This window comes from Flavobacterium sp. (genome assembly GCF_036741995.1).
Classification (GTDB): domain Bacteria; phylum Bacteroidota; class Bacteroidia; order Flavobacteriales; family Flavobacteriaceae; genus Flavobacterium.
In genome coordinates this window covers 115343-309437 of record NZ_DAINRG010000001.1, presented here as the reverse complement: position 1 = coordinate 309437, position 194095 = coordinate 115343, and the positions used below count along the sequence as shown (strand labels likewise).

Sequence of the window (194095 nt, the reverse complement as noted above, 5' to 3'; positions counted from 1 at the left end):
CTGCCTAATGGTTATTATATCGAATATGGTGGTGCCTATAAAGACCAACAACAATCCTTCCGGGAGTTATTAATGATTCTGATAAGTTCTTCATTGCTCGTTTTTGGAGTGATATTATTTTTGTATAGGGATTTTAGAGTGGCTTTAACTATTCTTTTAATTTCGGTCTTGGGAATCTCGGGCAGTTATTTGTTGCTCTTTATTACAGGAACCCCATTGAATGTGGGTAGTTATACCGGTATCATTATGATTGTGGGGATTATTGCTGAAAATGCTATTTTTACATTCCTGCAATTTAGGGAAACCTTCAAAGTGACCCGAAATGTCAATCAATCGATCATTTATTCTATTTCCACGCGCTTGCGGCCAAAATTAATGACTGCTTTGGGAGCTATAATTGCACTTTTACCATTAGCAATTGGAATAGGAACCGGTTCAGAATTGCATCAACCATTGGCTATAGCTGTAATAGGTGGATTTATTATAGCCATGCCGTTACTGCTTATTGTACTGCCTAGTTTATTATGTTTGGTGTATAAAAATGAAAAGCATTTTAAACATCTCGAATAGTCAGCATTCTTAAAAGGAGTGAGTTTTAATGTTCTTGATTATTCGTTTTAATCCCAAATAAAAAAACCTCCCATTACTGAGAGGTTTAGTACCCGGAGTGGGAATCGAACCCACACACCTAAGTACACGAGTTTGAGTCGTGCGCGTCTACCAATTCCGCCATCCGGGCTAAGGATTGAATGACTAAAATATAGTCATCCGGACATTGATGTTTATCAATTTGTGGGTGCAAATGTAAATAAATTTTCTTCATACTATCAAAAAAATAGTTAAAAATATCCTTTCAGAGTCGGATTTAATTTCTAAATTTGCACCGCGTTACAGCAACACACAACTAACTAACTACACCCGAGGCATTTATACACCTAAAGCTTTTGACAAATAAAAAGGCCAAATTGTATCGAAAGCAGCGGATAAAAACAACAAATTATAATGTCGCATTTAGAACCAGAAGCAAAGATATTTGCGTGTTCGCAAAGCGTCTATCTAGCCGAACAGATATCCAGTCATTATGGAGTTCCGCTGGGTAAAGTTACGTTCTCAAAATATAGTGATGGTGAATTTCAACCTTCGTTTGAAGAATCGATAAGAGGATTACGCGTTTTTATTGTCTGCTCTACATTTCCGAGCGCAGACAATTTAATGGAGCTTTTGTTAATGATTGATGCTGCCAAAAGAGCCTCAGCCCGACACATAACTCCCGTGATTCCTTACTTTGGTTGGGCAAGACAGGACAGAAAAGACAAACCCAGAGTTCCGATTGGAGCCAAGCTAGTAGCCAAATTATTGGAAACTGCCGGTGCCACCCGAATCATGACGATGGATTTACACGCCGATCAGATACAAGGGTTTTTCGAAAAACCGGTAGACCACTTGTTTGCATCGACTATCTTTTTGCCCTATGTTAAAAGTCTGCAATTAGATAATTTAACAATTGCTTCGCCCGATATGGGAGGTTCCAAAAGAGCTTATGCTTATTCTAAGTTTTTAGAATCAGACGTGGTGATTTGCTACAAACAACGAAAAGCAGCCAATGTGATTGGCACGATGGAGTTGATTGGAGAGGTAAAAGGAAGAAACGTGATTCTGGTTGACGATATGGTCGATACCGGAGGCACGCTAGCCAAAGCCGCTGATTTGATGATAGAGAAAGGAGCTTTGAGCGTGAGAGCTATTTGTACGCATGCTATCCTTTCGGGAGATGCTTATGAAAAGTTGGAGAATTCTAAATTGCTGGAACTGATCGTAACCGATTCTATTCCGTTAAAGAAAGAATCCAATAAAATAAAAGTGGTGAGTTGTGCGCCTCTTTTTGCTGAAGTAATGCACATGGTGCAACACAACAATTCCATCAGTGGTAAATTCCTGATGTAATTCAATTACGTATTTTTTATTAACTATATATTTTTACAATGAAATCGATTACGATTAAAGGATCAGAAAGAGAAAGCGTAGGCAAAAAGGCAACGAAAGCCGTACGTGATGCTGGAATGGTTCCTTGCGTTATTTACGGAGGAAGTCAACCAGTACATTTTGCAGCAGAAGAAAAAGCATTCAAAGGCTTGGTTTACACTCCAAACGCACACACCGTTGTAGTTGATTTGGCTGGAAAAACTACCAATGTTATTCTTCAGGACATTCAGTTTCACCCAGTGTCTGACAAAATTTTACACATTGATTTCTTTCAATTAAACGAAAGCAAAGAAATCACTATGGAAGTTCCCGTTAAAGTTGTTGGAACCTCTCCAGGTGTATTGTTAGGTGGTGATTTACGTTTAAATCAAAGAAGATTGAAAGTGAAAGCTTTACCAAAAAATCTTCCTGATTATGTTGAAGCAAACATCTCAGAATTGCAAATGGGTAACAAATTATACGTTACCAAATTAGAAGCGAAAAACTTCAAATTGATGCACCCGGACAACACTGTGGTAGCTCAAGTGAAGATTTCACGTGCTGCTATGAAAGCCGCTCAGGAAGCAGCAAAAGCAGCAAAAGCTCCGGCAAAAGGAAAGAAAAAATAATTTTCAAAACCTTATACCTAAAAGCATCAGTTCACACTGGTGCTTTTTTTATGAAATCAAATTAGCTACTTTTACCAAATGAATTGGTTTGCCAAATTATTTACCAAAAACAAAACTTCAGAAAACGCAGAAGGAATGAAAAAATACCTCATCGTCGGCCTTGGGAATATCGGTGCCGAATATGTCAATACGCGCCACAACATCGGCTTCAAAGTGTTGGATTATGTGGCTCGGGAAGAAAACTTGTCATTTGAAACAGCCAAACTGGGTGCTGTTACCGAATATACTGTAAAAGGAAGAAAACTAATCCTTCTGAAACCGAATACTTATATGAACCTCAGCGGTAAAGCGGTAAAATATTGGATGGAGAAAGAAAACATTGCCAAAGAAAATATACTAGTCATTACTGACGATTTGAATTTGCCTTTCGGAACCATCCGTATTAAAGCAAAAGGGAGTGACGGCGGCCATAATGGTTTGAAAAATATTCAGCTTATTTTAAATACTGCTGAATATCCGCGTTTTCGATTTGGTATCAGCGATGAATTTAAAAAAGGGCAACAGATAGATTATGTTCTTGGGGAATGGCATGAAGCTGAAAAGGTAAAACTTATGGAACGCTTTGTGATTGCTAAAGAAATCATAGAATCGTTTGCTTTAGCTGGTTTAGCCAATACCATGAACAGCTTTAACGGAAAATAAAAAAACCTCTCAAATACTGAGAGGTTTTTATTTTTGTTATACACTATAGTTTTTATTCTATAGTTATTCTTTTAACAACTTTTCTGTTACCATCAATAACTGTTACCAGATAAATTCCGGTTTCAACATTATTCAATTGAATATTTTGATTAAACGATGGCTCATTAGAGTAAGTATTATCAAATATTTTTCTTCCTCTCATGTCGTAAACATTCACTTTTATTTCATTTGAAATAGCCGAATCAAACTGGATGTTAAAACTTCCTTTGTTTGGATTTGGATACAATACAAAATGTTGCAATCCGAAATCTTCCGTTGCTAAGTTTTGAGTGATTGTAAAATTCTTAGAATTTACTGCAAAGAAAATATTCCCGTTTGCTCTTACCATAAATCTACAGTTAGCAGAAGTAGCAGCCAAATTAGGGATAACTACTGTAGCAGAACCATTATTAGTTACTCCGGTTGCTAAAACAGTATCAAATGTAGCGAGGTTACCCAAATTGGCATTGGTTGATAACAAGATATCAACTGTAGCGCCTCCGGCCAAAGCATCAGTACTTAAAACATTCCAAGTAACTGTTTGTGTTGTACTTCCTGCATAAGTTATTCCGGTTGTAGCTTGTGATGTTACAGCAAATGGCCCTTTTGTCACATCCACAGTTACTTTCATAGCATCCGTTTGAGTTTGACCACCACCAGCATGATTATCTCTAGCTGTAAATGTAAAATTAAAATCTCGGTTTGCAGTAGTAGCATTATAAACTGATTCCCAATTGGAAGCTGTTGTCAATTGAGCTAATAAAATTTTACTCATTTGAGGCAAATATCTTTTTGGTGTGCTAACTACTGAAAAAGTTCTAAAGTTAGGTCCTACTGCTTTTGTTGCAGATACTTTACTAGAGTTACCTGCCGTTGCAGAGGTTCCTAAATCATTTTCTTCCCAAACATAAGTCATAGCATCTCCATCAGCATCTGTAGCAGTACCTGTAAGTAAAAATGGGGTACCTCTAGGAATTATATAATCAGCACCTGCACTTACTACTGGCACTGCGTCTGTCATTGTTACTTTAACAGGACATGGTTTTGAATTTAAAATCGATTGGATTTGAGCAATGTTTTTATATGCAAATAAGGCATCCGAATGCGCTTGAACATCGTAAAGACTTGTTACACCAGCATATCCCATAATAGTAGACCCACTACCTGGTTCCACTTGAGAAGTTGTTCCTTCGTACGAGTGAGTAAAAGAGTGTGTCGCTCCAAGTTGGTGACCCATTTCGTGGGCAACATAATCGATATCATAATTATCACCTTGTGGGATACCATCATAAGGCGAAGTAAAACCACTTCCTTTATAGTTTGTTGGGCTGCCATCTGTATCTACTGACATATCGTTACTACAAATACAACCTATACAACCGGCATTACCCCCTCCGCCACTTTGTCCAAAAAGATGACCAATATCAAAAGGAGTGTCGGTTAATGTATTGTGCAATGCATTCATCAACTGAGCATTCCATGTAGAAATATAGTTGTTAGTAGCACTATTTCCTGTTCCTATATCAGCATCATCATAAGGATCTGTAGCTGCATTGTAATAAATTACACTAGTGGTTGAAGCAATAATATTTAAATGCGCTGCAACATCTCTTTCATAAACACCATTAACACGTGTCATGGTAGCATTAAAAGCCGCAATAACTAATGACTCTCCAGCAACACTGGTTGCTCCAAAATAATTAGAGTACTCAGCAGTACAAGAAATAGCTAACTTTAATGTGCTGTATTTTTTATTATTTGATTTGTTAGTCAAATTTAACTGATTCCCCAAATCAGAAATTATAGTTCTGTCAATAGTACTACACTTGAATGGTAATTTCCCTTTGTTTCTGTTGTTTGAATTAAAGACAACATAGGCATTGGCTCCTTTATCATAGGCTTCAATAAACTCCATACCGCTATCCGCTCTGAAAATCATAGTTTGAATTCCTTGAGGGGAAAGACTAAAGTTTATGGTCGCTTTTGCATCGGTAACTCCTTTTCCTGCATAAGCTCTAATGCTTGGATATTTGGCTTGTAATTCTGCATCAAAGTTAGAATTTTCCCAAACTTCAAAAGTTTCGATTTCTCCATTCATGTTAGGAATTTCCACTAAAACTCCCGGTTGATTAGAAAATTTGTCTTTAGCATTTACTAACGTTTGTTTAAAACTGTTAAGGTCTAAAGAAAAATATTGCTCATCCTCAGCAGTAATGTTTTCTCTAACTCTGGTGTATTTAGAAACATCTTGCAAACTGATTTTTCTCCAACTTGTTCCCGCCTGTGCTAGCATTTGTCCAAAAGAGAGAACAATGGCTAAAAAAAGTAATAATTTTTTCATTTTTATAATTTAAATTGTTTTTTGGCAGTCAAATATATTATTAATTTACGCAAATAAAAAAAAATTAACTCATTAGGGTAAAACCTCTAAGAATATTCTTTTTAATTGTGCTTTTTTGAGATGTTTTTTAACAATTTTCAATTACCAATTAACTTTTTATAATTTCAATTAAAAACCGTTATCTGACAAATCACAATATATTTGACCAATTTTTGTGATTATTTTGGTTTGATTATCTATAATTAACCTTTAACGCTCTTTTTACCCTACTTTTTCACCGAAACTTTTTTCCATTTATTTTATAACCTTGAAAATTGTTGTTTTTCAATTCAAAAATCTATTTTTGCGTTTTACTTAGTGTAGCCTTGAAAATAGTCAACTCCATAAAATCTTTCAACACCACAAAACCAACCATTGTAACTATTGGAACTTTTGATGGTGTTCACCTTGGGCACAGAAAAATAATAGACCAAATCACAACTAATGCCCATCGGTTAGATTGTGAAAGTTTGGTATTGACCTTTTTCCCTCATCCCCGAATGATTTTACAGGAGGATACCGAAATGAAACAACTCAACACTCTCGAGGAGAAAATAGCTTTACTCGAAAATTTAGGAGTTGACAATTTAGTTATTCATCCCTTTGACAAGGAGTTTTCCCGATTAACGGCTGAGGAATTTGTCAAAGAAGTATTGGTAGACACTTTTAAAGTAAAAAAGATAATCATAGGCCACGACCATCGTTTTGGACGAAACAGAACCGCCAATATTGACGATCTGATTGCTTTTGGGGAAACTTATAATTTTGACGTAGAACAAATCTCAGCCCAAGAAATCAATGAAGTTTCCATCAGTTCTACCAAAATCAGAAATGCACTAATAGAAGGAAGTATTGAATTAGCCAATAATTATTTAGGATATAACTACTCACTAACCGGAATAGTATCAAAAGGAAAGCAATTGGGTCGAACCATTGGCTATCCAACGGCTAACCTAAAAATTGAAGAAAGTTATAAACTCATCCCATCCAATGGAGTTTATATTGCGAAAAGCATCATTGACGAAACTACGGTTTATGGTATGATGAACATTGGCATTCGCCCAACGGTTGACGGTACATCGCAAACCATAGAAATTCATTTTTTTGATTTCAACAAAGACATTTACAATCAAAAAATTACTATTTCTCTTTTAAAAAGGATCCGTTCAGAGCAAAAATTCGAATCCATTGATGGGCTCAAAGCACAATTAGGGTTAGATAAAATGGCAGCTCAAGATTACATAAGTCAATTATAATAATTCTATTTTTATTGACTTTTAGATAAAACATTCCTTTCTTTTTTGTTAAATGATTAAATATTTCAAGATATTTTATTAAATTTGATAGACAACTTTTGATTACTCACTTAAAAACCTATCAAGATGAAACTGCCAAAAGAACTCGCCAACGGAATTGTAATCTTCGCCGGAATCGCTATTTATTTTTTGATTATGGAATTTTTTGGTTTGTCAAAAATTCTTTACCTGAGAGCCTTTAATGCCGCCTTTGTATTCTATGGGGTCAGCCGAACATTGAAATCCAACATAAAAGAAGGCAAATCAGGTTATGTCTCCAACCTGCTTTCAGCCGGAATAACCGCTATTATAGGAGTACTTCTCAGTGTTGTGGGCTTACTCACTTACATTTATTTAAGAGGCGGAAATCAATACATCGACAATCTTTCTGGTGAATTTTTATTTGGTGGCAAACCAACCGCCAATGAGTATTGTATCGGCGTTTTATTTGAAGGAGTGGCCTCAGCTGTAATTATGGTTTTTGTAGCGATGCAATTATGGAGAAATAAAACCTCAGCCGAAGATTAAAACTTTCCCCCTTTAATAGTCCACAAAATTGTAACTTAATAACAAATTAACTACTTTTGGTGCAATATAAAATGGCACCTATGAGTATTACCAAACACAATTGGACTAAAGAAGAAATCATCGCGATATACAACAAACCCTTGATGGATTTGCTTTACGAAGCTGCTACAATTCATAGGGAGCAACACGATCCAAACGTAGTTCAAGTATCCACTTTATTATCCATAAAAACAGGCGGTTGCCCAGAAGATTGTGGCTATTGCCCACAAGCTGCCCGTTATCACACTAACGTGGAAGGCAATGATTTAATGACCGTAAGTCAGGTGAAAGCGCAAGCACTTCGTGCTAAATCTAACGGCTCTTCCCGAGTTTGTATGGGTGCTGCCTGGCGAAATGTAAAAGACGGAGAAGAATTTGACCAAGTATTGGAAATGGTGAGAACCATCAACAAACTGGATATGGAAGTATGTTGTACTTTGGGAATGTTAACCGAGAATCAAGCTAAAAGATTAGCCGAAGCCGGATTGTACGCTTACAATCACAACTTAGACACTTCGGAAGATTATTACAAAGAGGTTATTTCTACCCGTGGTTTTGAAGACCGATTAAATACCATTGAGAACGTTCGTAAAACCAACGTAACAGTTTGTAGTGGTGGCATTATCGGAATGGGAGAAAGCATCGAAGACAGAGCTGGAATGCTGGTCGCTTTATCCACTTTAAACCCACAACCGGAATCAGTGCCAATCAATGCGCTAGTTGCCGTAGAAGGAACTCCAATGGCAGATGAAAAACCGGTGGAAATCTGGGAAATGATTAGAATGGTGGCCACTACACGTATTGTAATGCCCGAAACCCAAGTACGCCTTTCAGCCGGAAGAACCGAAATGTCTCGCGAAGGTCAAGCTATGTGTTTCTTTGCCGGCGCCAATTCAATTTTTGCAGGAGATAAATTGTTGACAACTCCTAATCCGGATGTAAATGAAGACATGAAAATGTTTGAAACACTGGGACTAGTGGCACAAAAACCTTTCATCAAAATAATGCAACCTAAAACGGTAGAAGCTGTAGATTCGGAATACCAATCTCTGGGCGAAAAACCAAAATGGACTCGACCGGGCCACACCATAGAAAGAAACTTAGAAGCATCCACTAAAGGCAAATAAGATTTTAACACAACTTGTTTACTTTTTGGGAAACCTTTTTTAAATTTGCTCTTAGCCACAAGCTGAGAGCATTTTTTTTGTAATTCCCTTTAACCACTATCTATGGCGTTAGCACTGTCAGAAATTGAACGCGTAAAAACGATTAGCAAAGAAGATTTTTATAACAACTATGTCAGGAAACAAAAACCGGTTGTTATTGAACAACTCACCGCTGATTGGCCAGCCTATGAAAAGTGGAATTTAAATTACATCAAAGCTGTAGCTGGTGATAAAACGGTACCGCTTTATGACGACAGACCGGTTTCGCACAAAGACGGTTTTAACGAAGCTCATGCCCAAATGAAAATGTCTGACTATATTGATTTGCTTCAATCAAAACCAACCAACTATCGCATTTTTCTGTACAATCTAATCAAAGAAGTTCCTTCTTTAAAGAAAGATTTTAAATGGCCAGACATTGGACTAAAACTAGTAAAACAACTCCCTATGCTGTTTTTTGGTGGAGAAAGTTCAAGAGTGTTTATGCATTACGATATTGATTATTCGAATATTTTGCATTTTCATTTCCATGGCAAAAAGAGATGCATGTTATTCGCTCCAGACCAAACCCCTTATCTATACAAAGTCCCGCACGCCTTGATATCCAGAGAAGATATAGATTTTGACAATCCCGACTTCAACAAATGGCCAGCGTTAAAAAAAGCAAAAGGGTTGGTAACTGAACTCAAACATGGCGAAATGCTCTACATGCCTGAAGGATATTGGCATTATATGAAATATGTTACTCCGGGATTTTCCATGAGTTTGAGAGCTTTCCCAACCAGCATCACCAATTTGTCAAAAGCTGCTTATAATGTTTTTATCATGCGGAATTTTGACACTATAATGCGCAAATGGAAAGGGCAAAAATGGATAGAATACAAAAACCATAAAGCCATAGAAAACACCAATAAGCACCAATAAAAAAGGACTGATACTATCAGCCCTTTTTTATTGGAGTCCCTACCGGTTAAAGGATTATCTTCTTTGTAACTACTGTACCGTTATCTAAAGTTATTTTCACAATCAAAGCCTGCTGAACAGCTGAGATGGTAGCACTGCTATAGTCATTACTATCTAAATTTTTAGCTTCAAAAAGTTGTCTGCCCAACAAATCAAAAACCGTTATGTCTTTCATTTTTTCGACATACGATTTCACTGTTAATTGACCATGATTGGCCGAAGCCACAACACTATTAGCAATACTGTCAAAACTAGGATTACTTAATGCTTCATTCGTGTATCGCAGCACAAACCTAGTATCAAATGTTCCGTAATTAGAAGTAAATGTATAAGGTGCTTGTTTCAAATCGTGTATAATATTCAACTCGTTATCTTGCAGATAAATGTTTTCATTTTGAAAAACACCATCAAAGTCAGCCAGGCTAATACTATAATTCCCGGTGGAAGCCGTAAAGAATCCCAGCGGAACCATATCATCCAGACTGAAACCCGATCGTGTTTGAATTCTATATTTATCCATATCAATAAAGGAATAGAAACTCACGTAATTTCTGGAAACATTAACCGCTCCATCATAGCCTTTATCAAACCCCAATGTAGCATTGTTATTATAGGCAATTAACTGTTGGCTAAACATCCCATCCGGGTTTTGCAAATTCAGCCAAATTCTGCTTCTGGCAATTTCATTTGTTTGTCCTTGGTTGGAGGTATGCTTATAAAAATTAGAATTATTATATGTTTTCCCTCTCATAGAATTATTGAACAAAGCACTGTTGGCATTTATTGCTTCTATAAAAAAGCCTTCTCCTGAAGCAATGTAACCCGTTGGTTGTGAACTACCAGTTGCACTAGCTACTCCTCCGGACAAATTATACATCGCATAATCACTGGTTATGAAGTTATAAACATCCGGGCCAGGATTTGAAGTAGATATGGCTACGTTATGCGTCCAAAAATACAATGTCCCTGAAATATCCGGATTCAAATTAATAAAAGTATCTCCAAAAATGGAAGACGGATATGGATTCCCTATCAAATTAAAATCGTCATTAGCATTCCCCGAATTGCCGCTCAAAGTCAATGGCAATGAGATAATTCCGTTATTTTGTTTTCCGGAAAAAGTAACAGATGTGGTGGCTGTTGGAGAAAACGTTAAGGTTGTTGGCCCCATAATGGCATATCCTTTTCCTACCGTCATAGCTCCGGTGTAATTTTGCCATGCCCAAGGCGAATAATCATCAAAACCATCAGGTGAACTTGCCGTTACAGCCCCTGCATTATTAATAGTAAGGGTATCCGAAAAATTAGCGGTTGTAAACTGGAATGAATAATCCGTTCTCCATCCTATAAATGTTGAGCTAATGGTAGCATTCTCAACAGGAGATGACCAATAAGTATAATCATATTTTTTAAATGGCGATGTTCTTCTGGCAATGCTGGTCACTCCGTTATTAGTATTCACAGCTTCATCATTTAACTGAACAAGACTTCCATTATTAGCCACATTTAGCGTACCGTTTGTTGTTAAATTGCTTTGTACCTCTAAATAATCCCCTGCGGAAACATTAAAGGTATTACCTCCATTAATTGTACATTCACACGCCTGTACGCTTCCTCCATTTGTGGTTGTATCATAATAACCATCAATGATTGCCTTAGTACTGCTTGTTGGCGCACTCGGATTCCAAGTCGTTCCATCCCAAGTTGTAGTTAACGGTAACTGTCCTTTGACAGCTATATTATCAATCGCCCATATCTCCAGAGCTTTATTAGATAAAATACTTACTTTAATTCTTAAATCAGCCACATTAGGGAGACCAGTTATTTTAAAAGTACTCGCCGTTGTGTTAGTTGAACTTGTTAACGTTCCAAAGCGTGTCGGATTAGTTGAATTAACTTTATAAACCGCTATATTAGTCGACAATGCATTATTAATATCAAAAATTGAATTAGCATTCCCGGTAATTTTAAGTTGCGGGTAATAGGTAACACCTCCATCTATACTAGTAGAAATCAAAACATAATCCGATGTTTCCATCCCATCGCTTGTAGTTGTTCCATATGCACCCATGTTGAAACTAAATTCAATATTTTGATAACTTTGAGTATTTAAGGTAGCAAATGTAAAAGTGTTTAAATTGTTAAAAGACTGGAGGCTATTAGACCCTAAGAACATACTAGTTTTTGAACTCCTATTATCGCCATAATTAGTACCTCCTGCAATACTAGTGTTCAAATTTGAAGTACCTGTTGTATAGGTATATGAAACATTACTATCAAAATCTTGTTGGGCAATGTAACTTGGAGGTAACAAAGTGCATTTTGTGTAATTGAAGACCAGCGTACTAATTAAAAAATTAAACGCTCCCTCATCCGCATCATCACTATTAATCGTTACGGTAGCATTTTTAAGACCCGTAAAATTTGAGGAGAACGTAATGGTAAAAGTAGCACTTTGCCCGGCTGTTAATGTTGAACTAGACAATCCACTAGTAATGGTGTAAAAAGTACTCGCTGATATTGACAAACTTGATAAATTCAAAGTCCCGGTTCCATTATTTGTCACCACAAAAGTTTTTACAATCGGAGTATCTCCCACAAAATAATTGGGGCTAAAATATGTATTGTTGGTTACTGAAACAGCTACAGAATTATTGGCAATAGTTGTTGCATTACCAAAAACTTCAATTTCTTTTGTATTTAAATAATCGCAAATACTCAAATTATCAACATTAAATCTAAATGAAAGTCCACTTTCTGTTCCAGAGGCAAAAACGATTCTAACTCTTATAGGGCCTGATTGATTTACCGTAGCACTAAATGTATTTATAGTTGACGATGATGGCACTACATTTCCTATATATATCCAAGTATTCCCGGAGTCTTTACTATATTCAACATTGAAAACTTGGTCAATATATGTATCCGTTCCGTATTTTTTGTAATCAAAAGATATTGTCCCAATTCCGTTAGGTTTATCTTGTATCATAGTTGCAGCGGCATCATAACTTGATTTCATTCTTAATGCGTAAGTCCCTGTACCAAAGTCATTGGATAAACCACCTACCAACGTTTCTGATAAATTCCACAGTTTACCGTTAAGTGAAACATCATCTGCAACATAAGAAGCTTTGGTCGATCCATCATCAAAATTTACCGTATAACATCCGGCAACGTAAGACACTATCGTGAAAGAAATAGTAGCCGAAGCACTCGTTCCTCCCGAATTGGTGGCTGTTACATCAATAGCATAAGAACCTGTTGATGTTGGCGCCCCTGAGATTTGCCCGGTGGCTGTATTAAAGGAAAGTCCAGCTGGTAATGTTCCACTGGTGATAGCATAACTGGTAGGGAAATTAGTAGCAACAACATAATAAGAATAGGCCGAACTTACTGTAGCAGTCTCTGTAGCCGCAGTAACTACGGGTGGATTTACAGTGGTGGTGGTACAGTTAACACCTATGTCATCAATAGCGATATTCCCTACGTCTTTTTTATAAGTAAGTCTGAAACGCACATACCCTGAATTCAAAACAGGTGTTGAACCTGAATTATAAGTTCTGGTAATGGCAGCACTACTACTTGAAATAAGGGTAGCACTACTAATTACTTCAATATTTGTCCATGATGTACCATCATAGCCATCTACCTGCAAGGTTGATGTAGAACCTGTATTTATCCCTTGTCCTTTAAACCAAAATGAAAGTTGTGATGCGGCATTACCCGTTGGTAAAACTTCCGTAGTAATAACATCATTGGTGGAATCCATACTTAGAGAAGGAGAAGCAAGTCCATAATTCCCCGCTGAAGAATAAGTTCCTGTAATTCCTGTAAAAATCCATCCTGACGGTGGTGTCGTTCCCGAAGCAAAACCTTGAGTCACACAGGCTGTCGAAATTATTGTAAAACTAATTGTAGCCGCCGGGCTTGTTCCGCCGGCATTGGTTGCCGTAACGGTTACAGAAAACGAACCCGAAGCGGTTGGTGTGCCCGAGATAACTCCTGTAGTCGTATTTAAGGATAATCCTGTTGGTAATGTCCCACTGGCCAAAGCATAGCTCGTTGGCGAATTGGTTGCCGAAATAGTGTAAGTAAAAGCACTTCCCACTGTCCCCGACAATGATGCCCCTGTAACCACAGGAGCTATAACTACAGCTATATTAAAAGTTATGGTTGCCGCAGCACTAGTACCACCGGCATTTGTGGCAGTGACATTTATAGTGGAAGAACCTCCCGCGGTAGGTGTTCCGGTAATGGCACCTGTAGTGGTGTTAAATGAAAGTCCTGCCGGTAATGTTCCGCTAGTGATAGCATAACTGGTTGGCGAATTCGTAGCGACAATGGTATTACTAAAAGCTGTTCCTACTGTACCCGAAAAAGTGGATGCCGTGACAACCGGTACTGGTGGTGACGCTATATTAAAAGTTAAAGTGACAATCGCACTGGTTCCGGCACCATTGGTAGCGGTAACATCAGTAGTAAAAGTACCCGCTGCTGTTGGAGTTCCGGTGATGGCTCCTGTGGTTGTATTTAAGGAAAGTCCGGCAGGCAAAGAAGTAGCATTGGCTATGGCATAACTCGTTGGCGAATTCGTAGCTACTATACTATTACTAAAAGCGGTTCCCACTGTTCCTGAAAATGTTGAGGCGGTTACTACGGGAATAGCTGGAGGCGTTCCTGTAGCATACATAGTAAAGTCATCAATTCCAACATGGGCATTACTACCAGAACTTGGTCCATTAGCAACTGAATATTTAAAATCTACCGTTGAACCTGCAGCTATAGTCAAACCAGTAACTGTGATTGAATAACCCGTTTGAACCACTGAAAAAGTTGTTGAAGAACCTGTTGTTGAAGTGTACAACGTTGTTCCTGAAACTCCTGTCGTACTGTATGCTCCCGCTCCAATTCTATAAGAAAAATCAACTGTAGTTGCTCTACCCTGAGAAGAAAATTGTTCAACATTCCAAGTAATTACAAATCCATCGATATTTGCTCCTGTGCTATTTGTTGCACTAAAAACAAAAGTTGTTGAGCCAGAAGTTGCCTGTTTTTGTAAAATAGAATAATCCGAACTTGCACTAGAGGCTCTTCCTGCATAACAATTATTCCCACTTGCATTTGCAACTGTTGGCGATGCTGCACCAGATGTTAATATTGGATATGTGGCATTATAACTGGCGGTTGTAACAGCCCAATTTGTTGGCAAAGTTACAGCAGTACCTCTAAATGCATCAAAATTTTGAGTATAAGTGTTGCCCGACCCAACTCCTGTTATGGCATATTGTCCCCAAGAAACAGCACTCACTAACAAGGCTAAAAAAAGTATCTTTATTTTCATTATAAAATGAATTATGTTTTCTCATTAATTTCCATGACAATACACCAATTTTTGGCGCACAAAAAAAGGTCAAGGCTTAACTCGTAGAAAATGGGACAACAAATCTATACTAAAATTACTGAATTACAGACACTTCTTCTTAAGAAATTATTAATAAAGTGTACTTTTTTTGTTAACTTTTGTAGGGATACTTTAAAAAACCTACTTTTTTAAGGGTTTTTTAATAGCTTTTTTAACAATTTTTCCGGTAGTTTTTTGTTTTTTAGGGGGGTTACAAATTTTATTGTAACTATTTTATTATAACAACTTTTGTTTTTTACATAATTTTCCTCACTAAAAAACACTTTTTTAATGAGGAAAATTAATGATACCGGTCTAAACCTAGAGTATCGTTTTTCGGATTACTACCATCCCATTTGCCAGTCTGATTTTTACAAGTAAGGCTTGTTGACTCATGGTAATGGTATTGGTTACAAATTCATTTTGCCCAATAGCATCGGCTTCAAACAACTGTCTTCCCAGCAGGTCGTAAACGGTTATATTTTTGATAGTTTCAAGAGATGATTTAACCGTCAATTCACCATGACTGACTGCAACAACAACACTGTTCTTTATGGTTTCAAAATCCGGTGTTGCCAAAGCCTCATTGGTATAACGCAATACAAATCTATTGTTAACGGTGCCTGATGTTGCGTAAAATTCATACGGCGCTTGTTTTAAATCATGAATTATATTTAATACTTTATCTTCCAGATAAACATTTTGCCCTTCTTCAAACAGTCCTTCCAAATGATCAATAGCAATTTTATAATCCCCCGAATTCGTAATCTTAACCCCTAGAGGAACTAGATCTGTGTTAACAAAAGGCAACTGTCTCCCTTGAATTACTAAAGGCTCATTATTTAAAATAGAATAAATATTAATCGGATTGTATGTTATGCTAGTCCCATCATAAAGATTATCATAATCATCGGTAGCTCCCGAAACATAGCCCACTAATGTTTGTCTGAAAGCATTAGCATTATACAAATTCAACCAAACTTTACCCGTTGGAGCCTCAATATCATTACTGTGATTATTTCTGAAAAACTGGGAATTATCAGTCGTGGTTCTAAGTCTCATGCTGTTGTTAAACGTAACATCGTAATCCGCTTTCAAAACAGCAAAGAAGCCTTGACCTGAAGCAATTTTACCTGTCGGTTTCAAAGTAGTAGTTCCCGAAACATCGCTGACAGCTGTGGAGCCGGTTCCGTTCCAGGTGGCATAATCATTTGTGGTATACACATAATTGGTTACAGGAGTGATGGAGGTCCAAAAGTATAGCGTTCCTCCAATTTTATTCAAATTAGCAGGATCGGTAACAAAGCTTGAAGCACTAATAGCACTCGGATAAGGATTGCCCAACAAAATGGTATTCCCGGTTACAGTCGTTGTAACCCCGTTATCGTAACTGTCTCCATACGTTTTAACTACACCATTATTTGGCGTTCCGGTGAAATTGAAATCGGTTGCCGCACTTGCGGAACTAAATCTCGTGATAAACCCTTTTCCAGGTGATGTAGTGGAAAGATAATTCCATGTTCCGTCAATAGCCCCACTCAAATTCCAATCAAAACTGGCACTAAAAATGGCCGGAATCTGTGAAAAGACACTTTCTTTAACCGGTGACCCCCAATAAATATAGTCAAAAATCTTCATGGCTCTCGACGTTCTGGTCATTCTTATGTTTCCAACATTGGTATTAGCGGTAGCATTATCCACATCGGTGACTTGAACCAAATTACCTCCGTTTAAGACTACTATACTATTCCCACTGGTATTGTTGATTGCATTTCTAACCGTCAACAATTTATTACTGTCAACCTGTAACGTTGCTGCGGTGACATTTAATTGGTTGTCAATAAAAATTTCTGAAGCAGTAGCTATCGATTTTGTCCCCGTTCCGGAAACAGTCATGTTATAATACGGATTTGGAGAAGAGATGGCTGTCAAAGTCTGATTGGCTCCGGCATATTCAACCGTTGATCCGGTATTCAAATTAATAGTGGGTGAATTAGCGGAACTAACAGCCGTGGCGGTACTTCCGTTAAATCCATTTGAATTGTATTGTTTAAAAACTCCGGTTGATTTTACAGCAAAAGTGGTTCCTGACTGTAATGTAATTACATCAGAAGCCCCATTGGTTCCTACATTTGAACCTACTATATCTATATTGGCATACACCGGTGTCAGGTATATTCTTTCCATCGTTGCTAACGAATTGGTAAAGGATATTTTAGTAGCAGTTCCTAAAGTATAGGTTCCTCTGGCATCAGGCTTAGTTGTAATCCCGGCAGTGCTATATTGTGCGGTATCGGTCATGGTTAAATTAGTCCCGGTTCCTCCCATCGCATTATCGGCAACATCAAGTATGGTGGCGTCTTTAACTAAAACCGTTCCGGTGATAGAAGTTGTATTAGTGGATACTGTTTTTGTTCCACTTGTGGAGAATGTTAGGTTTCTGTAGGTCCTGGATCCTCTTAAATATTGATCGTATGCCAATGTTATATCATCTGTGGCATTAAGTTCAATGGTTGAAGCCCCTGACAGTACATAATCGCTTGAAATACCAGTAAGTCTTGGAATCAAATCCGTTGCATCCGTTGACAATGAAGGAATTTGATACAACGTTCCATCGGCCATTGTCAAACCTCCACTACTGGCAGTAATATAATTGGTTGTTGATTCTATAACCTGACCTTTACGAATATCCAACAAGCCCGGTGAGGTAATTCCGGAAGTGCTGGTCAAACTTAATTTTGTGGTATTGGCATTAAGTTCGCAAACAATTGTTTTAGCATTTGATCCTGCAATTCCGTCACCGGTTTCCTGATCAACAATCCCAATGTAATGAAAAGTAGAAGCGTTGGTAAAAGTTCTTGTATCGGTTACTACATTCCCGTTGTTTGGAGCGGCATTAGTAGTTTTAATCAATCCTTTCGGAGACGTGATTTTTGCTGTCCCGGCAGTATTCAATGTAAACGCAGTACTTGTTGCGCCAGCAGGAACTTCTTTTACCAATAATGGTGTGGAACCGTTAAACCCAAAATCTAAAATACCGGCAACGGTTACGCTGCTGTTATTCCCTAATTCTAAATCCTGATTTATAAGTTGTGCATAAGCACCGCTATTTACTTTGAAAGCAATATTTTGATTTTCGGTGGCTCCGGTAGAGGCAACATCTATCGTTTGAGGAGTGGCTACGTAAGTTCCCGCAAAATTAAAGTTTGACGCTACTGCTGAAGTCAGTGTACCGGTGGAACCTACCGTCAAATTTCCTTTTAAATTAACTACTGACGTTCCGGTAGTTGCTAAATTAATGGTTCCAGCATTAGCATTGGTAGTATTGACTTTAACATTGCCATTAACAGCCAAGGTAATATTTCCGGAAGCATTATTCACTACGGTAAAAGTCTTTGCCGATTCATTTATAAAATCGCCATTAACGGTCAACGTACCTGTTATAGCAGAAGTTGTGCCTGTTATAGTGGTATTCGTATAAGTGTCTTCTATTTTTAGATTTCCGTTGATGGTTAAATTAGTCGCTCCATAAAATAAATTGACGTTCGTACTGCTATTGGATGTTCTGAAAATCAAATCATTATAGGTCAATATTTTACCATTGAAATTACTGTTATCTGTGGCCGTATTGCTACTGGTTAATCTAAAAGTATTATTATCGCCTGCTGAACCCAGATCAATAATCAAATTCCCGAAATAAGCGGCAACACCATTATAGTTTTGTGTACTGATATTGGTATCTGCTACAGGCAAAAAGTAATTTCCTGCACCTGTCTTATGATCTTTGATAATAAAATTGGATTTAGGGTGAAATTTCTCCGTACCATTCCACAGAGCTCCTCTTACACTAGCTGAATTACCCGCATTTGAGCTATAGTTATAAATAAAAGTTCCATTGTCTTCAATCTCAAAATCATTAGTTATTTTAAATGGATTAGCACTAAAAGAGGCTGTTCCTCCATCATAAATATATAAAGAAGCGGCCGTTGAATTAAAAGTACAATTAAACGTTCCTCCAGAAAGCACCTTTATATTAACGCCTCCAAACGAACTTCCGGTTGTAATTGTGGTACCATTTGAAACATAAACTGCATTGGCCGTATTGCTCGCAGGCTCCGTTGATGCTGTCCACAAACCGGTTACGGTACTATACTTTTCCCAGGAAGCCGTTGACGTTCCTAACCAGGTTCCGCTGCCGGTACTTCTGTAATCTCCGTGTGCATAAACAATAGAAGTGATATCAAAAGTATTAGCATTATTAACGTTAGTATTATTAGCCAATCCGGTTGTGGTTGCTGTTAAATAAAATCCTGTTCCGATAACAGTGTGGGTTAATGAACTAAAGGTGGCCAAACCTGAAACAGCGGTACTCGTTACAGGGCTTCCTGTCAAAGTTCCAGTGGAAACAATACTAACCGATCCCACAAAATCTGTATCTCTATTACCCAAAATATCATTGGCAGAAACAGTTACCGATGGTGCCATGCTAACATTAACACTGGTCGTGGTAGGTTGTGCTACAAAAGTCAATCGGTCCGCTGTTACCACTATCTTATTGCTGTTTCCTGAAGCAATACTGGCGGCACCTCCGGCATTAGCCGCTGCAAATGTAGTTCCGGCTACATTGGCGGTAGCACTGGTAATCGTTACGCCTATGTTTTGGTTGTCGGTAACAGCCGCATTGAAACTGGCATAAACGCTAAACGTTTTACTGCCATTATCCGAAGCGGTTAAAGTAAGACCGCTAAAGGTTACACTGGCAGCTCCTGCCTGTTCTGTACCAACAAACGAGGAGGTCGTGTTTTCGTATAAAGCCAATCTTCTAATATTTGCTGAATTTGTAACCGAAAATGTTATCGAATTTAAGATGGTAGCCGCACTATCATTATCACTGGTTCCGCCACCGTCTTGTATTGTAAACTCAGCAATTTTTATATTGCTAGTTCCCGCTCCGGAACCTGATATACTTGCGGTTTGATAATTACCATAAGCAATGTTTGAAGGTTCCGTAAAACCGGAACTGCGAATAATATCCGAAGCGCTATTTGTCGTTACTGTTCCTGTTAAATTGATAACATAAGCCGTTTGATTAGCTGAATTATTATTGATAACCAAATTACCCGTACAAGCACCAACTGTACTGGTTGAAAACTGTACCGTAACTGCAGCACTACTTCCTACGGCAACAGTAGTAGGCACAGCACCCGAAATAGAAAAACCGGTTCCGGTAGTATTGGTTATAACTATACTCGAAATAGTCATCGAAGCGGTTCCGGTATTAGTAATAGTAAATGTTTGTGTAGGTGGTGTAACTCCTGCTGCATAACTTCCAAAAGCATAAGTACTGTTATGGGCATAACCCGTAACTCCTATCGTGGCTGATGGCGCAATTACATTAAACGTACTGCTGTTGCCGGTAGCCGTCAACGAACCCGAAGTAGCTGCCATCGTAAATCCTGTACCTGATGCCGTATGGACTATTGAACCATAAGTAGCCAAACCTGACGAAGCGGCAACCACCAGTGGAGCACCCGTCATTGTTCCAGTTGAAGTAAGAGATACGTTTGTGCTATATCCTAAATCCCTGTTGCCGTTAGCATCTACAGCACTGATCGTTACGGCAGGTAACATGGTAGCATTTTGATTTACAGTGGTCGGCACTTGTACAAAAACTAATTTCGTAGCCGCAACATCTACCGCATTATTGGTTGATCCTGATTCTACAACCGTTCCGGCACCAGTTTCAAATTGCGTCGAAGTGGCTGAACTCGGAGTAGTAAAATTGGTTCTGTCTATTTTAAAGGCTAAATTCAATCCGTCAACAGTGGTTGGCAATGTACCTCCTAAAGCGGTTTTCAGCCACACTTTAAGGGTATAAGTTTTAGTACTTCCATCCGTAATATTTCCTAAGGCTCCCGCCCCGGTTCCAATACTCGAAAAAGTAATATTCGTTGCATTCACCGTTCCGGTTAAAGTATTGGTTCCATCATTAAGTTCCGCACCGGCTATGATTTGTGTCCAATCGGCGATATCATTTCCGGTTCCTTGCGGGATTACTATCTGACTGATTAATGTTGGCAAAACATCGTTCCCACCAGCAATATTGGCATCATCGGTAACTAAAAAATCAAAGTTTAAAGACGATGCTGCCTGGGTGTTAATTAGCGATGAAATAGTCCCTGGTTCTGAACCGGATCCTGTGGTAACGCCTGAGTAGGAAGTGGATGTTGAAGAGGTTGTAACTGAAACACTAGAGCCATTAGTAATACGGCATGTTGTAGTCGAAGCTGTCAGTGTATTTGGTATAACATAAATAGTCAAAGTAGTACTTGCAGGAACACTGATAGTTGAACCAGGAGTGATACCATATGTAGCAGAAGACGCAGTAGGTGTATAAGCTCCTATTACATTCTTAGTAGTACCTCCATCTGTACTGTACTGAACACTAACATTTGGAGTACCCGTTGCGGAGCTAACTTGAGAGATTAAACTCAAAGAATTCAAAGTGAAACTTGTTGTGGCATTACTAGTGATGGTAAAGGTATACCAACAGTTATTAGTAATATTATTGGCTAATGTACCATTAAATCCAGAACCTGTAATCCCCGTTGTTAATGTACTACACGTAACCCCTGAACCCCTTGTTATATTCGAAAAAGTCAAACCTGTTGGTGGTGTGGTCCATGTTGTGGTAGGTGTACCTGGACAACTAGCAAGAGTCATTCCGCTTGCTGTTACTGTAGTCTGCCCCCAAGAAAAAGAGCTTAGGAAAAGCACCATTAAAAGTATCTTTGTTTTCATTCTAAATGAAGTATTTATAGCATTAATTTCTAATACCATTTCCTCACTATTTGACACAATTAGACACACCAAAGGGTTCAAGACTTAGCTAGTAGAAAATGGGACGACAAAATTACAGTATAATTACCGAATTAGCTATGCTTGTCCTTAAGAAATTATTAATTAATTGTACTTTTTGCCAACTTTTGCAGAGCGCCTTATAAACCTTACTTTTTTAAGGATTTTTTAATAGTAGCTTTAGGTGGTTTTTTTGGCTTTCAGCAGTATTACAAAAAAAAGAGGTTATTCAATTAGGAGTGTTTTTGCCTTTTTACAACTCTATTCTGCACAAAAACTATTTTTTGAGGGTGCCAATTACTGTTATTAACTTAACCCTAAAGGATTATTTTTCGGGTTAGCTGAGTACCATCTTCTAATCTGATTTTTACAATTAAAGTTTGTTGGCTTAAGGTAATTGTATTGCTTACAAATTCATTTTGTCCAATAGCATTGGCTTCGAATAATTGTCTCCCGAGCAGATCGTAAACTGTTACTTCTTTAATGGCTTCGAGATACGATTTAACGGTCAGTTCCCCATGATTGGTAGCAACAACAACACTGTTATTTAAGGTTGCAAAATCGGGTGTTGCCAAAGCTTCGTTAGTATATCGCAATACAAATCTAGTGTCAAAACTACCCGAATTAGTAGTAAATGTATAGGGCGACTGTTTTAAATCATGAATGATATTCATATCCAAATCTTCTAAATAGATAGCCGTTGCTTCTGCATTGAATACGCCTTCCTTTTGATCGATACTGATAGTAAAATCACCGGAAATTGCACTGAAATAACCTATCGGCACTACATCCGAGGAATCAAACGCTGGTCGGGCCTGTATCTTATATTTATCTTCTGCCGAAAGAGAATAAAAACTCAAGTAATTATTAGACGGATTGACTCTTCCATCATAGGCCCAATCAAAGCCAAGCGTAGTCTCGTCAAAATAAGCTACTAACAATTGGCCAAACAATCCATCGGCATTTTGAAGATTTAACCAAATTCGGTCTTTTTCCGATCCTAAACCTGATGTTCTGAAAAAATCAGTATTCGAATACGTTTTACTTCTCATCGAATTGTTAAACACTAAACTGTTATTGCCTTGTGCTTCAATAAAGAATCCTTGACCGGAAGCGATATAACCGGTTGGGACAGTACTTCCTGTAAAACTGGCTCGAGTACCTCCCGACATATTATAAACAGCATAATCATCGGATATAAAATTGGATGCAGAAGGCCCGGGATTAGAAACCGAAACATTAGCGACATGCGTCCAAAAATAAAGGGTTCCTGAAGTTTTTGCTCCATTATCCGTAATGAATTTATTGGCCCAAACAGCTGACGGGTATGGATTTCCAATTAAGTTATAATCATCTGTCGTACTCGAAGCATTAGCACTTTCCACAACAGGGATGGACACAATTCCATTGTTAACTTTACCCGAAAAAGTTACCGTGCTAATTGCTGTTGGACTAAACACTACCGAAGTAGGTCCCATAATAGCGTAGCCTTTACCATTTGTCATGGTTCCGGTATAATTTTGCCATGCCCATGGAGCATAATCATCGAAACTGTCGGGCACTGCCGCAGTAACGGTTCCGGCACTGTTGATGGTAAGGGTGTCCGAAAAATTTGCCGTAGCAAACTGGAAGGAATAATCAGTTCGCCAACCCGTAAAAGTAGTAGCTATGCTGGCATTGTTAACTGGCGAAGACCAATACGTATAATCGTATTTTTCATATGGTGCTGTTGTTCTTATCACTTGAGTTGTTCCATTATTAGTAACAATTCCAACATCATTAATCATCACTAAAGAACCATTATTTTCAACCACTAAATTCCCGCTGGCATTTACCGTTAAATCATTTTGAATGGAAACATAATTCCCCGATTTTATATCTACCGTAAATCCATTATTAATCGTAACACTACAGGCATCAAAACTACCATTAACCGCCGTATCATAGTTGCCGTTTATTATCACAGCTGTGTTTGTGGTCGGAGCCCCGTTAGACCACAAGGTTCCATTCCAGGTGGTAGATTGTCCTGAGGTAATCATAATAGCGTTGGAAGCCGCATAACAAGTCGCACTATTTTCTCTAATTTGACAATAAAATTGATAGCCAATAAGTCCGGAAATATCTGTTATTGACAAAGTCGCGGCTGATGAACCGGAATAAACCCCAGTATCTGTTAAAGCTGTCCAGGCACTGGTACTTGGTGCTACAGCATACCATTGATAAGCCAGAGCATTTCCGCCAGCAAATCCTTCAGTTCCGGCCACCGTTAACGAAGTAGCTTTACAGGTAGGAGTATAGACCGGATGTTGCGTAACCGTTGGGGATGCCGCTGTTGTCATACTGTAAACTCCAATATTAGTGTAATCATTATTGGCACAGGAACCACTACCGGAACCGGTATAATCTGTAATGGTCCAGTCGGAATTACTGTAAGTGGTATTTGGACTGACGACATTGGTATTTCTTCTAAAATCGGCACCTTCCGTTCCTATAGTCAAGGCAGATGCCCAGGAATTATTGCCAAATACTCCCCAACTATCAATTTGTGCCAGCCCGTTAAACAAGGCAACATGGTCATTCCCACTGGCTGCAAAATTTACGGATCCGCCACCGGTGCTTTGTGCGGCATAAGTCCCGTCTCCTCCCGGACTTGCCGGACAAGGAGCATCATTTCCTAAAGCTACCACATAAGTACTTCCAGAGGTTAAACTGACATTGTTTAATTGAAGTGTAAAACCGTAAGCTCCACCATTACTGGCCACACTTAGCGAATAATTAGCTAAATTTTTGGTAACCCCGGTGCCATTGTATAACTCAACATAAGAAAGATTCCCGGCATTAGAATCGGTAAATTCACTGATGAACAAATCGGTAGGTTTATACCCTCCTTCACAAGGTTGAGCTAAAGTAGTCAGTACTGTAAAAGCATTAGCAGCTGTACATCCTTGCGAGTTAGTTGTCACCAAATTTCCAGAAGTGGCGCCACTCGGGACAATCGCTTTTATTTGGGTAGAAGACACCTGAGTAACCGATGAAGCACTGGTACCATTAAACGTTGCTCCTGCTGTTGTTAAATTATTTGTTGTTGCTGTAATGGTAACTTCCGTACCAACCGGTCCTGATGTTGGAGTTATGGTATTGGCTGTGGCCAAACAAACTCCGGTACCGTTAATCAAATAAGTATATGGGTTTTCGTCACTATCATTATTGGCAATAGAAACAATTGCCGATCTTGAACCTGCATAAGTAGGCGTAAAAGTGATGATAAAAGTGGTACTGGAACTTGCTGCTATAGAACTCGTGGCAGGAACAGTGGTTACCGAAAAATCCCCAGGATTAGCGCCTCCAATACTCACTAATGGCGCTCCTGTTAACAGTAATACGGAAGTTCCTGAGTTTTGTATTTCAAAATCTTTAGTATTACTGGATCCCAAATTAACACTGCCAAAAGCCGTATTTTGCAAACCATTAGTGGTCGTGACGTTGCCACTAGTGATATTGCCAAATCCACCTGAAGCTGCCCTCACATTGATTTCCGCTGAAGGTAACTGGCCAACACCTGTAAAATTAATCACGTATGGATTCTCGGAACCCGAAGTATCATTATTCGAAATACTAATGCTTCCTGTAAATGTCCCCGCTCCCGAAGGATTAAAAGTAACCACAAAAGTAACACTACTTAATCCCGTCACCGAAGTGCTATAAGCCGTAGTATAGGTATAATTTGGCGAGCCTGTAAAAGTTGCTGCTGCTAAGGTTAAAGTCTGTGCCCCTAAATTTTGTATCGTAAAAGTAATCGATGACGGAACGGTGGTAACAACAGTTCCAAAATTATAAGTACTTGCGTTTAAATAATTAGTGCTTGCCTGTTGAATGTTAATTTCCGGATCTCTGGATCCTGCTGAAAAATGATTGGTAGCAGGCAAAGTTGTATTTCCTGTTTTAGTCATGGTATTTGAACCTATCGCCGTTCCACCATTAGTCCAAGCCGTTCCATTCCATTGATTGGACTGACTTGACGATTCTGTGCCAAAAATATCTACCGGCAAATACGTTCCGGTAACACTATAACTAGTTGGTGTTATACCCGATGAAAACATAGACCAGTAACGGGTAATATAATCATTGGAAGCATCCATGTTAGGCTCTTTCGTATCTCCAACCGCAAATCCGGCATATCCGGCATAAGTCCCGCCTGAAAAGGTGACCGAAATGGGTGAGTATTGCATCCCATCAGCTGAACTGGCACTGTCCCCTATTGGGAAAACAAAAGTCCCTGCTGCTGAAAATGTTTTTAGCAATGCCGCAGTACTTCCGTTAGCCACATCTGCAATAATGTAGTTACTGGAGGAAGCTCCTGTAATAGCTACTGCTGCTCCAATTGTCATAGCAGTATTGGCTAAATCAACAATTCCCGCTGTTAAAGCTAAACTAGTATTAACCGTTAGTGAAGAGCCCATCACACAAGCTACGGAACCAGTAGTTCGATTTACTGTAAAAGTTCCCAAATTAAGATTGGAAGAAAAGGTTACTGTTCCTACACTACCTGTTCCCAACAAAGTCATATTGGAGCTTGTGCTTCCTTTAAAAGTTCCGGAACCGGATATGACATTGGCAATGGCCGTGGTACCAATAGTTAAGTTATTCCCGTTAATATCAAGAACATCGGCAGCATTCCCAAAACTGATAGCATTACCGGTTAGCGGTGCTGAAACAATTAAATTATTCAACAATTGAACCGTTGTACCACTCCCTGTAGTAACCACATAAGGGATTGTCAAAGCTGTGGTTGAAGAAACCGTTTGCGTTCCAGTTTTAGTAAAGAAAACGGCTCTGTTATTTCCATTAAAAGTTCCGGTATTGATAAAATTACTGGCTATTTTTAAATCGGCTCCCGAAACGGAACCCAATGTTACCGTTCCGTTATTAGTGAAATCTCCGGCCACTAAGACCGCACTGGCAACATTTGCAAAAGTAAAAGTTCCGTTATTGGTAACGGTTCCGGCTATCGTCAAATCTCCCGTAGAAGCCGGGGTTCCATTAGCCATATCAAAAGTAGACCCACTGGCAATGGTAAGATTTCCATTGATTGCTTTTGCCAAAGGGGTACCATTGTTGTAATTTAAATTGGTATTATTAATCAGCTGAACATGATTGGGATAACCGGCAGTTGTAGCAATTGTGCCTACTCCAAGCGCCAGCCATTCAAAGCCTCTTCCATAAGTTCCGCCTGAATTGTAAATTAAAGTAGAAGCACTGCCGTATTTAGGCGAATTCGTTGTGCAATAGCCGCCCGAATCTATTCGAAGCGTCCCATATATCGTAAACAAATTGCTTCCGCAATTTAATCCGTTTTGCAGTATTACTATTGTATTGCTATCGGTAGATAATGCTCCTGCAACTCCTCCGGCTGAGATTTGTAACAAATTGGAGGTAATAATAAAATTTCCCGAAGCAACCGAACTGGTTATCTTTCTTGGATTACCGGCTAAACTTGAAGTTCCTCCCCCAGTAACGGTTAAGGTTTGTCCATTTAAATCTACAGTACTGGTAGCATTGGTAGACGCTAATTTTAAACCGCTTGTTCCACTGTTATTCCCATTTACAATGACATTTGTTCCTGTGGTGAATTTTAAAGTTCCGCTTCCCTGGACTGTAAGAAAATCAAATGTTTCTGTCCCGCTGGGAGAAACGGTTAAGTTTTGGGTAATACTGCTACTAAAAAAAACAGTTCTGTTATTTGGAGTGAAGGATGCTGTTGAAACTCTCGTCCAATTGCCACCTAACAGTAAATCCCCACCGGCAGTAAGTGTTAAATTACCACTGTTGATTGTCATGTCACCAGCCATACCTCTGTTGCTCCCTGGCATTGAGACTGTCGTTGAGTTTTGTATTGTAACATTTTGTGGTGTACCACTGCCTACAGTGGTGCCGTTTCCTGTCCATTCATTACCAACACCATAGGTGCCTGTTGTATTGTAAATCAATGTGGATAAGTTTCCATAAATCGGCGCAGCATTGAAATAGCCTCCCGAATTGATTTGACATATATTATTTAGATTTAATGTATTTGCTCCTAGTGTAATTCCATTAGCTGTCTGAAAAACACCATCAACAGTCCGGCTATAGCCCAAAGTTAAAACTCCGGCTGAAGTTACTGTTACGTTTTTAGGGCCTGAGGTTGTAGGCCAATAGATACCGTTATTAGCTGTATAAGTGGCATTAAAAGTCAATGTTGCCGTAGAACCATAAGTAAATCCGGCACTATTACCTGTCGCCCAGCCACCTGAATCCAATTGAAAAGTTCCGTTTACAGTTGTAGTTCCATTGCTGGTATAGGTAGCACCAACGGCTAAAGAAGCGCCAACATTTATAGTCGTTGTAGTATACAAATCTCTGGTTATGGCAGCTGTAGAAGTAACGGCATGATTAATTACAACCACATCGGTTGATGCCGGCACTCCTGAGGGAGACCATATAGCCCCATTAGCCCAATCTCCATTGGCCACAGTTGTTTTGGTTGATGCTGTTGTGGCCATCTGTATACAAGAATTACCTGTTGTTGTAGAGGCAACACTAATTCCTCTAACTCTGTAATAATAGGTTGTTGATGGCGTTAAGCCGGTAATTGCATACGATGTTACATTGCCAACATTCAAATTAAAGTAGCCTGTAACAAAAGAGGAAAAATCAGAAGCTGTTGAAACATCAATATAATAAACATTTGCCCCGGTTAAGGCTGTCCAGTTAGCTGTAAACCCAATTCCGGTCACACTAGTGGCGGCTGTTGAAATAGGGCCTTTTAAATAATTGATGAAAGCCGTGTTATTCGCATTATTGCCACTACCAAAAGTATATCCGGTGCCGGTAGTAGCCGCTCCGGCTACATTATAATCTGCTAAGAGAGCATTGGCATTAGTAACCACAACAAAATCATTCCCTGCAGAAAGTGCTGCAGTTCCCGTTCTTGTTCCATCAATGATACCCTGCCATTGCGTAGCTGAACCATTTCCAGCACCCGCTCGTAAAGTATGAATATTATCAATAACACCTGAAGTACTTACCGTTTTAACCATTACCATGTCATTATTGGCAATATCAAAACCAGTCCCTAATGATCCTGTCGTAAAATAAGTGGTGTTAGCAGCGCCAATGTTTAAATTAAAATCGGTACAACTAGTCGTAATATCTGTAGCGGTATTAGATCCGTATGTAATGACAATCAAAGTCCCTGCCCTTATTCCGTTCCAAAAAGCAATGTTATTAAAGACTATGTAACCACCGGTATCCGTACTGTTGCTACTCGTAAAATCTTTTACAATAACACCTCTTAAATCTAAATTATCCTGAACGACCAATAACTCAACAATATCACCGGAGGCACCCACATTCTGATATTTATTCACCACCACACTTTGCGAAAAAGCGGGAGCAAAACCAAGTAGCAAAAGGAGTACAATCAGTAATTTTTTATATTTCATAATCAACATCATCATCTTTATAACCTATTCACTTTTAGCTGACTTTAGCGCACAAAAAAAGGCCAAGTAATTTTAGTAGAGAATAGGGAAGACTAAACTAGAACAAAATTAGTAATTTACAACAAATTAGTTCAAACAAACACCGCATAAAGCACTGTTTTTCAGTATTCTCAACCGATTCGTCTAAAAACCTTACTTTTTTATATATTCTTCAGTATTAAATTACTTTCACCCATTTAATGTTAAATAATAACCCATTAGGAACTATTCGCTTTATTCCTTATTTTTACTTACTAAGGATTTGCCACCAAAAATGAACGAAAAACAACTTTCTATTCCCGAAATACAAACTAAATTAGAATATTACTGTTCCTATCAGGAGCGCTGTCATTTGGACATTCTTGCCAAATTAAAACAGTTAAATGTTAAAAAACCCGATACCGACATTGTAATCGTTCATCTCATCGAAAATGATTTTCTCAACGAAGAACGCTTTGCCCGAGCGTTTGCCCGAGGGAAACACCGCATCAAATCATGGGGCAAAAACCGAATTATCAACGAATTAAAGCAACGGCAAATAGCTCCTCCTAATATCAAACTGGCGTTAACCGAAATAGCAGAAGAAGAATATTGGGAAACTTTTGAAAAACTAGCCCAGCGATTCTGGGAGAGTCTTTTGGAAAAAAATCAACTGAAAAAGCGCAAAAAATTCTGTGATTATTTACTTAGAAAAGGATGGGAAAGCGAACTGGTTTATGAAAAAGTAAAAGAACTGGAAAATGCTATTTAGTCACTAAAATACTCACTGCATTTCCGCCAAAACCAACCGCGTTGATCAGTACTTTTTTGATTTGTTTTCTCTTCGTTTGGCTTTCGCCAAAAGGGACTCCGATAAAGGTATTCTGTGCCATCATCAGCAACGCCATTTCCAAATTCAAGATTCCCGAAGCGCCGAAAGTGTGCCCGATTTTCCATTTATTTGTCGTGAGCATTGGCAAGGTTTCGCCAAATACTTTTTGGATTGCTCTATATTCAGAAATATCGCCTTTTACCGTTCCCGGAGCATGCATCACGATGGCATCTACTTCATCAAGGGCTGTGTTTTGCAGAGCCATTTGCATCGATTTTTGGAAACATTTTGCCTCTTCCGAAATAGAAATGTTGTGTTCCAAATCGTCTGTCGCAAAGCCAATTCCGGTAATGTAGCCCAAAGCGTTTTGCTTTTCGCCTAACTCTAAGCAAGCCATGGCGGCACCTTCACCCAACACCATCGAATTTTTGGTTTTACCCAAATCAAAAGCCCGACAAGGATATTCCTGATTTTCTCTGGCATAAATTTTTAAAGCCTGCATTTGTGCTAACGTAAAAGCAGTCAACGGCGCTTCACTGCCACCCACCAAAAACTTAGTCGCCAATCCCGATTGCAACCAGGCCGCCGCATTTAAAATAGCGTGCAATGCGGTAGAACAGGTAATCGAATGGGATATTTCGGGACCCTGACTTTTTAAATCATGCGCCACCCAGGAAGAAATATTTCCCAAAGTAGTAGTTGGCGAAGTCAGTGTAGCCGTCTTACCGGTTTCCAGAAACTCCTGATGGTATTTCTCGAATAATTGCGTCGCGCCACGGGAGGAACCGATGTTCACTCCAAAATCATCACCTTGTTGCCAACCGGCATCCTCTATAGCTTTTCGCGAAGTTAGTATAGCCAATAAAACCGTTTCGTCTAAGGCTTTGTATTTGACATCTTCCTTTCGTAACCTTTCTAATTCGGCTCTGATTGCTGCCGGAATTGTGGCGACAAACTGTTCTTTTCCATTGAAATCTTTGGTTGTAATCAATGATTTTGGCGAAAGGTATTCCTGCCAAATTGCCTCAGGAGTATTTCCTAATGGCGACATCGAAGCTAGGGAAGTTATGGAAATATTGGTTTTCAAAGTGTGTTTTCTAATCGTGCAAAATTAAACCATATCTATCGCTTTTTCGACAATTGTATAGACTTTTTCCAATTCGTTATCGGTCATGACATAAGGCGGCAAAATGTAAACGATATTTCCCACCGGACGCAGAATGACACCTTGCTCAATAAAGAAATTGTAGAGTTTGTTGCGCATGGTTCCGTAGTAACTTTCATTGGCTTCGGTTTGAATTTCTAAAGCGAAAATCACTCCGAGCACTCTGGTCGTTGTTACTTTGGGATGCGTTTTTATTTTGGTTTCGAAAGCTAAATGGTTCGCATGAATTCGGGCAATATTATTTTGCATGGCAGCTGTTTGCAACAAATCGATACTCGCTAAAGCCGCTGCACAACCCGTTGGATTGGCCGTGAATGTATGTCCGTGAAACAAAGCCTTATTGACATCGTCATTATAAAATCCGTCAAAAACTTCCTGAGTAAAGGTGGTAATGGCCATCGGAATGGTTCCGCCAGTCAACGCCTTCGACAAGCACATAATATCCGGTTTGTTAACCAAATAATCGGTGGCAAATGTTTTTCCGGTTTTCCCAAAACCCGTCATCACTTCATCGGCAATCGTAAAAACCTGCTGTTTTTGGCAAATGGTTAGCATCTGATCCAACACTTCGGGAGCATACATTACCATACCAGCTGCGCCTTGTACCAATGGTTCAAAGATAAAAGCCGCATATTCTTTGGTAGCTACCAAATCTTGCAAAGCTTTCAAACTACGCGCTTCATTGCCAGTCGTTGGCACTGGAATACGAACGACTTCGAGCAAGGAGCCCTGAAAAGCTTCGGTATAAAACGTAATCCCGCTGGCGGCCATAGCACCAAAGGTATCGCCGTGAAAAGCATCTTCAAAAGCAATGACTTTGGTTCGCTTTTCGCCTTTGTTGTAAAAATATTGCAAAGCGCCTTTCAACGCAACTTCTACAGCAGTCGAGCCATTATCGGAATAGAAGATTTTTTTTTGATTGTTTGGTAAAATCGTCATCAGTTTCTCCGACAGTTCTACTGCTTTATTATGAGTAAAACCGCCAAATAAGACGTGTTCCAAAGTAGTAAGTTGTTGGTAAATGGCATCGGCAATGATTTTGTTGGAATGCCCAAACGGATTCACCCACCACGAGGCAATCGCATCAATATATTCCTTACCATTTTCGTCCCAAAGCAAAGCGCCTTCGCCTTTCACGATAGCGGGAAGCAAGCCAATAGATTTGTGTTGCGTATAAGGATGCCAGTTGTAAAGCTGGTCTTTTTCGGATAGATTCATAACCTAAAGTTTTAAGAGATTGTCTCTGAATTTATCGGCATAATAGCTGGTAACATTAGCATCGAAGTACGGTTCATTATCAATTCTGCCAATGAAATTTACTCCTGTTTTTTTAAGAATGATTGCTTCGGTAGCTTGGTTTTCATCACCCGAAAAAAGGATTCCGGCCACTTTAATTTTTCTGTTTTGCAATGCTTCTATAGTCAATAAAGTATGATTGATGCTGCCCAAATAATGACGCGAAACCACTATCACTTTATAATCCTTTTGGATTAAATCGATCACACAATCGCTTTCATTTAGTGGCACAAAAACGCCTCCGGCTCCTTCTATTACCAAATGATTTTTGGTTTTAGGCTCACTGATTTTTTTTAAATCGATAGTAATCCCATCTAACTCCGCAGCCAAGTGAGGACTGGCCGGTGTGTTGAGTGCATAAGCATTCGGGTGAAAAACGGATGTAGTATTAGCTACCTGTGCTCTGACTTTGTGCGTATCAGAATATTCTAAATCGCCGGCTTGTATGGGTTTCCAATAATCGGCTTCGAGTGCTTTGGTAATGATGGCGGCGGCTATCGTTTTGCCAACATCGGTACCAATTCCTGTGATAAAGATTTTCATGAAATTTTATTAGAACACAAAAGTACTCAACAATTCCAAGACATTTGAGATTTCTTCTTCGGAATTATAGCTGTGCAGACAAAAACGAAGGCGTTCCTGTCCTTCGGGAACCGTTGGTGATAAGATTGGTTTTACATCGAAGCCTTTTTGCTGGAATTGATTGGCAATGCTTTTCACTCTTTCATTTCCGGGAATGATGGCACATTGTATAGCCGATTTGCTATAAACAAACATTGGTTTTATTCCTAAACGCAACTTCTCTTGGTTAAAGAAAACGATATTATTTCTTAACGACTGCAAAGCCTTTTGTTCTTGTACCAAATGCTGATAGGCAATTAAAATCGTCGCTACCGAATGAGGTGACAATCCTGTGGTATAGATAAAACTTCGGGCAAAGTTAACGAGATAGCTTTTCAATTCCTGACTTCCTAAAATGGCTGCTCCGTGACAGCCCAATCCTTTTCCGAAGGTCATAATTCGGGCAAATACTTTGTCGTGTACTGCTAAATCGTGCAACAATCCTTCTCCTTTTTCACCAAAAACACCCAGCGCATGCGCCTCATCAATTACTAAATGACCATTATATTTTTCAGAAAGATTGACTAGTTCTTCCAAGTTGGGAGAATCGCCATCCATAGAGAAAACACTTTCGGTTACTATGTACATTTCATTTTCTGGTGATTGGAATTTTTGAAGTAAAACTTCCAATTGTTCCAGGTCATTGTGAGGGAATTTATAGCTTTTGGCATGGCTCATTTGAATGCCATCCCGGATAGAGGCATGACACAATTCGTCATACAAAATCACATCTGAACGTTGTGGAACGGAACTAAAAAACCCCACATTCGCATCGTAACCGGAGTTAAAAAGTAAGGCGGATTCGGATTGATGCAAGCTGGCAATGTAGTCTTCTGTGGTTTGGTAAAGACCATGATTTCCTGAAAGCAATCGGGAACCGGTAGCGCCGTTTGTTTTGATATTTTGATCTAAAAGATACTGATGGGTTGCATCGAAAATTATTTTACTTTGAGCAAAACCGATATAATCATTGGAAGCAAAATCGACCAAACCATTTGGCGCTGACAATTTGCGCAAAGCATTGTTGGCTTCGCGTTGACGGAGTTTTTCCTGTAGTGCTTTTGGGAGTTTCATTACTACAAATATAGGAAACCATTTTTTAGTCCTTTGAAAAAATATTATTGTTTTTTATTTATTAATTATTGTTTATCGATAATTTTTATATATTTGCTCCAACCTTTAAAACCATTTTTATGAAAAAACTAAACATCCTTAAGACCATTGTTGACTTTATTTGGATTATGTCTTTGATCTTTTATCCATTGATTATCATTTTTACTGTTATCGTTTTAGTTAGCGGCAATACAATGGTTATACCCATAACATTTAGCGGTATTACAGCAGATTTAACAACTAGTTTGGGCAAGTTGGCTTTCGCAATTAACGTTTTAAACTTTGGTTTGTTATTATATGCCCTTTATCATTTCCGAAAGCTGTTGAACGATTTTAGGAAGCGTATTGTTTTTGAAGATGGTATCTGTATTTTGCTGGATAAAATAGGAAGCATTGTCATTATCTCGTCAATCATTCAGTTAGTTTCCGGTTTCATTGCCGATGCATCGCAAAGCCATATCGGTATCCAGTTAGGTTATGGTCCTTTTTTGTATTTACTGGCGTTAGGCTTATTCTTTAAAGTCTTGTCAGAGGTATTTACTATGGGTAAAGAATTAAAAGAAGAGAACGAATTAACCATATAAATCATGCCAATCATTTTAAATCTTGATGTGATGCTGGCTAAACGCAAAATGCGTTCGAATGAACTGGCGGAGAAAATTGGGATTACAACAGCTAATCTGTCTATCCTCAAAACGGGGAAAGCCAAAGCCGTTCGTTTTTCTACGCTGGAAGCCATCTGTGAAATTTTGGAATGCCAGCCCGGCGATATATTAGAATATGTTAACGAAATAAAATAGAACCCATGAAAAAAGAACTTATCTTATTACTAGTTGGAATGGCACTGGTTATTATCGGAGCCTTACTAAAAATCTATCATTATGAATTTTCAAAATACGTATTGATTACAGGACTTGCTGTTGAAGTCTACACATTAGCCTCACTAGTTATTAAATCACTTAAAAAAGTGAAATAATAAATTGGACTTAAAATAAAAAGCCCAACAATAATGCTGGGCTTTCTCTGTTTATTTTGAATGGTATTAGTCAGCTAATACAATTACTTTATTGTCTTTCATTTCAATAGTTCCTGAATGAATTTCCAACGTGTAGTTTTGGTCGTTTACTTTGGTAAACTTCTCAGCTACTTCTTTGTTGATTTTAAAACTTTGCGCCGCAATTTTTACGGTTCCTTGTTTTAAGATAGAAACTATTGGGGCGTGGTTGTTCAAAATTTGAAACGAACCATCTACACCCGGCAACGAAACCGAAGTCACTTCGCCTTTGAATAATGTAGCTTCCGGTGATACTATTTCTAAAATCATAGTGTATATATTAAGCTTCCGCTAACATTTTTTGACCAGCCTCGATTACGTCTTCGATGGTTCCTTTAAGGTTGAAGGCGGCTTCTGGTAAGTGGTCTAATTCACCATCAATAATCATGTTGAATCCTTTGATAGTATCTTTGATATCAACCAATACTCCAGGAATTCCGGTAAATTGCTCCGCTACGTGGAAAGGTTGAGACAAGAAACGTTGTACACGACGTGCTCTTGATACCGATAATTTATCTTCTTCTGATAACTCTTCCATACCAAGGATGGCGATGATATCTTGCAATTGTTTGTATTTTTGAAGAATTTCTTTTACTCTTTGGGCACAGTTGTAATGCTCATCCCCTAAGATAAGTGGCGTCAAAATTCTTGAAGTAGAATCCAATGGATCTACCGCAGGATAAATACCTAACTCAGCAATTTTACGAGACAATACCGTTGTAGCATCTAAGTGGGCAAAGGTCGTGGCCGGTGCCGGATCCGTTAAGTCATCCGCAGGAACGTAAACCGCCTGTACAGATGTAATAGATCCCTTTTTAGTAGAAGTAATACGCTCTTGCATCGCACCCATTTCGGTGGCTAATGTTGGTTGGTATCCTACCGCAGAAGGCATACGTCCTAAAAGGGCAGACACCTCAGAACCCGCTTGTGTAAAACGGAAGATGTTATCTACGAAGAACAATACGTCTTTTCCTTGGTCAGAACCAGCTCCGTCACGGAAATACTCAGCAATAGATAATCCTGACAAAGCAACACGTGCTCTAGCTCCAGGTGGCTCATTCATTTGTCCGAATACGAAAGTAGCTTTTGACTCTCTCATACCTGGCTTGTCCACTTTAGATAAATCCCATCCTCCATTTTCCATAGAGTGCATGAAATCTTCTCCGTATTTGATAATGCCTGACTCAAGCATCTCACGCAACAAGTCATTTCCTTCACGGGTTCTTTCTCCTACTCCTGCGAATACAGAAAGACCACCGTGCCCTTTGGCGATATTGTTAATTAACTCCTGAATCAATACTGTTTTACCTACTCCGGCACCACCAAATAATCCAATTTTACCTCCTTTTGAATAAGGCTCAATCAAGTCGATTACTTTAATCCCTGTAAATAAAACTTCTGTAGAAGTTGATAAATCTTCGAATTTTGGTGCTTGACGGTGGATAGAAACTCCGTTAGCTCCGTCTTTTGGCAAATCTCCCAAACCATCAATGGCATCACCAATTACGTTGAACAAACGTCCGTAAACATCTGCTCCGATTGGCATTTGGATTGGCGCTCCTGTAGCTTTTACAGCAGTTCCTCTGCTCAATCCGTCGGTTGAGTCCATAGAGATAGTACGTACCGTGTTTTCTCCGATGTGAGATTGCACTTCTAGTACTAATATTGAACCATTTTTGTTGATGATTTCTAATGAGTCATAAATTTTTGGTAACTCAACATCTTTAGAGTCAAATACTACGTCTACTACGGGACCGATGATTTGCGAAACTTTTCCTATTGCTTTTGACATTCTTTATGTATTTATTAAATAGCTATTTAGGTTTGAAAAAAACACCTCTTTTTTCAGAGCGCAAAGGTAAATTTTCTATTTTAAAAATCAATACTTAAATAAAGTTTTTTTGTTTATTTTTTTGATTCATTAGTTGCTGAAATCATTTCAGAAATAACGATAAATAAAAAACCACCTGTTTTTGGAGGTGGTTTTACATATACTGTATTGTAAACAATTAAAAACTAGCCGAATCCTGCGGGAAAAGAACTCTGTAATTGCCCAAGTTAACTCCTTTGAAATTAGAGCCAAATTTTAAATTAATGGCTTCCAAAAATTTATTGGCAATCAAAGCATAACCTTTCGGACTTGGATGAATTCCGTCTAAAGAGAAAGTATTTCCTGTTACGTATGTAGCTGTCATTGTGTAACCATTCCCTACAATTCCGCCTGTCGTTAAATCATTCATAATCGATTCAGCATCAACAATAGCGATAGTCTCACTGTTTGCTACTGCAGCTGCCTCAATTGTAGCATTATAAGCCATAGTAGCTGTCTCTATTTCGGTTACTTCTGTAGGCAATAAAACATAACGGTCTGGTAAAGGAAAAGTAACTCCTAACTGATTTAATAAAGGACTCGGAGATGCTACCCCGTCAACAGCTACCGAAGGAGCTTGTCCTATTCTCGTTCCGGCACTCAAGCAAATTAAATCGGTTGGCAATGTTTGTCTTGCTCTTCCAAAAATTTGTCCCAAAGCAGTTGCTGTAGGAACATCAAGTCCTCCGCCTACTAAGACAGCTGTTAGCGAAGTTGATAAATTTGTTAAGTTTTCATCCACCATTAACATTGGATTATTACCCGTAGTAGACAATAAATTAATTCTATTGCCTTGACCTAAATAGGTAAGAGCATTGTGCAACGGCCCATATAACTGAGCATTTAAGGTATTTACCTGACTTACACCTCCAACCGTTAAATTGGCTTGTGTCAGTTGATTGTATTGTATTACGTGGAAATAAGGTAAAGTGGTAACATAAGGTAAATTGGCAATAACCCCTTTTCTTCCTCCGGCAACCAACTGTGAAATCAACATATTATAAGCCTGATCAAATATATTGGCAGGAGTTAGCGGATTTAAAGAGGCATCACCACCTGCTGTGGCATAACCCAGTTCATCATTACCCCCTATCCACAAAGAGAAGAAAGTAGGAGATTGTGCTAATGCATCGCCTAAAACAGTTGCTGAAGTGGAGGATGCAAATCTTCCAAAATAGGGGTTTGCTGCTGCGTATCCATCATATAAAAGATGATAGCTCTTCGCCCCAGGAACACCCATATTGTTATATAACCCTGTTAAATGGGCACTGATATCCGTTCCTGAAATTCCTGAGACAGGGTTTGGTGTATTAGTAGCTGTATTCAGGAAAAGTCTAGTCCCTAAACCCGGTACCTGAATGCCTCCTGAAGAAAACCCTCCGATATTATCCGACATAAATGGAGTTGTAAAGTCACCACCCCCAACTAGTGCAAATTGACTGGCAATAATTTTTGGATAAGCATTTTCCTGACCGGCTTTAAACAAAGCACCATCACTATAACCGGCAGCAAAGGAATCTCCCAAAGCCACATATTTTGAAAAATCTGCAGTCCCAGCCGTTAAAGGAGTACCATCGGTTGAATTTGGATCAACTATTGCATCATCACTATTGTTACATGCTACAAAGGTTAACGAAACCAACAGTAGCCATTTGAAATTTTTTATCATAACGTTAAATATTGTATTGTTATTACTTATGGATTAATTGTTATAGAAGCATACCATTGGTGACCAATAGCTCCGGCGCCAATAACTTGAGTATAATCTTTTCCAAATAAATTGGTTCCTCCAAATTTAAATACGGATTTCAATTGTGGAATAGCATAATTGATTTGCGCGTCAAAAACGGTGTTTTCAGGAACCATCCCGTCAGCAAAAGAAGCTTGCCATAAGTACTCTGTGTTCCATCTCACATTGGTATTGAAGCCAAAGTTTTTGAATAATTTTTGATTACTTAAAGTAGCTTTAATTCTGTGTTTTGGCGTATTAAAACTTGGAATAAAACTTGGGTCTTTTTCCTGATCAAAAGTATATTCGGCATAATTATAATTGGCTCCCAATTCGAAATCTTTGTAGATTTTTTTAGATAATCCGATGCCAAATCCGAATGAAGTAACCTGCGTTTTAGAATTGTCATATACCTGATACACTCTTCTATCACCGTTGGCAATAGCTGCATATGTTTTTTGAACTTCAGGATCTGTAGAATCTGTACCTACAGTACCATAATAAGGAGTGATAACTCTTGATTGATTTAAGAAGTCGTTATAAATATTGTAGTATCCGTTGATATCTACCGACAAATCATTATTGACAACCGAACGATACCCTACTTCAAATGCTTGTACCCTTTCCGGTTTAACTAAATTAATATTGGCAACCTGTAAATCGGCCGGATTTCCTGATTGACCAAATTGTTGAACAGAAGTCAAAGTATAAGAATTAGTATAGGCAGCAACACCATCCAATGTTTTGGTTGGGGCACCTAATATAGTTTGTCCTGCCGTACTAACTGGCAAAGTTTCGACATATCTTGTTAAGTTATCCGGTGCTGAACCAATTAAAGCAAATGGCCCTAAATCTAAACCAATATATTGATCTTGTGTTGTTGGGTTCCTGAAACCTGTTTGATAAGAGGCTCTAAAATTGTGAACTTTATTGGCTCCGGCAGAATAAACAAAGGATACTCTCGGAGAGTAAAATCCTTTAAAATTCTCAGATTTGTCATAACGAATCGAACCTGTAAATTTCAAGCGGTCTGTTACTTTCTTTTGCAATTGAGTGTACATCCCATATTCATTGTATTTAATTGGTCCGTCATAATCGGTAAAGATGGTTCCACCTGAATTTAAAACATACTTTCTGTAAGATCCACCCACTTGAATTTCGGCAATTTTGATAAGGTCTTTGAAATTATAGTTGGCATCTGCATGATACAATTTTGATTGATCTTTAAATTTTGAACCAGTAACTAAACTTGGATCTGCAGTTACTGTGGCTAAGGCATTTTCAAATTCCGGTGAGCCTGGTAAAAATCTACCTGTATCTGCAGTGGCTCTTGCATTAGCATTAGCTTGTTCTGGTGTTAAGCCAGCCAATGTGGATTGAATATAAGCTCCTGCATATTGTCCGAACCACGTTTTATCATCTTTCCAGGCTCTGTTCACATTCCAGGCTGCAAAACGCATATCATAAGAATCACCGGCATTTTCATCGGTCATATACCCTCTTAGGAAATAATTTTTCCCTTTAAACTCTAACTTGGTTTGATACATGATGAAGTTTTTCAAAGCGTATCTATTGGCTCCTTGATAAATTGTATTTCCAAAACCTACTTTATGTTGGAAGATAATTTCATTGTCATTTTTCCATGGTCTGAAATGCAACGAGAAATCTGCCTTAACACTTTTAACTTTATTATCATTTAAATCTTGCTCATTATATCCAGTTCTGGCTACGCTGTAATTAGGTAATAAATTAACTGCCGATTGAGGAACTAATCCTAAATTGGCTAATGATTGTCCCACACTTTTAATGTTGGTAGAAACTTCATCTCCGTATAAATTCAATCCGTCATAATTGGGATTCGTATCTGAGCCAGAGAAATTGGTTGTTAAATCTCTTTTGTCTGCAGCAATCCACTCAGTCGCTTTCATAAAAGTAAAGTTGGCTTTTGCTGCAAAATAAGGCGAGAATGCATGGGCTGCTCTCAAACCAAAATCCCAATAATCATTGGTCCCTGCAACATCTTGAGTGGTTTGACCATATTTGAAATAAAAACTCAATCCTTGGTTAGTGAAAGGGCTTTTACTATTCATAAACATAATTCCATTGAAAGCATTCGCTCCATAAAGAGCAGAAGACGCTCCAGGAAGCAATTCCACATTAGCAACATCTATTTCGGAAACTCCAATTAAGTTTCCTAATACAAAATTCAAAGCTGGTGATGAGTTGTCCATCCCATCAACCAATTGTAAAAAACGAGTATTGGCCACAGTAGCGAATCCTCTGGTATTTATTGATTTGAAAGACAAACTACTCATATTGAATTGCACTTCTTTTACATTCTCCAAACCATCATAATAGGTGGCCGCAGTACTGTTTTTAATTTGTTGCAAATTCATCCTTTCAATGGTCACTGGCGATTCAATAACTCTTTCCGGAGTTCTTGAAGCCGAAACTACGATTTCATCCAACTTAGTTTCTTCGTCTGTCAATACCACCGTAACTTTTTGATTGTTTGAAGCTACGCTGACTTTTTTGACTCCATAACCTACACTGGAAACTTCTACAGTGAAAGGCGGTTTCTTTGTCGTTGACAAACTGAAATTACCATCGCTGTCTGTGATAGTTCCCGAAGTTTCTCCGACAACTTTCACATTGGCCCCCGGAATGGGTTCGTTTTTACTGTCTTTTACCGAGCCCGATATTGAAGTTTGCGCAAAACTTATGCTACAAAAAAGCAATGAAACGATAAATAAATAGATTTTCATTTGGTTTTAAATTTGTTGGTTTATGTAGCCAATGTACAAATATTTTTTTTAGATTATCAAAAATCCAATCTTAAATTTAGCAATAATTCAATTTTCAGACCTAATAATGACAATGCTTTATTTGCGCTTTTTTAAGTTATTATTAACATTTTAATGGTATTGCTATAAAAAATACTATGCGTACATATAAAATGCAATTTCTATTGAATTAATCACAAAAATAAAAGCACAAAAAAAGCGAGAAGGAATCTCGCTTTTAAATGATTATTTCAGAACTACGTTATTCTACTGTAACTGATTTTGCCAAGTTTCTTGGTTGGTCCACATTACAACCTCGCATTACAGCAATATGATAAGACAACAACTGTAACGGAATGGTAGTAATTAGGGGAGACAACGCATCCGAAGTTTCCGGAATTTCAATAACGTGATCGGCTAATTCTTTTACTTGCACATCGCCTTTGGTTACTACAGCAATAATTTTTCCGCTTCTGGATTTAATTTCCTGAATATTACTGACCACTTTATCGTAATGCCCTTGTTTTGGAGCAATAACCACTACCGGCATTTGCTCATCAATTAAGGCAATCGGCCCGTGTTTCATTTCGGCTGCAGGGTAACCTTCAGCATGGATGTATGATATCTCTTTTAATTTCAAGGCGCCTTCTAAAGCTACCGGGAAATTATACCCTCTTCCTAAATAAAGACAATTGGGAGCATCTTTAAATTTGGCGGCAATTTCTTTGGCTTTGTCATTACACTCTAAAGCTTCACGAACTTTTTCCGGAATCACTTCTAACTCCTGCAGGTATCTGTGGAAATCAGAATTGGAAAGCGTTCCTTTGGCTTTCGCCAAACGCAAAGCAATCATCGTCAACACCGTAATTTGTGTAGTAAAGGCTTTAGTAGAAGCTACTCCAATTTCCGGACCGGCGTGTGTATAAGCTCCGGCGTGCGTTTCTCTTGAAATAGAAGAACCTACGACATTACAAACTCCGAATACAAAAGCGCCTTTTTCTTTGGCTAATTTAATAGCGGCCAAAGTATCGGCTGTTTCTCCTGATTGGGAAATAGCGATAACCACATCGGTTGGATTTATAATTGGATTTCTATATCTAAATTCGGAAGCATATTCTACCTCAACCGGAATTCTGGTGAATTCTTCCATGATGTATTCTGCCACTAATCCGGCATGCCATGAAGTCCCGCAGGCAATGATTAAAATTCGTTGCGCATGAAGGAATTTCTCCAAATTATCTTCCACACCAGCCATTTGAATAATACCTTGATTGGCCAGTAATCTTCCTCTGTAGGTATCTTTGATAACATTGGGTTGTTCGTAGATTTCTTTCAACATGAAATGATCATACCCTCCTTTTTCAATTTGCTCCAAATTCATTTGAAGCTCCTGTATGTAAGGATCAACCAAAGAGTCGTCTTTAATCTTTCTGATTTTAAGCGGTTTGTGCAATCTCACAATCGCCATTTCTTCGTCTTCTAAATAAATAGCATTCGAAGTATATTCAATAAAGGGTGAGGCATCGGAAGCAATGAAAAATTCATCTTCTCCTACACCAATTGCTAGTGGACTTCCTAAACGGGCTACTACAATTTCATCTGGATTTTCTTTGTCAAAAACACAAATAGCATAAGCCCCGACCACTTGGTTAAGCGCAATCTGAACTGCTTTTCCTAATTTCAGTTTTTCTTTTTTCTTTACTTCTTCTATCAGGTTTACCAATACTTCGGTATCTGTATCAGAGGTAAAGGTGTAGCCTCTTTTTAGTAACTCTTTCTTTAATGGCTCATAATTTTCAATGATACCATTGTGAATAATCACCAAGTTGCCCGAATTAGACACATGAGGATGGGAGTTAATATCATTAGGAACTCCGTGAGTGGCCCAACGGGTGTGGCCCATTCCTATCGTCGCTTTTGAAGCAGCAATAGTGGCTGATTTGGCTTCAAGGTCAGAAACCTTTCCTTTGGTTTTGGCAATTTGAAGTTGGGCACCGTCATACAACATGATTCCGGCACTATCATAGCCTCTATATTCAAGTCTTTTTAATCCTTTTATGATGATTGGGTACGCTTCTCTGTATCCAATATATCCAACAATTCCACACATAATTTTACTTATTCATTAGGTTTTGTATAATAAATCTCAAGCTTTAATCTTTTATCATCCGGAACTATCGGATTTGATCCGTATAAAATAGTTCCTAATGGATTCATTACTGACATGCTTGGCGCACTGAAAATGCCGTCAGTAACAGGTAGTTTTCGTTTGGATAACGCAACATTGTTGATGTTTTCTGTTACCGATAAACCGAGTCTAACGTTTGTCGAATCTTTGGTAATTAAATTTCTAACGTGGTTTGTGATTCTGATTTTATATTTGATGCCTCTTCCGTTATCAACATCTTCCTTTTCGATGATTCCACCAAAAACGTATTTATTAAATTTAGGATACGAAGTATTGGATGTGAAATCATAGGTGTAATCTACTAATACTTTTTTATTATTGATATCATACAAAAAGATACGATTAGGTTCTGCTATTTGCGTGTTGGCCATAGCATCTTTATCAATAACAAACGTTAGATTCGCTTCATTGATTAACCAATCATTTGCTTTTATATCATCTATTTCATCCGAAACACCATTAGGGCTATTGGTCAGCAGGTATTTTATATTACTGGCACTAATTGGAAGATTCGAATTGTAATTAGGATTAAGCGTGTATCCTTTCACGTCTGTTGACCCAAAAATGTCCACAATAGCCATCGAGCCTTCGCCTCCTTTTAAATATAATTTCTCTGCTTCTTGCGTAGGATTGTTGATAGCCGTTAAATAATTACCATTTTCATTCGAATTATTCAGCAAACTCACGGTATTCCCGCTCAAGTTTAAAACATAGGTTTTAGCGACTCTTGGATAAGTGGCTGGTTGTGTTCCAACAATGGTCTTTTTATCTTCGTGATAGTACATCGTAACCTTACCTCCTTTGAAATTAATCATGGCCATATTCCCCGGATTTCCTAAACTTTCTGTCTTAAAGTAAAGTCCTCTGAAGTAATTTTTAAACAAGGCATTACTCGCCAATTGATCAATATTGGAAGTGTTTAAAATAAGTGTATTGAAAACATCCGCTCTTAGATGCAATCGCATAGAAGGGACAGATCGGGTAACGACATCAGGTTGTGTAGTATCATCATTTGGAGCAGTAGTTTTGTGCTCTCTTTTGTCAAAATAAAATTGAGAATTCTCATGACCATCCGCATTTCTAGGATCTGATGCAGGCAAATTATTCAACAAAACAGGCACTTTATAACTATCGATATCGGCATCCTGATTGGTGTAAAACAACTGTTGCTCTCCCAATGACTGCGTCGGATCTAAATCTCTTAAATAATAATTAGACTGATAAACACTCAATTTAAATTTTGATGCCTCAGTACCATAAATGGAATCCAATTCATAAACCTTAGTACCATCCGTATTGGTTGTTTTTAAAGTACTGAAATAAGGAATATCCAAAACCACACTGTCAATAGCCGGAAGCATTTGGTACAATTCTGTGTCGGTATTGTTGAATACCGGACTTACAGAAGCCAATTCAACCTGAGTAACAAAATTGGCCTGAGTATTTCCAAAAGCCGGATTTTCATAAAATCCCAGTGGATTTATCGCTAAATTATTAGAGGCAATCGGGCCTAATTTTTCATTATACGTTTTCACCGTGGCACCGGTATATCTTTCAAAACCAAAATGGTCATTCCCCACAATATCGGTTCCTAATTCGTCATAATCTTTGTCGCAGGCAGCAGCAAAAAGAACTACTACTATTCCAACTAAAATCGGGCGTAAAAATGATTTAATGTGCATATTATATTGTTGTTTTTAGGAAAGCATTCCTTTGTAAAAGTTAGTGTATGCTTCGGCAAATTTTTCTTTCGAGGCGAAAGGTAAAAAAGGTTTTCCTGAAGATTCTATAATTTTTGTTAAACTTGAAGACACATTTTCAGAGGCGATTATCACGCCATCGGAATGGCTTATCGAAGCTGATATAAGATTTTCGTAATTAGGTATTTCTAATTCTTTAATTGCGTCATGAGGAATATTATCAAACTTGATTTTGTTGATCATTTCCGAATCTAAGGCGCCTTCAAAAGATTGTCCGTAAACCGAAGTCACAATTTTGGTCTCCGAAAACAACGCTTCATCTTTGTAATAATGCTTCATGTAAATTGGCAACAAACTCGCCATCCAACCGTGAACATGGATAATATCGGGAACCCAATTCAATTTCTTAACCGTTTCCACTACGCCTTTGGCAAAGAAAATAGCTCTTTCATCATTATCCGGATACAGCACACCGTCTTCATCACTAAAGGTAGCTTTTCGTTTGAAATACTCATCATTATCAATAAAGTAAACCTGAATTCGCTCTTTTGGGATTGACGCTACTTTGATAATCAAAGGCATATCCAAATCATTCACTACTAAATTCATTCCCGACAATCGGATAACTTCATGCAATTGATGTCTTCTCTCGTTGATATTTCCATATCTTGGCATAAAAATTCTTATTTGTCCGCCCTGATCATTAATCATTTTAGGGACGTCATACGACATTAAAGAAACCTCATTTTCAGCCAGATAAGGCACCACTTCAGATGATACATACAATATCCTCTTATCTTCCATAATCTATTTTACTTTATTTATTGGCAATAAAAAACAGGCAAAAGTACAAAAATTTATGCAGTTATTTATGAAAATAGTAAGTTTGCAACTCATTTACCGAAAGCCAATGCTGATTTTTAACACTCAAAATGAATTAGTTTCTCATCTGACTTCTGTTTCAAACGCAGCAACTTCGATTGGTTTTGTACCTACGATGGGCGCGCTTCACCAGGGTCATCTTTCTCTTATCAAAGAAGCTTTACTGCACAACACCATAGTAGTCGTTAGCATATTTGTAAATCCAACGCAGTTTAACAACGCCGATGATTTAGCCAAATATCCCCGAACGCTGGAGAAAGATATCGAAAAGATAAAAACTGTTTCCGATGCGATTATAGTTTATGCCCCAAGCGTTGACGATATATACAAAGGCAAAACCATTTCCCAGCATTTTGATTTTGACGGCTTGGAAAACCAAATGGAAGGCAAGTTCAGGCAAGGTCATTTTGACGGGGTAGGAACTATCGTAAAACGTCTTTTCGAAATCGTAAAACCAACCCATGCCTATTTTGGTGAAAAGGATTTTCAGCAACTGCAAATCATCAAAAAAATGGTTAGCAAATTTGAAATGCCTGTAAACGTAGTCGGTTGTCCCATTTATAGAGAAACCAACGGTCTGGCCATGAGCTCGCGCAACGAAAGATTATCCGAAAAAGAAAGAAATCAAGCGGCCATCATTTTCAAAACCATTACGCAAGCCAAAAAACTATTTGCCACAAAATCCGCTCAGGAAGTGACTGAATTTGTGGCTAAAACTTTTGAGAAACAACCCGATTTTGAATTAGAATATTTTCAGATTGCCGACGAAGCGACGTTGCTTCCCTGCCTTCGAAAAAACAAAACCAAAACCTACCGTGCTTTCATAGCTGTTTTTGTTAACAAAGTCAGATTGATTGACACCATTTCATTAAATTAATTTACTTTTGCCCCATGCAAATTGAAGTAGTAAAATCGAAAATCCACCGTGTAAAAGTAACGGGTGCCGACTTGAATTACATCGGCAGCATTACCATTGACGAAACCTTGATGGAAGCCTCCAACCTTATTGAAGGCGAAAAAGTGTCTATCGTAAATGTCAACAATGGTGAGCGTTTTGACACCTATGCCATCAAAGGCCCCAAAAACTCTGGCGAAATCACCTTGAATGGCCCGGCTGCCAGAAGAGTGCACAAAGGCGACATCATCATCATCATGTCCTATGCTTTGATGGATTTTGAAGAAGCCAAAAACTTCAAGCCGTGGTTGGTTTTCCCCAATGAAAAAGATAACTCCCTGACGTAATCCCTTGAAAAAACAAATTGGAAAATGGGCTTCAATTTTGCTCCCGCTATTGCTGGGAGTGTATCTGATTTACTATAAATTCAACGAATTCACACCGGCCCAAATTACCGAGATGAAAGGCTATTTCAAAAACGCCAATTATTTCTATATTTATCTGTCGCTTTTCATTGCGCTATTTGGATTTATTTCGAGAGCTTATCGCTGGAAATTTTCTATAGAACACATGGGCTATCACTCCCATTTTCACAACAACATGATGGCGGTTTGCGTGGCTTATTTTATGAACCTGACCATTCCGCGTTCGGGGGAAGTTTCCCGGGCTTTGATCTTGAAAAAATACGAAAACATTCCATTTGACAAGGCTTTCGGAACCATTGTTGCCGAAAGAGTGGTGGATTTGTTAATCTTCTTTTTGTTTGTGGCCATTTCCTTTTTTGTTCAGTTTAATGTGCTGAAAAACTACATATTGGAAAAAATTCCTTTCGAAAAACTGATGATCCTGGGGCTTATTGGCCTAGTAGGGTTTATCCTTTTTATTTTGATTTGGAAATATGCCAAGTGGAAAATAGTATTGCTGCTTAAAGAAAAATTTGCCGGCCTAACCGAAGGGATGCTAAGTATCGTACATATGGAAAACAAATGGTGGTTTTTATTCCATTCCTTCTTCATTTGGTTTACCTATATCCTGATGTTTTACGTTACCGTTTTTGCCTTAAAAGAAACCAGTAACATTGGTTTCGGGGCGATTATTATTGCTTTCGTTTTTGGTAGTTTGGCCATTGGTTTCACCAACAGTGGCTTCGGAGCTTATCCGCTTTTAATAGCCGAAATTTTTATGCTTTACGGAATTCCAGACACGGCCGGAACAGCATTTGGCTGGCTCGTTTGGATTTCACAAACTTTGCTGATGGTGGTTTTGGGTAGTTTATCGCTTTTATTGCTTCCCATTTTAAATAGAAATAAATAATTTTGTTATATTGCTTGTCGATTTAACAATCGTTCTATTTAACCAAACCTGAACCCATGAAAAAACTTCTTTTATTATTTATAATAATTTGCTCCAATACTGTTTTTTCTCAAAAAAGAGTAACAGACACCATTACGTCCCAAAAACTAAACGAAGACCGCGAAATCACCATTGGTTTGCCACCTTCCTATGAGAAAAACTCGAAACAAAGTTATCCAATACTGGTGCTGCTTGACGGCGATTTTCTTTTCGACCCGTTTCAAGGCGCTTTAAGTTATGGGTATTATTGGGATGACTTACCCGAAGTGATTATTGTAGGCATCAGTCAAAACAAAAACAACGAACGCGAAACGGATTGCACCACAGAACCAACTACAGGTTTACCCGATGAAAAAGGCGAGAAGTTCTTTGAATTTATTGGTATGGAATTAATACCGTACATCCAAAAAAACTACAGAACGGCACCATTTAAAATCGTGGCCGGTTTAGATACCACCGCCGGATTTCTGAATTGCTATTTATACAAAGACAATCCCGTTTTTGACGCTTACATCTCTATGAGTCCGGAGCTTCCCGCAGGAATGGAAGAACAAATTCCGGATAGATTAGCCGCCATTCAAAAACCTATTTTTTATTATCATTCCACAGCCGAGGGTGATGTCAAAAAAATGCGGAATCGGATTCAGGCCATGGATGAATTGATTAAAAAAGTAAGCAATCCAAAGCTGAATTACCGATACGAAGATTTTAAAGGAGCTTCTCATTACTCGTTGGTTTTAAATTCCATCCCGAGTGCGCTCTACCAAATATTCTCGGTCTACCAACCTATTTCCATTACTGAATTTCAGGAAAAAATTGCCACACTGCCTTCCGGTTATGTAGACTATCTGACCCAAAAATACGATGTGCTCGAAAAATCCTTAGGATTAAAAGTTCCCATTCGTTTGAATGATTTCAAGGCCATTGAAGCTGCTATTTTAAAAAACAAAGCCTACGATGAATTCGACCAATTGGCACAATTAGCAGACAAAAATTATCCGAAAAGCATGTTAGCCGACTATGAATTGGGACAGATGTTCGAAAAAAAGGGTGACAATGCCCGAGCAGTAAAATCGTATTTAAGAGCCTTTCAAATGCAGGAAATTGGCGATTTGACCAAAGACATGATGATTGAAAGAGCCGAGGAATTGAAAAAAACATTACCTAAAAAAGGACAAAAAGCAAAAGAAGAACCAGTGGTAGAAGAAACCCCGCCGGCCGACGCGCCTCCAACTGACACCCCACCAGCCGAGACCCCAACAGAAGAGAAAAAACCATAAAATGTCCAAACTCAAAACTACTTTTTTTTGTCAAAATTGTGGGGCTCAATACGCCAAATGGCAAGGGCAATGCAATTCGTGTAAAGAATGGAATACCATAGCCGAAGAAATCATTCAAAAGGAAGAAAAAGTAAGCTGGAAACCAACAGCTACTGACTCCAAAAGAGTTTCCAAACCACTCAAAATAAAAGAAATCGATTCCACTCAGGAAGTGCGAATGGATACCACTGACGGCGAATTAAACAGAGTCCTTGGCGGTGGCATTGTTCCAGGCTCCTTGATTCTTTTGGGTGGAGAACCTGGCATTGGAAAAAGTACGTTGCTACTGCAGATTTCATTAAAATTACCTTATAAAACCTTATACGTTTCGGGCGAAGAAAGCCAGAAGCAAATCAAAATGCGCGCAGAACGCATCAACCCAAATAGTGAAAACTGTTTGATTCTGACGGAAACCAAAACCCAAAACATCTTCCGTCACATAGTAGAAACCGAACCCGATATTGTCATCATCGATTCGATTCAAACACTGCATACTGATTATATTGAATCCACGGCCGGAAGCATTTCCCAGATTAGGGAAACTACTGCTGAGCTAATCAAATTTGCCAAAGAAACCAACATTCCGGTGATCCTGATTGGCCACATTACCAAAGATGGTAACATCGCCGGCCCGAAAATATTGGAACACATGGTCGATACCGTTTTGCAATTTGAAGGCGACAGAAATCATGTCTACCGAATTCTGCGTTCGCTCAAAAATCGTTTTGGTTCTACTGCCGAATTGGGAATTTACGAAATGCAGGGTTCGGGTTTGAGAGAAGTTTCCAATCCTTCCGAAATCTTAATTTCACACCGCGAAGAAGAACTTTCAGGAACCGCCATCGCCTCTACTCTGGAAGGCATGCGCCCGTTAATGATCGAAATTCAGGCTTTGGTTTCCACCGCTGTTTATGGAACGCCGCAAAGAAGTACAACGGGCTACAATGCCAAACGATTGAATATGATTTTGGCCGTGTTGGAAAAACGTGCCGGATTTCGTTTGGGAACCAAAGACGTTTTCCTAAACGTAACTGGCGGTATTTCTGTGGATGACCCTGCGATTGATTTAGCCGTTGTTGCTGCTATTCTTTCTTCCAATGAGGATATCGCGGTGGGCAAAGATGTTTGTTTTGCCGGCGAAGTGGGATTGTCGGGAGAAATTCGTCCGGTGAATCGCGTAGAACAACGCATACAGGAAGCCGAAAAACTGGGATTTGCTACTATCTTTGTATCTAAATACAATAAAATCGCCATCAAAAACGCTCTCATCAAAATCGTTTTGGTATCTAAAATTGAAGAAGTGGTGGAGCAATTGTTTGGGTAATTGTTAGTTCTAATTATACTAAAAGACCGAAAAAGTCGTTTTTAGTAAAACCAATTCGTTATGAAATCCAAAAAGCAAAAAGCGTTCCTTATTCTCAAAATAAGCGGCATAGTAGTACTGCTCGGATTGGTGTTGGTTTTTGCTTTTCGAAATACGATTTTAGAAAAAGTCATTCATCGCATTGATGCCAAACTCAACCGCGACTATCAATGCCGGTTCACCATTGAAAAAGCGCAATTTCACGGTTTGACCAATATTGAATTCCAACACATTTATCTAGTTCCGAAACAGGCCGACACCTTAGTTCGGATTGATGAGTTGAAAACGAGTGTGAACTTTTGGAAGCTTTTGGTGGGCGATATTCAATTGGGAAAATTGGAAATCAACAAAGGCTATGTACAATTGGTGAAAACCAAAAACGGCAGCAACTTCGATGCTTTCCTTCGTTCCAAAAAAGAAAAAACAGACAATACCGAAGTCAATTATGCCAAGCTCTTAAACCGAATCACCTCCAAATTAATGGACCTGGTGCCAACGGATATGAGCGTTAAAGGCTTTGCTTTTAAAATTGATGACAAAGGCAATAAAGTGGTTTTCGATTTTAACCAATTGGCTTTGGCCGATAAAAAACTCAATACGCTGATTCAGGTTACTTCTGATAATTTTTCGCAGCAATGGAGCATCAATGGTTTTGCCGATCCCAGAGACCGAAAAGCGGATTTGCAATTTTATAATGCCAAAAGCGATACGATTCGGATCCCGTATTTGGACAAGAAATTCAACTTAAAAACCGGATTCAAATCGATTCATTTCAACTTGGATAATCTTTCGATGGACAGTGGCGAATTGCATATTGACGGCTATTCCTCCATTCAGGATTTATTTGTCAACCACCCAAAAATTGCCGGAAAAGATGTGGTCGTACAAAATGCCCGCTTTGATTATCATTGGATTGTCGGCAAACGGTTTATGGCTTTAGACAGCACCTCAACCATGCAATTGAACCGTATCAAATGCCAACCGTATATTTCCTACACTAATGAAACGGATAAAATTTATGCGCTTAAATTAATCATTCCCAAAATGAAAGCGCAGGACTTTATCTCGTCATTGCCAAGCGGTTTATTCCGTCATTTTGAAGGCATGCAGGCACAAGGAAATTTCAGTTATGCCTTGAATTTTGAATACAACAATCACAAACCGAATGATGTTATTTTTGACAGCAAACTCAAACCCGAAGGATTAAAAATCACCAAATACGGAGAAGCCGATTTGAATAAAATCAACAGCGAATTCGTCTATCGTGCTATTGACAAAGGCGTTTTGCAGCGGCCAATAGTTGTCGGGAATTCCAATCCTAATTTTACGCCATTGGCAGCCATTTCTCCCTATTTGCAAAAATGTGTATTGACCAGCGAAGATCCTTCGTTTTTCACTCATCGTGGGTTTATCAATGAAGCTTTCAAACAATCGATTGCCAAAAACATCCGTACCAAAAAATTCTCCCGGGGTGCCAGTACCATCAGCATGCAGTTAATCAAAAATGTATTTCTGACCCGTGAAAAAACCCTGTCGCGAAAACTGGAAGAAATCCTGTTGGTGTATATTTTAGAAAACAATCACATCAGCACTAAAGAACGCATGCTCGAAGTGTATTTCAACATCATCGAATGGGGCCCGAATATCTATGGCATTGGCGAAGCGTCGCATTTCTATTTTCAAAAAAGCCCGCATGATTTGAATGTCAATGAATGTTTGTTTCTGGCCACCATCATTCCCAATCCGAAAGGATTTATGTCGCGTTTTGATGCTGACCACAAACTAAAATCCTATGCTGCTCAACAAAGTACTTTCCTGACCAAATTGATGTTCCGCCGAAACCTGCTGACGGCTAATGACACTATTTACAATTTCCCTTTATCCATTTCCGGTCCGGCACAATTATTTCTGAAACAAAAATCGGCCAACACCATCGAGAAAGACAGCCTCAGCACGGATGAATTTGAGTTTTAGACGGATGACAAATCCCTCTTTTTAAAAAAATTTCATACTATTCCCAACCTTTTTGCGTTATAACTACTCTATACTGTTATGACCTTAACTTGATATATTATGAAAAAACTATTTTTATTAGCCTTATTGGTTTCGGCAATTAGTGTTGCGCAAAAACCAATCTTCACCACCGCAAAAGTAAAAGCGGCTACTGTTTATTTTAATGCCGCCGAAATATCGCAAACTACTGCCGTAAATCTTCCTGCAGGAACGAGCGAAATCGTCATTAAAAACGTAGCCGATTATCTCAATGAAAACACCGTGCAAATTGGCGCGCCTTCAACGGTAACAGTCCTTTCGGTACAATTTACCCAAAACTACATTTCGGAATACGAAATTGACGAAGCCAATCCGGCCATCAAAAAAGTGCGCGACAGCATTACCTGGACCGAAAAGGAAATCAAAAAAGTACAGATTGAAACTTATACCAATCAACAAACCATTGCCTTATTAGATGCCAATCAAACGGTAGCAGGCGCTAATACCGGCATGAATGTAGGTGAGTTGATGAAGTTGGTTGATTATTATAAAGTCAAACGAACGGAATTGGACAATGGCATCGTAACTTTAAAAGAAAAGGAAACCAAACTCACGACCAAGCTCAATGCCTTGAAATCCAAACTGGAAATTAATACACAAAAAGAAGATAAAAACTCCAAAGGCAAGTTGATTATCCAAGTGATGAATGAAATTGCAGGCGCTGTAAATTTGGATATTAATTACATTTCCAATGCCGCTTCCTGGTCGCCGTTTTACGATTTGCGGGCCGAAAACATCACCACACCCATCAACATGATGTATAAAGGTCAGGTAACCCAATCGACCGGAATTGACTGGAAAAAGGTAAAACTGACTCTGTCTTCCGGCAATCCTAATCAGAACAATCAGGCACCGCTTTTGAGCTCTTGGTTTTTGAGATACCGGGAAGATAATGATAAAGATTATAATTATTATAGAGGGAATACCTATAGCAAATCAAATGATTTAGAGGAAGTTGTTGCTACAGGATATGAAGCAAAAAAAGCCAAAGTAGTTACCACATCATCGGTTTCAAATTACACGACTATAGCAGAAAACCAACTCAACGTGTCTTTTGACATCGACCTTCCGTATGATATTTTGTCGAATGGCAAACCACACAGTGTAGCATTGAAAGAAATCAAACTGCCGGCAACTTATAAATATTACGCCGCGCCAAGAGTAGAAAAAGAAGCTTTCTTATTGGCGGAAATTGAGGATTATTCGAAATACAATTTATTGCCGGGCGAAGCCAATATCATCTTCGAAGGCTTGTATGTAGGTAAAACTATGATCAATCCCAATCAGACTTCCGACACCCTGAATTTGAGTATGGGAAGGGATAAAAAGATTTCCATCAAACGCGAAAAAGTGGTGGATAAATCGGGAACTAAGTTTTTATCTTCTAAAAAAGAACAGACTTTTACCTTTGACATCACCGTTAGAAACAACAAAAAAGAAGCCGCCATTCTGCAACTGAAAGACCAATATCCGCTAAGCACAGATAAAGAAGTGGAAATTGAACTATTGGAAAGCAACGGTGCCAAAGTCAATACCGAAACCGGAATACTGACTTGGGATTTGAAACTTTCGCCTAACGAAACCAAGAAAATCCGAATCAGTTACAAAGTCAAATACCCTAAAGACAAAACCATCGATAATTTGTAAAAACCAAAACGCAATCCTCACCGATTGCGTTTTTTTATAACTGTTTGAGAATAACCTTTTTATTTATAACTTTACCAAAAACCCATTAGCTATGAAAAAAAATCTACTTTTTAGTTTCTTGTTTTTGGCTTCTGCTTCTTTAGCACAAACCATTGGGCTGCAAAGTTTTGCCACAGGCTTCAGTTCTATGGTCGAAATAACACATCCGGCAAACGACTCCCGCTTATTTGTGGTACAACAAGGGGGTATTATTAAGGTAGTAAGCTCTACCGGAACCGTAAATGCCACGCCGTTTTTGACTTTGACCACAGCTACCATTATTACCGGTAGCGAGAGAGGTTTGCTGGGTTTGGCCTTTCATCCTAATTATGCTACGAATGGTTATTTTTATGTCAATTATACCCGCGCCGGCGATGGTGCTACCGTTATTGCCCGCTATTCGGTTTCCGCTGATGCGAATGTAGCTGATGCTGCCAGCGGAACAGTTTTGCTCACCGTTGCCCAACCTTTTGCCAATCATAACGGAGGAAGTTTAAAATTTGGCCCTGATGGATATCTCTACATCGGAATGGGTGATGGCGGAAGCGGTGGCGACCCCGGAAACAGAGCTCAAAATAGCAATGAAAATTTAGGGAAAATGTTGCGCATCGATGTGGATTCGGGTTCCCCTTATGGCATTCCTCCCACTAATCCATTCGTTGGCGTTGCCGGTAATGATGAGATTTGGTCTATTGGGATGCGCAACCCATGGAAATTCTCGTTTAATCGTTTGAACGGCGATTTATGGATTGCTGACGTAGGACAGGATTTGATTGAAGAAATTGACAAAATCCCAAGCCCATTACCGAATACCGGATTAAATTTTGGATGGAATTGTTTTGAAGCGAATGCTCCCTATAGCGGTGCCCAAGGCCCTTGCCCTACTTATGCGGCTACGGTGGCACCTATCAATCAATACGCGCATGGTTCGGGCAGATGCTCTGTTACCGGCGGGTACTTTTATACCGGAAGCCTGTATCCGAATTTTGCCAACAAATACTTCTTTGCCGATTATTGTACTGCCGAAATAGGAACCATAAACAACGCCGGAACCTTAACCTGGATGTATGACGCTCCCGGTACCATCACCACTTTTGGGGAAGATAAAGACGGTGAGCTGTATGTAGCCGATGGTAGTGTAATCTATAAAATCATTGACACTTCTTTGGGTTTACACGACTTTACTAAAAGTGGTTTGAGTTTTTACCCGAATCCGGCGAAGACCGAAATCTTTATCAAAAACAGCTCAGAGGCAGTACTCACCCAAGCATTCGTTTTTGATATAACCGGAAAATTAGTATTGGCAAAACCATTGGAAAAATCAGAGACTCCTTCTGTAACCATTTCCTCTTTAGCCACCGGTTTGTATCTGATTTCCGTTGAAGATGTAACAGGAAACCACTACCAATCCAAATTGGTAGTAGAATAATTAAGGTGCCGGATCAGGATAAACTGCCTGAATTTTATTGATTTCTTTTACCAATTCCGAGGACAAAACCAAGTCAAAAGCCGCTATGTTTTCCTGAAGTTGCGCCATCGTAGTAGCACCAATAATGGTGGACATCACAAACGATTGTTGGTTTACAAACGCCAGAGCCATTTGGGTTAAAGTCATTCCGTTGGCAAGTGCTAAATCTTGATACAACTTGGTGGCTTTGTGGCAATTGTCATTATTGTAACGCGAGAATTGCGGAAACAACCCCAAGCGGGAAGTCGGTTGAATGCCATTCAAATGTTTTCCGGTCAAGAAACTAAAAGCCAAAGGCGAATAGGCCATCAGTCCCACGTTTTCGCGCAGGCAAATTTCAGACAAACCCACTTCAAACAAGCGGTTCAATAAGGAATACGGATTTTGGATTGTGGCTATTCTTGGCAAATGATGCTTTTCGCTTTCATGTAAAAACTTCATCACCCCATACGGATTTTCATTAGAAACTCCGATGTGTTTTATTTTTCCCTCTTTGATTAACCCGTCATAAATGCTCAACACTTCAAAGAAATTGTCCTGCCATTGCGCATCAATATTCGAAACGCCACGTTGCCCGAACATATTCATCACGCGCTCCGGCCAGTGCATTTGGTACAAATCGATATAATCGGTTTGAAGGTTTTTTAAACTGTTATTAACCGCTTCGTGTATGTTGTGTTTCGAAAAATTTAACGGCTTGCGGATGTATTCCATCCCGCGATTAGGTCCTGCTATTTTGGTAGCAATCACCATGTCTTCTCTTTTGCCTGATTGATGCAACCACGTTCCGATATATTTTTCGGTCAGTCCCAAGGTAGCTTGACGCGCCGCTACCGGATACATTTCGGCAGTATCTATAAAATTAACACCTTTTTCAACGGCGTAATCTAACTGAGCATGGGCATCACTTTCAGAATTTTGTTCGCCAAAGGTCATGGTGCCCAGGCAAACTTTGCTGACTTTGATATCGGTATTCGGTAACGTAGTGTAGTTCATTTGTAGAATTTGAAGCCGTTTTTGTGGTGCAAAAGTAAAATATTGTTAGCGGTTACGGGAAACGATTAACACATTTTTTGGAAACGTTTACAATAAAAAAGGCTCTGAGAAAACTCAGAACCTTTAGTAGCTCAGTGACTCAGCACCTATTTTTTAAAACTCGTTTAACATCTTAGAAATCTCATCCAATTTTGGCGTTAAGATGATTTCGATTCTGCGGTTTTTGGCTTTGCCTTCTGGAGTGTCGTTACTCATAATCGGGGCATATTCGCCACGACCCGCAGCCGTTAAATTTTTCTTTTGAATGCCGGCATTTTCACCAAGGATATTTACAATCGCTGTAGCTCTTTTGGTGGATAAATCCCAGTTGCTTTCAATGCCACCACCAATGTTTCCTAGTATTTTATCGTTATCGGTATGGCCTTCAATCAACACAGTAATATCCGGGTTTTGGGCTAGCACTTTCCCTACTTCAACTACCGCTTGTCTTCCTTGGGTACCTACGGCCCAGCTTCCGGTTTGGAACAATAGTTTGTTCTCCATAGATACATATACTTTCCCGTTCTTTTGTTCTACGGTTAAGCCTTTGCCTTCAAAAGCATTCAAGGCTTTCGATAGGGTTTCTTTCAGTTTTTTCATGCTGGCATCTTTGGCAGCAATCATACTCTCAAGCTCATTCAGTCTTTTGGTACTCGAGGCTAAGTCGTTTTTCAGTTTATTCAAACGGTCTTGCTCTGCAGCCAGGGCTTTTTCTTTGGCTTCCAACTGTGCCAATAACTCGCGGTTCTTGTTCATATTGGTCTCTAAGGCATCGTTGCTGTTTTTTTCCAAAGCGGCATACGAATCCTGTAAGGCTTTCAGGTTGTTACTCGTAGCCGTGCAATCAGCCGTCAGCTTGTCTTTGGCGGCTTTGGTTTTATTCAACTCGGCCGTCAGTGATTTGTTTATCGAATCGTATTCGGCATTGGCTTTGTGCAGTTCTTCATTTTCATCGGCCAAACTGCGGTTCTCTTTCTTTAAATCGGTGTATTTATTCTCTAAATCATTATAGATTTTTTTGGACACACACGAAGACATCAAAGTCAGCAACAGTATTCCTAAGGCAATTTTTTTTATCATATCTAAATTTATTATTGGGGTTTATTGTATTTCCACCAAAACCGGACAATGGTCGGAATGCTTGGCTTCGGGTAAAATGACGGCTCTGGTTAATCGGTTTTTCATGGGTTCGCTAGCCAGGCAATAGTCAATGCGCCACCCTTTGTTATTGGCACGGGCATTGGCACGGTAGCTCCACCAACTGTAATTATCGGGTTCCTTATTAAAAAAACGGAAGGTATCAATGAAACCGCTTTTCATAAAGTTGTCTAACCACAAGCGCTCTACCGGTAAAAATCCGGAAACATTTTTGTTTCTGATGGGATCATGAATGTCAATGGCTTCGTGGCAAATATTGTAATCGCCGCAAATAATCAGATTCGGGATTTCCTTTTTCAGCTCGTTGATGTACTTTTGGAAGTCATCCATATACATGAATTTATGGTCCAATCGATCGATATTCGTTCCGGATGGCAGGTACAAACTCATCACCGAAAAGTCATCAAAATCGACTCTCAGGTTTCGGCCTTCAAAATCCATGTGGGCAATGCCGGTGCCGAAAACTACATTGTTGGGTTTTATTTTTGACAAAATAGCCACACCGCTATAGCCTTTTTTTTGTGCCGGAAACCAGTAATGATAAGGATAGCCTGAAATCTCAACATCAATCAGCGGAATTTGATCGGGGGTAGCTTTTATTTCCTGCAGACAAATTACATCGGGGTTGGCTTGCTGCAACCAGTTCAGAAATCCTTTCGAAATGGCGGCGCGAATCCCGTTTACATTATAAGAAATAATTCTCATGAAGTCTTGTTAAGAGTTTTTCCAAAAGTATGTAAAAACATAAACATTTGAAACTCATAAGTCATAATAAAAAATTAAAATTAGAGTGGTGAATTCGCTTTTTTGTGAATCCTATTTCAGTAGAATTGTTATCTTTGTTTCTTACTCAAAAATCAAAAGTATACATGGGTTTAGTCACTGCTAAAGAAGTTGCAAAAGCAATAAAAGCTGATAAATACGGGGTTTTCGGAACTTTTTGTGGCTGGCTATTAATGAAGGCTTTACAAATTTCGACACTCAATAAAATCTATGACCGAAACAAACATTTAAGCGAAGTGGAGTTTCTGAATGCGATACTCGATGAATTCGAAATCAAGTTCGAAATCCCGGAAGAAGATTTTAAACGATTACCAAAAGACGGTGCCTATATTACCATTTCCAATCATCCGCTCGGAGGAATTGATGGTATTTTGTTATTGAAATTAATGCTGGAAAGAGAACCGAATTTCAAAATCATAGCCAACTTTTTACTGCACCGCATCGAACCGATGAAACCGTATATCATGCCGGTGAATCCGTTTGAAAATCATAAAGATGCCAAATCGAGCGTCATCGGAATTAAGGAAACCTTGCGCCACCTAAGCGATGGCAAACCGTTAGGGATGTTTCCGGCCGGGGAAGTTTCTACCTATAAAGACGGCCAATTAGTGGTGGATAAAGATTGGGAAGAAGGCGCTATCAAGGTCATTCGAAAAGCTCAAGTACCGGTGGTTCCGATTTATTTTCACGCCAAAAACAGTCGCTTTTTCTATTTGTTATCCAAAATAAATCCAACACTCCGTACGGCCAAACTGCCTTCGGAACTGTTGACCCAAAAAGGACGCGTCATCAAAGTGCGTATTGGAAAACCTATTTCCGTTGCAGAACAAAACGAACACAAAAGCATTGAAGAATACTCTGAATTTTTGAGAAAGAAGACTTATATGTTGGCCAATTCTTTCAACAAAGAAAACAATATTTTTGATCCCCAAAACCTCAATCTGAATCTGAATTTAAAACCGACGAAGAACCCAAAACAAATTGCCACACCGGCCAATCAGGAAAAAATGGTGGCCGAAGTGGATAAGTTAAGAGCCGCTGATAGTAGATTATTGCAAAGTAAAAACTATGAAGTGTTCTTTACCGAAGCGGATAAGATTCCGAATATACTGCACGAAATTGGGCGATTGCGAGAAGTCACTTTCCGCGAAGTAGGCGAAGGAACCAACGAATCTATCGACTTAGACAAATACGACCAATACTACCATCACATGTTTTTGTGGGATGATGAAACCAAGCAAATTGCCGGTGCGTATCGCATGGGGTTGGGTTCTGAAATTTTTCCGAAATATGGTATGGAAGGATTTTACCTCAACGATCTGTTCCGTTTTGAACCCGAATTGCATGAGATGATGCATAATTCCATTGAAATGGGACGCGCTTTTATCATTAAGGAATACCAACAAAAACCAATGCCGCTGTTCTTACTTTGGCGAGGCATCATTCACACTACATTGCATTATCCGGAGCATAAATTCTTGTTAGGCGGCGTAAGCATTAGCAATCAGTTTACGGAATTCTCTAAATCGTTGATGATTGAGTTTATGAAGTCTAATTATTACGACCCATACATTGCACAATATGTGCATCCGAAAAAGGAGTTCAAAGTAAAGCTGAAAGATGCCGACAAGGATTTTATTTTTGATGAAGCCGAAGCCGATTTGAATAAATTTGACAAGATTATTGATGAACTCGAACCGGGGAATTTGCGCCTTCCGGTATTGATAAAAAAATACATCAAACAAAATGCGCGCTTGGTGGCGTTCAATGTTGACCCTTTATTCAACAACGCTATTGACGGATTGATGTACATTCGAATTGCCGATATTCCGGAAAGCACCATGAAACCGGTGATGGAAGAATTTCAAGCGGAACTCGAACGAAAAGAAAAGAACTATAAATAGGCATAAAAAAAGCAACTCAATGAGTTGCTTTTTTGTTATTCTTTATCCACTAATTCCTTAAACGTTTTCCAGTCTTTTTCGGTTATGGATTCTTTGTTTTTTAGCTTTTTGCCTTTGATATAATCCAAGATATATTTGGCGCGTTCTTCTGATTCCGGGTGATCGGCAATCCAGCTCATCCCGTCCGGCATTTTGCTTTCCTGCGCCATTTGATACATAAAATCGGCCATAGGTTTTGGATCGATGTGTGCTTTGATCATATAGTCCACACTAGTGATATCGGCTTCTTTTTCTAGTTTTCTGTCATAAGCAGAAGACGTAAGTGTTTTTAGAATTTCTCTGGCCACTTGCCCTCCTTTGCTACCACCGGCAGCCGTTAACAAAACCGAATAGCCAATTTCTTTAGACAATTTTTTCATCACGTGGTTTTTTTGGATGTGTCCAATTTCGTGACCCAAAACACCTTGTAATGCTTCTTGTCTTTTGCAATCTTCTATCAATCCTGTGTACACCACTAAATGATTATTCGGCAAAGCAAAAGCATTGATTACATCTTTTTTCACGATATGAATCTTTAACGAATCCCTTTCTATATCATTCGCTTTGCACAATGGGTTGATTAATTTATCCAATGTTTTAACAATCGTATCGTTGGTCACCACATTTTCATTATCGGCGATTTGATTCCAAATCATGTCGCCTAGTTTGTTTTCCATGTTTTGAGTATGCTCCCGAACTTTGAAAAACTTCATGAAATCCAGTTGCGAAAATCCGAACCAAATCACAAAAAATCCTGCTACGATAAGCAATCCCTGTAAAAGTGTTTTCTTGATCATTAGGCTTTACAGATTAAGTTAGTAACGTTTCCGAAGAATAAAAACTCCACATGTTTCCCTTTTCGGGTTTGTACAGCCGCATAAATGGTAGAGAAAATCTCCAGCAAATTGAATATGATTACCGTAAAAATATAAGCAAAGTATTGATTGCTTGCTTTTTCATCGGAAAACAAAACGGAAATCGTCCACCAGAAACTGGCGCTGTTAATTCCTAAAAGTGCTAACTGCGAAAATAAAGCCTGAGTACAATGCCAACGCACATAATAGGTTCCTTTTCTATTGGCTAAATAGAAGAAAAATGTGGCCAGCAAATTGATAATCGGCAACGGCAATCCGGCAATGAGCGCCACCAAAGACATCAAATAACTATTGGATGCTTTCTCGCGTTCGTGTTCGCCCGGTTTGTAGGCAAAAATGGTTTCTTGTATCATAGATTTTTATATATATTCCAAATCCAATTGAGCAGTACTAAGAGAATTAGAATCGAGGCGAGCCAAGGTTTTCTGATAGTAGCTTCTGTTTTTTTATACCAAGTATAAAAGGTTTCTTTTTTTAAAATAATATCGGTTAAAATCCAAAAGGGACATAGCGTCATGATGACAGCAACAACTATTCCAAAAGGATTCAACAGTACCGATTCAATAATTTTTCCTTGCAAAAGCAAAGCAACTGCTCGGGTGGTACCGCAAGACGGACAAGGATAGCCTGTCACATTTTTGATGATACACACTCGAACAGTGTCACTTTGTAAAGTATGAATATGATAAAACAGATAACTAAATCCGGCCAAACAAGCTATAAGCAACAAGGAATATAACTTATTTCGGGTCATCTATTAATAGAATGTATTTTGGAAAATCTCCATGTTTTTCTCACGGGTAGCACCCATGATTAAGAACCAGTCAACGATGGCCCAGATCCCTAATCCGCCACACGTTAACAGTTTTCCAACACCCATTCCGGTATCGCCAATCATAAAACGGTCGATACCTAATTGACCTCCAAGTAAGGATACAATTAAGGATGTGGTTGGTTCTTTGAATTGAAGTGTTTGTACTAATCCCCATTTGGATTCGTCCAAGCTTAATAATTTTTCTCTAACAGCATTCAGATGATGGCTTTCGAAATATTTGGCGTTCATCATCATGAACATGTCCACTTTTTGTGCTTCCATAATACGTTTAATTTTGGGTTATGTTAATTGATGGCTCTAATATATAAAATTCTTATAAAAAAATACGTTTCGTCAAAAAACAATTCCAAAATATTACAGGGCATTCACGTCTGTAGGTTCCCAAAGCTCAATCTTATTCCCCTCCGGATCTAATATCCAACCAAATTTTCCATAACTGTGGGATTCCATTTCGCCTACAATCGTAACGCCTTCTTCCTTTAAAGCCGCTAACAGCGCTTCCAAATCATGCACTCGGTAATTGATCATAAAGGGTTTTTCGCTTGGCGCAAAATACTTGGTGTTAGCCTCAAAAGGCGACCATTGCGTAGCGGCATCATTACCATCCTGGTCCTTCCATCTAAAGGTCCAACCATAATCGTTTACCGGAATTCCGAGATGCGTGGCATACCAATCTCTAATCGCTTTCGGGTCTTCACTTTTGAAGAAAAACCCACCCAAACCTGTTACTCTTTTTAAATCTTTATTGCTCATTTTTTTCTTTTTTATAAAATAATGTTACTGCCAATAATAGCAAAATGCCTTCCACCGTGAAGAAAAATAAATGATTAAAAACTTCCTGAGCGATATAGCTACAGCCCAATCCGAAAGCAATTAATCCTATACTTACATACAAAACCTGCACTCTGGCCACGTGTTTTCCCTCCAAAATGGGTTTGGCCAAAAAGAACATCCAAATACTGGAAAGCAACATCATGATAGACGAATACAGCCAAATCATTTGCATCCCCTGAGTGGCTTCTCCGCTGATTTCGCCTTTTCGAATGTGTTCCAAAACAGCAGGGAATCCAAGGAAAGCGTGGGGAATGAATTGCAGGAAGGTTACTATTCCCACAATGACAACTAAGTAATAGCTAACTTTATTCATATAGTTTAATTATTTTATCCACTATGGTCTGCGCTAGTTTTTGATGACTTTCAAATGTCCAGCCGGCGATGTGTGGCGTTAGTAAAACATTTTCGGCTTGGAGTAAATACTCAAAAGCTTTAGGTTTTTCGGTATCGATAAAAAGATTTTCAAAAGACAGCTTCTCATATTCCAACACGTCCAATCCGGCACCAAGAATTTTCCCGGATTCCAATGCTGCGACCAAATCATCCGTCACTACATTTTTTCCGCGTGAGGTATTGATGAACCAAAACGGTTTGGCGAATGCCTGGATAAAATTGGTGTTAATCATTTTATCGGTTTCCGGTGTCCAGGGAATGTGCAAACTCAATACATCTGCTTTGGCTTGCAATTCAGAAAGGGAAACCTGCTTCGCATTGGCATCGCCTAGATTGGGAAGAATATCATAGCACAACACTTCCACATCAAAACCGCGAAGTTTTTTGGCAAATGATTTTCCCATATTGCCATAACCAATCAGCCCAATGGTTTTCCCCTCCAGTTCATAACCACGGTTGCCTTCGCGAATCCATTTGCCTTCGCGCACCAAACGGTCGGCACGATTTAATTTATTCATTAAAGATAAAAGCATTCCCAAAGCATGTTCGCCTACAGCATTTCTGTTTCCTTCCGGGGCGGCAATGAGGTGAATTCCTTTTGCTTCGGCATAATCGCAATCAATACTTTCCAAGCCAGCACCAACGCGGGCAATAAATTTCAGATTAATGGCTTTGTCTAAAAAGGCTGCATCCATTTTAAATCGGCTGCGGATAACCACGCCATGATAGTTGTGAATTTTAGCTTCGATTTCGGATTTCGATGAAGTAAAATCGGCTTCGTTTTGAAAACCGGCCTGTTCCAATTGTTCCCACAACAAAGGATGATTGCTGTCGATGTGGAGTATTTTAGTGTCTTTACTGGACATAGTTGTGTGTTGAAAAAGTAAAGATACTATTTATTGAAAGACAATAAAAAAAGCCGACAGATTTCTCATGTCGACTTTTACAACTAACTAAAAAATTCAATTATTTTTCTAAAATGCGGGTAACGGTTCCTAGCATGACATTGGCTCCAATCGCTAAATCTTCATAAGAAGCATATTCCAACGGATTGTGGCTGATACCGTCTTTGCAACGCACGAATATCATTCCGTAATCGCAAGCGTAAGACAACGCCAGTGCATCGTGGAACGGACCACTCATCAGTTCAATTTCATCCAAGTCTAATTTTTGACATTCGTCATGAATAATTTCCTTAATCCAATCGGCACAATAACGTGGATCACTTTTAGTGTCTTCTGAGATTTCGTAAGTCAATTTATGTTTGGCACAAATAGCCTCTATTCTATCCCGAAGTTGTTTCTCATAGCGGTTTCTTCTGTCTAAATCGATATCTCGCAAATCAACGGTAAAGGTTACTTCTTCCGGAATAATATTTCTCGACGCTGGAAAAATTTGCAACGTCCCTACGGTTCCCACGGTTGGATTTCCCGGAACTTGTGTTGCAATTTCGTTGACAGCGATAATGATTTCGGCAGCTCCTACCAAAGCATCTTTTCGAATTGGCATGGGAACAGAACCAGTGTGCCCGGCCATTCCTTTGAGTTTGACAGTCCACCAAAGCGGTCCCGAAATTCCGGAAACCACGCCAATCGGTTTGTGTGCCAAATCTAAAATGGGACCTTGTTCAATATGCAATTCCAAAAAGCAAAAAATGCTTCCTTGTTTATATTCAGAATCTTTGAATTTGGTGATATCACAGCCAAAATCCTTTAAAGCCTGACCACGAGTGATGCCGTCTTTATCGGTGCGTTCTAATTCGCCTTCTTCCAGTTTTCCTAAAATGCCTCGCGAACCGAACAACCCTTTATTAAAACGCCAGCCTTCTTCATCGGCAAACGAAATGACTTCAATGCTTCTTTCCGGAACGATGCCGTTATCGTGCAAGGTTTTCACCACTTCAATAGCGCATAACACGCCGGCCACACCATCAAAACGGCCGCCATAGGGTTGGGAATCTAAATGGGAACCCATCATCAAAACGGGGAGCTCAGGATTTTTGCCTTCTAGTCTTCCGATAAGATTTCCGAAATTATCAATGCGAACAGTCATTCCGGCTTCTTTCATCCAGGAACTGGCGATTTCAAATCCTTGCTTTTCCAACTCAGTATGCGCAGGACGACAAGTTCCGGTTTCACCGATTTTACCTATCAGACTCATCGCTTCGAAATGCTGTTGCAATCGGGCAGAATTAATCTTCATCTTAATGATCGTTTAAAGGTCTTCCTTCTCTTTGCCAGTCTTTCCAGTTCACATATTCCGGAGCCACACGGTGGACTTCCATAGTGATGCATTCATCAACCGGGCAAACTAATTTGCACAAATTACAACCCACACATTCTTCTTCTTTTACCGTGTAATTGTTATATGGATTTCCTCTTTCGACATTAATCGATTGGTGTGAGGTATCTTCACAAGCGATATAACACAAACCACAGTGGATACATTTGTCTTGATCAATTTTCGCGATATGATGGTAGTTGATGTCCAAATCTTCCCAATGGGTGATTTTTTCTACGGATTTACCAATGAAATCGGTCGTTTTTTCGAATCCTTTTTCGTCCATCCAGTTGTTCAAACCTTCGCACATGTCTTCTACAATACGGAAGCCATGGTTCATCGCAGCGGTACAAACCTGCACAGATGTCGCTCCCAACAACATGAATTCTACTGCATCTTTCCATGTGCTAACGCCTCCAATTCCTGAAATCGGAACTCGGGAAGCAATTGGATCTTGTGCTACAGTGGTTAGCATTTTTAAAGCGATTGGTTTTACGGCCGGACCGCAATACCCACCAAAAACGCTTTGTCCGGCCACATACGGATTCGGCACCAAAGTATCTAAATCAATTCCGGTTACACTTTGAATCGTGTTGATTAAACTCAACGCGCTAGTTCCGCCTTGCACTGCAGCCTGCGCTGTTGGCACCACCGAATGTACATTTGGCGTAAGCTTGGTAATTACGGGAATTGTTGCTTTTTCGATTACCCATTCGACTACCATTTTGGCAATTTCAGGATCTTGTCCGACGGCGGCTCCCATGCCTCTTTCGGTCATTCCATGTGGGCAACCAAAGTTTAATTCAAATCCCATCGCTCCGGCATCTTCGGCTTTCATGATTAAATCATGCCATGATTTTCGGTCGTTGTCTGCCATAAGCGAAACAATCATAGCCCTGTCCGGGAACATTTTTACCACTTGTGTAATTTCTTTTAGATTGATATCCAAAGGTCGGTCACTGATTAATTCGATGTTGTTAAAACCCATCATGCGTTTTCCACCATAATTCACTGATGAATAACGTGACGAAACGTTCTTAACTTGCGAGCCTAGGGTTTTCCATACTACGCCGCCCCAGCCGGCTTCAAAAGCACGGACAACGTTGATCAATTTATCGGTTGGTGGTGCACTGGCCAGCCAAAATGGGTTGGGTGATTTTATGCCTAAAAAATCGGTTGATATATCTGCCATAATCTTAATTGTTGAAGGTTGGTTTTAATTCGGATTCGATGATGTAATCCGGGGAAATAATGTGTTTTAAAATCGCTGCGGCTCCGTCTTTTCCGGCTTGCACCGCATCGACTACTTCTCTTCCACCGTTTACGCAATCGCCACCGGCAAAAACTCCAGCCATCTTAGCAGCCGATTTCCCGTTTACTGCAATTTTCCCATTATTGTTTTCGATGTTATTAGCATTCACTAAAGATTGGAAAGGCATTTGCCCAGCCGCTTTGATGACCATGTCTACATCAAGCGTAAAGGTTTCTCCGGAAGCTATCGGACTTCTTCTTCCGCTCGCATCGGGTTCTCCCAATTTCATTACATCGCAAACCAGTTGAGTCACTTTCCCGTTGTTTCCAAGGATTTCTTTTGGAGAGGCTAACCAGGTGATTTTGCAACCATCTAATTTGGCAATGTCTAATTCTTTTTGAGTACACGGCATTTCTGCTTGCGTTCTTCGGTAAACCAAAGTCACTTCAGAAGCGCCTAATCTTTTAGCTTGAGTCGCTGCATCAATCGCAGTCATTCCCATTCCGATTACGGCTACTTTATCGCCCACAGCAATTTTAGAATAGTCATTATCTCTTAATTCGTAAATGAATTTGATGGCATCTTCTACTCCTTCCAAATGCTCGCCCGGAATGTCCAATTGGCGCGCCATTCCTACACCAAATGCCATATAAACCGCGTCGTAGTTTTTTTGTAAATGTTCTAAAGTCACATCTTTGCCAAATTCCTGATTGTATTTGATTTCGATGCCGCCAATAGACATAATATAATTTACCTCATCTTCGCAGAATTCCGGCGTTACTTTGTAAGCTGCAATTCCGTATGTCATTAATCCTCCGCCTTTGGCTTCTTTTTCATAAATCGTTACATCGATTCCTTCGCGGCTCAAGGTGTGAGCGCAACTCAATCCGGCTGGACCGGCTCCTACAATCGCTACTTTTTTACCTTTCGAAGGTTTTCTATCAAATAGTTGCCATTTGTTATCCATCGCTTTTTCGGTAGAATAACGTTGCAAACGCGCAATGTTAATAGGTTCTTCGTGCATCATATTATAGACACAAGCTCCTTCACAAAGTTTTTCAACCGGACACACTTTACTGCATCCTGCTCCCATAATATTGGAAGCAAAAATAGTATGCGCCGAACCTTTGAGGTTGTCGGTGGCGATTTGTTTGATGAATTTCGGAACATTAATCGAGGTTGGGCACGACTTCATACAAGGTGGGTCGTAGCAGAACAAACAACGGTTGGCTTCTGTCAGCGCAGCATCTCTGGTTTCAAAAGGCGGGTGAATATCGGCAAAGTTTTCCTGATATTCCGCCGAGGTTAATCGGTTATTTTTTATGCTCATATTTTGGTTGGTTTATTATCTTAATTATATTTCTTGTTTCTTAAGGTGCTGTGATTTCTCCATAGGTTTCGGGTCTTCGGTCACGGTAGAATTGCCATTTCCCACGGATTTGTTCTATTAAGTCTAAATCGAATTCCGCTACCAATAATTCATCTTTATCTTCGGAAGCACAAGCGATGATTTCGCCTAATGGATTTACGAAGTATGACGTTCCGTAGAAGCGTCCGAGATTCCATGGTTTTTCAATTCCCACTCGGTTGATGCAACCCATGAAATAGCCATTGGCGACGGCGTGTGCCGGTTGTTCCAATTTCCATAAATTTTGGGATTGTCCAACGGTGGTGGCTGAAGGATTATATACGATTTCGGCGCCATTTAATCCTAAACATCTGGCGCCATCTGGGAAATGACGATCGTAGCAAATGTAAACGCCAACTTTGGCATATTTCGTTTGGAAAACAGGATACCCTAAATTCCCGGGTTTAAAGAAAAATTTTTCCCAAAAACCTCCCGTTTGCGGGATGTGGTTTTTGCGGTATTTGCCCAAATACGTTCCATCGGCATCAATGACAGCGGCGGTATTGTATAAAACACCGGCTTGGTCTTTTTCATACACCGGAACAACAATTACCATGTCATATTTTTTGGCATACACCTGCATTCTTTCTGTGGTTGGACCAGGCACACTTTCTGCCGAAGCATACCAAGCGCTGTCTTGCCCGGGGCAGAAATACGGCGTGTTGAAAATTTCCTGAAAACAAAGAATCTGAACGCCTTGCCTTCCCGCTTCTTCAATATAAGGAATGTGCTTTTGCAGCATCGCTTCCATAATTTCGGGAATCGTTCCTTCGCCTTCGGTTTTGGCCAAACTCAATTGGATTAACCCTGATTTTACTATTCTTGCCATAGGATTATATTTTTCCTTGTACTTTATTTCGTTTTACAAATTGACCGTAGCCTTTTTGCACTTTACACTCGTTATTGTCAATGACCACAGTACCGCGAAGCAAAACGGTTTTTACTTTTCCTTTCAATTCCCAACCTTCATAACCGCTATAATCTACGTTCATGTGATGCGTTTTGGCAGAAAGCGTATGTTTTTCATTAGCATCAAATAGCACAATATCAGCATCGCTTCCTATGGCAATGGTTCCTTTTTTCGGGAACATCCCAAAGATTTTTGCCGGATTCGTACAAGCTACTTCTACATATTTATTCAAAGTAATTCTGCCTTTGTTAACGCCTTCGCTGAAAAGCAATTCCATTCGGTTTTCAATGGCTGGATGCCCGTTTGGGATTTTGGAGAAATCGTCTTTCCCCATCAGTTTTTGTTCCCACATAAACGGACAATGGTCGGTGGCAACCACCTGAACCAAACCTTGATTTAATCCTGCCCAAAGTGTTTCCTGATCTTTCTTTTCGCGCAATGGTGGTGACATTACCCATTTGGCCCCTTCAAAATTTTGTTCGTACAAACTCGCATCCAAAATCAAATACTGAATACAGGTTTCCACAAATACATTTTGATTTCTTCTTGTGGCATTGCGCACTGCGTTCAAAGCGCCTTCACAAGTAAGATGCACAATGTAACCCGGGCAACCTGTATAATTGATCATGTCGACAAAACGTTCGCTGGCTTCGGCTTCGGTCACTTCGGGTTGTGATAAGTAATGATATAATGGAGAAAGCTTTCCTTCTTCTTTATGTTTTTGGATTAGGTAATCAATCATATCGCCATTCGTAGCATGAACGTTAATTAAACCGCCATGCTTTTTAACTTCTTCCTGAAGACCAATCATTTGACGGTCGTCAATCATCAGCGCTCCTTTATACGCCATAAAAGTCTTGAAAGACGTGATGCCTTCGACTTCTATAAAATGCTGAATTTCCTTTTTGGTTTCGTCATTGAAATCGGTCACCGCCATGTGGAAACTGTAATCGCCCACTGCATTGTTATCGCTCCTGCCTTTCCATTCCTGAAGCGCCGATTGCAAACTTTTACCTTGGGTTTGCAGAATAAAATCAATCACGGTTGTGGTTCCGCCATATAAGGCAGCACGCGTTCCGGTTTCGTAATTATCACTGCTATAGGTTCCCATAAAAGGCATATCCAAATGCACGTGAGGATCGATTCCACCCGGCATGACTAATTTTCCTGTGGCATCAATTACTTCCTCAGCAGTCACATTTAAGTTTTTACCAATCGCCGCAATCGTTTCCCCTTCTATATAAATATCAGCCACATAATCATCGGTAGCTGTTATAATTCTTCCGTTTTTAATTAAGATGCTCATGTTATTTTTTATTTTTCATTAAAACCCAATACACAATTCCGCTAATGCCGAAGCCTACAAACCAAGCGTAGTGATACAAGCCCGAAATCCATTCCGGAAAAACGGTTGCATCGACTACTTTTATGGTTAGTAAAAAGCCCGGAACATTGGGGAGAATTCCAAGGAGTAATGCCCAAATCGCTTTGGTGTTAAAGCCTTTGGAAAAACTGTAAACTCCTTTAGAGTTGTATAAATCATCCACGACCAAAGTCTGTTTTCGGATGAAATAATAATCGACGATCATGATACCGCCGACAGGTCCGAGTAAACTCGAATAACCTACCAACCAAGTAAAAATATAACCCGTTGGGTCGGCAATCAATTTCCATGGAAATATCAAAATTCCGATAATTCCAGTGATATAACCACCTTTTCTAAAATCGATTTTGGAGGGTGATAAATTGGCAAAGTCATTCGCCGGACTAACAATGTTTGCCGCAATATTCGTGGCCAAAGTGGAAATCGCCACGGCTATCATGGCAATGCTTACTAATAATTTGCTATCAAACTTTCCGGCTAAAATCACAGGATCCCAAATGGTCGTTCCGAAAACAATGGTCGTTGCTGAAGTTACTACCACGCCAACAAAAGCGAACATGGTCATCGACGTTGGCAAGCCGTAAATCTGTCCTTTTATTTGGGCTTTTTGGGATGTTGCATATCTTGTAAAATCGGGAATATTTAAAGACAGTGTCGCCCAAAAACCTACCATTCCGGTTAAAGCCGGAAAGAAGAAATGAAAGAAATCGACTGAATTGGTAAACTTAGAATGCGTTTCCAAAATGGGTCCTAAACCATGTGCCGCGCTAATCGCCCAAAACAAAAGTGCCAGAGCTGCGACCGGTAAAAAGATGGCTTTGAATACCAACAATTTCCGGATGCTCTCTACACCTAAATACACTACATACATATTGAGCAGCCAAAACAGGAAAAAGCAAATCGCTGGTCCAGTTTGTAAGCCAAAAGATTCTGGGAAAACTTGTGGCAAGGTCTCTATTGATGGAATCCACAAATGCACCATCTGATATATGGCAAATCCACCAATCCAGGTTTGAATTCCGAACCAACCGCAAGCCACAATGGCTCGAAGCATCGCCGGAATATTGGCTCCAGCTGTTCCAAAACTCGCTCTGGCAAATACCGGAAAAGGGATTCCGTATTTGGCTCCCGCATGACCGTTTAAAATCATTGGAATCAGTACGATTGTATTTCCTAAGAATATCGTCAAAATCGCCTGCCACCAATTCATGCCGCCTTCAATCAAAGAACTCGACAGCATATAGGTCGGGATACAAAGACTCATGCTAATCCAAAGAGCAGCATAATTCCAGGTGGTCCAGGTTCGTTTTTCATTCGATACAGGAGCCAAGTCTTCACTATACAAAGACGAGTTTGTATGATTTAGGTTTTCGGACATGTGTTTGATTTTATACTAAAGCAGCGTCAGAAATTTTTAAGGCTTCACTGATGATGGCTAAACCTTCATCAATTTGCGCTTCCGTGACGCATAAGGGTGGTGCGATAAAAATGTACCCCCAACGCACAAAAGTGTACATGCCCAATTCACGGATTTTACCTGCAATGGCATTCGATACTTTTAAATCATCACCAGCGCCGTTATATGGAGAAATCAATTCGCTTGTAGCTTTGCTTTTTAAGACATCCAAACAGCCCAACAATCCTGTGTTACGGAATGTTCCCATACTTGGATGTTGCGCTCTCATGGCTTCAATTCTGGATTCCAGATAGACTCCCATTTTTCGGGTATTTTCTATAAGTCTGTCACTTTCGTAGATATTGATTACGGCTAAAGCTGCAGCTAATGCTACCGGATGACCATTGTAAGTCAAACCAATCATCATTGGAGTAGCTTCAAATTTAGCGGCGATTTTATCGGACACCATCAAACAGCCTAACGGCAAATAAGAGGCGGTTAAACCTTTGGCCATGCAAACCATATCGGGAACAATGTCGTGGTTTTCGAAACCGAACCATTTTCCAGTTCTTCCGAATCCGCTCATTACCTCATCGGCAACGAACAAGATTCCATATTTTTCACATAGCGCTTTTACGCCTTTTAAGTAGCCTTTTGGATAATGCAAACAGCCCGAAGAACCGCTTTCGCCTTCAAAAATAAAGGCTGCGATATTGGTTTTACCTTCTAAATGAATGACTCTTTCTACATATTCTAAACTTAGATTTAACTTGGTCGTTTCGTCTAAATCTTTCATGCCAAAGAAATAATACGGATCATCTAAATGTACCGCATTGGGCATTTGTTGGGAATCGTTGGCTAATTTTCTCGGATCGCCACCCACGGTCATTCCGCCAATGGAGCCTCCGTGAAACGCTCTGTATCTTCCTATGATTTTATGTCTTCCGGTGTACAATCTTGCCAATTTGATAGCATTGTCAATAGACGATGTTCCGCACAAGGTGTAGAATGCTTTGTTCAAATCGCCCGGACAGATTTCAGCTAGTTTTCTAGAAAGCTTCGCTCTGATTTCTGTCGTACAACTTGGTGTCACAAAACTTACTTTTTGCATTTGCTCCACCACAGCATCGGTAACTCTTTGGTCACCATGACCAATATTTACGGACATTAGTCCTGAAGAAAAATCAATAATTCGGTTGCCGTCATAATCGTATAAATACACGCCTTCAGCTCTTTCTATCGCTATTGGATTGACACTTCCTTGTGCTGACCAGGAAAATAAACTGAATTCTTTGCTGTCGCTTATGATTTGTTCTTTGGTCAATGTTTGTTCTTTTGTAATCATTTCAATTGTATTTTATTAGCTCATCCAGTTCACACCAGCTTCCGCATTCCATTTAATAGTGCTCTTTTTCAATTTGGTCCAAAACTCTATCGAGCTTTTTCCAGTGATGTCGCCAACTCCGAATTTACTTTCGTTCCAACCGCCAAAACTGAAGGGTTCTCTTGGTACTGGAACACCCACGTTTACTCCTATCATACCAGCACTGGCTTTGTCAATAATATAACGCGCCATGCCACCATTTTGCGTGAACACACTTGCGGCATTTCCATATGGATTTTTGTTTTCGATAGCCAAGGCTTCGTCTACCGTATTGGTTCTGATAATGGAGATTACCGGACCGAAGATTTCTTCTGTCGCCACACTCATTTCTGGCGTTACGAAGTCGATTACCGTTGGTCCTACGTAGGTTCCGTTTTCTTTTCCGGCTACTTTAGTGTTTCTTCCGTCTACTAATATTTCGGCGCCGTCTTTTTCGGCTTGCGCAATGTATTTTTCAATTCGTTCTTGTGAAGCTTTATCGATAACCGCTCCTAAATTTACACCCGGAACAATTTTGCGGGCTTCGTCACAAATTTTGGCCACAATAGCATCTACATTTCCGACACCAATCATAGCCGAAGCCGCCATACAACGTTGTCCGGCACAGCCTGACATGGAAGCGGCCACGTTTTGTGCCGTCATCTCCGGAATAGCATCCGGTAATACCATTAAGTGGTTTTTGGCTCCGCCCAACGCTAAGCATCTTTTTAAATTTTGAGTCGAACGTTGGTATACAATTTTCGCCACTTTGGTTGAACCTACAAAGGAAACGGCTTCGATATTGGGATGGTCGCAAATGGCATTTACAATATCCACATCGCCATGAACGACATTGAAAACACCGTCCGGCAAGCCGGCTTCTTTTAATAATTCGGCCAAACGACCACAGCTTAATGGCACTTTTTCAGAAGGTTTGATAATCATGCAATTTCCTAAAGCAATCGCATTGGGAATCGTCCAGTTAGGCACCATCGATGGAAAGTTAAACGGCACAATGGAAGCCACAACTCCTAACGGAACGTGCTCTGTACGACATTCCACTCCGCGGCTTACTTCTAATAATTCACCGGTAATTAATTGTGGTAATGAGGTGGCAAACTCAGTAAGTTCGATACATTTTTCGATTTCGGCTACAGATTCTCCGTAAGTTTTTCCGTTTTCTTCACTGCAGAGTTCTGCCAGTTCTTTCAGGTTTTTTTCCAATAACGCTTTGTATCGGAAAAAGACTTGTACCCTTTCCTTAATAGGCGTTTTGCTCCAGGCTGGAAAAGCGGCTTGTGCTGCTTTTACGGCATGGTCTAAATCTTTGGCACTGGATAAAGGGACTGTAGATAAAAAACTCCCGTCTAAGGGAGAGATGACATTTAAAGTTTGTGTTGTTGTTGACGGGACGAACTGCCCATTGATGTAATTCTGAATTGCTGAATATTTCATTTAAATTATTATTATTTTACAAATATTTTAATAAAAGTAATAACAAATATAGAATAAACAAATTTTAGTAATGAATTATTATCATTTTGGTAATTTTAGCAGAAATTAATAAGCATTTTCAACAATTGAAATTCAAAAACTTTAAAACTAAAAGCCTACGAAAGCAAAAACCCTGTCTTTTGAGGACAGGGTTTCTAATAGTATTTAGGGGAATAAGCATTATTCGATAATAAACTTCACGGTTTTGGAAGCTCCTCCGGCTGTTGCTTTTCCAAAGTAAACTCCGGCCGAAAGCTGGTTACAATCTACTGTTTGAATCGCATCGTTGATTGTTGTTTGCTCAACCATCCTGCCTTGAGCATCATAAATCATAAAAGTAGCCGCATCCGAAAGGGAGGAATGGTAATTGAGTTTTAGTTGTTTGCTCTGAACCGGATTAGGGGAAACCACTAAAGAGACTTGATTGTCATCAAAAGTATTTGTTCCCAAATTTGGAGTAGTCAGCCATATTATAGCATTCATTAACAATATTTGATGATTGCCGGCAGCGTCAGCAATATAACCGTTATATAATGTATCCCCGGTATCTCCGGTTCCGTCATCCGGAATGGAGCTATCACCAATGGCTACTACTTTTCCGGCTTGGTATGTAGCTTGTGCCACCATTACATTAGCTGTTCCTGAATTACTCGCCCCTGTTTTATAAATCAGTCCTCTCACACTGCTATTAGAAGTGGTATTCAATGTCATCGTCGTTCCGTTAGACCATTGTGCTTTGGTTACATTTCCTTTGACACCATGCAAAATTGGATTGGTTGGCAAGCTAGCCACATTCGTTGTGGTTTGACTAAAATTGGCCAAATCAAATTGAATTCCGAAAGGATCGGTTTGAACTGAATTATTTAATAACAAATCATTCCAAATGTCTGGCGAATCATATCCGTCATTATTTCTATCGGAAATGGTATGATCTGATATCATCATTAGACCGCCGCCATTTTTTACAAAATTCACTATTGCATCTCTTTCGCTGGCCGAAAAAAGCATGTTAGGTTCATCGACTACAAAAACATTATAATTACTAAGGTCTTGTGCATTGCTGCCAACACCATAAGTAATTTGGGCATTAAACGGTAATGATTCAACCGTGTAACCTTGTTTCGCACAATCTACAGCCCAGTAAGACAAAGCCCCTTGCCAATAATCTTCTGTCGTGGCAGCTGTAATTCCGGATTGTGCCGGAGTAGGATACCGTTGCGGATTTGAAGCTCCGGTACTTCCAGTGCTGGCGTAAGGCAGATGTGTTGTGCTATTAAAATAAATATTATGAGCATCGGCGTCAATTACCCAATCGGCACTACCGGCCATTTCGGCTTTAGTAGCGTCAAACAATATTTTTACTTGAGCTAATCCAGTAAAATTAACCAGCAAACCCAATAGCAATGTGTAGTTTATTTTCATTTTTATTTTTTTAATACCGCGAACTTTATATAACATCTCGACCTTTTAAAACCCTAATACAATATTGCATTAAAATATAAAAGCTTGTAAAAATAACAAATAGCTGTTCTCTTTCATCACATCTTAACAAGTAACAATTCTGATGGCACAAATAAAAAATCTGTAACTTAGCCTTCTAATCAACGAAAACCAATCAATGAAAAACGTTAAAATTTCACTGCTGGCGGCAGTAATACTGCTGGTTTCCTGCAGCAAAAAAGAAGAACTTGTTTCAGGTATCAATAAAAAAAATATGGATACCAAAGTAAATCCGGGCGATAATTTTGCCAATTATGTAAACGGTACTTGGCTAAAGAAAACCAAAATTCCGGCAGATAAAGCTTCTTATGGTGCTTTTGATATGTTATACGATCAATCGCAAAAAGATGTGAAAGCCATTATTGAAGAAGCCGCAAAAGGAAGCAATGCAGGAGGCAGTGATGAGCAAAAAATTGGCGATTACTATGCTTCTTTTATGAACAGAAAAGAGCGTGATGCTAAAGGAATTTCCCCTATTCAACCCGAATTAAAAAACATAGATGCTATTGCAAATTGCACAGATTTGGCGGCCTATTTTGGTAAAGCTAACCGAACCGGCGTTGCCATTCCTTTACAAATATCTGTTTATACCGATTTTAAAAATCCAAAAGCCTACACGCTTATCACATGGCAAGGCGGATTAGGGCTTCCGGAAAGAGAATACTACCTTTCTCCTGAAGCTAAAATGGCGGACATCCGTAAAAAATATGTAGCGCATATCGAAAGCATGTTGAAATTATCCGGAATGGAAAATCCGGCGGAAAGCGCAACCAAAATCATGGCACTCGAAACTACATTGGCTACCCATCACATGAAAAAAGAGGAAACTCGCGATGTGGTTAAATTATACCATAAATATGCTACTGCCGATTTAAAAACACTGATGCCTGATTTCGATTGGACTGCTATGTTTAAAAATGCCGGCATTGACAAAGAAAAAAATATCGTAGTAACCCAAGTGGAATATACTAAAAGTCTAAATGACATTATCAAAAACACTCCTATTGATACTTGGAAAACCTATCTGAAATGGGGATTGATTAACAAATCGGCTTCCATTTTAACCACTACATTAGACAAACAAAATTTTGAGTTTTACGGCAAAACATTATACGGAACCGAAAAACAAGAAGAAGATTGGAAACGCGCTGTAAGCACTGTCAATGGTGGTTTAGGTGAAGTGGTTGGTAAAGTTTATGTTGAAAAACACTTTTCTCCGGAAGCCAAAGAACGCATGACCAACATGGTGAAAAACCTATTGAAAGCCTATGCCGAAAGCATTAAAAAATTAGACTGGATGAGTGCTGAGACCAAAAAACAAGCACTAGCTAAAGTTGATAAATTCATGATAAAAATTGGGTATCCTGACAAGTGGAGAGATTATTCTTCGCTCAAAATTGTCAAAAGCGATTTGTATGGCAATACGCAAAGAGCCACGGAATATGAATACAAAAGAAACCTTGACAAACTTGGAAAACCGGTTGACAGAACCGAATGGGGTATGACACCACAAACGGTAAATGCCTACTACAATCCATCCCTTAATGAAATCGTATTTCCTGCCGCTATTCTGCAACCGCCTTTCTTTGATTTAAATGCGGACGATGCTGTAAATTATGGTGGAATCGGAGCTGTAATTGGTCACGAAATTGGTCATGGATTTGACGACGAAGGAAGTGCATTTGATGGTGATGGTATGATGAAAAATTGGTGGACACCTGCCGATTTAACCGCTTTCAAAGCCAAAACAAAAGCATTAGTCAATCAATATAGTAGTTTTAAAGCCTTCCCGGATTTAAATGTTAATGGTGAATTTACTTTGGGTGAAAACATCGGTGATTTAGGCGGATTGAGTATTGCTATCAAGGCCTACAAAGAAAGTCTAAATGGTAAAGAAGCTCCGGTTATGGATGGATTTACTGGTATGCAACGTGTTTTCTTGGGTTGGGGACAAGTATGGGGAGAGAAATCTCGAGAAGAAGCATTACGAAGCCAAATTGCCGGAGACCCACACTCGCCAGCTAAATTTAGAATTAACGGAGTAGTACGTAATGTTCCTGAATTCTATGAAGCTTTCAAAATTAAACCAACCGATTCGCTTTATTTGGCTCCCGACAAACGGGTTAAAATTTGGTAATCTTTTATAATTAATCTTTAAGCCCGGCAGCAATGTTGGGCTTTTTTAATTAAGTTTGAAAAACGAATCCATTACACAACCATATCCTGAAAAACATGAACCTAAAGAACACTCTTTTACCGCTTATTACTTCAGTTCTCATCAGTATTCCCGCTGTGATGCACAGCCAGATTGCGATTACTAATGTAGGTGAAATAGCGAAAATAAAACAAGGAACTACTTTCTTTGCCATGAAAGATCCCAACTCTCCCAAAGTCAAAGAATATGTAGATATCATCAAAAAAACCTGGAACTTCTCAAAAGTGGAATGCATCAAATACACCGATGTGGAAAAAAATATAGCGCCCAATAACAGCTTTGTAACTGTTGGCGGCAACATGACAAGTGTAAGTACCATGGGCGGCAGCAACGCCGATTATTCCAACACGCATCTCTACTTCGAACTTTGGACTAGTGATGGCAGCTTTGTATATGATCCTAAAAAGAGAAAACATTTCGATGACAAAAATAAAATTCAAATCGCCCGATTGGAACTTTTTACCGATTTTGCCACACTGGTAACTCCGAGCTATTTATACCGCTCTGATTATGATGGTGCCGGGCACATCAGAAACTGGAGTCCGGGAATTTTAAAAAACTACATTCAATGCTTAACGGCTTATCTCAACAAAGGAGCAGAGCGCAAATTATATGATGAAACCCTGAATAAAGATGCCTTGAAAAAACTTAGCACCGAAACACTTTTTGTGCCTAATTATGTATTGACCAAGTTCAACAAATTCACCGGCGATGAAACCAAACAGCACGAAGAAAAAGACATTTTTGAAGACTATACTTTAAAATACCAACTGATTTCAAATGCCGAGTTGAGCACCAAAATAACAACCGAAACGACTCCTTTTTATTATTTGCTTTACATTAAAAGCAGCACCGATAAATTTGTCAGCGTTTTCAATTCAGCTACCGGAGAAATGATTTATTCGGTTTACACCACGCTTTCTTATAATTTAAAGTCTTCTGATTTAAAAGATTTACAAAAAGCCGTTCAGAAAAAATAATTTTCCCAGAATAGTAAACACAAAAGCCACAGCAAAATCTTTGTTTGTGGCTTTTCTCTTTTGGGACAACTTATGATTTACACAAAAAACACCCTTGTTTTTTTAAACATTCCAAAAGAAGCAGGAGTTTATTATTAAATAGATAAAAATCACAACACACCCCCAATAAATTACAAATATTCTATTCAAAATTTATGCTATTTTATATTTTTACCTAATAAAAAACAGGGGTAAATATAAAATATATAAAAATGAAATTAGAAAAGCGTTGGGTAATCGCCTTTGTCATCATAACGATAGTAGCCCTAACCGGATTGGTTTGGCCTCATCAATCTGCTGAAAACAATTCTGATTTTAATGCTGTTAACACCATTAATTTTGCCGATGTAGCCTGGCTTTTAACAGCATCCTGCCTAGTGTTGTTAATGACTCCCGGTCTTTCGTTTTTTTATGGCGGTATGGTGGGCAAGAAGAATGTCATTTCCACCATGCTGAAAAGTTTTATTTGTCTGGGTGTTGTTAGTTTGCTTTGGGTGGTTGTCGGATTTTCATTGTCCTTTGGCAGCCCGATAGGCCCAACACTAAACGGGATACATTACGGCGTTATTGGCAATCCGGCGGATTTTGCTTTCTTTAATTATGTAGAAATGCAGCCTCACAAAGCCATGGCTTCTACGATTCCCTTTATTTTATTTGCTCTGTTTCAAATGAAATTTGCTGTCATAACACCGGCCATCATCACCGGCGCACTTGCGGAACGCATCCGTTTTATTTCCTTTTTGCTCTTTATTTGTTTGTTTACCGTTTGTATTTATGCTCCTTTGTGCCACATGATTTGGCATCCTAATGGTTTGTTGGGAAGTTATTTTGGTGTCAAAGATTTTGCGGGTGGAACGGTCGTTCACATGAGTGCCGGATTTGCTGCTTTGGCTGGTGTTTTAGTTTTGGGCAAGCGGAAAAATAGCGAACACATTCCCACCAACATTCCGTTTGTATTGTTAGGAACCGGAATGCTTTGGTTTGGTTGGTTCGGATTTAATGCCGGCTCTACTTTGGCGGCCAATGCTACCGCAGCTATGGCTTTTGCCACCACCACTATTTGCTCCGCTTCAGCTATGCTTACCTGGGTGTTTTTTGACCGAATGAACGGTAGAAAAGTATCGGCGCTTGGCGCTTGTATTGGTGCTGTTGTTGGATTAGTTGTTATTACACCCTCCGCAGGGTATATTACCATTCCGCAAAGTATGTTTTTCGGATTCATTGGCGCCATTGTTTCCAATAAAATGGTGTATTGGAAAAAACTAAAACAAATTGACGACACCCTTGATGTGTTTGCCTGTCATGGTGTAGGTGGAATCATGGGAATGATCCTGACCGCTATTTTTGCGCAAGGCACTAATGCCAGTTTGTTACACGGTGGCTGGACTATTTTCAGTCATCATATGATAGCGCTTTTGTTGGTGTCTGTTTTTACTTTTGGTGGCGCTTATGTATTGTTTCTTGTTACCAATAAAATAATCCCCATCAGAGTCTCGGAAGAATCGGAAGTTCTTGGTTTGGATTTGTCGCAACACGGAGAGCAATTTTAGAAGACCCCCTTATTCTTCTACCAAAATGGCGGCCAAAGTATTGTCTCGGTCATAAATGTCTTTGTAGAAATGAATGGTGCCTTCATCATCCACCCAAGCGGTGAAATACCCAATATGCACCGGGATTTTATTTTTGAGCGTGTACCAGGATTCTTTTCCTTTATTCATGGCAGCTTCTATTTTTTCAGTTGTCCAATTAGAGTCATCCTGCAATATCAAACCAGCTAATTCTTTTGGTTTGGCTACCCGAATACACCCATGACTGAAGGCTCTTTTTTCTTCATTAAACAATCCTTTGGAAGGCGTATCATGCAAGTAAATATTGTTGTTATTGGGAAACAAAAACTTAATCAGACCCAGTGAATTATCAGGCCCAGGCTTTTGTCGGATATTGCCTTTGTACCACTCCATGTTGTGTTTTGCCAGATAGTTTTTGTTTTTGGCGATAGCGGGCAGAATTTCTTTTTCGACTATGCTTTTAGGTACATTCCAATAAGGACTGAAAACTATATAACTCATCATCCCGCTGAAGATAACCGTTTTGTTCATCGTATTGCCAACCACAACATTGGAAACCAAAGCTACCTTGCCATTTTTAAAATACGTCAGTCGATACGACGGGATATTCACCACGATGAATTCTCTGGCTTTGGTGACATCAGTCGAAATCCATCGGCAGCGTTCCATATTGACAATGATAGTTTTTATGCGGTCGCTGACCGGCACATTCATCTCGTTTATATGCTTAGCTACAATAACTTTATCGGACGCAAAACCATTTCGATTTTCATATTTCAAAAAGCCGTTCTGAAGCTCTTCATCATAAACAGCGCTCTTGGAGTCGGAAGCAATATCGCCCGTCAAAAACAACCGTGTTCTAATTTGAGCCACAAGCGACGAACTGTCTTTTGGCTTTAGGGCTTTGAAATCAGCAGGAACTGTTATCGTGCTCCAACCTCCATTCTTTTCGATGGTTCTATACCGCTGTAAAACATTTTTAAGTTTATAATATTGTCCTATCAATGGTTCTTTCTTATCTATCAAAGTAGGATCAACCAACAAAGAATCTAAATAGGAAACATAGGATTGTTTTTTTCTGGGCAAATACCAACCCAATTCGTTCAATTTGCTGTCGTCAATGCCCCGAAGTGCTTTGTTGATATAAAAAAAATAGTAATTAGACAGGAATAATTCGGTTTCAATATTGGGTTTTGCTGATTCCGTTTGAAACAAAGCATCTAAAGTTTCTTTATAAGGAACAACGGCATCAATGCCTTCTTCGTGCAGATTATTAATTCGATTATAAATCACATCTGCGGTTTCTTTTCTTCCTTTTTGGTCAAACCAAACAAAATCATACTGATGGTTTTGATACAAGTCAACTACTTGTTTTTTGTATAAAATCAGTTTCGGATATTTAGCATAAAAGGAAGTTACCAAAGTGCTGTCAAAGGAAACAACCAATGTCTTGGGATGATTTTTATTTGTTATACCACCGCTTTTTTTCTTGTCACAAAACCAACTGGTCAAAGAAAACCCCAAAGCCAATAACACTAATAAAATACCTAATAGTTGTTTTCTTTTCATTCCAATTTTTTATTTACACTATAAAATTACAAAAACTACCGCCATATTAAATCAATAGCAAATAGTATCTTTACTTCATCCAACAGAAATACAAGTATAAAACAAAATAGAACCAAAGGACTTATGAAAAAATACATTCTTTTTATAGTATTCCCACTTATTAGTATTAGTCTGAAAGCACAAGGGAATGCCCAAGAACAAATTAATCACACCCTCGACGCCTGGCACAAAGCTGCCGCCGAAGCCAATTATAAAAATTATTTTGATGCGATGACAGACGATGCTGTTTTCATCGGAACTGATGCTACTGAAAACTGGAACAAAACGGCTTTTCAGGCTTTTGCCAAACCTTATTTTGACAAAGGCAAAGCTTGGAATTTCACTTCATTAGAAAGACACATTTACTTTAGCACCGACAAAAAAACGGCTTGGTTCGATGAATTATTAGACACTCAAATGAAAATCTGTCGTGGCTCCGGAGTCTTAGAACTTAGCAACGGAATCTGGAAAATAAAACACTATGTGCTCTCCATGACCATCCCAAATGACAAGACAAATGAAGTGGTAAAAATCAAAGCTCCCATTGAAGAAGTGCTTATCACCGATTTGAAAAATAAAAAAAAGTAATTCTTTTTAACTTCCTGAAAACCATACACTTTATTTCTTCGTAATTGAGGATAAGAACCCCAATTTCTAATAGTATGGACATTAACAAAAAAATTAACGGGTTATTTGGAACCATCCTAGTTTTAGTGATGTTTTCATTAGTTATCCTAGTTTTCTACATGGCCTTTTCAGCTCCGATGTAAAAACGACTCAACTTTTCATTCCTTAACAAGTAATTATCCCCCGAAGAATACTTGATGTTTGGTTAGTTTTGTTTAGAAAGAAAAGCACTACTGTGATAAACCGTAGTGCTTTTCGATTTATATACTTCACTTCCACAAAAGAGCCGCCCAAAATATTTTTTTAGCTTTTATAAAACCAACCAAATACTTTCCTCGTAAATCACTTCATAAACAAAAACACAAAACATCATGAGTATTAATAAGAAAGTAAAAATAGCACTACTGAGCATCTTGGGATTTGTCCTGCTCCTATTCATCATATTGGTTTACCATATTGCAACTGCCAAACCCATAGAAAATGCCACCATTCAGGTAAGCCGAATTGATTTTGACAAACCTTTTGACTCGTTGAGCACCATTGACATCAAACAAAAATTGCACACCATTGCCGGTGTAAAAGACGAAATTATCGTAAAAAGAAACGTAGTTGTTTATTTCCATGACAACCGCATAGCCGACTCCAAAAAAGTATACAATGAATTAATGGCCAAAGGAAACTACAAGGCCGAACGCTTTATTTTACCTGCGAACTTAGCCAACAAACAAGTTTGTCCGGTGATGAAAAAGGACGGCATCAGCTACAAGTTCACCAAGTTTATTCAAGGAATTTTTAATTAATCTATTAAATATATTGTTATGACAAAGTTTTCAAAATTCGCACTCTGTGCACTAGTAATCGGAGCATCAGTCTTCACTTCTTGCAGCAAAGATGACTCAACAGCCGCAACACCTTCCATCTACCAAAGATTAGGAGGTACAACTATGGTTTCAGATCCGGACAATCCCGGACAAATGATTGAACAAGGCCGTTTAAGTTACCGCAAAGTGGTAAACACCACTATTGGTTTAATTGTAGCCGATATTCAATCTAACGCTTCTGGAAATTTAAGTGCTCACTTCGCCCCACTTTTGGCTGAAACTGGAGCTACACAAACTACAAATCTGGCTGAATTATCAGATAATCTAACCGACTTTTTCTCCTTCAATACCGGAGGGACCAATGCCGTAAATACCTATTCAGGACTTTCTATGGCCGATGCGCACAATCCAGCTGTCAACTCAAGAATGGGTGTAAAAGCTAATGCCGCTAACTACACTAAATTTGAAGGGTATGTTGGTGCCGCAGCCGTGCAAAATGGCGTTGCCGCGAATACCCAACTTTATACTGATATCGTAGCTGTTTTAGAATCCTTAAGACCTACTATAGTTCAACAATAAAGGTTTTGTTTTGTTTAAGATGAAAAGGCTGCCTTGGTTCTCAGGACAGCCTTTTTTATTGGTATTTATTTCAGATTTTCGAGCATTTCAACGGTCATTGAAGCTAAGTCAAATTTGTGCTTCCAGTTCCAATCGTGTTGCGCAGCACTATCATCAATAGAAGCCGGCCAACTATCCGCAATCTTCTGACGGAAATCAGGTTTATACGAAATGGTGAAATCGGGAATGTGCTTTTTGATTTCGGCCGCAATTTCTTTTGGTGTAAAACTCACTCCGGCTAAATTATACGAAGAACGAATTTTAATATTCTCGCTCGGAGCCTGCATGATTTCTACCGTAGCAGTAATCGCATCGTCCATATACATCATTGGCAAAGCAGTTTCTTCCGAAAGGAAACACTCATACTTTCCGTCTTTCAGAGCTTTGTGGTAAATATCCACCGCATAATCCGTTGTACCTCCGCCCGGTTCCGTGGACCAGCTGATTAAACCCGGATACCGAATGCTTCGCACATCCACACCATAAATATTATGATAGTATTCACACCATCTTTCCCCGGTTTGTTTACTGATGCCGTAAACAGTGGTAGGCTCCATAATGGTGAATTGCGGGGTGTTACTTCTTGGCGTTGTAGGACCAAAAACCGCTATGCTCGAGGGCCAGAATATCTTTTTTATTTTTTTGGCTTTCGCCAAATTCAACACGTGAAAAAGAGAATTCATGTTCAAATCCCACGCAAACGCCGGATTCTTTTCTGCCGTTGCCGAAAGTAAAGCGGCCATCAGATAAATATCGGTGATTTGGTATTGCTCTACCAAATGTTCAATTTGGTTAAAATCTAAAGCGTTTACCACTTCAAATATGCCTTCATTGACAATATCAATATTCAGTTTCCGAATATCGGAAGCAATAACATTATCAACGCCGTAAATGCTTCTCAGTTTTTTGGTCAGCTCCGTTCCAATTTGTCCGCAGGCACCAATAATTAGGATTTTTGTGTTCATGTAGTTAGTTTGTTTGTCGTACAAAGATACGTTTTTCAAAAAGTGCTGACTGTTAAATACCAGTAGCTTTTTAACAAATTTATCATCTCATTAACGGTCTCATAAAGAAGTTTCCGTTTACCTTTGTACCTTTGTTTCTTTAATTTTCAGCCATGAGAAATACCTTTTCCGCACTTTTTTTATTTTTAGTCTTCCTGACTTCCTGTCAAGAAGACCCAAAACTTCGTGCCTTGGAGCAAGAAAAAGCAGCGCAAAAAAGAGAGGTTATCTTCAACAACATCAATAAAGGCTGGAACTTTAAGGCACAACCCATCAACTCAACATCGCGATCGCTAACCAGTAATTGGGCAGAATGGCGGGTTTTTTTGAATGAATTGGCACAAAAACCCAAAAGCACTATTGGCGCTTTCCAACAAAAAGCCAAAACTCTTTCCAAAAGAGCCGATGATTTAAACAAAAACATCCCGATTATCTATGATTTGCCCGAAACAAAAAGTCGAATTCAAGTGATTGCCACCAAAATAAATTCGATAAACCTGTACATTCATCTCAATCAAATTCCGGATCAAAAAATAGTGCAGTTGGTACAAGAAATCAATACTGAATTGGTATCCTTCCAGCAACAATTAGACGAAATTGTGGTCAAAAAGCAAATCAAAATAGAAGACGGTGAAAATGATATGCTGAGAATGTTAGACACCACGCGCGCCATTCCAACCAACCCAAATACGAAAATCATAAAATAAATTTTGAGTCAAAACTCTTTATACAACAGTTATCTGCATTCGGCGAAAGTCAAACAAATTGCGGATGCGCTGGAAAATCCTTTGAGCAAAACACAACTGAAAGGACTTTCGGGCTCTTCGTTGTCATTTGTATTTCAGGCCATTTTTAAAAAGAGTGACAAACCGTTTTTGTTAATTCTCAACGAAAAAGAAGAAGCGGCATACATTCTCAATGATTTGGAACAAATGATTGGCGCCAATGACGTACTGTTTTATCCGAGTTCCTATCGTCGTCCGTACCAAATTGAAGAAACCGACAATGCCAATGTATTGTTGCGTTCCGAAGTGTTAAACCGAATTAATTCCCGTAAAAAACCGGCGGTTATTGTTACTTATCCTGAAGCTCTTTTTGAAAAAGTAGTAACGCGAAAAGAGCTCGACAAAAACACCTTAAAGGTTGCGGTTGGCGATAATGTTTCTATTGATTTTATCAATGAAGTCTTATTTGAATACGAATTCAAACGGGTCGATTTTATAACCGAACCGGGAGAGTTTTCCGTCCGTGGCGGAATCTTGGATGTCTTTTCGTTTTCCAATGACAATCCGTATCGTATTGAGTTTTTTGGCAATGAAGTCGACAGCATCCGAACGTTTGACGTAGAAACCCAACTTTCGGTAGAAAAGCAAAGTAAGATTACCATTATCCCTAATCTGGAGAATAAATTCATCAAGGAAAACCGCGAAAGTTTCCTCGACTACATCAGCGACAAAACCGTTTTATGTATTGAAAACACTGAGTTTTTAACTTCGCAACTGGATAAACTTTTCGCGAAAGCGATAGAAACTTTTGATAAATTATCGAAAGACGTCAAACACGCCGCACCCCAACATTTGTTCTTAAACCAAGAAGGCTTTTTGCGCAAAGCGTTAGATTTTTCCATCATCGAATTATCGAACAAACCGCTGTTCAAAACGACTAAGACTTTCGAATACCACATACAACCTCAGCCTTCGTTTAACAAGCAATTTGATTTGCTGCTGAACAATTTGAGCGATAATCATTTTAACGGCTATACCAATTATTTGTATTGTGCCAATGAAGGTCAGGCCAATCGTTTTCACGACATTTTTGAAAGTTTAGACGAAGAAAATCACGAGAATATCCGGAAACAATATCATACGATTGTAGCTTCATTATACCAAGGTTTCATTGACGAAGAAAACCAAATTGCCTGCTATACGGATCATCAGATTTTTGAGCGGTATCACAAATTCAGCATCAAAAACGGTTATTCCAAAAAGCAAACACTCACTTTAAAAGAACTGAATTCCTTATCCGTTGGCGATTATGTAACACATATTGACCACGGAATCGGGAAGTTTGGTGGCTTGCAAAAAATTCAGGTCGAAGGCAAAACACAGGAAGCCATTAAACTGGTTTATGCCGATAATGACATCGTGTATGTAAGCATTCATTCGCTCCATAAAATCTCTAAATACAACGGTAAAGACGGCACGCCGCCGAAGATTTACAAACTCGGTTCTAATGCTTGGAAAGTTTTAAAACAAAAGACCAAGGCACGTGTCAAACACATTGCCTTCAACTTAATTCAATTATACGCCAAGCGGAGATTGGAAAAAGGCTTCCAATTTGCGCCGGATAGTTATTTGCAAAAAGAATTAGAAAGTTCGTTTATCTACGAAGATACGCCCGACCAAATTACCGCCACGCAAGATGTCAAAGCCGATATGGAAAAAGACCGTCCGATGGACCGATTAGTCTGTGGTGATGTAGGTTTTGGGAAAACAGAAGTCGCCATACGTGCGGCTTTCAAAGCGGTAGACAATAGCAAACAAGTCGCGATCTTAGTGCCGACAACCATTTTGGCTTACCAACATTATAGAACCTTTACCGAACGATTAAAAGAAATGCCGGTAAAAGTGGGTTATTTAAACCGTTTCCGAACTGCCAAACAAAAAGCGCAAACCTTGGAAGAATTGGCTTCCGGGAAATTGGACATTATCATTGGCACGCACCAATTGGTCAACAAAAATGTACAATTCAAGGATTTAGGTTTGTTGATTGTGGACGAAGAACAAAAATTCGGTGTCAACGTAAAAGACAAATTGAAAACTATAGCAGCGAATGTCGATACACTGACTTTAACAGCCACGCCAATTCCGAGAACATTACAGTTTTCATTGATGGCGGCCCGCGATTTATCAGTCATTACCACACCGCCACCAAACCGATATCCCATCGAATCACAAGTAGTTGGGTTTAATGAAGAGTTGATTCGCGATGCGATTTCGTATGAAATTCAAAGAAACGGTCAAGTGTTTTTCATCAATAATAGAATTGAAAACATCAAGGAAATTGCTGGCATGATTCAACGATTGGTTCCTGATGCACGCGTTGGCATTGGTCACGGCCAAATGGAAGGCACAAAGCTGGAGGAATTGATGCTCGGATTTATGAATGGTGATTTTGATGTTTTGGTGGCCACCACCATTATCGAAAGTGGATTGGATGTCCCGAATGCGAACACCATTTTCATCAATAATGCTAATAATTTTGGGTTGTCTGATTTGCATCAAATGCGTGGTCGCGTTGGTCGTAGCAATAAAAAAGCTTTCTGTTATTTCATCTGTCCACCCTATTCTGCCATGACCGATGATGCCCGAAAACGCATTCAGGCTTTGGAGCAATTCAGCGAACTGGGAAGCGGATTTAACATTGCCATGAAGGATTTAGAAATTCGAGGAGCGGGAGATTTGTTGGGCGGAGAACAAAGTGGTTTTATCAACGAAATTGGTTTTGAAACCTACCAGAAAATTATGAACGAAGCCATTGAAGAGTTGAAAGAAAACGAATTCAAAGACTTGTATCAGGAAGAAAACGAAGATGAAAACAAAGAATACGTCAAAGATTTACAGATTGACACCGATTTCGAATTACTGTTTCCGGATGAATACATCAACAATATTTCGGAGCGTTTGAATTTGTATAATGAATTGGGCACCATAAAAGACGAAGCCGGTTTAATTGCCTACGAAACCAAACTGATTGACCGTTTTGGTGTGTTACCCAAAGAAGCTAAAGCCTTACTCAACAGCATTCGCATCAAATGGATTGCAACACAAATGGGCATCGAAAGAATCGTGATGAAACAAGGCAAACTGATTGGTTATTTTGTTTCTGACCAGCAATCGGCTTATTACAATTCGAAGCAATTCCGACACATGTTGCAATTTGTACAACAACATGGCAACCTTTGTAAAATGAAAGAGAAAGAAACCAAAAATGGTTTGCGGTTATTGCTCACTTTCGAAAATGTAAAATCAATTTCGAGAGCATTAGAATATATGGAATTGATGAAACAATAACTAAAAAAGCCACTCAAAACGAGTGGCTTTTTTATATCAAATACATATGAAATTACATTTTCAAAACCTTAAAATTGGCTTGTTGATTATTGAATTTTAATTTGAAGAAATACGTTCCGGCTGCAAACTGAGAAATGTCAACATTGGTACTTAGTTCATTCAGTTTTTGACTAAACAGTAATTGTCCTTCGACATTGTAAACTGTAATTTCGGTAATGGCATCTTTAGAATTGATGAATACTTTTCCATTGGTTGGATTGGGATAATAGCTGAAATCAAGGTAATCATTACTCACTTCCCCCAATGTACCCGTACAAGAAATTGTAGCATTCCATCCCGTATCATTTTCTAATTGATCTGAAACAAATTTAAACGTTAAAGCACCACTCGTCGCTGTTGAGGTATAGGAAGGAGGCAAAGAATAGCCGGTAAGACCCCCGTTTGTCAAGTCGGTAAAATACTCATCGGAACCATTGTAGATGTATAAGAAGTCATACGTATCTTCCAATCGGAAACTTGAGAAAGTCACTTTTATTTTTAATCCGGTACCTGTTGGCATCATGGTTCTTACCCATGATTCCATATTCGTATAATTAGCCGTTGTCCCTCCTGTATCCGTAAAAGCAAAACTGCAAAGATTAGTATTGGTTGTAGCAAATATTTTATCTCTGCTTGCTGCCACTGCTGCACCGGTACACATTGGTCTTACCCGAACTATATAATAAGTGTTTGGGCTTAATCCTGAAACAGAATAGCTATTCGTATTCACTGTATTCCATACAATTGTTGAAGAAGAAAAAGGAGTAACAGACACTTCCCAGGAAGTGGAAGAACCATTATCATTCCATGTAACAGAAACTGAGTTGTTGTTTAGACTGGTTATGGTGAGGTCAACAACCAAATTGATACACGTATTTACGCAATCTGTGCTCAAACAGGTTGAACTGTTCACGGCATTTAAAATTGCTGCCGTAGGTTGTGGCCCGAAACCATTGTTAAAACTAATTCCCACTCCTGAAACTAAATGGCAATAACTCATAATCGTTCCTTTTTCTGCTGCTGAAGGTATTGGCCCCTGAGCACAAGTTCCTTCATGATAACCTGCTTGTTGTCCACAGCCATCAATAGCCGTATTGTTTCCATTCCAGTAGCAGCCATGTGTGTGTGGCGACCCTAAAAGGTGACCCAATTCGTGCGTAATTACCTGAATTGTCCACGAATAGGTCGGCACACTAAGGTAATTGAAAAACACATCCGAATAACTGTAATTTTCTTGAGAACAAAGACCATCTATGGAAACCGCAACACCTCCAAGTCCACCCGGATCTATTCCAACCAATTGGCCAAGATCACCGTCAAAAACAGGGGTTTGAGTGTTAAATGCCTGCAAATAATCTGAAGAAGAAGTCCCAACTCCTTCGTAAGGATCCTGATCTGTCCAGATGTAAATGGATTTCAACGCTACCGAAATTCCATCATTATTGTCTAATGTTTGTACATTATTAAAAACCGATGTCATCCAATTGGTTGTATCTGTTGTATCGCCATTGTTGGCAAGAAACAAATTATTATCTACTTCAAAATAAATGGTCACACATCTGTTGCTAAGAGTACTTTTATTGGTGTTTTCCTTTGCCTTTACCGGAGGAATATAGCCTTCTTTGACATGACAGTCGAACTGGTTCAACACTTTCATTTTGGCATCAGAATACACAATATAGTCGGTTTGATTTTTGGGTTTTTCTAATTTGCCTACCACCACATTTCCTAACTCAGAACTTGACAGTACCCCATTAAATTCACCATTGAAAAAGTTAAAGGCTGATACCGAATTTGTTTCGCCTTTTATGATTCCGCGATAGTAAACTCCTTTTTGATAGGGAATGTATTTGCCTTTGTCTGTATCCACGTGAAAACCTTCAGCAAAGGGATTTACTTTGTACAAAAGCACCGGAATGATTTGGTTTTGATAAGGAATTTCTAATTCAATGTACTCATATTGATTGGCAACAACTTCATTGATTTTGGCAACATTTAACGTAGCCAATGTAGCATCTTTAACCACTTTATCCACATCAGCATTGATGGCATTTTGAGTTGGGGAAAGAACCGAAATGGTTTTAAAATTTGCTTTTAATCGCTGCAATTCTGATACTTTTTCAGCCACTTTATTTTGTGCCATAAGACCAACGCAATTCAAAAAAGCAGCTAATAGTAGATATTTTTTCATATAGGTTTTTTTATTTTTTTGTAAAGTTATTGAAATTCAGAAGAAAATTGATTTTCAGGACATTTTTAAGATTATTTTATTTAAAAATGATAAAAAGCATCTTCAATGTGTTCTATTTTATAGTTGTTTTCTTCTTTATGTATGGCTATGATGTCAAATCGAACCGTGACATCCAAATCATTAGAAATCACATATTCATTTACGGCCTTAACCAACAGTTGGATTTTCTTTGGCTTGACAAAATCTTGTGGCAAACCATAATCAATAGACGAACGGGTCTTTACTTCCACAATCGCCAAAACATTTTCTTTTTGAGCAATGATATCAATTTCTGCTTTTTGAAAAGTCCAATTAGTTGCTAAGATGGTATACCCGTTTTGCTGCAAAAAACCCGCAGCCAGCTCTTCTCCATATTTACCAAGTTCGTTGTGTTCTGCCATTTATTCAAAAACTACTTTGCTTTGTTCGGCAGTGACTTCCATCGAAATTTGCCTTCCGAAAATCAAACTGCGATTGTCTCGGATGTGTCCTGCAGGGAAGTTATAAATGATGGGAATATTTAATCCTTTTACAGCATCTTCAATAATTTCTAAAGCATTTCTTCCCCATGGAATATCATTGTCTTTCATTTCGGTCATGGCGCCTACTATAATTCCTTTCAAGCCGCCCAGACAACCATTGCGCTTTAAGTTCATCATCATCCGGTCTACATGATACAGGTATTCGTCTAAATCTTCTATAAACAAAATTTTATCGGTGCAGTCAATCGCTGATTCCGAGCCTAGCAAGCTGTATAAAATCGATAGGTTTCCGCCAACCAACTCACCTTTGGCTTTGCCCAAATGATTCAAGGCATCACACTCTAATTTATAGTCCAATTTATCACCGAACAAAGCCGCACATAAGGAATTTTTAGCTTCATCCGTTGCTCTTGCAATGGCCACCGGCATCGTTCCGTGAATGGATTCTATGCCCATTCGGTTCAAATGACTGTGCAAAACCGTCACATCGCTAAAGCCGATAATCCATTTGGGATTTTGTTTGAATTTGGTAAAATCCAATTTGTCAATGATTTTAACCGTTCCATAACCGCCGCGAACGCACCAAATGGCTTTGATATTCGGATTGTCCATTTGCTCCTGAAAATCAGCTGCGCGTTGGTCATCGGTTCCGGCCAATTGGTAATAATCTAAACCTATCGTCTTTCCAAGTTTTACATTCAAACCCCAGCCTTCCAATAAATCAATGGTGGGTTTTAAGTTGTCTTCTATGTTTTTTCGCGCTGTGGAAACAATGGCAATCGTGTCGCCCTTTTGTAAGTATGGAGGTGTTATCATCTTTTTTTGAGAATAAGAAGCAATGGATACTAGAGAAACTAAAATAAAAATCGTTCGCATTAAGCAATAGGATTGGTAAAATTGGCAGAATCAAAAGTAAACAAATCCCAAAATTAATTCGTAAAATCGTGGCTAAAAAGTTATTTTTGCTGTCTATTCAATACAGTATGTTAGAAAATCCAAAAAGATATACCATCACGGCGGCGTTACCTTACACCAATGGTCCGATTCACATTGGGCATTTGGCCGGAGTTTATGTGCCATCCGATATATATGCCCGTTATTTAAGATTGCAGGGAAAAGATGTAGCCTTCATTTGCGGAAGCGATGAACACGGTGTGGCCATTTCGATGAAAGCCAAAAAAGAAGGCATTACACCACAGCAGGTTATAGACAAATACGACGGAATCATTCGCCAGTCGTTTTTAGATTTCGGAATTTCATTCGATAATTATTCCAGAACTTCTGCCCAAATTCATCACGATACGGCATCCGAATTTTTTAAAAAATTATACGACAAAGGCGATTTCATTGAAGAAGTCACCGAACAATTATACGATGCCAAAGCCGAGCAATTTCTGGCCGACCGTTTCGTAACCGGAACTTGCCCGAAATGCGAAAACCCGGAAGCTTATGGCGACCAGTGTGAGCGCTGCGGTTCTACGTTGAATGCAACCGATTTAATCAATCCGAAATCAACGATAACCGGAGAAACTCCGATTTTAAAATCCACCAAACACTGGTTTTTACCTTTGGACCGATATCAGGATTTTTTAACCCAATGGATTTTAGTAGACCACGCCAAAGACTGGAAAGCAAATGTACTAGGCCAAGTAAAGTCATGGTTAGACGATGGTTTAAAACCTCGTGCCGTGACGCGTGACTTGGATTGGGGCATTGATGTTCCCGTAGCAGGCGCTGAAGGAAAGAAACTTTATGTATGGTTCGATGCGCCGATTGGTTACATTTCGTCTACCAAAGAATGGGCAGCTCGCGAAGGAAAAAATTGGGAACCGTATTGGAAAGATGCCGATACCAAATTGGTACACTTCATCGGGAAAGACAATATCGTTTTTCATTGCATCATTTTTCCGGCCATGCTGAAAGCCGAAGGCAGTTTTATTTTACCGGATAATGTTCCGGCAAACGAGTTTTTGAATTTGGAAGGCAACAAACTATCCACTTCCAAAAACTGGGCAGTTTGGCTGCACGAATACTTACAAGACTTCCCGGGCAAACAGGATGCTTTGCGATATGCTTTAACAGCCAATGCTCCGGAAACCAAAGACAATGACTTTACCTGGAAAGATTTTCAGGCAAGAAATAATAATGAATTGGCTGCCGTTTTTGGTAATTTCATCAATAGAGTTGTGGTGTTAACCAATAAATATTACAACGGTATTGTGCCTTCACCAAATGAGTTTTCAGAAGTAGACGAGCAAACTTTAGCTGAATTAAAAGCCTATCCGGCGGTGATTTCAAGTTCCATTGAGCGTTATCGTTTCCGGGAAGCGCAAGTCGAATTGATGAATGTAGCCCGACTTGGAAATAAATACTTAGCTGACGAAGAACCTTGGAAAATGGTCAAAACAGATCCGGCTCGAGTGCAAACACAAATGTATATTGCGCTGCAAATTGCAGCTGCTTTGAGTGTTCTGGCTGAACCATTTTTACCATTTACGGCTAAGAAATTGTCGACCATTTTAAAAGTGGATACTTTAGGTTGGAATGCTGTTACAGCCACTTCCGATTTGCTTCCTGCCGGTCATCAAATTGGCGAAGCTGAAATCTTATTTGCCCAAATTGAAGATGTCGAAATCCAAAAACAAATAGACAAATTAGAAGCCACCAAAAAAGCCAATGTTATGGAAAACCAAGTGACCGAACCGCAAAAACCAACTTCAACCTTTGAAGATTTTTCGAAATTAGATTTGCGTGTCGGAACGATTTTGGAAGCTGAAAAAATGCCAAAAGCGAATAAACTTTTAGTATTAAAAGTTGATACGGGAATTGATGTCAGAACAATAGTTTCCGGAATTGCCGAACATTTTTCTCCGGAAGAAGTGGTTGGCAAACGCGTAACCGTTCTAGTCAATTTAGCGCCAAGAGCTTTGCGTGGTGTGGATAGCCAAGGCATGATTTTGATGACCAACAACGCCGAAGGCAAATTGGTTTTCGTTAATCCGGATGCGGATGGTGTGAATAATGGAGCTTTGATTAGTTAAACTATAATTTATGAATCTAAAAGTAATAGCTTTCGATGCTGACGACACCTTGTTTGTCAACGAACCGTATTTTCAGGAAACGGAACAAAAATTCTGTGAATTGATGTCGGCATATTTGTCGCATCATTCGCTTTCGCAAGAGTTATTCAAAACCGAAATCGATAATTTAGATTTGTATGGTTATGGCATCAAAGGCTATATCCTTTCTATGATTGAAGCGGCCATGAAAATTTCGAACAACACTATTTCCATCGAAATCATTGAAAAAATCATCGAATACGGAAAAGAATTGCTGCAAAAACCGATTGAATTATTGGATGGTGTGGAAGAAACCCTCGAAGCTTTAAAAGGAAAATATAAACTGATTGTTGCCACCAAAGGCGATTTGAAAGACCAACAAAGTAAACTACACCGTTCGGGATTAGGACATTATTTTCACCACATTGAAGTCATGGCCGACAAACAGGAACTGAATTACCAAAAACTGCTGACTCGTTTGGAAATAAAACCGGAAGAGTTTTTTATGATTGGCAATTCTTTAAAGTCGGATGTGTTGCCGGTTTTGGGCATTGGTGGTTATGCGGTTCATATTCCGTTTCACACGACTTGGGAACACGAAAAAATAAGTCATAAAGTAGAGCATCCCAATTTCAGAACGCTTGAAAAAATATCAGATGTGTTAGACATTTTACTATAATTGTGAAGCAAAAATTACCTCTCGACACTTGGAACAGAAAAGAGCATTTCCAGTTTTTTAAACAAATGGAAGAGCCTTTTTTTGGCATCACTATTTCAATAGACTGTACCAAAGCCTATGCAAAAGCGAAAGAGCTAAACGTTTCTTTTTTTACTTATTATTTACATAAAACCTTGTTGGCTGTAAATACTATCGAGCCTTTTCGTTATCGAATCATTGACGATGAAGTTTATATCTTTGACACTATTGACGCTTCGGCAACGATTTTACGCGAGGATAAAACGTTTGGTTTTTCACTGATGGAATATGCCGAAAGCTTAACCGATTTTGCAGAAATCACTAAAAAAGAAATTGCCCGCATTCAAGTCACACCCGGACTTATAACACGTGATTTTGCTATCAACCTGATTCATTTTTCAGCTTTGCCCTGGATAAATTTCACTTCTTATTCACATGCCCGAAGTTTCACTTTTCCGGATAGTTGCCCTAAAATTTCGTTTGGTAAAATGATGGAAGAAAATGGCAAAAAAACCATGGCTATGGCTGTTCATGTTCATCACGCTTTGCTAGACGGATACCATATAGGGGAGTTTGTTGCACTGTTTCAGGAACTGATGAATGCTTAATCAAAGACCGTCCAATTCGAACCGTCACTTACCACCATCAGAGTTCTATAATGGTTATCATACATATAGATAGTTCCTACTCCTCCACTTGTTAAAGGCTTGAAGAAAAAATTCCCGGCAGCAGTAGTAAGTTTTGCCGTATTAGTATTGTTGATATTTCTCAAATAATAAACCCTCCCCGGATAAGTTATGGGACTGGGCAATTGAAACTCCTGATCTGTAGCTTGAGGATTTAAGGAAAGGTAAACGCCATCACTAATCAAAGTAGTTGAGCCGCTTCCATTTAGTGTCAAAACCTTAACTGAAAGATTGCCGTTAATATCTAAAGTGCTTAATGGGTTAGTGGTATTAATCCCAACTTGCGAAAATCCAACCGTTGACACCAATAAAAACAACACCAAAATCCCTATGGGATTCAGCATTTTAACTCTATTTTGAATGTTATTGACAGTTAACATAAAATAAATGTAACCAAATAATCGAATAATGATTACACCATTATTTTTAAATTATTACCGAAAACGTTTTCGTGTTGACAACTTTATTTTTTTTACGTTAATTTTTTACGAAATTGAAAATAAAAAAGCGGCAAAATTTTCACTTTACCGCTTTATCCTTTCAGAAGTTGTCTTTTTAAAGCGCATTCAAGATGGCCATAATATCCTCTCCATACTTCTCCGTTCTTGCCTTTCCGAATCCCGTTACTTTTTCTAACTCTTCAATGCTTCGGGGATTGGTTTTGGCCACGGCCATCAAATGCGAATTGTGACAAACTCTGAAAGCAGACCACTCTAATTTTTCAGCCAAATCATTTCTCCAAAGGCGTAAAGCATTATAAATATTACGCTCTGCTTGGGACAACTCTTCTTCTGAAAGCTTGGTGGTTGTATTTCCTTTTTTAGCCTCCTTTGGCAAATAGAAAACTGCTGCTGACCAAAAATCGGTAGTGCCGGTAGTCACGAAATTGGTCGATGTTAATCTCACCTCAACCGAATCCAGAAAGTGATTCATTTTGTCTTGATCAGCTTGACAAAACTCTTTGGCTAAACGGATATTAAAAACCTTAATATTCATGCTTCAGCTTTAGGAGTTATTTCCCTAACAACAAGATGTCATTAGCGACTACTTCAGTGACATACCGTTTGGTACCGTCTTTATCATCATAGCTTCGGTGAGTCAGTTTCCCTTCTATGCAAATTTCCTTGCCTTTGGTTACATACTTCTCGATGATGTCGGCAACTTTGCCCCAGGCACTTACCCGGTGCCATTCCGTTTGTTCGACTTTATCCCCTTTGTCGTTGATGTAATAGTCATTGGTAGCAATGGTGATGTTGGCTACTTTTTTTCCTCCGTCGAAGATTTTCACTTCCGGTTCCTGTCCTACGTGACCGATTAACTGTACTTTGTTTCTCATGGCGTTCATGGCGTTTACAATTTAAATGTTAGTGTTAAAAATTATTTTCTGTGTTGTTTGTTGTTTCCAATCAACGAGGCAAAGTTGTGGCAAACGGCAAAAATTAGTCGGTAGTTATTCATTTACTTTCGGTTGTAACTACTTGTAACCGTTTGTAAACGGAAATATTTTCTTATATTTGATGGAAGAAAAAGCATACAAACACAAAAGACAACTCCTAACCAGCCCTGATGGAAGCGGCACCGAAGTAGAGCGGACAGCAGGAAAACGGAACGCTGATAAAGCCCGAGCCATTCGCTCCTAAAAATAAAAATATGACCAAAGTTTGTTTAGAATGTGGTGAAAAAATTGTGGGTCGCGAGGACAAAAAGTTCTGCAGCGACGGTTGTCGCAATGCGTATAACAACAAAATCAATAAGGACAGCACCAATTATATGCGGAACATCAACAACAAGTTGCGCAAAAATTACCGTATTTTGGTGGAACTAAATCCGGAAGGAAAAGCGAAAACGACCAAATCGAAACTATTGAGTAAAGGGTTCGATTTTGATTTTTTTACCAATGTTTTGAATACCGGCAACGGAAACACTTATTATTTTGTGTATGACCAAGGCTATCGTTTTTTAGAAAACGATTTTTATATGCTGGTCAGAAAAGAACACTAATTTTATCCTGATGAGAAAAAACTATACTGCTATATATTCGCTGTTGGTGCTTGTGGCACTGGTGTTTGGTATTTTTTATTGTATGATGCCGCAGAGTTATGACAAAACCGAAGCACCGCTTTCGGAATTTTCAACCCAAAGAGCATTAGAAACCGTAAAAGCGATGTCAGCCCAACCTCATTTTGTCGGTTCTAAAAACCACGAAGCGGTGGCACAATACCTTCAAAAAGAATTACAAAATCTTGGCTTAGAAACCTCACTTCAGGAAGGTTTTACGATGACCGAAAAAGGCACTTTGGTAAAGTCAAAAAACATTTTGGCCCGCATCAAAGGTTCTGCAAATACCAAGGCATTGCTGTTGCTTTCGCATTATGACAGTGCGCCGCATTCGTTTTCCAAAGGCGCCAGCGATGATACTTCGGGAGTGGCGACAATATTGGAAAGTGTTCGGGCATTTTTGCACACTAAAACACAACATAAAAACGACATCATCATTCTTTTTACAGATGCGGAAGAACTAGGTTTGAACGGCGCAGCGTTATTTGTAACACAACATCAATGGGCGAAGGAAGTGGGATTGGTATTAAACTTCGAATCGCGTGGTTCTTCGGGGCCGAGTTATATGCTGATGGAAACCAATCAGGGCAATACCAAAATGGTAGAAGCGTTCAAAGCCGGAAAAGCCAAGTACCCGGTTTCGAATTCGCTGATGTACAGCATTTATAAAATGTTACCGAATGATACCGATTTAACTGTTTTCAGAGAAGCAGGAAAAATTCAAGGCTTTAATTTTGCGTTTATTGACAATCATTTTAATTATCATTCCGCACAAGATACTTATCAAAATTTAGACAAAAAAACACTAGCTCATCAAGGCACTTACTTGTTTCCGTTGCTGAATTATTTTTCAAATGCTGATTTGACGGATTTAAATTCGACTGACGATCAAGTCTATTTCAACATTCCGTTTGGTTTTGTGAGTTATCCTTTTGCCTGGGTTTTGCCAATGGTATTGGTCGCCTTTGGTTTGTTTTTATTGTTTGTTTTCATCGGTTTGGGCAAAAGAGCCATGCGGATTGATGAAGTTTTGAAAGGCTTTGTACCGTTATTGGGTTCGTTAGTAACCGCCGGTTTAGTAACTTATGTAGGTTGGAAATTGCTGTTGAATTTCTATCCGCAATACACTGATATCCTCCAAGGATTTACTTATAACGGGCACTATTATATTTATGCTTTTATAAGTTTGACACTGGCGGTTTGCTTTTTGTTTTACCAAAATAGCGGCAAAAGAAATCCCGAAATGAGCCAGATGGTTGCACCATTATTTGTTTGGTTGCTGCTTAATCTCGGCATTGCCTTAAAATTACAAGGCGCCGGATTTATGATTATTCCGGTGATGGCGAGTTCGTTGATGCTTGGCTTTTTTGTGCTGACGCAAAAATCGGGCTGGGTCTTAAATGTGCTGCTGGCCATTCCGACATTGATACTAATTGTTCCGTTTATAACCATGTTTCCGGTAGGTTTGGGATTGAAAATTTTGTTTGGAAGTTCCATATTGACTGTATTGGCGTTTACCTTATTATTGCCGATTTTCGGTTCGTTTTCCCAAAAGGGAATTTGGGCGGGGCTTTGTTTTTTAATTTCGCTTGGCTTTTTTATTAAAGCGCATCAATCTTCAAGTTATACCCCTGAAAAAGCGAAGCCTAACAGTTTGGTTTATATCTTAAATGGCGATACCAATAAAGCCAATTGGGCCACGTATGATGTGAATTTAGATGAATGGACAAAAGCGTATCTGGGCGATAAACCACTAGCGGCCACTTCATTAAATACGTATAAATTATACAGCAAATACGGTTCAGAATTTACTTTTATGGCCGATGCTCCGGTGAAAATCATTGCCAAACCAACCATTGAATTTTTACGCGACACTGTCAAAGGAAACCAACATTTGTATCGCATCAAAATCACACCAAACCGCCATGTAAACCGATATGATATTTTTGTCAAAAATGACACACAACTCCATAATTTAAAAGCCAACGGGGCTCATGCGGTTGACCTTAAAACCAATATTATCAATCTAAAAAGCAACAAACTTTTGAGTTATTATGTGGTGGATAATCTTCCATTGGAATTGGAATTTTCTATCAACACCAAAGACAAATTAGAATTGGAGTTGCTGGAAAGTTCGTTTGATTTGATGACTAACCCACAGTTCAGTGTTGCCAAAAGAAAAGCCTGGATGATTCCAACGCCGTTTGTATTAAACGATGCGGTTGTCATTAAAGAAAAAATAAAAGCTTCTCCAAAAGTTATCGAAGAAAAACCGCTTTTCAGAAGGGTTTCAAACAGTAGAGATAGTATAACTGCAACTGTTGACACTATTCACCGATGAGACAAATTAGCATTTTAGGTTGCGGTTGGCTGGGTTTGCCTTTGGCAAAATCACTACTGGAAAAAGGGTTTTCGGTGAAAGGCTCTACCACTTCTTCTGAGAAAATATCAATATTAGAAAATGCCGGAATTGAAGCTTTTTTATTGGAACTTTCAGCAACAGACATCAAAGGAGCCATCCATTCCTTTCTCGAAAATTCCGAAATCCTGATTATTGATATTCCACCCAAATTAAGAGGAATTAGCGCTGAAAATTTTGTGGCCAAAATCCAAATGCTTATTCCGTTTGTTGAAAAATCTACCGTTGAAAAAGTGATTTTTATCAGCTCAACTGCTGTGTATTCTGATGATAATTCGACAATCACCGAAGCTACAAAACCACAACCGGATACCGAAAGCGGCAAGCAATTATTAGAAGTCGAAACGCTTTTGCAAAACCATAAAAATTTCCAAACTACCATTGTCCGCTTTGGCGGATTGATTGGTGAAAACCGACATCCCATCAAATTCTTAGCGGGAAGGCGACAACTGGAAAACCCGGAAGGTCCCATCAATTTAATTCATCAAATGGATTGCATTGGCATTTTGGAAAGCATCATCGCCCAAGAGTGTTGGGACGAAGTTTTCAATGCCGTGACTCCTTTCCATCCGACCAGAAAAGAGTATTACACTCAAAAAGCAATCGAATTAAAGTTACCTTTGCCCGAGTTTGAGGAAAGCAAAACCTCTTTTGGAAAAACCATTGAAAGCACTAAAATCGAAACAGTTTTAGCGTATTCATTTAAAAACAAAACCTTATGAGCACTAATGATATGATAGGAACAGTAGGCGTTGGCCTGATTCTGATTGCCTATTTTTTAAACATCTTTTCATTGATAAAAAAGGACGGAATCCTATTTTACGTTCTGAATATTTTTGGTGGCGGGATTGCCTGTTTTTCATCCTATCTTATTAAGTTTTGGCCATTTGTGGTTCTCGAAGGAACCTGGGCACTAATTAGTTTAGTGGCTTTAGTAAAAAGCATAAAAAAACCTCAAGCATAACTTGAGGTTTTTTATTTAGTATCTGAAACTTACCAAATTTTAACTTGTTTTTCCGGAGCCACATACATTCCGTCTCCCGGTTTGATATCAAAGGCTTGTTGGAACGTTTGTAAGTTTAACAAAGGCACATAAGCACGGTATTGTGCCGGTGAATGCGGATCTGTTTTTACTTGATTTTTCAAGGCTTCATCACGAATCTTTCCTCTCCAAATGGTAGCCCAAGAAATGAACAAACGTTGTTCTGGAGTATAACCGTCAATTAATCCCGGTCTTCCGTTTTCTTTTAAATACAATTGCAAACCATCATAAGCAGCGTTGATTCCGCCTAAGTCCCCAATGTTTTCTCCTAAAGTAAATTTACCATCCACATGAGTCCCCGGTAGTGGTTCTAAAGCAGAATACTGATCGGCTAAGGAAGTACCCAGGGCCGTGAATTTAGTTAAATCATCAGCTGTCCACCAATCAATAAGGTTACCGTCAGCATTGTAACTGGCTCCTTGATCGTCAAATCCGTGTGAGATTTCGTGACCGATAACAGCACCGATTCCACCATAATTTACAGCTTCATCCGCTTTATAATCGTAAAATGGTGGTTGCAAAATAGCAGCCGGGAATACGATTTCGTTATAAGACGGATTGTAATACGCATTAACGGTTTGTGGTGACATGCCCCATTCGGTTTTATCTACCGGTTTCCCTAATTTATCTAAATCCTTTTTCCATTGCCATTTCGATACATTTCTGATGTTGTCAAAATAACTCCCTCCTTCTTCCGGACTTTTTACAACTAAAGCGGAATAATCTTCCCACTTGTCAGGATATCCAATTTTGATGGTTAGTTTGTTTAATTTTTCAATCGCTTTCAGTTTAGTTTCCGGCGACATCCAAGTTAAATTATTGATTCTGATTTCATAAGCACGAATAACGTTCTTAATCATTTTGGCTGCTTTTTCTTTGGCTTCCGCAGGGAACATCTTCTCTACATATAACTTTCCTAAAGCTTCACCAACTGTTCCGTTTACTACTTGCAATGCTTTTTCATGACGCGGTCTTTGTTTTAAGGCACCTGTTAAAGTTTTACCATAAAACTCCCAGTTCGCTGTTTCAATGTTGGTTGACAATTGATTGGCCGAACCTCTCAATAACATCCAACGCATGTAGGCTTTCCAGTCTTCTACTTTGTTTTCTGTGAAAATAGTTTGCAAAGCCGCCATATATCTTGGCTGCGAAACAATGATAGTGTCAATTTTTGTAAAGCCAACTCCTTTTAAATAAGTATTCCAATCCACTATTGGCATCATTTTTTGCAAATCGCTGATAGCTGTTGGGTTGTATTGTTTTTTGCTGTCACGACGCTCTACTCTGTCTAATCTTGGTTTTGACATTAGAATTTCTAAAGCCAAAATTTTATCAGCATCTGCTTTAGCCTGTTCTGGTTTTTCCCCAAGAAACTGTAGCATTTTAGCAACGTGAAGTACATATTTCTCGCGTTTTTCTTTTGAATCTTTGTCGTCAGAAACATAATAATCTCTATCCGGCAAACCTAATCCGCCCGGTCCAAGACTCACCACATTTCGGTTGCTGTCTTTTTCGTCAGCACCCACACCAACGCCAAAGAAACCAACGCCACCACCATCTGCTTCCGTTTCCATCATTAATTTTTGCAAATCTTTGATGTTTTTAACAGCATTAATTTTAGTCAAATACGGTTTCAACGGAGCAATCCCCTGTTTGTTTCTGGCCACGGTATCCATAGCCGATTTGTACATGCTGATGGCTTTCCCTTGATCAGTATCCGATTTGTATTTTGGATTTTTGGCAGCCTCTTTCAAAATGGCCAATGCATCTTTATCGGTGTTTTGACGTAGTTCATCAAAACTCCCCCAACGGGTTTTATCTGCAGGAATGGCGGTGTTTTTCAACCATGTTCCGTTCACAAATTGGAAAAAATTGTCCTTTGGACTTACCGTTTTATCCATCAAATCCGTGTTAATTCCCGGGGCTTTTTGCTGCGCATTTCCTTGCAAAACTCCTGTAAAAACCACTGCGGTCAACAAGGTTTTTGAGATTGTATTTATTTTCATAAATAGTTTAGTTTTTTGTTAATTGATACAAATTTATAGTTTCTGTGGAAAGAAACATTTTTTTAACTAAAGTATATGTCTTAATTGCTTTGGAAATGTTACAAACTAGGAGTTGCTTTTGTACTTTTGCAAAAAAAAGAATGCTGCAGCTTATCAAGAAATATAGAATTTTCATCGGAACTTTTATAATTTTTTCGATTATAACCATCTCCTTGTTTTACCATGTTTTGAAACCCGGAAAAACATTGCCTATCTACAATCCGGCTGATGTCAACCCTGAATTGGTGGACAGCACCGTGCAATATGTTAGCAAATACCACACGATTGGCAACTTCTCTTTCATCAATCAAAACGGAAAAACGATTACCCAAAAAGACTACGAAGGCAAGATTTATGTGGCCGATTTTTTCTTCACCACTTGTGGTTCTATTTGTCCGAAAATGACTTCCAACATGGTTGATATTCAGAAAGCTTTTTTACACAATCCGAAAGTTATGTTGCTTTCCCACACAGTAACACCCGAAATTGATAGCGTTCCCGTTTTAAAAAAATATGCTTTGGCCAAAGGCGTTGTCGATTCAAAATGGAACTTGGTAACTGGTGACAAAAAAGACATTTATACTTTGGCTCGAAAATCTTATTTAGCCGTAAAACTTGGAAAACCATCCGAGCTATTTGATATGGTTCATACCGAAAACTTTGTTTTGGTAGATTCCCATAAACGCGTTCGCGGTTTTTATGACGGCACCAAAAAAGAAGAAATCAAGCGACTAATCGACGATATCAATTGGCTTTGCGAAAACGATAAAAATTAGTTAAACTGATAATTGTCATTCTATATTCCTTTTTTATCGCTACTTTTGTAATCTTAATTCAATCTAAATAAGCATTGAAAACCACCGTTGATTTATTACAAATTGGAGACAAAGCCACGATCACTTATGTTGATTTGGATAAAATTCCGCTAAAGCTTTTAGAAATGGGATGTTTGCCAGATAATGATTTGGAGATTATCCAAATTGCTCCGCTGGGCGATCCTATTTATTTGAATGTAAACAACGGCTCTCATTTGGCAATCCGAAAAGAAACAGCTCGTGAGATTGAAGTGGAACTCCATGAGAAATAATCAAAAATGAGCATTCAAAACATCACTGTTGCTTTAATTGGAAACCCCAATACCGGGAAAACTTCGGTGTTCAATCAACTTACCGGATTGAATCAGCAAGTGGGGAATTATCCGGGCATAACGGTTGAAAAAAAACTGGGTTTCTCCAAACTCCCCAACAATATTAAAGCCAACATCCTTGATTTACCGGGAACTTACAGCTTAAACGCCAGCTCCATTGATGAAAATGTGGTTATCGAATTATTGCTCAATAAAAACGACAAACTCTATCCTGATGTTGCTGTAGTCGTAACCGATGTGGAGAATTTGAAACGAAATTTACTGCTTTTCACCCAAATCAAAGACTTAGAGATTCCAACCATATTGGTTATCAACATGTCTGACCGAATGAAACCTAAAGGAATTTCATTAGACATTCCATATCTCGAAGAACAATTGAAAACCAAAATCGTTTTAGTCAGCACCCGAAAAGGTATCGGTATTGACGATTTAAAAAATCAAATTGTAGAGTATAAATCGCTGTCAACAGAGCCTTGCCTGAATGCTTCAAGCATTGATGTAGATTATTTTGACAAACTTCGAAAAGCATTTCCCAATCAGTTGTTGTACAAACTTTGGTTGGTGATTACACAGGATGTTAATTTTTTGAATCTGGAACGAAATGAAATTCGGAGTTCCTTCACCAAATCGCATTCCGACTTAAAACGCCTGCAACAAAAAGAAACTATCAAACGCTATCAGTTTATCAATGATACTCTGAAAGTGGGGCAGGAAATTGACACTGCCAATGCTTCCGATTTGCGTTCTAAATTGGATAAAGTCCTTACTCACAAAATATTTGGTTACGCTATTTTCTTTGGAATTCTGCTGCTTATTTTTCAATCTATTTTTGATTGGTCGAGTGTACCGATGGCCTATATTGACAGTACTTTCGCTAATTTGGCTAATTATGCCAAAACCCATCTTCCCGGCGGTGAATTCACCGATTTAATCAGCGAAGGCATCATTCCGGGCATTGGTGGCATCGTGATTTTCATTCCGCAAATTGCGTTCCTATTCCTCTTTATTTCGGTGCTCGAAGAAAGCGGTTATATGAGTCGCGTGGTGTTTTTGATGGATAAAATCATGCGCCGTTATGGGCTTTCCGGAAAAAGTGTGGTGCCTCTGATTTCAGGAACGGCCTGTGCCATTCCGGCGATTATGAGTGCCCGAAATATCGAAAACTGGAAAGAGCGTTTGATTACTATGTTGGTGACGCCTTTCATTACTTGTTCCGCTCGTTTACCGGTTTACGCTATCATCATCGCCTTAATAATTCCGGACAAAAGACTGTTAGGTTTTTTTAGTCTACAAGGAGCAACGCTGATGATTTTATATCTTTTAGGGTTTGGAATGGCGATTTTTTCGGCCTTTATTTTGAATAAAATTTTAAAGCTGAAAACCAAATCGTACTTCGTGGTAGAAATGCCCAATTATAAGTTGCCGCTTTTCAAAAATGTGGCCATCAATGTGATTGAAAAAACAAAATCCTTTGTTTTTGGTGCCGGAAAAATAATATTGGCGATATCCATTATCCTTTGGTTTTTGGGCTCCCACGGCCCTAAAAAATATTTTGACAAAGCCGAAACCGTAGTGGCGGAAAAAGTAAAAACCGAAAACCGCGCGGAAGACAAAAACTATATTGAGGACGAAATCAGTTCCTACAAGCTCGAACATTCGTATATAGGTATTATTGGAAAATCTATTGAACCGGTTATAAAACCTTTGGGTTATGATTGGAAAATTGGCATTGCAGTGGTGAGTTCGTTTGCGGCCCGTGAAGTTTTTGTGGGAACGCTGGCCACTATTTATAGTGTCGGAAGTCATAATAATGAAGAGAAAACCATCAAAAACAGGATGGAAGAAGAGGTTTATGAAGATACCGGCGGAAAAGTTTTCAATTTTGCTACCGGCGTTTCCTTATTGCTTTTTTATGCTTTCGCGATGCAATGTGCCAGCACTCTGGCTATTGTAAAAAAAGAAACCAATTCCTGGAAATGGCCTTTGATTCAATTGATTTTCATGAGTGGTTTTGCTTATGTAACGGCGCTGATTGCGTATCAATTTTTGAAATAACGGCGCTTTTTCGAAAAATTTCGGTGTGATTTTTGTTGCCCATGATGAAAGTAAATTCCATGAAGAACCGTTTCTCTATTTTATGCCTATTACTAAGTTACGCTACTTTCTGTCAATCCAAAGTAGATCAATCCAAAAGTGAATTAAAATCAGGTTCCAGTAGCAGCAATTCAAGTTCAAGCAGCAACAACCATTCTAATTCAAACTCCTGTTCAAACAAAAATGATGACGATAGTGATGATTGTATTTGGTTAGATATTACTATCGGGTTTTTTAAATATGGACTCATTGGCGATTACAATAATGAAGACCATTTATACAACAACTTAACGGATTATCCCTATTACAACAAAGAATCGGGCAACTATGAAAATTACAAAAGCATTGATGCCGATACTTTAAAGAAAGATTTTAGGTTTGATTTGGAAAATAATTTACTGTACAGCAGCAACCGATTGTATGGCAATCATTTGAAAGTGAAAATTCGTCCGTTCCATTATTTTTATGTTCAGACCGATTTTCATCAATTATATGAAAAGAATGATTTATCAAATACTACAGACCGTCTTTCATTATTTCATTTCAATTTGGGCTACGACCGTGTCCGGTTTGAAAATGTAAATTTAGGATGGACTATCGGCGCAAGTTATGTAGGGAACGATGTGAAAAAAGCAGGGTTGTCTTTTGGCATCAACACCGAAATGTTTTTTAGTCACAACATCAGTTTGGCGGCGGCGGCTAAATGGAGTGCCATTAATGGAAAACCGGTCAACGTTTATGATATACAAGCAAGGTATCACACCAACAGATACTTTGTTTCACTTGGGTTTGAGCATTTGAGAATTGCTTCGCCCAACTATAATTTTATCTCGCTTGGCGGCGGAATTTATTTGAATTAATATGGCTTCATTACAAGAAATACTCGTTTACGTAGCCCTTGGCATCGCCATCGGATTTTTGGCACAGAAATTTATCGGCAAAAAAAAGTCGAAAAAAGGCTGTGACAAAGACGATTGTGGCTGTCATTAATGCTTCACTAAGAAGAGCGGAATCGTGATTCGGTGGCGCACATTATCTACAGTGGTTCCAAATACTAAATCTTTGAATCCTGTGTGTCCGTGTGTTCCCATGATTAGTAAATCATACTCTCCTTCGTTAATGATTTTCGGAATGATTTTCCCTGGTTTACCGAATCCTAATTTGGTATCCACTTTGAATCCTTTTTCATCCAGCATTTTATAATAATTCAACAACAATTGTTCATCAATTGACGTTTCATGATCGCTGATTTTGCTTCCATATATCATGGCGCCAACGGTTTCCACCACGTGAATCAAAGTATAATTTGCCTCTCTTCCACCCAAATCCAACGCATGCAAAATAGCTTTTTCATCCGCCGAAGAAAAGTCAACCGAAACTGCAATATTTTTTTTCCTGTAATCTTTATAATCTTCCAATTTTAAAGTCAAAGTATGCGGCGAATGGTTGTCAATTTCTGTTTTGGTTTTGGCTATAAATGGTTCAAATATAATGTACAGCAGCAATAGCAAAAAGCCAATGGCCATTGGAACTACCGTAAACCAGAGTATCATTGGATTATCTGAAGTCTCCAGCCAACCGTTGATTTCGTCAAAAACCAATTTGGCATTCAGTGAAACTATAATAGCCGCAATAATCCACGATGCCATTTGAGTTGTTTTACTGATGTGGAAGCCTTTCATTTTAGTCTTATCGCTTACAAAATGAATCAACGGAATGATAGCAAAACCGAGCTGTAAACTCAAAATCACCTGACTCAGAATCAATAGCTTTCCTGTTACGCTTTCGCCAAAATAGAGTATCGCAATAACCGCCGGAACAATAGCAATCAATCGCGTGATTATTCTACGAATCCAGGGCTGAATTCTTAAATTCAGATAACCTTCCATGATGATTTGTCCCGCTAATGTCCCAGTAATGGTAGAACTTTGTCCGGCAGCAATCAATGCTACAGCAAAAAGAATTGGCGCCCATTGTGTGCCCAAAAGCGGTGCCAATAATTGGTGGGCATCCTGAATTTCGGCCACTTCAAACATGCCATTTTTGTAGAATGTGGCTGCCGCCAAAATCAAAATCGCAGCATTGACAAAAAACGCCAGATTCAGCGCAATGGTACTGTCGATAAAATTATATTTCAGTGCCTGCTTGATTCCTTTATCGCTTCGGTCAAATTTTCGGGTTTGCACCAAAGACGAATGCAGATACAAGTTGTGAGGCATCACCGTAGCCCCAATAATTCCGATAGCGATATACAAGGCATTCGCATTAGGCAAACTTGGAATCAATCCTGCAAATATTTTTCCAGTTTCGGGTTGGGCAAAAATCATTTCAAATACAAACGAAAATCCAATAACCAGAACCAAAGCAATGATAAACGCTTCCATTTTCCGAATGCCTTTGTTGATTAAAAACAACAAAAGGAAAGTATCCAAAACCGTAATCCAAACGCCTTCAATTAGCGGAATGCCAAACAGCAAATTAATCCCGATGGCCATTCCTAAAACTTCTGCCAAATCGCAAGCCGCAATAGCAACTTCGGCCAAAAAATAAAGTACATAATTGATAAACTTAGAATAGGTTTCCCGCGAAGCTTGTGCTAAATCGTGCTGAGTCACAATCCCCAAACGCGCACTCAGACTTTGCAACAGCAACGCCATGATATTACTCATCAACAGCACCCAAATCAAAGCATACCCAAACTGACTACCCCCGGCAATATCAGTCGCCCAGTTCCCGGGATCCATATACCCAACGCTTATTAAATAAGCCGGTCCGAGAAACGCTAAAATTTTTCTGAAACCGGTGGCTTTGCCTTCAGTGGCAACGGATTGATTTACTTCTTCCAGTGATTTGCTCATAACTTTACATCGTTTTTATAAAAAGATTGCTGGCAATTTTGTTGGTAATCAAAAGTCTGTTTTCGTTAATTTCTATGATCAACGAATTATCAAAACTTTCTTTTTCAATGACTTTTATTTTAGAGCCCAAAGCTATTTTTTGTTTGTCTAAATATTGTAAAAATCCAACGGACGAATCTTTCACGCCTACACAAATTCCGGTTCTGTTGATGTCCAATTCGGATAACAATTGTTTTTCCACCTTAGCGATGTTTCCGTTTTTATCGGGAATTGGGTCGCCGTGTGGGTCTTTGGATGGAAAATCTAAAAACTCATCCAGTTTGTTAATCAGTTTATCGGATTGAATGTGTTCTAATTCTTCGGCAATTTCATGGACTTCATCCCAGGTAAAATCGAGTTTCTCGACCAAAAAAACTTCCCACAACCGATGCTTTCTCACTATCATTTTGGCAGCAAAAAAACCTTTTTCTGTTAAAGAAACCCCTTGGTATTTTTGATAACTAACCAATTCTTTTTCGGCCAGTTTTTTCAACATGTCCGTCACCGATGACGCTTTGGTTTGCATCTCCTGCGCAATGGCATTGGTAGATACATCTGTTTTGGAAACTACTGACAAGTGGTAAATTATCTTCAAATAATTCTCTTCAGAATACGTCATGCTTTACATTTTACAAGCACAAAAATAACAAATGTTTTTGGCAATCAAAATATATTTTTAGTTTTGTCTAAATTTTAATTTATGAAACTGAAAACATTTTACTTCCTCCTGTTGTTTTCCGGAATCTCTTTTGCTCAAAAACAAGAACCTATTGAAGCAGACAGACCAGACCAAACGGAGACTCCAGCCATTGTCCCCAAAGGCATGTTTCAAGTAGAAACCGGTTTTACCTTTCAGAAAAACGAAAGGCATAGTCAAACCTTGAATCTGCCATCTACTTTATGGAAATATGGTGTTAATGAAAATTTGGAGCTGCGATTGATAACCGAATTTGTTTCGGAAAAAATAAATGCCGAAAAACTATCCGGTTTTACGCCGGTTTTACTGGGCTTCAAAGTCAGTCTTTGTGAAGAAAAAGGCATCTTTCCCAAAACGTCTTTCATCGGACACCTATCACTACCAAACGCTGCGTCTTCGAATTACAAAACGGATTATATGGCGCCTGAATTCCGATTTACGATGCAACACTCGCTTTCCGAAAAGCTTTCGCTGGGTTATAATTTAGGATGTGAATGGGATGGTTTCACTCCGGCACCCACTTACATTTATACACTGACTACCGGATATTCCATAACGGAGAATTTGGGTTCCTATGTTGAACTTTTTGGCTTTGCTCCGCAAGATGACAGCGCCAACCACAATTTAGATGGCGGCGTAACGTATTTGATTACCGATAATTTTATGGTAGATTTGTCTTCGGGCGTTGGCTTGACTGACAATGCACCGGATCATTATTTTGCCTTGGGCTTTTCTTTCAGACACTAACCATGAAACACTACCATTACATCTTTACCGGCTCGGGCTTAGCGGCGCTGATGACAGTTTATGAAATGGTGCTTTCGGGAAAATTTGAAGATAAAACCATACTGCTTCTGGACGAAAATCCAAAAAAAACCAACGACAGAACTTGGTGTTTTTGGGAGGAAAAGAAAACTTTTGACGCCATAGTTTCCCAAAAATGGAATTCTGCTTACTTCAAAAATCAGAACTTTGAAAGACCATTGGATTTAAAGCCTTACCAATACAAATTGATTAAAGGGCTGGATTTTTATACTCTGGTTTTTGATGTCATTTCGAAACAAAATAACATCCATTTTGCCCATCAAAAAGTAGTTGATTTTGAAGAACTCGGCAATCACTGCGTGGTAAAAACCGAAATAGAAAGTTATACTTGCAATCAAATTTTCAATTCCATTTTCAATCCGGAAATTGTCAAAAGGCAAACCAAATATCCTTTTTTACATCAGCATTTTATCGGTTGGTTTATCCAAAGTAAAGAACCTGTTTTCCATCCGAATTGTGCAACTTTCATGGATTTTTCGATTGAGCAAAAAGGGAATACGCGCTTTATGTATGTGTTGCCCACTTCGGAAACCGAAGCTTTGTTGGAATACACTTTGTTTTCAAAAGACTTACTTCAAAAGGAAGCATACGAAACCGAAATCAAAAACTACATTCAAAAACTGGGAATTACCGACTACAAAATCGTAGAAAAAGAACAGGGAAACATCCCGATGACGTGTTATCCTTTTTGGAAACACAACACCAAAAACATCCTAAATATTGGCTCCGCCGGTGGTTGGACCAAAGCCAGTACCGGCTATACTTTTAAAAACACCATCAAAAAATCAAAGGATTTAGTTCGGTTTCTATCTAAAGAAAATGACTTGAGGAAATTCCATAAAACAACTAAATTTTGGTTTTATGATTTATTGCTTTTGGATATTTTGAACGAAAAAAACTATTTAGGATCAAGCATTTTTTCGGCTATGTTTCAAAAAGGAAATTCAACGGTTATTTTTAAATTCCTAGATGAGGAAACCTCTTTTTGGGAAGATTTGCAGGTGATTTGGAAATGTCCGAAAGGACTTTTTATCAAAGCATTATTCGGAAGGATATTCCATCGATGATTTTTCTATGAAATGATAACAAATCTTTATGACTTGGCTAAAACTTACTTTTAGAATTCTGCTTATCTTTGCGTCAGATTTTCATATCTAAATAATATCACTAATAGTTAAAAAATAAAAAATATGTATCCAGAAGAAATGGTATTACCAATGCGTGCCGAATTAACAGCCGCCGGTTTTCAAGATTTATATAGTGCCGCAGACGTTAAAAACGCTATCAAGGCAGAGGGGACAACTCTTGTAGTTGTCAATTCGGTTTGTGGTTGTGCTGCGAGAAACGCTCGTCCGGGAGCCAAAATGAGTTTAGATGGTGCCAAAAAACCAGATCATTTAGTGACCGTTTTTGCCGGTGTTGACAAAGAAGCGGTTGATGCTGCCAGAGAAGAAATGTTTCCTTTTCCTCCGTCATCGCCAAGCATGGCTTTGTTCAAAAACGGTGAATTGGTACACATGTTAGAACGTCATCATATTGAAGGCCGTCCTGCTGAAATGATTGCCGAAAACCTGAAAGACGCTTACGCAGAATTCTGTTAATGACTCTTTAAAAAACAAAATCAAACCACGATGTATCTCGTGGTTTTTTTATTTATAAAAAATTGTAAATTTGCCCCGAATTCTTCCAATTAGAATTCAACACCTATTTCTCACTTAAACGTTTATAGCATGCAACTGTATAACACCTTAAGCGCAGAAGAAAGAGCCGAGCTTATTGACCAAGCCGGCAAACAAAGACTGACTTTGTCTTTCTATGCGTATGCCAAAATTGAAGATCCAAAACAATTTCGCGACGAATTATTTTTAGCTTGGAACCAGCTCGATGCCCTTGGCCGAACGTATGTTGCCAAAGAAGGCATCAATGCCCAAATGAGCATTCCTGCCGAAAACATGGAAGCTTTTCGAGAAACCTTGGAAACCTATGATTTCATGAAAAACATTCGTTTGAATGTGGCGGTTGAACACGATGACCACTCGTTTTTGAAACTGACCGTGAAAGTGCGTGACAAAATTGTAGCGGATGGTTTGAATGATGAAACCTTTGATGTGACTAACATCGGAGTGCATTTAAAAGCCAAGGAATTCAATCAAATTTTAGAAGATCCCAATACCATTGTAGTCGATTTTAGAAATCATTATGAAAGTGAAATTGGCCACTTCAAAGGCGCCATTACTCCTGATGTGGAAACGTTTCGCGAATCCCTGCCAATCATTAACGAACAACTCAAAGACCACAAAGACGATAAAAACCTCGTGATGTATTGCACCGGCGGTATTCGATGCGAAAAAGCTTCGGCCTATTTCAAACACCAAGGTTTTAAAAATGTATTCCAACTGGAAGGCGGCATTATCAATTATGCCAAGCAAATCAAGGAAGAAAACTTAGAAAGTAAATTCATTGGAAAGAACTTCGTTTTTGACCACCGTTTAGGCGAACGAATTACGGATGATATCGTTTCCCAATGCCACCAATGTGGCAAACCGTGTGACAATCACACCAATTGCGAAAACGAAGGCTGTCATTTGTTGTTCATTCAATGTGATGAATGCAAAGCGGCGATGGAAAACTGCTGTTCGGCGGAATGTCAGGAAATCATCCACATGCCATTGGTGGATCAGGTAAAATTGCGTCGCGGTGTGAAAAACGGCAACATGATTTTCAGAAAAGGAAAATCAGATAAATTGCTCTTCAAACATTCGGGGGAATTATCAGATAAAGCTTTGGCAACAGCCGAAAAACCTAAAGATATTCGTCAAAAAATCAAAATCAAAAAAGCGCTGATTGGCAAAGTGGAACATTATTATGTGAAAGCTGAAGTGTGTCTTTTTATCATCGAAAATCAAGAACTAAATGTTGGGGATACCATCCTGATTTCGGGACCAACCACCGGAAACCAAGAACTGGTTTTGGATAAAATGTTTGTCAACGGAAGCGAAAACGCTTCTGCAAAACCTGGAGACAAAGTGACTTTTGCGGTTCCTTTTAGAGTGCGATTATCAGATAAATTATTCAAAATTATTAGCTAATGACCACTTCGGGGAAAATTGAATTGATGGCTCCGGCCGGCAATTTCGAATCAATGCAAGCGGCTTTAGACAATGGTTGTGATTCCATTTATTTTGGTGTCGAACAATTAAATATGCGAGCTCGTGCCACGGTGAATTTTGTTTTAGATGATTTACCGGAAATTGCCCGCCGATGCAGCGAAAAAAACGTTAGAACGTATCTGACTTTAAATACCATCATTTACGATCATGATTTATCGATTGTAAAAACATTGCTGACCAAAGCCAAAGAAGCCGGAATTACTGCCGTGATTGCTTCGGACCAAGCCGTACTCATGACTGCCAAAACAATGGGCATTGAAGTGCATATCTCTACGCAATTGAATGTAACCAACATCGAAACGGTAAAATTCTATGCGATGTTTGCCGATACAATAGTGCTGTCACGGGAGTTGAGTTTGCGTCAAGTGAAAAAAATCACCAATGACATCGAAAAAGAACAAATCAAAGGGCCAAGTGGCCACTTGGTAGAAATTGAAATTTTTGGTCACGGTGCCTTGTGTATGGCGGTATCCGGAAAATGTTATTTGAGTTTGCATTCGCACAATTCCTCTGCCAATCGTGGTGCCTGCAAGCAAAATTGCCGTAAAAAATATACCGTTATCGATCAGGAAAGTGGTTTCGAAATTGAAATCGACAACGAATACATGATGTCGCCCAAAGATTTGTGCACTCTCGATTTCCTCGACCAAGTAATCAATTCAGGGATTAAAGTATTGAAAATTGAAGGCCGCGGGCGAGCTGCCGATTATGTCGCTACGGTTATCAAAACCTATCGTGAAGCCATTGATGCCTATTACGAAGGAACTTTTACGAAAGAAAAAATTACCGTATGGATGGCAGCTTTGGCAACCGTTTACAATCGTGGGTTTTGGAGTGGGTATTATTTGGGACAAAAACTAGGCGAATGGAGCGATAATCCGGGTTCAAGTGCTACACAAAAGAAAGTTTATGTGGGTAAAGGGGTGCATTATTTCCAAAAAGCCAATATAGCGGAATTCAAAATTGAAGCCTACGACATCAAAAAAGGCGATACCCTTTTAATTACCGGACCAAGTACCGGTGCACAAGAATTGGTTTTGGAAGAACTTTTCGTCAATGACATAGATGCTGAAAAAGCCACCAAAGGCGATAATTGTACGTTGAAAGTTCCGTTCCGAATTCGTCTTTCGGACAAAATGTATAAAATAGTAGAAAACTAATGGTCATTATTACGCTACAACGAGACAAATGTATCGGATGTAATTACTGTGTAGAAATAGCACCCGGACAATTTCAAATGTCAAAAAAAGACGGAAAATCGGTATTGCTGAAATCTGTTAATGCCAAAGGTTTTTTTACTTTAAAATCTTCCGATCATACTATAGCGGGAAACTGCAAATTGGCAGTAAAGGCCTGTCCCGTAAACATTATCAGTATTAAGGAAACTTAAAAAATTTGCTTCCTTTTTTATCCGAAAAAACAATATCTTTACACTTTTAACGTTTATGACTAGTAGTGACGTGGTCACGATCAATATATACTCAAATTATGGCTTGTACAAGTTGCTCAACATCTGATGGCGGTGCGCCTAAAGGATGCAAAAATAATGGGACTTGCGGTACCGATAGCTGCAACAAATTAACCGTTTTCGATTGGCTGGCCAATATGAGTTTGCCCAATGGTGAAACTCCTTTTGACTGCATCGAAGTGCGTTTCAAAAATGGCCGGAAAGAATTTTACCGCAATACCGAAAAACTTACTTTAAGCATTGGCGACATAGTAGCTACCGAAGCTTCACCCGGTCACGATGTTGGTATTGTTACCCTTACGGGCGAATTGGTCAAAATTCAAATGAAGAAAAAAGGGGTCAATCACACCAGCCCTGACGTTCCGAAAGTATATAGAAAAGCTTCTCAAAAAGACATCGATATCTGGAGCGATTCCCGCGATAAGGAAGAACCAATGAAAGTAAAAGCCCGTGAATTGGCGATTGCCCACAAATTGGAAATGAAAATTTCGGATATCGAATTTCAAGGGGATGGTTCCAAAGTAACGTTCTATTATACGGCCAATGACAGAGTCGATTTCCGACTTTTAATCAAAGATTACGCCCGCGAATTCAGCACCCGTATCGAAATGAAACAAGTGGGTTTCCGTCAGGAAGCTTCCCGTTTGGGCGGTATTGGTTCTTGCGGAAGAGAATTGTGTTGTTCGACTTGGCTGACCGATTTCAGAAGTGTGAATACTTCGGCGGCGCGTTACCAACAATTGTCTTTAAATCCACAGAAATTAGCCGGTCAGTGCGGAAAACTGAAATGTTGTCTGAACTATGAGTTAGACACTTATATGGATGCGCTGAAGGATTTTCCGGATTTTGAAACCAAATTAAAAACCGAAAAAGGAGATGCTGTTTGTCAAAAACAAGACATTTTCAAAGGCTTAATGTGGTTTGCTTATTTTGACAATTTTGCCAATTGGCATGTGTTGAATATTGAGCAAGTGCGTGAAATCGTAGCGCAAAACAAACAAGGTAAAAAAGTAAGTTCTTTAGAAGATTTTGCTATTGAAGTAGTGGCCGAGCCTGAAAAAGATTTCAATAATGCTATGGGCCAGGAGAGTTTGACTCGTTTTGACCAACCTAGAAAAAGCAAAAACAAAAACAGAAATAAAAATAAGGCCAAATCCCCCAATCAGCATGCTGATCAAAACAAGGGACAAAACCAAAAGCCTCAAGAAAAAAGACCTATAATTCTTAAAAAGAATGAAGATAAAAAATAGTATCCTTTTTGTTTTACTGCTTTTTTTGGTCATCTCTTGCGACAAAAAAAGAGTGTTTGACGACTATAAATCCGTTGGAAATGCTTGGCATAAAGACAGCACCGTGACGTTTGAGTTGCCCAAATTAGACCCAAAGAAATTCTACAATTTGTATGTGAATGTCAGGGATAATGACGAATACCCGTTCAATAATTTATTTGTAATTGTTTCTTTGGAACAACCCAATCACCGGGTAAAAGTGGACACCCTTGAGTATCAAATGACCAACCCGGATGGCACACTTCTTGGTGATGGTTTTACCGATATCAAAGAGAACAAACTGTTTTACAAAAGCAAAGAAACGTTTACACAAAAAGGACTATATAAAATTCACATCAAACAAGCGGTGAGACAAACGGGCAAAATTGAAGGCGTAGCCACACTGCCCGGAATAACCGATGTTGGTTTTAGAATTGAATCTACAGAGTAAAAATTATGGCACAAAAAAGTAATCCTACAGTCAAAGACATCAACTACTATAAAAAGAAATTCTGGAAATTGTTTTTTTATGGATTGGGCGTGATGATTTTGTTTTTTGTTTTAGCTTCATGGGGCTTTTTCGGAAGCATGCCATCCTTTGAAGATTTAGAAAATCCGGAGTCTAATTTAGCTACCGAAATCATTTCCTCTGATGGGGTGACTATCGGGAAATTTTACAACGAAAACAGAACTCCAATTAAATACGAAGACTTACCGCCAAGCATCGTAAAAGCTTTAGTGGCTACCGAAGACGAGCGTTTCTACGAACACTCAGGCATTGATGCCCGAAGAACTTTTGGGGCCGCATTAAAATTGGGTTCCAATGGAGGAGCCAGTACGCTGACCCAACAATTGGCCAAGTTATTGTTCCATGGCGAGGGCTCTAGTTTTACTCCTTTTCGTATTATTCAAAAAGCCAAAGAGTGGATTATTGCTGTTGAATTAGAACGTCAATATACCAAAAACGAAATCATCGCTATGTATCTAAACAAAGCCGATTTTGTGAATACGGCCGTTGGAATTCGTTCCGCTTCAAAAGTCTATTTCGGAAAAGAACCTCGCGATTTAACGGTGGATGAAGCCGCTATGTTTGTGGGAATGTTGAAAAACCCTTCGTTATTCAACCCGTTGCGTCGCCTTGAAAAAGTAAGAGAACGCAGAAATACCGTTTTGGGACAAATGGTTCGTAACGGTATTTTAGACAAAGCCACCAAAGACAAATTAGCCAGCCAGCCTATCGTTTTGCACTTTCACCCGGAGAGTCATAAAGAAGGAACGGCCACCTATTTCAGAGAGTTTCTTCGCGAATACATGAAAAACTGGGCCAAAGAAAACAAAAGACCCGATGGTAGTGACTGGGACATTTACAGCGACGGTTTAAAAATTTACACCACTATCGATTCCAAAATTCAGGAACATGCCGAAGAAGCGGTGGGAGCTCACATGAAAAATTTGCAACAGGAATTCTTCGCCCAGCAAAAAACCAATAAGAACGCCCCTTTTGTTAACATTACCGAAGCCGAAACCAAAACTATTTTGGACAAAGCCATGAAAACTTCGGAGCGTTGGAGAGTCATGAAAGATTTAGACAAAACCGATGAAGAAATCACGGCTTCGTTTAGTGTAAAAACCAAAATGAAAATCTTCTCCTGGAAAGGTGAAATTGACACGACCATGACACCTATGGATTCCATCCGCTATTACAAACACTTTTTGCAAGCGGGCTTAATGTCGATGGAACCCCAAACCGGACACATCAAAGCTTGGGTAGGCGGCATCGATTATAAATATTTTCAATACGATCACGTAGGTCAAGGCGCACGTCAGGTAGGTTCTACCTTCAAACCGTTTGTGTATGCTACTGCGATTGAACAACTAGGCATGTCGCCTTGTGATACCATTATCGATGGGCCTTTTATGATTCACAAAGGACGTCATAATGTAACCGCCGACTGGGAGCCAAAAAACTCTGACCGAAAATACCGAGGCATGGTAACCTTGAAAAAAGCATTAGCCCTTTCCATCAATACCATTTCGGCCAAATTAATTGATAAAGTAGGCCCCGAAGCCGTAGTCACTTTGACTAAAAAATTAGGCGTGAAATCGGATATCCCGGCACAACCTTCTATTGCTTTGGGCGCTGTGGATATTACGGTAGAAGATATGGTGGCGGCTTACAGCACCTTTGCCAATCAGGGAGTATATGTAAAACCACAATTCATCAGCCGCATCGAAGATAAAAATGGGGTTGTTCTATACGAACCCGTTCCTGAAACGCATGATGTACTGAACAAAGACATTGCCTATGCCGTAATTAAATTGCTGGAAGGTGTGACCGAAATTGGTTCGGGGGTACGTTTGCGTACGCAAGGTGGTGGTAGTGGTGACAACCGTTGGACAGGATATCCATATATGTTTACCAACCCAATTGCGGGTAAAACCGGAACCTCTCAAAACCAATCGGATGGTTGGTTTATTGGTATGGTACCTAATTTGGTGACCGGAGTTTGGGTAGGTTGCGAAGACCGTTCGGCTCGTTTCAATGGCATCACCTACGGACAAGGAGCTACAGCTGCCTTACCGATTTGGGGCTATATGATGAAAAAATGCTATGCCGATAAGGACCTGCAAATTTCCAAAGACCCGTTCCAACGACCGGATAATCTTTCGATAAAAGTAGATTGCTATGAACGCAAAAGAGACACCGTGGCCGACTCAACCGCAGTAGATCCCGAGCAAGAACAAAACACAGATGAGTTTGGATTGTAACAATCCTAATTCTTTAAATATCAATCCCGTTTGCCTTTTGGTGGACGGGATTTTCAATTAACAAATAATTAAAAATCACATGACCGCAAGAATTTGGCACGGCAAAACCAGCTTGGAAAACTATGAAACCTATACTGAGTTTTTAAAACAAGTCGCCATTCCTGATTACCAAAAAACACCGGGGTTTGTAAGCTTGTCCTTCCTGAGACAAGTAAAGAACAACGAAGGCCACTTCACGCTCATCACCTATTGGGAGAATATGGAAGTGATAAAAAACTTTGCCGGAGCTGACTTTGAAAAAGCCAAATACTATCCGGAAGACACCTCTTTTCTTTTGGAGTTTGAAGAAAAAGTACAGCACCACGAAGTCTTTGCAACGTAAAATAAAACGCGTGCGAGTTCGGGTTTAAATTCCTAAATTTACGCCACAAACACACAAACGATAGTCAAGCGTTATGATTAACAAAAAAGTAAACTCTGTACAAGAAGCCCTGCAAGGCATCGAAGACAACATGACCATCATGTTGGGCGGCTTTGGTCTTTGCGGCATCCCTGAAAACAGCATTGCCGAGCTGGTAGCCAAAGGCACTAAAAACCTAACCTGCATTTCTAATAATGCCGGTGTTGATGATTTTGGCTTGGGCTTATTGCTTCAAAAAAGACAAATCAAAAAAATGATTTCCTCCTACGTGGGCGAAAATGCCGAGTTCGAAAGACAAATGCTCTCGGGCGAATTGGATGTAGAATTGACACCACAAGGCACCTTAGCTGAAAAATGTCGCGCTGCACAAGCCGGAATTCCTGCCTTCTTCACGCCTGCCGGGTATGGGACCGAGGTAGCCGAAGGCAAAGAAGTACGTGAATTCAATGGCAAAATGCACGTGATGGAGCTGGCCTACAAAGCCGATTTCTCTATCGTAAAAGCCTGGAAAGGTGACGAAGCCGGAAACTTGATTTTCAAAGGAACCGCCCGTAATTTCAACCCGTGCATGGCCGGTGCCGCCAAAATTACCATAGCCGAAGTAGAGGAATTAGTGCCAGCTGGGACTTTAGATCCTAATCAAATTCACATTCCGGGAATCATGGTGCAACGCATCTTCCAAGGCGAAAAATTTGAAAAGAGAATTGAGCAACGTACAACCCGAAAAAGAGACTAATCATGGCTTTAGATAAAAACGATATTGCAAAACGAATTGCCAAAGAAGTCAAAGACAAATACTTTGTCAACCTTGGTATTGGAATTCCAACCTTAGTGGCCAATTATGTTCGTCATGATATTTCGGTGGAATTTCAATCAGAAAACGGTGTATTGGGTATGGGACCTTTCCCCTTTGAAGGCGAAGAAGATGCCGATTTAATCAATGCCGGAAAACAAACCATTACCACTTTGCCGGGAGCCAGTTTTTTTGACTCGGCTTTCAGCTTCGGAATGATTCGCAGTCAGAAAGTAGATTTAACAATCCTTGGCGCTATGGAAGTAGCCGAAAACGGGGACATCGCCAACTGGAAAATTCCGGGAAAAATGGTCAAAGGCATGGGCGGCGCTATGGATTTAGTAGCCTCTGCCGAAAACATCATCGTGGCGATGATGCACGTGAACAAAGCCGGCGAAAGTAAAATTTTAAAACGTTGTACCTTACCACTGACAGGAGTTGGTTGTGTGAAAAAAGTCGTAACCGAATTGGCCGTAATGGAAATCACCCCAAAAGGTTTTAGACTCTTGGAACGTGCTCCGGGCGTAACGGTTGAACACATTATAGCTTGCACCGAAGCGGATTTAATTATAGAAGGAGACATTCCTGAAATGGTGCTTTAGTCTCTCTCATTATAAAACAGAAAACCACAAAACTCGTATTGAATTTTGTGGTTTTTTTATGGGAAAGTGGCACTTACTTTTTTGATGCCCAATACTCCAGAATTACTGGCGAGGCATTGCCAAAAGTAGGTGGCTGATTCGTAAGGCTGACGGCTTTTTTCTTGTTGAGTTTGTACACCAAATCAAATTCGGTAGTAAATAAAATGGCCGATGAAAACGGATTGTTGACAAACTCCTTCAGGCGCTCACAAGTATTTTCAATCGTATGGATTTCGAACAACTCTTCTTCCTGATGGCGGAATTTAAGCTCTAATTTCAAATCGCCTTCTTCAACAATTGGGCGGACGTAAATGTTTTTCAAATCCGTATTCCCAATGGTTTTAGCCATGGTTAGTTTGGCAAAAGTGCCGTCGGCTATGCTTTCTTTTACTTTGGTATAAAAATCGTCAAAGGCAATGTATAGGGACATGGTATTTAAATTATAAAATTACTATCTAGTTAAAAAAACCAACTCGCCACAAAAATGGCAGTGATCACACAAACCAAATCCACCAAAAGCATCGTGCCTAAAGTATAGCGGGTGTTCTTCACATTAATGCTTCCGAAGTAAACGGCAATCACATAAAACGTAGTTTCGGCGCTGCACTGGAAAATACAACTCAGCCTTCCGGTGAAAGAATCAGGCCCGAAAGTTCGCATGGAGTCAATCATAAATCCTCGTGACCCACCAGAGCTAAAGGGTCTTAACATCGCAACTGGTAGCGAATCTGTCACTTCTTTGCTTACGCCAATATGGGAAAACACAAACGAAATACCATCACTGATGATTTCAAACAAACCACTGTTGCGGAAGAAGGAAATCGCCACTAACATCCCCAGCACATAAGGGAAAATTTTAACACCGGTTTGCAAACCGTTATTGGCTCCTGTTACAAAAGCATCGAAAATGGTCGTATTCTTTTCCACAAATTTCTTCTCGTGGAGGAAGGAAAATATCAGTGTAAAAGCAATAATCGCTACCAACATCAATCCGGAAAGGTTAGAGGTAAACACATTTTTGCCAATTAAATCCAAATGGTTTATATAGAACAATAATCCTGTGATGGCTGCAATTATTGTCATCAAAGCTACCACCAAAGAAGCGCTTTTGAAGTTGATTTTTTGGCGAATACCTACAATTAAAAATGCGGCAATGGTTCCTATAAATGAGGTGATAATACAAGGTAACATTACATCGGCAGGGTTGCTGGCATTTTCGGCGGCACGGTATCCAATGATAGAAGTTGGAATCAAAGTTAAACCTGCAGCGTGTAAGCATAAGAACATAATTTGGGCATCGCTGGCTCTGTCTTTTTCGGGGTTGAGTTCCTGCAAACTCTGCATCGCTTTCAGTCCGAATGGCGTCGCAGCGGAATCCAATCCTAAAAAGTTAGCGGCAAAATTCAGCGTCATATAGGAAATTGATTCGTGGTTTTTGGGTATCGAAGGGAATATTTTGGAGAAGACCGGGCTTAGTTTTTTGGCCAATTTTTCGGAAGCTCCAGAGTCAATCAGCAATTGCATTAAGCCACAGAAAAACGCCAGATAGGCAATCAGCGGAAGGATTAAATCCATCAAACTGTTTTTACAAGTGGGCAATAAACCATCGGATTTTTGAACACCGCTGTAGATTTTTACAGTCTTGCTTTTATACACATAAGTGGTGTCAGCATTGAGTGTGTCGCGGTTGATGATCATGGTTTGTTCCGGCGCTTTTTTGATGCTGTCCATCACAAACTTGGGAACCTGATTTAGGTATTTTTCGGAAACCAAAATGGGATCATCTTTTTTTCCGTTCAAAATATTATCTACCGTATACGTGTTGCCGATGATTAAACTAACAACCACAAAGGCAATGGAAGAAACAAAAATAGCGAGCCAAAATCTACTTAATACCATATACTGATTTTTGGTAAATGTAACATTTCTCGATTTTGTAACGAAATTATTTTGGGCTAAACATGAATAATCTCATCGTCAATCAGCAAATCTTCCCGGCGCAGGCGAAGGAAAATTTGTGCCACGGCAATGACGTCTTTTTCACAATAAGTCACGATGCGGTCAATGTCTTTTTCTACATAAAAAACGTGAGCTACCTGACTTCCATCGATATCACCTTTTGGCGAGGGAATGCCGAGGATTTTGGTCAGTAATTTTAAAGACGTAAAATGTTTATAGTCACCGAATTTCCACAACTCCAACGTATCAAGATGTGGAATTTCCCATGGTTTTTTGCCAAATAAATTGAGTTTGTTCGGAATGGCGATTTGGTTGATGATCATTCTTCTTGCAATGAACGGAATGTCAAATTCCTTGGCATTATGACCACACAACACCTGTTGCGCTTGGTTAAAATGATTGTCGAGCAGATTGGAAAAATCTTTTAAAATTTTCTTCTCATCACCAAAAAACGACGTCACTCTGAAGTTTCGAATATCTCCTTTATTGACAAAATAACCCACCGAAATACAAATAATTTTACCGAACTCCGCCCAAATACCGGCGCGGTCGTAGAAATCTTCGGGCGTGAATTCGTCACGTCTTTGGTACTGTGTTTTTTGTTCCCAAAGCGCTTTCATATCGCTATCCAAAGCATTGAAGTTTTCTTCTTCAGGAACAGTTTCAATGTCGAGAAAAAGGATATTATTGAGGTGTATTTTTTCAATCATAATTAATTAATTTAAGAATTAACCGACTTAAAAGTACTAAATCGATTTTAAATATGAAAGAAAAAGTTTAAAAAAGTGATTGTTGTGGCGATGGGTTTTCGTGTTCCAATAACCATTTTTTGCGCCAAAGTCCACCAGCGTAACCGGTCAGCGAACCATCGGTTCCAATTACACGGTGACACGGAACCACTATCCAAAGTGGGTTTTTTCCATTAGCGGAAGCTACGGCACGAATGGCTTTGACATCGCCCAGTTTTTTGGATAAATCGAGATAGGACATCGTTTTGCCAAACGGAATGTTCAGCAATTCCTGCCAAACGCGTTGTTGAAAATCGGTTCCGGAAGGATTCATTTTGAAGTCAAAATCATTGCGGTTTCCGGCAAAATAATCATTCAGTTGCGCAATGGCTTTCTGTAAAACGGGAGGTATAGTTGCGGAAACTTCCCCTTCACTCAAGATGGATATTACAGCAATACCGTTGTCATCGCCAACAATTTTGGCCACGCCGAGCGGTGTTTGAATGAATGCAGTTTCCATTGGATAAAGGTAGCAAATTATTATTTCGAAAAGCTATAGATATAATCTTGTAACGCTTGTAGTTCTTCATCGGTCATCATTTTGGTGATGGCGAAATTGGTTTTCATAATATCGTATTGCGATGGATCAACCAATGGATCTGACTCTTCTTTTAAGAAAGCCACAATGTTGCCGTTTTTGGTTTTGTATATTTTGGCGATTTCCTGCAAACTTGGTCCAATTATTTTTTGACTGGGTTGATGACATGCGATGCAGTTGCCGGCACCTTCAAAAATTTCTTTGCCGGAAACTTTTGTCGTTGGTTTCTCCTTTGTTTTTCCGAAGTCCTCCTGACTTTCTTTTTTACAAGAAATAAAAAAAGTTATGGCTAAAAGGAATGCTACTTTCTTCATCTTATTTGTTCAGTAAAATGGCAGCTTCTTTGGCAAAATAAGTAGAAATTAAACTCGCTCCAGCACGTTTAATACACATCAGTTGCTCCATCATGATTTTGTCGTGGTCGAGCCAACCTCTTTCGGAAGCCGCTTTAATCATGGCATATTCGCCCGACACGTGGAAAACCGTCACAGGAACATTCACTGCGTTTTTGACTTCACGAACAATATCCAGATAAGCAATTCCGGGTTTTACCATGACCATATCAGCGCCTTCTTCTACATCCATTAAGGCTTCTTTGATGGCTTCGATGCGGTTGGCATAATCCATTTGGTATGTTTTTTTGTCTTTTGGAACGACTACATCGGCTTCTCTCGGAGCACTGTCTAAAGCATCGCGGAACGGTCCATAAAACGCCGAAGCATATTTGGCCGAATAACTCATAATCCCCACATTGGAAAATCCGGCAGCATCCAATCCTTGGCGCAAACGCAAAACGCGTCCGTCCATCATGTCGCTTGGGGCTACGAAATCGGCTCCGGCTTGCGCATGGGAAACGGCCATTTTTACCAGTGCCTCATTGGTAGCATCATTGGCAATATCACCGTTTTCAATGATCCCGTCGTGACCGTAAATAGAATACGGGTCTAAAGCTACATCGGGCATGACAATCATTTCCGGACAAGCGGCTTTGATAGCTTTGATGGCTCGTTGCATCAATCCGTTAGAGTTCCAAGCTTCTTTGCCTGTATTGTCTTTTAGACTTTCATCAACCTTTACATAAATGTTTACGGCGCGGATACCTAGAGCAAATATCTCTTTTACTTCTTCCACTGTCAAATCAATCGAACGACGATAAATGCCCGGCATGGATGGGATTTCGAATGAATAGTTTTCGCCTTCTGCAATGAACATAGGGAACATAAAATCGCTCGGACTTAAAGTCGTTTCGCGGACTAAGGAACGAATGCTTTCGTTCACGCGTAGTCTTCTGCCTCTTTGTAATGGGAACATAATTTTTATTTTTAAATTAAATCCAATCTACTGGATTCATCAATGTTTTTATTAGCTTTTCTTCTTCACTTCCAACTTCCGGATGATGGTCATACACCCATTGCACATGTGGTGGTAAACTCATCAATATCGATTCGATTCTTCCGTTGGTTTTTAGTCCGAATAGCGTGCCTTTGTCGTGTACCAAATTGAATTCGACATAGCGACCGCGACGGATTTCCTGCCAGGTTTTTTGTTCAGCTGTGTATGATAATGCCTTTCTTTTTTCCACAATCGGAACATAGGCTTCGCAGAAACTGTTGCCCACTTCGGTCACGAAATGGTACCAATCTTCCATTTTCATGGCTTCTGTTTCTTTGCAATAATCGAAGAATAAACCTCCTATTCCACGGGCTTCGTTGCGGTGAGCATTCCAAAAATAGGCATCGCATTGTTTTTTATACTTTGGATAAAACTCCGGATTATGCTTATCGCAAGCGGTTTTGCAGGTTTGGTGAAAATGTTTTGCATCTTCTTCAAACAAATAGTAAGGTGTTAAATCCTGTCCGCCACCGAACCAGGAATTGATTACATTGTCATTATCGTCATACATTTCAAAATAGCGCCAGTTGGCATGCACTGTGGGCACCATTGGACTTTTGGGATGAATAACCAAACTCAAGCCACAGGCAAAAAAATCGGCTTCGCCCACATTGAACATCTTTTGCATCGCTTCGGGCAATTTGCCGTGAACGGCAGAGATGTTGACGCCTCCTTTCTCGAAAACTTTTCCGTTTTCAATCACTCTTGTTCTTCCGCCACCGCCTTCTGGACGTTCCCATATATCTTCACGAAATTTTGCTACGCCATCGACTGTTTCTAAGGCAGAAGTAATTTGGTCTTGAAGTTGTAAAATATAGTTATAGAATTTGTCTTTCATTGTAGGTCTGGGGGTTCGAATCCCTCTTTCTCCGCTATTGTTTGTATTCTTTCACCGCTTCAATAAATGCTTTGGCGTGATCTACCGGAATGTTAGGTAAAATGCCATGACCCAGGTTTACGATATAGTTGTCTTTGCCAAATTCGTCTATCATTTGGTGTACCATTTTCTTAATGGTTGGAATCGGCGACAATAATCTTGACGGGTCAAAATTTCCTTGTAGCGTAATCTTTCCGCCTGATAAATAACGGGCATTTCTAGCTGAACACGTCCAATCTACACCAAGTGCTGAGGCTTTACTTTTCGCCATATCACCAAGCGCAAACCAGCATCCTTTTCCGAACACAATTACTTTGGTGTCTTCCGCCAATGCTTCAACAATTTGGTTGATGTAGGGCCAGGAGAATTCCTGATAATCTACTGGCGACAACATGCCTCCCCAGGAATCAAAAATTTGGATGGCGCTACAGCCGGCTTTTACTTTTTCTTTTAAATATAGAATAGTTGTATCTGTGATTTTTTGCAATAAAGTATGTGCGGCTACCGGGTTTGAAAAACAAAATCCTTTGGCGGTATCAAAACTTTTCGAGCCTTTTCCTTCAACGGCATAACAAAAAATTGTCCATGGTGAGCCGGCGAAACCTATTAACGGCACCTCATCGTTCAGCATTTGTTTGGTCAATTTAATGGCGTCAAAAACGTAACCCAAGGTTTCATTTACATCCGGTACAAAAACCTGATTCACTTGCTCCATTGTTCGGATTGGGTCGGGAATGATTGGTCCTAAATTGTCTTTCAATTCCACGTGAATGCCCATGGCTCTTGGCACTACCAAAATGTCTGAGAATAAAATCGCGGCATCCGGTTTTACAATTCTAATAGGTTGCACGGTAATTTCTGCGGCCAATTCCGGGGTTTCACATCGAGTAAAGAAATCGTATTTGTCGCGCAAAGCACGAAATTCCGGCAAGTATCTTCCTGCCTGACGCATCATCCAAACCGGCGGACGTTCTACGGTTTCGTTATTTAAGGCTCTTAAAAAAAGGTCGTTTTTAATCATTTTTAATTTTTAAAATATTCTATACATTTCATAATGGTGCTTTCCACCGTGGGTTGGTTAGCGATGATAATATTGGGCGTTGCGTATTTCAAAGCTTCTGCTGTGGTGTTGCCAATACAAAAGCAAATTTCATCTTCAATTCGGTTTTCCTGCAAATAACTTTCGGCTCCTGACGGACTGAAAAACAACACACCGTTCGGTTCAAAATCAATTTTATGTGGCGTCAGATGTGTTTCATAAACTTGGATTTCCTCCCAGTTAATTTCAACTAATGTCATGGCATCGGGTAAAATATCGCGACGCAGATTTCCGCTGAAAAAAGTGAAACTGTTTTTCAAATAATTGTTACAGATAATGGAGGCTAGCTCGGCCGCATAATCAGAATGAGCTTCGATTTCAAAACCGTTTTGTTCTAACATGGCTTTGGTTTTGCTTCCCACAGAGAAACATTTTTTGGTTTTAATTTCGTTACTTTTACTATTATTGAGAACACTTTCTACAGCGTTTTTACTGGTAAAAATCAAGTATTCCTTTATGTTATCAACTTTAAAATCTTTGTTTTGAATGGCAATAAAATCATTGTCAACTACAGAAAAATTCGCCTTCAACAAGGTTTGCTTTTGGGAGTCCGAAAGCTTTTTGGTTGCTACTATGCGAATTTGATTTTCCATCCTTAGTTGGTATTCGGTTTGAGTTGTTTCCTAAGTTCAATCATGATTTGATTTCCGCCGTTTTCAAGAATTTCCTGAGCGGCATGAAACCCTAATTTTTTCCACTCTTTTATCGGAACCACTTTATCAACTTCCAGTTTTTGCTTTCCGTCTAAGGATAATAAAGTTCCTTTAAATACTATTACATCTTCTTGCTCATTGTATTTTGCTAAAGCGCCAATTGGCGCAGTACAACCGCCTTCCAGGGTTCTTAAAAATTGTCTTTCTATATAGGTGCAAATCTCGGTTTCGATATCATTCAATTGGGAAACAGCATCCATAGTGAAATTGTCATTCCCCATCGCTACCACTACCATCGCGCCTTGTGCCGGTGCCGGAATCATCCAATCTAAATCGATAAACGTCTCCGGTTTTAAATTGATTCTTTCCAATCCTGCGGCAGCAAAAACAGCTCCGCTCCAATCATTATCCTGCAGCTTTTGCATGCGGGTATTGACGTTGCCACGTAAATCAACTACGGTATGATTTGGGTATTTATTTAACCACTGCGCCTGACGACGCAAGCTTCCGGTGGCAATCGTTCCGGTTTCGTTTAGAAAATCGAGGTTGCCTTTGTGCACCAAAATATCCAACACATTGGCTCTTTCTAAAACGGCTGCTTGTACTATGCCAATTGGCAAAGCGGTTGGCACATCTTTCATCGAGTGTACGGCAATATCCACTTGCCCATTGATCATGGCGATGTCTAAGGTTTTGGTGAAAATTCCGGTGATACCCAATTCGTATAAAGGTTTATCGAGTAGGATATCGCCTTGCGATTTTACGGCAACAATTTCGGTTTTATACCCTAAATCGTTGAGTTTTTTTTGAACGGTGTAGGCCTGCCAAAGTGCGAGTTCGCTGTCGCGAGTTCCTATACGTATGGTTTTTTCAGTCACTTTGTTGCTTATTTATTTTATGCGAAAGTCGCCAAAAATGGCGACCACTAAAAGAATGATTTCTCCTGATCTAATTGGAATACTTTTTCAATCCATTCGATACCTTCGTCCATAGAATCACCATCTTTTAAATGGTTTACGAAGTGATTGGTGATTTTTTGGATGATGCGGTTGCTGATTAATTCGGCTTGCTCTTCGTCGAAATTGGACAGTTTTTTACGTTGCACATTTAACTCTCCTTCTTTAATGGAATTCAGTTTTTCTTTTAAGGCCTGAATGGTTGGTGCAAATTTTCGGTTTTTGGCCCAAGCCATAAACTCTTCTTTGATTTCTTCAATAATAGCTTCCGCAGCCGGAATGTGAAGTTTACGGTTTTCCAACGTTTCATCTGTGATTTGAGAAAGATGGTCTAAGTGAATCAGAGTTACTCCTTCTATCTCTTGCACATTTTCGTTTACATTTTTCGGAATGGATAAATCTAAAATCAGCAATGGTTTTTTCAAGTTTAAAATCGTTTTGTCAATCGTTGGGTTTTGAGCCCCAGTAGCGACAACCACTACATCTGCTTTTTGCAATTCTACTTGCAAATCGGCGTAATCTTTTACTACTAAATCCAATTTTTGGCCTAATTTTTCGGCTTTGTCTTTGGTGCGGTTGATTAACGTAATTTGCTCGTGTTTGGTATGTTTAACTAGGTTTTCACAAGTGTTTCTGCCAATTTTTCCGGTGCCGAAAAGCAGGATGTTTTTATTGGCAATGTCTTCCACGTTTCTAATAATGTATTGCACGGAAGCAAAAGAAACCGAAGTAGCCCCGGAAGAAATCTCGGTATCAGTTTTGATTTTTTTGCTGGCCTGAATAACGGAGTTCACCAATCTTTCCATGAATGAATTCACTAAACCATTGGCTTTGCTTTCAACAAAGGCTATTTTGATTTGACTAATGATTTCAAAATCGCCTAAAATCTGGCTGTCTAGACCGGTTCCTACCCGGAACATATGGTTGATGGCTTCCTGATTTTTATAGATGTAAGCTACTTCCTGAAATTCAGGAACGGAGCCTTGGCTGTTTTCGCAAAGTAATTTGATTAACTCGTAAGGGTGGTTGGCGAAACCATATATTTCGGTTCGGTTACAGGTTGAAGTAACGATTAACGCTTCAATTCCTTCTGCTTCGGCTTGCATCAACAACGTTGCTTTCGCTTTAGCATCCAAACTGAACTTTCCTCTGATTTCAGCATCTGCTTTTTTGTAACTTAATCCAACGGCGTAAAAAGAGGTGTGTTTCGACATATTAAAATTTTCCATAAACTACTTTCCTTAAAAAGTTCAACAAAAATATTACTATACAATTTATAAAAGTAACGCTGTAGGGACTTTTTGTGTCGCTGTGAGATATTTTGTTGAGCAAATACCTTTTTAGCGTTATTTATTATAAATTTGCAATGAAATCAAGTCTTCACAAATTCTTTATATAGACTCATTCTAAATAATAATTTTACTTGCTTTCAAAATCATATACGAAAAAATATCGCTATGGGTTCTCAGGAAATAATAACAATTGAAAATGATTTCACCCTCATTCGCTTTCAAAACGATGAAAATGAAAACTTTCACGTGAAAAAGCACATCCAGCAAGGGCTTATCCAGTTTCACTTTGGCATTAAAGGCAAAGCTAAATTTGTCTTCAATCAGGGAAATTATGCGTTGGATTTGAAAGAAGAGAAGTCATTGTTATTTTACAACCCACAAAAAGAATTGCCTTTGGATTTGGAATTGGCTCCTAATTCCTGGGTAATTTCTGTGATTATTTCCATCCAAAAGTTCCATTCCTTGTTTACCAATCAGTCGGATCATATTCCGTTTTTGAGTCCGGAAAACAACGATAAAAAATATTATAAAGAAGAAAATATCAGTCCATCGATGGCGATTGTGCTGAGTCAGATGTTTCATTACACGCTAAATCCTTCCATCAAAAACTTGTATTATAAAGGCAAAGGGTACGAATTATTAAGTTTGTATTTTAATCGAAATGAAGATCCAAATGCAGAGCAATGTCCGTTCCTTATTGATGAAGATAATGTCATGAAAATCAAAAAAGCCAAAGAAATTATTATCGCCAACATGACGGAACCACCCGGTTTACAAGAATTGGCAGATGAAATCGGCTTGAATCTGAAAAAACTAAAAATGGGTTTCAAACAGATTTATGGCGACACCGTGTATGGCTTTCTTTTCGATTATAAAATGGATTATGCCCGACAGTTGTTAGATTCCGGTTCCTATAATGTGAATGAGGTGGGATTGAAAATCGGTTACAGCACCGGAAGTCATTTTATTGCAGCGTTCAAAAAGAAATTTGCCACCACACCCAAAAAATATCTAATGTCCATAAATCAAAATACACTATAACATCAATCTCGTATATGCGAGTATCACCAAAATAAAATTGCCAAATGAAAGGAGTATTATTAGTCAATCTCGGTTCGCCCGAAAGCCCAACCCCAAAAGATGTAAAGCCTTATTTAGATGAATTTTTAATGGATAAATACGTGATTGACGTACCATTTTTATTGCGGGCCTTGCTAGTTCGCGGTATTATTTTACAAACCCGACCAAAAAAATCGGCCGAAGCTTATGAAAAAATATGGACATCCGAAGGCTCTCCCTTAGTAGTGATTTCCAAAAAAATGCATCAAAAAGTGGAGAAACTAGTGGATGTTCCCGTGGCTTTAGCGATGCGTTACGGCTCGATGACCATTCAAAAAGGATTGCAGGAGTTGAAAGATAAAGGTGTAACTGAAGTCCTGCTATTGGCTTTGTATCCGCAATATGCCATGGCGTCAACGACTACGATTTGGGCTTTGGCAGACGAATTGCAAAGGTCGCATTTCCCCGAAATGATCATTACCAAAGTGCCTGCCTTTTACAACAAACCCGATTTCATCAAAGCCTTAGCCAATTCGATTAAAAAACATTTGGAAGGAATTGACTACGACCATTTATTATTTTCGTATCACGGCATTCCGAAACGGCATATCCGCAAAACCGATGTAACCAAATCGCATTGTACCATTGATGGTAAATGTTGTGTAACGGCTTCGCCTGCGCATGAATTTTGTTACCGCCATCAATGTTATGAAACTACAAAACAAGTGGTAGCATTATTGGGAATTCCTGAAGGCAAATACAGCCAAACCTTCCAATCGCGCTTGGCTGGTGACAAATGGTTAACGCCATATACCGATGTTGAAATCAACAACATGCCCGAAAAAGGAATTAAGAAATTGGCAGTTGTTACCCCGGCTTTCGTTTCAGATTGTTTGGAAACCTTGGAAGAAATAGCCATGCGTGCCAACGAAGACTTCAAAGAACATGGCGGCGAGGATTTTTTTGCAGTGCCGTGTTTGAACGATGAAGACGAATGGTGTCAAGTCGTTGCGAATTGGATTAAGGATTGGGCTAAATAAATTTTTATGGAATTCTATAACTACATAAAATCATTACATCTCATCTTTGTCATCACCTGGTTTGCGGGCTTATTCTATATTGTGCGCTTGTTTGTGTACCAAATTGAAGCCAATGACAAACCTTCGCCAGAGAAAGAAATTCTGCAAAAACAATACAAAATCATGACCTATCGTTTGTGGTACATCATCACCTGGCCGAGTGCGGTTTTGGCAACAATTTTTGCGGTGTGGCTTTTGTGTTTAATGCCGGCTTGGTTGCAAATGCCCTGGATGCATGTCAAACTTGGCTTTGTTTTTGTTTTGTATTTATACCATGTAAAGTGTCATCAAATTTATAGGCAGTTGCAAAACGACGAATTCAAATACACATCAAATTTCATGCGATTGTGGAATGAAGGAGCGACAATTATCCTGTTTGCAGTGGTTTTTTTAGTAATTTTAAAAAATGCTTTCAACTGGATTTATGGCGTAATCGGAATCGTTTTATTTTCCGTTTTGATAATGCTCGGCTTTAAATTTTACAAACGAATAAGAGAAAGAAAATAGTTCTCAGTCTCCGTCTCGGTTTACAGAAAAATATCTGAATACTGCCACGGAACACTGCGACGGAACACGGAACACTATGCTCAACGGTTTCAAAATGTCAATGCTGTCACTCCGAATCAGGATTTTCCTGTCGATGATTATATTGATTGTGATTGCATCCGTTTTGATGGCTTCCATTTCGATTATTCAGTTTAAAAACGAAGCCAAAGAATACCACCAAGAGCGCTTAGATCGGAAAGAGAATGCCATAAAAGAACACATCAACTATGTGCTTTCCACCACAACCTATCCGCTAACCCAAGCCAATTTGCCTTTGATTTTCAAAGATAAAATTCACGAATTGGCCGACATTCACAACGTGGACATTAACATTTATTCGCTAAACGGGAAATTGCTGAAATCTTCCAAAGCCACCTTCTCAGTAGATAAAGTAGCCCCGCCCATTCCGAAATATGTTATCAATTTGGTGGAGTCTTCCGTTGAAAAAAGATACATTGACATTAAAAATGTAAACGGTGTTAAAAACCGTTCTTCCTATAGTCAAATCAAAGATGATAAGTTCAAACCGCTAGGCATTCTGAATATTCCCTATGTAGAAGACGATGGCTTTTATGAAAATGAATTGCAGCAGTTTTTATTGCGGTTGAGTCAAGTGTATTCTTTTATGTTGATTGTGGCCTTTGCCTTAGCGTATTTCCTTTCGACGTATATTACCAAATCCTTAAAAACCATTTCGGATAAAATCAACGAAACGAGTCTGAATCAAAAAAACGAAAAAATCGTTATTGAAGCCAACAGTAAAGAAATCAATTTGCTGATTAAAGCGTACAATGGTATGGTGGATAAATTGGAAGAGAGTGCGGCGAAATTAGCACAAGGAGAAAGAGAACAGGCTTGGCGCGAAATGGCGAAACAAGTGGCTCACGAAATCAAAAATCCGCTGACACCCATGCGTTTGACGGTACAAAGTTTCCAGCGAAAATTTGATGCCAATGATCCCGAATTGAAACAAAAACTGAACGATTATTCCAAAACACTGATTCAGCAAATTGACACGATGAGCGCAGTGGCTTCGGCCTTTTCTAACTTTGCATCGATGCCCGCACAACAAAATGAAACGCTCAATGTGGTGCAGGTGGTGGAATTGGCGTTGGATATTTTCAATGAAGATTTTATCGTTTTTGAAAGCAATAAAGAATACGTTATTACCAAACTTGACCGAACCCAATTGATTCGAATCATTACCAATTTAGTCAAAAATGCCATCCAATCCATTCCGGAAGAACAGGAAGAAAAATCGATTTTAGTTTCCGTACAGGAAATTGAAGACAATGTAATCATCTCGGTAAAAGACAACGGTATTGGCATTGAACCCGAACATACCGAACATGTTTTTGAACCTAAATTTACCACCAAAACCAGCGGTATGGGATTGGGATTAGGAATTATCAAAAACATTATCGAAAATTACAAAGGAACTATTACTTTTGAAACAGAACTGGGAAAAGGCTCCACTTTTATTGTGTCGCTTCCTATTGTTAAATAAAACTACTCATTATGAACTTCGAAAACATACTCGTTGCTGTTGACAACGGCATTGGACAAATCACTATCAATCGTCCTTCAAAACTGAATGCGCTGAATGTAGCTACTATTCAGGAATTACATAACGCTTTGGAAAGTCTTGATGCTAATGAAGCCATCAGAGCCATCATCGTTACTGGTGAAGGTGAAAAAGCTTTTGTGGCCGGTGCCGATATTTCGGAATTTGCTCATTTTTCAATAGAAGAAGGCGCACAAATGGCAGCTCAGGGACATGAGTTATTATTTGACTTTGTCGAAAACTTAAAAACACCAGTAATAGCTGCCGTTAATGGGTTTGCCCTTGGTGGCGGATTAGAATTGGCCATGGCCTGTCATTTCCGAATTGCTTCCGATAATGCCAAAATGGGTTTGCCAGAAGTCTCGCTTGGCATCATCCCCGGCTATGGCGGAACACAACGCTTACCACAACTCATAGGCAAAGGGCGTGCTATGGAAATGATTATGACTGCCGGAATGATTAGTGCCGAAGAAGCTTTCAGAGCCGGATTGGTAAATCACGTAGTGCCGCAAACTGAACTTTTATCTTTTACAAAATCATTGGCGCAACGCATTATGAAAAATTCTCCTGTGGCCATTGGCAAAGCCATAAAAGCCATCAATGCCAACTTCAAAGACGGCGTAAACGGCTATGAAACCGAAATCAGAAACTTTGGCAAATGCTTTGGCACCGAAGATTTTAAAGAAGGAACCACTGCTTTTTTGGAAAAAAGAAAAGCCGATTTTAAAGGAAAATAATTTTCTTCTCTTTTAAAAGTTTTCCTATATTCGGCTCAACAATAAAAAACAACCAAAATCAAATGAAAAAAATTCTACTGGGCATAGTATTCACTATGCTTTCCTGGCAGTCCTTTGCCCAAGACATTCCGTTCAACATCCAAAAAAGTGATGTATTTAAAGATGAATACAAACATTCCACTATTGTTTTAGCCGAAAATGACGGCAATGGCGGTGTAATCATTATTCGCTCCTACCAAGGCGGTATGTTTTCTTCGGGAGTTGGGTATTATTTTGAGCACTATGATGCCAGTTTAAAACTCATCAAAGAATACGACTATTCGATGAAGTATTCCGATGTTGAAAGACAAAGTTCGGTTTTGGGATTAATCATGAACGGACAAAATATAAACATCGTTGATTTTCTTTATAACAGAGATCAAAAAGCTTATATCTGTTCGGCTATAACGGCTAATATTGCCGATTTTAATTTTACCAAAAAAGAATTATTCCGATTGAGTAGCGACGAAATAAAACAGTTCAGTTTCTTCAGTTCTTTCAGTGGATTTGATGGGGATTCCGGCGCTTCTATGATTATTAATGAAGACAAAACAGCCTTTGCCATTACCATTGACATCAAAGACAAAACAACCGAAACCCACAAAATATTTTTGTATGACAACAAACTGAATCAAAAATTTGAGCACGTATTCAAACGCGACATCAAAGACAGAAAGTTCCGATACGAAAACATTGATGTATCCAAAGACGGAAGTGCTTTGTATTTATTAGGAAAAGTATATACCGATGAGAAAAAGAAGAAAAAAGAAGGCGGAAAATACCAATATGAATTAACCCGAATTACAAAAGACAGCGAGAAAACACAGGTTTTTGACACTGATGAGCATTTCGCAGCCTCCTTAAAAACAATCGTTTTCACGGATAGATTAACCTGTATTGGATTTTATTCCGATAGAAATGACAGTCGCTTCAAAGGCATCAGCTATTTCGAATTGGATCCGGTGACTCTTGACATCCGAAAATCAAAATTCAATCCGTTTACAGAGCAATTCATGATTGACAAATACGGAAAAGACAAAGACAAAGAATTAAAAAACCTGTCGTTCAGAAGAATCATTGTAACCGCTAACAATGAAATTGTTTTCAATGCAGAAGAATTTTACATCATAACCAATTATGTTTCGACGCCACAAGGAAGTTACACCACAACGACTTATCATTATGATGACATCGTGAGTGCCAGAATAAGCACTGCCGGAGACATTGTTTGGGCAAGAAATATTAACAAACGTCAGGCTACTGGTGGCGATGATTCGTATATCTCTTATACCTCAACAGCAAAAGGTGGCGATGCTTACTTCTTTATTAATACCGGGGAGAAAGTGAAAAAACTGAGCAATGACCGAATTCAATTTGGGCAAACCAGCACTAAGCATTCCAATTTAAACATTATCAGAATCAAACAAAACGGTGATTTTGATTACCAGGAAATTCTGGATGATAAAGACAACGAAGTGCCGTTTATGGTATCTAACGGAGTCTTATCCGACAACTCTGTTTTCTTCATTGGCCGAAAGGGAAAGAAAAAACAATTGCTGAAAGTAACTTTATAACAACAAAAAAGAGAACCTATAGGTTCTCTTTTTTATTTCTCTCCATCCCATTCGGCATAAAACCGCGAGAGGAAATTTTCCATATACTGATGTCGTTCCAGAGCTATTTTCTTGCCGGTTTCGGTATTCATTTTATCCTTTAGCAACAATAGTTTTTCATAAAAATGATTCAGCGTTGGCGACTCAGAATTCTTGTATTCTTCTTTACTCATAGTAAGATTTGGGGAAATAGCCGGATTGTACAACGGTCGGTTTTTAAAGCCTCCATAGTTAAATGTTCTTGCTATTCCTATAGCGCCAAGAGCATCCAATCTATCAGCATCCTGAACGATTTCCAATTCTTTGGAATGGAACTTCTTTTCAAAATTGCCGCCTTTAAATGAAATGTTTTCGATGATGTTTATCACATGAACAATCGTTGGCTCCTCAACCTTTTCTTTTTCTAAAAAAGCGCGTGCCGTTTTGGGACCAACACTTTCATCGCCATCGTGAAATTTGCTGTCCGCAATATCATGCAGCAAAGCGCCTAGTTTGACAACGGTCAAATCACATTCCTCACCTTGTGCAATGAGTAATGCATTTTTATACACGCGTTCTATGTGAAACCAATCGTGACCTCCTTCGGCGTTTTCGAGTTGTTGCTTTACAAATAATATAGTGTTATCTATTGCTGACATCTGTTTTTGAATTTAAAAAATCCTTTCTTTGGGAAAGGATTTTGATTTTATTATCTAGCTAGTGCGGGTTCAACCCACTTGAAGATTTTTGTTTCCTCGGGCAATACCAATCTCTCGGAAACTTTAGCCATACGGGCTGGTAATTTCATCAAATAGTCACGCGCTTTTTCAGCTTCGGCGGTAAGGTTGCCAATCTTATCGATTTCCCATTTTTCAATCAGTTTCTGCATAATATCTACATAATCGGCAGCGGTATAAACGCCTATTTTTTGAGCCGAATTGGAAAACTCCTCAAAAGCAGTGCTTATTTTTTCTCCGGATTCTCTTAAGAAAACGGCAGGCATAACGATTTTGTTTTTCATCATATCGTGAAAAGCCATCATCATCTGACTCGGATCCACTTTAAAAATCTGATTTACGAATTCGCTGTATGCATGATGGTGACGCATTTCGTCTCCCGCAATCATTTTACACATTTTCGATAGTTTTTTATCGCCATACTGTTTGGCAATTTGCGACACCCGATTGTGTGAAATATAAGTCGCCAATTCCTGAAAACTGGTATACACAAAATTCTTGTACGGATCACGGCCCGTTCCGATATCAAACCCATCGGTTATCAAATGTTGTGTCGTCATTTCAACTTCGCGCATGTTCACACGCCCTGATAAGTATAAGTATTTATTCAATAAATCGCCATGACGGTTTTCTTCGCCCGTCCATTGACGCACCCATTTAGACCACCCATTTCTTTCTACATTGTCAATCCCCTCTACATCCATTAACCAGGATTCGTAGGTTGGTAAAGCTTCTTCGGTTATGGTGTCTCCTACTAAAACCACCCAAAAATCATACGGTAAATCTTTGGCAATTTCTCTCAGCTCTCTTACTTCTTCAAAGAAATTTTCGTTTTCTGAATTGGGTAAAAAGTCTGAGGGTTGCCATATTTGTTCTACCGGAATCAAAAACTGATCGACAAAACCGTCAACCTTTTTTTCCAGAAACTGCATGACTTCTAGTCTTATATTTTTTTGTGGCATTTTTTTACTTTTTAATTGATTGCACAATCGCTTGCTCTGTTTTCTCCATCAATTCTTCAAACGAAAACGCTTTTACAGCCAATGGTTCGTGAATTATGAATTGCAAACGATTTCCTAAACCCATGGGAAAGGCTCCAAATTTAACCATTTTCCACGAATTATTAATGGTAATTGGCACAACATAAGCAGATGGGGCGTATTTACATAAGATTTTTAAACCACTTTGGGCAAATTCTTTGGGTTTCCCGTCTTTGCTTCTGGTGCCTTCCGGAAAAATTACAGCTGATCGTTTATGCTTTTCTATGTATTCAGACATTCCTTTTATTAGTGGGATGGCTTGTTTTGGATCTTTTCTGTCAATAAGAATGGAACCACCATGTCTCAAGTTATAAGAGACACTGGGAATGCCTTTTCCTAATTCTTTTTTGCTGACAAATTTGGCGTGAAATCGGCGTAAATACCAAATAATACCAACAATATCATATAAACTCTGGTGATTGGCCACAAAGATAATCGGAGCACCATCCGGAATTAGTTCCCGGTTTTCAAACGTATAGGTTGTACCTAAAATATTGGTGCATTTGGTCAGGCAAAAATTGAGATAATCCACACTTTTTTTGTGTGCCTGATAGCCAAAAACATTGAAGCAAACCCACTGAATAGGATGAAAAATGACCAATGTCAATCCGAAACACAGGTAATATATAATTGAAATGGGATACGAGATAAGTTTTTCCATAACGTAAAAATAGAGAGCAAAAATAAGCAAAAATCAAGGGATGAAATATAAAACTGGGATAAAAAACACATCAAAAATTTAACAAAACATACACTTTTTCTATACCTCTTTGCCATCAAACCTACTTACCTTTAAAGGTGTTATATCAATATCCTGACCGTTACTATAATTTGTTCAAAACTCCTATAATTTGTATCCTATACCATCGAAAAAAGCATTATTTTTATGCCACTAAATTTTTTAAAAATGAGTTCAGAAAAAGAAGCAAAATTAAAAGCATTACAATTAACCCTAGATAAATTAGACAAAGCCTACGGCAAAGGAACCGTAATGAAAATGGGCGATAAAGCTGTAGAAGAAGTAGAAGTTATTCCTTCGGGCTCGCTTGGTTTAGATTTAGCCTTAGGGGTAAACGGTTATCCAAAAGGAAGAGTTATCGAAATATACGGCCCGGAATCATCCGGTAAAACTACTTTAACATTGCACGCCATCGCCGAAGCTCAAAAAGCGGGAGGTATTGCTGCTTTCATTGATGCAGAGCATGCGTTTGACAGAAACTATGCGGAGAAATTGGGTGTAGATATTGAAAACTTAATTATCTCGCAACCGGATAACGGGGAGCAAGCATTAGAAATTGCCGAAAACCTAATCCGTTCAGGCGCTATTGACATTGTGGTTATTGACTCGGTAGCAGCCTTAACCCCAAAAAGTGAAATTGAAGGCGAAATGGGAGATTCTAAAATGGGATTGCACGCTCGTTTGATGTCGCAGGCCTTAAGAAAACTAACCGGAACCATCAGCAAAACCAACTGTACGGTTTTCTTCATCAACCAGTTGAGAGAAAAAATCGGTGTGATGTTTGGAAATCCGGAAACAACAACCGGAGGAAATGCTTTGAAATTCTATGCTTCGGTTCGTTTGGATATCCGTCGTTCGTCACAAATTAAAGATGGCGAAAATGTTATTGGAAACCGAACCAAAGTAAAAGTGGTGAAAAACAAAGTAGCGCCGCCATTTAAAACTGCCGAATTCGACATCATGTATGGAGAAGGTGTTTCAAAAACAGGGGAAATTCTTGACTTAGCCGTTGAATTTGAAATCATCAAAAAAGCAGGTTCCTGGTTTAGTTATGGCGATACCAAATTAGGACAGGGAAGAGATGCTGTGAAAGTCTTAATCAAAGACAATCCGGAATTGGCCGATGAATTGGAACAAAAAATAAAAGAACTCATCAAAGAGAACAATGCTTAACACTTAAAACCCGAAAATTTTCGGGTTTTTTTATTACCTTAACGCAACCATACGCTCAAAAAAACATCTAACAGTAAATAGATTACCATTATGAAAAAAATAATCCCTCTTTTAGCGTTGTTTTTTATTTTCAATTCCTGTAACACCGAGGATAGTGGGCCGCGTTACCAATTAGAATTTTTACCTATTGAAAGTGTGGACATTCCTGCAGAGTTTACATTGGGTCAAACTTATCCTATAACAGTACGATTTAACAGACCCACTACTTGTTACCATTTCAACAATCTGTATTATGAAAAAAATTTGAATATCAGAACCATTGCTGTTGAAAGTGCTGTACTTCAAAGCAATGACTGTCAGAGTTTAAGTGGTGCCGATGCCGTTGATGAATACACTTTTAACTTTTATGTAACCAGTAACGGTTCCTATATTTTTAAATTTTATCAAGGAAAAGACGATACCGGGAATGACATTTTTTTACAATATGAAGTGCCCGTGAATTAATAACAATCAATTTTTGAAAATTGGATTTAAAACAACTCATAAATGATTGCAAAAACAACAATAGAAAAGCACAAGAACAGTTGTACCGGTTATACTCCACAAAACTGTTTGCTGTATGCTTAAAATATTCGCGCAATTATACTGAGGCACAAGACAATTTACAAGATGGGTTTTTAATCATATTTAATAAAATAGACCAGTTTTCGTTTAAAGGCTCGTTTGATGGTTGGCTGAAACGAATCATGATTAACAATGTTTTACAACAATACCGAAACCAAACCTTTTTAAGTTTGGTCAATGAGGAGGTAGAAGCGGATTATGAAATTGAACTGGATGATGAGAATATCTCCTTGGAGTATCTGTTAAAGATTATTCAGGAATTACCGGACCGCTATAGATTGGTATTCAATCTCTATGTTTTAGACGGTTTTTCGCATCAGGAAATTGCGGAAATGCTTTCCATTAACATTGGAACCTCAAAGTCAAATTTGGCTAGAGCCAAAATGATTTTAAAAGAAAAAATTGAACACTATAAAAACAACGAAAACAAAACTTTTCCTTCTGCAAAATGAGTGAAAGAAAAAATATAGAAAGGCTTTTTCAGGAAAAATTCAAAGATTTCGAGGTGGATCCCTCGGAAGATATTTGGGTCAATATTGAAACAAAGCTCGATGAAAAGAAAAAAAGAAGGGTTATCCCTTTTTGGTGGAAATTCTCCGGGGTTGCGGCTGTACTCCTGATTGGATTTTGGATTGCCAAATCGAGTTTCCAATCTAGCATAGTGCCCAAAAATGCTATTGTGATTGATGCCAATTCAGTCCAGCCAGCAAAAGCAACCAATATTATTACATCGGGAGACCCATTGAAAAATACGCTACCTGTTTCGAATGCTTCCCAAAAGGCAGTTACAGTAATTAACAAATCCGCTACTGTCGAAAAAAGTAGCATTTCTGAAGGGAAAAACAAAAATACAGTCAATGTAAATTCCTTCCGAAAAGCTGTAGTCGAAAATAAAACTGCTTCTCATCGCTCTTTGAAAAACAAACGGAATGCTGATAAAAACAGCATCCCGGCAACCGGAACTCTTTTGGAAGAAAGAACAAATCCAGTAGCTGAAAACCATAAAAAAACGAACAACTCCGTTCCGGAAAATAAACTTGTTTCTACCGAAAACAACAACAGCACTTCAAACAATAAAAATCTATCACAAAACACCAAAACTATAAATCTTGATGATTTAAAAGGGGCACCTAATGCAGACTCAAAAATTGTAACAACAGAAAAGAAAGTTAACGACACTACCAAAATTGCCAGTGTTGCTACGAATGCGTTGGAAGAATTGCTTAATGAAAAAGAAAGCAAAGAAAAACAGCAATCTAAAGAAAACAGATGGCAAATCACCTCAAATGTTGCCCCTGTTTTCTTAGGTTCTGTTACTAATGGTTCCCCGATTGACCCCATGTTTGAAGACAATACCAAGGAGTATAAAACAACCGTAAGTTTTGGTGTAGGCGTGAGCTATGCCTTAAATGATAAATTATCCCTTCGTGCCGGAATTAATAAAATGGCGGTAGATTATAATACCAATGGCATTGTTTTCTTTGCCGATTTAGAAAATCCGGGGATTGCCAATATCAGCCCATCAGCCAATGGTAAAGCCATTAGAATCGAAAATGCAACTACCGAAAATGCCGGTTTATTGCCTTTTGAAAATGCCTTTGTACACAAAAACAAAGGGTATATCAATCAGAAATTTGGCTATTACGAAGTGCCTTTGGAATTGAGTTATGCCGTCATAAACAAACGTTTTGGCTTTAAAATCATCAGCGGAATAAGCACCTTCTTCCTCAATGAAAACAGCATTTCTGTCATCTCTAACAGCATGAGTACTGATTTAGGAAAAGCAAACAACCTCAATGAGGTGCATTTCAGCACCAACTTAGGTTTAGGCATAAAATATGGTTTTTGGAAATCTTTTGAATTCAATGTAGAACCAACCGTCAAATATCAATTGAATACATTTAGCGATAATGCCGGTAACTTCAAACCTTACCTTTTTGGAGTTTACAGTGGCATTAGCTATAAATTTTAGTTTGTTGATGCTTTAAAATTAGTTAAGTGGTGTTATTGCTTTCGAGTAATAACGGAAAAGAGTTCCGAAATTTGGGACTCTTTTTTTATGAATTATAGACCTGTAATTGTTTTAAAATAACGTTTCGGACTTCTGCTTTTACCATTTTTTTGTATTCCGGTTTCTGATTTTTGGTGTCAAAGAAATGATGAATAGTCACGCGCATCTGTCCCGGACTTCCACTGAAAAACGTATAGGAAAATCGCTTTTTATTATCCGCGAAAGTAATGGGCACTATCGGAATTTGATGCTCAACCGCCAAGCGAAAAGCGCCGTCTTTGAACTCATCCAACACTACGGATTCATCATCCGGAACACCACCTTCGGGAAAAATACAAATGCTTAATCCCTGATTTAATCGTTTTTGAGCTCTTTCAAAAACCGCCATACGGCTCTTGGCACTTCCTCTATCCACCAAAATACAAGTTCGTTTATAGAAAAATCCAAATAGCGGAATCTTGGCTAATTCCTTTTTGCCAACAAAAACAAACGGATTTTTAACCACCGAAAGCATCAGCATAATATCGGTCATTGAAGTATGGTTGGAAACAAACATATAGCTTTTCTTTTCCTGAATTTCCTCTTCTGCTTCCACCTTCACCTGGAAACCCATACCAAACAAAATGAATTTGGCCCAAATTCTGGCCATCACAAAAAAGTAAGGATACCATTTTTCGGAAAGTATTGAAATAAAAAGAAACGGAAACATAACGATTATGGGAATCGCCATCAAAATGTAAAACCAAATGCGATAAAGGGTCCAAAAAACAATTTTCAATGCGCTCATGTTGTCAAATGTAATGAAAGGTATGCAATTTTTAATACAAAGGTTTAACTTTGCGATTAGAAAAAAGTTGAACATGTCTAAAATATTAACCGGAATTCAAAGTACAGGAACGCCTCATTTAGGAAATTTATTGGGCGCTATTTTACCTGCCATTGAACTATCAAAAGACCCAAAAAACGAATCGTTTCTTTTCATTGCCGATCTGCATTCGATTACCCAAATAAAAAATGGCGACGAACTTCGTCAAAATACTTACAGCACGGCTTCCGTTTGGCTGGCCTGTGGATTGGATGTAAACAAAGTGATTTTTTACCGTCAAAGTGATGTGCCGCAAACCGCAGAATTGTCATGGTATTTGAGTTGTTTTTTCCCTTTTCAAAGATTGACATTGGCGCATTCTTTCAAGGACAAAGCCGACAGACTGGAAGATGTTAACGCCGGTTTGTTTTCTTATCCCATGCTAATGGCGGCGGATATTCTTTTGTATGATGCGCAATTCGTTCCGGTGGGGAAAGACCAAATGCAACACATTGAGATTACTCGTGACGTGGCTTCACGCTTCAATCATCAAATGGGAGAAACCTTTGTCATTCCGGAAGGAAAAGTGCAGGAAGAAACCATGTATGTTCCCGGAACCGATGGTTTTAAAATGAGTAAATCCCGTGGCAACATCATCAATATTTTCTTGGATGATAAAGCTTTACGCAAGCAAATCATGAGCATCGAAACCGACAGTACGCCATTGGAAGAACCCAAAAACCCGGATACCTGTAAAGTTTTTGGCATCTATAAATTGGTGGCCAATGCCGAGCAAATTGCCGCTATGAAAATCAAATATGTCAATGCCAACCGCGATTTTGGTTATGGTCATGCCAAACAAGCTTTGTTTGAACTGATTACAGAAAAATTCAAAACGGAAAGAGAGAAATACAATTATTATATGAATAATCAGGCCGAAGTAGATGCTTTGTTGAAACAAGGCGCTGAAAAAGCAGGTAGTATTGCTAATACTGTCTTAAAAAAAGTTAGAGAAAAATTGGGATTTGAATAAAATTTATACATTTGATAAAAATCTGATTCTTATGAAAAATTCTGTTTTGATTGTTTTGGTGTCTCTTTTTTCATTTTCTGCTTTTGCCCAAGACCTTAAATATACTGAAGAAAAAAACCCGGAAACGAGTAAATTACTGGCCAAAGTTCATGCGATTAATGCCTATGGTTTTAAAAATCATTTGATAAAAACATTCGTAATAAACAATGATTTAGGCTATACCAAAAACGAAGAACCAACTGGTGCCAAACAATGTTTATATATTTCTGATACCGAATTTGGCAAAGAAACAACTACAAAATTGTATAAGGTTGCCGATTTGTACAATATGGAAGTGGTTGGAGTAGTTGAAGTCGATAGTGGCTATGAAATAACCCTTGACTACGGATTGAACGAGGATCGTATAGAAGACGCTTTTATTCTTAAAATTGCTAAAAAATAATCTTTAATCAGATTCCAAATAGTAAAGGCAAAGGACCACTGGTTTTTTGCCTTTTTTGTTTAATTGATTTTCAGAACTCCGTTTTTCAAAGCAATCGAAGCATCTTTCACAAAGCGATAATCGGTCTTTAAGATTTCTTTTGTTGATGGAATTAATTCGCTAAAACGATACTCAACTACCGAATGATTTCTGATAAAGAGATGCTTGCTGTTGGTTTGAAAAGTGGCCAATTTTTTTCCCAGATAAATATTAAAAACAGACTTCGCATCCGTTTCTCTTTTGGTGACTTCAAGCGTCTTTCCCGCCTTGATATAATACGCCGCTTTTGGAAGTTTTATAGTATCAAAAACCGTGGCATTTTCCAAAAGAATCATATCTAAATTGGTATTGTTTTTGACTTTTATGAAATTGTTGCTTTCGCCCTGCGGCAGGCTTTGATAAAACGTTTCAAAAGGATTTTGCCCTGTTTTTACAGTATCTATACTTGTCAATTGCTTAATTTCCTCTTTTTTATAATCCGCTAAAAAAACGAAGAAACTGTCAATTTGAAATTTCATCTGAGTGTAATACCGATCTATTTTTCTAGGTTCCGATTTGTATTGGGTCTCGGTGTCATAATCAACCGGATCATAGCGATGTCTTTGTTTTATGGCACTGATAAAGAAACTCAATCTAACTAAAACCAAAAGAGTTACCACACCATAAATTAAATATTGTTTTGTGCTTTTGGAAAAAAACGGACTGCTTACCGCCGCGGGTGCATATTTGGTTTTATCAATCAAGCTTGATAAATCATAATCTAGCGCTTTGTAATTGTTAACCGCAATGAATGCCTTTCCAACCAAGTCCGAACCGGAGTCCTGATGGTAAATCGCTTCCAACTTTTCTAAAACACTCTTTAGTTTTTCTTCGGTTTCCGGAGTTTTTAAATGATTCAAAAACACATAAAAATCAACTTCTTTAACATATAAAATTTTCGAAAAATCACCATAAGGGGGTGTCAACGCTATATTGATTTTTTCCAATTTATCAATCGCTTTTTGAGTCAGTTCGGCAAGAAATATATCTGGAAAAAAGTCCTTGGCTTCCGCAAGTTTACTAATCACTTTGAAGTTGTTGGCTTCTAAATTTTGATAAAAAAACAACTCTAGTTCTTCTGCCTCTGGGTGTAGTTCTTTAGTGGCATTTACCTGCGCCTCAATTTGAATTAAATCAGCATCGGTTATGCTTTTAATTTTTGAGCGGTTGGATTTTATATAATCTAATAATGCCGTTACTGTCATTTGCTGCAAAGTAGTATAAAACAAATGTAAAATATAATTTGGTTAAAATTAAACTGCCTCAAATAATTTTCCGGGCAAAGGTCTGACTACGCCTTTGAGTTCCATGTTTAAAAGGATGGAGGAAATTTTAAAAATAGGAAAATCACACTCCAAGGCTATCATATCCAATACTTGCTTTCCATTTTTTTGAAGGTAATCGTAAACTCTTTGTTCTTCATAATCTAACGAAACAAACAATTGTTTTTGTACCGGTTTGGCGGCTTTGGTTTCCAATTCCCAATTTAAAATATAGACCAAATCAGCCGCCGAAGTCAACAAACTGGCACGTTGTGTTTTAATCAAATCATTGCAGCCCTGACTGTATTTATCCGAAGTCCTACCCGGTACGGCAAATACATCCCGATTGTAATCATTGGCTGCGTTGGCCGTGATTAGGGAGCCCCCTTTTTCGGCACTTTCGATAACGATAGTAGCTTCGCTCATGCCGGCCACAATGCGGTTGCGACGAACGAAATTCTCTTTATCCGGATTGGAATGACTCCAGAATTCGGTTAGAAAACCACCGTTTTGCTCCATTTTGGCCACGTATTTTTTATGTGTTTTGGGATAAATTTGGTTTAAGCCATGCGCCAAAACGCCAATGGTTTGTAGCTTATTTTCCATAGCCGCTTGGTGGGCCACAATGTCAACGCCATAAGCAAACCCGCTAACGATTATCGGATTGAAAACAGCCAAATCTTCTATCAGTTTTTTACAAAATTCGGTGCCATAAGCAGTGATTTGTCGGGTGCCTACTATGCTAATCATTTTTCGGTTTTCAAAATTCATCTCTCCGGAAGCAAAGAGTAAGACCGGTCCGTCAATGCAGTGTTTTAATCGGTCTGGGTAAGCTTCATTTTGATAGGACAAGACGTTTATCTTTTCTTTCTCAAGAAAGCGCAATTCCTGTTCGGCTTTTTCAAAAATCGACTTATCTCTTAATTTCTTGAGCAACACTTCACCAATACCATCAATTCCTTTGAGCTGCGACGCTTTGGCTTTAAATACATTTTCACCTGAACCACAATGATTTAATAGTTTTTTGGCCACGATATCGCCAACACCATCAACGCGTAACAATGCTAAAATGTGAAAAAGCTCGGTAGTATTCATATCACTAAAGTACTACAAAAAAATTTATTTTTCTTAGGGATTGTTAATAAAATTTGTGGATAATTTTTTGATACTACTATTGTTTCTCTAAATTTGTTAACATGAAGATTGAACCATACATTTCCCAATTATTATATCGTTATCAATGTGTTACCGTTCCCGGATTTGGTGCTTTTCTGACCGAATTCCAGTCGGCACAGCTGGATGAAAACGCTCATTCGTTTTATCCTCCCAAGAAGTTGATTTCTTTCAATCCATTTCTCAAAAACAATGACGGATTGTTGGCTAATCATTTGGCGCAAGCCGAAAAAATATCGTATGAGATTGCTGTAAATGCCATTCAAAACGAAGTGTCACACTGGAAAACCAAAATTCAGGAATTCGGGCATTTCTCTATCAAAAACATTGGCGAGTTTTCTTTGAATACCGAAAAAAACATCGTGTTTGTACCGGCCGATCAAATCAATTATTTGAAAGAATCCTTTGGTTTGAGTTCGTTTGTTTCGCCTTCTGTAAAACGCGAAGTGTATAAAGAAGTCGTTGAAACTCTGGAAGAAAAAGCACCGATAGCTTTCACTCCCGAGAGAAGAAGAAGTTACAAAGCGTTGAAATATGCGGCAATTGTAGTGGTTTCATTAGGCTTGACCGGTGCATTAGGATACAAATTGTATGATAACTATCTAACACAAGTTGAACAACAAACGCTTGTCGTACAATCCAATGTACAGAAAAAAATAAACCAAAAAATTCAGGAAGCCACTTTCTTTATTGAAAATCCGTTGCCTTCTGTAACCTTGACCGTTCCCAATCAAAAAACACCTTACCATGTGGTGGCTGGTGCTTTCCGATTGGAATCAAACGCAGAGCATGCTTATCAAGCGCTGATAAAATTAGGCTTTAAAGCCAAAAGATTACCGGCTAACAACCATGGATTGTTTCCAGTGCTCTACGGAAGCTACTCGTCTTATGGAGAAGCCCGGGAAGCCATGAAAAGCATTCAAAAACTAGACAACAAAGATGCCTGGTTATTGATACAGGAATTATAAAATTGTCCCGAGAAATCGGGATTTTTTGTTTTCAGTAATTACCTTTGCCAAAAACTTGTTATGACTCCGAAACATCCTTCCGAATCGTTTACTATTTTAACGGATTTAGTTTTACCCAGCGAAACCAATCCGTTGAACAATCTCTTTGGTGGTGAATTACTGGCCCGAATGGACCGAGCTGCCAGCATTGCCGCCCGAAGACATTCGCGCAGAATTACCGTAACGGCTTCTGTTAATCACGTGGCGTTTAACCGTGCTATTCCTTTGGGAAGTGTGGTTACTGTTGAGGCCAAAGTCTCCCGCGCTTTTAATTCTTCGATGGAGATTTTTTTAGATGTTTGGATTGAAGACCGAGAATCCGGAAATCGAACCAAGGCGAATGAAGCCATCTATACTTTTGTGGCAGTAGATGAAACCGGAAACCCGGTAACAGTGCCGCAAATTGAACCGGAAACGGAATTGGAAAAATCAAGATTTGATGCTGCATTAAGACGAAAACAACTGAGCTTAGTCTTGGCCGGAAAAATGAATCCACACGATGCTACTGAACTGAAAGCATTATTTTTATAACTAAAAAAGTCCCAATTGCTTGGGACTTTTTTGTTACATATTATACAACCACGAAGCCGGATTGTTATAGGTCGTATTTTGAAGAATCAGGAATTTCAAAATGGTTTTACCGGTATCTCCATTGGTTCTGATTTTCCCCAGAGTTTCTTTGGTCGATACTTTGTCACCAACGCTAACATTAACACTACTCAGGTTTTGATATACGGTAAAGAAATCCCCGTGCTGAATAAATACAGCAATATTCAACGGCGATAATTTAATAACCTTGGTTACTTCGCCACCAAAAACTGCTCTGGCCGAAGCGCCATTTTCAGTTGTGATTTCTACACCACTGTTGTGAACGGTCAGGGTTTTGTATACCGGATGCGGTTGGTCACCATAAGGCAGCGTCACCACTCCTTTTTCTACCGGCCATGGCAATTTTCCTTTGTTGGCTCTGAAATTATTGGCAATCAATTGTCCTTCAGGAGTTAATACAATTTTGGCCGAACTTTCAACGGCTTTAGTTTCGGCTGCAGTTGTTGTTTTAGGATTCGCTTTTACTTTGGCTGCCGCTGTTTTTTTATTGGCTGCTGCAATGGCTTCGCGGATTAATTTTTGAATTTGAGCATCAATCTTTTTCGTTTCCTGTTGTTTCTTTTTGATTTCGGCTGCAATTTTGCCTTTGTCTTTTTTGATTTGATTGGCTATTTTTTCCTGCTCTTGTCTTTCTTTTTCAAGGCTTTGTCTTTCTTTTTCGTTTTCGGCAATCAGTTTTTCTTTGTCCGATTTTTGCGCGCCAATCTTCACATTGTAATCTTCGAGTTGCTTGGATTTTCCTTTTATTTCCTCACCTTGCATTTTGCGGTAACTCGCATATTGCTTCATGTATTGCGCACGCTTGTATGCCTGAAGGAAGTTTTGCGAAGACAATAAGAACATAGCGCGACTTTGCTCTGAACGGCTCTTATACGACTTTAAAATCATCTCTGCATAATCTTTTCTAAGCTCGTCCAAATCGCGGTTGAGTTGGTTGATTTTAAGTTGATTTACATAAATATCGTTACTCAGCAACTTGGTTTGTTTCTCGGTGGTTTTAATCAGTTTTTCTTTTAAACCGATTTTTTCCTGTTGAATCATCAATTGGGAAACCACCGATTTCTCTTTGCTTTTCATTGATTGCAGCAATTGTTCTTTCTCTTGGATTTCCAGTTGAATTTTGGCTTTGCGCTCTTCGAGTTGTTCTTGCGTAGGTGGTTGACTCCACATTGGTGTCGCTAAACAAAAAAATAAAAAGAATAAAAGGAATCTCGGCATAGTTAGGTTATTTTGGCAAATCTATTTAATATAAATTCTTTCATAATCATCCGGAACACTGTATGGAAATGAAAGCTCTTCGTTGAATGTTATATTGTTATAATCAATTGAAATTTCTGTTTTCCCCGATTTTTGAAACGCATTGATCAGCAAACTGGCCGGCAAATAAGCAGCAGAAACTTCCTGAAAATTGGGATAATTCACCTCTAAAGCTCTTTCCTGATCCTGTTGAATAATCTCTTGTTTCTTTAACAAATAATGTTCGCCTTCAAACAAAAAGGATTTTTCGGTGGTATTTTCAACTGTATTTAATTTATAAAACTTGTCAACAATGGAGCTGACATACTTTCCTTTCGTCAAATCGTCCATCGGTTTGCCAAGCAACATGTTTTGCACTTTCTGAAAATCTAAATCGGTTCCCAACCATTTGCTCAAAGCTGCATAATCGCCTTCGAAATACGTGCCGTTTATTTTTTCGTAATACTTCACTTCGTTAGGCGTAATTAGGGCTTTGGCCATCGTTATCCCCAAAAAACGGATGCTTACTAATATCTTCTCGTCTTTCTTAATTTTGATTTCCGCCGAAACATTCTGCGACTGCTTTTCGTCTTTGTATTTAGCGGCAGCTCTAATGTATAACGATGAAAAGTCAATTTTATTATCGTATTGTTTTTGAATGATTTTTTCAGAAGCTAAAACATCACTGGCTTTCCCTTCATTTAAAACGGCTTTTGCTTTACAGGAAACCAGTAAAAGAACCAACCATACAACTCCTATTTTTTTCATTACTTCTTTTGTTTATTAATCAGCTCATTGGCTCTGGTGAAATAGCTTTCCTTCTTTTTCATATCGCCCAAACCACTGTAGGCTTCACCTAATTGTATGTTGAAGTTGATTTCCATCGCCACATCATCAATCACAAAATCCAACCCTGCTTCTAAAATAGTAGCGGCTTTTTTAAAGTTTTTCATTTGATTGTAACCCAACCCGGCATAGTAATAAAACTGGGGCTGTGTTGGGAAAAACTGCATCAACTCTTCGGCTTTTTTGGCCAAAAGATCAAATTGCTGGTTCTCGGTATACGCCTGAAGCAAGAGCTGTTGCGTTTCCACATCGTCTGGAGCATTTTTCAAATGCATTTCGAAATACTTAATCGTTTTGTTCCAATCGGCTTTGGAATAATAAAACTTGCCGATTTCTTTGGCCACTTTCACTTCCTTGTCATTGTCAAAATAGGAAATGGCCTTGTCTAAATCGGGTTCGTATTTGGGATTGTTTTTGGCAAAAATCAGAAACTCATTCAGGATTCTGTGCTTGATTTTTTGGTCTATTTTTTTGCTTGGCAATACAATGTTCATGGCCTTCACCGCATTGTCCCCATCATTATTGTTCAAATGAAACTTAAACAAACTCACTTGTGCCCAATCAGACGTAGGAATTGCGGCCTCCAGTTTTTTGGCAATTTCCAATGCTTTTTCTTCCTGATTGCTTTGCGAATACATATAAATCAGCGAAATATAGTTGGATTCCTCTTTGGGGTATTTTTTGATTTGTTCCAAAAGGTTGTTCTTTTCAGCCGATTGGTATTTGGCATCTTTTAAAATATCCGCTTTATACAATTCGCGTTTGTCTGACTTCCCGAATTTTTCATTTAACTCGTTGATGAGCTCCAATGCTTTGTCAAACTGTTGTGTATTCATATACAGTGAAGTCAAATCTTCTTTGTAATCTTCCTTGAATTCTACCAGTTTTTCTACAATGGGAATGGCTTTGTTGTAATCATTTGTTTCATAACAAACATCATACATCCCCACCCAGGCCCAGCGGTTTTTGGGATCCATTTGGGTTGTTTTTTCGAAGTTGTCGTAGGCCTCTTTGTATTTTTTTTGTGCCAAATAATTTTTACCCAATTCGAAATAAACCACCGGATTGTCGGGCTCAATGGTTTTCCCTTTTTCTAAAGCTTCAATAGCTTTGTCGTAATTCTCAATGCTTTTTTGTTTGATAGCTTCATAGAAATAATCTTGAAATCCATCGTCTATCGTTACCACTTCCTTAGGTTCGTTTTGAGCCCAAAGAAAGCTAGGAATGAAAATCATTCCTAAGAGTAAACCATAAATCCCAAGTTTTTTCATTTGTCTTTTATTCTAAAACTGAGTAATCACCTATGCTGATGCTGGTAAAATCACCATCAAAACTGGCATGATTTCCAATCATGGCGTTATCTAAATGAGCATTTTTAATATGCACATGCGTTTGCACCAAACTGTTTTTTATTTCCGTGTTTTGAACATGGCAGCCATCACCCAAAGATACATTGGGTCCAACAGTTGCATTAATCAAAACCACATTTTTTCCGATATAACAAGGCGGAATGATATTCGAGTTTTCAGATTTCACATCATAATCAATCAAATGTTCTCCGTCATTGTGCAAAAAGCCCAACATTCTCGAATTGGTCTCCACGGTTACATCTTTGTTACCACAGTCCATCCATTCGTCTACTTTACCCGGTACAAATTTCATGCCCTTTGCCATCATTTGCTTAATACCATCATTTATTTGATATTCGCCACCGTGAATAATGTTGTTGTCTAAAACGGATTGCAGTTCGTTTTTCAACACCGCAACGTCTTTGAAATAATAGATGCCAATAACCGCCAAATCAGAAACAAATTCTTTTGGTTTTTCTACCAATTCTATAATCTCATTGGCTTCGTTTAAATTGATTACCCCAAAAGCTTCCGGTTGCTCTACTTGTTTTACCCAAATAACGCTGTCGGCACTTTGGTCTAAATCAAAATCGGCGCGAATTAAAGTATCGGCATAAGCAATTACGGCCGGACCGCTTAAGGAATCTTTGGCACACATAATGGCGTGACCGGTTCCAAGTGCTTCGTTTTGATAGTAAATGGTTCCTTTGGCACCTAATTTTTGAGCAATCGCAATCAAGTCTTCTTCAACTTTTTTGCCAAAACTTTCATGAATTACGAAAGCAACTTCGTCAATTTTCTGATTTAAAACGCCGGCTATATCTTCAACCAATCGATGAACAATCGGTTTTCCGGCAATAGGAATTAACGGTTTTGGGATGGTTAATGTATGTGGGCGAAGTCGTGAACCACGACCCGCCATAGGAACTATTATTTTCATTTTAAATGCTTTACTTTAGTATTTTATTTCACTCCGGTACTGCCAAAACCGCCTTCTCCTCTTGAGGTTTCTGATAGTTCTTCCACGGCAATCCATTCGGCGCGTTCGTGTTGAGCAATGATTAATTGGGCTATTCTTTCACCATTTTCCACCACGAAATTTTCATTGGATAAATTTACTAAAATCACCCCGATTTCTCCACGATAATCAGCATCAACTGTACCGGGTGAATTCAAGACTGTGATTCCTTTTTTGGCGGCCAGTCCGCTTCTTGGGCGAACCTGAGCTTCGTAACCAATGGGCAATTCAATAAACAAACCTGTTTTTACAATGGCTCTGTCTAATGGTTTCAGGGTTATCGGCTCTGATAAATTGGCGCGCAAATCCATCCCAGCTGAGGCAATGGTTTCGTAATTGGGCAATTCGTGTTGCGATTTGTTGATGATGTTGATGGTCATTCTTTTGCTTTTCTTTTGATGATTCGGAGCAATGTTTCTTTTTCACTGTAATAAATAAAATAGAGGAACACTCCCAATAATCCTATTTTTATAAAATAATTATCTCGCAATTGAGGGATGTAAAATGAGATGGCGGAAAATACTATAGTAAGGCCAAGGTAACTGAATATTTTATTAAAGTCATACGGAATCGGATAGCTTTTTTGTCCTAGTTTGTAAGAGATAATCATCATACTTCCATAGGCGGCAATTGTAGCAATGGCCGAGCCATAGTAACTCATCGTCGGAATCAAAAGATAATTCAGAATCAAGGTCACGGCAGCACCCACCAGTGAAATATAAGCGCCTATTCTTGTCTTATCAATTAATTTGTACCAAACGGATAAATTGGTGTAAATCCCAAGAAAGAAATTCGCCAGAACGATTAGCGGCACTACTTTCATGGCATCCCAATAATTGTCGTTAGGCACCAATACTCTTTTGAGTAAATCGGCAAAAACAATCACAAACAGCGTGATAAACGAACCGAAGATCACAAAGTATTTGGTTATGGTGGCATACGTTTGTTGGGCATTTTCATTGCTGGCATGACTAAAGAAAAAGGGTTCGATTCCCAGCGTATAAGCCGTCCGGAACAATACCATGAACATCCCGATTTTGTAACAGGCAGAATAGGCTCCAATGTCTGACATGGGAACATGCATCCAATCTAAAAGGATTTTATCAAAATGTTCGTTGATGGCAAAGGCTATTCCGGCAAACAAAATGGGCAAGCCGTATTTCATCATTTTTTTCCACAGTACTTTATCAAATTTCCAGGAAATGTGAATGTAATTTGGAATCAGGACAAGCAGTGTAACCAAACTGGCCACTACATTAGAAATGAAGATATAGCCAATCTGGAAATTCTCGATGTAAATGGTGCTTAAGAATCCATTCGGATTATTAGCCACGATTTTGGGTAAAAAGGCCAAAAAGAAAATATTAAGCAATAAATTTATGGTGACGTTTGTCATTTTTATGACTGCATATTTCATGGGTTTCCGTTCGGCTCTCAACTTAGAAAACGGAACGATGGCTAAGGCATCCAGCGTCAAAATCCAGATGGTATAGGTAATGTATTCAACACTTATATCTGACCAACCGGCCAGTGTTTTCCTAAACAATAAGGCCAGGCCTAAAAACCCAAGGGAAGACCAAAAAAGAGAAACGGTGGTGGTGGAAATCACATTTTTTTTATCGTCTTCGGAATTGTAAAATCGGAAAAAGGACGTTTCCATACCGTATGACAAAACCACATTGAAAAAAACCAAATACGCAAAGATTACGGAAACCTCACCCATTTTGCTTTTATCGGGCAAATAATACACAAACAACGGATTCAGGATAAAACTGATTATTCTGGGAAAAACAGTTGCCAGTCCGTAGATAAGAGTTTGTTTGAAAAGATTTTTATAAAGGCTCAATGAGAGTTTGTTTAAGGTATTGAACAAAAATAGCCATTAAATTCATTCCAAAAAAAAAGAGCGAACAAATGTTCACTCTTTCTTAGCAATTTATTTTTCCTTATCCTTTCAAAGCTTCTGCTCCACCAACAATCTCAAGGATTTCGTTAGTAATAGCAGCCTGACGTGCTTTGTTGTAAGTTAATTTTAATTGGTTTCTCAACTCCGTTGCGTTATCCGTAGCTTTGTGCATCGCGGTCATACGCGCTCCGTGTTCAGAAGCAAAAGAATCTCTTACGGATTTGTACAATTGTGTTTTCAATGATTTTGGAATCAATGTCAATACGATTTCTTCTTTAGAAGGTTCAAAAATATAATCGCCACTTGAAGCTGGTTTGTCAGAAGCAATAGGTGCCAATGGCAGGAATTGTTCTGTTTGTACCACTTGAGTTGCAGCATTTTTGAATTGATTGTATATCACTTCAATTTTGTCGTATTCACCGGAAATGAATTTTTCTGTCAATGCATCGGCAATTTCGGCAACGTTATCAAAAGTAAGATTGTCGAATACTTCGCTTCGGTTGGCAATAACACTATTGGTTTTTCTCAACACGTCGTTTCCTTTTTTACCAATGGCAAAAATATCTACTTGTTTTCCTGCGTAACCGTCCGCAACCAATTTTGCCTGCTTAATTACATTGGTATTGAAAGCACCACACAAACCACGGTTTGAAGTAATCGCTACAATCAACACTTTATTGATTTCGCGTTGCGTGGTGTATTGTCCACCGGCATCGCCATCCAAAGTAGCACTAACGCTTTGTAATAATTCCGTTAATTTTTCGGCATAAGGTCGCATCGCTGTAATCGCATCTTGTGCTTTTTTCAACTTTGCGGCAGAAACCATCTTCATCGCCGATGTAATCTGCATCGTCGACTGAACGGAAGTAATTCTATTACGGATTTCCTTTAAGTTTGCCATAGTTAAATTTGAAAATTATCTGATTTGAGAATTTGAAAATGGATTTACCGCTTCAAATTCTCAAACCTTCAAATTGTTATTTAGTTATATTTCGCTGAAATTTCTTTAGCTGCTTTTTCTAAAACATCAGTAATGTTATCGTCTAACTTACCGGCTTTAAGTGCATTTAAAGTATCTCTGTGTTTGTTGTTCAAGTACTCGATATAATCTTTTTCGAATTCTTTTACTTTGTTTACAGGAACGCTTCTCAACAAGTTTTTAGAACCTGCGTAGATAATAGCTACCTGATCTTCTACAGTAAACGGATCGTTTACGGCTTGTTTCAGGATTTCAACGTTTCTTCTTCCTTTTTCAATTACGTTTAATGTTACTGCATCCAAGTCAGAACCGAATTTAGCAAACGCTTCCAATTCACGGAACTGTGCTTGATCTAATTTCAACGTACCCGATACTTTTTTCATCGATTTAATCTGAGCATTACCTCCTACACGGGATACCGAAATACCTACGTTGATCGCCGGACGAACTCCTGAGTTAAACAAGTCAGACTCTAAGAAAATCTGTCCATCCGTAATCGAAATTACGTTAGTTGGGATATACGCAGAAACGTCACCCGCTTGTGTTTCGATAATTGGTAAAGCTGTTAAAGAACCGCCACCTTTTACGATTGGTTTCAACGAATCCGGTAAGTCGTTCATGTTTTTCGCGATATCATCATCCGCGATTACTTTACAAGCTCTTTCTAATAAACGAGAGTGTAAGTAGAATACGTCTCCAGGATAAGCCTCACGACCTGGTGGTCTTCTTAACAACAAAGACACCTCACGGTAAGCCACCGCTTGTTTTGATAAATCATCATAGATAATCAAAGCCGGACGGCCTGAATCACGGAAATACTCTCCGATAGCAGCACCTGCCATTGGAGCATATACCTGCATTGGAGCAGGGTCAGAAGCGTTAGCAGCCACAATAATCGTGTAAGCCATAGCGCCTTTTTCTTCTAATGTTTTTGCAATACCTGCTACTGTAGAGGCTTTTTGCCCAACAGCTACATAGATACAGAATACTGGTTGCCCAGCATCGTAGAATTCTTTTTGGTTCAAGATTGTATCGATACAAACGGTAGTTTTACCCGTTTGACGGTCACCAATAACCAACTCACGTTGTCCTCTACCTACAGGAATCATCGCGTCAATTGACTTGATACCTGTTTGTAATGGCTCTGTTACCGGTTGACGAAAGATAACTCCAGGAGCTTTTCTTTCCAATGGCATTTCGTATAAGTCACCACCAATTGGTCCTTTACCATCGATTGGCTCACCAAGTGTGTTAACCACACGACCTACGATTTGTTCCCCAACTTTCAACGAAGCGATACGTTGTGTTCTTTTTACTGTTGATCCTTCTCTGATCCCAGTTGATGGTCCTAAAAGTACCACCCCCACATTGTCTTCTTCTAAGTTCAAAACGATAGCCTCTAACCCGTTATCGAATTGTACTAACTCACCGTATTGTGCGTTTGACAAACCGTAAACACGAGCGATACCATCACCCACTTGAAGAACTGTTCCCACTTCTTCTAACGTAGCTCCAGATTGAAATCCTTCTACTTGTTTCTTTAATATTGCTGAAATTTCAGCAGCTTTAATTTCCGCCATTTTGATATATCTTTAATGGTAATTAATTACTAAATTCTCTTTTTAACTCCTGCAGTCTGTTGGCCACAGAAGCATTATATTGTTTGTCTCCGATTCTCAAAATAAATCCTCCGATGATGGCTGGATCTACGATGTTCTCGATAGTTATCTTTTTATCTGAAATGCTAGCAATCTTAGCCAAAACTTTACTTTCTAAACCAGCATCCATTGGGAAAGCTGTAGTAACTTTGGCTACTTCCACACCGTTCATTTCGTCGAACTGAGCGTTGAACTGAGTAGCAACTTCGGCTAAAATTTCAAATCTTTTGTTTTCCTGTAGCAATCTGAAAAGCGATTTTGTTTCTCCCTGAACCGAAGCAAATACTTCTGAAACCGCATTCATTTTTACATCTGTAGCAATGATTGGGCTTGACAAAAATTCGCTTAGTTCAGCGCTTCCTGCCATGGAAGCAACGATTGACAACATGTCGTCGTTTACTTTAACAGCATTTCCGCTTGAAACCGCAGTTTCTAAAATGGCTTTGGCGTATCTAATCGCAGCTCTTGACATACCGATTAATTTAATTTTACATCACCTAACATTTTCTCTACCAATTTGGTTTGAGCTTCTTTGTTAGATAATTCGTCTTTTAATAATTTTTCGGCAATCTCCAATGATAAAGAAGAAACCTGAGATTTCAATTCAGCCAAGGCTGCATTTTTCTCGCTTTCGATAGAAGCTTTGGCTTGCTCAATCATTTTTTGACCGGCTACTTGCGCTTCTGTTTTAGCATCGTTGATCATTTTGTCTTTGATTTCACGAGCTTCTTTCATCATGGTGTCACGCTCTAATCTTGCTTCAGCTAACAATTTCTCGTTATCTGATTTCAGATTTTGCATTTCTTTTTTAGCATTTTCAGCCGAAAGCAATGCGTTTTTGATGCCTTCTTCTCTTTCGTTAACGGCGTTAAGAATTGGTTTCCAAGCAAATTTTTTCAATAAGAAAATCAATCCTACGAAAATTAAGGTTTGCCAAAAAAACAATCCGAACGAAAAATCATTTATTAACTTTTCCATGTTATATAGGTAATTATAGTCTTTCTAATTTAATTAAGTAAACAAAAGCCACAACCAACCGTTATGGCTTTTAGTTTTTTTGATTATTTTACTGCGAATAAAGCAGCAAAACCAATACCTTCAATAAGCGCTGCAGCAATAAGCATAGCGGTTTGAATTTTTCCAGTAGCTTCTGGTTGACGAGCAATAGCGTCCATTGCAGATCCACCGATTCTACCGATACCAATACCAGCACCGATTACTACTAATCCAGCTCCAATGATTTTAGGAATTTCCATAATGTATATATATTTAATTAAACATTCAATTTATTAGTGAGCCTCTTCGTGATGATGCTCTTCTGATGCTGCTCCAAAATACAAAGCCGATAGCATTGTAAAGATGTAAGCCTGTAATAGTGCTACTAAAATTTCAATCATTGAAATAGCGAATGACAAGACAAATGATAAACCGCTTCCTACCCAATTGTGAAAGGTAAACATTAATGCAATCAAACTCATTAATACGATGTGTCCGGCAAAAATATTAGCGTACAAACGAATCATTAATGAAAAAGGTTTGATGATGGTTCCCAATAATTCAATCGGAATTAAGATGATTTTCATAGGAACCGGTACTCCTGGCATCCAGAAAATGTGTCCCCAATAATCTTTCTTAGCGGTAAACGTTGTGATTAAGTAAGTAACGATGGCTAAACCAAAAGTTACTGCAATATTTCCGGTTACATTAATTCCCAGTGGAGTCAATCCGAAGATATTTAAAAACCATACAAAAAAGAATATCGTCAATAAATAACTCATGTATTTTTTATAGTGCTTTTCACCAATGTTTGGGATGGCAATTTCGTCACGAACATACAATACGATTGGTTCGAAGAAACGTCCAACACCTGAAGAAATTCCATCGTTTTTGATGTAAGATTTGGCCAAACTTGTAAACAGCCAAAACATTAAAAATGCCACAACAATAATCGTTAAAACACCTTTTGTGATTGAAAAATCAAGAGGCTGAACATTCGTTGGATGCTCTTCGCCTTCTACTTTTTCAAGATTTAATTTTCCGGTAGCATCGGTTTTGTATATTCTTTCGTGGTGTAAAACATAGTAGTTTCCGTTCGATTCCGCAACAGCTTCCCCATTGTTGAATTTTGCAGAAGAGAAAACCTGTAACCCATTATCCCAAAGAATTATTGGTAATGAAAAGCCATAGTGCGCTCCGGTTTCTTCGTCAGCAAACAAAGAAAAACTGTGTCCGTCTAGAACGTGGTGTCCTATAACTTCGTCTATTTTTTCTTGTTTTTCTGCGGCTTCATCCTTTACTTCTTTCTTTTCAACAGCCACTACTTCTTTCTTTACCGAAAGAGTATCTTCTGAAGTATTGGCAAAACTAAATAAAGGCAGACAGGCCACTAAAGCGGCTATAATGAATTGGAGTGGTTTTTTTGAAATCACCATATCTGATAATTAACTTAAATTAACTTTTTTCAAATTTGGTGCAAAAGTACAATATTAATTAATATTAAAAAGTATATGTTTTGTTTTTTTTGGCGGAATTGTCAATTTAGAGACGAATTATTGTTTATTGTTTAAAATTCTGATGGTTACAATGGTTTCTATTGCTAAAAAGTAAATAAATATACTAAAAAAACTCATTTTTTCTGTTGGTGTTTTAGCCAAATTTGCCTCTAAAATTGGCTGTAAAAAAGCATAGGCCACAGCCATTTTTAAAGTAGTTAATAGCAAGAACGTGTACCCAACGTTATCAATGCTTTTCTCTTTTACTATCCTCAAGACAAACACAATGAGTAAAGCAAACACCCCAAAGAATACATACAGTGACGGTATGGAATACACAAAATTGCTTTCGAAAACTCCAGGGACAAACCAGTAAAAAATGATTTTATGAATGATAAGACCAATAATGGAAGCTAATAAAACGATAAAAAGAGAGTGGTATTTCTTTAAGTTCATTGTTATTCGTCGGATTTATTAATTTCTTTCAACTGGCGATTGATGTTATAAAAGGCAACAGCAACTCCTACAAGCGTTGAAATTTTTACATAAACAGTATTTGGATTGGGAAATTTTTGGTCAAGCCAATCGCCTAAATAGGAAAACAAGAAAATAATAATACCCATTTGAATGGGAATGTTAATCAGCGCCAACCATTTGTTACGCGATTTTTTCTTCTGAGGATTGTCCATTGGCAGGCAGGTTTTTTACGTGCGGTTTCATCACACAGGAAGCGCTAAATTCTGCTCCCGGTTCTACGGAAAGTTTCCCGCAGATTACTTCTCCTTTGATGTGTGCTTTTGATTTGACATTCAAAATTTCCTGAACCTGAATTTTGCCTTCGAAAACGCCTTCAATATCTGCATTTTTACAAATGATATCGCCTTTCACACTAGCGGCCGGACCAATCACAATTTTCCCTTTGGATTGGAAATTACCCATCAAATGACCATCCAAACGAAAATCTGCAGGAGAATTAATATCTCCGGTAATGGTGGTTCCTTCTACAATTCTATTGGTTTTACCCAAAAGATCGGTGTATGATTTTGGACTTTTTTCAAACATGATTTTATCCTTTTTTACCTGCTTTCTCGATTTGTGGAGATGGTGGCAAACCAAATTCCTTGGTTCCTTCTTTTGCTCCTTTATCTTCTGACTCTTTAGTATCCTCACCAGATGATGGGTCTTGTTGCTCGCTTTTCTGCTGCTGTTTTTGTTGTTGTGGCTCAACTGTTTTTTCAAGAGTTCCGTCCCAATCCGGTTGTTTAGGATTGGCTTCCAATTTACCGGCTACAAAATCATCTAAATTCTTTTTGATTTGAACAACTGTGTAGTTTTCGGCAGAAATAATTATCGGCGTTTCTTGCACTTTATATTCTTTGAATTCTTTTAATATCGAAGTAATTCCTATGGCTAAGTCCTGAGAAGTCACACCGTGAATTACGACAAAATTATCCGTCATAGTATAAATATCGTTGGATAACGAAAGCCTCTTAAGGTCTCTGTCGGTAATGAATTTTTTGATTTTTTCTATCAGTGCTTTTGTATTCTTATCTTCAAAATCTTTAGTGGCATATAATATTTTCCAGTTTTTTGAATCATTTTTCGATAGTGATAACGCTGCTAATTTTGGCAAATCAACCGACAATAATTTTTCTGCTTTTTTGCCTTCTTCACTATTTGGATAATTAAGTGCTACAAAATTTAAAGCTTTACTATACTCCTCAAGGCCAGCTAATTTTCCTGTAATTTGGGCTTTGAGCAATTCAAATTTCGGGATGATTTCCTCTCCTGTAAAGCGGTCAATAGCTTTTTCCGTGGCCGTTAAAACAGTTTTATATTCTCCGTTTTGATATTGTTTATAAATGCTTTCATAAACCGCATTGGGCGAATCACTGGATTCTTCAGCTGCACTGGCCGGGTTCGTTAAAATTTGAGCGTATCTGGAATTTGGATATTGTGCAATGATATCCGTTTTCATCGCTTCGGCTTTATTTTTATCTAAAATTTCGTAAAGCTTATACAAGTTGTACATCGATGGTAGAACCAGTCTTTCTTCGGGATTGTTATTTAACAATTGCTCTAATCGATCAATAGCCAATTGGTATTCTTTGAATTTCTCTTTGTAAATAACTCCCAATTGATAATACGCAAAATTTCTTTCTTTGCTTAAACTGTCAATCAAGGTTTGTGAGGTAGGGATTTGTTTGATGTAAAAATTCGGGTCTAATTTTTCATCTACTTTTTCAGCGGCTTTCGCGGCCTCATCTGCATCACTTTTTTCGGTATCAATCGTGTCTTTCTTAGTGTTGTTTTTTTCTGAAAGAGAAGCTACCCGCCAATTGTCTTGCAGGGTTCTTTTGCCCCAGTTTTTTAAAAAAGTTGTTTTCCCGAAAGCCACCATCGTAGGATTATAAAAATAAAAAGAGCTTTCTCCTGCCGAGGCTGTTGCATTCGCCAAGGCTGGCAGTGCATTACCGATATTTTTAGTTCCCGGTTGATCGGGAGAATCTATTTTTCCATCCGTTCTGTTTTCATTCTCTTTTATTCTTGCTTGCTTTTCAGCTAATTTTTTGTTGGCTTCTTCTGCCTTTTTTAACTTCGCAATAAACTTTTCAAAATAGGCTGTTCTTTCAGCACCCGACATTTTATACAATGAAATAATGCTATCATTGCGTTGTGCAATTCCTTCATATTTAATTACGTCTTCGAGGTTTTCTCTTTTCTTTTTAATAAAATTGAATTCGCGGGTTCTTGGTTTTAAGTTAACCAATGTACTGTCATAGTATTTGCCTGCCGTAGAGAATTTAGAATCTATAAAATACAAATCGGCCAAATTTCTATAGTTAGATGCAATAAGATATGTGTCTTGCGTTTTCTTTTTTAAGGAAGCATTATAGTATTTTTTAGCCGTTTCTCTATTGCCTCTTTTTTCATAAAACAAAGCCATTTGATGATTTAACACATCCAAATAAGGTCTGTTTTCCCTGTCTGCTAACAAGTCATTGTATTTTTTAAGAAATGCAATGGTATCTCCTTTGGTATAATCAAACTGACTGGCTTGTCTGGCGTGGGCGTGAATTACATATTGACGAGCCGCTTGCCTGTGCATATCAATCACCGATTGGTAGGTGGCAAAAGCACTGTCTTTATAGCCTAATTGCTCATAGATTTGAGCCAGTATGAATCGGTACCGCGCTTTTTCTTCTTTCGATTTTGTAAATTCTGTAGCGATTTTTATCTTGGCAACGGCACTGTCTTTTTCTTCTAAATTTAAAAAAGCCTGTGCTAAAGTTGCGTTGGCATCGGCAAAAATCTGATCTTTAAACTTAATTTCTTTGAGTAATTTTCGAAGATTGTTAACGGCTAAGGCGTCGTTTTCCAAACGCATATTGGTTTTTTCTCTCCAAATTTTTACTTCGTAAATTTTATCACTGTTTGGATATTTATACAACACATAATTAAAGGCTTCTAAAGCCGGAACAAAACGTTGGTCGTAGTAACGCGCTTTTCCCAGCATTAAATGAGCTTCATCCATTTGTGGGTTTTTTTCCGAACCCTGAATATTCATAGAGTGTTTTTGAATCGCTTTGGTGGCTTTGGTTTCGGCTCTTTCAAAATTGGCGTTTTTAGTGTCGCCTGGCATCATTTTTTCATCAGCAACTTGCATTCTTTCCACCGGAAGGATATCCCAAAAATTGTCTTTGTTTTGCAACACAACTTCCTGAATGCCTTTGTCTAAAGCAATTCCTCCGTTATACAAAATATTGTATTTGGTACTTAATGCGTGTGAATTTCTGGAAAGGAAAGTGTTTCTTTTGGTAGAACAAGCTATCAAAAAAACCAACAATCCCGAGAAGATAAAATATTTAATAGTACTGGTTTTCAAAGCAAAACGTTTTTTAATATAACGTGAAAAAGTCATAAATAGTATAACTAACTGGTAAAAATACGTTTCTTTTTGATATAGCAAAAAATTAGACCGCAAAAAATGCCTCCAGCTCTTTTAAAGTTTCCGGAGAGGTTTGAATATCTTTGACCACTTCCCCTAAATGCAAAGCAACAATCCTATTACAAACCTCAACAGTATGCACTAAATCATGGCTGGAAACCAAAACAGTAACCGTAGGATCTTCAGCTAATTCTTTGATGATTTTCTTCAATCGATTCACCGTGGTCGGATCCAAATTAGCAAATGGTTCATCCAAAATAATCACTTCCGGACTCCCAATTAAAGTAGCAATGATGCCCACTTTTTTCATATTCCCTTTGGATAAATCTCTTAGGTATTTTTTACTGTTCAGAATTTCTCCGTTGAAAAATTCTTCGTGTTTGTTGAGTAACGCATCTACATCGGCTTTGTTTTGTCCACGCAAATCGCCAATGAAATAGAAATATTCTTCGGCCGTTAAATACCCAATCAAAAAGCTTTCGTCAATAAAGGCAGCCGTAAAAGGCTTCCAGGCTTCACTGGCATTAACCTGCACCTCATTGTTTTTAATAAATCCGGAACTTGGTTGAATTAAGTCTAAAAGCAAGCTGAAAAAGGTGGTCTTCCCAGCGCCATTATTCCCCACTAAGCCGAAACTTTGTCCTTTTGGAATCTCAAGATTATTGATGTTTAAAACGGTTACTCCTGAATTATATCTTTTGGTTAAATTGGTAACTTGTATCATGGTGAAAAATATTTTTTGTGTTGATTTTAGTTTTTTTGTTTGTATGCCTCTATGGTAGCGTATTTTTCGGTTTTGTAGATTTTTTCGATGATGGCAAACATTTTGTCTCTGAAGGCAAAGCCTAAAACACCTGCCAAACCAACGAATAAACACCCAATTTCCGGACTGAAGATAAAATATCCCAAGGCATATAGCAACATCGGCACTAGCAGTTTGGGCAAGGCCAGTAATACGTTTTTAAAACTAAAGGCCTGCTTTTGTCCAAAGGCTTTTCCGGCAGTTAAATCGATAGCGGTTTTATTGTAAGCCCCTCCCAATAAAACCAAATGCGAATTGACGCCAATGTTATAGATGGCCCCAACCACAATTAACAAGTAAATTTTCCAACCGAAATAAATATAGAAAGAGGCCACTACCGTTGAAATCACTGTGGCAATAACCATCAGCCACCATTTTGAATTTAAATATTCGCGGTAACTGATATTTTGACTCATCATTAATTGGTAATAAGCACTGTCCCAACTCGGCACAAACTGCCCAAAATTCAACAAGAAACCACCCGAAACAAAGATGCCGCCAAAAACCTGCATCGCCGGGTTGTTATAAGCTTCAATGCTATTGGTAAAAAACAGCAATCCGTAAAAAATAAAAACAATGCTGGCAATGACCGTTCCTCTTGGTCGCTTGTTTCTTTTAATCAATTTAATGTCATTTTTAAGAAACGTTCCCAATGTCCCGAATTGGTTCAGCCAAGTGAAGTTTTCGGTTTTGGCTTCATCGCTTTTTTTGGCCAAACCAGTATCTAAATTCAAATTGTTTTTGAAATAGGTAAAGGTGAAATAATACAAAACCACCGCCAAAACTATCGGGAGTAAAAACATAAATCCGGTGCTGTACATGCCCTGGAAAAATGGCTGTGTGTAATTGGTAACATCAAAATAGTTAAAATACTGTGCCGCTCCCAAACCAGCCACTACTGCCAATAACGGATAAAAAATACTGTCTTTATTATTAATTAAAACATTGATGAAATTATTAGAATAAATCAAGGCTGCAATGCCCAAATGCCAAAGAATAACCTGAAAACCATAACCGTGCATCAGCAAGACAATCGTAAACGGCAGAAAGAAAAAAACATGCAACACATTGAAGAAAGAAATGACCGTTTTTCCTAAAGTAAAATGAACAACGGTGTTTCTTTTAATCGGTAAAGTCAATAATGGTTTGATATTCGTAACCGGCATTTTTTGAAAAAAATACCGAACCACTAAATCGCCAACCAAATAATAGATTAAAAATTTATTTACAGTGGCTAAAGGCTCCATGTGCAAATCTTCTTTTAACAAAAAGAAAATTAAAATTCCCATGGCGACAAAAATGGTGATGAAATAAGCGGCAACAAAACCCATGATGATTTTCAACGCCAAATTAGTAGCAAAAGAGGCCGAACGAAAAAAGGATTTCCATTCCAGCGTAATAAAATGTTTGAACATGTGTGTTGGTTTAGGTTTTCGAAATTAGTTTCTAAATGTAGAAAAAAGTTACAAACTTTCAAATTTTCTTTACTTTCCAAATCCCCGCTATTTCTTTACCTTTGCAAAAACAATTTTCATGTCAGCCTTTTATAAATTACATATCAAAGAAGTAAAACACGAAACACCACATGCCGTTTCGGTAGCTTTTACGATTCCCAATGAATTAAAATCCGTTTACCAATTCACCGCCGGTCAATACGTAAATCTGAAATTAACGCTGGACGGACACGAAGTTCGTCGTGCCTATTCGGTTTGTTCTTCGCCTAATAGTGGAGAATTGCGCATCGCCATTAAATCGGTGAAAAGTGGTCATTTTTCCAAATTTGCCAATGACAATCTGAAAGCCGGTGACATTTTGGAAGTCAGCCAGCCCGAAGGTAGATTCACGTTTGAGCCTTCTTTTTCCAACCTTAAAAATTACGCAGCCTTTGCTGCCGGAAGTGGAATCACACCGGTTATGTCTATCTTAAAATCGGTTTTAGAAAGCGAACCTAAAAGCACTTTTGTGTTGGTTTACGGAAACAAAACGCCCGAAGAAACCATCTTCCACAACGAATTGCACGAGTTGCAACTGAAATATGTGGGCCGTTTTTTTGTGCATTATGTGTTTAGCCAAGCCCGTGCTGAAGGCGAGCATTTTGGTCGTATCGACAAATCGATTGTCAATTTTGTACTCAACAACAAACACAAAGAAAAAGAGTTTGACAAATTCTATTTATGCGGTCCGGAAGAGATGATTACTTTGGTTTCCAATGTCTTGAAAGAACACAGCATTCCTGAGAAAAATATCAAATTTGAATTATTCTCCACGTCAACAGCCGGCGAAAACAAGGAAGCTGCCAGTCATACCGGTCATACCAAAATCACGGTGATGGTAGACGATGAAGAAACGACTTTCGAAATGTCGCAAAAACAAACCGTTTTGGAAGCCGCATTAAAACAAGGAATTGATGCTCCGTATTCCTGCCAAGGAGGCATTTGCAGTTCTTGTTTGGCGCGAATCACTAATGGTTCTGCCGAGATGAAAAAGAACTCCATACTTACTGATGGCGAAATTGCCGAAGGATTAATACTAACGTGTCAAGCGCATCCGACATCTGCAGAAATTTATGTGGATTACGATGATGTTTAAAATATAAATGAAACGAAAAAGCTTCTCAAATTGAGGAGCTTTTTTTATGCTAAAGAAGTGTTGATTTTATCTAAAACCGATTCCACTGAAATGGTTCGCATGGCCTCTTCGTAGCCTGCTACTTTCTTATTTCCATAAATGGAGGTTGGCAGCAACGGATATTTTTCACGGTCTGCTGTCAAACAATTTTCCATCGGTTGATTAAACGGTTTGAATCCGGCAAACGGATGCGTGGCGCCCCAAAGCGTAATCACATTCACACCCAGCATTGCCGCAATGTGCGAGTTCCCACTATCCATGGAAAGCATGAGATCAAGATTGGAAATCAGCTGCAGTTCCTGTTGTAAATTTAGCTTTCCGGCCACGACAATTGTGTTGTTTTTATTTTGGGCTAATGTCTTTAATTGCTCAATTTCTTTATTTCCACCACCAAAAAGGAAGAGTTTGTACTTCGGATTTGTTGCCAAATCATCCATCACTTGTTGCATCAAATCCATCGGATACATTTTGCCTTCGTATTGTGCAAACGGGGCAATGCCAATCCACTTTTGAGTTTCTTTTTCGCCGGAAATTTTTAAAATTTCATTGGCTAAAACTGCTTTCGCCGGAAACTTTGGATTCGAAATAGCAACTGTAAAACCAAGCTGCTGAAAAGTATCCACGTGTCTATCCACCATGGCCTTTACCGGTTGAAAGATTTTATTTTCGGCACGAGTGAGTGCTTTCTTTTCCGCTCTGCCTTTATCGGTAAACGCTACTTTCTTTCCGCTTAAAGCAAATAAAGTACGGACAACTTTAGAACGCAAAACGTTATGCAAATCGGCCACCGCATCGATATTGAATTGCTTCAAATCAGCATACAATTTCAGCAAACCCAAGAACCCTTTGTGCCTTCCTTTAACATCTACGGCAAAGAAATTTACATTGGGAATTCCGTCAAAAAAAGGTTGAAAAAATGGTCGCGAAACTACCGTGATTTTCACCTCCGGATGCTGCTGTACCAATGCTCTGATAACAGGAACCGTCATCGCAACGTCGCCCATGGCTGACAGTCGGATGACGGCTATATGTTGGATTTTGTTTGACAAAAGGTTGTCGGGAATTATTTCTTGTTTTGGTACAACACCGGATTCAAATCGTCGTCGTTGTACATTTTCATTTGCTTGTACACTTTCATGAATTTGTCGCCGTTTTCAATATCGGTCAACAAGTCGTTGATGGAAATAAACATATCGCTTTTTTGGTCTAACAAGACGTTTAATTTTTCCTGACATTTGGCTCTGTGCTCTGCTGTAGCTTCAGCACGATTGGCTTCTTCGCTCATGTGGTAAATTTTCAAAGCCAAAATCGACAAACGGTCAATCGCCCAAGCCGGACTTTCAGTATTGATTTTAGCATTCGGTTTTACCTGAACATCTTTGTGTTTTTGCAGAAAATAACTGTCGATATATTCCACCATATCCGTACGAACCTGGTTCGACGCGTCGATTTTTCGCTTCAAAACTAAAGCTGCTACCGGATCAATATTCGGGTCACGGATGATGTCTTCATAATGCCATTGCACGGTGTCAACCCAGTTTTTGGCATACAATAAATACTCGATAGTTCCTTTGGTATAAGGATTTAGAGTTGGTTGGTATACATCATCAATCACATGGTAATCTTTAATGCTTTGTTCGAAAATTGGAAAGGCAAATTGTGAAAACATAACGGTAAAATTTATTTGCAAAGATAGTTTTTATACTTTTACCCAAACATACAAATTTTAGTCGTCCATGCATATTCATTATATTTCCGAAAAGAACAGTATTCTCAATCATTTTTTGGCCCAAATTCGCGATGTTACCATCCAAAAAGACAGCATGCGTTTCCGGAAAAACATTGAACGCATTGGTGAAATCATGGCGTATGAATTGAGTAAAACGTTGGAGTATAAAGCGGTGGATGTACAGACTCCATTGGGCATTAAACACACCACTACCGTTGCTGAACCGGTGGTTTTATGTTCTATTCTTAGAGCGGGATTGGCTTTACACATGGGTTTCATGAATATTTTTGACAATGCCGAAAACGGTTTTGTTTCCGCTTACCGCCATCATTACGATAACGACGATAAGTTTGATATTTTAGTCGAATACCAAGCGGCACCTTCTTTTGAAAATAAAAACCTGATTTTGATTGATCCGATGTTAGCAACAGGACAATCGATAGTAGCGGTTTTGCAGAAATTGCATTTGGAACAAAAACCAAAAGAAATTCACATTGCGGTTGTTATTGCGGCACCAGAAGGAATAGAATATCTGCAGAAAAATCTTCCCGAAAACTGTCATCTTTGGGTGGCGGCTCTGGACGAAAAACTCAACGAGAAAAACTACATTGTTCCCGGTCTTGGCGATGCCGGTGATTTGGCTTACGGCAACAAATTATAGTTGCGCAAAGAAGGCAAAAAAGCTTCCAACAATTAGTAACAACAATACGATTTCCTGATACATTTTGTTTTGGGAATATTCGATATTATTGGTCCCCATTACGGATAACGGCATAAAGGTAAAAAGTAACATGGCATTATTTTTTTCGGGCGAAAGTGCAAAAACTATCGCGCCGATTAAAAAACCGAATATCATTTTCTTATAAGAAGCCTGAAGAATTAAGGGTCTATTGGTTAAAGAAACTATCATTGAAAACACAAAGTACAAAGCAATGACCACATAAAAAGACAGCGCCGCATTTTGGTAATTATTGACGAAATAATTTAATTCAAAATTCATTTGCGTTTGGCTCAGGATATGATCAATCCAAGTTTTGTCAAAAACCAAGGCAGCTAAAACAAATACAACTGCTGTAGCAAAAAAAGCTACAAATGGTAACAGCCAGTTTCTGTAATCCCGGGAAGCGTGAAAAATGATGGAAATGTAGACCAAGACAATGAAAAGAATGCACCAAAAGTGAAACAAACTGGCGATAAAAATCCACATAGACGCATCGAAAATTTTCTCTTTTGGAGCTTTTAACGTTTGCAATGAAATCAATCTTCGCATGGAAAGCAGCAGAAAAAAGTTGGCAAACAATAAATTTGAATTATTAAAAACACTCGGAAAAAGCAATAAAAATAGCAGGAAAAACAGAATCGTGTAGCTGCTGTCTTTGGTCAATCCGTTCTTCTTCACCATGAAATTGACCAGAAAAAAAGAAGCTAACAATAAGACAATCAACAGACTATTTTTTGACAATCCGTTGGCGGCCGCTGTGATGTACAAATCACTGGTTTGGTATATAAAAAAGAAAAATAACAACAGTACTACAATCAGCGAATAATTGAGAATTGTAGATTTTTTAAAAACGCTTGTTATCATGTGGATATTTTATACATTTGTGCTGTAAATATAACATTTTATAAAATGAAAGCATTTTTTGAAGGCATTCAAACCGTATTTGTAGACTTTTTATTCAAACCATGGGATTGGTTACGAACTTTGGAATTAAGCAACTGGTGGTTGGCTAATATCGTTAGCTGGGCATTAATGTTGATTTGTGCCAAATACATCGTATACTGGTGTATGGAATTAAAAAAACATCAAGACAACAACGAAGAAAACCAAGATACAACGGCTCATTCTTTCTTAAAGTAAGTCGAACCCAATATCTTTTCTAAAATACATCTTATCAAAATGTAGCTGGTCTATGTTTTGGTAAGATTTTTTTATGGCCTCCTGGAAGTTATCTCCAAAAGAGGTCACGGCCAAAACTCTTCCGCCATTAGTGACAACTTTTCCGTTTTCTGTTTTTGTTCCGGCATGGAAAACAATGGAATCTTGAACACTTTCAAGACCTGAAATTTCAAAGCCTTTTTCATATTCTTCCGGATAACCGCCCGAAACAATCATAATCGTAGTGGCGCTTCTTTCGTCAATTTCCAAGGCAACCTCATCTAGTTTTTGATGGGCAACAGCCTGAAACAATTCCACCAAATCCGATTTGATTCTAGGCATTACGACTTCGGTTTCCGGATCGCCCATTCTGACGTTATACTCGATGACCATTGGCTCGCCTTTGACCACAATAAGCCCTATGAAAACGAAACCTTTATACTCTATTCCATCCTTTTGTAAACCGTCAATGGTTGGTTTTACAATTCGATTTTCTATTTTTTCCAACAAAACCGCATCGGCAAAAGGAACTGGAGAAACCGCTCCCATCCCGCCGGTATTTAAACCCGTATCGCCCTCGCCAATTCGTTTGTAATCTTTGGCGGTTGGCAGTACTTTGTAATTTTTACCATCGGTCAAAACAAAACAACTTAGTTCAATCCCGTCCAGAAATTCTTCAATGACCACTTTGGAACTAGCGGTTCCGAATTTGGCATACACCAACATGTTACGCAATTCCGTTTTGGCTTCTTGTAAATTCTGAAGAATCAGAACGCCTTTCCCGGCGGCTAATCCATCGGCTTTTAATACATAAGGCGGTTGTAAAGTTTCCAAAAAACGACAGCCTTTTTCAACGGTATCCGAAGTAAAACTATCATAGGCCGCTGTTGGAATTTTATGTTTGATGAGAAACTCTTTGGCAAACTCTTTACTTCCTTCCAGTTGTGCGCCAACTTTTGAAGGCCCAATTACCGGAATGTGTTGTAATGCACCATCATTTTTGAAGAAATCATAAATCCCAAGTACCAAAGGATCCTCAGGACCTACGACAACCATGTCAATCTTTTCCTGAACAGCAAACGCTTTTACGGCCTCAAAATCGTTGGGATTAATTGAAACATTGGTGGCTATTAAATCCGTTCCGGCATTCCCGGGTGCTACAAATAATTTAGTGCATTTAGAACTTTGAAGTAGTTTAAAGGCTAAAGCGTGTTCTCTTCCGCCCGAACCCAGTAGTAAGATTGTCATTGTGTGTTGTGTTAAAGGTATGCAAAAATAACACGTTTATTTTTTTATTGTATAAATTTTACTAATTTAGTACTCTTAAAAATTATAAAACTACAAACTATGAAAAAACTTTTACTTTCTTTATCCTTATTTTCAATAGGATTTGCCGCTAATGCTCAGTGGGTTGCTCAAGCCTCAGGTTTTACGGATGTAAATCGAGGAATCGACGAAATTCACGTTATTGATGCTAACACTGTTTGGTGTACTGCTTATGACGGAGTAACAACTTCAAATAATGTACAAGAATTTACAAAAACTATTGACGGAGGAACTACATGGGTTCCGGGTCTTATTGATATTGGAGATACTACTTTAAAAATTGGAAACTTAACAGCCGTTAATGGAACTACTGCTTGGGTTAGTGCCTTTGACAACTCTCTAGGTCTTGGTGGTGTTTGGAATACAACTGATAGTGGAGTAACATGGACACAACAAAACACTACTGCTTTTACAGGAGCTACTTCTTGGTGTGATGGGGTTCACTTCTTTGATGCAAACAATGGTGTGGCATTTGGAGACCCTGCCTCAAGTTCCGCTAATGACCTTGAAGCCTACAGAACTACTGATGGTGGTGCCACTTGGACTTCATTAGCCGCAGCAATGACAAACATTATCCCTGGAGATTTCGGTTACGCCGGTAGTTTTGCTGCCGTTGGAAATGCGATGTGGATTACTACTGCAAAAGGAAAAGTATACAGAACCCTTGACAAAGGAGCTACATGGACAAGACTAAACTCTCCAATTGCTGATTTTGGTGGTGGTGACACTGCTACTTCATCAGGAAGACTTTATTTTAGTGATGCCAACAATGGAATTCTAATTGGAAACACCCTTTCCGGAACAACTATTACTGCTCGTAAATTATACAAAACTACTGATGGTGGTTCTACTTGGAGTGCAGGTGTTGCTTACACTCAACCTTATAACTACAACATTTGTTATGTTCCTGGAACAACTATGTTAGTAGGAACTGGTGTTGCATCTAGTGTGTATTCATCAGCGCTTAGTTTAGATAATGGTACAACTTGGACTGTTATTGAATCAGGAACTCAAAGAACAACTGTTGGTTTTGCAAGCACAACTACAGGATGGGCTGGTGGTTTTAATTCTGATGCTTTTACAGGTGGTATTTTTAAATTCAGCGGAAACTTAGCTAATCAACAATTTGCTAACAACTCCTTTAAAGTATATCCAAATCCATCTTCTTCTTTTGTAACCATTTCATCAGAACAATTAGATTCTTTCAAATTGAAAGTTACTGATTTAACTGGTAAAGTAATGCTAACACAAGAATTCAGTGGTATTGAAAACACTGTTGATGTTTCTAGTTTTGCAACTGGTCTTTACTTCTTCGAAATTAATTCAGGAAGCAAATCAGAAACTATCAAAATAATGAAAAATTAATACTGAATAAATAGTATTTTTAAGGGCTGACTTTGTTAGCCCTTTTTTTATGTTCCATTTTTTCAATTTATCGTTGCGTTTAAATGGTTTCCCGATGCGGGAAGCCTCTATTGAATTGGAGAAAACCATAGCAGTTCCTGAAACCACTTATGAAAATTGGGTGAGCGAAAAAAGAAAAGCCATTGTCGAGTATCATTTGAAAAACAATGCATCTTATCAGGAATTCGTTGGCACACCTTCTTTTAATCATTGGGAAGAACTTCCGGTTATGACCAAAAAAGAATTTCAAAAACCTTTGACAGAAAGGCTTTCTGGAGGATTTACTGCAAAAAAAGTTTATGTTAATAAAACTTCAGGTTCCAGTGGTGATCCTTTCATTTTTGCCAAAGACAAATTTAGTCATGCGCTGACTTGGGCCAATATTATCCATCGTTTTGGTTGGTATGGCATTGATTTCAACACTTCCCTACAAGCTCGTTTTTATGGTATTCCCCTTGATTTCATCGGAAATAAAAAAGAACGCATCAAAGACCTTTTAAGCCATCGGTATCGCTTTACTATCTTTGATTTATCGGATGCTGTTTTGGAAAAAGTCCTGGCAAAATTCCAACAAAAGAAATTTGATTACATCAATGGCTATACCAGCTCTATTGTTTTGTTTGCTAAATTTCTACAGAAGAAAAACATCGTTTTGACTACTGTTTGCCCAACCCTGAAATGCTGCATCGTTACTTCCGAAATGTTGTTTGAAGATGATAAACTTTTGATGGAAAAACAATTTGGTGTCCCGGTAATCAATGAATACGGAGCTTCCGAATTGGATTTGATTGCTTTTCAAAACCCAAGCGGAGAATGGCAGGTCAATTCCGAAACCTTATTTGTAGAAATTTTAGACGAAAACAATACTGTTTTGCCCAATGGTCAGGAAGGACGAATTGTAATTACATCGCTTTATAACAAAGCGCATCCTTTCATTCGTTATGACATTGGTGATGTTGGGATTTTAGATGAAAAAAGTACTTTCAAAAAACCAATTTTAAAAAAACTAATTGGACGAACTAACGATATTGCCATCTTGCCCAGCGGAAAAAAATCGCCCGGATTAACCTTTTATTACGTTACCAAAAGCATCATTGAAGATGATGGAAATGTGAAAGAATTTGTGATAAAACAAACCAAAATCGATACTTTTGACATTGAATATGTAAGCCAAAAAGAAGTAACCGAAAGCCAAATTCAAAACATTGAAAAAGCCATTACAACCTATTTAGAAACTGGTTTGACATTCTCATTCACCCGAAAAGAAAAACTCGAACGCAGTAAAAGTGGAAAGTTAAAACAGTTTGTTTCATTAGTAAAATAATATGAGAATCACCATAGTAGCAGGCGCCAGACCCAATTTTATCAAAATCGCTCCCATCATTAAAGCGATTGAAAAAAAGCAATCCGAAGGAGCTACTGTTTCCTATCGATTGGTGCATACAGGCCAGCACTATGATAAAAACCTCAGCGATACGTTTTTTGAAGAGCTGAACATTCCCCATCCCAATGCCAATTTAGAAGTAAAAAGCGGTTCCCAATCAGTGCAAACTGCCGCAATAATGATTGCCTTTGAACAAGAATTGCTGCAAAATCCATGTGATTTGGTTTTGGTAGTTGGCGATGTCAATTCAACCATGGCCTGTGCGATTGTGGCCAAAAAGCTAAACCTAAAAGTCACCCATGTTGAGGCCGGAATTCGTTCCGGAGACATGACCATGCCCGAAGAAATCAATAGAATTGTCACCGATAGTATTACCGATTATTTTTTCACTACCTCGACTTGGGCTAGTGAAAATCTTTTAAAATATGGCGCGGAACCTTCAGCAATTCATTTTGTCGGAAATGTGATGATTGATACTTTATACCAAAATCTGCATAGAATTTCTGCTCCCGTTTTTTGGAACAAATTTGGATTGGAGACCGGAAATTATATCATCCTCACATTACATCGCCCAGCCAATGTGGATGAAGAACAATCGTTACTACATTTGCTTGAAGGCATTGATAAAATGGTTGGCGATAAAAAAATAATTTTCCCGGTGCATCCCAGAACCAAAGCAATTTTGGGCGAAACGAATTTAGATTTAAAAAACATCCATTTTGTGGAGCCACAGAGCTATTTGAATTTTATGTTTTTAATCAAAAACAGTTTTGCGGTGATTACCGATTCTGGCGGAATTTCAGAAGAAACTACGGTTTTGGGGATTCCTTGTTTTACTATGCGCAACAACACCGAAAGACCTGAAACCCAAACCATAGGCACCAATACTTTGGTAGGCACTTCGGTAGAAAATTTGAAAAAAATATTTGCGGAATTCCTTCAAAACGGACCTCGAAAAGCCGGAATTCCTGAGCTTTGGGACGGCAAAGCCTCGGAGCGAATCATTGCCATTTTGCTTTCCAAAAAATAATGGAAGACATTCTCATCATATCCAACTATTATCCGCCGGAAAAAGGGGCTGCTGCCAATAGAATTGAGCAGTTGGCCTTGAAATTACATCAAAACAATTACAACGTTTCTGTAGTTTGTCCGTTAGGAAATTATCCGAAAGGCGAATTGTTTCCCGAATACAAAGGTAAATTTTCGGTAACTGAAAACCGGGAAAACATTACTGTGAAAAGGCTTTGGATTTATCCGAGCAACAGTCATACTATATTAAAACGGGTACTTTCGATCCTCTCCTTTTCGGTTGGGTTGTTTTGCTATTTATTATTCAAAAAAACGCCTAAAAAAGTAGTCGTGCAATCGCCACCGTTATTGCTTTCTTTTATTGCTGTTTTTGTACTGTCCTTAAAAAACAAAAAAATTATTTTGAATGTTTCTGATTTGTGGCCTTTGGCAGCTATCGAACTAAATGCCTTGAAAAAAGATTCGCTTTCGCATAAATTCTCCTTGTTTTTGGAACGCTATATTTATAAAAAAGCAACGATGATTTTAGGCCAATCCAATGAAATTATAGCGCATATTCATTCTGTATTTCCGGAAAAGAACTGTTTTTTGTACCGCAATTTCCCTGACCATGGTGCCAGAGTAATGGAATTAACAACAGAAGACAATCAGCCTATAAAAATCTTTTATGCCGGACTTTTAGGCGTAGCCCAAGGCGTTTATGAATTGTGTCAAAAAATCGATTTAAAGGGGCTGAATATTGAGTTACATGTATTTGGTGATGGTGCGGAAAAAAAGCAACTGGAGCAACTTATTGCTTCTGCTAAGGAAAAGACAATCTTCTTTCATGGAATGTTGGATAGAAAAGAACTGCATGAAAGGTTAAAAACGTTTGATATTGCTATCGTTCCCTTGAAAGTCAGGATTTATGGTTCCGTTCCTTCTAAGATTTTTGAGTATGGTGCTTTAGGTTTTCCGATTCTCTATTTTGGCGGTGGTGAAGGCGAAACCATCGTGGCTGAGAATAATTTGGGCTGGGTGGCTTCTGTAGAAAATTATAATGATTTAAATGAAACATTAAATCAAATTTCTAAGTACAGTAAGTCGGATTTAGCTACTATGAAAAAAAGAATATTTACAACCGCTCAAAACACTTTCGATTTAGACACTCAAATGAAGGATTTAATTGAGAAGGGCGTATTCTAATAAGCTTTGTCTTCTCCTTTGATAGCGTTGTAAATTGTTAAAAAGACAATCTTAATATCTAGCAATAAAGACCAATTTTCCAAGTAAAAAATATCATACTTCACTCGGTAAATAATATCCTTATCTGTTTCCACCTCTCCGCGGAAACCTTTGGTCTGGGCTAATCCTGTAATTCCTGGTTTAATGAAATGTCTAACCATGAACTTGTCAATTTTTCGGGCGTACATTTCGGTGTGACTCACCATATGTGGTCTTGGTCCTACTACCGACATATCGCCCAGAAAAACATTGAAAAATTGCGGCAACTCATCAATACTGGTTTTTCGGATAAACCTTCCTATTTTGGTTATACGTGGATCGTTTTTGGAAACCTGATACAAATCGGCGATGTCATTTAACGTCATCGAACGGAACTTATAACACTCAAATTCGCGGTAATTTAATCCGTTTCTTTTTTGTTTAAAAAAGATGGATCCTCTGGATTCCAATCTGATTAAAATGGCCAAAATTGGTGTTAACCAAGATAACAATCCTACAATGATTATTAATGAAAAAACAATGTCAAACAGTCGTTTTATGATTTTGTTTGCCGTTTCGTCCAGCGGAATGTTTCGTAAAGAAATCACCGGAATGTAATCGTAATAATCAAAGATTAAATTTCGGGAAAGTACCTCTTTATTGTCGGGAAGGAATTTTAATATTTTTAAATTGTTGTCGGTGAAATCAATGAATTTATTAATATCGGTATTGGTTAAATCCGAAAGAGAACAATATATTTCATCAATTTTTTGTTCCATTACGAAATCCATGCAGGTCTCTATTTGGGCTTTTTTATTGTCAACCAAATCAAATACATGTATTAATTTATAACCATAATCCGGATTTTCGTTAAAGAAATTGGATAATTGTTCGACTGATTTTCCGTCTCCAACAATTACGACTCTTCTGAAATTTCCACCAAAAACAACCCTGAATTTTCTAAGGAAATAATAAATAAAGAGCTTGGTAAACGAAATAATTAAAACCGAATAAGAAACAAATTGAAGGATTACCTGGGCATCCGAAAATTTAGAAAAATAACCAACGTAAGCAAAGTTTAATACGATAAATATAAAATATTGCTTGATAATCTTTCCGAAGATTTCGATTACTTTGGTGTAGCGATACACTTCATAGAAACCGGTATTATAGGCAATAGAAACCCAAGCAATTAACAGAAAAAAGTAAAAAGATAAGTTGTGTAAATTCTCAGGTATCAACTTAACCGATAAAATAATGATTACGGTTAAATCTAATATATACGAGAAAGGCCTTATATAGCCTGAATATCTTCCTGTTTTTTTTCTCATTAAAAAATGTATTTGGAGAAATCTTTATGCTCTTCTTTTAGAAGTTCTTCTGAGGATAGTGATCTGAAATAGTCATAGGTCAATTTCATTCCCTCTTCGCGATTTACTTTGGCGCTCCAGCCTAAGATTTCCTTGGCTTTTGTGGTGTCCGGTTGGCGTTGCAATGGATCGTTTATTGGCAACGGATGATACACCACTTTTTGTTTGGTGCCGGTTAGTTTAATGATTTCATCGGCAAAATCTTTAATCGTAATTTCATCAGGATTACCAATGTTTACCGGATATACATAATCAGAATGCAGCAATCTGAAGATTCCTTCCACCTGATCGGTTACATAACAAAAAGAACGCGTTTGACTTCCGTCTCCAAAAATGGTTAAATCTTCACCACGCAGCGCTTGACCGATAAAAGCCGGAATTACGCGGCCATCATTAAGTCGCATTCTAGGGCCATAGGTGTTGAAAATTCTAACGATTCTGGTCTCGACACCGTGAAAAGTATGATAAGCCATCGTGATGGATTCCTGAAACCTTTTGGCCTCGTCGTAAACCCCTCTTGGTCCTATGGTATTTACATTCCCGTAATACTCTTCTGTTTGCGGATGCACTAAGGGATCTCCATAAACTTCAGATGTGGAAGCAATTAAAATTCTGGCTTTTTTCACTCTGGCCAAACCTAGCAAATTGTGGGTTCCAAGGGAGCCTACTTTTAGCGTTTGAATAGGAATTTTTAAATAATCAATAGGGCTTGCTGGTGAAGCAAAATGAAGAATATAATCTAAATTACCCGGAACGTGGACAAATTTTGTGACATCGTGATGGTAAAATTCAAAGTTTTTATTTTTGAAAAGATGCTCAATGTTTTTTAAATCACCCGTTATCAGATTATCCATTCCAATAACAAAATAGCCTTCGGCTATAAAACGATCACAAAGATGTGAGCCCAAAAAACCAGCCGCACCTGTAATTAATATTCTTTTCATATAATTTTATTCTGCTTTGGAATTATATTGAACAATTCCTGAATTAAAAAGACAATACATCATCGTAAAAAAAACAATCCCTCTTTGTCTCCATAAAAATGATTCCGTCAAAAATAAACTTATCATTAGAAATGCGAAAGCAAAATGCATAAAATCTTTTGATTTAAAAGCATTTTTAACGTTAGTAAACAATAGAATTATCAAGAGTAAAAATCCAAACAACCCTAATTCAGCGAAATTCTGAATGTATTGGTTGTGGAAATTCTTTTTTTGATAGCCTTCTGAATTGCCATTGCCCAGATAAACATGATACTTTACTCCTTTGGCTTCAATTTTGGGATAGGAGGCATTTAACCCGTAGCCTTTCCAAAAGATAGCATCTTCGGACAGCATTTCTAAAAATATTCTAAACTGATAAACTCTAAAGGCTGTCCCTGGGAAAAAATCGTTTTGGTTGAAGGTTTTATTGGTCCAGGCTTGTTTGATACTCACATTATAAAAAGTGTTATTTTCTTTTGAAATGACATCATTTACCGTGCTGTCGGTCATAATGGTTTCGTATTCCTGACGCAGTTTGTCTTTTAGTTTTCCTATAAAAGCAAAGGAAAACAGCAGCAAAAGAATGACCATTAAATTCTTCAAACGCATTTGCTTAGACAGCTTGGAATAAAACAAATGGTAAACTACAATTAATCCGATAAAAACTATAGTTATGTTTCTGGAAGACAGCAAGAAAACCATTACCAGTAAAATAAGGATACTGATAAAATCAAAGATTTTTTTGAACGGTTTGGTAAAAAAATAAAAAAACGAAAGCGCCATATACACCGAAACATGTATGGCATTAACATCTTTTGTGACTAATTCATGATAGAAAAAAACAGAGCTGTCATTTGTCAAATAATATCTGATGGTCGCTTTAATCAAATAATAGATGGCATAAACCAAAATGCCATAACTGTAGTATTTCAGAATGAATTGTTTCTGATGATTATTAACTCCGCCAAAAAGAAAAAAACAAAGCGGAATAATCAGTAACGAAAGTTCTTTTGACAAAGCCGGAACCGTCAAATCTTTGTCTATGGTCCAAAAATAAGACAGCACCATAAGCAAATAAAGCGCCATTGGAAAAAGCAAATCAGTCTCTACCCGGAAATTGTTTTTTTTAAAATAAAGTAAGCTTGAAATCACTAACAACCCCAAACAGATGCTGTTAACGGCATGTGATAGCGGAATAGAAAGCAAGACAAGGAGCAATGCAAAAACAGGCGTTTTATTGTCAATTTCTTGCCGTATTCCCTGAGAAAATGTCTTTAAAAAAGTATAGCTATTCTTCATTTATTGGATGCCAATCAAAATCAGTAACAAGGGTATTGTTATTGTTTTGTATCAATGGCAAGTTATGATTTTTTATTTTGTAATTAAAATATTTACAAAACAAATCACAGGCAATAAAAATAGGGATTTTGTAGCGTGGTAAAAAATCTGTTTCAAATAAAAAACCTCAAAACGGTTGGCGCTTTGAGGTTTTTAGATGTTATACTTTCACTTTGACTTGGGCTTCCACCCAATCGTAGGTTTTTTTCATTCCTTCCAACAATGGTAAGGAAGGCGCCCAGTTGAGCTTTTCAAACAACAATTTATTATCCGAATTTCTTCCTCTTACGCCCGTTGGTCCCGGTATATTTTTAATTTCTAATTTTTTCTCCGAAATATCAATTGCCATTTGCGCAAAATCATTGATGGAAATCATTTCCTCCGAACCAATGTTAACAGGGCCGGTAAAATCAGAATTCATTAATCGGATTACGGCTTCTACACATTCATCTATGTATAAGAAAGAACGGGTTTGTTTTCCGTCTCCCCATACTTCGATAGAAGTTCCGTCATTAGCTTCCGCGGCTTTTCTGCACATGGCTGCCGGTGCTTTTTCTTTACCACCGTTCCAGGTTCCCTGAGGGCCAAAAATATTGTGAAATCTTGCGATTCTTACTTCAATGCCGTAATTTCTGTAATAGGATAAATACAGTCTTTCGCTAAATAGTTTTTCCCAGCCATATTCGCTGTCCGGTGCTGCCGGATAAGCTGAATCTTCCGAACATTTTGGGTTATCGGGATCCATTTGATTGTACTCAGGATACATACAGGCTGAAGAAGAATAAAATATTTTTTTCACGCCTTCTTTTTGTGCGGCTCCTAGTACATTAAGATTGCATAATGCTGAGTTATTCATCACATCCGCATCGTGGTCTCCGGTAAAAATATAACCCGCACCACCCATATCGGCAGCCAGTTGGTATACTTCATCGATTCCTTTTACTGCTTTTTGAGCAACAATCGGATCACGTAAATCCCCTAAAATAAACTCATCAGAATTGTTATTACCGTATTCGTTTTCTTTTAAATCAACTCCTCTTACCCAATATCCTTCCGATTTTAGTCTATTTACAAGGTGTCCTCCTATAAAGCCCCCTGCACCACATACCAGTATTTTTTTCATTTTAATAGAACTCTGTGAAATTTATTCTTTTTTATAACGCGTATTCTTTTTTGTTTTTTAAAGGTGCGAATTTATGAATTATTTTTATTAGGTGCTACCTTATTGGACTTATTAACTAAAATCAAAGGTAAAAGTTTAAACCCGCTAAAGTATCTGGGCACAAAAACCTTAGGATTAGAAAGGCATCGCATAAGCCAACCCATATAGATATAATCTGCCCAAACCGGCACATTGGCTTGCCTTCCGGTTTTAAATGCCAATGCTGCTCCTGTACACAATATCGCCGGTGAGTAGGAAAGATTATTTTTTAAAAACAATCCTAATTTTTCTTGGGTTCCCCCACCTATATTGATGAAAATCCATTTTGGTTTTTGGCTTTCTATCAACTCTAACAGCTTGTTATCATTCACATTGCCGTTGTAAAATGGCGCTGTGTAAATAGCCGAATCACTTATCTTTACTCCTCTTTCGTTAAAAAAATCTTTGTTGATTTTTCCGTCTACATCTGAAGGGTTTACCAGAAAAATGGCATCTTCTTTAACCTCTTCCATATTGGCTATGAAAAAATTGATGAATTCGAGCCCTGAAATCTTATTGATTTTATTTTTAAAAAAAATATTCCAAACCAATACCATATAGCCACTATCCGGAATCACTATGTCTGATTCGAGCAATGCGCTGTAATACTTTGTGTCGCTTGAAACGGTCACTAATGCTGGTGCGGCGGGTACGGTAAGGAGTCCTCCTTTATTTTTTAAAAAATGGAATACCTCATCGACTTTTCCTTTGAAAAATTGTATTCCTAAAATTTGAATTGTCATCTAAAAAAAATGGATTTTTTATCGAAAGCACAATATTATAATTTTTCTGTTAGAATATAGAATAGGCAGTCATAAAAGTTTGGAAAAAGAAGCAGAATTCATTTAAAAAAAATCGGTTTTTAAAGGTTTCCGTTATCTTTGCCATATCTCGATTAAGATGTTATTTTTGCCGTTAAGGCAATTATACTCTTACGCACTAAAAAACCATTTAACTATTGACGACTTTACTTCAAAAAATAACGCAGAACCATCTTATCATGAGTGGGATGTACAAAGGAATTTCTGGCCTTTCTCTGTTTGTATCCATCCCCATTTTAATTCGTTATTTAGGCGATACCGATTATGGCCTTTGGGTGTTGGTTTTTGCGCTTTTCCAGTGGGTTTTATTAATGGATTTTGGATTAGCCAGTGTTTTAAAAACCAAAGTGCCCATTCTGATTCATGAAAACAAACAGGATTTGCTCAAGAGTTATTTAAAATCAACCTACAAGATAACCGCTTACATTGCTCTTTTTTTGTTTTTGCTTTTTTTATGTCTGATATTCTTTATCGACTTAAAAGCCGTTTTAAAGATTCCTGTTCATTCCTCACTATTTGTTAAAAAATTGTTTGTGATAAACATGTTTTTCTTTAGTCTGAACTTTTTGTTTAATGTTCATAAATCGTTGTTTGTGGCTTTTTTAAAAGGTAAATATGCCGAGCAGTCTATTGCCTTAAATCAAATTTTATTCCTTTCATCGCTTGGCGTTTTAATGCTGGTGGCTCCAAAGGTGGCCAGTGAAGACAAACTCTTATATATTACGCTGTTAAATGGTATTGTTTGCTTTTTAGTCAATGCAGCTTACACCTTATTTTTCTTTTACCGAGAAAAACTAAACCTGAAAACAACCGAAAAAACCTCTAAAGAATTTTTAAGGGAAATCATTATTTTGGGAACAAAATACATGGTAATTCAAGTCGGGTTGTTAGTTGTTTTTTCGTCCGACAATTATATACTTTCCAGTGTTTTTGGTCCCAAAGACATCGTTCCGTATGAGGTGGTGAATAAGTATTTTCAGTTTCCGATTATGATACTGTTTGCCACGCTGTCTCCGTTGTGGTCTATGTTTGCCAAAAATTACATCCAGAATAAAAAATCGGTGCTGTTGGCCTCATTCAAAAGATTTAATCTTTTATTTATGCTGATGTTGCTCTTTATCATTTTCATTTCGGCCATCTGTCCGTTTGTGATTTCTATTTGGATAAAAGATCCTGTAAATGTACCCGACGGATTAATCCTGTATACCGCCACGGTAACTGTCTTTAGAGTCTTTGTAACCTTTTACACGTTCTTTTTAAATGGAATAGGGAAATTAAATAAATATATAATACTTTTGCTCGTAAGTGTCGTCTTGAAAATACCCCTGTCCTATTATTTTATAAAATTAGGATTTGGAATAAATAGTGTAGTCATTTCGACACTGCTAATACTATTGATTTGGATAGTGTACATTCCTTTTGAATGTTACAACATCGTTTACAAAATAAAATCAGATGAATAATTTCATATACAAAAACAAGCGTTTTCTGTTACAAATTAAACGCAAATTTAATGCTATTACCGGATTAGAAATTGTTAAATACCCAACGCCAGAATTAGATCGTAGAATAAAACTTTTACAGCATTATAACATTGATGTTATTATTGACGTGGGTGCCAATATTGGTCAGTATGGTACTGAAATGCGAAATATTGGTTATAAAGGCAGAATCATTTCGTTTGAACCCACTTCAGAAGCTTTCGAAAAACTGAGCAAATCAGTCAAAAATGATTCGCTTTGGGAGATATATCATTCTTCTTTGGGCGAACGTGACGGAAAAACTACTATCAATATTTCGAAAAACTCCGTAAGCAGTTCATTATTGGAGAGTTTACCCGAATTAACTGAAAATGCTCCTGATGCTTCTTTTGTGAAAAAAGAAGAAATTGACATCAAAAAACTGGACACTCTTTTTGATTCTTTAAACATTAAGGATAAAAACATTTATTTAAAAATTGATACTCAGGGATATGAAAGTCAGGTGCTGGAAGGCGCTAAAGAGTCCTTAAAAAACATCTTGGGAATTCAATTGGAAATGGCTCTGATTCCTTCCTATCAGGGCGCGATTCCTTTTCAGGAGATGACCGAAAAACTTAATGGCTTTGGTTTTCATCTCATGACAGTAGAGAGTGGTTTTTATGATAAAGTTTCCGGAAAATTAATGGAAGTTGATGGTGTATTTTATAAATAAGTTTTAGACATGATAAAAAAATTATCGGTTATTATACCGGCTTACAACGAAGGAGGAACTATTCATTTCATATTAGACAAACTCAAAAATGTGACTTTATTAAATGGCATAGAAAAAGAAATTATCATCGTAAACGATTTTTCTAAAGATAATACCGAAGAAGCAATTCTAAACTATATGAAGACTAATTCTGAATTAAACATTCAGTATTTCAAGCACGAAATTAATAAAGGAAAAGGAGCTGCGTTACATACCGGAATTCAAAAAGCCACCGGTGACTATTTAATTATACAGGATGCCGATTTAGAATACGATCCGGAGGAATACAACTTGTTGTTAAAACCAATACTCGCCGGTTTTGCCGATGTGGTATATGGCTCTCGCTTTATGGGCGGGAATCCGCATAGAGTCTCCTTTTTTTGGCACACTATCGGAAATAAACTCTTGACTTTTTTATCTAACATGTTTACCAATCTCAACTTGTCAGATATGGAAACCTGTTATAAAATGTTTAATACTAAGGTTATTCAAGGCATTTCCTTAAAAGAAAATCGTTTTGGTTTTGAACCTGAAATTACTGCTAAAATTTCTAGGGTCCCTAAAATCAGAATCTATGAAGTTGGTATTTCCTATTATGGCAGAACCTACGAAGAAGGGAAAAAAATTGGTTGGAAAGATGGTTTCAGAGCTATTTACTGCATTTTAAAATACGGATTATTTAAATTATAATGGAAATCAAAGAAATCGATTTAGAAGGACTCACCACCTTATCAGTAATAGAAAAAGCGGATAAGTTTAATGGGTGGATGTACCACACAATTGCTCCTTATTGCAGTGGAAGAATACTTGAAATAGGAAGTGGCATCGGAAATATTTCTCAGTTTTTTATTGCCCATAAACAAGAAATTGTTTTAAGCGATTTACGCGATAATTACATCGAAATTTTAAAAAACAAGTTTCCCAACGAAGTGGTTAAAATCGATTTGGTTGATCCTGATTTTGATGTAAAATACGGTCCCTTTTTAGAAACTTTTGATACCGTATTTGCTTTAAATGTTGTGGAGCACATTAAAGACGATGTTCAAGCCATTGCCAATTGTAAAAAACTACTAAAAAAAGGCGGTACTTTAATTATCCTGGTTCCGGCTTATCAAGGGTTATACAACACCTTTGACACGGAGTTGGAACACTTCAGACGCTACACGAAAAGCACGTTGGAACCCATTATAATTAAGAATGATTTAAAAGTAAGCCAACAGTTTTATTTTAATCTGATAGGTATTTTAGGTTGGTATTTTTCTGGTAATATTCTCAAGAAAAAGACGATTCCGGAAGGACAAATGGGCTTGTTTAATTTATTGGTACCCATTTTTAAATTGGCTGACAAGCTGACATTCAACAAGATTGGTTTATCTGTTATTAATGTCTCCAAAAAATAAATTAAAAATATGTTTGTTTACTTATGCTATACCTTATTGTTGATAGTCTTTTTAAGACTTAATGGTAAACAAAGTTTTATAGGCACACTAATACAAACAACATTAGCATTCAGCGTTTTAGTGTTTTTAGTAACTGAAACCCTGTCACTGTTTAATAAATTGAATCTTATCAGTTTATGTCTTAGTTGGGGAGCTATCTTTTTTTTTCTAATAGTATTGTTGGCAAAAGACAAAACAAAAACTATTTCAACCGGAAATGCCATTAAGGTTAAACTGTCTTTTTACTTCAAATCACTGCCTGTAAAAGAAAAATTAATTCTGGGAGTAGTAGTTTTATTTGTTTTCCTATTGTGTATCCAAGGGATTATATATCCGCCTAACAACTGGGATTCATTAACATACCACATGTCTCGAATAATGTATTGGTTAGGTAATGAATCTGTCGCCTTTTTTCCAACACACATAATACGGGAATTATATCAACCACCTCTTACAGAGTATTATATTTTAAATATTAATGTATTAAACGGGAATGATTATTTGGCGAATAGTGTTCAGCTTTTCTTTTTAATTCAAATTCTTTTTGTTGTTTATGCATTGCTGGGTTTCTTGGGCATTTCTCGTTTTTGGAAGTTGTTAGCTTTATTATTAATCATCACTATTCCAGCTGTTGAACTTCAATCGACAACTACAAAGAATGATATTGTTTGTGCCTTTTATATTCTTGCCACTATTTATTTTGGGATAAAGATTGTCCAATCAAATTCATTAAGAGATTACTTTTTTATAGGGCTTGCTATTGGTTTGGGGCTTTTAACCAAAGGCACTGCTTATCTGTTTTTAGCGCCAGTTTTGCTTTGTTTTGCTGTTATTCAACTGTATAAAATAATAGTTCGAAAAGAGTTTAAAATCATCCCGTACAACTTGTTTTTAATAGTTATAATCATTGCGCTTAATGTCACTCATTATTCCAGAAATTATGCGGTAAATCATTCTATATTAAATATTGATGATGCTGAAGCTAAGGCCTTTACCAATGAGGTTATGGATGGTAAATTTTTGTTTTCTAATTTAATCAAAAATGCCGGTTTGCATCTTGGGTTTCCAATTGACAAACCATCAGATGATTTCATTAGAAAAATCCATAAATCCATAAATGTTTCTATAGATGATAAAAGACTGAACTACTATGGTCAGGCTTATGAAGGAGCACGAGGCGGCACAACAAATGAAGATTACGTGCCTAATACCCTGGCTTTTTTATTAAGTAGCCTATCTTTTTTTGTGATACTCATTCACTTTTTCAAAAACAGCCACCAGGATAAAAAACCTTTACTCCTCATTTCTGTCCTTAGTCTTCAAATACTGTTTTTTGCAGGCTATTTAAAATGGCAACCTTGGCATACCCGCTTGCATATCCCCATTTTTATTCTGGCTACTATCTCCATAATCCTTGCTGTTCAGGTATCTAAATGGTATAGAAAAGTAGTGCTCATTTGTGTTCCTATATTGGTTTTTAGTTTTTTATATTATTATATATTCAATAACCTGAGACCCATTATTCAAAATCACAAATACACCAAAAATATTAGTATTACAGACAATCGGTTTAAAAAATATTTTCCCAACCAACCACAGCTGTATCTGGAATATTCAGATATTTTAAATATTCTTTATACTGTTAATCCATCAAAAGTTGGCTTGAATCTTAATGATTGGGAGTACCCACTGTTCAACTCATTTTATTATGATCATATAAAAATAGTTGCCATAAACGTCAATAATTCTACTAAAGAAATTCCCCAAAATACAGATAACATTGATGTCATTATTTCCAATTACAACAATCCGGTTATTGTTTATAACGGGATGACATATTCCAACCAAAACAACAATCATTCGTATATTTGGTGTTATAAAAAGACAAGTCTGTGAAAATAGCCATAAAAGATTACCTTCTGTATTCCTCTGTATTTGCGATATTTACGGAAGCTTTCTTTTTTCATTTTATTATCGATTGGAAGTTATTGTATCTGATTATTTTAACGAATTATATTTTATTAATCAGAATAAAAAAACTTACCGTCAACAAGTATTTTCTTGGCCTTTTATTTTTCTTTTTAGTGCATGGTATTATAACTTATACCATCATTTGGATTCCCTATAATTATATGCTTGCCCAAATAATAGGCATTGGAATAACAGGCATCTATTATTACAATTTTACTGCTTTGTATAAACCCATTGAGCTCATCAGAGTGTATGGCAAAATGTGTGTTTTGGTAGCCATTATAGGATATCTATTTTACTTCGGCGGATTAAATTATGTGGATGGAAGACTGAACAGCATTTTTAAAGAGCCTGCTCATTATGTGGTAGTGGTATTACCGGCTTGTTATTATTATTTTAAAACTAAAAAATATTTGAGTTTTGCTGTAATATTTGGCACGCTTATTTTATCCAATTCTTCTATTGGTTACATTGGTTGCGGCCTTATTTTTCTTGTCCCGAATTTAACCTTAAAAAGAATGGGGTATTTAGCCGCTTTGCTTCCATTGGTGTGTGTAGTCTTTTATTTTGCCTACAAAGATCTTCCTTTCTTTAAAATGCGCGTGGATGATACATATAACTCCTTGAATGTCATCAATACGGGGAAATTTGAAGAAAATACCAATTTGAGTTCCTATGTATTGATCAGCAATCTTTTTATCACGAAAAAAAATATGGCCGATCATCCTTTCGGGAGCGGAATAGGGAGTCACCATTATATGCATACCGAAATTTATTCCAAAGGAATGAGACCGCCCGAATACATCAAAATCCAACATAAAGAACACGATAATTCGTTTGATGCCAA

General features: G+C 38.5%; 170 protein-coding genes and 1 tRNA gene (1 of these 171 only partly in view). 81 read left to right on the top strand and 90 right to left on the bottom strand.

Annotated features, from left to right (window positions below; genetic code table 11):
- Positions 1-570: efflux RND transporter permease subunit (locus tag V7D82_RS01410; protein ID WP_333599181.1), on the top strand; the 570-nt coding region annotated here is incomplete at its 5' end.
- Between the two features lie 89 nt (positions 571-659).
- Here the strand turns inward: V7D82_RS01410 and V7D82_RS01405 are convergent.
- Positions 660-739 (bottom strand) — tRNA-Leu (locus V7D82_RS01405).
- A gap of 263 nt (positions 740-1002) precedes the next feature.
- Here V7D82_RS01405 and V7D82_RS01400 point away from each other — a divergent pair.
- The 3 genes from V7D82_RS01400 (at position 1003) to pth (ending at position 3293) form a co-directional block, all read left to right on the top strand.
- Positions 1003-1944: a ribose-phosphate pyrophosphokinase gene (locus V7D82_RS01400; protein WP_333599180.1), complete on the top strand. Its 942-nt coding sequence runs from the start codon at positions 1003-1005 to the stop codon at positions 1942-1944.
- Positions 1945-1982: 38 nt separating this feature from the next.
- Positions 1983-2591 (top strand): 50S ribosomal protein L25/general stress protein Ctc, encoded by a 609-nt coding sequence (locus tag V7D82_RS01395; RefSeq protein WP_333599179.1) that lies wholly within the window; start codon positions 1983-1985, stop codon positions 2589-2591.
- Positions 2592-2669: 78 nt separating this feature from the next.
- Entirely contained in the window at positions 2670-3293 is a 624-nt protein-coding gene (gene pth / locus V7D82_RS01390) for an aminoacyl-tRNA hydrolase (protein WP_333599178.1), read from the top strand.
- Between the two features lie 52 nt (positions 3294-3345).
- Here pth and V7D82_RS01385 read toward each other — a convergent pair whose 3' ends face one another.
- A complete protein-coding gene (locus V7D82_RS01385; protein WP_333599177.1) occupies positions 3346-5673 on the bottom strand; it encodes a zinc-dependent metalloprotease in 2328 nt (775 codons plus the stop codon).
- A gap of 365 nt (positions 5674-6038) precedes the next feature.
- On the opposite strand from V7D82_RS01385, the gene V7D82_RS01380 reads away from it, so the two are divergent.
- The 4 genes from V7D82_RS01380 to V7D82_RS01365 all read left to right on the top strand — a co-directional run bounded on the left by V7D82_RS01380 (position 6039) and on the right by V7D82_RS01365 (position 9664).
- On the top strand, positions 6039-6968 hold the full coding sequence (locus tag V7D82_RS01380) for a bifunctional riboflavin kinase/FAD synthetase (protein ID WP_333599176.1): 930 nt from the start codon (positions 6039-6041) through the stop codon (positions 6966-6968).
- Positions 6969-7094: 126 nt separating this feature from the next.
- Entirely contained in the window at positions 7095-7535 is a 441-nt protein-coding gene (locus tag V7D82_RS01375; RefSeq protein WP_333599175.1) for a hypothetical protein, read from the top strand.
- 80 nt (positions 7536-7615) lie between these two features.
- Positions 7616-8701 carry a biotin synthase BioB gene (gene bioB / locus V7D82_RS01370; protein WP_333599174.1) on the top strand — a complete coding sequence of 362 codons (1086 nt, stop codon included), beginning with the start codon at positions 7616-7618 and terminating at the stop codon, positions 8699-8701.
- A 102-nt stretch (positions 8702-8803) separates the two neighbouring features.
- Positions 8804-9664 (top strand): cupin-like domain-containing protein, encoded by an 861-nt coding sequence (locus V7D82_RS01365; RefSeq protein WP_333599173.1) that lies wholly within the window; start codon positions 8804-8806, stop codon positions 9662-9664.
- Positions 9665-9710: 46 nt separating this feature from the next.
- Here the strand turns inward: V7D82_RS01365 and V7D82_RS01360 are convergent, their stop codons facing one another.
- The 3 genes from V7D82_RS01360 to V7D82_RS01350 all read right to left on the bottom strand — a co-directional run bounded on the left by V7D82_RS01360 (position 9711) and on the right by V7D82_RS01350 (position 29443).
- Positions 9711-15044, bottom strand: coding sequence for a putative Ig domain-containing protein (locus V7D82_RS01360; protein ID WP_333599172.1), 5334 nt, complete (start codon positions 15042-15044; stop codon positions 9711-9713).
- A 381-nt stretch (positions 15045-15425) separates the two neighbouring features.
- Positions 15426-21905, bottom strand: coding sequence for a T9SS sorting signal type C domain-containing protein (locus tag V7D82_RS01355; RefSeq protein ID WP_333599171.1), 6480 nt, complete (start codon positions 21903-21905; stop codon positions 15426-15428).
- Positions 21906-22279: 374 nt separating this feature from the next.
- Positions 22280-29443, bottom strand: coding sequence for a choice-of-anchor D domain-containing protein (locus tag V7D82_RS01350; RefSeq protein WP_333599170.1), 7164 nt, complete (start codon positions 29441-29443; stop codon positions 22280-22282).
- Positions 29444-29756: 313 nt separating this feature from the next.
- On the opposite strand from V7D82_RS01350, the gene V7D82_RS01345 reads away from it, so the two are divergent.
- Positions 29757-30233, top strand: a complete 477-nt coding sequence (locus V7D82_RS01345) for a regulatory protein RecX (protein ID WP_333599169.1) — start codon at positions 29757-29759, stop codon at positions 30231-30233.
- On the opposite strand, the gene V7D82_RS01340 is transcribed toward V7D82_RS01345, so the two are convergent.
- The 4 genes from V7D82_RS01340 to V7D82_RS01325 are packed head-to-tail and all read right to left on the bottom strand — an operon-like array spanning position 30226 to position 34449.
- Positions 30226-31380 carry a beta-ketoacyl synthase N-terminal-like domain-containing protein gene (locus tag V7D82_RS01340; RefSeq protein ID WP_333599168.1) on the bottom strand — a complete coding sequence of 385 codons (1155 nt, stop codon included), beginning with the start codon at positions 31378-31380 and terminating at the stop codon, positions 30226-30228. The two genes, V7D82_RS01345 and V7D82_RS01340, sit on opposite strands and share 8 nt — an antisense overlap.
- Positions 31381-31404: 24 nt before the next feature.
- On the bottom strand, positions 31405-32676 hold the full coding sequence (gene bioA / locus V7D82_RS01335) for an adenosylmethionine--8-amino-7-oxononanoate transaminase (protein ID WP_333599167.1): 1272 nt from the start codon (positions 32674-32676) through the stop codon (positions 31405-31407).
- Between the two features lie 3 nt (positions 32677-32679).
- Positions 32680-33297 carry a dethiobiotin synthase gene (gene bioD, locus V7D82_RS01330; protein WP_333599166.1) on the bottom strand — a complete coding sequence of 206 codons (618 nt, stop codon included), beginning with the start codon at positions 33295-33297 and terminating at the stop codon, positions 32680-32682.
- A 9-nt stretch (positions 33298-33306) separates the two neighbouring features.
- Positions 33307-34449: an aminotransferase class I/II-fold pyridoxal phosphate-dependent enzyme gene (locus tag V7D82_RS01325; protein WP_333599165.1), complete on the bottom strand. Its 1143-nt coding sequence runs from the start codon at positions 34447-34449 to the stop codon at positions 33307-33309.
- A gap of 119 nt (positions 34450-34568) precedes the next feature.
- Here V7D82_RS01325 and V7D82_RS01320 point away from each other — a divergent pair, with 119 nt between their 5' ends.
- The 3 genes from V7D82_RS01320 to V7D82_RS01310 are packed head-to-tail and all read left to right on the top strand — an operon-like array spanning position 34569 to position 35464.
- A complete protein-coding gene (locus V7D82_RS01320) occupies positions 34569-35072 on the top strand; it encodes a DUF2975 domain-containing protein (protein WP_333599164.1) in 504 nt (167 codons plus the stop codon).
- A gap of 3 nt (positions 35073-35075) precedes the next feature.
- On the top strand, positions 35076-35288 hold the full coding sequence (locus V7D82_RS01315) for a helix-turn-helix domain-containing protein (protein WP_264520220.1): 213 nt from the start codon (positions 35076-35078) through the stop codon (positions 35286-35288).
- 5 nt (positions 35289-35293) lie between these two features.
- Entirely contained in the window at positions 35294-35464 is a 171-nt protein-coding gene (locus tag V7D82_RS01310) for a GldL-related protein (protein ID WP_333599163.1), read from the top strand.
- Between the two features lie 66 nt (positions 35465-35530).
- Here the strand turns inward: V7D82_RS01310 and V7D82_RS01305 are convergent, their stop codons facing one another.
- The 7 genes from V7D82_RS01305 to V7D82_RS01275 form a co-directional block, all read right to left on the bottom strand.
- Positions 35531-35812: a F0F1 ATP synthase subunit epsilon gene (locus V7D82_RS01305; RefSeq protein WP_333599162.1), complete on the bottom strand. Its 282-nt coding sequence runs from the start codon at positions 35810-35812 to the stop codon at positions 35531-35533.
- 10 nt (positions 35813-35822) lie between these two features.
- Complete coding sequence (gene atpD / locus V7D82_RS01300) at positions 35823-37334, bottom strand: F0F1 ATP synthase subunit beta (protein WP_333599161.1); 1512 nt, start codon at positions 37332-37334, stop codon at positions 35823-35825.
- A 217-nt stretch (positions 37335-37551) separates the two neighbouring features.
- The gene (locus V7D82_RS01295) at positions 37552-39081 is read right to left on the bottom strand and encodes a G-D-S-L family lipolytic protein (RefSeq protein WP_333599160.1); all 1530 of its coding nucleotides are present in this window, start codon (positions 39079-39081) and stop codon (positions 37552-37554) included.
- Between the two features lie 26 nt (positions 39082-39107).
- Positions 39108-41906 carry a TonB-dependent receptor gene (locus V7D82_RS01290; protein WP_333599159.1) on the bottom strand — a complete coding sequence of 933 codons (2799 nt, stop codon included), beginning with the start codon at positions 41904-41906 and terminating at the stop codon, positions 39108-39110.
- A gap of 280 nt (positions 41907-42186) precedes the next feature.
- On the bottom strand, positions 42187-44034 hold the full coding sequence (gene glmS / locus V7D82_RS01285; RefSeq protein ID WP_333599158.1) for a glutamine--fructose-6-phosphate transaminase (isomerizing): 1848 nt from the start codon (positions 44032-44034) through the stop codon (positions 42187-42189).
- A gap of 8 nt (positions 44035-44042) precedes the next feature.
- Positions 44043-45794 carry a DUF4270 domain-containing protein gene (locus V7D82_RS01280; RefSeq protein WP_333599157.1) on the bottom strand — a complete coding sequence of 584 codons (1752 nt, stop codon included), beginning with the start codon at positions 45792-45794 and terminating at the stop codon, positions 44043-44045.
- A gap of 15 nt (positions 45795-45809) precedes the next feature.
- Positions 45810-46616, bottom strand: coding sequence for a glycogen/starch synthase (locus V7D82_RS01275; RefSeq protein ID WP_333599156.1), 807 nt, complete (start codon positions 46614-46616; stop codon positions 45810-45812).
- A gap of 106 nt (positions 46617-46722) precedes the next feature.
- On the opposite strand from V7D82_RS01275, the gene panC reads away from it, so the two are divergent.
- From panC to V7D82_RS01235, 8 genes are all read left to right on the top strand, one after another.
- Positions 46723-47571, top strand: coding sequence for a pantoate--beta-alanine ligase (gene panC / locus V7D82_RS01270; protein WP_333599188.1), 849 nt, complete (start codon positions 46723-46725; stop codon positions 47569-47571).
- A 14-nt stretch (positions 47572-47585) separates the two neighbouring features.
- Positions 47586-47936, top strand: coding sequence for an aspartate 1-decarboxylase (gene panD / locus V7D82_RS01265; RefSeq protein ID WP_333599155.1), 351 nt, complete (start codon positions 47586-47588; stop codon positions 47934-47936).
- Positions 47937-47940: 4 nt separating this feature from the next.
- On the top strand, positions 47941-48903 hold the full coding sequence (locus tag V7D82_RS01260) for a lysylphosphatidylglycerol synthase transmembrane domain-containing protein (RefSeq protein WP_333599154.1): 963 nt from the start codon (positions 47941-47943) through the stop codon (positions 48901-48903).
- Between the two features lie 56 nt (positions 48904-48959).
- Entirely contained in the window at positions 48960-50222 is a 1263-nt protein-coding gene (locus V7D82_RS01255; RefSeq protein ID WP_333599153.1) for an alpha/beta hydrolase-fold protein, read from the top strand.
- 1 nt (position 50223) lies between these two features.
- Positions 50224-51585 (top strand): DNA repair protein RadA, encoded by a 1362-nt coding sequence (gene radA, locus V7D82_RS01250; RefSeq protein WP_333599152.1) that lies wholly within the window; start codon positions 50224-50226, stop codon positions 51583-51585.
- 60 nt (positions 51586-51645) lie between these two features.
- A complete protein-coding gene (locus V7D82_RS01245) occupies positions 51646-53598 on the top strand; it encodes a biosynthetic peptidoglycan transglycosylase (RefSeq protein WP_333599151.1) in 1953 nt (650 codons plus the stop codon).
- A gap of 99 nt (positions 53599-53697) precedes the next feature.
- A complete protein-coding gene (locus tag V7D82_RS01240; RefSeq protein WP_333599150.1) occupies positions 53698-55323 on the top strand; it encodes a DUF4139 domain-containing protein in 1626 nt (541 codons plus the stop codon).
- Between the two features lie 91 nt (positions 55324-55414).
- A complete protein-coding gene (locus V7D82_RS01235) occupies positions 55415-56791 on the top strand; it encodes a PQQ-dependent sugar dehydrogenase (protein ID WP_333599149.1) in 1377 nt (458 codons plus the stop codon).
- On the opposite strand, the gene V7D82_RS01230 is transcribed toward V7D82_RS01235, so the two are convergent.
- The 3 genes from V7D82_RS01230 to V7D82_RS01220 all read right to left on the bottom strand — a co-directional run bounded on the left by V7D82_RS01230 (position 56792) and on the right by V7D82_RS01220 (position 59728).
- Complete coding sequence (locus V7D82_RS01230) at positions 56792-57826, bottom strand: NADP(H)-dependent aldo-keto reductase (RefSeq protein WP_333599148.1); 1035 nt, start codon at positions 57824-57826, stop codon at positions 56792-56794.
- Positions 57827-57979: 153 nt separating this feature from the next.
- The gene (locus tag V7D82_RS01225) at positions 57980-58945 is read right to left on the bottom strand and encodes an OmpA family protein (RefSeq protein WP_333599147.1); all 966 of its coding nucleotides are present in this window, start codon (positions 58943-58945) and stop codon (positions 57980-57982) included.
- Between the two features lie 21 nt (positions 58946-58966).
- Positions 58967-59728, bottom strand: coding sequence for an exodeoxyribonuclease III (locus V7D82_RS01220; RefSeq protein WP_333599146.1), 762 nt, complete (start codon positions 59726-59728; stop codon positions 58967-58969).
- A gap of 164 nt (positions 59729-59892) precedes the next feature.
- On the opposite strand from V7D82_RS01220, the gene V7D82_RS01215 reads away from it, so the two are divergent.
- Positions 59893-61710, top strand: coding sequence for a lysophospholipid acyltransferase family protein (locus tag V7D82_RS01215; protein ID WP_333599187.1), 1818 nt, complete (start codon positions 59893-59895; stop codon positions 61708-61710).
- A gap of 35 nt (positions 61711-61745) precedes the next feature.
- Here the strand turns inward: V7D82_RS01215 and V7D82_RS01210 are convergent, their stop codons facing one another.
- The 16 genes from V7D82_RS01210 to V7D82_RS01135 form a co-directional block, all read right to left on the bottom strand.
- A complete protein-coding gene (locus V7D82_RS01210) occupies positions 61746-62546 on the bottom strand; it encodes a M48 family metallopeptidase (protein ID WP_333599145.1) in 801 nt (266 codons plus the stop codon).
- Entirely contained in the window at positions 62546-62977 is a 432-nt protein-coding gene (locus V7D82_RS01205) for a DUF4870 domain-containing protein (RefSeq protein ID WP_333599144.1), read from the bottom strand. Before V7D82_RS01205 ends, V7D82_RS01210 begins: the two co-directional genes overlap by 1 nt.
- Positions 62974-63378, bottom strand: a complete 405-nt coding sequence (locus V7D82_RS01200; RefSeq protein WP_333599143.1) for a DUF2752 domain-containing protein — start codon at positions 63376-63378, stop codon at positions 62974-62976. Before V7D82_RS01200 ends, V7D82_RS01205 begins: the two co-directional genes overlap by 4 nt.
- Positions 63379-63381: 3 nt before the next feature.
- Entirely contained in the window at positions 63382-63720 is a 339-nt protein-coding gene (locus V7D82_RS01195; RefSeq protein WP_333599142.1) for a TM2 domain-containing protein, read from the bottom strand.
- A 93-nt stretch (positions 63721-63813) separates the two neighbouring features.
- A complete protein-coding gene (locus V7D82_RS01190; RefSeq protein ID WP_333599141.1) occupies positions 63814-64212 on the bottom strand; it encodes a VOC family protein in 399 nt (132 codons plus the stop codon).
- On the bottom strand, positions 64202-64606 hold the full coding sequence (locus V7D82_RS01185; RefSeq protein ID WP_333599140.1) for a hypothetical protein: 405 nt from the start codon (positions 64604-64606) through the stop codon (positions 64202-64204). The genes V7D82_RS01190 and V7D82_RS01185 overlap by 11 nt, the downstream gene beginning before the upstream one ends.
- Complete coding sequence (locus tag V7D82_RS01180; RefSeq protein WP_333599139.1) at positions 64599-65552, bottom strand: 2-hydroxyacid dehydrogenase; 954 nt, start codon at positions 65550-65552, stop codon at positions 64599-64601. Before V7D82_RS01180 ends, V7D82_RS01185 begins: the two co-directional genes overlap by 8 nt.
- 100 nt (positions 65553-65652) lie before the next feature.
- Complete coding sequence (locus tag V7D82_RS01175; RefSeq protein ID WP_333599138.1) at positions 65653-66888, bottom strand: M20 family metallo-hydrolase; 1236 nt, start codon at positions 66886-66888, stop codon at positions 65653-65655.
- A 1-nt stretch (position 66889) separates the two neighbouring features.
- Complete coding sequence (gene preA / locus V7D82_RS01170; RefSeq protein WP_333599137.1) at positions 66890-68158, bottom strand: NAD-dependent dihydropyrimidine dehydrogenase subunit PreA; 1269 nt, start codon at positions 68156-68158, stop codon at positions 66890-66892.
- A gap of 4 nt (positions 68159-68162) precedes the next feature.
- Positions 68163-69548, bottom strand: a complete 1386-nt coding sequence (locus V7D82_RS01165; protein WP_333599136.1) for an NAD(P)-dependent oxidoreductase — start codon at positions 69546-69548, stop codon at positions 68163-68165.
- A 40-nt stretch (positions 69549-69588) separates the two neighbouring features.
- Positions 69589-70455, bottom strand: coding sequence for a nitrilase-related carbon-nitrogen hydrolase (locus tag V7D82_RS01160; RefSeq protein ID WP_333599135.1), 867 nt, complete (start codon positions 70453-70455; stop codon positions 69589-69591).
- Between the two features lie 4 nt (positions 70456-70459).
- Complete coding sequence (gene hydA, locus V7D82_RS01155) at positions 70460-71842, bottom strand: dihydropyrimidinase (protein WP_333599134.1); 1383 nt, start codon at positions 71840-71842, stop codon at positions 70460-70462.
- A 1-nt stretch (position 71843) separates the two neighbouring features.
- Positions 71844-73298: an NCS1 family nucleobase:cation symporter-1 gene (locus V7D82_RS01150; RefSeq protein WP_333599133.1), complete on the bottom strand. Its 1455-nt coding sequence runs from the start codon at positions 73296-73298 to the stop codon at positions 71844-71846.
- A gap of 10 nt (positions 73299-73308) precedes the next feature.
- Positions 73309-74661 (bottom strand): aminotransferase class III-fold pyridoxal phosphate-dependent enzyme, encoded by a 1353-nt coding sequence (locus V7D82_RS01145; protein ID WP_333599132.1) that lies wholly within the window; start codon positions 74659-74661, stop codon positions 73309-73311.
- 15 nt (positions 74662-74676) lie between these two features.
- Positions 74677-76134 carry a CoA-acylating methylmalonate-semialdehyde dehydrogenase gene (locus tag V7D82_RS01140; RefSeq protein WP_333599131.1) on the bottom strand — a complete coding sequence of 486 codons (1458 nt, stop codon included), beginning with the start codon at positions 76132-76134 and terminating at the stop codon, positions 74677-74679.
- Positions 76135-76353: 219 nt separating this feature from the next.
- Positions 76354-77595, bottom strand: a complete 1242-nt coding sequence (locus V7D82_RS01135; RefSeq protein ID WP_333599130.1) for a T9SS type A sorting domain-containing protein — start codon at positions 77593-77595, stop codon at positions 76354-76356.
- A gap of 196 nt (positions 77596-77791) precedes the next feature.
- On the opposite strand from V7D82_RS01135, the gene V7D82_RS01130 reads away from it, so the two are divergent.
- The 3 genes from V7D82_RS01130 to V7D82_RS01120 all read left to right on the top strand — a co-directional run bounded on the left by V7D82_RS01130 (position 77792) and on the right by V7D82_RS01120 (position 82457).
- On the top strand, positions 77792-79810 hold the full coding sequence (locus V7D82_RS01130) for a M13 family metallopeptidase (protein ID WP_333599129.1): 2019 nt from the start codon (positions 77792-77794) through the stop codon (positions 79808-79810).
- 95 nt (positions 79811-79905) lie between these two features.
- Entirely contained in the window at positions 79906-80868 is a 963-nt protein-coding gene (locus V7D82_RS01125) for a hypothetical protein (RefSeq protein WP_333599128.1), read from the top strand.
- A 251-nt stretch (positions 80869-81119) separates the two neighbouring features.
- Positions 81120-82457 carry an ammonium transporter gene (locus tag V7D82_RS01120; RefSeq protein ID WP_333599127.1) on the top strand — a complete coding sequence of 446 codons (1338 nt, stop codon included), beginning with the start codon at positions 81120-81122 and terminating at the stop codon, positions 82455-82457.
- 9 nt (positions 82458-82466) lie between these two features.
- Here the strand turns inward: V7D82_RS01120 and V7D82_RS01115 are convergent, their stop codons facing one another.
- Positions 82467-84044 carry a L,D-transpeptidase family protein gene (locus tag V7D82_RS01115; protein WP_333599126.1) on the bottom strand — a complete coding sequence of 526 codons (1578 nt, stop codon included), beginning with the start codon at positions 84042-84044 and terminating at the stop codon, positions 82467-82469.
- Between the two features lie 123 nt (positions 84045-84167).
- Here V7D82_RS01115 and V7D82_RS01110 point away from each other — a divergent pair, with 123 nt between their 5' ends.
- From V7D82_RS01110 to V7D82_RS01100, 3 genes are all read left to right on the top strand, one after another.
- Positions 84168-84671 (top strand): nuclear transport factor 2 family protein, encoded by a 504-nt coding sequence (locus V7D82_RS01110; protein ID WP_333599125.1) that lies wholly within the window; start codon positions 84168-84170, stop codon positions 84669-84671.
- Between the two features lie 410 nt (positions 84672-85081).
- Positions 85082-85510 carry a hypothetical protein gene (locus V7D82_RS01105; RefSeq protein ID WP_333599124.1) on the top strand — a complete coding sequence of 143 codons (429 nt, stop codon included), beginning with the start codon at positions 85082-85084 and terminating at the stop codon, positions 85508-85510.
- 18 nt (positions 85511-85528) lie between these two features.
- Positions 85529-86110 carry a hypothetical protein gene (locus V7D82_RS01100; RefSeq protein WP_333599123.1) on the top strand — a complete coding sequence of 194 codons (582 nt, stop codon included), beginning with the start codon at positions 85529-85531 and terminating at the stop codon, positions 86108-86110.
- A 65-nt stretch (positions 86111-86175) separates the two neighbouring features.
- On the opposite strand, the gene V7D82_RS01095 is transcribed toward V7D82_RS01100, so the two are convergent.
- Complete coding sequence (locus tag V7D82_RS01095) at positions 86176-87114, bottom strand: L-threonine 3-dehydrogenase (protein WP_333599122.1); 939 nt, start codon at positions 87112-87114, stop codon at positions 86176-86178.
- A 152-nt stretch (positions 87115-87266) separates the two neighbouring features.
- Here V7D82_RS01095 and V7D82_RS01090 point away from each other — a divergent pair, with 152 nt between their 5' ends.
- Both V7D82_RS01090 and mfd read left to right on the top strand, forming a co-directional pair.
- The gene (locus tag V7D82_RS01090) at positions 87267-87860 is read left to right on the top strand and encodes a hypothetical protein (RefSeq protein WP_333599121.1); all 594 of its coding nucleotides are present in this window, start codon (positions 87267-87269) and stop codon (positions 87858-87860) included.
- A gap of 3 nt (positions 87861-87863) precedes the next feature.
- Entirely contained in the window at positions 87864-91226 is a 3363-nt protein-coding gene (mfd, locus tag V7D82_RS01085; RefSeq protein WP_333599120.1) for a transcription-repair coupling factor, read from the top strand.
- 52 nt (positions 91227-91278) lie between these two features.
- Here the strand turns inward: mfd and V7D82_RS01080 are convergent, their stop codons facing one another.
- The 3 genes from V7D82_RS01080 to V7D82_RS01070 form a co-directional block, all read right to left on the bottom strand.
- Positions 91279-93456, bottom strand: coding sequence for a M12 family metallo-peptidase (locus V7D82_RS01080; protein WP_333599119.1), 2178 nt, complete (start codon positions 93454-93456; stop codon positions 91279-91281).
- Positions 93457-93536: 80 nt separating this feature from the next.
- Positions 93537-93896, bottom strand: coding sequence for a YraN family protein (locus tag V7D82_RS01075; protein WP_333599118.1), 360 nt, complete (start codon positions 93894-93896; stop codon positions 93537-93539).
- Positions 93897-94853, bottom strand: coding sequence for a S66 peptidase family protein (locus V7D82_RS01070; protein ID WP_333599117.1), 957 nt, complete (start codon positions 94851-94853; stop codon positions 93897-93899).
- A 107-nt stretch (positions 94854-94960) separates the two neighbouring features.
- Here V7D82_RS01070 and metG point away from each other — a divergent pair, with 107 nt between their 5' ends.
- Genes metG through V7D82_RS01055 form a run of 3 tightly spaced genes read left to right on the top strand, consistent with a single transcriptional unit; the run spans position 94961 to position 98341 of the window.
- Positions 94961-97018, top strand: coding sequence for a methionine--tRNA ligase (metG, locus tag V7D82_RS01065; protein ID WP_333599186.1), 2058 nt, complete (start codon positions 94961-94963; stop codon positions 97016-97018).
- 10 nt (positions 97019-97028) lie between these two features.
- Positions 97029-97715, top strand: coding sequence for an HAD family hydrolase (locus V7D82_RS01060; protein WP_333599116.1), 687 nt, complete (start codon positions 97029-97031; stop codon positions 97713-97715).
- A gap of 2 nt (positions 97716-97717) precedes the next feature.
- Complete coding sequence (locus V7D82_RS01055) at positions 97718-98341, top strand: chloramphenicol acetyltransferase (RefSeq protein ID WP_333599115.1); 624 nt, start codon at positions 97718-97720, stop codon at positions 98339-98341.
- Here the strand turns inward: V7D82_RS01055 and V7D82_RS01050 are convergent.
- From V7D82_RS01050 to V7D82_RS01040, 3 genes are all read right to left on the bottom strand, one after another.
- A complete protein-coding gene (locus tag V7D82_RS01050; RefSeq protein WP_333599114.1) occupies positions 98338-98763 on the bottom strand; it encodes a hypothetical protein in 426 nt (141 codons plus the stop codon). The two genes, V7D82_RS01055 and V7D82_RS01050, sit on opposite strands and share 4 nt — an antisense overlap.
- Before the next feature lie 211 nt (positions 98764-98974).
- The gene (locus V7D82_RS01045) at positions 98975-99415 is read right to left on the bottom strand and encodes an HRDC domain-containing protein (protein ID WP_333599113.1); all 441 of its coding nucleotides are present in this window, start codon (positions 99413-99415) and stop codon (positions 98975-98977) included.
- 16 nt (positions 99416-99431) lie between these two features.
- Complete coding sequence (locus V7D82_RS01040; RefSeq protein ID WP_333599112.1) at positions 99432-99764, bottom strand: single-stranded DNA-binding protein; 333 nt, start codon at positions 99762-99764, stop codon at positions 99432-99434.
- A 172-nt stretch (positions 99765-99936) separates the two neighbouring features.
- Here V7D82_RS01040 and V7D82_RS01035 point away from each other — a divergent pair, with 172 nt between their 5' ends.
- Genes V7D82_RS01035 through V7D82_RS01015 form a run of 5 tightly spaced genes read left to right on the top strand, consistent with a single transcriptional unit; the run spans position 99937 to position 103860 of the window.
- Positions 99937-100059, top strand: a complete 123-nt coding sequence (locus V7D82_RS01035) for a hypothetical protein (protein ID WP_333599111.1) — start codon at positions 99937-99939, stop codon at positions 100057-100059.
- 10 nt (positions 100060-100069) lie between these two features.
- Complete coding sequence (locus tag V7D82_RS01030; RefSeq protein WP_333599110.1) at positions 100070-100420, top strand: hypothetical protein; 351 nt, start codon at positions 100070-100072, stop codon at positions 100418-100420.
- Positions 100421-100430: 10 nt separating this feature from the next.
- Positions 100431-102818 carry a M20/M25/M40 family metallo-hydrolase gene (locus V7D82_RS01025; protein ID WP_333599109.1) on the top strand — a complete coding sequence of 796 codons (2388 nt, stop codon included), beginning with the start codon at positions 100431-100433 and terminating at the stop codon, positions 102816-102818.
- Complete coding sequence (locus V7D82_RS01020; RefSeq protein ID WP_333599108.1) at positions 102815-103618, top strand: SDR family oxidoreductase; 804 nt, start codon at positions 102815-102817, stop codon at positions 103616-103618. The genes V7D82_RS01025 and V7D82_RS01020 overlap by 4 nt, the downstream gene beginning before the upstream one ends.
- Entirely contained in the window at positions 103615-103860 is a 246-nt protein-coding gene (locus V7D82_RS01015) for a CBU_0592 family membrane protein (protein ID WP_333599107.1), read from the top strand. The genes V7D82_RS01020 and V7D82_RS01015 overlap by 4 nt, the downstream gene beginning before the upstream one ends.
- Positions 103861-103889: 29 nt before the next feature.
- Here V7D82_RS01015 and V7D82_RS01010 read toward each other — a convergent pair whose 3' ends face one another.
- Positions 103890-105944 (bottom strand): M13 family metallopeptidase, encoded by a 2055-nt coding sequence (locus V7D82_RS01010; RefSeq protein WP_333599106.1) that lies wholly within the window; start codon positions 105942-105944, stop codon positions 103890-103892.
- A gap of 140 nt (positions 105945-106084) precedes the next feature.
- On the opposite strand from V7D82_RS01010, the gene V7D82_RS01005 reads away from it, so the two are divergent.
- The 5 genes from V7D82_RS01005 (at position 106085) to V7D82_RS00985 (ending at position 110214) form a co-directional block, all read left to right on the top strand.
- On the top strand, positions 106085-106759 hold the full coding sequence (locus tag V7D82_RS01005; RefSeq protein ID WP_333599105.1) for an SCO family protein: 675 nt from the start codon (positions 106085-106087) through the stop codon (positions 106757-106759).
- Positions 106760-106833: 74 nt separating this feature from the next.
- Positions 106834-107070, top strand: coding sequence for a FeoA family protein (locus tag V7D82_RS01000; RefSeq protein ID WP_333599104.1), 237 nt, complete (start codon positions 106834-106836; stop codon positions 107068-107070).
- Between the two features lie 6 nt (positions 107071-107076).
- Positions 107077-109185, top strand: a complete 2109-nt coding sequence (feoB, locus tag V7D82_RS00995) for a ferrous iron transport protein B (RefSeq protein WP_333599103.1) — start codon at positions 107077-107079, stop codon at positions 109183-109185.
- A 59-nt stretch (positions 109186-109244) separates the two neighbouring features.
- Positions 109245-110084 carry a hypothetical protein gene (locus V7D82_RS00990; protein ID WP_333599102.1) on the top strand — a complete coding sequence of 280 codons (840 nt, stop codon included), beginning with the start codon at positions 109245-109247 and terminating at the stop codon, positions 110082-110084.
- 1 nt (position 110085) lies between these two features.
- Complete coding sequence (locus V7D82_RS00985; protein ID WP_333599101.1) at positions 110086-110214, top strand: FeoB-associated Cys-rich membrane protein; 129 nt, start codon at positions 110086-110088, stop codon at positions 110212-110214.
- On the opposite strand, the gene V7D82_RS00980 is transcribed toward V7D82_RS00985, so the two are convergent.
- A complete protein-coding gene (locus V7D82_RS00980) occupies positions 110211-112082 on the bottom strand; it encodes an Nramp family divalent metal transporter (protein WP_333599100.1) in 1872 nt (623 codons plus the stop codon). The genes V7D82_RS00985 and V7D82_RS00980 overlap by 4 nt on opposite strands.
- 4 nt (positions 112083-112086) lie before the next feature.
- Positions 112087-112740, bottom strand: coding sequence for a metal-dependent transcriptional regulator (locus V7D82_RS00975; protein ID WP_333599099.1), 654 nt, complete (start codon positions 112738-112740; stop codon positions 112087-112089).
- Between the two features lie 81 nt (positions 112741-112821).
- On the opposite strand from V7D82_RS00975, the gene V7D82_RS00970 reads away from it, so the two are divergent.
- The 12 genes from V7D82_RS00970 to V7D82_RS00915 all read left to right on the top strand — a co-directional run bounded on the left by V7D82_RS00970 (position 112822) and on the right by V7D82_RS00915 (position 124134).
- The gene (locus tag V7D82_RS00970) at positions 112822-113565 is read left to right on the top strand and encodes a transporter (protein WP_333599098.1); all 744 of its coding nucleotides are present in this window, start codon (positions 112822-112824) and stop codon (positions 113563-113565) included.
- Between the two features lie 2 nt (positions 113566-113567).
- A complete protein-coding gene (locus tag V7D82_RS00965; RefSeq protein ID WP_333599097.1) occupies positions 113568-114710 on the top strand; it encodes a lycopene cyclase family protein in 1143 nt (380 codons plus the stop codon).
- Positions 114711-114833: 123 nt separating this feature from the next.
- A complete protein-coding gene (locus V7D82_RS00960; protein ID WP_333599096.1) occupies positions 114834-115244 on the top strand; it encodes a BrxA/BrxB family bacilliredoxin in 411 nt (136 codons plus the stop codon).
- A 129-nt stretch (positions 115245-115373) separates the two neighbouring features.
- Positions 115374-116732, top strand: coding sequence for an oxygen-dependent tRNA uridine(34) hydroxylase TrhO (trhO, locus tag V7D82_RS00955; protein ID WP_333599095.1), 1359 nt, complete (start codon positions 115374-115376; stop codon positions 116730-116732).
- Positions 116732-117973 carry a U32 family peptidase gene (locus tag V7D82_RS00950; protein WP_333599094.1) on the top strand — a complete coding sequence of 414 codons (1242 nt, stop codon included), beginning with the start codon at positions 116732-116734 and terminating at the stop codon, positions 117971-117973. The genes trhO and V7D82_RS00950 overlap by 1 nt, the downstream gene beginning before the upstream one ends.
- A complete protein-coding gene (locus V7D82_RS00945) occupies positions 117973-118203 on the top strand; it encodes a ferredoxin (RefSeq protein ID WP_333599093.1) in 231 nt (76 codons plus the stop codon). Before V7D82_RS00950 ends, V7D82_RS00945 begins: the two co-directional genes overlap by 1 nt.
- Positions 118204-118301: 98 nt before the next feature.
- Positions 118302-119531, top strand: a complete 1230-nt coding sequence (locus V7D82_RS00940) for a PSP1 domain-containing protein (protein WP_333599092.1) — start codon at positions 118302-118304, stop codon at positions 119529-119531.
- Positions 119515-120000: a gliding motility lipoprotein GldH gene (locus tag V7D82_RS00935; protein ID WP_333599091.1), complete on the top strand. Its 486-nt coding sequence runs from the start codon at positions 119515-119517 to the stop codon at positions 119998-120000. Before V7D82_RS00940 ends, V7D82_RS00935 begins: the two co-directional genes overlap by 17 nt.
- A gap of 5 nt (positions 120001-120005) precedes the next feature.
- Positions 120006-122318, top strand: a complete 2313-nt coding sequence (locus tag V7D82_RS00930) for a penicillin-binding protein 1A (RefSeq protein WP_333599090.1) — start codon at positions 120006-120008, stop codon at positions 122316-122318.
- Positions 122319-122397: 79 nt separating this feature from the next.
- Positions 122398-122700 (top strand): antibiotic biosynthesis monooxygenase, encoded by a 303-nt coding sequence (locus V7D82_RS00925; RefSeq protein WP_333599089.1) that lies wholly within the window; start codon positions 122398-122400, stop codon positions 122698-122700.
- A 73-nt stretch (positions 122701-122773) separates the two neighbouring features.
- Positions 122774-123475, top strand: a complete 702-nt coding sequence (locus tag V7D82_RS00920) for a CoA transferase subunit A (protein ID WP_333599088.1) — start codon at positions 122774-122776, stop codon at positions 123473-123475.
- Positions 123476-123477: 2 nt separating this feature from the next.
- On the top strand, positions 123478-124134 hold the full coding sequence (locus tag V7D82_RS00915) for a 3-oxoacid CoA-transferase subunit B (protein WP_333599087.1): 657 nt from the start codon (positions 123478-123480) through the stop codon (positions 124132-124134).
- A 73-nt stretch (positions 124135-124207) separates the two neighbouring features.
- On the opposite strand, the gene V7D82_RS00910 is transcribed toward V7D82_RS00915, so the two are convergent.
- The 11 genes from V7D82_RS00910 to hemA all read right to left on the bottom strand — a co-directional run bounded on the left by V7D82_RS00910 (position 124208) and on the right by hemA (position 133664).
- Positions 124208-124603 (bottom strand): hypothetical protein, encoded by a 396-nt coding sequence (locus tag V7D82_RS00910; RefSeq protein ID WP_333599086.1) that lies wholly within the window; start codon positions 124601-124603, stop codon positions 124208-124210.
- 29 nt (positions 124604-124632) lie between these two features.
- Positions 124633-126072 (bottom strand): nucleoside recognition domain-containing protein, encoded by a 1440-nt coding sequence (locus tag V7D82_RS00905; protein ID WP_333599085.1) that lies wholly within the window; start codon positions 126070-126072, stop codon positions 124633-124635.
- 56 nt (positions 126073-126128) lie between these two features.
- Positions 126129-126842, bottom strand: coding sequence for a 3'-5' exonuclease (locus V7D82_RS00900; protein ID WP_333599084.1), 714 nt, complete (start codon positions 126840-126842; stop codon positions 126129-126131).
- A 67-nt stretch (positions 126843-126909) separates the two neighbouring features.
- Positions 126910-127380, bottom strand: a complete 471-nt coding sequence (locus tag V7D82_RS00895) for a methylated-DNA--[protein]-cysteine S-methyltransferase (protein WP_333599083.1) — start codon at positions 127378-127380, stop codon at positions 126910-126912.
- Positions 127381-127400: 20 nt separating this feature from the next.
- Positions 127401-127772: a c-type cytochrome gene (locus tag V7D82_RS00890; protein ID WP_333599082.1), complete on the bottom strand. Its 372-nt coding sequence runs from the start codon at positions 127770-127772 to the stop codon at positions 127401-127403.
- Between the two features lies 1 nt (position 127773).
- Positions 127774-128769, bottom strand: a complete 996-nt coding sequence (hemB, locus tag V7D82_RS00885) for a porphobilinogen synthase (RefSeq protein WP_333599081.1) — start codon at positions 128767-128769, stop codon at positions 127774-127776.
- Between the two features lie 16 nt (positions 128770-128785).
- On the bottom strand, positions 128786-129688 hold the full coding sequence (hemF, locus tag V7D82_RS00880; RefSeq protein ID WP_333599080.1) for an oxygen-dependent coproporphyrinogen oxidase: 903 nt from the start codon (positions 129686-129688) through the stop codon (positions 128786-128788).
- Positions 129689-129722: 34 nt separating this feature from the next.
- Positions 129723-130748 (bottom strand): uroporphyrinogen decarboxylase, encoded by a 1026-nt coding sequence (hemE, locus tag V7D82_RS00875; protein WP_333599079.1) that lies wholly within the window; start codon positions 130746-130748, stop codon positions 129723-129725.
- 2 nt (positions 130749-130750) lie between these two features.
- Positions 130751-131419: a uroporphyrinogen-III synthase gene (locus V7D82_RS00870; RefSeq protein WP_333599078.1), complete on the bottom strand. Its 669-nt coding sequence runs from the start codon at positions 131417-131419 to the stop codon at positions 130751-130753.
- 2 nt (positions 131420-131421) lie between these two features.
- Positions 131422-132357 carry a hydroxymethylbilane synthase gene (hemC, locus tag V7D82_RS00865; protein WP_333599077.1) on the bottom strand — a complete coding sequence of 312 codons (936 nt, stop codon included), beginning with the start codon at positions 132355-132357 and terminating at the stop codon, positions 131422-131424.
- A 47-nt stretch (positions 132358-132404) separates the two neighbouring features.
- Positions 132405-133664 carry a glutamyl-tRNA reductase gene (hemA, locus tag V7D82_RS00860; protein WP_333599076.1) on the bottom strand — a complete coding sequence of 420 codons (1260 nt, stop codon included), beginning with the start codon at positions 133662-133664 and terminating at the stop codon, positions 132405-132407.
- A gap of 228 nt (positions 133665-133892) precedes the next feature.
- On the opposite strand from hemA, the gene V7D82_RS00855 reads away from it, so the two are divergent.
- The 6 genes from V7D82_RS00855 to V7D82_RS00830 all read left to right on the top strand — a co-directional run bounded on the left by V7D82_RS00855 (position 133893) and on the right by V7D82_RS00830 (position 140325).
- A complete protein-coding gene (locus V7D82_RS00855) occupies positions 133893-134768 on the top strand; it encodes a helix-turn-helix domain-containing protein (protein ID WP_333599075.1) in 876 nt (291 codons plus the stop codon).
- Positions 134769-134812: 44 nt separating this feature from the next.
- On the top strand, positions 134813-135826 hold the full coding sequence (gene hemH, locus V7D82_RS00850) for a ferrochelatase (protein WP_333599074.1): 1014 nt from the start codon (positions 134813-134815) through the stop codon (positions 135824-135826).
- A 6-nt stretch (positions 135827-135832) separates the two neighbouring features.
- Positions 135833-136372, top strand: a complete 540-nt coding sequence (locus tag V7D82_RS00845) for a CopD family protein (protein ID WP_333599073.1) — start codon at positions 135833-135835, stop codon at positions 136370-136372.
- Between the two features lie 76 nt (positions 136373-136448).
- Positions 136449-137918: a sensor histidine kinase gene (locus tag V7D82_RS00840; protein ID WP_442902374.1), complete on the top strand. Its 1470-nt coding sequence runs from the start codon at positions 136449-136451 to the stop codon at positions 137916-137918.
- A gap of 11 nt (positions 137919-137929) precedes the next feature.
- The gene (locus V7D82_RS00835) at positions 137930-138712 is read left to right on the top strand and encodes an enoyl-CoA hydratase/isomerase family protein (RefSeq protein ID WP_333599072.1); all 783 of its coding nucleotides are present in this window, start codon (positions 137930-137932) and stop codon (positions 138710-138712) included.
- Between the two features lie 62 nt (positions 138713-138774).
- Positions 138775-140325: a hypothetical protein gene (locus V7D82_RS00830; protein WP_333599071.1), complete on the top strand. Its 1551-nt coding sequence runs from the start codon at positions 138775-138777 to the stop codon at positions 140323-140325.
- Between the two features lie 32 nt (positions 140326-140357).
- Here V7D82_RS00830 and V7D82_RS00825 read toward each other — a convergent pair whose 3' ends face one another.
- The 3 genes from V7D82_RS00825 to V7D82_RS00815 are packed head-to-tail and all read right to left on the bottom strand — an operon-like array spanning position 140358 to position 142781.
- Entirely contained in the window at positions 140358-141002 is a 645-nt protein-coding gene (locus tag V7D82_RS00825; protein WP_333599070.1) for an HD domain-containing protein, read from the bottom strand.
- 50 nt (positions 141003-141052) lie between these two features.
- Entirely contained in the window at positions 141053-142042 is a 990-nt protein-coding gene (locus V7D82_RS00820) for an acyl-ACP desaturase (RefSeq protein WP_333599069.1), read from the bottom strand.
- 4 nt (positions 142043-142046) lie between these two features.
- The gene (locus V7D82_RS00815; protein WP_333599068.1) at positions 142047-142781 is read right to left on the bottom strand and encodes a lysophospholipid acyltransferase family protein; all 735 of its coding nucleotides are present in this window, start codon (positions 142779-142781) and stop codon (positions 142047-142049) included.
- 246 nt (positions 142782-143027) lie between these two features.
- Between V7D82_RS00815 and recA the strand changes: the two genes are divergently transcribed.
- The 4 genes from recA (at position 143028) to V7D82_RS00795 (ending at position 146628) form a co-directional block, all read left to right on the top strand.
- The gene (gene recA, locus V7D82_RS00810) at positions 143028-144032 is read left to right on the top strand and encodes a recombinase RecA (protein ID WP_333599067.1); all 1005 of its coding nucleotides are present in this window, start codon (positions 143028-143030) and stop codon (positions 144030-144032) included.
- A 90-nt stretch (positions 144033-144122) separates the two neighbouring features.
- Positions 144123-144536, top strand: a complete 414-nt coding sequence (locus tag V7D82_RS00805; RefSeq protein WP_333599066.1) for a hypothetical protein — start codon at positions 144123-144125, stop codon at positions 144534-144536.
- A 20-nt stretch (positions 144537-144556) separates the two neighbouring features.
- Entirely contained in the window at positions 144557-145108 is a 552-nt protein-coding gene (locus V7D82_RS00800) for an RNA polymerase sigma factor (RefSeq protein ID WP_333599065.1), read from the top strand.
- The gene (locus V7D82_RS00795; RefSeq protein ID WP_333599064.1) at positions 145105-146628 is read left to right on the top strand and encodes a hypothetical protein; all 1524 of its coding nucleotides are present in this window, start codon (positions 145105-145107) and stop codon (positions 146626-146628) included. Before V7D82_RS00800 ends, V7D82_RS00795 begins: the two co-directional genes overlap by 4 nt.
- 85 nt (positions 146629-146713) lie before the next feature.
- Here V7D82_RS00795 and V7D82_RS00790 read toward each other — a convergent pair whose 3' ends face one another.
- Positions 146714-147454, bottom strand: a complete 741-nt coding sequence (locus V7D82_RS00790) for a lysophospholipid acyltransferase family protein (RefSeq protein ID WP_333599063.1) — start codon at positions 147452-147454, stop codon at positions 146714-146716.
- Positions 147455-147527: 73 nt separating this feature from the next.
- On the opposite strand from V7D82_RS00790, the gene trpS reads away from it, so the two are divergent.
- Positions 147528-148505, top strand: coding sequence for a tryptophan--tRNA ligase (gene trpS, locus V7D82_RS00785; RefSeq protein ID WP_333599062.1), 978 nt, complete (start codon positions 147528-147530; stop codon positions 148503-148505).
- A gap of 31 nt (positions 148506-148536) precedes the next feature.
- The gene (locus tag V7D82_RS00780) at positions 148537-148947 is read left to right on the top strand and encodes a hypothetical protein (RefSeq protein ID WP_333599061.1); all 411 of its coding nucleotides are present in this window, start codon (positions 148537-148539) and stop codon (positions 148945-148947) included.
- 59 nt (positions 148948-149006) lie between these two features.
- Here V7D82_RS00780 and V7D82_RS00775 read toward each other — a convergent pair whose 3' ends face one another.
- On the bottom strand, positions 149007-150230 hold the full coding sequence (locus V7D82_RS00775) for a hypothetical protein (RefSeq protein ID WP_333599060.1): 1224 nt from the start codon (positions 150228-150230) through the stop codon (positions 149007-149009).
- A gap of 48 nt (positions 150231-150278) precedes the next feature.
- Positions 150279-151382, bottom strand: a complete 1104-nt coding sequence (dprA, locus tag V7D82_RS00770; RefSeq protein WP_333599059.1) for a DNA-processing protein DprA — start codon at positions 151380-151382, stop codon at positions 150279-150281.
- A gap of 101 nt (positions 151383-151483) precedes the next feature.
- Between dprA and V7D82_RS00765 the strand changes: the two genes are divergently transcribed.
- A complete protein-coding gene (locus V7D82_RS00765) occupies positions 151484-152428 on the top strand; it encodes an SPOR domain-containing protein (RefSeq protein WP_333599058.1) in 945 nt (314 codons plus the stop codon).
- A gap of 60 nt (positions 152429-152488) precedes the next feature.
- The gene (locus V7D82_RS00760; RefSeq protein ID WP_333599057.1) at positions 152489-152998 is read left to right on the top strand and encodes an acyl-CoA thioesterase; all 510 of its coding nucleotides are present in this window, start codon (positions 152489-152491) and stop codon (positions 152996-152998) included.
- 33 nt (positions 152999-153031) lie between these two features.
- Here the strand turns inward: V7D82_RS00760 and V7D82_RS00755 are convergent, their stop codons facing one another.
- The 18 genes from V7D82_RS00755 to V7D82_RS00670 form a co-directional block, all read right to left on the bottom strand.
- Positions 153032-154294, bottom strand: coding sequence for a murein hydrolase activator EnvC family protein (locus tag V7D82_RS00755; protein ID WP_333599056.1), 1263 nt, complete (start codon positions 154292-154294; stop codon positions 153032-153034).
- Positions 154295-154315: 21 nt separating this feature from the next.
- Positions 154316-155080: a DUF4292 domain-containing protein gene (locus V7D82_RS00750; RefSeq protein WP_333599055.1), complete on the bottom strand. Its 765-nt coding sequence runs from the start codon at positions 155078-155080 to the stop codon at positions 154316-154318.
- Complete coding sequence (locus V7D82_RS00745) at positions 155080-156429, bottom strand: tetratricopeptide repeat protein (protein WP_333599054.1); 1350 nt, start codon at positions 156427-156429, stop codon at positions 155080-155082. The genes V7D82_RS00750 and V7D82_RS00745 overlap by 1 nt, the downstream gene beginning before the upstream one ends.
- A 7-nt stretch (positions 156430-156436) precedes the next feature.
- The gene (locus V7D82_RS00740) at positions 156437-157447 is read right to left on the bottom strand and encodes a sugar phosphate nucleotidyltransferase (RefSeq protein ID WP_333599053.1); all 1011 of its coding nucleotides are present in this window, start codon (positions 157445-157447) and stop codon (positions 156437-156439) included.
- Between the two features lie 23 nt (positions 157448-157470).
- Positions 157471-157905 carry a dUTP diphosphatase gene (gene dut / locus V7D82_RS00735; protein WP_333599052.1) on the bottom strand — a complete coding sequence of 145 codons (435 nt, stop codon included), beginning with the start codon at positions 157903-157905 and terminating at the stop codon, positions 157471-157473.
- On the bottom strand, positions 157902-159371 hold the full coding sequence (locus V7D82_RS00730) for a lipopolysaccharide biosynthesis protein (RefSeq protein ID WP_333599051.1): 1470 nt from the start codon (positions 159369-159371) through the stop codon (positions 157902-157904). Before V7D82_RS00730 ends, dut begins: the two co-directional genes overlap by 4 nt.
- A 100-nt stretch (positions 159372-159471) precedes the next feature.
- Positions 159472-160332 (bottom strand): ATP synthase F1 subunit gamma, encoded by an 861-nt coding sequence (atpG, locus tag V7D82_RS00725; protein WP_333599050.1) that lies wholly within the window; start codon positions 160330-160332, stop codon positions 159472-159474.
- Positions 160333-160412: 80 nt separating this feature from the next.
- Positions 160413-161990, bottom strand: a complete 1578-nt coding sequence (gene atpA / locus V7D82_RS00720; protein WP_333599049.1) for a F0F1 ATP synthase subunit alpha — start codon at positions 161988-161990, stop codon at positions 160413-160415.
- 22 nt (positions 161991-162012) lie between these two features.
- Entirely contained in the window at positions 162013-162546 is a 534-nt protein-coding gene (gene atpH / locus V7D82_RS00715; RefSeq protein WP_333599184.1) for an ATP synthase F1 subunit delta, read from the bottom strand.
- Positions 162546-163046, bottom strand: a complete 501-nt coding sequence (locus V7D82_RS00710; RefSeq protein ID WP_333599048.1) for a F0F1 ATP synthase subunit B — start codon at positions 163044-163046, stop codon at positions 162546-162548. The genes atpH and V7D82_RS00710 overlap by 1 nt, the downstream gene beginning before the upstream one ends.
- 83 nt (positions 163047-163129) lie before the next feature.
- Complete coding sequence (atpE, locus tag V7D82_RS00705) at positions 163130-163324, bottom strand: ATP synthase F0 subunit C (RefSeq protein ID WP_333599047.1); 195 nt, start codon at positions 163322-163324, stop codon at positions 163130-163132.
- Between the two features lie 33 nt (positions 163325-163357).
- Positions 163358-164500 carry a F0F1 ATP synthase subunit A gene (gene atpB / locus V7D82_RS00700; RefSeq protein WP_333599046.1) on the bottom strand — a complete coding sequence of 381 codons (1143 nt, stop codon included), beginning with the start codon at positions 164498-164500 and terminating at the stop codon, positions 163358-163360.
- Positions 164501-164617: 117 nt separating this feature from the next.
- A complete protein-coding gene (locus V7D82_RS00695) occupies positions 164618-165016 on the bottom strand; it encodes a hypothetical protein (RefSeq protein ID WP_333599045.1) in 399 nt (132 codons plus the stop codon).
- A 2-nt stretch (positions 165017-165018) separates the two neighbouring features.
- Complete coding sequence (locus tag V7D82_RS00690) at positions 165019-165249, bottom strand: AtpZ/AtpI family protein (RefSeq protein ID WP_333599044.1); 231 nt, start codon at positions 165247-165249, stop codon at positions 165019-165021.
- Entirely contained in the window at positions 165218-165622 is a 405-nt protein-coding gene (locus V7D82_RS00685; RefSeq protein WP_333599043.1) for a bactofilin family protein, read from the bottom strand. Before V7D82_RS00685 ends, V7D82_RS00690 begins: the two co-directional genes overlap by 32 nt.
- Positions 165623-165626: 4 nt before the next feature.
- The gene (gene porW, locus V7D82_RS00680) at positions 165627-168446 is read right to left on the bottom strand and encodes a type IX secretion system periplasmic lipoprotein PorW/SprE (RefSeq protein ID WP_333599042.1); all 2820 of its coding nucleotides are present in this window, start codon (positions 168444-168446) and stop codon (positions 165627-165629) included.
- An 88-nt stretch (positions 168447-168534) separates the two neighbouring features.
- Positions 168535-169233 (bottom strand): ABC transporter ATP-binding protein, encoded by a 699-nt coding sequence (locus V7D82_RS00675; RefSeq protein WP_333599041.1) that lies wholly within the window; start codon positions 169231-169233, stop codon positions 168535-168537.
- A 26-nt stretch (positions 169234-169259) separates the two neighbouring features.
- Positions 169260-170726 (bottom strand): DUF5687 family protein, encoded by a 1467-nt coding sequence (locus V7D82_RS00670; protein ID WP_333599040.1) that lies wholly within the window; start codon positions 170724-170726, stop codon positions 169260-169262.
- Positions 170727-170844: 118 nt separating this feature from the next.
- On the opposite strand from V7D82_RS00670, the gene V7D82_RS00665 reads away from it, so the two are divergent.
- Complete coding sequence (locus V7D82_RS00665) at positions 170845-171900, top strand: ferredoxin--NADP reductase (RefSeq protein WP_333599039.1); 1056 nt, start codon at positions 170845-170847, stop codon at positions 171898-171900.
- Between the two features lie 44 nt (positions 171901-171944).
- Here V7D82_RS00665 and V7D82_RS00660 read toward each other — a convergent pair whose 3' ends face one another.
- Positions 171945-172943 carry a glycosyltransferase family 9 protein gene (locus V7D82_RS00660; RefSeq protein ID WP_333599183.1) on the bottom strand — a complete coding sequence of 333 codons (999 nt, stop codon included), beginning with the start codon at positions 172941-172943 and terminating at the stop codon, positions 171945-171947.
- A gap of 59 nt (positions 172944-173002) precedes the next feature.
- Positions 173003-173608: a DUF4254 domain-containing protein gene (locus V7D82_RS00655; RefSeq protein WP_284650972.1), complete on the bottom strand. Its 606-nt coding sequence runs from the start codon at positions 173606-173608 to the stop codon at positions 173003-173005.
- Between the two features lie 67 nt (positions 173609-173675).
- Here V7D82_RS00655 and upp point away from each other — a divergent pair, with 67 nt between their 5' ends.
- Positions 173676-174329: a uracil phosphoribosyltransferase gene (gene upp, locus V7D82_RS00650; RefSeq protein WP_333599038.1), complete on the top strand. Its 654-nt coding sequence runs from the start codon at positions 173676-173678 to the stop codon at positions 174327-174329.
- On the opposite strand, the gene V7D82_RS00645 is transcribed toward upp, so the two are convergent.
- Positions 174324-175253: a DUF6427 family protein gene (locus V7D82_RS00645; RefSeq protein ID WP_333599037.1), complete on the bottom strand. Its 930-nt coding sequence runs from the start codon at positions 175251-175253 to the stop codon at positions 174324-174326. The two genes, upp and V7D82_RS00645, sit on opposite strands and share 6 nt — an antisense overlap.
- 45 nt (positions 175254-175298) lie before the next feature.
- On the opposite strand from V7D82_RS00645, the gene V7D82_RS00640 reads away from it, so the two are divergent.
- Positions 175299-175529 (top strand): DUF6341 family protein, encoded by a 231-nt coding sequence (locus tag V7D82_RS00640; RefSeq protein ID WP_333599036.1) that lies wholly within the window; start codon positions 175299-175301, stop codon positions 175527-175529.
- On the opposite strand, the gene purD is transcribed toward V7D82_RS00640, so the two are convergent.
- Positions 175521-176795, bottom strand: a complete 1275-nt coding sequence (gene purD, locus V7D82_RS00635) for a phosphoribosylamine--glycine ligase (RefSeq protein ID WP_333599035.1) — start codon at positions 176793-176795, stop codon at positions 175521-175523. The genes V7D82_RS00640 and purD overlap by 9 nt on opposite strands.
- Positions 176796-176894: 99 nt before the next feature.
- Here purD and V7D82_RS00630 point away from each other — a divergent pair, with 99 nt between their 5' ends.
- The 4 genes from V7D82_RS00630 to V7D82_RS00615 are packed head-to-tail and all read left to right on the top strand — an operon-like array spanning position 176895 to position 181875.
- Positions 176895-178238 (top strand): T9SS type A sorting domain-containing protein, encoded by a 1344-nt coding sequence (locus V7D82_RS00630; protein WP_333599034.1) that lies wholly within the window; start codon positions 176895-176897, stop codon positions 178236-178238.
- Positions 178239-178287: 49 nt separating this feature from the next.
- Entirely contained in the window at positions 178288-179601 is a 1314-nt protein-coding gene (locus tag V7D82_RS00625) for a phenylacetate--CoA ligase family protein (protein ID WP_333599033.1), read from the top strand.
- A gap of 1 nt (position 179602) precedes the next feature.
- Positions 179603-180691: a non-hydrolyzing UDP-N-acetylglucosamine 2-epimerase gene (gene wecB, locus V7D82_RS00620; RefSeq protein WP_333599032.1), complete on the top strand. Its 1089-nt coding sequence runs from the start codon at positions 179603-179605 to the stop codon at positions 180689-180691.
- Positions 180691-181875, top strand: a complete 1185-nt coding sequence (locus V7D82_RS00615) for a glycosyltransferase family 4 protein (RefSeq protein WP_333599031.1) — start codon at positions 180691-180693, stop codon at positions 181873-181875. Before wecB ends, V7D82_RS00615 begins: the two co-directional genes overlap by 1 nt.
- Here V7D82_RS00615 and V7D82_RS00610 read toward each other — a convergent pair.
- The 5 genes from V7D82_RS00610 to V7D82_RS00590 all read right to left on the bottom strand — a co-directional run bounded on the left by V7D82_RS00610 (position 181872) and on the right by V7D82_RS00590 (position 187528).
- Entirely contained in the window at positions 181872-183224 is a 1353-nt protein-coding gene (locus V7D82_RS00610) for an exopolysaccharide biosynthesis polyprenyl glycosylphosphotransferase (protein ID WP_333599030.1), read from the bottom strand. The genes V7D82_RS00615 and V7D82_RS00610 overlap by 4 nt on opposite strands.
- Positions 183224-184207 carry a UDP-glucuronic acid decarboxylase family protein gene (locus tag V7D82_RS00605; RefSeq protein WP_333599029.1) on the bottom strand — a complete coding sequence of 328 codons (984 nt, stop codon included), beginning with the start codon at positions 184205-184207 and terminating at the stop codon, positions 183224-183226. Before V7D82_RS00605 ends, V7D82_RS00610 begins: the two co-directional genes overlap by 1 nt.
- Before the next feature lie 6 nt (positions 184208-184213).
- Positions 184214-185545 (bottom strand): O-antigen ligase family protein, encoded by a 1332-nt coding sequence (locus V7D82_RS00600; RefSeq protein ID WP_333599028.1) that lies wholly within the window; start codon positions 185543-185545, stop codon positions 184214-184216.
- 199 nt (positions 185546-185744) lie between these two features.
- The gene (locus V7D82_RS00595; protein ID WP_333599027.1) at positions 185745-186707 is read right to left on the bottom strand and encodes an NAD-dependent epimerase/dehydratase family protein; all 963 of its coding nucleotides are present in this window, start codon (positions 186705-186707) and stop codon (positions 185745-185747) included.
- A gap of 71 nt (positions 186708-186778) precedes the next feature.
- Positions 186779-187528: a WecB/TagA/CpsF family glycosyltransferase gene (locus tag V7D82_RS00590; protein WP_333599026.1), complete on the bottom strand. Its 750-nt coding sequence runs from the start codon at positions 187526-187528 to the stop codon at positions 186779-186781.
- 215 nt (positions 187529-187743) lie between these two features.
- Between V7D82_RS00590 and V7D82_RS00585 the strand changes: the two genes are divergently transcribed.
- The 6 genes in view from V7D82_RS00585 to V7D82_RS00560 are tightly spaced (at most 39 nt apart) and all read left to right on the top strand, a layout consistent with a single transcriptional unit that may run on beyond the window.
- Complete coding sequence (locus tag V7D82_RS00585) at positions 187744-189069, top strand: hypothetical protein (RefSeq protein ID WP_333599025.1); 1326 nt, start codon at positions 187744-187746, stop codon at positions 189067-189069.
- Entirely contained in the window at positions 189062-189799 is a 738-nt protein-coding gene (locus V7D82_RS00580) for an FkbM family methyltransferase (RefSeq protein WP_333599024.1), read from the top strand. The genes V7D82_RS00585 and V7D82_RS00580 overlap by 8 nt, the downstream gene beginning before the upstream one ends.
- A gap of 9 nt (positions 189800-189808) precedes the next feature.
- Complete coding sequence (locus V7D82_RS00575; RefSeq protein WP_333599023.1) at positions 189809-190528, top strand: glycosyltransferase family 2 protein; 720 nt, start codon at positions 189809-189811, stop codon at positions 190526-190528.
- Positions 190528-191238, top strand: a complete 711-nt coding sequence (locus V7D82_RS00570; RefSeq protein WP_333599022.1) for a class I SAM-dependent methyltransferase — start codon at positions 190528-190530, stop codon at positions 191236-191238. The genes V7D82_RS00575 and V7D82_RS00570 overlap by 1 nt, the downstream gene beginning before the upstream one ends.
- 39 nt (positions 191239-191277) lie before the next feature.
- Positions 191278-193173, top strand: a complete 1896-nt coding sequence (locus tag V7D82_RS00565) for an ArnT family glycosyltransferase (RefSeq protein WP_333599021.1) — start codon at positions 191278-191280, stop codon at positions 193171-193173.
- Positions 193170-194095, top strand: the 5' portion of a protein-coding gene (locus V7D82_RS00560; RefSeq protein WP_333599020.1) for an O-antigen ligase family protein. It continues 250 nt past the right edge of the window; only the first 926 of its 1176 coding nucleotides appear in the window; the start codon lies at positions 193170-193172; its stop codon lies beyond the right edge, outside the window. The genes V7D82_RS00565 and V7D82_RS00560 overlap by 4 nt, the downstream gene beginning before the upstream one ends.

Excerpts from the sequence above, each read along its gene's own strand:
- V7D82_RS00755 (WP_333599056.1), bottom strand. The coding sequence starts at position 154,294 with ATGCCGAGATTCCTTTTATTCTTTTTATTTTTTTGTTTAGCGACACCA.
- V7D82_RS01075 (WP_333599118.1), bottom strand. The coding sequence starts at position 93,896 with ATGGCAGAACACAACGAACTTGGTAAATATGGAGAAGAGCTGGCTGCG.
- V7D82_RS01050 (WP_333599114.1), bottom strand. The coding sequence starts at position 98,763 with ATGCTGAATCCCATAGGGATTTTGGTGTTGTTTTTATTGGTGTCAACG.
- V7D82_RS00825 (WP_333599070.1), bottom strand. The coding sequence starts at position 141,002 with ATGTCAGCAATAGATAACACTATATTATTTGTAAAGCAACAACTCGAA.
- V7D82_RS00570 (WP_333599022.1), top strand. The coding sequence starts at position 190,528 with ATGGAAATCAAAGAAATCGATTTAGAAGGACTCACCACCTTATCAGTA.
- panC (WP_333599188.1), top strand. The coding sequence starts at position 46,723 with ATGCTGATTTTTAACACTCAAAATGAATTAGTTTCTCATCTGACTTCT.
- V7D82_RS00695 (WP_333599045.1), bottom strand. The coding sequence starts at position 165,016 with ATGAACTTAAAGAAATACCACTCTCTTTTTATCGTTTTATTAGCTTCC.
- V7D82_RS00610 (WP_333599030.1), bottom strand. The coding sequence starts at position 183,224 with ATGAGAAAAAAAACAGGAAGATATTCAGGCTATATAAGGCCTTTCTCG.
- V7D82_RS00805 (WP_333599066.1), top strand. The coding sequence starts at position 144,123 with ATGAAAAAAATAATCCCTCTTTTAGCGTTGTTTTTTATTTTCAATTCC.
- V7D82_RS00790 (WP_333599063.1), bottom strand. The coding sequence starts at position 147,454 with ATGAGCGCATTGAAAATTGTTTTTTGGACCCTTTATCGCATTTGGTTT.
- V7D82_RS01240 (WP_333599150.1), top strand. The coding sequence starts at position 53,698 with ATGAAAAAACTATTTTTATTAGCCTTATTGGTTTCGGCAATTAGTGTT.
- V7D82_RS01230 (WP_333599148.1), bottom strand. The coding sequence starts at position 57,826 with ATGAACTACACTACGTTACCGAATACCGATATCAAAGTCAGCAAAGTT.
- V7D82_RS00890 (WP_333599082.1), bottom strand. The coding sequence starts at position 127,772 with ATGAAGAAAGTAGCATTCCTTTTAGCCATAACTTTTTTTATTTCTTGT.
- V7D82_RS00655 (WP_284650972.1), bottom strand. The coding sequence starts at position 173,608 with ATGTTTTCACAATTTGCCTTTCCAATTTTCGAACAAAGCATTAAAGAT.
- V7D82_RS01160 (WP_333599135.1), bottom strand. The coding sequence starts at position 70,455 with ATGGCAAGAATAGTAAAATCAGGGTTAATCCAATTGAGTTTGGCCAAA.
- V7D82_RS00855 (WP_333599075.1), top strand. The coding sequence starts at position 133,893 with ATGGGTTCTCAGGAAATAATAACAATTGAAAATGATTTCACCCTCATT.
- V7D82_RS01220 (WP_333599146.1), bottom strand. The coding sequence starts at position 59,728 with ATGAGAATTATTTCTTATAATGTAAACGGGATTCGCGCCGCCATTTCG.
- V7D82_RS01320 (WP_333599164.1), top strand. The coding sequence starts at position 34,569 with ATGAAAAAACTAAACATCCTTAAGACCATTGTTGACTTTATTTGGATT.
- V7D82_RS00580 (WP_333599024.1), top strand. The coding sequence starts at position 189,062 with ATGAATAATTTCATATACAAAAACAAGCGTTTTCTGTTACAAATTAAA.
- V7D82_RS01315 (WP_264520220.1), top strand. The coding sequence starts at position 35,076 with ATGCCAATCATTTTAAATCTTGATGTGATGCTGGCTAAACGCAAAATG.
- V7D82_RS01190 (WP_333599141.1), bottom strand. The coding sequence starts at position 64,212 with ATGAGCAATAAAGATTTAAAAAGAGTAACAGGTTTGGGTGGGTTTTTC.
- atpD (WP_333599161.1), bottom strand. The coding sequence starts at position 37,334 with ATGTCAAAAGCAATAGGAAAAGTTTCGCAAATCATCGGTCCCGTAGTA.
- V7D82_RS01375 (WP_333599175.1), top strand. The coding sequence starts at position 7,095 with ATGAAACTGCCAAAAGAACTCGCCAACGGAATTGTAATCTTCGCCGGA.
- V7D82_RS00745 (WP_333599054.1), bottom strand. The coding sequence starts at position 156,429 with ATGAAAAAACTTGGGATTTATGGTTTACTCTTAGGAATGATTTTCATT.
- V7D82_RS01115 (WP_333599126.1), bottom strand. The coding sequence starts at position 84,044 with ATGAAAAGAAAACAACTATTAGGTATTTTATTAGTGTTATTGGCTTTG.
- V7D82_RS00975 (WP_333599099.1), bottom strand. The coding sequence starts at position 112,740 with ATGACGTATTCTGAAGAGAATTATTTGAAGATAATTTACCACTTGTCA.
- V7D82_RS00945 (WP_333599093.1), top strand. The coding sequence starts at position 117,973 with ATGGTCATTATTACGCTACAACGAGACAAATGTATCGGATGTAATTAC.
- V7D82_RS00940 (WP_333599092.1), top strand. The coding sequence starts at position 118,302 with ATGGCTTGTACAAGTTGCTCAACATCTGATGGCGGTGCGCCTAAAGGA.
- upp (WP_333599038.1), top strand. The coding sequence starts at position 173,676 with ATGCATATTCATTATATTTCCGAAAAGAACAGTATTCTCAATCATTTT.
- V7D82_RS00775 (WP_333599060.1), bottom strand. The coding sequence starts at position 150,230 with ATGACAGTAACGGCATTATTAGATTATATAAAATCCAACCGCTCAAAA.
- atpE (WP_333599047.1), bottom strand. The coding sequence starts at position 163,324 with ATGGAAATTCCTAAAATCATTGGAGCTGGATTAGTAGTAATCGGTGCT.
- V7D82_RS01205 (WP_333599144.1), bottom strand. The coding sequence starts at position 62,977 with ATGATACAAGAAACCATTTTTGCCTACAAACCGGGCGAACACGAACGC.
- V7D82_RS01310 (WP_333599163.1), top strand. The coding sequence starts at position 35,294 with ATGAAAAAAGAACTTATCTTATTACTAGTTGGAATGGCACTGGTTATT.
- V7D82_RS01255 (WP_333599153.1), top strand. The coding sequence starts at position 48,960 with ATGAAAAAACTTCTTTTATTATTTATAATAATTTGCTCCAATACTGTT.
- V7D82_RS00575 (WP_333599023.1), top strand. The coding sequence starts at position 189,809 with ATGATAAAAAAATTATCGGTTATTATACCGGCTTACAACGAAGGAGGA.
- V7D82_RS00780 (WP_333599061.1), top strand. The coding sequence starts at position 148,537 with ATGAAAAATTCTGTTTTGATTGTTTTGGTGTCTCTTTTTTCATTTTCT.
- V7D82_RS01400 (WP_333599180.1), top strand. The coding sequence starts at position 1,003 with ATGTCGCATTTAGAACCAGAAGCAAAGATATTTGCGTGTTCGCAAAGC.
- atpA (WP_333599049.1), bottom strand. The coding sequence starts at position 161,990 with ATGGCGGAAATTAAAGCTGCTGAAATTTCAGCAATATTAAAGAAACAA.
- V7D82_RS01025 (WP_333599109.1), top strand. The coding sequence starts at position 100,431 with ATGAGAAAAAACTATACTGCTATATATTCGCTGTTGGTGCTTGTGGCA.
- V7D82_RS00670 (WP_333599040.1), bottom strand. The coding sequence starts at position 170,726 with ATGTTCAAACATTTTATTACGCTGGAATGGAAATCCTTTTTTCGTTCG.
- atpB (WP_333599046.1), bottom strand. The coding sequence starts at position 164,500 with ATGGTGATTTCAAAAAAACCACTCCAATTCATTATAGCCGCTTTAGTG.
- V7D82_RS01360 (WP_333599172.1), bottom strand. The coding sequence starts at position 15,044 with ATGAAAATAAAGATACTTTTTTTAGCCTTGTTAGTGAGTGCTGTTTCT.
- hemF (WP_333599080.1), bottom strand. The coding sequence starts at position 129,688 with ATGAAAGACAAATTCTATAACTATATTTTACAACTTCAAGACCAAATT.
- pth (WP_333599178.1), top strand. The coding sequence starts at position 2,670 with ATGAATTGGTTTGCCAAATTATTTACCAAAAACAAAACTTCAGAAAAC.
- metG (WP_333599186.1), top strand. The coding sequence starts at position 94,961 with ATGTTAGAAAATCCAAAAAGATATACCATCACGGCGGCGTTACCTTAC.
- V7D82_RS01210 (WP_333599145.1), bottom strand. The coding sequence starts at position 62,546 with ATGATCAAGAAAACACTTTTACAGGGATTGCTTATCGTAGCAGGATTT.
- V7D82_RS01090 (WP_333599121.1), top strand. The coding sequence starts at position 87,267 with ATGAGAAATACCTTTTCCGCACTTTTTTTATTTTTAGTCTTCCTGACT.
- V7D82_RS01305 (WP_333599162.1), bottom strand. The coding sequence starts at position 35,812 with ATGATTTTAGAAATAGTATCACCGGAAGCTACATTATTCAAAGGCGAA.
- bioD (WP_333599166.1), bottom strand. The coding sequence starts at position 33,297 with ATGAAAATCTTTATCACAGGAATTGGTACCGATGTTGGCAAAACGATA.
- wecB (WP_333599032.1), top strand. The coding sequence starts at position 179,603 with ATGAGAATCACCATAGTAGCAGGCGCCAGACCCAATTTTATCAAAATC.
- V7D82_RS00895 (WP_333599083.1), bottom strand. The coding sequence starts at position 127,380 with ATGGAAACTGCATTCATTCAAACACCGCTCGGCGTGGCCAAAATTGTT.
- hemA (WP_333599076.1), bottom strand. The coding sequence starts at position 133,664 with ATGGAAAATTTTAATATGTCGAAACACACCTCTTTTTACGCCGTTGGA.
- V7D82_RS00605 (WP_333599029.1), bottom strand. The coding sequence starts at position 184,207 with ATGAAAAGAATATTAATTACAGGTGCGGCTGGTTTTTTGGGCTCACAT.
- V7D82_RS00625 (WP_333599033.1), top strand. The coding sequence starts at position 178,288 with ATGTTCCATTTTTTCAATTTATCGTTGCGTTTAAATGGTTTCCCGATG.
- V7D82_RS01345 (WP_333599169.1), top strand. The coding sequence starts at position 29,757 with ATGAACGAAAAACAACTTTCTATTCCCGAAATACAAACTAAATTAGAA.
- V7D82_RS00925 (WP_333599089.1), top strand. The coding sequence starts at position 122,398 with ATGACCGCAAGAATTTGGCACGGCAAAACCAGCTTGGAAAACTATGAA.
- V7D82_RS01175 (WP_333599138.1), bottom strand. The coding sequence starts at position 66,888 with ATGAAGATTAATTCTGCCCGATTGCAACAGCATTTCGAAGCGATGAGT.
- V7D82_RS01020 (WP_333599108.1), top strand. The coding sequence starts at position 102,815 with ATGAGACAAATTAGCATTTTAGGTTGCGGTTGGCTGGGTTTGCCTTTG.
- V7D82_RS00965 (WP_333599097.1), top strand. The coding sequence starts at position 113,568 with ATGAAACACTACCATTACATCTTTACCGGCTCGGGCTTAGCGGCGCTG.
- V7D82_RS01225 (WP_333599147.1), bottom strand. The coding sequence starts at position 58,945 with ATGATAAAAAAAATTGCCTTAGGAATACTGTTGCTGACTTTGATGTCT.
- V7D82_RS01125 (WP_333599128.1), top strand. The coding sequence starts at position 79,906 with ATGAACCTAAAGAACACTCTTTTACCGCTTATTACTTCAGTTCTCATC.
- trpS (WP_333599062.1), top strand. The coding sequence starts at position 147,528 with ATGTCTAAAATATTAACCGGAATTCAAAGTACAGGAACGCCTCATTTA.
- V7D82_RS00765 (WP_333599058.1), top strand. The coding sequence starts at position 151,484 with ATGAAGATTGAACCATACATTTCCCAATTATTATATCGTTATCAATGT.
- V7D82_RS00900 (WP_333599084.1), bottom strand. The coding sequence starts at position 126,842 with ATGATTGAAAAAATACACCTCAATAATATCCTTTTTCTCGACATTGAA.
- preA (WP_333599137.1), bottom strand. The coding sequence starts at position 68,158 with ATGGCAGATATATCAACCGATTTTTTAGGCATAAAATCACCCAACCCA.
- V7D82_RS00710 (WP_333599048.1), bottom strand. The coding sequence starts at position 163,046 with ATGGAAAAGTTAATAAATGATTTTTCGTTCGGATTGTTTTTTTGGCAA.
- V7D82_RS01275 (WP_333599156.1), bottom strand. The coding sequence starts at position 46,616 with ATGGAAGATAAGAGGATATTGTATGTATCATCTGAAGTGGTGCCTTAT.
- atpG (WP_333599050.1), bottom strand. The coding sequence starts at position 160,332 with ATGGCAAACTTAAAGGAAATCCGTAATAGAATTACTTCCGTTCAGTCG.
- V7D82_RS00915 (WP_333599087.1), top strand. The coding sequence starts at position 123,478 with ATGGCTTTAGATAAAAACGATATTGCAAAACGAATTGCCAAAGAAGTC.
- hemB (WP_333599081.1), bottom strand. The coding sequence starts at position 128,769 with ATGTTCCCATTACAAAGAGGCAGAAGACTACGCGTGAACGAAAGCATT.
- radA (WP_333599152.1), top strand. The coding sequence starts at position 50,224 with ATGTCCAAACTCAAAACTACTTTTTTTTGTCAAAATTGTGGGGCTCAA.
- V7D82_RS00675 (WP_333599041.1), bottom strand. The coding sequence starts at position 169,233 with ATGATACAAGTTACCAATTTAACCAAAAGATATAATTCAGGAGTAACC.
- V7D82_RS00595 (WP_333599027.1), bottom strand. The coding sequence starts at position 186,707 with ATGAAAAAAATACTGGTATGTGGTGCAGGGGGCTTTATAGGAGGACAC.
- V7D82_RS01080 (WP_333599119.1), bottom strand. The coding sequence starts at position 93,456 with ATGAAAAAATATCTACTATTAGCTGCTTTTTTGAATTGCGTTGGTCTT.
- V7D82_RS01350 (WP_333599170.1), bottom strand. The coding sequence starts at position 29,443 with ATGAAATATAAAAAATTACTGATTGTACTCCTTTTGCTACTTGGTTTT.
- V7D82_RS00750 (WP_333599055.1), bottom strand. The coding sequence starts at position 155,080 with ATGAAAAAAATAGGAGTTGTATGGTTGGTTCTTTTACTGGTTTCCTGT.
- V7D82_RS01070 (WP_333599117.1), bottom strand. The coding sequence starts at position 94,853 with ATGCGAACGATTTTTATTTTAGTTTCTCTAGTATCCATTGCTTCTTAT.
- V7D82_RS00970 (WP_333599098.1), top strand. The coding sequence starts at position 112,822 with ATGAAACTGAAAACATTTTACTTCCTCCTGTTGTTTTCCGGAATCTCT.
- V7D82_RS00990 (WP_333599102.1), top strand. The coding sequence starts at position 109,245 with ATGAAGAACCGTTTCTCTATTTTATGCCTATTACTAAGTTACGCTACT.
- V7D82_RS00920 (WP_333599088.1), top strand. The coding sequence starts at position 122,774 with ATGATTAACAAAAAAGTAAACTCTGTACAAGAAGCCCTGCAAGGCATC.
- V7D82_RS01145 (WP_333599132.1), bottom strand. The coding sequence starts at position 74,661 with ATGATTACAAAAGAACAAACATTGACCAAAGAACAAATCATAAGCGAC.
- V7D82_RS00615 (WP_333599031.1), top strand. The coding sequence starts at position 180,691 with ATGGAAGACATTCTCATCATATCCAACTATTATCCGCCGGAAAAAGGG.
- V7D82_RS00600 (WP_333599028.1), bottom strand. The coding sequence starts at position 185,545 with ATGAAGAATAGCTATACTTTTTTAAAGACATTTTCTCAGGGAATACGG.
- V7D82_RS00935 (WP_333599091.1), top strand. The coding sequence starts at position 119,515 with ATGAAGATAAAAAATAGTATCCTTTTTGTTTTACTGCTTTTTTTGGTC.
- feoB (WP_333599103.1), top strand. The coding sequence starts at position 107,077 with ATGAGCATTCAAAACATCACTGTTGCTTTAATTGGAAACCCCAATACC.
- hemE (WP_333599079.1), bottom strand. The coding sequence starts at position 130,748 with ATGATTAAAAACGACCTTTTTTTAAGAGCCTTAAATAACGAAACCGTA.
- V7D82_RS01105 (WP_333599124.1), top strand. The coding sequence starts at position 85,082 with ATGAGTATTAATAAGAAAGTAAAAATAGCACTACTGAGCATCTTGGGA.
- V7D82_RS01150 (WP_333599133.1), bottom strand. The coding sequence starts at position 73,298 with ATGTCCGAAAACCTAAATCATACAAACTCGTCTTTGTATAGTGAAGAC.
- V7D82_RS00840 (WP_442902374.1), top strand. The coding sequence starts at position 136,449 with ATGCTCAACGGTTTCAAAATGTCAATGCTGTCACTCCGAATCAGGATT.
- V7D82_RS00795 (WP_333599064.1), top strand. The coding sequence starts at position 145,105 with ATGAGTGAAAGAAAAAATATAGAAAGGCTTTTTCAGGAAAAATTCAAA.
- panD (WP_333599155.1), top strand. The coding sequence starts at position 47,586 with ATGCAAATTGAAGTAGTAAAATCGAAAATCCACCGTGTAAAAGTAACG.
- V7D82_RS01130 (WP_333599129.1), top strand. The coding sequence starts at position 77,792 with ATGAAAAACGTTAAAATTTCACTGCTGGCGGCAGTAATACTGCTGGTT.
- V7D82_RS00590 (WP_333599026.1), bottom strand. The coding sequence starts at position 187,528 with ATGACAATTCAAATTTTAGGAATACAATTTTTCAAAGGAAAAGTCGAT.
- V7D82_RS01280 (WP_333599157.1), bottom strand. The coding sequence starts at position 45,794 with ATGCACATTAAATCATTTTTACGCCCGATTTTAGTTGGAATAGTAGTA.
- V7D82_RS00835 (WP_333599072.1), top strand. The coding sequence starts at position 137,930 with ATGAACTTCGAAAACATACTCGTTGCTGTTGACAACGGCATTGGACAA.
- V7D82_RS00660 (WP_333599183.1), bottom strand. The coding sequence starts at position 172,943 with ATGGGCGACGTTGCGATGACGGTTCCTGTTATCAGAGCATTGGTACAG.
- V7D82_RS00960 (WP_333599096.1), top strand. The coding sequence starts at position 114,834 with ATGTATCCAGAAGAAATGGTATTACCAATGCGTGCCGAATTAACAGCC.
- V7D82_RS01140 (WP_333599131.1), bottom strand. The coding sequence starts at position 76,134 with ATGAAATATTCAGCAATTCAGAATTACATCAATGGGCAGTTCGTCCCG.
- bioB (WP_333599174.1), top strand. The coding sequence starts at position 7,616 with ATGAGTATTACCAAACACAATTGGACTAAAGAAGAAATCATCGCGATA.
- dut (WP_333599052.1), bottom strand. The coding sequence starts at position 157,905 with ATGACCATCAACATCATCAACAAATCGCAACACGAATTGCCCAATTAC.
- V7D82_RS01385 (WP_333599177.1), bottom strand. The coding sequence starts at position 5,673 with ATGAAAAAATTATTACTTTTTTTAGCCATTGTTCTCTCTTTTGGACAA.
- V7D82_RS01035 (WP_333599111.1), top strand. The coding sequence starts at position 99,937 with ATGGAAGAAAAAGCATACAAACACAAAAGACAACTCCTAACCAGCCCT.
- V7D82_RS00820 (WP_333599069.1), bottom strand. The coding sequence starts at position 142,042 with ATGCCACAAAAAAATATAAGACTAGAAGTCATGCAGTTTCTGGAAAAA.
- dprA (WP_333599059.1), bottom strand. The coding sequence starts at position 151,382 with ATGAATACTACCGAGCTTTTTCACATTTTAGCATTGTTACGCGTTGAT.
- V7D82_RS01120 (WP_333599127.1), top strand. The coding sequence starts at position 81,120 with ATGAAATTAGAAAAGCGTTGGGTAATCGCCTTTGTCATCATAACGATA.
- V7D82_RS01015 (WP_333599107.1), top strand. The coding sequence starts at position 103,615 with ATGAGCACTAATGATATGATAGGAACAGTAGGCGTTGGCCTGATTCTG.
- recA (WP_333599067.1), top strand. The coding sequence starts at position 143,028 with ATGAGTTCAGAAAAAGAAGCAAAATTAAAAGCATTACAATTAACCCTA.
- V7D82_RS00930 (WP_333599090.1), top strand. The coding sequence starts at position 120,006 with ATGGCACAAAAAAGTAATCCTACAGTCAAAGACATCAACTACTATAAA.
- V7D82_RS00815 (WP_333599068.1), bottom strand. The coding sequence starts at position 142,781 with ATGGAAAAACTTATCTCGTATCCCATTTCAATTATATATTACCTGTGT.
- V7D82_RS01355 (WP_333599171.1), bottom strand. The coding sequence starts at position 21,905 with ATGAAAACAAAGATACTTTTAATGGTGCTTTTCCTAAGCTCTTTTTCT.
- trhO (WP_333599095.1), top strand. The coding sequence starts at position 115,374 with ATGCAACTGTATAACACCTTAAGCGCAGAAGAAAGAGCCGAGCTTATT.
- V7D82_RS01200 (WP_333599143.1), bottom strand. The coding sequence starts at position 63,378 with ATGACCCGAAATAAGTTATATTCCTTGTTGCTTATAGCTTGTTTGGCC.
- V7D82_RS01030 (WP_333599110.1), top strand. The coding sequence starts at position 100,070 with ATGACCAAAGTTTGTTTAGAATGTGGTGAAAAAATTGTGGGTCGCGAG.
- V7D82_RS00740 (WP_333599053.1), bottom strand. The coding sequence starts at position 157,447 with ATGAAAATAATAGTTCCTATGGCGGGTCGTGGTTCACGACTTCGCCCA.
- V7D82_RS00645 (WP_333599037.1), bottom strand. The coding sequence starts at position 175,253 with ATGATAACAAGCGTTTTTAAAAAATCTACAATTCTCAATTATTCGCTG.
- V7D82_RS01365 (WP_333599173.1), top strand. The coding sequence starts at position 8,804 with ATGGCGTTAGCACTGTCAGAAATTGAACGCGTAAAAACGATTAGCAAA.
- V7D82_RS00665 (WP_333599039.1), top strand. The coding sequence starts at position 170,845 with ATGTCAGCCTTTTATAAATTACATATCAAAGAAGTAAAACACGAAACA.
- purD (WP_333599035.1), bottom strand. The coding sequence starts at position 176,795 with ATGACAATCTTACTACTGGGTTCGGGCGGAAGAGAACACGCTTTAGCC.
- V7D82_RS01100 (WP_333599123.1), top strand. The coding sequence starts at position 85,529 with ATGACAAAGTTTTCAAAATTCGCACTCTGTGCACTAGTAATCGGAGCA.
- glmS (WP_333599158.1), bottom strand. The coding sequence starts at position 44,034 with ATGTGTGGAATTGTTGGATATATTGGATACAGAGAAGCGTACCCAATC.
- V7D82_RS01235 (WP_333599149.1), top strand. The coding sequence starts at position 55,415 with ATGAAAAAAAATCTACTTTTTAGTTTCTTGTTTTTGGCTTCTGCTTCT.
- V7D82_RS00950 (WP_333599094.1), top strand. The coding sequence starts at position 116,732 with ATGACCACTTCGGGGAAAATTGAATTGATGGCTCCGGCCGGCAATTTC.
- hemH (WP_333599074.1), top strand. The coding sequence starts at position 134,813 with ATGAAAGGAGTATTATTAGTCAATCTCGGTTCGCCCGAAAGCCCAACC.
- V7D82_RS01135 (WP_333599130.1), bottom strand. The coding sequence starts at position 77,595 with ATGAAAATAAACTACACATTGCTATTGGGTTTGCTGGTTAATTTTACT.
- hydA (WP_333599134.1), bottom strand. The coding sequence starts at position 71,842 with ATGAGCATCTTAATTAAAAACGGAAGAATTATAACAGCTACCGATGAT.
- bioA (WP_333599167.1), bottom strand. The coding sequence starts at position 32,676 with ATGAATCTATCCGAAAAAGACCAGCTTTACAACTGGCATCCTTATACG.
- V7D82_RS00980 (WP_333599100.1), bottom strand. The coding sequence starts at position 112,082 with ATGAGCAAATCACTGGAAGAAGTAAATCAATCCGTTGCCACTGAAGGC.
- V7D82_RS01095 (WP_333599122.1), bottom strand. The coding sequence starts at position 87,114 with ATGAACACAAAAATCCTAATTATTGGTGCCTGCGGACAAATTGGAACG.
- V7D82_RS01325 (WP_333599165.1), bottom strand. The coding sequence starts at position 34,449 with ATGAAACTCCCAAAAGCACTACAGGAAAAACTCCGTCAACGCGAAGCC.
- V7D82_RS00905 (WP_333599085.1), bottom strand. The coding sequence starts at position 126,072 with ATGGTATTAAGTAGATTTTGGCTCGCTATTTTTGTTTCTTCCATTGCC.
- V7D82_RS01060 (WP_333599116.1), top strand. The coding sequence starts at position 97,029 with ATGAATCTAAAAGTAATAGCTTTCGATGCTGACGACACCTTGTTTGTC.
- V7D82_RS01295 (WP_333599160.1), bottom strand. The coding sequence starts at position 39,081 with ATGATAAAAAATTTCAAATGGCTACTGTTGGTTTCGTTAACCTTTGTA.
- V7D82_RS01040 (WP_333599112.1), bottom strand. The coding sequence starts at position 99,764 with ATGAACGCCATGAGAAACAAAGTACAGTTAATCGGTCACGTAGGACAG.
- V7D82_RS01395 (WP_333599179.1), top strand. The coding sequence starts at position 1,983 with ATGAAATCGATTACGATTAAAGGATCAGAAAGAGAAAGCGTAGGCAAA.
- V7D82_RS01045 (WP_333599113.1), bottom strand. The coding sequence starts at position 99,415 with ATGAATATTAAGGTTTTTAATATCCGTTTAGCCAAAGAGTTTTGTCAA.
- V7D82_RS00985 (WP_333599101.1), top strand. The coding sequence starts at position 110,086 with ATGGCTTCATTACAAGAAATACTCGTTTACGTAGCCCTTGGCATCGCC.
- V7D82_RS01005 (WP_333599105.1), top strand. The coding sequence starts at position 106,085 with ATGCTGCAGCTTATCAAGAAATATAGAATTTTCATCGGAACTTTTATA.
- V7D82_RS01165 (WP_333599136.1), bottom strand. The coding sequence starts at position 69,548 with ATGAGCATAAAAAATAACCGATTAACCTCGGCGGAATATCAGGAAAAC.
- V7D82_RS01180 (WP_333599139.1), bottom strand. The coding sequence starts at position 65,552 with ATGTCCAGTAAAGACACTAAAATACTCCACATCGACAGCAATCATCCT.
- V7D82_RS01110 (WP_333599125.1), top strand. The coding sequence starts at position 84,168 with ATGAAAAAATACATTCTTTTTATAGTATTCCCACTTATTAGTATTAGT.
- V7D82_RS01245 (WP_333599151.1), top strand. The coding sequence starts at position 51,646 with ATGAAATCCAAAAAGCAAAAAGCGTTCCTTATTCTCAAAATAAGCGGC.
- V7D82_RS00690 (WP_333599044.1), bottom strand. The coding sequence starts at position 165,249 with ATGGACAATCCTCAGAAGAAAAAATCGCGTAACAAATGGTTGGCGCTG.
- V7D82_RS01290 (WP_333599159.1), bottom strand. The coding sequence starts at position 41,906 with ATGAAAATCTATTTATTTATCGTTTCATTGCTTTTTTGTAGCATAAGT.
- V7D82_RS00870 (WP_333599078.1), bottom strand. The coding sequence starts at position 131,419 with ATGGAAAATCAAATTCGCATAGTAGCAACCAAAAAGCTTTCGGACTCC.
- V7D82_RS01185 (WP_333599140.1), bottom strand. The coding sequence starts at position 64,606 with ATGAATAAAGTTAGCTATTACTTAGTTGTCATTGTGGGAATAGTAACC.
- V7D82_RS00830 (WP_333599071.1), top strand. The coding sequence starts at position 138,775 with ATGAAAAAAATTCTACTGGGCATAGTATTCACTATGCTTTCCTGGCAG.
- V7D82_RS00845 (WP_333599073.1), top strand. The coding sequence starts at position 135,833 with ATGGAATTCTATAACTACATAAAATCATTACATCTCATCTTTGTCATC.
- V7D82_RS00760 (WP_333599057.1), top strand. The coding sequence starts at position 152,489 with ATGACTCCGAAACATCCTTCCGAATCGTTTACTATTTTAACGGATTTA.
- V7D82_RS01195 (WP_333599142.1), bottom strand. The coding sequence starts at position 63,720 with ATGGAAGCACAAAAAGTGGACATGTTCATGATGATGAACGCCAAATAT.
- V7D82_RS00910 (WP_333599086.1), bottom strand. The coding sequence starts at position 124,603 with ATGTCCCTATACATTGCCTTTGACGATTTTTATACCAAAGTAAAAGAA.
- V7D82_RS01215 (WP_333599187.1), top strand. The coding sequence starts at position 59,893 with ATGGGTTTAGTCACTGCTAAAGAAGTTGCAAAAGCAATAAAAGCTGAT.
- V7D82_RS00640 (WP_333599036.1), top strand. The coding sequence starts at position 175,299 with ATGAAAGCATTTTTTGAAGGCATTCAAACCGTATTTGTAGACTTTTTA.
- V7D82_RS01010 (WP_333599106.1), bottom strand. The coding sequence starts at position 105,944 with ATGAAAATAAATACAATCTCAAAAACCTTGTTGACCGCAGTGGTTTTT.
- V7D82_RS00630 (WP_333599034.1), top strand. The coding sequence starts at position 176,895 with ATGAAAAAACTTTTACTTTCTTTATCCTTATTTTCAATAGGATTTGCC.
- V7D82_RS00685 (WP_333599043.1), bottom strand. The coding sequence starts at position 165,622 with ATGTTTGAAAAAAGTCCAAAATCATACACCGATCTTTTGGGTAAAACC.